The 197,493-nt window shown below is 71.3% G+C and carries 183 protein-coding genes, 5 tRNA genes, 5 pseudogenes and 1 riboswitch (1 of these 194 running past the window's edge); of the genes and pseudogenes, 96 read left to right on the top strand and 97 right to left on the bottom strand.

What is annotated here, in order from left to right:
* Positions 1 to 343: 343 nt before the first annotated feature.
* From ACIQ1J_RS25080 to rbsD, 5 genes are all read left to right on the top strand, one after another.
* Positions 344 to 1,390: a LacI family DNA-binding transcriptional regulator gene (locus ACIQ1J_RS25080; protein ID WP_403560197.1), complete on the top strand. Its 1,047-nt coding sequence runs from the start codon at positions 344 to 346 to the stop codon at positions 1,388 to 1,390.
* Complete coding sequence (locus ACIQ1J_RS25075) at positions 1,387 to 2,922, top strand: sugar ABC transporter ATP-binding protein (RefSeq protein WP_403560195.1); 1,536 nt, start codon at positions 1,387 to 1,389, stop codon at positions 2,920 to 2,922. The genes ACIQ1J_RS25080 and ACIQ1J_RS25075 overlap by 4 nt, the downstream gene beginning before the upstream one ends.
* The gene (locus ACIQ1J_RS25070; RefSeq protein WP_403560193.1) at positions 2,912 to 4,864 is read left to right on the top strand and encodes a substrate-binding domain-containing protein; all 1,953 of its coding nucleotides are present in this window, start codon (positions 2,912 to 2,914) and stop codon (positions 4,862 to 4,864) included. The genes ACIQ1J_RS25075 and ACIQ1J_RS25070 overlap by 11 nt, the downstream gene beginning before the upstream one ends.
* A gap of 109 nt (positions 4,865 to 4,973) precedes the next feature.
* Complete coding sequence (locus tag ACIQ1J_RS25065; RefSeq protein WP_403560191.1) at positions 4,974 to 5,876, top strand: ribokinase; 903 nt, start codon at positions 4,974 to 4,976, stop codon at positions 5,874 to 5,876.
* Entirely contained in the window at positions 5,873 to 6,262 is a 390-nt protein-coding gene (gene rbsD, locus ACIQ1J_RS25060) for a D-ribose pyranase (protein WP_403560189.1), read from the top strand. The genes ACIQ1J_RS25065 and rbsD overlap by 4 nt, the downstream gene beginning before the upstream one ends.
* 158 nt (positions 6,263 to 6,420) lie before the next feature.
* On the opposite strand, the gene ACIQ1J_RS25055 is transcribed toward rbsD, so the two are convergent.
* From ACIQ1J_RS25055 to ACIQ1J_RS25045, 3 genes are read right to left on the bottom strand one after another with little or no spacing between them, the layout of a single operon-like run.
* A complete protein-coding gene (locus ACIQ1J_RS25055; RefSeq protein ID WP_403560238.1) occupies positions 6,421 to 7,227 on the bottom strand; it encodes a sugar phosphate isomerase/epimerase family protein in 807 nt (268 codons plus the stop codon).
* Positions 7,228 to 7,274: 47 nt separating this feature from the next.
* Positions 7,275 to 8,426, bottom strand: a complete 1,152-nt coding sequence (locus tag ACIQ1J_RS25050; protein ID WP_403560187.1) for a dihydrodipicolinate synthase family protein — start codon at positions 8,424 to 8,426, stop codon at positions 7,275 to 7,277.
* Positions 8,423 to 9,574: a Gfo/Idh/MocA family protein gene (locus tag ACIQ1J_RS25045; RefSeq protein ID WP_403560185.1), complete on the bottom strand. Its 1,152-nt coding sequence runs from the start codon at positions 9,572 to 9,574 to the stop codon at positions 8,423 to 8,425. The genes ACIQ1J_RS25050 and ACIQ1J_RS25045 overlap by 4 nt, the downstream gene beginning before the upstream one ends.
* A 223-nt stretch (positions 9,575 to 9,797) precedes the next feature.
* Between ACIQ1J_RS25045 and ACIQ1J_RS25040 the strand changes: the two genes are divergently transcribed.
* From ACIQ1J_RS25040 to ACIQ1J_RS25030, 3 genes are read left to right on the top strand one after another with little or no spacing between them, the layout of a single operon-like run.
* Complete coding sequence (locus ACIQ1J_RS25040) at positions 9,798 to 10,844, top strand: LacI family DNA-binding transcriptional regulator (protein WP_403560183.1); 1,047 nt, start codon at positions 9,798 to 9,800, stop codon at positions 10,842 to 10,844.
* Positions 10,841 to 11,008: a hypothetical protein gene (locus ACIQ1J_RS25035; RefSeq protein WP_403560181.1), complete on the top strand. Its 168-nt coding sequence runs from the start codon at positions 10,841 to 10,843 to the stop codon at positions 11,006 to 11,008. The genes ACIQ1J_RS25040 and ACIQ1J_RS25035 overlap by 4 nt, the downstream gene beginning before the upstream one ends.
* 43 nt (positions 11,009 to 11,051) lie before the next feature.
* The gene (locus ACIQ1J_RS25030; RefSeq protein ID WP_403560179.1) at positions 11,052 to 11,852 is read left to right on the top strand and encodes a sugar phosphate isomerase/epimerase family protein; all 801 of its coding nucleotides are present in this window, start codon (positions 11,052 to 11,054) and stop codon (positions 11,850 to 11,852) included.
* Here the strand turns inward: ACIQ1J_RS25030 and ACIQ1J_RS25025 are convergent.
* Together ACIQ1J_RS25025 and ACIQ1J_RS25020 are read right to left on the bottom strand one after the other, a co-directional pair.
* A pseudogene (locus ACIQ1J_RS25025) lies at positions 11,836 to 12,476 on the bottom strand (GNAT family N-acetyltransferase). The gene ACIQ1J_RS25030 and the pseudogene ACIQ1J_RS25025 sit on opposite strands and share 17 nt — an antisense overlap.
* Positions 12,473 to 13,417, bottom strand: coding sequence for an EamA family transporter (locus ACIQ1J_RS25020; RefSeq protein ID WP_403560177.1), 945 nt, complete (start codon positions 13,415 to 13,417; stop codon positions 12,473 to 12,475). The pseudogene ACIQ1J_RS25025 and the gene ACIQ1J_RS25020 overlap by 4 nt, the downstream one beginning before the upstream one ends.
* Before the next feature lie 119 nt (positions 13,418 to 13,536).
* On the opposite strand from ACIQ1J_RS25020, the gene ACIQ1J_RS25015 reads away from it, so the two are divergent.
* The 3 genes from ACIQ1J_RS25015 to ACIQ1J_RS25005 all read left to right on the top strand — a co-directional run bounded on the left by ACIQ1J_RS25015 (position 13,537) and on the right by ACIQ1J_RS25005 (position 17,661).
* Positions 13,537 to 14,469, top strand: a complete 933-nt coding sequence (locus ACIQ1J_RS25015; RefSeq protein ID WP_403560175.1) for a LysR family transcriptional regulator — start codon at positions 13,537 to 13,539, stop codon at positions 14,467 to 14,469.
* Positions 14,470 to 15,012: 543 nt separating this feature from the next.
* The gene (locus tag ACIQ1J_RS25010; protein ID WP_403560173.1) at positions 15,013 to 16,866 is read left to right on the top strand and encodes a glycoside hydrolase family 3 protein; all 1,854 of its coding nucleotides are present in this window, start codon (positions 15,013 to 15,015) and stop codon (positions 16,864 to 16,866) included.
* A gap of 120 nt (positions 16,867 to 16,986) precedes the next feature.
* Complete coding sequence (locus ACIQ1J_RS25005) at positions 16,987 to 17,661, top strand: hypothetical protein (RefSeq protein ID WP_403560171.1); 675 nt, start codon at positions 16,987 to 16,989, stop codon at positions 17,659 to 17,661.
* 49 nt (positions 17,662 to 17,710) lie between these two features.
* Here ACIQ1J_RS25005 and ACIQ1J_RS25000 read toward each other — a convergent pair whose 3' ends face one another.
* From ACIQ1J_RS25000 to ACIQ1J_RS24985, 4 genes are all read right to left on the bottom strand, one after another.
* Positions 17,711 to 19,135 (bottom strand): aminopeptidase, encoded by a 1,425-nt coding sequence (locus tag ACIQ1J_RS25000; RefSeq protein WP_403560169.1) that lies wholly within the window; start codon positions 19,133 to 19,135, stop codon positions 17,711 to 17,713.
* A gap of 94 nt (positions 19,136 to 19,229) precedes the next feature.
* Positions 19,230 to 19,622, bottom strand: a complete 393-nt coding sequence (locus tag ACIQ1J_RS24995) for a hypothetical protein (protein ID WP_403560167.1) — start codon at positions 19,620 to 19,622, stop codon at positions 19,230 to 19,232.
* A gap of 107 nt (positions 19,623 to 19,729) precedes the next feature.
* Positions 19,730 to 23,461, bottom strand: a complete 3,732-nt coding sequence (locus tag ACIQ1J_RS24990) for an ABC transporter ATP-binding protein (RefSeq protein WP_403560165.1) — start codon at positions 23,459 to 23,461, stop codon at positions 19,730 to 19,732.
* Positions 23,462 to 23,550: 89 nt separating this feature from the next.
* Positions 23,551 to 24,546: an esterase-like activity of phytase family protein gene (locus tag ACIQ1J_RS24985; protein ID WP_403560163.1), complete on the bottom strand. Its 996-nt coding sequence runs from the start codon at positions 24,544 to 24,546 to the stop codon at positions 23,551 to 23,553.
* Positions 24,547 to 24,636: 90 nt separating this feature from the next.
* Here ACIQ1J_RS24985 and ACIQ1J_RS24980 point away from each other — a divergent pair, with 90 nt between their 5' ends.
* Positions 24,637 to 25,008, top strand: a complete 372-nt coding sequence (locus tag ACIQ1J_RS24980) for a hypothetical protein (protein ID WP_403560161.1) — start codon at positions 24,637 to 24,639, stop codon at positions 25,006 to 25,008.
* 17 nt (positions 25,009 to 25,025) lie between these two features.
* Here ACIQ1J_RS24980 and ACIQ1J_RS24975 read toward each other — a convergent pair whose 3' ends face one another.
* Positions 25,026 to 25,307, bottom strand: coding sequence for a hypothetical protein (locus ACIQ1J_RS24975; RefSeq protein ID WP_403560159.1), 282 nt, complete (start codon positions 25,305 to 25,307; stop codon positions 25,026 to 25,028).
* Positions 25,304 to 25,627: a hypothetical protein gene (locus tag ACIQ1J_RS24970; RefSeq protein ID WP_403560157.1), complete on the bottom strand. Its 324-nt coding sequence runs from the start codon at positions 25,625 to 25,627 to the stop codon at positions 25,304 to 25,306. Before ACIQ1J_RS24970 ends, ACIQ1J_RS24975 begins: the two co-directional genes overlap by 4 nt.
* A 162-nt stretch (positions 25,628 to 25,789) precedes the next feature.
* Between ACIQ1J_RS24970 and ACIQ1J_RS24965 the strand changes: the two genes are divergently transcribed.
* From ACIQ1J_RS24965 to ACIQ1J_RS24945, 5 genes are all read left to right on the top strand, one after another.
* Positions 25,790 to 26,584: a Scr1 family TA system antitoxin-like transcriptional regulator gene (locus ACIQ1J_RS24965; RefSeq protein WP_403560155.1), complete on the top strand. Its 795-nt coding sequence runs from the start codon at positions 25,790 to 25,792 to the stop codon at positions 26,582 to 26,584.
* Positions 26,577 to 26,804 (top strand): DUF397 domain-containing protein, encoded by a 228-nt coding sequence (locus ACIQ1J_RS24960; RefSeq protein WP_403560153.1) that lies wholly within the window; start codon positions 26,577 to 26,579, stop codon positions 26,802 to 26,804. Before ACIQ1J_RS24965 ends, ACIQ1J_RS24960 begins: the two co-directional genes overlap by 8 nt.
* Positions 26,805 to 26,898: 94 nt before the next feature.
* Complete coding sequence (locus ACIQ1J_RS24955; RefSeq protein ID WP_403560151.1) at positions 26,899 to 27,507, top strand: TetR/AcrR family transcriptional regulator; 609 nt, start codon at positions 26,899 to 26,901, stop codon at positions 27,505 to 27,507.
* Positions 27,508 to 27,582: 75 nt separating this feature from the next.
* The gene (locus ACIQ1J_RS24950; RefSeq protein WP_403560149.1) at positions 27,583 to 29,994 is read left to right on the top strand and encodes an ArnT family glycosyltransferase; all 2,412 of its coding nucleotides are present in this window, start codon (positions 27,583 to 27,585) and stop codon (positions 29,992 to 29,994) included.
* A gap of 148 nt (positions 29,995 to 30,142) precedes the next feature.
* The gene (locus tag ACIQ1J_RS24945) at positions 30,143 to 30,967 is read left to right on the top strand and encodes an endonuclease I family protein (RefSeq protein ID WP_403560147.1); all 825 of its coding nucleotides are present in this window, start codon (positions 30,143 to 30,145) and stop codon (positions 30,965 to 30,967) included.
* A 12-nt stretch (positions 30,968 to 30,979) separates the two neighbouring features.
* Here ACIQ1J_RS24945 and ACIQ1J_RS24940 read toward each other — a convergent pair whose 3' ends face one another.
* Genes ACIQ1J_RS24940 through ACIQ1J_RS24930 form a run of 3 tightly spaced genes read right to left on the bottom strand, consistent with a single transcriptional unit; the run spans position 30,980 to position 35,179 of the window.
* Positions 30,980 to 32,665: a thiamine pyrophosphate-binding protein gene (locus ACIQ1J_RS24940; protein WP_403560145.1), complete on the bottom strand. Its 1,686-nt coding sequence runs from the start codon at positions 32,663 to 32,665 to the stop codon at positions 30,980 to 30,982.
* Entirely contained in the window at positions 32,662 to 33,651 is a 990-nt protein-coding gene (gene speB / locus ACIQ1J_RS24935; RefSeq protein WP_403560143.1) for an agmatinase, read from the bottom strand. Before speB ends, ACIQ1J_RS24940 begins: the two co-directional genes overlap by 4 nt.
* Positions 33,652 to 33,703: 52 nt before the next feature.
* Positions 33,704 to 35,179, bottom strand: coding sequence for a sodium:solute symporter (locus ACIQ1J_RS24930; RefSeq protein WP_210963459.1), 1,476 nt, complete (start codon positions 35,177 to 35,179; stop codon positions 33,704 to 33,706).
* Positions 35,180 to 35,362: 183 nt separating this feature from the next.
* Between ACIQ1J_RS24930 and ACIQ1J_RS24925 the strand changes: the two genes are divergently transcribed.
* The gene (locus ACIQ1J_RS24925; RefSeq protein ID WP_403560140.1) at positions 35,363 to 36,970 is read left to right on the top strand and encodes a helix-turn-helix domain-containing protein; all 1,608 of its coding nucleotides are present in this window, start codon (positions 35,363 to 35,365) and stop codon (positions 36,968 to 36,970) included.
* A 61-nt stretch (positions 36,971 to 37,031) separates the two neighbouring features.
* Complete coding sequence (locus ACIQ1J_RS24920; protein ID WP_403560138.1) at positions 37,032 to 37,820, top strand: phosphatase; 789 nt, start codon at positions 37,032 to 37,034, stop codon at positions 37,818 to 37,820.
* A gap of 302 nt (positions 37,821 to 38,122) precedes the next feature.
* Here the strand turns inward: ACIQ1J_RS24920 and ACIQ1J_RS24915 are convergent, their stop codons facing one another.
* The 3 genes from ACIQ1J_RS24915 to ACIQ1J_RS24905 form a co-directional block, all read right to left on the bottom strand.
* Positions 38,123 to 38,995 carry an acyl-CoA thioesterase gene (locus ACIQ1J_RS24915; RefSeq protein ID WP_403560136.1) on the bottom strand — a complete coding sequence of 291 codons (873 nt, stop codon included), beginning with the start codon at positions 38,993 to 38,995 and terminating at the stop codon, positions 38,123 to 38,125.
* A gap of 10 nt (positions 38,996 to 39,005) precedes the next feature.
* The gene (locus ACIQ1J_RS24910; RefSeq protein WP_403560134.1) at positions 39,006 to 40,163 is read right to left on the bottom strand and encodes an acyl-CoA dehydrogenase family protein; all 1,158 of its coding nucleotides are present in this window, start codon (positions 40,161 to 40,163) and stop codon (positions 39,006 to 39,008) included.
* A gap of 197 nt (positions 40,164 to 40,360) precedes the next feature.
* Positions 40,361 to 40,972, bottom strand: coding sequence for a TetR/AcrR family transcriptional regulator (locus tag ACIQ1J_RS24905; RefSeq protein ID WP_403560132.1), 612 nt, complete (start codon positions 40,970 to 40,972; stop codon positions 40,361 to 40,363).
* 96 nt (positions 40,973 to 41,068) lie between these two features.
* Between ACIQ1J_RS24905 and ACIQ1J_RS24900 the strand changes: the two genes are divergently transcribed.
* The 10 genes from ACIQ1J_RS24900 (at position 41,069) to ACIQ1J_RS24855 (ending at position 54,076) form a co-directional block, all read left to right on the top strand.
* Positions 41,069 to 42,685: a carboxyl transferase domain-containing protein gene (locus tag ACIQ1J_RS24900; RefSeq protein ID WP_403560130.1), complete on the top strand. Its 1,617-nt coding sequence runs from the start codon at positions 41,069 to 41,071 to the stop codon at positions 42,683 to 42,685.
* 36 nt (positions 42,686 to 42,721) lie between these two features.
* Entirely contained in the window at positions 42,722 to 44,659 is a 1,938-nt protein-coding gene (locus tag ACIQ1J_RS24895; protein ID WP_403560236.1) for an acetyl/propionyl/methylcrotonyl-CoA carboxylase subunit alpha, read from the top strand.
* Positions 44,656 to 45,624 (top strand): hydroxymethylglutaryl-CoA lyase, encoded by a 969-nt coding sequence (locus ACIQ1J_RS24890; RefSeq protein ID WP_403560128.1) that lies wholly within the window; start codon positions 44,656 to 44,658, stop codon positions 45,622 to 45,624. Before ACIQ1J_RS24895 ends, ACIQ1J_RS24890 begins: the two co-directional genes overlap by 4 nt.
* 5 nt (positions 45,625 to 45,629) lie before the next feature.
* On the top strand, positions 45,630 to 46,790 hold the full coding sequence (locus ACIQ1J_RS24885; RefSeq protein ID WP_210963450.1) for an acyl-CoA dehydrogenase family protein: 1,161 nt from the start codon (positions 45,630 to 45,632) through the stop codon (positions 46,788 to 46,790).
* Positions 46,791 to 46,922: 132 nt separating this feature from the next.
* Positions 46,923 to 47,969 carry an ABC transporter substrate-binding protein gene (locus tag ACIQ1J_RS24880; RefSeq protein ID WP_403560125.1) on the top strand — a complete coding sequence of 349 codons (1,047 nt, stop codon included), beginning with the start codon at positions 46,923 to 46,925 and terminating at the stop codon, positions 47,967 to 47,969.
* 35 nt (positions 47,970 to 48,004) lie between these two features.
* Entirely contained in the window at positions 48,005 to 48,865 is an 861-nt protein-coding gene (locus tag ACIQ1J_RS24875; protein ID WP_403560123.1) for a siderophore-interacting protein, read from the top strand.
* 181 nt (positions 48,866 to 49,046) lie between these two features.
* A complete protein-coding gene (desA, locus tag ACIQ1J_RS24870; protein WP_403560121.1) occupies positions 49,047 to 50,489 on the top strand; it encodes a lysine decarboxylase DesA in 1,443 nt (480 codons plus the stop codon).
* Positions 50,473 to 51,753, top strand: a complete 1,281-nt coding sequence (locus ACIQ1J_RS24865) for a lysine N(6)-hydroxylase/L-ornithine N(5)-oxygenase family protein (protein WP_403560119.1) — start codon at positions 50,473 to 50,475, stop codon at positions 51,751 to 51,753. Before desA ends, ACIQ1J_RS24865 begins: the two co-directional genes overlap by 17 nt.
* Positions 51,750 to 52,307, top strand: a complete 558-nt coding sequence (locus ACIQ1J_RS24860; RefSeq protein WP_403560117.1) for a GNAT family N-acetyltransferase — start codon at positions 51,750 to 51,752, stop codon at positions 52,305 to 52,307. The genes ACIQ1J_RS24865 and ACIQ1J_RS24860 overlap by 4 nt, the downstream gene beginning before the upstream one ends.
* Positions 52,304 to 54,076: an IucA/IucC family protein gene (locus tag ACIQ1J_RS24855; RefSeq protein WP_403560115.1), complete on the top strand. Its 1,773-nt coding sequence runs from the start codon at positions 52,304 to 52,306 to the stop codon at positions 54,074 to 54,076. The genes ACIQ1J_RS24860 and ACIQ1J_RS24855 overlap by 4 nt, the downstream gene beginning before the upstream one ends.
* Positions 54,077 to 54,146: 70 nt before the next feature.
* Here the strand turns inward: ACIQ1J_RS24855 and ACIQ1J_RS24850 are convergent, their stop codons facing one another.
* Positions 54,147 to 55,760 carry a beta-N-acetylhexosaminidase gene (locus tag ACIQ1J_RS24850; RefSeq protein WP_403560113.1) on the bottom strand — a complete coding sequence of 538 codons (1,614 nt, stop codon included), beginning with the start codon at positions 55,758 to 55,760 and terminating at the stop codon, positions 54,147 to 54,149.
* Positions 55,761 to 55,850: 90 nt separating this feature from the next.
* Here ACIQ1J_RS24850 and ACIQ1J_RS24845 point away from each other — a divergent pair, with 90 nt between their 5' ends.
* From ACIQ1J_RS24845 to glmS, 3 genes are all read left to right on the top strand, one after another.
* Entirely contained in the window at positions 55,851 to 56,753 is a 903-nt protein-coding gene (locus ACIQ1J_RS24845) for a DUF4429 domain-containing protein (protein ID WP_403560111.1), read from the top strand.
* A gap of 78 nt (positions 56,754 to 56,831) precedes the next feature.
* A complete protein-coding gene (locus ACIQ1J_RS24840; RefSeq protein ID WP_210963441.1) occupies positions 56,832 to 57,089 on the top strand; it encodes a hypothetical protein in 258 nt (85 codons plus the stop codon).
* A 33-nt stretch (positions 57,090 to 57,122) separates the two neighbouring features.
* Positions 57,123 to 58,940, top strand: coding sequence for a glutamine--fructose-6-phosphate transaminase (isomerizing) (gene glmS, locus ACIQ1J_RS24835; RefSeq protein ID WP_403560108.1), 1,818 nt, complete (start codon positions 57,123 to 57,125; stop codon positions 58,938 to 58,940).
* 149 nt (positions 58,941 to 59,089) lie between these two features.
* Here glmS and ACIQ1J_RS24830 read toward each other — a convergent pair whose 3' ends face one another.
* Both ACIQ1J_RS24830 and ACIQ1J_RS24825 read right to left on the bottom strand, forming a co-directional pair.
* Positions 59,090 to 59,647 (bottom strand): GPR1/FUN34/YaaH family transporter, encoded by a 558-nt coding sequence (locus ACIQ1J_RS24830; protein ID WP_403560106.1) that lies wholly within the window; start codon positions 59,645 to 59,647, stop codon positions 59,090 to 59,092.
* Positions 59,648 to 59,788: 141 nt separating this feature from the next.
* Positions 59,789 to 60,316 carry a universal stress protein gene (locus ACIQ1J_RS24825; protein ID WP_210963438.1) on the bottom strand — a complete coding sequence of 176 codons (528 nt, stop codon included), beginning with the start codon at positions 60,314 to 60,316 and terminating at the stop codon, positions 59,789 to 59,791.
* Positions 60,317 to 60,610: 294 nt separating this feature from the next.
* Between ACIQ1J_RS24825 and ACIQ1J_RS24820 the strand changes: the two genes are divergently transcribed.
* The 4 genes from ACIQ1J_RS24820 to ACIQ1J_RS24805 all read left to right on the top strand — a co-directional run bounded on the left by ACIQ1J_RS24820 (position 60,611) and on the right by ACIQ1J_RS24805 (position 63,545).
* Positions 60,611 to 60,982 carry a hypothetical protein gene (locus tag ACIQ1J_RS24820; RefSeq protein ID WP_403560104.1) on the top strand — a complete coding sequence of 124 codons (372 nt, stop codon included), beginning with the start codon at positions 60,611 to 60,613 and terminating at the stop codon, positions 60,980 to 60,982.
* Between the two features lie 387 nt (positions 60,983 to 61,369).
* The gene (locus ACIQ1J_RS24815) at positions 61,370 to 62,560 is read left to right on the top strand and encodes a helix-turn-helix domain-containing protein (RefSeq protein WP_403560102.1); all 1,191 of its coding nucleotides are present in this window, start codon (positions 61,370 to 61,372) and stop codon (positions 62,558 to 62,560) included.
* A 198-nt stretch (positions 62,561 to 62,758) separates the two neighbouring features.
* Entirely contained in the window at positions 62,759 to 63,361 is a 603-nt protein-coding gene (gene orn, locus ACIQ1J_RS24810) for an oligoribonuclease (protein ID WP_121747124.1), read from the top strand.
* A 111-nt stretch (positions 63,362 to 63,472) separates the two neighbouring features.
* Positions 63,473 to 63,545: transfer RNA gene (locus tag ACIQ1J_RS24805), tRNA-His, on the top strand.
* Between the two features lie 440 nt (positions 63,546 to 63,985).
* On the opposite strand, the gene ACIQ1J_RS24800 is transcribed toward ACIQ1J_RS24805, so the two are convergent.
* Entirely contained in the window at positions 63,986 to 65,041 is a 1,056-nt protein-coding gene (locus tag ACIQ1J_RS24800) for a LacI family DNA-binding transcriptional regulator (RefSeq protein ID WP_337303240.1), read from the bottom strand.
* 363 nt (positions 65,042 to 65,404) lie between these two features.
* Between ACIQ1J_RS24800 and ACIQ1J_RS24795 the strand changes: the two genes are divergently transcribed.
* From ACIQ1J_RS24795 to ACIQ1J_RS24780, 4 genes are all read left to right on the top strand, one after another.
* On the top strand, positions 65,405 to 66,730 hold the full coding sequence (locus ACIQ1J_RS24795; protein ID WP_403560099.1) for an extracellular solute-binding protein: 1,326 nt from the start codon (positions 65,405 to 65,407) through the stop codon (positions 66,728 to 66,730).
* Between the two features lie 5 nt (positions 66,731 to 66,735).
* Positions 66,736 to 67,746, top strand: coding sequence for a carbohydrate ABC transporter permease (locus tag ACIQ1J_RS24790; protein ID WP_403560097.1), 1,011 nt, complete (start codon positions 66,736 to 66,738; stop codon positions 67,744 to 67,746).
* A gap of 12 nt (positions 67,747 to 67,758) precedes the next feature.
* The gene (locus tag ACIQ1J_RS24785; protein ID WP_403560095.1) at positions 67,759 to 68,667 is read left to right on the top strand and encodes a carbohydrate ABC transporter permease; all 909 of its coding nucleotides are present in this window, start codon (positions 67,759 to 67,761) and stop codon (positions 68,665 to 68,667) included.
* 109 nt (positions 68,668 to 68,776) lie between these two features.
* Positions 68,777 to 70,216, top strand: a complete 1,440-nt coding sequence (locus tag ACIQ1J_RS24780) for a GH1 family beta-glucosidase (RefSeq protein ID WP_403560093.1) — start codon at positions 68,777 to 68,779, stop codon at positions 70,214 to 70,216.
* A gap of 47 nt (positions 70,217 to 70,263) precedes the next feature.
* On the opposite strand, the pseudogene ACIQ1J_RS24775 reads toward ACIQ1J_RS24780, so the two are convergent.
* From ACIQ1J_RS24775 to ACIQ1J_RS24765, 3 genes and pseudogenes are all read right to left on the bottom strand, one after another.
* Positions 70,264 to 71,010 (bottom strand): annotated as a pseudogene (locus tag ACIQ1J_RS24775) (RNA-guided endonuclease InsQ/TnpB family protein); the annotation flags it as partial.
* 34 nt (positions 71,011 to 71,044) lie between these two features.
* Positions 71,045 to 72,463 carry a sensor histidine kinase gene (locus ACIQ1J_RS24770; protein WP_403560091.1) on the bottom strand — a complete coding sequence of 473 codons (1,419 nt, stop codon included), beginning with the start codon at positions 72,461 to 72,463 and terminating at the stop codon, positions 71,045 to 71,047.
* Complete coding sequence (locus tag ACIQ1J_RS24765; protein ID WP_403560089.1) at positions 72,460 to 73,212, bottom strand: response regulator transcription factor; 753 nt, start codon at positions 73,210 to 73,212, stop codon at positions 72,460 to 72,462. The genes ACIQ1J_RS24770 and ACIQ1J_RS24765 overlap by 4 nt, the downstream gene beginning before the upstream one ends.
* Before the next feature lie 200 nt (positions 73,213 to 73,412).
* Between ACIQ1J_RS24765 and ACIQ1J_RS24760 the strand changes: the two genes are divergently transcribed.
* Positions 73,413 to 73,985: a hypothetical protein gene (locus ACIQ1J_RS24760; protein WP_403560087.1), complete on the top strand. Its 573-nt coding sequence runs from the start codon at positions 73,413 to 73,415 to the stop codon at positions 73,983 to 73,985.
* A 1-nt stretch (position 73,986) separates the two neighbouring features.
* On the opposite strand, the gene ACIQ1J_RS24755 is transcribed toward ACIQ1J_RS24760, so the two are convergent.
* Both ACIQ1J_RS24755 and ACIQ1J_RS24750 read right to left on the bottom strand, forming a co-directional pair.
* The gene (locus ACIQ1J_RS24755; RefSeq protein ID WP_403560085.1) at positions 73,987 to 74,856 is read right to left on the bottom strand and encodes a spermidine synthase; all 870 of its coding nucleotides are present in this window, start codon (positions 74,854 to 74,856) and stop codon (positions 73,987 to 73,989) included.
* A gap of 130 nt (positions 74,857 to 74,986) precedes the next feature.
* Positions 74,987 to 75,370, bottom strand: coding sequence for a hypothetical protein (locus tag ACIQ1J_RS24750; protein WP_403560083.1), 384 nt, complete (start codon positions 75,368 to 75,370; stop codon positions 74,987 to 74,989).
* A 297-nt stretch (positions 75,371 to 75,667) separates the two neighbouring features.
* Between ACIQ1J_RS24750 and ACIQ1J_RS24745 the strand changes: the two genes are divergently transcribed.
* Positions 75,668 to 77,143 carry a hypothetical protein gene (locus tag ACIQ1J_RS24745; RefSeq protein ID WP_403560081.1) on the top strand — a complete coding sequence of 492 codons (1,476 nt, stop codon included), beginning with the start codon at positions 75,668 to 75,670 and terminating at the stop codon, positions 77,141 to 77,143.
* 99 nt (positions 77,144 to 77,242) lie between these two features.
* Here the strand turns inward: ACIQ1J_RS24745 and ACIQ1J_RS24740 are convergent, their stop codons facing one another.
* Positions 77,243 to 77,839, bottom strand: a complete 597-nt coding sequence (locus tag ACIQ1J_RS24740; RefSeq protein ID WP_403560079.1) for a histidine phosphatase family protein — start codon at positions 77,837 to 77,839, stop codon at positions 77,243 to 77,245.
* A 196-nt stretch (positions 77,840 to 78,035) separates the two neighbouring features.
* Between ACIQ1J_RS24740 and ACIQ1J_RS24735 the strand changes: the two genes are divergently transcribed.
* From ACIQ1J_RS24735 to ACIQ1J_RS24715, 5 genes are all read left to right on the top strand, one after another.
* Complete coding sequence (locus ACIQ1J_RS24735; RefSeq protein WP_403560077.1) at positions 78,036 to 78,989, top strand: phosphatase PAP2 family protein; 954 nt, start codon at positions 78,036 to 78,038, stop codon at positions 78,987 to 78,989.
* Complete coding sequence (locus tag ACIQ1J_RS24730) at positions 78,886 to 80,127, top strand: hypothetical protein (RefSeq protein WP_403560075.1); 1,242 nt, start codon at positions 78,886 to 78,888, stop codon at positions 80,125 to 80,127. The genes ACIQ1J_RS24735 and ACIQ1J_RS24730 overlap by 104 nt, the downstream gene beginning before the upstream one ends.
* Positions 80,118 to 81,755 carry a hypothetical protein gene (locus tag ACIQ1J_RS24725; protein ID WP_403560073.1) on the top strand — a complete coding sequence of 546 codons (1,638 nt, stop codon included), beginning with the start codon at positions 80,118 to 80,120 and terminating at the stop codon, positions 81,753 to 81,755. Before ACIQ1J_RS24730 ends, ACIQ1J_RS24725 begins: the two co-directional genes overlap by 10 nt.
* Entirely contained in the window at positions 81,752 to 83,134 is a 1,383-nt protein-coding gene (locus ACIQ1J_RS24720) for an AAA domain-containing protein (protein WP_403560071.1), read from the top strand. Before ACIQ1J_RS24725 ends, ACIQ1J_RS24720 begins: the two co-directional genes overlap by 4 nt.
* A 120-nt stretch (positions 83,135 to 83,254) precedes the next feature.
* A complete protein-coding gene (locus ACIQ1J_RS24715) occupies positions 83,255 to 83,803 on the top strand; it encodes a MarR family winged helix-turn-helix transcriptional regulator (RefSeq protein WP_210960617.1) in 549 nt (182 codons plus the stop codon).
* Here ACIQ1J_RS24715 and ACIQ1J_RS24710 read toward each other — a convergent pair.
* The 11 genes from ACIQ1J_RS24710 to ACIQ1J_RS24660 are packed head-to-tail and all read right to left on the bottom strand — an operon-like array spanning position 83,782 to position 93,861.
* Complete coding sequence (locus ACIQ1J_RS24710; RefSeq protein WP_210960618.1) at positions 83,782 to 84,810, bottom strand: aromatic ring-hydroxylating dioxygenase subunit alpha; 1,029 nt, start codon at positions 84,808 to 84,810, stop codon at positions 83,782 to 83,784. The genes ACIQ1J_RS24715 and ACIQ1J_RS24710 overlap by 22 nt on opposite strands.
* A gap of 1 nt (position 84,811) precedes the next feature.
* On the bottom strand, positions 84,812 to 85,039 hold the full coding sequence (locus tag ACIQ1J_RS24705) for a recombinase-like helix-turn-helix domain-containing protein (protein WP_210960619.1): 228 nt from the start codon (positions 85,037 to 85,039) through the stop codon (positions 84,812 to 84,814).
* A gap of 19 nt (positions 85,040 to 85,058) precedes the next feature.
* Positions 85,059 to 86,006 carry a PDR/VanB family oxidoreductase gene (locus ACIQ1J_RS24700; RefSeq protein WP_403560068.1) on the bottom strand — a complete coding sequence of 316 codons (948 nt, stop codon included), beginning with the start codon at positions 86,004 to 86,006 and terminating at the stop codon, positions 85,059 to 85,061.
* A 14-nt stretch (positions 86,007 to 86,020) separates the two neighbouring features.
* Entirely contained in the window at positions 86,021 to 87,652 is a 1,632-nt protein-coding gene (locus ACIQ1J_RS24695) for a thiamine pyrophosphate-binding protein (protein ID WP_403560066.1), read from the bottom strand.
* Positions 87,653 to 87,661: 9 nt separating this feature from the next.
* Positions 87,662 to 88,453 (bottom strand): SDR family oxidoreductase, encoded by a 792-nt coding sequence (locus ACIQ1J_RS24690; RefSeq protein WP_403560064.1) that lies wholly within the window; start codon positions 88,451 to 88,453, stop codon positions 87,662 to 87,664.
* 40 nt (positions 88,454 to 88,493) lie between these two features.
* Positions 88,494 to 89,246, bottom strand: coding sequence for an SDR family oxidoreductase (locus ACIQ1J_RS24685; protein WP_403560062.1), 753 nt, complete (start codon positions 89,244 to 89,246; stop codon positions 88,494 to 88,496).
* The gene (locus ACIQ1J_RS24680) at positions 89,239 to 89,760 is read right to left on the bottom strand and encodes a cupin domain-containing protein (RefSeq protein ID WP_403560060.1); all 522 of its coding nucleotides are present in this window, start codon (positions 89,758 to 89,760) and stop codon (positions 89,239 to 89,241) included. Before ACIQ1J_RS24680 ends, ACIQ1J_RS24685 begins: the two co-directional genes overlap by 8 nt.
* Before the next feature lie 5 nt (positions 89,761 to 89,765).
* Positions 89,766 to 90,569: an alpha/beta fold hydrolase gene (locus ACIQ1J_RS24675; protein ID WP_403560058.1), complete on the bottom strand. Its 804-nt coding sequence runs from the start codon at positions 90,567 to 90,569 to the stop codon at positions 89,766 to 89,768.
* Positions 90,566 to 91,366 (bottom strand): aspartate dehydrogenase domain-containing protein, encoded by an 801-nt coding sequence (locus tag ACIQ1J_RS24670; RefSeq protein ID WP_403560056.1) that lies wholly within the window; start codon positions 91,364 to 91,366, stop codon positions 90,566 to 90,568. Before ACIQ1J_RS24670 ends, ACIQ1J_RS24675 begins: the two co-directional genes overlap by 4 nt.
* Positions 91,363 to 92,349, bottom strand: a complete 987-nt coding sequence (locus ACIQ1J_RS24665) for a VOC family protein (RefSeq protein ID WP_403560054.1) — start codon at positions 92,347 to 92,349, stop codon at positions 91,363 to 91,365. Before ACIQ1J_RS24665 ends, ACIQ1J_RS24670 begins: the two co-directional genes overlap by 4 nt.
* Positions 92,350 to 92,373: 24 nt before the next feature.
* On the bottom strand, positions 92,374 to 93,861 hold the full coding sequence (locus tag ACIQ1J_RS24660; protein WP_403560052.1) for an aldehyde dehydrogenase family protein: 1,488 nt from the start codon (positions 93,859 to 93,861) through the stop codon (positions 92,374 to 92,376).
* Positions 93,862 to 94,242: 381 nt separating this feature from the next.
* Here ACIQ1J_RS24660 and ACIQ1J_RS24655 point away from each other — a divergent pair, with 381 nt between their 5' ends.
* Both ACIQ1J_RS24655 and ACIQ1J_RS24650 read left to right on the top strand, forming a co-directional pair.
* Positions 94,243 to 95,643 carry an MFS transporter gene (locus ACIQ1J_RS24655; protein ID WP_403560050.1) on the top strand — a complete coding sequence of 467 codons (1,401 nt, stop codon included), beginning with the start codon at positions 94,243 to 94,245 and terminating at the stop codon, positions 95,641 to 95,643.
* A 329-nt stretch (positions 95,644 to 95,972) separates the two neighbouring features.
* Positions 95,973 to 97,073 carry an LLM class flavin-dependent oxidoreductase gene (locus ACIQ1J_RS24650; RefSeq protein WP_337303216.1) on the top strand — a complete coding sequence of 367 codons (1,101 nt, stop codon included), beginning with the start codon at positions 95,973 to 95,975 and terminating at the stop codon, positions 97,071 to 97,073.
* Here ACIQ1J_RS24650 and ACIQ1J_RS24645 read toward each other — a convergent pair.
* Positions 97,049 to 98,944 (bottom strand): putative bifunctional diguanylate cyclase/phosphodiesterase, encoded by a 1,896-nt coding sequence (locus tag ACIQ1J_RS24645; RefSeq protein ID WP_403560047.1) that lies wholly within the window; start codon positions 98,942 to 98,944, stop codon positions 97,049 to 97,051. The two genes, ACIQ1J_RS24650 and ACIQ1J_RS24645, sit on opposite strands and share 25 nt — an antisense overlap.
* 284 nt (positions 98,945 to 99,228) lie before the next feature.
* Here ACIQ1J_RS24645 and ACIQ1J_RS24640 point away from each other — a divergent pair, with 284 nt between their 5' ends.
* Complete coding sequence (locus ACIQ1J_RS24640) at positions 99,229 to 100,605, top strand: M6 family metalloprotease domain-containing protein (protein ID WP_403560045.1); 1,377 nt, start codon at positions 99,229 to 99,231, stop codon at positions 100,603 to 100,605.
* 133 nt (positions 100,606 to 100,738) lie between these two features.
* Here the strand turns inward: ACIQ1J_RS24640 and ACIQ1J_RS24635 are convergent.
* The 7 genes from ACIQ1J_RS24635 to ACIQ1J_RS24605 form a co-directional block, all read right to left on the bottom strand.
* Positions 100,739 to 100,812 (bottom strand) — tRNA-Lys (locus ACIQ1J_RS24635).
* On the bottom strand, positions 100,803 to 101,411 hold the full coding sequence (locus ACIQ1J_RS24630; protein WP_403560043.1) for a bifunctional DNA primase/polymerase: 609 nt from the start codon (positions 101,409 to 101,411) through the stop codon (positions 100,803 to 100,805). The genes ACIQ1J_RS24635 and ACIQ1J_RS24630 overlap by 10 nt, the downstream gene beginning before the upstream one ends.
* Before the next feature lie 202 nt (positions 101,412 to 101,613).
* On the bottom strand, positions 101,614 to 101,973 hold the full coding sequence (locus tag ACIQ1J_RS24625; RefSeq protein WP_403560041.1) for a hypothetical protein: 360 nt from the start codon (positions 101,971 to 101,973) through the stop codon (positions 101,614 to 101,616).
* Positions 101,974 to 102,137: 164 nt separating this feature from the next.
* Positions 102,138 to 103,706: a polysaccharide lyase family 1 protein gene (locus ACIQ1J_RS24620; protein WP_403560039.1), complete on the bottom strand. Its 1,569-nt coding sequence runs from the start codon at positions 103,704 to 103,706 to the stop codon at positions 102,138 to 102,140.
* 410 nt (positions 103,707 to 104,116) lie between these two features.
* Positions 104,117 to 104,926 carry a hypothetical protein gene (locus ACIQ1J_RS24615; RefSeq protein ID WP_403560037.1) on the bottom strand — a complete coding sequence of 270 codons (810 nt, stop codon included), beginning with the start codon at positions 104,924 to 104,926 and terminating at the stop codon, positions 104,117 to 104,119.
* A gap of 231 nt (positions 104,927 to 105,157) precedes the next feature.
* Positions 105,158 to 105,889: a decarboxylase gene (locus ACIQ1J_RS24610; RefSeq protein WP_403560035.1), complete on the bottom strand. Its 732-nt coding sequence runs from the start codon at positions 105,887 to 105,889 to the stop codon at positions 105,158 to 105,160.
* Positions 105,886 to 106,755 carry a decarboxylase gene (locus ACIQ1J_RS24605; RefSeq protein WP_403560033.1) on the bottom strand — a complete coding sequence of 290 codons (870 nt, stop codon included), beginning with the start codon at positions 106,753 to 106,755 and terminating at the stop codon, positions 105,886 to 105,888. The genes ACIQ1J_RS24610 and ACIQ1J_RS24605 overlap by 4 nt, the downstream gene beginning before the upstream one ends.
* A gap of 188 nt (positions 106,756 to 106,943) precedes the next feature.
* Between ACIQ1J_RS24605 and ACIQ1J_RS24600 the strand changes: the two genes are divergently transcribed.
* Entirely contained in the window at positions 106,944 to 107,915 is a 972-nt protein-coding gene (locus ACIQ1J_RS24600; RefSeq protein ID WP_403560031.1) for a D-2-hydroxyacid dehydrogenase, read from the top strand.
* A 27-nt stretch (positions 107,916 to 107,942) separates the two neighbouring features.
* The gene (locus ACIQ1J_RS24595) at positions 107,943 to 109,349 is read left to right on the top strand and encodes an amidase (protein ID WP_403560029.1); all 1,407 of its coding nucleotides are present in this window, start codon (positions 107,943 to 107,945) and stop codon (positions 109,347 to 109,349) included.
* Between the two features lie 108 nt (positions 109,350 to 109,457).
* Here the strand turns inward: ACIQ1J_RS24595 and ACIQ1J_RS24590 are convergent, their stop codons facing one another.
* A complete protein-coding gene (locus ACIQ1J_RS24590) occupies positions 109,458 to 109,952 on the bottom strand; it encodes a DUF3830 family protein (protein WP_210960640.1) in 495 nt (164 codons plus the stop codon).
* A 107-nt stretch (positions 109,953 to 110,059) separates the two neighbouring features.
* Here ACIQ1J_RS24590 and ehuB point away from each other — a divergent pair, with 107 nt between their 5' ends.
* The 6 genes from ehuB (at position 110,060) to ACIQ1J_RS24560 (ending at position 114,314) form a co-directional block, all read left to right on the top strand.
* Positions 110,060 to 110,989, top strand: a complete 930-nt coding sequence (gene ehuB, locus ACIQ1J_RS24585; protein WP_403560027.1) for an ectoine/hydroxyectoine ABC transporter substrate-binding protein EhuB — start codon at positions 110,060 to 110,062, stop codon at positions 110,987 to 110,989.
* Positions 110,986 to 111,699 (top strand): ectoine/hydroxyectoine ABC transporter permease subunit EhuC, encoded by a 714-nt coding sequence (ehuC, locus tag ACIQ1J_RS24580; protein ID WP_403560025.1) that lies wholly within the window; start codon positions 110,986 to 110,988, stop codon positions 111,697 to 111,699. The genes ehuB and ehuC overlap by 4 nt, the downstream gene beginning before the upstream one ends.
* On the top strand, positions 111,699 to 112,349 hold the full coding sequence (gene ehuD, locus ACIQ1J_RS24575) for an ectoine/hydroxyectoine ABC transporter permease subunit EhuD (protein WP_210960643.1): 651 nt from the start codon (positions 111,699 to 111,701) through the stop codon (positions 112,347 to 112,349). Before ehuC ends, ehuD begins: the two co-directional genes overlap by 1 nt.
* Positions 112,339 to 113,124 carry an ectoine/hydroxyectoine ABC transporter ATP-binding protein EhuA gene (ehuA, locus tag ACIQ1J_RS24570; RefSeq protein ID WP_210960644.1) on the top strand — a complete coding sequence of 262 codons (786 nt, stop codon included), beginning with the start codon at positions 112,339 to 112,341 and terminating at the stop codon, positions 113,122 to 113,124. Before ehuD ends, ehuA begins: the two co-directional genes overlap by 11 nt.
* 222 nt (positions 113,125 to 113,346) lie before the next feature.
* On the top strand, positions 113,347 to 114,105 hold the full coding sequence (locus ACIQ1J_RS24565; protein ID WP_403560022.1) for an IclR family transcriptional regulator: 759 nt from the start codon (positions 113,347 to 113,349) through the stop codon (positions 114,103 to 114,105).
* A gap of 135 nt (positions 114,106 to 114,240) precedes the next feature.
* Positions 114,241 to 114,314: transfer RNA gene (locus ACIQ1J_RS24560), tRNA-Lys, on the top strand.
* 45 nt (positions 114,315 to 114,359) lie between these two features.
* On the opposite strand, the gene ACIQ1J_RS24555 is transcribed toward ACIQ1J_RS24560, so the two are convergent.
* The 3 genes from ACIQ1J_RS24555 to ACIQ1J_RS24545 all read right to left on the bottom strand — a co-directional run bounded on the left by ACIQ1J_RS24555 (position 114,360) and on the right by ACIQ1J_RS24545 (position 117,604).
* Positions 114,360 to 114,965, bottom strand: a complete 606-nt coding sequence (locus tag ACIQ1J_RS24555) for a lytic polysaccharide monooxygenase (RefSeq protein ID WP_403560020.1) — start codon at positions 114,963 to 114,965, stop codon at positions 114,360 to 114,362.
* 125 nt (positions 114,966 to 115,090) lie between these two features.
* The gene (locus ACIQ1J_RS24550; protein ID WP_403560018.1) at positions 115,091 to 116,245 is read right to left on the bottom strand and encodes an SPFH domain-containing protein; all 1,155 of its coding nucleotides are present in this window, start codon (positions 116,243 to 116,245) and stop codon (positions 115,091 to 115,093) included.
* 60 nt (positions 116,246 to 116,305) lie between these two features.
* Entirely contained in the window at positions 116,306 to 117,604 is a 1,299-nt protein-coding gene (locus ACIQ1J_RS24545) for a peptidoglycan-binding protein (protein ID WP_403560016.1), read from the bottom strand.
* Between the two features lie 208 nt (positions 117,605 to 117,812).
* Between ACIQ1J_RS24545 and ACIQ1J_RS24540 the strand changes: the two genes are divergently transcribed.
* From ACIQ1J_RS24540 to ACIQ1J_RS24530, 3 genes are all read left to right on the top strand, one after another.
* A tRNA-Lys gene (locus tag ACIQ1J_RS24540) sits at positions 117,813 to 117,886 on the top strand.
* A 295-nt stretch (positions 117,887 to 118,181) separates the two neighbouring features.
* Positions 118,182 to 120,203, top strand: coding sequence for a glycosyltransferase family 2 protein (locus ACIQ1J_RS24535; RefSeq protein ID WP_403560014.1), 2,022 nt, complete (start codon positions 118,182 to 118,184; stop codon positions 120,201 to 120,203).
* Positions 120,200 to 122,137: a galactose oxidase-like domain-containing protein gene (locus ACIQ1J_RS24530; RefSeq protein WP_403560012.1), complete on the top strand. Its 1,938-nt coding sequence runs from the start codon at positions 120,200 to 120,202 to the stop codon at positions 122,135 to 122,137. The genes ACIQ1J_RS24535 and ACIQ1J_RS24530 overlap by 4 nt, the downstream gene beginning before the upstream one ends.
* 73 nt (positions 122,138 to 122,210) lie before the next feature.
* Here the strand turns inward: ACIQ1J_RS24530 and ACIQ1J_RS24525 are convergent, their stop codons facing one another.
* From ACIQ1J_RS24525 to ACIQ1J_RS24505, 5 genes are all read right to left on the bottom strand, one after another.
* Positions 122,211 to 123,236: a glycoside hydrolase family 6 protein gene (locus ACIQ1J_RS24525; protein WP_403560010.1), complete on the bottom strand. Its 1,026-nt coding sequence runs from the start codon at positions 123,234 to 123,236 to the stop codon at positions 122,211 to 122,213.
* An 89-nt stretch (positions 123,237 to 123,325) separates the two neighbouring features.
* Complete coding sequence (locus ACIQ1J_RS24520) at positions 123,326 to 123,997, bottom strand: class F sortase (protein ID WP_403560008.1); 672 nt, start codon at positions 123,995 to 123,997, stop codon at positions 123,326 to 123,328.
* Positions 123,998 to 123,999: 2 nt separating this feature from the next.
* A complete protein-coding gene (locus ACIQ1J_RS24515; RefSeq protein WP_403560006.1) occupies positions 124,000 to 124,560 on the bottom strand; it encodes a hypothetical protein in 561 nt (186 codons plus the stop codon).
* 122 nt (positions 124,561 to 124,682) lie between these two features.
* Entirely contained in the window at positions 124,683 to 125,462 is a 780-nt protein-coding gene (locus tag ACIQ1J_RS24510; RefSeq protein ID WP_210960654.1) for an HAD-IIA family hydrolase, read from the bottom strand.
* Positions 125,463 to 125,859: 397 nt separating this feature from the next.
* Positions 125,860 to 126,696: a hypothetical protein gene (locus ACIQ1J_RS24505; RefSeq protein ID WP_403560003.1), complete on the bottom strand. Its 837-nt coding sequence runs from the start codon at positions 126,694 to 126,696 to the stop codon at positions 125,860 to 125,862.
* A 401-nt stretch (positions 126,697 to 127,097) separates the two neighbouring features.
* Between ACIQ1J_RS24505 and ACIQ1J_RS24500 the strand changes: the two genes are divergently transcribed.
* Entirely contained in the window at positions 127,098 to 128,651 is a 1,554-nt protein-coding gene (locus ACIQ1J_RS24500; RefSeq protein ID WP_403560001.1) for a PQQ-dependent sugar dehydrogenase, read from the top strand.
* 164 nt (positions 128,652 to 128,815) lie between these two features.
* Here the strand turns inward: ACIQ1J_RS24500 and ACIQ1J_RS24495 are convergent, their stop codons facing one another.
* Positions 128,816 to 130,207 carry an ROK family protein gene (locus tag ACIQ1J_RS24495; protein ID WP_403560234.1) on the bottom strand — a complete coding sequence of 464 codons (1,392 nt, stop codon included), beginning with the start codon at positions 130,205 to 130,207 and terminating at the stop codon, positions 128,816 to 128,818.
* Positions 130,208 to 130,407: 200 nt separating this feature from the next.
* Between ACIQ1J_RS24495 and ACIQ1J_RS24490 the strand changes: the two genes are divergently transcribed.
* The 3 genes from ACIQ1J_RS24490 (at position 130,408) to ACIQ1J_RS24480 (ending at position 132,948) form a co-directional block, all read left to right on the top strand.
* Positions 130,408 to 131,487, top strand: a complete 1,080-nt coding sequence (locus ACIQ1J_RS24490; protein ID WP_403559999.1) for a Gfo/Idh/MocA family oxidoreductase — start codon at positions 130,408 to 130,410, stop codon at positions 131,485 to 131,487.
* The gene (locus ACIQ1J_RS24485) at positions 131,484 to 131,966 is read left to right on the top strand and encodes a heme-degrading domain-containing protein (protein WP_403559997.1); all 483 of its coding nucleotides are present in this window, start codon (positions 131,484 to 131,486) and stop codon (positions 131,964 to 131,966) included. The genes ACIQ1J_RS24490 and ACIQ1J_RS24485 overlap by 4 nt, the downstream gene beginning before the upstream one ends.
* A 106-nt stretch (positions 131,967 to 132,072) precedes the next feature.
* Positions 132,073 to 132,948, top strand: a complete 876-nt coding sequence (locus tag ACIQ1J_RS24480; RefSeq protein ID WP_403559995.1) for an LLM class F420-dependent oxidoreductase — start codon at positions 132,073 to 132,075, stop codon at positions 132,946 to 132,948.
* 121 nt (positions 132,949 to 133,069) lie between these two features.
* Here ACIQ1J_RS24480 and ACIQ1J_RS24475 read toward each other — a convergent pair whose 3' ends face one another.
* The 3 genes from ACIQ1J_RS24475 to ACIQ1J_RS24465 form a co-directional block, all read right to left on the bottom strand.
* Positions 133,070 to 133,927, bottom strand: a complete 858-nt coding sequence (locus tag ACIQ1J_RS24475; RefSeq protein WP_403559993.1) for a fumarylacetoacetate hydrolase family protein — start codon at positions 133,925 to 133,927, stop codon at positions 133,070 to 133,072.
* Positions 133,928 to 134,125: 198 nt separating this feature from the next.
* On the bottom strand, positions 134,126 to 134,887 hold the full coding sequence (locus ACIQ1J_RS24470; protein WP_403559991.1) for a YidC/Oxa1 family membrane protein insertase: 762 nt from the start codon (positions 134,885 to 134,887) through the stop codon (positions 134,126 to 134,128).
* Positions 134,888 to 134,994: 107 nt separating this feature from the next.
* Positions 134,995 to 135,306, bottom strand: coding sequence for a DUF6412 domain-containing protein (locus ACIQ1J_RS24465; protein WP_403560232.1), 312 nt, complete (start codon positions 135,304 to 135,306; stop codon positions 134,995 to 134,997).
* Between the two features lie 221 nt (positions 135,307 to 135,527).
* On the opposite strand from ACIQ1J_RS24465, the gene ACIQ1J_RS24460 reads away from it, so the two are divergent.
* The 3 genes from ACIQ1J_RS24460 (at position 135,528) to ACIQ1J_RS24450 (ending at position 138,776) form a co-directional block, all read left to right on the top strand.
* Positions 135,528 to 136,598, top strand: a complete 1,071-nt coding sequence (locus tag ACIQ1J_RS24460; protein WP_403559989.1) for an SEC-C domain-containing protein — start codon at positions 135,528 to 135,530, stop codon at positions 136,596 to 136,598.
* Between the two features lie 121 nt (positions 136,599 to 136,719).
* Positions 136,720 to 137,178: an SRPBCC domain-containing protein gene (locus ACIQ1J_RS24455; protein ID WP_403559987.1), complete on the top strand. Its 459-nt coding sequence runs from the start codon at positions 136,720 to 136,722 to the stop codon at positions 137,176 to 137,178.
* Between the two features lie 248 nt (positions 137,179 to 137,426).
* Positions 137,427 to 138,776: a DNA cytosine methyltransferase gene (locus ACIQ1J_RS24450; protein ID WP_403559985.1), complete on the top strand. Its 1,350-nt coding sequence runs from the start codon at positions 137,427 to 137,429 to the stop codon at positions 138,774 to 138,776.
* On the opposite strand, the gene ACIQ1J_RS24445 is transcribed toward ACIQ1J_RS24450, so the two are convergent.
* From ACIQ1J_RS24445 to ACIQ1J_RS24430, 4 genes are read right to left on the bottom strand one after another with little or no spacing between them, the layout of a single operon-like run.
* Positions 138,702 to 139,169, bottom strand: a complete 468-nt coding sequence (locus ACIQ1J_RS24445) for a very short patch repair endonuclease (protein WP_403559983.1) — start codon at positions 139,167 to 139,169, stop codon at positions 138,702 to 138,704. The genes ACIQ1J_RS24450 and ACIQ1J_RS24445 overlap by 75 nt on opposite strands.
* Before the next feature lie 44 nt (positions 139,170 to 139,213).
* Positions 139,214 to 141,031, bottom strand: a complete 1,818-nt coding sequence (locus ACIQ1J_RS24440) for a DEAD/DEAH box helicase (protein WP_403559981.1) — start codon at positions 141,029 to 141,031, stop codon at positions 139,214 to 139,216.
* Positions 141,028 to 142,455 (bottom strand): hypothetical protein, encoded by a 1,428-nt coding sequence (locus tag ACIQ1J_RS24435; protein WP_403559979.1) that lies wholly within the window; start codon positions 142,453 to 142,455, stop codon positions 141,028 to 141,030. Before ACIQ1J_RS24435 ends, ACIQ1J_RS24440 begins: the two co-directional genes overlap by 4 nt.
* An 11-nt stretch (positions 142,456 to 142,466) precedes the next feature.
* On the bottom strand, positions 142,467 to 143,171 hold the full coding sequence (locus tag ACIQ1J_RS24430) for a hypothetical protein (protein ID WP_403559977.1): 705 nt from the start codon (positions 143,169 to 143,171) through the stop codon (positions 142,467 to 142,469).
* Positions 143,172 to 143,470: 299 nt separating this feature from the next.
* Between ACIQ1J_RS24430 and ACIQ1J_RS24425 the strand changes: the two genes are divergently transcribed.
* Entirely contained in the window at positions 143,471 to 144,457 is a 987-nt protein-coding gene (locus ACIQ1J_RS24425; RefSeq protein ID WP_403559975.1) for a hypothetical protein, read from the top strand.
* A gap of 55 nt (positions 144,458 to 144,512) precedes the next feature.
* On the opposite strand, the gene ACIQ1J_RS24420 is transcribed toward ACIQ1J_RS24425, so the two are convergent.
* Positions 144,513 to 145,145 (bottom strand): ATP-binding protein, encoded by a 633-nt coding sequence (locus ACIQ1J_RS24420; RefSeq protein ID WP_403559973.1) that lies wholly within the window; start codon positions 145,143 to 145,145, stop codon positions 144,513 to 144,515.
* Positions 145,146 to 145,362: 217 nt separating this feature from the next.
* Between ACIQ1J_RS24420 and ACIQ1J_RS24415 the strand changes: the two genes are divergently transcribed.
* From ACIQ1J_RS24415 to ACIQ1J_RS24365, 11 genes are all read left to right on the top strand, one after another.
* A complete protein-coding gene (locus ACIQ1J_RS24415) occupies positions 145,363 to 146,208 on the top strand; it encodes a helix-turn-helix domain-containing protein (RefSeq protein ID WP_403559971.1) in 846 nt (281 codons plus the stop codon).
* Entirely contained in the window at positions 146,209 to 146,412 is a 204-nt protein-coding gene (locus tag ACIQ1J_RS24410) for a DUF397 domain-containing protein (protein ID WP_403559969.1), read from the top strand. It abuts the gene before it with no gap.
* Positions 146,413 to 146,530: 118 nt separating this feature from the next.
* Complete coding sequence (locus tag ACIQ1J_RS24405; RefSeq protein WP_403559967.1) at positions 146,531 to 146,758, top strand: hypothetical protein; 228 nt, start codon at positions 146,531 to 146,533, stop codon at positions 146,756 to 146,758.
* Between the two features lie 41 nt (positions 146,759 to 146,799).
* Positions 146,800 to 147,243 (top strand): DUF6879 family protein, encoded by a 444-nt coding sequence (locus ACIQ1J_RS24400; RefSeq protein WP_403559965.1) that lies wholly within the window; start codon positions 146,800 to 146,802, stop codon positions 147,241 to 147,243.
* Positions 147,244 to 147,265: 22 nt separating this feature from the next.
* Entirely contained in the window at positions 147,266 to 147,598 is a 333-nt protein-coding gene (locus ACIQ1J_RS24395; RefSeq protein WP_403559963.1) for a helix-turn-helix domain-containing protein, read from the top strand.
* A 467-nt stretch (positions 147,599 to 148,065) separates the two neighbouring features.
* Positions 148,066 to 149,727 carry an ATP-binding protein gene (locus ACIQ1J_RS24390; RefSeq protein WP_403559961.1) on the top strand — a complete coding sequence of 554 codons (1,662 nt, stop codon included), beginning with the start codon at positions 148,066 to 148,068 and terminating at the stop codon, positions 149,725 to 149,727.
* 2 nt (positions 149,728 to 149,729) lie between these two features.
* Positions 149,730 to 150,152 carry a roadblock/LC7 domain-containing protein gene (locus ACIQ1J_RS24385; RefSeq protein ID WP_210960685.1) on the top strand — a complete coding sequence of 141 codons (423 nt, stop codon included), beginning with the start codon at positions 149,730 to 149,732 and terminating at the stop codon, positions 150,150 to 150,152.
* Positions 150,149 to 150,502, top strand: coding sequence for a DUF742 domain-containing protein (locus ACIQ1J_RS24380; protein ID WP_403559958.1), 354 nt, complete (start codon positions 150,149 to 150,151; stop codon positions 150,500 to 150,502). The genes ACIQ1J_RS24385 and ACIQ1J_RS24380 overlap by 4 nt, the downstream gene beginning before the upstream one ends.
* Entirely contained in the window at positions 150,480 to 151,109 is a 630-nt protein-coding gene (locus ACIQ1J_RS24375; protein WP_374196399.1) for an ATP/GTP-binding protein, read from the top strand. Before ACIQ1J_RS24380 ends, ACIQ1J_RS24375 begins: the two co-directional genes overlap by 23 nt.
* Positions 151,106 to 152,362: a cytochrome P450 gene (locus ACIQ1J_RS24370; RefSeq protein ID WP_403559955.1), complete on the top strand. Its 1,257-nt coding sequence runs from the start codon at positions 151,106 to 151,108 to the stop codon at positions 152,360 to 152,362. Before ACIQ1J_RS24375 ends, ACIQ1J_RS24370 begins: the two co-directional genes overlap by 4 nt.
* An 11-nt stretch (positions 152,363 to 152,373) precedes the next feature.
* Entirely contained in the window at positions 152,374 to 153,600 is a 1,227-nt protein-coding gene (locus tag ACIQ1J_RS24365) for a cytochrome P450 (RefSeq protein WP_403559953.1), read from the top strand.
* A gap of 155 nt (positions 153,601 to 153,755) precedes the next feature.
* Here ACIQ1J_RS24365 and ACIQ1J_RS24360 read toward each other — a convergent pair whose 3' ends face one another.
* From ACIQ1J_RS24360 to ACIQ1J_RS24350, 3 genes are all read right to left on the bottom strand, one after another.
* Entirely contained in the window at positions 153,756 to 154,577 is an 822-nt protein-coding gene (locus tag ACIQ1J_RS24360; RefSeq protein WP_403559951.1) for an SAM-dependent methyltransferase, read from the bottom strand.
* 195 nt (positions 154,578 to 154,772) lie between these two features.
* Positions 154,773 to 155,243, bottom strand: a complete 471-nt coding sequence (locus tag ACIQ1J_RS24355) for a carboxymuconolactone decarboxylase family protein (RefSeq protein ID WP_403559949.1) — start codon at positions 155,241 to 155,243, stop codon at positions 154,773 to 154,775.
* A 202-nt stretch (positions 155,244 to 155,445) separates the two neighbouring features.
* Positions 155,446 to 156,360 (bottom strand): alpha/beta fold hydrolase, encoded by a 915-nt coding sequence (locus ACIQ1J_RS24350; protein WP_403559947.1) that lies wholly within the window; start codon positions 156,358 to 156,360, stop codon positions 155,446 to 155,448.
* A 230-nt stretch (positions 156,361 to 156,590) separates the two neighbouring features.
* Here ACIQ1J_RS24350 and ACIQ1J_RS24345 point away from each other — a divergent pair, with 230 nt between their 5' ends.
* Positions 156,591 to 156,893 (top strand): hypothetical protein, encoded by a 303-nt coding sequence (locus tag ACIQ1J_RS24345; protein ID WP_403559945.1) that lies wholly within the window; start codon positions 156,591 to 156,593, stop codon positions 156,891 to 156,893.
* A gap of 9 nt (positions 156,894 to 156,902) precedes the next feature.
* On the opposite strand, the gene ACIQ1J_RS24340 is transcribed toward ACIQ1J_RS24345, so the two are convergent.
* From ACIQ1J_RS24340 to ACIQ1J_RS24330, 3 genes are all read right to left on the bottom strand, one after another.
* Positions 156,903 to 157,262 (bottom strand): VOC family protein, encoded by a 360-nt coding sequence (locus ACIQ1J_RS24340; RefSeq protein ID WP_403559943.1) that lies wholly within the window; start codon positions 157,260 to 157,262, stop codon positions 156,903 to 156,905.
* 65 nt (positions 157,263 to 157,327) lie between these two features.
* On the bottom strand, positions 157,328 to 158,818 hold the full coding sequence (locus ACIQ1J_RS24335) for an MFS transporter (RefSeq protein WP_403559941.1): 1,491 nt from the start codon (positions 158,816 to 158,818) through the stop codon (positions 157,328 to 157,330).
* A 118-nt stretch (positions 158,819 to 158,936) separates the two neighbouring features.
* Entirely contained in the window at positions 158,937 to 160,325 is a 1,389-nt protein-coding gene (locus tag ACIQ1J_RS24330) for a DUF445 domain-containing protein (protein WP_403559939.1), read from the bottom strand.
* A gap of 196 nt (positions 160,326 to 160,521) precedes the next feature.
* Here ACIQ1J_RS24330 and ACIQ1J_RS24325 point away from each other — a divergent pair, with 196 nt between their 5' ends.
* Positions 160,522 to 161,880, top strand: a complete 1,359-nt coding sequence (locus ACIQ1J_RS24325) for an SGNH/GDSL hydrolase family protein (protein WP_403559937.1) — start codon at positions 160,522 to 160,524, stop codon at positions 161,878 to 161,880.
* A 319-nt stretch (positions 161,881 to 162,199) separates the two neighbouring features.
* Here the strand turns inward: ACIQ1J_RS24325 and ACIQ1J_RS24320 are convergent, their stop codons facing one another.
* The 6 genes and pseudogenes from ACIQ1J_RS24320 to ACIQ1J_RS24295 all read right to left on the bottom strand — a co-directional run bounded on the left by ACIQ1J_RS24320 (position 162,200) and on the right by ACIQ1J_RS24295 (position 167,876).
* Complete coding sequence (locus ACIQ1J_RS24320; protein ID WP_403559935.1) at positions 162,200 to 162,952, bottom strand: DUF1707 domain-containing protein; 753 nt, start codon at positions 162,950 to 162,952, stop codon at positions 162,200 to 162,202.
* A 33-nt stretch (positions 162,953 to 162,985) separates the two neighbouring features.
* Positions 162,986 to 163,093: pseudogene (locus ACIQ1J_RS24315) on the bottom strand (methionine ABC transporter ATP-binding protein); the annotation flags it as partial.
* Between the two features lie 883 nt (positions 163,094 to 163,976).
* Positions 163,977 to 164,144: pseudogene (locus tag ACIQ1J_RS24310) on the bottom strand (IS5/IS1182 family transposase); the annotation flags it as partial.
* 76 nt (positions 164,145 to 164,220) lie between these two features.
* On the bottom strand, positions 164,221 to 165,546 hold the full coding sequence (locus tag ACIQ1J_RS24305) for an NtaA/DmoA family FMN-dependent monooxygenase (RefSeq protein ID WP_403559933.1): 1,326 nt from the start codon (positions 165,544 to 165,546) through the stop codon (positions 164,221 to 164,223).
* Positions 165,547 to 165,886: 340 nt separating this feature from the next.
* Positions 165,887 to 166,372 carry a flavin reductase family protein gene (locus ACIQ1J_RS24300; RefSeq protein WP_403559931.1) on the bottom strand — a complete coding sequence of 162 codons (486 nt, stop codon included), beginning with the start codon at positions 166,370 to 166,372 and terminating at the stop codon, positions 165,887 to 165,889.
* Between the two features lie 40 nt (positions 166,373 to 166,412).
* A complete protein-coding gene (locus ACIQ1J_RS24295) occupies positions 166,413 to 167,876 on the bottom strand; it encodes a DHA2 family efflux MFS transporter permease subunit (protein ID WP_403559929.1) in 1,464 nt (487 codons plus the stop codon).
* A 104-nt stretch (positions 167,877 to 167,980) separates the two neighbouring features.
* On the opposite strand from ACIQ1J_RS24295, the gene ACIQ1J_RS24290 reads away from it, so the two are divergent.
* Positions 167,981 to 168,580 carry a TetR/AcrR family transcriptional regulator gene (locus ACIQ1J_RS24290; RefSeq protein WP_403559927.1) on the top strand — a complete coding sequence of 200 codons (600 nt, stop codon included), beginning with the start codon at positions 167,981 to 167,983 and terminating at the stop codon, positions 168,578 to 168,580.
* Positions 168,581 to 169,214: 634 nt separating this feature from the next.
* On the opposite strand, the gene ACIQ1J_RS24285 is transcribed toward ACIQ1J_RS24290, so the two are convergent.
* Complete coding sequence (locus tag ACIQ1J_RS24285) at positions 169,215 to 169,403, bottom strand: hypothetical protein (protein WP_403559925.1); 189 nt, start codon at positions 169,401 to 169,403, stop codon at positions 169,215 to 169,217.
* A gap of 247 nt (positions 169,404 to 169,650) precedes the next feature.
* Here ACIQ1J_RS24285 and ACIQ1J_RS24280 point away from each other — a divergent pair, with 247 nt between their 5' ends.
* Positions 169,651 to 170,244, top strand: coding sequence for a TetR/AcrR family transcriptional regulator (locus ACIQ1J_RS24280; RefSeq protein WP_403559923.1), 594 nt, complete (start codon positions 169,651 to 169,653; stop codon positions 170,242 to 170,244).
* Between the two features lie 189 nt (positions 170,245 to 170,433).
* Positions 170,434 to 171,132: a nitroreductase gene (locus ACIQ1J_RS24275; protein WP_403559921.1), complete on the top strand. Its 699-nt coding sequence runs from the start codon at positions 170,434 to 170,436 to the stop codon at positions 171,130 to 171,132.
* 426 nt (positions 171,133 to 171,558) lie between these two features.
* Here ACIQ1J_RS24275 and ACIQ1J_RS24270 read toward each other — a convergent pair.
* A pseudogene (locus tag ACIQ1J_RS24270) lies at positions 171,559 to 171,834 on the bottom strand (ABC transporter permease); the annotation flags it as partial.
* Between the two features lie 224 nt (positions 171,835 to 172,058).
* Here ACIQ1J_RS24270 and ACIQ1J_RS24265 point away from each other — a divergent pair.
* Positions 172,059 to 174,482, top strand: a complete 2,424-nt coding sequence (locus ACIQ1J_RS24265) for a transglycosylase domain-containing protein (protein ID WP_403559919.1) — start codon at positions 172,059 to 172,061, stop codon at positions 174,480 to 174,482.
* A 21-nt stretch (positions 174,483 to 174,503) separates the two neighbouring features.
* Here the strand turns inward: ACIQ1J_RS24265 and ACIQ1J_RS24260 are convergent, their stop codons facing one another.
* From ACIQ1J_RS24260 to ACIQ1J_RS24250, 3 genes are all read right to left on the bottom strand, one after another.
* Positions 174,504 to 174,824 carry a multidrug efflux SMR transporter gene (locus ACIQ1J_RS24260; RefSeq protein WP_055417143.1) on the bottom strand — a complete coding sequence of 107 codons (321 nt, stop codon included), beginning with the start codon at positions 174,822 to 174,824 and terminating at the stop codon, positions 174,504 to 174,506.
* 31 nt (positions 174,825 to 174,855) lie between these two features.
* Positions 174,856 to 174,922, bottom strand: a riboswitch (guanidine-III (ykkC-III) riboswitch).
* 85 nt (positions 174,923 to 175,007) lie between these two features.
* Positions 175,008 to 175,364 (bottom strand): co-chaperone GroES, encoded by a 357-nt coding sequence (locus tag ACIQ1J_RS24255; RefSeq protein ID WP_121747202.1) that lies wholly within the window; start codon positions 175,362 to 175,364, stop codon positions 175,008 to 175,010.
* 23 nt (positions 175,365 to 175,387) lie between these two features.
* Positions 175,388 to 175,720 carry a DUF3618 domain-containing protein gene (locus tag ACIQ1J_RS24250; protein ID WP_210960701.1) on the bottom strand — a complete coding sequence of 111 codons (333 nt, stop codon included), beginning with the start codon at positions 175,718 to 175,720 and terminating at the stop codon, positions 175,388 to 175,390.
* 93 nt (positions 175,721 to 175,813) lie between these two features.
* Between ACIQ1J_RS24250 and bcp the strand changes: the two genes are divergently transcribed.
* The 4 genes from bcp to ACIQ1J_RS24230 all read left to right on the top strand — a co-directional run bounded on the left by bcp (position 175,814) and on the right by ACIQ1J_RS24230 (position 177,980).
* Positions 175,814 to 176,281, top strand: coding sequence for a thioredoxin-dependent thiol peroxidase (gene bcp, locus ACIQ1J_RS24245; protein WP_210960702.1), 468 nt, complete (start codon positions 175,814 to 175,816; stop codon positions 176,279 to 176,281).
* 129 nt (positions 176,282 to 176,410) lie between these two features.
* Complete coding sequence (locus ACIQ1J_RS24240) at positions 176,411 to 177,031, top strand: HNH endonuclease (RefSeq protein ID WP_403559916.1); 621 nt, start codon at positions 176,411 to 176,413, stop codon at positions 177,029 to 177,031.
* Complete coding sequence (locus ACIQ1J_RS24235; protein ID WP_403559914.1) at positions 177,028 to 177,894, top strand: HNH endonuclease signature motif containing protein; 867 nt, start codon at positions 177,028 to 177,030, stop codon at positions 177,892 to 177,894. Before ACIQ1J_RS24240 ends, ACIQ1J_RS24235 begins: the two co-directional genes overlap by 4 nt.
* 9 nt (positions 177,895 to 177,903) lie before the next feature.
* Positions 177,904 to 177,980: transfer RNA gene (locus ACIQ1J_RS24230), tRNA-Leu, on the top strand.
* Positions 177,981 to 178,040: 60 nt separating this feature from the next.
* Here the strand turns inward: ACIQ1J_RS24230 and rdgB are convergent.
* The 4 genes from rdgB to ACIQ1J_RS24210 all read right to left on the bottom strand — a co-directional run bounded on the left by rdgB (position 178,041) and on the right by ACIQ1J_RS24210 (position 180,325).
* Positions 178,041 to 178,643: an RdgB/HAM1 family non-canonical purine NTP pyrophosphatase gene (rdgB, locus tag ACIQ1J_RS24225; RefSeq protein WP_403559912.1), complete on the bottom strand. Its 603-nt coding sequence runs from the start codon at positions 178,641 to 178,643 to the stop codon at positions 178,041 to 178,043.
* Between the two features lie 46 nt (positions 178,644 to 178,689).
* A complete protein-coding gene (locus ACIQ1J_RS24220) occupies positions 178,690 to 179,097 on the bottom strand; it encodes a hypothetical protein (protein ID WP_403559910.1) in 408 nt (135 codons plus the stop codon).
* A 178-nt stretch (positions 179,098 to 179,275) separates the two neighbouring features.
* A complete protein-coding gene (gene rph / locus ACIQ1J_RS24215) occupies positions 179,276 to 180,016 on the bottom strand; it encodes a ribonuclease PH (protein WP_403559908.1) in 741 nt (246 codons plus the stop codon).
* 75 nt (positions 180,017 to 180,091) lie between these two features.
* Positions 180,092 to 180,325 carry a glucose PTS transporter subunit EIIB gene (locus ACIQ1J_RS24210; protein ID WP_003975905.1) on the bottom strand — a complete coding sequence of 78 codons (234 nt, stop codon included), beginning with the start codon at positions 180,323 to 180,325 and terminating at the stop codon, positions 180,092 to 180,094.
* A gap of 158 nt (positions 180,326 to 180,483) precedes the next feature.
* On the opposite strand from ACIQ1J_RS24210, the gene ACIQ1J_RS24205 reads away from it, so the two are divergent.
* Together ACIQ1J_RS24205 and ACIQ1J_RS24200 are read left to right on the top strand one after the other, a co-directional pair.
* Entirely contained in the window at positions 180,484 to 181,779 is a 1,296-nt protein-coding gene (locus ACIQ1J_RS24205; RefSeq protein ID WP_403559905.1) for a PTS transporter subunit EIIC, read from the top strand.
* Positions 181,780 to 182,004: 225 nt separating this feature from the next.
* Positions 182,005 to 183,309 carry a PTS transporter subunit EIIC gene (locus ACIQ1J_RS24200; protein ID WP_210960707.1) on the top strand — a complete coding sequence of 435 codons (1,305 nt, stop codon included), beginning with the start codon at positions 182,005 to 182,007 and terminating at the stop codon, positions 183,307 to 183,309.
* Positions 183,310 to 183,386: 77 nt separating this feature from the next.
* Here the strand turns inward: ACIQ1J_RS24200 and ACIQ1J_RS24195 are convergent, their stop codons facing one another.
* Complete coding sequence (locus ACIQ1J_RS24195) at positions 183,387 to 184,139, bottom strand: MBL fold metallo-hydrolase (protein WP_376673640.1); 753 nt, start codon at positions 184,137 to 184,139, stop codon at positions 183,387 to 183,389.
* 204 nt (positions 184,140 to 184,343) lie between these two features.
* Here ACIQ1J_RS24195 and ACIQ1J_RS24190 point away from each other — a divergent pair, with 204 nt between their 5' ends.
* A complete protein-coding gene (locus ACIQ1J_RS24190; protein WP_403559902.1) occupies positions 184,344 to 184,808 on the top strand; it encodes a type II toxin-antitoxin system PemK/MazF family toxin in 465 nt (154 codons plus the stop codon).
* A gap of 4 nt (positions 184,809 to 184,812) precedes the next feature.
* Here ACIQ1J_RS24190 and ACIQ1J_RS24185 read toward each other — a convergent pair whose 3' ends face one another.
* The 7 genes from ACIQ1J_RS24185 to clpS all read right to left on the bottom strand — a co-directional run bounded on the left by ACIQ1J_RS24185 (position 184,813) and on the right by clpS (position 189,669).
* Positions 184,813 to 185,763 carry a PLP-dependent cysteine synthase family protein gene (locus tag ACIQ1J_RS24185; protein WP_403559900.1) on the bottom strand — a complete coding sequence of 317 codons (951 nt, stop codon included), beginning with the start codon at positions 185,761 to 185,763 and terminating at the stop codon, positions 184,813 to 184,815.
* Between the two features lie 6 nt (positions 185,764 to 185,769).
* Positions 185,770 to 186,057, bottom strand: coding sequence for a MoaD/ThiS family protein (locus tag ACIQ1J_RS24180; protein ID WP_210960711.1), 288 nt, complete (start codon positions 186,055 to 186,057; stop codon positions 185,770 to 185,772).
* Between the two features lie 100 nt (positions 186,058 to 186,157).
* Positions 186,158 to 186,253, bottom strand: coding sequence for a putative leader peptide (locus ACIQ1J_RS24175; protein WP_310873142.1), 96 nt, complete (start codon positions 186,251 to 186,253; stop codon positions 186,158 to 186,160).
* A 79-nt stretch (positions 186,254 to 186,332) separates the two neighbouring features.
* On the bottom strand, positions 186,333 to 186,755 hold the full coding sequence (locus tag ACIQ1J_RS24170; RefSeq protein WP_403559897.1) for a Mov34/MPN/PAD-1 family protein: 423 nt from the start codon (positions 186,753 to 186,755) through the stop codon (positions 186,333 to 186,335).
* A 177-nt stretch (positions 186,756 to 186,932) separates the two neighbouring features.
* Entirely contained in the window at positions 186,933 to 188,360 is a 1,428-nt protein-coding gene (locus ACIQ1J_RS24165; protein WP_403559895.1) for an amino acid permease, read from the bottom strand.
* Between the two features lie 341 nt (positions 188,361 to 188,701).
* The gene (locus ACIQ1J_RS24160) at positions 188,702 to 189,310 is read right to left on the bottom strand and encodes a DUF2017 domain-containing protein (RefSeq protein ID WP_210960713.1); all 609 of its coding nucleotides are present in this window, start codon (positions 189,308 to 189,310) and stop codon (positions 188,702 to 188,704) included.
* Positions 189,311 to 189,351: 41 nt separating this feature from the next.
* The gene (clpS, locus tag ACIQ1J_RS24155; protein WP_403559893.1) at positions 189,352 to 189,669 is read right to left on the bottom strand and encodes an ATP-dependent Clp protease adapter ClpS; all 318 of its coding nucleotides are present in this window, start codon (positions 189,667 to 189,669) and stop codon (positions 189,352 to 189,354) included.
* 98 nt (positions 189,670 to 189,767) lie between these two features.
* Between clpS and ACIQ1J_RS24150 the strand changes: the two genes are divergently transcribed.
* Positions 189,768 to 191,114 (top strand): nicotinate phosphoribosyltransferase, encoded by a 1,347-nt coding sequence (locus ACIQ1J_RS24150; protein WP_403559891.1) that lies wholly within the window; start codon positions 189,768 to 189,770, stop codon positions 191,112 to 191,114.
* A 49-nt stretch (positions 191,115 to 191,163) separates the two neighbouring features.
* Positions 191,164 to 191,751 (top strand): nicotinamidase, encoded by a 588-nt coding sequence (locus ACIQ1J_RS24145; RefSeq protein WP_403559889.1) that lies wholly within the window; start codon positions 191,164 to 191,166, stop codon positions 191,749 to 191,751.
* Between the two features lie 13 nt (positions 191,752 to 191,764).
* On the opposite strand, the gene ACIQ1J_RS24140 is transcribed toward ACIQ1J_RS24145, so the two are convergent.
* Both ACIQ1J_RS24140 and ACIQ1J_RS24135 read right to left on the bottom strand, forming a co-directional pair.
* Positions 191,765 to 192,106 carry a hypothetical protein gene (locus ACIQ1J_RS24140; RefSeq protein ID WP_403559887.1) on the bottom strand — a complete coding sequence of 114 codons (342 nt, stop codon included), beginning with the start codon at positions 192,104 to 192,106 and terminating at the stop codon, positions 191,765 to 191,767.
* 146 nt (positions 192,107 to 192,252) lie between these two features.
* A complete protein-coding gene (locus tag ACIQ1J_RS24135; RefSeq protein ID WP_403559885.1) occupies positions 192,253 to 194,604 on the bottom strand; it encodes an immune inhibitor A domain-containing protein in 2,352 nt (783 codons plus the stop codon).
* 437 nt (positions 194,605 to 195,041) lie between these two features.
* Between ACIQ1J_RS24135 and ACIQ1J_RS24130 the strand changes: the two genes are divergently transcribed.
* Positions 195,042 to 195,326 (top strand): hypothetical protein, encoded by a 285-nt coding sequence (locus tag ACIQ1J_RS24130; RefSeq protein ID WP_210960719.1) that lies wholly within the window; start codon positions 195,042 to 195,044, stop codon positions 195,324 to 195,326.
* Positions 195,327 to 195,353: 27 nt separating this feature from the next.
* Here ACIQ1J_RS24130 and ACIQ1J_RS24125 read toward each other — a convergent pair whose 3' ends face one another.
* Both ACIQ1J_RS24125 and ACIQ1J_RS24120 read right to left on the bottom strand, forming a co-directional pair.
* Positions 195,354 to 196,175, bottom strand: a complete 822-nt coding sequence (locus tag ACIQ1J_RS24125; RefSeq protein ID WP_403559883.1) for an RDD family protein — start codon at positions 196,173 to 196,175, stop codon at positions 195,354 to 195,356.
* Between the two features lie 251 nt (positions 196,176 to 196,426).
* Positions 196,427 to 197,493: the 3' portion of an RDD family protein gene (locus ACIQ1J_RS24120; protein WP_403559881.1), read on the bottom strand. Its footprint extends 787 nt past the window's final position; only the last 1,067 of its 1,854 coding nucleotides appear in the window; its start codon lies off the right edge, out of view — the gene reads right to left on this strand; it ends in the stop codon at positions 196,427 to 196,429.

Raw genomic sequence — 197,493 nt, 5'->3', positions numbered from 1 at the left:
CGCCACGCGCCCGACCCAGGACAAGCCGCCACGCGCCCGACCCAGGACAAGCCGCCACGCGCCCGACCCAGGACAAGCCGCCACGCGCCCGACCCAGGACAAGCCGCCACGCGCCCGACCCAGGGCGGGCCGCCGCGAGCCTGACCCGGGGCGGGCCGCCGCGCGCCCGACCCAGGGCGGGCCGCCGCGCGCCCGACCCGCGGCAAGCCGCCGCGTGCCCGACCCGGGGCGGGAGCTCTCGGGTCACGATTGGGTTGCGGCCCTCGCCCACCCTCTTGCCATCCGTTCGCGTAATCGATTCCAATCCTCCGTGTAATCGATTCCACGAGGAGGTGGAACGGCGATGGCGAGTATCGGCATCAAGGACGTCGCCGCCGAGGCGGGCGTCTCCGTCGCGACGGTCTCCCGCGCGCTCAACGGCCACCCGTCGGTCAGCCCCGCCGCACGCGAACGTGTGCTGGCCGCCGTCGAGACGCTGGGCTACCGCCCGAACGCCGTCGCCCGGTCGCTGCGCACCGACCAGACCCGCACCCTCGGCCTGGTCATCAGCGACGTCATGAACCCGTACTTCACCGAACTGGCCCGGTCCGTCGAGGAGGAGGCCCGCGCGCTCGGCTACAGCGTCATCATCGGCAACGCCGACGAGCGGCCCGATCTCCAGGACCACCACGTCACGACGCTGCTGGACCGGCGTATCGACGGGCTGCTCGTCTCCCCCACCGACGGCGGCTCCCCGCGGATGCTGGACGCCGCGCGGGCCGGCACGCCGATGGTCTTCGTCGACCGGTGGATCCCGGGCGTGGACGTGCCCGTCGTCCGGTCGGACGGGCGGGACGCCGTACGGGACCTCGTGGCGCATCTGTACGGCCTCGGGCACCGGCGGCTCGCCATCATCGCCGGGCCCGCCGCGACCACGACCGGACGCGAGCGCGTCGACGCCTTCCGCGAGGCGCTCGGCGCGTACGGGCTCCCCCTGCCCGACGCCTACATCGGCCAGGGTGACTTCCAGGCCGACAGCGGGCGCCGGGTCACCGAGGGGTTCCTCGACCTGCCCGAGCCGCCCGAGGTCGTCTTCGCCGCCGACAACCTGATGGCGCTCGGCGCGCTGGACGCCGTACGCGCGCGCGGGCTGCGGGTCCCCGAGGACATCGCCCTCGCCGCGTTCGACGACATCCGCTGGTTCGTGCACACCGATCCGCCCGTCACCGCGATCGCCCAGCCCACGGGCGACCTCGGGCGGGCCGCCGTGCGCGCGCTGGTCGACCGCATCGGGGGCCGGCCCGGCGAGTCCGTCACCCTCCCGGCGCGGCTGGTCGTCCGCCGCTCCTGCGGTGAGGCGGCCCCCCGGGAAACCCCGTCCCCGTCCCCCGTACGAAGGAGTACGCCGTGAGCAGCCGCAGTCCGGACGAGTTGCTGCGCATCGAGGGCATCCGCAAGACCTTCCCCGGCGTGGTCGCGCTCGACAGCGTCGACTTCGACCTGCGCCCGGGCGAGGTGCACGTGCTCCTCGGTGAGAACGGCGCGGGCAAGAGCACGCTCATCAAGATGCTCTCCGGCGCCTACACGCCCGACGCCGGGCGGATCCTGGCCGGTGGCGAGGAGGTGCGCATCCACGGTGCGCAGGACTCCGAGCGCCTCGGGATCGCCACCATCTACCAGGAGTTCAACCTCGTCCCCGATCTGACGGTCGCCGAGAACATCTTCCTGGGGCGCCAGCCGCGCCGCCTGGGGATGATCGACCGGAAGAAGATGGACGCGGACGCCGAAGTGCTGCTGAAGCGGGTCGGCGTGAACGTGTCGCCGCGGGCCCGGGTGCGGGAACTCGGCATCGCCCGCCTCCAGATGGTCGAGATCGCCAAGGCGCTCAGCCTGGACGCGCGCGTGCTCATCATGGACGAGCCGACCGCCGTGCTGACCTCCGAGGAGGTCGACAAGCTGTTCGCCATCGTGCGGCGGCTGCGCGAGGACGGCGTCGGGATCGTCTTCATCACCCACCACCTGGAGGAGATCGCCGCCCTCGGCGACCGGGTCACCGTCATCCGGGACGGACGCAGTGTCGGGCAGGTGCCCGCCGCCACGCCCGAGGACGAGCTGGTACGCCTCATGGTCGGGCGGTCGATCGAGCAGCAGTACCCCCGCGAACGCGCCGCCGCCGGTGAGGCGTTGCTCAAGGTGGAGGGACTGACACGGGACGGCGTCTTCCACGACGTCGGCTTCGAGGTGCGCGCCGGCGAGGTCGTCGGCATCGCGGGTCTCGTCGGTGCCGGGCGGACCGAGGTCGTCCGGGCCGTCTTCGGCGCCGATCCGTACGACGCGGGGACCGTGCACGTCGCGGGTGCGCCCCTGCGGCGGCACGACGTCAACGCCGCCATGGCCGCCGGGATCGGGCTCGTGCCCGAGGACCGCAAGGGGCAGGGGCTCGTGCTCGACGCCTCCGTCGAGGAGAACCTCGGGCTGGTGACGCTGAAGTCGTCCGCACGCGCGGGGCTCGTCGACCTCAAGGCGCAGCACGCGGCGGCCGAGCGGATCGCCGGACAGCTCGGTGTGCGGATGGCCGGACTCGGGCAGCACGTGCGGACCCTGTCCGGCGGCAACCAGCAGAAGGTCGTCATCGGCAAGTGGCTGCTGGCCCACACCAAGGTGCTCATCCTCGACGAGCCGACGCGCGGCATCGACGTCGGCGCCAAGGTCGAGATCTACCAGCTGATCAACGAACTCACCGCCGGCGGCGCCGCCGTGCTGATGATCTCCAGCGACCTGCCCGAGGTGCTCGGCATGAGCGACCGGGTGGTCGTCATGGCCCAGGGGCGGGTCGCCGGTGAACTCCCCACCGAGCAGGCCACCCAGGACGCCGTGATGGCGCTCGCCGTCAGCACCCCCCACACCGACGGAACCGGAACGGAGGCCTCCCGTGGCCGCTGACACGCTCAAGAGCAAGCCGGGCGCGCAGGGCGCCACGGGCGGTCTGCGCCGCCTGCTGCTCGACAACGGCGCGCTGACCGCGCTGATCGTCCTCGTCGTCGCCATGTCGGCGCTGTCCGGGGACTTCCTGACCGCCGACAACCTGCTGAACGTCGGCGTCCAGGCCGCCGTCACCGCGATCCTCGCCTTCGGCGTCACCTTCGTCATCGTCTCCGCGGGCATCGACCTGTCGGTCGGCTCGGTCGCCGCGCTGTCGGCCACCGTGCTGGCGTGGAGCGCGACCGAGGCCGGGATGCCGGTCGTACTCGCGGTGCTGCTGTCCGTCGCGACGGGCATCGCGTGCGGCCTGGTGAACGGCTTCCTCATCTCGTACGGGAAGCTGCCGCCGTTCATCGCGACGCTCGCCATGCTGTCGGTGGGGCGCGGTCTGTCGCTCGTCATCTCGCAGGGCTCGCCGATCGCCTTCCCGGACTCCGTCTCCCACCTCGGTGACACGCTCGGCGGGTGGCTGCCGGTGCCGGTGCTCGTGATGGTCGTGATGGGGCTGATCACGGCGTTCGTCCTCGGGCGTACCTACATCGGCCGCTCCATGTACGCCATCGGCGGCAACGAGGAGGCCGCGCGGCTGTCCGGCCTGCGGGTGAAGCGGCAGAAGCTCGCCATCTACGCCTTCTCCGGGCTGTTCGCCGCCGCCGCGGGCATCGTGCTCGCCTCCCGGCTCTCCTCCGCGCAGCCGCAGGCCGCGCAGGGCTACGAACTGGACGCCATCGCCGCCGTCGTCATCGGCGGTGCCTCGCTCGCGGGCGGCACCGGCAAGGCGTCGGGCACGCTGATCGGCGCGCTGATCCTCGCGGTGCTGCGCAACGGCCTCAACCTGCTGTCCGTCTCCGCGTTCTGGCAGCAGGTCGTCATCGGTGTCGTCATCGCGCTGGCGGTGCTGCTGGACACCCTGCGGCGCAAGGCCGGGGCGACCACGCCCGCGGCCGGGGCCGGCGGGGGCGGCAGGGGCAAGCAGGCACTGACGTACGTGATCGCGGCGGTCGTGGCCGTGGCCGTCGTCGGTGCGACCTCGCTGCTGCACAACGACTCCTCGGCCGGCCGGACGCAGAAGGTCGGTCTGTCGCTGTCCACGCTCAACAACCCGTTCTTCGTGCAGATCAGGGACGGAGCGGAGGAACAGGCGAAGAAGCTGGGCGTGGACCTCACGGTCACCGACGCGCAGAACGACGCCTCCCAGCAGGCCAACCAGCTGCAGAACTTCACCAGCGAGGGCCTGTCCTCCATCATCGTCAACCCGGTGGACTCCGACGCCGCGAGCCCCTCGGTACGCTCGGCGAACAAGGACGGCATCCCCGTCATCGCCGTGGACCGCGGCGTCAACGACGCGAAGACCGCCGCGCTGGTCGCCTCCGACAACGTCGAGGGCGGTGAGCTGGGCGCCAAGGCGCTCGCCGAGAAGCTCGGCGGCGAGGGCACGATCGTCGTCCTCCAGGGCCAGGCCGGCACCTCCGCCAGCCGGGAGCGCGGGGCGGGCTTCGCGGCCGGTCTGAAGGAGTACCCGGGTATCGAGGTCGTCGCCAAGCAGCCCGCGGACTTCGACCGCACCAAGGGCCTGGACGTGATGACCAACCTGCTCCAGGCGCACCCCGGCATCGACGGCGTCTTCGCGGAGAACGACGAGATGGCGCTCGGCGCGATCAAGGCGCTGGGTTCCAAGGCCGGGAAGTCCGTGCAGGTGGTCGGGTTCGACGGCACCCCGGACGGGCTGAAGGCGGTGCGGGAGGGCACGTTGTTCGCCTCCGTCGCGCAGCAGCCGAGGGAACTGGGCAGGATCGCGGTCGAGAACGCGCTGCGCGCCGCCGACGGCAAGAAGGTGGAGAAGATGGTGAAGGTGCCGGTGAAGGTGGTCACCAAGGAAAACGTGGCCGGCTTCGAGGGCTGACAGGGCGCGCGGCGGTGCACGGGCGGGCGGTCACGACGACCTCCCGCCCGCCGGCCGCACGCGGATTCACACGGATTCACACGGATTCATTCGGCTCGGGGAGCGATTCATGTACGACTACGACCTCCTGGTCGTGGGGTCGGCCAACGCCGACCTCGTGATCGGCGTCGAGCGGCGGCCGGGTGCCGGCGAGACGGTGCTCGGCACCGACCTGGCCGTCCACCCGGGCGGCAAGGGCGCGAACCAGGCGGTCGCCGCCGCCCGGCTCGGCGCCCGTACGGCGCTGCTGGCCCGGGTCGGCGACGACGACTACGGCAGGCTGCTGCTGGACTCGCAGCGGGCGGCCGGCGTCGACACGGTCGGCGTGCTGGTGGGCGGGGCGCCGACCGGCGTAGCGCTGATCACCGTCGACCCGTCCGGGGACAACAGCATCGTGGTGTCGCCGGGCGCGAACGGCCGTCTGGCACCGGGGGACGTCCGGGCCGCCGCGAGCCTCTTCCACGCGTCCCGGGTCGTCTCCACGCAGTTGGAGATCCCTCTGGAGACGGTCGTCGAGGTGGTCCGGTGTCTGGCGCCGGACAGCCGCTTCGTGCTGAACCCGTCACCGCCGCGCCCGCTGCCCCGGGAGGTGCTGGCGGCCTGCGACCCGCTGATCGTCAACGAGCACGAGGCGAAGGTGATCCTCGGCGACGCCTGCGTGAGCGAGCGCCCGGAGGACTGGGCCCGCATCCTGCTGGCCAAGGGGCCGCGTTCGGTGGTCGTGACCCTGGGCGCCGAGGGCGCGCTGGTGGCGTCGGGCACGGGCGTCTCCCGGGTTCCGTCGGTGAGGGTGGACGCCGTGGACACGACGGGCGCGGGCGACGCGTTCACCGCGGCGCTGGCCTGGCGGCTCGGCACGGGTGAGTCGCTCGCCGAGGCGGCGGCGTACGCGGCCCGGGTCGGCGCGGCGGCCGTCACGAGGGCGGGCGCGCAGGCGTCGTACCCGACGGCGGCGGAGGCGGAGGCCCTGTGAAGCGGGCCGGCATACTCAATCGCCACCTCGCCGGCGCCCTCGCCGAACTCGGCCACGGCGACGGCGTCCTGGTGTGCGACGCCGGCCTGCCGGTCCCGGCCGGTCAACGCGTCGTCGACCTGGCCTTCCGCGCCGGAGTGCCGTCCTTCGCGGAGGTGGTGGACGGACTGCTCGACGAGCTGGTGGTCGAGGGCGCCACGGCGGCGACGGAGGTCCGGGAGGCCAATGCGGAGGCCGCCGCGCTTCTCGACGGGCACTTCCCCGCCCTCGCCCTCGTCCCGCACGAGCGGTTGAAGGAACTCTCGGCGGGGGCACGGCTGGTGGTGCGCACCGGGGAGGCCCGCCCCTACGCGAACGTGCTGCTGCGGTGCGGGGTCTTCTTCTGACGACCGGGACAGCTTCGAGGGGGCCCGGTCGACGACCGTGCCCCCTCGGGTTTCCCTCCCCTTCAGAACCCCGTGGTCCCCCCCGGGTCCCCCCAATGGGGTTCTGATGCCAAGTACGACCCGCGGACCCCCGAAACGGTTGCACGGGCCGCCGGGTTTTATTTTCCGGCCCCCGCGTGCGCGGCGAACCGTGCCGCCGTCTCGGCGAGCACCTCCCGCCCGTCCCGCGCCCACAGCTCCTCGTTGAACAGCTCGACCTCGATGGCACCGGTGTACCCGGCCGCCTCCACGTACCCCTTCCACTCCCGCATGTCGATCGCGCCGTCCCCGATCTGGCCGCGGCCGTTGAGGACGCCCTCGGGCAGCGGAGTGGTCCAGTCGGCGAGCTGGAAGGTGTGGATGCGTCCGCCCGCCCCGGCCCGGGCGATCTGCTCGGGCGCCCGGTCGTCCCACCAGATGTGGTACGTGTCGACGGTGACGCCGACCTGGTGCGCCGGGAAGCGTTCGGCGAGGTCCAGGGCCTGGGTGAGGGTGGAGACCACGCAGCGGTCGGAGGCGTACATGGGGTGCAGGGGCTCGATGGCGAGCCGTACGCCGTGCCGCTCGGCGTAGGGGGCCAGCTCGGACAGGGCGTCGGCGATGCGTTCCCGGGCGGCGCGCAGGTCCTTGTCGCCGGCCGGGAGCCCGCCCGAGACCAGGACGAGGGTGTCGGTGCCGAGGGTGGCGGCCTCGTCGACGGCACGGCGGTTGTCGGCCAGGGCCTTCGCGCGTTCGTCCGCGCCGGTCGCCGTGAGGAAGCCGCCGCGGCACAGGGTGGTGACGGTCAGGCCCGCGTCGCGGACCAGCTTGGCCGCCGCCTCGACGCCGTACGCCTGGACGGGTTCGCGCCACAGGCCGACGTTGCCGACGCCGAGTTCACGGCAGGCGGCGGTCAGTTCGGGCAGCGGCAGCTGCTTGACCGTCATCTGGTTGATGCTGAAACGCGTCAGGTCGTGATCGGGGCCGAGGTCGCTCACTGGTCCACTCCGTACAGGTTCAGCAGGGTGCGCATGCGTTCCTCCGCGCGCTTCGGGTCCGGGAACAGGCCGAGGCCGTCCGCGAGTTCGTAGGCGCGGGCGAGGTGCGGCAGGGAGCGGGCCGACTGGAGGCCGCCGACCATCGTGAAGTGGCTCTGGTGACCGGCCAGCCAGGCCAGGAGCACCACGCCCGTCTTGTAGTAGCGGGTGGGGGTCTGGAAGAGGTGCCGGGAGAGTTCCACGGTGGGGTCGAGGAGGGCGCGGAAGCCTTCCGTGTTCCCCGTGTCCAGGACGCGGACCGCCTCGGCCGCCAGCGGGCCCAGCGGGTCGAAGATGCCGAGCAGCGCGTGGCTGAAGCCCTGCTCGTCGCCGGCGATCAGCTCGGGGTAGTTGAAGTCGTCGCCGGTGTAGCAGCGCACGCCCTGCGGGAGGCGGCGGCGCAGGTCGACCTCGCGCTGGGCGTCCAGCAGGGAGACCTTGATGCCGTCGACCTTGTCGGGGTGGGCGGCGATGACGTCCAGGAAGGTGCCGGTGGCCGTGTCGAGGTCGGACGAACCCCAGTAGCCCTCCAGGGCCGGGTCGAACATCGGGCCGAGCCAGTGCAGGATCACCGGTTCGGCGGCCTGGCGGAGCAGGTGGCCGTAGACCTCCAGGTAGTCCTCGGGGCTCCGCGCCGACGCGGCCAGGGCGCGGGAGGCCATCAGGATGGCCTGGGCGCCCGACTCCTCGACGACGGCGAGCTGTTCCTCGTAGGCCGCCCGGACCTCGGCGAGGGTGCCGCCCGTGATCTGGTCGGTGCCGACGCCGCAGGCGATGCGGCCGCCGGTCGCCTTCGCCTCGGCGGCGGACCTGCGGATGAGTTCGGCCGCGCCGGCCCAGTCCAGGCCCATGCCGCGCTGGGCGGTGTCCATGGCCTCGGCGACGCCGAGTCCGTGGGACCACAGGTGGCGGCGGAAGGCGAGGGTGGCGTCCCAGTCGACGGCGGCGGGCCCGTCGGGTGTGGTGTCCGCGTACGGGTCGGCGACGACGTGCGCGGCGGAGAAGACCGTACGCGAGGTGAAAGCGCTTCCCCCCGAGACGGCGAGGGGCTCGGTGCGGGGCTCGTAGGCGCGCAGGGTGCCGCCCGCGTCCGGCAGGTGGAGGGTCACAGCGCGATCTCCGGTACGTCCAGGCGGCGGCCCTCGGCCGAGGACTTCAGGCCCAGTTCGGCGAGCTGCACGCCGCGGGCGCCGGCCAGCAGGTCCCAGTGGTAGGGGGCGTCGGCGTAGACGTGGCGCAGGAACAGTTCCCACTGGGCCTTGAAGCCGTTGTCGAAGTCGCCGTTGTCCGGGACCTCCTGCCACTGGCCGCGGAAGGCCTCGGTGGCGGGGATGTCCGGGTTCCAGACCGGCTTGGGGGTGGCGGAGCGGTGCTGGACGCGGCAGTCGCGCAGGCCCGCGACGGCGGAGCCCTCGGTGCCGTCGACCTGGAACTCGACGAGTTCGTCGCGGTTGACGCGCACGGTCCAGGAGGAGTTGATCTGGGCGATCGTGCCGCCGTCGAGCTCGAAGACGCCGTACGCGGCGTCGTCGGCGGTGGCGTCGTAGGGCTTGCCGTTCTCGTCCCAGCGCTGCGGGATGTGGGTGGCGGTGAGGGCCTGGACGGACCTCACGCGGCCGAACAGCTCGTGCAGGACGTACTCCCAGTGCGGGAACATGTCGACGACGATGCCGCCGCCGTCCTCGGCGCGGTAGTTCCAGGAGGGACGCTGGGCGTCCTGCCAGTCGCCCTCGAAGACCCAGTAGCCGAACTCGCCGCGCACGGACAGGATGCGGCCGAAGAAGCCGCCGTCGATGAGGCGCTTGAGCTTGAGCAGGCCGGGGAGGAAGAGCTTGTCCTGGACGACGCCGTGCTTGATGCCGGCGGCGTTGGCCAGGCGGGCGAGTTCCAGGGCGCCGTCCAGGCCGGTGGCGGTGGGCTTCTCGGTGTAGACGTGCTTGCCCGCGGCGATCGCCTTCCTGATCGCGTCCTCGCGGGCCGAGGTCACCTGGGCGTCGAAGTAGATGTCCACGGTGGGGTCGGCGAGGACCGCGTCCACGTCCGTGGAGACGTGCTCCAGGCCGTGCCGTTCGGCCAGCGTCCGCAGGGCGTGCTCGCGGCGGCCGACCAGAATCGGTTCCGGCCACAGCACGGTGCCGTCGCCGAGGTCGAGGCCGCCCTGTTCGCGGAGGGCCAGGATGGAGCGGACGAGGTGCTGGCGGTAGCCCATGCGCCCGGTCACACCGTTCATGGCGATTCGCACCGTCTTGCGTGTCACGTCGTTCCCTTCGTACGGGCGGTGAGGTGGAGGTAGTGCGGTACAGCAAGCGCTTTCTATACGGTACGAAGCTAGCCTGTGGACGGTGGTCTGGACAAGACCGGGATCCGGGCGAGTTGTTCGAGGGGACGAACAGCGGCGGGCCGCGGCCCGTAAGGTCGCCTGAGACGGTGGCGACGGCTGAGTCGGAGTACGGCACAGGCGCGATGCGGAGGACGAGGACATGACGGTGACACTGGCGGACGTGGCGGCCCGCGCCCAGGTCTCCCCCGCGACGGTGTCGCGCGTGCTGAACGGGAACTATCCCGTGGCCGCCTCCACCCGGGAACGGGTGCTGAAGGCGGTCGACGACCTGGACTACGTGCTCAACGGTCCCGCGAGCGCGCTGGCGGCGGCCACGTCCGACCTGGTGGGCATCCTGGTCAACGACATCGCCGACCCCTTCTTCGGCATCGTGGCCGGTGCGATCCAGTCCGAGATCGGCGGACCGGGCGGCAGAGCGGGCGGCGAGAGACTCGCCGTGGTCTGCAACACCGGCGGCTCCCCGGAGCGCGAGCTGACCTACCTCACCCTGCTGCAACGGCAGCGGGCGGCGGCCGTCGTGCTGACCGGCGGGGCGATGGAGGACGCGGCGCACCAGGCGGCCGTGGCGGCGAAGCTGCGCAAGCTGGCGGAGGCGGGCACGCGGGTGGTGCTGTGCGGGCGGCCGCCGGCGCCGGACACCGGGGCGATCGCGCTGACCTTCGACAACCGCGGGGGCGGCCGGGAGCTGACCGACCACCTGATCGGGCTCGGGCACCGGCGGCTCGGCTACATCGCGGGCCCCGAGGAGCGCACCACGACCCGGCACCGGCTGGAGGGCCACCGCGCCGCGCTCGCCGCGCACGGCATCGAGGAGGACCCCCGCTGGGCGGTCCACGGCCGCTACGACCGGCAGTCCGGCTACGAGGCCACGCTCGAACTCCTGCGCAGGGACCCCTCGCTGACGGCCGTCGTCGCCGCGAACGACTCCGTCGCGCTGGGTGCGTGCGCGGCACTGCGCGACTCGGGTCTGCGCATCCCGGACGACGTGTCCGTGGCCGGCTTCGACGACCTGCCCTTCAGCATCGACGCGGTACCCGCCCTGACGACGGTCCGGCTGCCGCTCGCGGAAGCGGGGGCACGGGCGGGGCGCATCGCGATGGGGCGGGAGGAGGCGCCGCCCGGGGGGATCGCCACGGTGCGGGGGGAGTTGATGGTGCGGGGGTCCTGCGGAGGGCCGCGAAAGTGAGCGTGCCGTCGGTTCCTCCGCGCCCCGCGTCGGTGTGGGCCCGGCGGGGGCTGCCGCCCCCACACCCCCGCTTCGGCCTGGACGGCCTCGTCCTCGAGCGCCGGACCGGCCGGGTCGGCCCGCCGGGCGTCGGAGTGCGCGGCCGGGCGGCGACACCCGACTGACGGGCAGGAGTGCGGAAGGCGGGTACGGGTACGCTCCGTGGTCATGAAGCTGGCGTTCTCCACCCTCGGTGTCCCCGGCCTGCCCCTGACCGACGTGCTGGGGCTCGCGACCACGCACGGCTACCACGGTGTCGAGTTGCGTGCCCACCCGGAGGAACCGGTGCACCCCGGCCTGGCCCCCGGCGAACGGGCCGCGGTGGCGGCCGGGTTCAAGGAGGCGGGCGTGGAACTGCTGGGCCTCGCGGGGTACCCGCGGGTCGCCGCGCCGGGCGACGACGGCGCCGTGATCGCCGAGATCCGCTCCCTGCTCGACCTGGCCCGCGACCTGGGCGCCCCGTACGTCCGGGTCTTCCCCGGCGGCGGCGCCGGCCAGAGCCCCGAGGAGGCCGACGCGACGGCGGCCCGCCGGCTGGGCACGGCCGCCGAGTACGCCACCGAAGTGGACGTGCGAATCCTCCTGGAGACCCACGACTCGCACCGCACCGGCGCCGACGCGATGCGCGTCCTCGGCCTGGTCGGGCACCGCCAGGTCGGCGCCCTGTGGGACGTGATGCACACCTGGCTGGGCGGCGAGCAGCCCTCGGAGAGCTACCTCGCCCTCGCCCCGCACCTCGGCTACGTCCAGGTCAAGGACATCGCCTCCGCCGAGGACACCACCCCGCTGCCGCTCGGCGCCGGCGTGCTGCCGCTCACCGAGGTGGTGGACGTCCTGTCCCGCCACGGCTGGGACGGCTGGCTGTGCTGGGAGTACGAGAAGCGGTGGTACGAGTCGGCCGCGCCGTTGCCGGAGCTGCTGGTCGCGGGGCGCGAGCACCTCGCCCGGCTGCTCAGCGACGCGGCGTGAACGCGGGCTGCGCGGGCCGCACCCGGCGCTCCAGCCGCTCGCGGCACTCCGGCCACTGAGCCGCCGTGACCGAGTAGATCGCGGAGTCGCGCAGCCGGCCCTCCTCACCAGGGGCCCAGGAGCGGGACCAGTTGCGCAGCACGCCCTCGAAGCGGGCGCCGGCCGCCTCGATCGCGGCGCGGGACCGAGCGTTGCGGGCGTCGGTCTTCAGGTCGACCCGGGGCACCTGCCAGACCCCGAAGGCGTGGCGGAACAGCAGCAGCTCGGCCTCGGCGTTGACGCCCGTTCCCTGTGCCGACCGGGCCAGCCAGGTGAAACCGACCTCGATCACGTCGAGGGCGTCGTCCGTCAGCCAGGATCGGAGCTCCCAGTAGGAAGTGGCGCCGACCGCCCGGCCGGTGGCGAGGGAGACCTGCGCGTAGGGCGCCAGCCGCCCGTGGCCGCCCTGCCCAACTGGGCGTCGATGCAGGCGCCGACCTCGTCGGCTCCGGGCACCCACGTGAACGCGTAGGTGCCGCGGTCCTCCTCGGCGGCCACGGCCAGGTCCGCCGCGTGGTGCGGGCCCGGCGGTTCCAGGCGTACCAGCGTGCCTTCGAGGGCCGGGCCCTTCAGGGTGGATGTCACCGGACGGATTCTTCCGTCCTCGCGGGCGGCCGTCCAACGGGTTCCGGGCGGGCCGCGACAGCGTCCGGCAGCCTGTCCCGGCCGCGCCGGGTGGGCGCGAGCGTCGTCAGCGCCACCCCGCCCACCAGCAGCGCCGCCGCGCACCACCGCAGCGGGGTCACCGACTCCCCGAGGAAGAGCGCCGCCGACGACATGCCGAAGACGGGCACCAGGAGGGAGAACGGCGCGACCGTGGAGGCGGGGTGACGGTGCAGGAGCCAGCCCCAGGCACCGAAGCCGAAGACGGTCGAGACCCAGGCGACGAAGAGGATCGCGCCGGCGCCCTGCCAGTCGAGCCCGCGCAGGGCCGCGAGGTCCCGGGACGGGCCCTCCGTCGCGAGGGAGAGGGCCAGCAGGGGGAGCACCGGGACGGTGGACACCCACACCATGAAGTTCAGCGCGTCGGGCGGGGAGGCCTTGCGGGTCAGGACGTTGGACAGGCCCCAGGCGGCCGCCGCCCCGACGACCAGGGCAAAAGCGCCCAGCGGTCCGGAGGCGCCCTCGTCGAGGGCCGCCACGCCTATGCCGGCCAGCGCCACCACCATGCCCAGCACCTTCACTCCGGTGGGGCGTTCGCCCAGTACCGCCGCCGCGATCACCGCCGTGAACACCGCCTGGATCTGCAGGACCAGGGAGGACAGGCCGGCCGGCATGCCCGTGTCCATGCCCACGAAGACCAGTCCGAACTTCGCGACCCCCAGCACCAGTCCCACGGCCACGATCCACTTCCAGGCCACCTTCGGCCGGCCCACGAGGAAGACGGCGGGCAGTGCCGCCGCGAGGAAGCGCAGGGCGGAGAAGAGCAGCGGCGGGAAGTGGTCGAGGCCGATCTCGACGACCGTGAAGTTCACGCCCCAGACGGCGGCGACGAGCACGGCGAGAAGCAGGTGGGAAGGTCGCATGCGTCGAGAATCACGCCCATCCACCGTGAAGCACCAGCGATGATTTCTGCATGGTTGGATGAAGCACTGCTAACTGTTCGTATCAGGGACATCAACGATTCGCATCAGGGGGCCGCCTCGTGCTCGATCTTCAGCGTCTGCGTGCCCTGCACGCCGTGTCCGTGCACGGCACCGTCGGCGCGGCCGCCGCCGCGCTCGGCTTCACACCGTCCGCCGTGTCCCAGCAGATCGCCAAGCTGGAGCGGGAGACCAGGACGGTGCTCCTGGAGCGGGAGGGGCGCGGGGTGCGGCTCACCGACGAGGCCTGGCAACTGGCGGCCACCGCAGTCGAGTTGCTGGCCGTCGTGGAGCGGGCGGAGACCCGGCTGGAGGAACGGCGCGGGGTGCCGGCGGGGCGGCTGACGGTAGCCGCGTTCGCGTCGGCGGCGCGTGGTCTGATGCCGGCCGTGCTCGCCGACCTGGCGGCGCGGCATCCCGCGCTCGACGCCCGGCTCACCGAGGTGGACCCGCACCTGTCCGTCGACCTGGTGGCGAAGGGCGCCGTCGACCTGGTCGTGGCGCACGACTGGGACATCGCGCCGCTGCCCGCCCCGGCCGGGGTGGAGCAGGCGTCCGTCGGGGAGGACCTGTGCGATCTGCTCGTGCCCGAGGGTCACCGGTTCGCGGGGCGGGCGGGCGTGCGGCGGGAGGAGCTGGGCGGGGAGCGGTGGATCTGCCAGCCGCCCGGTCGGGTCTGCCACGACTGGCTGCTGCGGACCCTGCGGGGCGCGGGGCACGAGCCGGACATCGTCCACCAGGCCGACGAGAACCCGACCCTCGTCGCGCTGGTCGCGGCCGGGCTGGGCATCGCCCTGATCCCCCGGCTGGGGCGCGGCCCGCTGCCCGCCGGGGTGGTGGAGGTGCCGCTCGTCCCGACGCCCGTACGGCGGCTGTACGCACTGTGGCGCACGGGCGCGGCTCGCCGCCCGGCCATCGCGGAGACGGTACGCACGCTACGCACCCACTGGCCGGAAGCCTCCGCCCGCACCGCCTCGCCCGCACGAGCCGACTGACCGGCGCCGGCCCCCTCGCCCACCCGGACCGGTGAGACCGCCGGACGGCGCGGACGCGGGCGACCCCCTCGCCCACCCGGACCGGTGAGACCGCCGGACGGCGCGGGCGCGGGCGGCCACTCGCCCACCCGTGTCTCCGCGCTCCGGCCCGGCTCGTCCCGCCCGTTGCCGGGCGGCCCCTCGCCCCACCGGCCCCGTGAGTACCGACTTGGGAAAAGCGGCCCGGCCGGGAACCCCTCCCCGGCCCGGGCCGTCCAATCCGCACGCTGCCGGACGAGTCCGCGCGGTGCGGTGTCGGCCTCGCTGCTGGCTGCGATCGCTGACCACCCTTTCCGCCGTACCGCGACACGGCAGCGCGCCGCCGTCGGCGCGCCCCTCCCCGGCGCCGACGGCGGCCCCCTCCGGCTCGCCCTCCGCGGCTTCGGGTGACTCCTGTGCGCTCCCTTGACTGGCAGAAACTTCCCGGATATTGGTGACTCCTTGGCAGTTTCCTTCAGCACCTCTCCAGCGATTCCCCAGCGGATCACTCCGGAAGGAGCGCACGTGCACCACAGCAGCACGGCCGGCACGGGAAGCACCGCACACCCCTCCAGACGTACCGTCCTCACCGCGACCGCGGTCGTCACCGCGACCCTGGCGGCCGGCGGCGGCACCGCGTACGCCGATGCGGGCCGGCCCGACGACGACAGGCTCCGGGCGCTCATCTCCCGCATGACGCTGGAGGAGAAGGTCGGCCAGCTCTTCGTCATGCGGGTGTACGGCCACTCCGCCACCCACCCCGACCAGGCCGACATCGACGCCAACCTCAAGGAGATCGGCGTCCGCACCGCGGCCGAACTGGTCGCCAAGTACCGGGTCGGCGGCGTCATCTACTTCGCCTGGGCGCACAACACCCGCGACCCGCACCAGATCGCCGACCTGTCCAACGGCATCCAGAAGGCGTCCCTGGAGCTGCCGCGCGGCCTCCCGGTGCTCGTCTCCACCGACCAGGAGCACGGAATAGTGGCCCGCGTGGGCGAGCCGGCGACCCTCTTCCCGGGCGCGATGGCCATCGGCGCCGGCGGATCGCGCTCCGACGCCCGTACCCTCGGCCGGGTCGCGGGCGCCGAACTGCACGCGATGGGCATCCGCCAGGACTACTCCCCCGTCGCCGACGTGAACGTCAACCCCGCCAACCCCGTGATCGGCGTACGGTCCTTCGGCGCCGATCCACAGGCGGTGGCGGAACTGGTGGCCGCCGAGGTGACGGGGTACCAGCGTTCCGGCGTCGCCGCCTGCGCCAAGCACTTCCCCGGGCACGGCGACACCGCCACCGACAGCCACACCGGCCTCCCGGTGATCACGCACAGCCGCGAGCAGTGGGCGGAGCTGGACGCCCCGCCCTTCCGCGCGGCGATCGAGGCCGGCATCGACGCGATCATGACCGCCCACCTCGTGGTGCCGGCGCTCGACGACTCCGGCGACCCGGCCACCCTCTCCCGCCCCATCCTCACCGGCATCCTGCGCGAGGAGCTGGGCTACGACGGGGTCGTGGTCACCGACTCCCTCGGCATGGAGGGCGTACGGACCAAGTACGGCGACGAACGGGTGCCGGTGCTGGCGCTGAAGGCCGGCGTCGACCAGCTGCTCAATCCGCCGCACCTGGACCTCGCCTGGAACGCGGTACTGACGGCCGTACGCGACGGTGAACTCACCGAGGCACGGCTCGACGAATCGATCCTGCGGGTGCTGCGGCTGAAGGCGAAGCTGGGACTGTTCCGGGACGCCTACACCAGTCGGCGGGACGTCGACCGCACCGTCGGCACCCGGGGGCACCTGGCCGCGGCCGACCGGATCGCCGAGCGGACCACCACACTGCTCGTCAACGAGGGGCGGCTGCTGCCCCTGTCGCGCAGGGAGCACCCGAGGGTGCTCGTCGTGGGCGCCGACCCCGCCTCCCCCTCGGGCACCACCGGGCCGCCCACCGGTGTTCTCGCGGGTGAGCTGACGGAGCTGGGCTTCGCGGCCACCGCCCTGTCCACGGGCACCGCGCCCTCCGCCGCCGTCATCGACCGCGCGGCCGCGGCGGCCGGGGACGCCGACGCGGTCGTGGTCGCCACGTACAACGTCACCGCGGCCAGTAGCCAGCGCACGCTGGTCGCACGGCTGCTGGAGACGGGCAGGCCGGTAGTCGCGGTCGCCATCCGCAACCCGTACGACGTGGCCCGCCTCCCGGACGTCCGCGCCTGCCTCGCCGCGTACTCCTGGACCGACGTCGAGGTACGGGCGGCGGCCCGGGTGATCGCGGGGCGGGTACGGCCGCGCGGCAGGCTGCCGGTGCCGGTGGTGCGGGCGGACGATCCGGCCAAGGTGCTGTACCCCCTGGGGCACGGGCTGTCCTACCGGTCGCAGGCGTAGCGCGGCCTACGCCACGCGCCGGGGGGCGCCCCCCGGCCGCCCCGCGCAAAGCACCCCGCGCGTCTGGCGTGCGCCCGCTGCGGCGGGTCACGCTGGACCGGGGATTCCGGGGGGTTGGCGATGCGTGAGAGATGGGCTGCGGGGGCGCTATGCGCCCTGTCGGCGCTGGGCGCCGTGCTGCTGACGGGCTGCCAGAGCCCGTCGGGCCTGACGGGCGCGGAGAGCGGCGGCAAGGACGCGGGCGGGGACGGGCGGCCCGGCGGGGGGACCGTTCCGGGCTCGGCACCGGCCGTCGTACGACCCTCCGGGTACGGGGCGGTGTTCCTCGCGATCGACGAGTGCAGCTCGTTCGGGACGGTCTCGTTCACCGAGGTGCCGTGCGACAGCGAGCGGGCGGCGGCGCGGGTCGTGGCCCGGGAGGACGGCCGTGCGGGCGGCGGGCCCTTGTGCCCCGCCACCACCGACTTCGTCCTGCACATCAGCGAGCGGCGCCCCTCGGCCGACGAGGACGGCGACGGGGCCGTGTCGCGGGGCTACGCCTGTATGCGAGGGCTCCAGCCGCCGCACCCCGGCGATCCGGGCGGTGGGGGCGGCCCGCGCACCATCGTCGGCGACTGCGTCTACGACGCCGGGGACGGCAAGGTCCGCGAGACCGCGTGCGACGGAAAGGGCAAGAGGAAACCGCAGTTCGAGGTGGTCGAGGCGGTCGCCGTCCGGACGGACTGCCCGGCCTCGACCGGCCTCTACGTCCGCCTCGGCGGCGAACGGCCGGTGGGCTGCGCCCGGCCGCTGTGAGCGTCCGTACAGCGGAGCGTCTCAGCGGCGGCCGGGCGCGGTCACCGTCCTAGGGGCGCAGCGCCGGTTCGCGCTGCACGTCCCGCTTGTCCAGCTTGGCGTCGAACGTCGCCAGCGGCTCGGCCGCCGACGGGTTCTCCCGGACGTCGGCGGAGGCGACGCCCGCCCAGTCGAGGATGCGGGCCGTGGCGAGGGCCTTCTCCTCGGGCACCAGGCCGGCGACGTTGGCGCCGTGGTTCATGCCGGGCGCGGTGAGGACGTAGGAGTCGTGCGCGCCGCGCCCGAGACGGAAGGGCTCGGCGCCCCACGGGTCGTTCTCGCCGTACACGAACAGCATCTGGTCGGCGTTGTGCCGCACCCAGCGGTCGACGTCCCGCATCACCCACGGCTCGGACCTCATCGGAATCGACCGGGGCACGAAGTTGCGCGGCGGCTGGTAGCCGTAGCGGATGTACTTCTTCTCGATGTGCGGGAAGTGGATCGTCGGCGCGCCCAGCTGCGTGCCCGCCTGGTAGTAGTACGGCGTGTACGGGGCGAGGCCCTGGTCCGTGTAGAAGGAGAAGCCGGAGATCGTGTCGACGGAGTTCCAGATCTCGTCGTCCGTCGCGTTCTTCGCGTCGGCCGGGATGTCGGCGCAGTCCTTCAGGGTGCTGTACTGCCAGAAGCCCCACACGTAGTCGAGGACGACTGCCTCGTACGCGCGGTCCAGGCTGCCGATGGTGTCGAAGGTGTAGCCGTTCTCGGCGGCGTACGCCTCGTACTTCTCCTTGAGCGGTGCCCGGCGCACCAGCGCCTCGCGCTGCACGCCGTTCAGCCGGTCGCGGCACTCCTCGGTGCCGACGCGGGCGAAGAAGCGGTCGTAGGCCTTGTCCTCGCGGTTCACCACGTCGTTGGGGGCGACGTAGGCGACGACGCCGTCCATGTCGCGCGGGTAGAAGCGCTCGTAGTAGGTGGCGGTCATGCCGCCCTTGGAGCCGCCGGTGGAGAGCCAGTTCTCGGGGTAGAGCGGCTTGAGCGCCTTGAAGATGCGGTGCTGGTCGCCGGCCGCCTGCCAGATGTCCAGCTTGTCCCAGTCGGCCGGCTCGGGCCGGGACGGGGTGAAGTAGCGGTACTCCATGGAGACCTGGTTGCCGTCGACGATCTGGGTCGGCTCGCGGCGGCTCGGGTTCGTGGAGACGCTGTAGCCACCGGTGTAGAAGACCGTCGGGCGGGCCGTGTCCTTGTGCAGCACGGTGATCCGCTGCTGGAACGTGCCCTTGGACGGGCGCCGGTGGTCTACCGGCTGGGTGTAGTTGAGGACGAAGAAGCGGTAGCCGGTGTACGGCTTCTCCTCGATCAGGCTCATGCCCGGTATGGACAGCAGCCGGTCCTTGATGTCGACGGCCTTCGGCTCGGCGGCGGTGGCCGCGCCCGCCGTGCTGACGGTGCCTATGAGCACCACGAACGCCAGCAGCCATCTGAGCGCCTTGCGCATGCACCCTCCCTGTGAAACATATGTGCGCCGGAAGCTATCGGAGCAAGTCACCCGCGCACCAGGGGAGATCGAGGATTGGCTGCCGGGAGCCGGCTCAGCAGAGGATCCAGCCGGAGCTGACCGAGCCCCGGGACACCTTGCCCTTCACCCACACGCAGCGCTTCCCGGCGTGCACGGTCACCGGCCCCGCCCGGTAGGCGTACCGCCCGGAGTCCACGACCGGCCGGCCGCCGCGCGCCTGCACGCTGACCGACATCTGCCGCTTGGTGCCGGGCTTCTCGGGGACGGTGACGGCACAGACGTAGCCGCCGCGTTTGTAGACCAGGACGGACCCGGTGGAGAACGGCAGCGTACGGACCTTGCGGCCCGGGCACGCCGCGGCGGCCTGCGCGTCCTGCGGCACCGCGACGGCGAGCAGCCCGGCCGCCGTCAGCACGGCCGTGCCGAGCGCCAGCCGCCGGCGTGTTCCAGCACCACCCTTGCCCACAGCGGTCCCCTCCCTCTCCGCCTCCGCCGTACGGCGGCACCGGCGTACGGCTGTACGGACGTACGGCTGTACGGACGCACCACGTGTGTCGAATGGTTGCGCGAGTGTCACCGCAGCGCGCCGACCGGCTCCTCCGGTTCGGCGGCCCCGACGAAGCTCCGCCACAGTCGCGCGTACCGTCCGTCGAGCGCCAGCAGCTCGTCGTGCGTACCGTCCTCGGCGACCCGCCCGTCGTCCATGACGACGACGCGGTCCGCGCGGGCGGCCGTGGTCAGCCGGTGCGCGACGACCAGCGTCGTACGCCGGCCCGCGACGCGGTCGGTGGCCTGGTTGACCTGTGCCTCGGTGGCCAGGTCCAGGGCCGCCGTCGCCTCGTCGAGGAGCAGTACGTCGGGGTCGACCAGCTCGGCGCGGGCCAGCGCGATCAGCTGCCGCTGACCGGCGGAGAGGTTGCGGCCCCGCTCGGCGACCTCGTGGAGGTAACCGCCCTCCAGCGTGGCGATCATCTCGTGGGCGCCGACCGCCCGCGCCGCCGCCTCCACCTGGGCGTCGGAGGCGTCCGGGCGGCCGTAGGCGATGGCGTCCCGGACGGTTCCCGGGAAGAGGTACGCCTCCTGCGGGACCACGCCCAGCCGGTGCCGGTAGGCGGTGAGGTCGAGGGCGCGCAGGTCCTGCCCGTCGACGGTCACCCGCCCGCCCGTCGGGTCGTAGAACCGGGCCACCAGCTTGACCAGCGTCGACTTGCCCGCGCCGGTCTCACCGACGAAGGCGACGGTCTGCCCGGCGGGGATGCGCAGGTCGATGCCGGTGAGGGCCTCTTCGTCGTCCCCGTACTTGAAGTGCACGTCCTCGAAGGCGATCTCCCCGCGCAGGGACGCCACGTCGAGCGGCTTCTCGGGGGCCTTGGTCGAGGTCGGCTCCCGCAGCAGCTCCTGGATGCGGCCGAGGGAGACGGACGCCTGCTGGTAGCCGTCGAAGACCTGGGAGAGCTGCTGGACGGGCGCGAAGAACAGGTCGATGTAGAGCAGGTACGCCACCAGCGCGCCGGTCGTCAGCGTCGCCTCGTCGATCCGCCCGCCACCGACGATCAGCACGGCCGCGGCCGCGCCGGAGGCCAGCAGCTGCACGAACGGGAAGTAGATCGAGATGAGCCACTGCCCCCGGATGCGGGCCTGCCGGTAGCTGTCGCTGCGCTCGGCGAACCGCCGCCCGCCGTCGTGCTCACGCCGGAAGGCCTGCACGATCCGCAGCCCGGCCACCGACTCCTGGAGGTCGGCGTTGACCGAGGAGACCCGCTCCCGGGCCAGCTCGTACGCCTTCACGCTGGCCCTGCGGAAGAAGTAGGTGGCGATGATCAGCGGCGGCAGCGTCGCGAAGACGACCAGCGCGAGCTGCACGTCGATCACCAGCAGGGCGACCAGGATGCCGAAGAAGGTGACGACCGAGACGAAGGCGGTGACGAGCCCCGTCTGCAGGAACGTCGACAGCGCGTCCACGTCCGTCGTCATCCGCGTCATGATCCGGCCGGTCAGCTCGCGCTCGTAGTAGTCGAGGCCGAGGCGCTGGAGCTGCGCGAAGATCTTCAGCCGGAGCGAGTACAGGATCCGCTCCCCCGTCCGGCCGGTCATGCGGATCTCACCGGTCTGCGCCGTCCACTGGGCGAGCACCGCCAGCAGGCCCAGCAGGGCGGCCGCCCAGACCGCGCCGAGGGCGGCCTGCGTGACGCCGTCGTCGATGCCGTGCCGGATCAGCACCGGCAGCAGCAGGCCCATGCCGGCGTCCGCGGCGACCAGGGCGAGGCTGATCAGCAGCGGCGCGCGGAAGCCCCGCAGCAGGCGGCGCAGGCCGTACGACTCCTCCGGCTCCACGGCCCGCGCCTCGTCCACGTCCGGGGTCCCGTCGGCCGGGGGCAGCGCGTCGACCTGGGCGAGCAGCTCCGGGGTGGCCGGGGTGCCGGCGAGGGCGGCGTCCTTCGGCGCGCGGTCGCCGGTCCACAGCCGTGGCGTGACCCCGCGCTCGGCATCGAACTCGGCGTCCAGCTCGTCCCGTACGGAGGTGTCCTCGGCGGGTGCGGCGGGACGGGCGTGTCCCGGTGACACCCCGCCCAGCTCGTCGGGGTCGGTCAGCAGGCGCCGGTAGAGGGCCGAACGCTCCTGGAGCTCCTCGTGGGTGCCGAGGTCGGCGAGGCGGCCGCGGTCCAGGACGGCGATGCGGTCGGCGAGGCCGAGGGTGGAACGGCGGTGCGCGATGAGGAGCGTGGTGCGGCCCCGCATGACCTCCTTCAGCGCCTCGTGGATCTCGTGCTCGACGCGGGCGTCCACGGCGGACGTGGCGTCGTCGAGGACCAGCAGCCGGGGGTCGGTGAGGATCGCGCGGGCGAGGGCCACCCGCTGGCGCTGGCCGCCGGAGAGAGTCAGACCGTGCTCGCCGACTGTGGTGTCGTAGCCGTCGGGCAGCTCCGAGATGAACCCGTGCGCCTGCGCGGCCCGCGCGGCGGTCTCGATCTCCTCGCCGGTGGCGTCCGGGCGGCCGTACGCGATGTTGGCGCGCACGGTGTCCGAGAAGAGGAAGGAGTCCTCGGGTACGAGCCCGATGGCGGCCCGCAGCGAGTCGAGGGTCAGCTCGCGCACGTCGTGGCCGCCGATGAGGACGGCGCCGCGCGTCACGTCGTAGAAGCGCGGCAGGAGCAGGGAGACCGTGGACTTCCCGGAGCCGGAGGAACCGACCACGGCGAGGGTCTCGCCCGCGCGGATCTCGAAGGAGAGACCGTCGAGGACGGGCCTGCTCTTCCCGGACTCCGAGGCGTAGCCGAAGGCGACGTCGTCGAACTCGACGGTCGCGGGCGCGTCCGCGGGCAGCTCCCTCGTGCCGTCCTTGATCGCGGGTTCGGTGTCGATCAGCTCAAGCACGCGCTCGGTGCCGGCGCGGGCCTGCTGGCCGACGGTGAGGACCATCGCGAGCATCCGGACCGGGCCGACGAGCTGGGCGAGGTAGGTGGAGAAGGCGACGAAGGTGCCGAGGGTGATGTTGCCGCGTACGGCGAGCCAGCCGCCGAGGGCGAGCATGGCGACCTGGCCGAGGGCGGGGACGGCCTGGAGGGCGGGGGTGTAGGTGGCGTTCAGCCGGACCGTCCGCAGCCGCCCGGCGAAGAGCCTGCGCCCGACCTCCCTGAGCTTCCCGGTCTCCTGGTCCTCCTGGCCGAAGCCCTTCACCACGCGTACACCGCTCACCGACCCGTCGACCACGCCGGCGACGGCGGCGGCCTGGGCCTGGGCGTACCAGGTGGCGGGGTGCAGACGGGTGCGGCTGCGGCGGGCGATGAACCACAGCGCGGGGGCGACGGCGAGTGCGACCAGCGTGAGCGGCGGGGAGAGCCACGCCATGATCACCAGGGAGATCAGGAAGAGCAGGACGTTCCCGATGGTCATCGGGAGCATGAACAGCAGGCTCTGGATCAGCTGGAGGTCACTGGTCGCCCGCCCTACGACCTGCCCCGTGGACAGCTCGTCCTGCCGGCGCCCGTCGAGCCGGGTGATCGTCCCGTACATGTCGGTGCGCAGGTCGTGCTGGACGTCGAGGGCGAGCCGGCCGCCGTAGTAGCGGCGGATGTAGGTGAGGACGTAGACGACGGCGGCGGCGCCGATCAGCAGACCTGCCCAGACGGCCATGTCTTTGGTCTTGTCGCCGATCACGTCGTCGATGATCACCTTGGTGATCAGCGGGACCAGGGCCATGACGGCCATGCCGCCCAGCGAGGCGCCGAGGGCGAGGACGACGTCCTTGGGATAGCGCCAGGCGTAGCCCGCCAGTCGTCGTGCCCATCCCCGTTGCGCGTCCACGCCGTGCCCTCCGGTCGGTCGTCCTGCTCACCTGATCTACCGGAAGGCACCAACACGGGCGAGCGGGGATTTCATCCCGCCGCAACGATTCAGGCCCGGACCCGGAGCCGGAGGAAGCGGGTCGTCTGCACGGCGTTCTGGTTGTCGTCACTGACGAGGAGGACGTCCAGGCGGCCCTTGCTCCGGCCGGTGACGGTCAGCCCCTCGAAGTTGTCGAGGAGCGGATTGGGCTGCGGCTGCTTGGCGGTGGCGCCGAGGGAGGGGCAGTCGGCCAGGTCGGCGAGGAGGGTCTTGCCGAGCGCGGTGCCGCCGCGGGGCCGGTCGGTCAGGTACAGGCGGACCGTGTTGCCGACGCCGGAGGTGAAGCCGCGTTCCAGGACGAGCAGGCGGCCGGAGGGGGCCCCGGTGACCTCGGAGACTCCGAGGCCACCGTCCGTCCGGTACGTGAACTGGGTGCCGAGCCCGAAGCCGCCGTGCCCGGTCCGCCGCCAGCTCTGGAAGCGCACGAGGTCGGCGGGGTCGCCGGCGAGCGGGTACTCCATGGACGCGATCAGGGTCCGGCCGCCGGGCAGGAGGGTCAGCCCCTCGAAGCTGCCGTTGGCCCGGGCGCGGCCCTCCGGGGCGGTGCGCAGGGCGTCCGGCACGGGCAGACGGCCGAGGATCTCGCCGGTACGGGAGTAGCGGCGGACGGACGGCTCGGTCTCGGAGGAGACGAGGTAGGTGCCGTCCCGGTCGGCGACCAGTCCCTCGGCGTCGAGGGCGGCGCCGTTCTCGTCGGCGAGCGGGATCACGTCCCGTGGCTGGAGGGAGCGGGCGTCCAGCCGGAAGAGGGCGGACCGGTCGGAGAGGGCGGCGACCGTGCCCCGACCGTCGCGGGCGAGTGCGGAGAGGTTGCCGACGTAGGCGCCGTCGTGGGTGGTCTTGTCGAGGGCGTCGGAGTAGCCGGTGAGGGAGACGGCGGGCGAGCAGGCGTTCCGCTGCGGACGTTCCTGTGCGACGGCCGGTCCGGCGGCGATGAGACAGCCGGCGGCCGCGAGGCTCGCGGTGAGGGTGGCGAGGGAGGTGCGGAGCATTCTCGGGCGCATGGCCGAAACCCTAGGCCGGAGGAATGGCCAAGAGTTGACCGCTTTCCGAAGGACAGGGTTCGGCGCGGTACCGGTGGCAAGTAATGAGCCATGCCAGACCAGAACGAGAGCGGCCACAAACTGGCCGGTCGGCTGTACGCGACGATGCGGGTACTGAAGTTCCTCACCAAGCCCTCCGGGGCCAAGCCGGTCGCCGATGAGGAACTCAAAGGCCAGGACAGTCCGAGCGAACGCGTCCGGGCCCTGGAGCTGGACCTCTTCAAGGACCTGGTGGCCGCCGTCCAGAAGGGCCGGCACGCGAGGGCGGCGGGCGCAGTGTTCCGCGCGATACCCGCCCTGGTGCCCAGGCAGAGCGCCGCCTTCGAGAAGAACCTCGGCGTGCACGGACTGGCCGAATTCAACGCCGGCTATCGCGCTCAGCTCGCCGACTTCAAGGAGGCCTTTCCCGAACTGGTCGAGTGACGGCTCGCGGCTCGCCTTCAGCGCAACCGCATGCCCCGGCTCTCCGCGACGCGGTGCACCTCGGTGAGCGCCTCGCGCATGCGGTGCAGCATGAAGCGGAGCTGTTCGGGCGTCGCCCGAGCGTCCGCGAGCAGGGCGGCGGCGTGTTCCATCAGGTCCTCCGCCATGTCGAGGTGGGTGGTCTCGACGATGTCGGCGATCCGGGACAGCGGGCCGTCGCCGTCGGTCAGCAGGTAGCAGGGTTTGCCCTCGGAGCCGGTCCAGGGCAGCAGCCGGGCCGGGCGCGCGCCGGGCCTCACCGTGCCACCTCCACGTCGTGCAGCACCCGGAGCCCGAGGTCGATGCCGTGCACCGCGAACCGGAGCGCGCGGCGCCGGGCCTGGCGGCGTCGGGCCTCCTCCCGCCGTTCGTGGGCGAGCAGGTAGGGGCGTACGAGCACGTTGTCCTCTCCGCGCAGGGCCGGCATGCCGGTGCGGCGGACGGTCATGTCCGGGGCGTAGGGGGATTCGGTGGGTTCCGTCGCGGGAGGACGTCGGCGGCGGCGCCCTGAGCCGGGTAGCAGGAGGGCGAGCAGCGATAGCAGGGGCAGCCCGGCGAGGCGGGCGATACGGTGACGCATGTCGTCGGCTCCGTGGAGATCGGTGACCACGCCCCCGGACCGGTGCGACGGTCGCGGGGGTCTCGCTTTCCGTAGCGATGCGCGTACAGAGTGAAACAGGCGGAGCTAGGCTCGCCAGGGGTGCGGATGTGACGGCGCCTTTGTCACACGGGAGTCGAACGGATGAGCAACATCTACGGCGACTGGCTCAAGCAGCAGCGCGAAGCGGCCGACCTGACGCAGCAGCGGCTGGCCGACATGGCCATCATGACGCGGTCGCACATCGCGCACATCGAGGCGGGGCGCCGGGTGCCGTCGAAGGAGGACGCGCGACGGTTGGATCGCGCCCTGAACACGGGGAATGTGCTGAGCAGCTTCCTTCCGGAGGAGGACGCGGCGGTCGCGGACTACTTCGAGGCGGCGCGGCAGCTGGAGTCGCAGGCGGTGATGATTCGTGAGTTCGCGCTGTCCTTCGTGCCGGGCATTCTTCAGACGGAGGGGTACGCACGTGCGGTTCTGAGTACGACGTTCCCTCGCATCAGTGAGGAGGAATGTGACAGGCGCCTTGTCACACGCCTGGAGCGCGCGAAGGTTCTGGACGATCCCGTCACGCCCGTAGTGTGGGTGCTGCTCGACGAAGCAGTGCTCCATCGCCGGATCGGCGGGCGGCGCGTCATGGCAGGGCAGCTGAGGCATCTCGCGAGCCTCGCCCAAGGCGGCCGGATCCAAGTGCACGTGCTGCCGTTCGCGCTGGGAACCCACCCTCTTCTGAGCAACATGCTCACCCTGATGTGGTTCGAGGACCAGCCGCCCGTGGCGTACGCCGAGGGGCTGCACATGGGCATGCTCCACGACACCCCGTCCGTGGTCCAGGAACTGCAGCATCGCTACGATTTCGCCCTGGGCAACGCCCTGCCACTCGAGGAGACGCTGGCTCTGCTCGAAGCGACAGCAAGGGGCTGTGAAGGCGATGACTGACCGGACCATACGCAACGCCGCGACTCTGAGGGGCTGGCGCAAGTCCTCGCACAGCAATGACCAGGGGGGGAGTTGTTTGGAGGTGGTGGACGGTCATCCTGGTGGGATACCGGTGCGGGATTCGAAGGTCCCCACCGGGCCGGTGCTGCTCCTCTCACCTTCCGGCTGGACGTCGTTCATCACGTCCCTCAAGGAAGACCCCCCTCCCTCCAAAGCGTGAACACTCCGCCCCCGACTGTCCTCCGGTCGCTCATCCGAGTGCCTGGATGACATTCACCCCCCAAGTGCTCACACTTTTTCCCGACCATGGGGCCATGAGCCCCGCCTCCTGGCACCACCGCAACCCCCTCGGCACCGGAAACGTGATCAGCACGGTGCGCACCCTCATGCGCGCCGACGGCCTCAACGTGTCGATGACCGCCATCGCCCGCGCCTCCGGAACGTCGCGCAACTACCTCTACGCAAACTGGAAGACCGCCTCCAGACTCCACTTGCGCGCGCTGCAGACGGAACTCGGCCGTGCCTTCGACGAGGTCGACCGTACCCATCCGAGCGACGGCACCGCCGAGGGAGTCGTGCGGCACCTGACCCAGGTCGTACGCATCGTCCGGCGGCATCCGACGACGGCGGCCATCGCCCGAACCTCGCACACGGCGCTCCCCCGGGCGCACGCCGCGACCGACGGCCCCTTGGTGCAACTGGTCACCGGACGCGTCAGCGACCTGCTGCACCCCCTCGCCCCGCACGGCGGCGTGTGGAGCGATGCCGCCCTCTTCTCCAGGCCCTGGAAGGTCCTGTGGATCGCCCGTCCCGCCGCTCTCTGTCCCGAGGCCGTCGGTGACCAGGAGCGGGAGGACACCTTGGACGGGGCCTTCGCCGAGTTGCTGCGCGATCTGCTCGCCCCTTGGACCCCGGCGGACTGAGCACCGCCCGGGATTCACAGCTCGCCCCAAGTCGGAGCACAGCCCCCGCCCAACGCCGACAGACACGGTGGCGTGGTGACATCTGCCACCGCTCCCCTGCAAGCGGCCCCCGAGCCGCCGCCCGCGCCGGCCCCCGCACCCGGCACCCCACGCTGGTCTCTGCCTGCGCTGCTCGCGATCCTCGCCCTGGCGGCGGGGCTGTACTCCTGGAACCTGTCCGGGACCGGCCTCAACAGCTTCTACAGCGCCGCCGTGCTCAGCGGCACCGAGAGCTGGAAGGCGTGGTTCTTCGGCTCGCTCGACGCGGGGAACTTCCTGACCGTCGACAAGCCGCCCTTCGCCCTGATGGTCATGGGGCTGTCCTGCCGCCTCCTCGGCTACGGCACCTGGCAGATGATGCTGCCGCTGATCCTGGCCGCGCTGGCGACGATCTGGATCCTGCACTCGTCCGTCAAGCGGGTGTGGGGCCACGGCGCGGCGGCGGTCGCCGCCCTGGTGCTGGCGCTCACGCCGATCACGGTCGCCATCAACCGGGACAACAACCCGGACACGCTCCTGGTGTTCCTGATGGTGGGCGGGGCGGCCCTCGGCCTGCGCGCGGTCCGCGACGGGCGGCTGCCGCCCTTGATCGGCTCGGCGGTCTGCTTCGGGCTGGCGTTCAACACGAAGATGCTGCAGGGCTACATCGCCTTGCCGGCGGTCTTCGTCGTGTACGCGTACGCGACGAATTCGGGTTGGGCGAAGCGGATCGGGAACCTGCTGCTCGCCGCCGTCGCCCTGGTGGTCTCCAGCTTCTGGTGGGCGGCCGCGGTGTCCTTGGTCCCCGCGTCCGAGCGGCCGTACATCGGCGGTTCGACGGACGGCACGGCCTGGGACCTGATCATGGGCTACAACGGGCTCGGCCGGATCTTCGGTGGCGACGGCAACATGGGCGGCGGAGGTGGTAGTGGCGGCGGCGGCGGGGGAGGCTTCTCCGGCGCCGCGGGCATCGGGCGGATGTTCAACGACGTTCTCGGCGGCCAGATCTCCTGGCTGCTCCCCTTCGCGGGCGTCGTGCTGGTCGGCGGCCTGGTGCTGTGCGGCCGGGCACCCCGCACCGACCTCACGCGTGCCGCGCTGGTGCTGTGGGGCGGCTGGACGGTACTGCACTGTCTGACGTTCTCGATGGCCGAGGGCACGATGCACCCGTACTACACGACCGCGCTGGCCCCGGGCATCGCGGCGCTGTGCGGAGGCGGTGGGGTCATGCTGCTGCACGCCTTCCGGGCCGACCGGCGCTGGGTGTGGGTGCTGCCGTTCGCCCTCGGTGTCACCGGCGTCTGGGCGATCGTGCTGCTGCGTCGAGCCCCGGGCTGGAACACCTGGCTGTGGCCGACCATCGCGGTGGTCATGGCGCTGGCGATCACGGGCTTGCTCGTCTTCCGTTCGGGGCGCCGGGTGAGGCTGCTGGCGGTGTCCGTGGCGGCGGCCGTCGTCGCCGGGGTCGCGGGTCCGGCGGCGTACGCCTGGTCGGTGCCGTCCGGTTCGGGCGGCGGCATGGGCGGGACCAACCCGACCGCCGGGCCGTCGACGGGCGGCGGCATGGGCAGGCCTGGCGGCGCAGACGGCCGGGGCGGGTTCCCGGACGGCGGGGAGAGCGGGCCCGGTACCGCAGGGCCCGGCGGCGAACAGCCCACTGGGGAGGAGACCGGCGGGCAGCAGCAGGCCGGCCCCGGCGGAGGCTCCCTCCCGGGCGAAGGGGAGGAGAACCAGACTCCGGGCGGTGCGACCGGCGGGCCCGGTACCGCAAGGCCCGGCGGTGAACAGCCCACTGGGGAGGAGACCGGCGGGCAGCAGCAAGCCGGCCCCGGCGGGGGCTCGTTCCCGGACGACGGGGAGGAGAACCAGACTCCGGGCGGTGCGACCGGCTCGGCACAGAACGGCACACCGCCGGGGAACGACACCGCAGCGAACGGTGACACGGGAGCGACCGACGGCACGGGCACGGCACCGGACGATGACACCGGAACCGAGACGGGCGACGGCACGGGCCGGGACGCGGGAGTGTCCGGAGGCATCGGCGCGGAGGGGCAGCCGGGCAGCGCGGACCGCTTCGGCGGAGGCGGCGGCATGGGCGGCGCGAGCGCCGAGCTGGTCGCCTACCTGAAGAAGCACCAGGACGGCGCCAAGTGGCTGCTGGCGGTCTCCGGTTCGCAGAGCGCCGCACAGCTCATCCTCAGCAGTGGCGAACCGGTCATCTCCATGTGGGGCTGGTCGGGCAGCGACAACGCGATGACCCTCGCCCGGCTCAAGGAGCTGGTGACGAAGGGCGAGTTGCACTACGTCCAGGTCGGAGGGGGCATGGGCGGCGGTTCCGGGACCAGTTCCGAGGTGACCCGGTGGGTGCGGGAGCACGGCACGGCCGTGGAGGCGAGCGAGTACGGCGCCTCCTCCACCTCGGAGTCCTCCACGGGCCTCTACCGGCTGGACCCCTCGGACGTCACCTGACACGCCCCCAGTGACACGACGGCCCCCGACCACCCCGGTCGGGGGCCGTCGTCACGCGATCGCCACCCTCCGTACACCCCACCTCCTACATGTCCATGTCACGCTCGAACCACCGTTCCACTCCACACGCGTAGATCGGACACCCCACATGCTCGCGATACGCACCCGGCGCCGGAAAGCGGTGGCCCTCGCCACGGCCGCCGTCCTCGCCGCCCTCGCCGCCCCCTCGCTGTCCGCGACCCCGGCCACGGCGACGACCACGGCGGCACCGGCCACGGCATCGGACTACGACTCGACGTACTACAAGGACGCGGTCGGGAAGACGGGCGACAGCCTCAAGTCCTCCCTGCACACCATCATCAGCGACCAGACCAAGCTCTCCTACTCGGCGGTCTGGGACGCCCTGAAGGTCACCGACCAGGACCCGGCCGACAGCGGCAACGTCATCCTGCTCTACTCGGGCATCTCCCGCAGCAAGTCGCTGAACGGCGGGGACACCGGCGACTGGAACCGCGAGCACGTGTGGGCCAAGTCCCACGGCGGCTTCGGCACCTCGACCGGGCCCGGCACGGACATCCACCACCTGCGTCCCGAGGACGTGCGGGTCAACAGCGTCCGGGGCAACAAGGACTTCGACAACGGCGGCAGCGGCTTCACCGACAACGGCGGCAGCCTCACCGACTCCGACTCCTTCGAGCCCCGCGACGCCGTCAAGGGCGACGTGGCCCGCATGATCTTCTACATGGCGGTCCGCTACGAGGGCGGCGACGGCTGGGCCGACCTCGAGGTCAACGGCAGCGTCGACAACGGCAGCAGCCCGTACATCGGCAAGCTCGACGTACTGAAGCAGTGGAACGACGAGGACCCGCCGGACGCCTTCGAGGAGCGGCGCAACCAGGTCATTTACGACTCCTACCAGCACAACCGCAACCCGTTCGTCGACCACCCGGAGTGGGCCGAGTCGATCTGGTAGGTCCTGCCGCCCTCAGTCCAGGTGCGTCGGCGCGAACATGCGCAGTACGGCGGGGAGGACGACCACCGAGGGCCCCGGCGCGGCCAGGGCCTTCGCGAGGTCGGCCTCCAGCGCCTCCGGCGACGTACGCACGCCCGGGACGCCGAACGACTCGGCGAGGGCCACGTAGTCGGGGCGGGTCAGTTCCGTCGCGGTCGGCTGCCCGAAGGCGTCGGTCATGTACTCGCGCAGGATGCCGTAGCCGCCGTCGTCGACGATCAGCCAGGTGACGTTCAGGTCGTACTGGCGGGCGGTGGCGAGTTCGGCGATGGAGTACAGGGCGCCGCCGTCGCCGGAGACCGCCAGCACCGGGTGGGTGGGGTCGGCCGCCGCTGCTCCGAGGGCCGCCGGGAAGCCGTAGCCGAGGCCGCCCGCGCCCTGGGCGGAGTGCATGGTGTTGGGGGCCTTGGCGTCGAAGGCCGACCACGCCCAGTAGGCGAGGATGGTCATGTCCCAGAAGGACGGGGCGCCGGCCGGGAGGGCCCTGCGGACGGCCGCCAGTACGTCCTGCTCCAGGGTGAGTTCCTGGGACGCGATGCGCTCGTGGACCTTGGCCAGCACGGCCCGTACGCGTTCCGGGGCGGCGGGGTCGGTGCGTTCGTCCACCGTCTCCAGCAGGGCCTGGACGGCGAGGCGGGCGTCGGCGTGGATGCCGAGCGCCGGGTGGTTGGATTCGAGTTTGCCGAGGTCGGCCTCGATCTGGACGACTCGGCCGCGCGGCTTGAACGTGTGGTAGTTCGAGGAGAGTTCGCCGAGGCCGGAGCCGACGACCAGGAGTACGTCGGCGTCCTCCAGGAAGTCCGTCGTGTGCCGGTCCTCCAGCCAGGACTGGAGGGACAGGGGGTGCGTCCACGGGAACGCGCCCTTGCCGCCGAAGGTCGTGACGACCGGGGCCTGGAGCCGCTCCGCCAGTTGCCGCAGCTTCTTCGACGCGTCCGCCCGCACGACGCCCCCGCCCGCGATGACGGCGGGGCGCTCGGCACGGGAGAGCAGATCGGCCGCGAGCGCCGTCAGTTCGGGGCGCGGGGGCAGTTCCTCGGGGAAGGCGTCACCGCCCGTCACCACCGGGATCGGCGTCTCGGACAGGAGGACGTCCTGGGGGATCTCCACCCAGACCGGTCCGTGCGGGGCGGTCAGCGCCGACGTCCACGCCTCCGCGATCGCGGACGGGATCTGGGACTGGGTGCGGACCGTGTGGACGGACTTCACCACGCCCCGGAACGACGCCGCCTGGTCGGGGAGTTCGTGCAGGTAGCCGTGGCGTCCGCCGCCAAGGCCCGCCGTCGGGACCTGGCTGCTGATCGCCAGCACGGGGGCGGAGGCCGCCCGTGCCTCCTGGAGCGCGGCGAGGGAGGTGAGGGCTCCCGGGCCGGTGGACAGGAGCAGCGGGGCCGCCTCGCCCGTGATCCGGCCGTACGCGTCCGCCGCGAAACCGGCGTTGTTCTCCACCCGCAGGCCGATGTAGCGCAGGTCCGAGCGGCGCAGCGCGTCGAACATGCCGAGGGCGTGCTGGCCGGGCAGGCCGAAGACGGTCATCGCGCCGAGCCCGGCCAGGGTCTCCACGACCAGGTCTCCGCCGTTGCGGCCGGGGGGAGGGTTGAGTGCGGCCTCCGTCTGGGCGGCGGTCGGACGGAGTACCAGGTCGTGGTCGTGGGTCACTTGGTCTCGGTCTCCCGGTCCGTCGCGCGCGCCTGGGCGATCTGGCGGCTCATGATGGTGGTCAGTTCGTACGCGGTGTGGGACGCCGCGACCGAGGTGATCTCCGCGTGGTCGTACGCGGGGGCCACCTCGACGACGTCGGCCGACACCAGGTTGCAGGATGCCAGGCCGCGCAGGATCTCCAGCAGTTCGCGGGAGGTCATGCCGCCGGCCTCGGGGGTGCCGGTGCCGGGGGCGTGGGCGGGGTCCAGGCAGTCGATGTCGATGGAGATGTAGAGGGGGCGGTCGCCGATGCGCTGGCGGAGCTGGTCGGCGACCTCGTCGGCGCCACGTCGGTAGACGTCGGCGGAGGTGACGATGCCGAAGCCCATCTTCTCGTCGTCGGTGAGGTCCTGCTTGCCGTAGAGGGGGCCGCGGGTGCCGACGTGGGAGAGGGCGGAGGTGTCGAGGATTCCCTCCTCGACCGCGCGGCGGAACGGGGTGCCGTGCGTGTACTCGGCGCCGAAGTAGGTGTCCCAGGTGTCGAGGTGGGCGTCGAAGTGGAGCAGGGCGACCGGGCCGTGCTTCCTGGCGACCGAGCGGAGCAGCGGGAGGGCGATGGTGTGGTCGCCGCCCAGGGTCATCAGCCGGGCGCCGGTGCCGAGGAGGTCGTCGGCGGCGGCCTCGACGGTCTCGACGGCCTCGTTGATGTTGAAGGGGTTGACCGCTATGTCACCGCCGTCGGCGACCTGGGCGAGGGCGAAGGGGGAGGCGTCCTGGGCCGGGTTGTAGGGGCGCAGCAGGCGGGAGGCCTCGCGGATGGCGTTGCCGCCGAAGCGGGCTCCCGGCCGGTAGGAGACGCCCGAGTCGAACGGCACGCCGACCACGGCGACGTCGGCGGTCCCGACCTCGTCGAGGCGGGGCAGCCGGGCGAAGGTCGCGGGACCCGCGTACCGCGGGACGCGGGAGGAGTCGACGGGGCCGCGGGGCGTCTCGTTGCTGCTCATGTACTGCCTTCCTTCTTACGCTTCGTCGCGTATGTACTACCGCGATCCGACTCTACTGGTGAGTCGGGACCGCCGGTTCGGACTGGGGTTCGGGAGCCCGTCCGGCGAGGCGTTCGCGCCAGGCGGTGAGGATCGCCTCGTCGGTGGGGCGGGTCACCAGGGAGACGGCGACGTAGACGGCGAGGGAGGCCGGCAGGCCGTAGTAGACGGGCTCGTTGGCGAGGATGCCGTAGGCGGCCATCAGGCCGACGACCGCGAGGCCGCCGACCGCTACGGCGGCGAGGGCGCCCTGTGCGGTGCCGCGCTTCCACAGCAGCCCGCCGAGGATGGGGACGAGGAGGCCGCCGACGAGGAGGTTGTAGGCGACGGTGAGGGCCTCGACGACGTCGTTGAGGGCGATGGCGATGAGGATCACCGCGACGCCCATGGCGAGGATGAAGGCGCGGTTGCCCTTCACCTCGTCGTGCTCGCCCTCGCCTTCGCCCGCCGGCTTGCGGATCACGCCGCGCAGCCGGGACCAGATGTCGTTGTTGGCGACGGTGGCGCAGGCGATGAGGGCGCCGGAGGACGTGGACATCACGGCGGCCAGGGCGGCGGCCAGCACGAGTCCGCGTACACCCATCGGCAGTTCGTCCTTGACGATGGTGGCGAAGGCGTCGTCGGGGCTGCCGAGCTTGGGGTAGAGCACCTTGGCGGCGGTGCCGATGACGGCACCGGCGACGGCGTAGACGAGGCAGTAGGTACCGGCGATGGTGCCGCCCCACTTGGCGGTGCGGTCGCTGCCCGCGGTGAAGACGCGCTGCCAGATGTCCTGACCGATGAGCATGCCGAAGGTGTAGATCAGCACGTACGTGAAGATGGTCTCGCCGCCGACGCCCAGCGGGTCGAAGTACGAGGTCGGCAGCTGCGCCTTCATCTCGCTGAAGCCGCCGGCCTTGACGACCGCGATGGGCAGCAGCAGGAGCAGTACGCCGATGGTCTTCACCACGAACTGCACCATGTCGGTGAGCGTGATGGACCACATGCCGCCGAGCGTGGAGTACGCGACGACGATCGAGCCGCCGAGGATGATCGCCAGGGTGCGGTTCACGTCGAAGAGGACGTCGAAGATCGTGGCGTAGGCGATGGTGGAGGTGACGGCCAGCATCAGGGTGTACGCCCACATGACGACGCCGGAGATGACGCCGGCCCTGCCGCCGTAGCGGAGGTCGAGCATCTCGGAGACGGTGTAGACCTTCAGGCGGGCGATGCGCGCGGAGAAGAAGACGGACAGCGCGAGCAGGCCGAGGCCGATGGTGACGACCATCCAGGCGCCGGACAGTCCGTACTGGTAGCCGAGGCCGACGCCGCCGATGGTGGACGCGCCGCCGAGCACGATCGCCGCCATGGTGCCGGAGTACATCGCGGGGCCGAGACGGCGTCCGGCGACGAGGAACTCGCTCTTGGACTTGGCGCGGCGCATGCCCCACCAGCCCATGGCCAGCATCCCGGCGAGATAGACGACGATCACTACGTAGTCGACGGCCATGGGGGCCTCCTTCGCCTGTGTCGGTGGCGTGTCGTGCGGTGGGGAGTTGTCCGGTGGCTGGTCGCGGGGACATCCGCCCGTACCCGCGGCCGCCGGTCGAGGTTGACACTAGGTGGCTGAAAAGCGGCTGCGAAGTGTACGTTTCATCCAGTCGGCAGCACTTGGATGGAGGAAACGTCCATCATGCAGGAATCGGCCGTTCCGCCCACGCCTCCCACTCCCCCGGTGTCCCTCGCGGCCCTGCTGTCCCGCGATGACCTGGCGCTGCGGCAGCTCGCGGGGCCCCCGGCGGCGGAGGTGACGGTCCACTGGGCGCACACCTCGGAGATGTCCGACCCCTTCCCGTACCTGCTGGGCGGCGAGCTGCTGCTGACGGCGGGCGTGCACATTCCGGAGGGGGCGGAGTCGGGGACGTACTTCGACGACTACGTCTCGCGGATCGTGGCGGCCGGCGGTGCCGCGCTCGGCTTCGGGGTGGCGCCGGTGCACGACACCGTGCCGGGGGCGCTGGTCGCGGCCTGCGAGGCGTACGGGCTGCCGTTGGTGGAGGTGCCGCCGAGGACGACGTTCTCGGGTGTGGCCCGCGCGGTGTGGCAGCTGATGGCGCGGGCCCGGCTCGCCGAGCTGCGCCGGGTCTCCGAGGCCCAGCAGGGTCTGGCAGCCGCGGCCTCCCGTCCGGATCCGGTGCCGTCGGTACTGCGCCGGCTGGCGACCCGGCTGGACGGGCGGGCGGTGCTGTACGGGCCGGAGGGTGCGGAGATCGCGGCGGCGGGGCGGGAGCCCGGGGGCGAGGTGGGTCGGGCGCTGGCGGAGCTGGCCCGGTACGTCACCGGCCACGCCTCCAGCACCGCCACGGACACGGTCGCCGGCACCCGTCTCGCCGCGTACGCCCTCGGCACCGGGCAGGGCTTCGTCCTCGGGGTGGCGGGCCCGCACCGGGAGTCCGGGGACCACACCATCGCGTCGGTCGCCGCCGTCCTGCTCTCCCTCCTCACCGGCGAGCACCAGAGCGGCACGGGCGCGGCCCGCTCCTCGGCACTCGTACGGCTGCTGCTGGGCGCCCGCCCCGAGGAGGTCGCGCCGCTGCTGGGCGGAGGGGGCGGCGAGGGCGTCACCCACTGGCACGTCGTGCACGCCCGCCCCGCCACCGGGGCCGCCGACCCGGTCTCCGCCTCCGCGCTGGGCACGGCCCTCGGCTCCCCACTGGTCGACACGGACGGGGACGTCGTACGGGTGCTCGTACCGGCCGCCCGGCACGCCGGCGCGGAAGGCGGACCCGGGACCGGCACGGGCCCCACACCCGCGACCGGCCCGGGAACCAGAACCGGCGCAGGCCCCACACCCGCGACCGGCTCCGGGGCCGGGGGCCCGGCGACCGTTGCCGGTCCGGCCGCTCAGCCCGGCTGGACCCTCGGCGTCAGCGCCCCCGTCGCCCCCGCCGAGTGGCCGGCCGCCGATGCCCAGGCGGCCCGCGCGCTGGCCCGGGCCGGGGCCACCCGGGTGCCGCTGGTCCGGCACGGCGCGCGGCCGGCGCTGGCCGACCTCGTGCCGGACGGCGAGGCCGAGGCGCACGCGCGTGCGCTGCTCGCGCCGGTCGCGGCGGTTCCGGCGCTCACCGAGACGCTGCGCGCCTGGCTCTCCCTGCACGGCAGTTGGGACCGCACCGCCGTCGCCCTGTCCGTGCACCGCAACACCGTCCGGCAGCGCATCGCGCGCTGCGCGGCCCTGCTGGACGCCGACCTCGACGACCCGGACGTACGGATGGAGTTGTGGTTCGCGCTGCGGAGGTGACCCACGTCCCAGCGTGCGATATGCCCGAGACGCCGACTGTCGGCTGCCTCACAATGGAGCCATGCCGATACCCGGGACACCCAGCCGCGCCGAACTCGCCGAACACCTCGTCAGAACCCGTATCGCGGGCGACGTCGCCACGCCCCGCGAGAACAACCTCTCCCACTACCGGAAGCTGGCGAACGGCGACCGCAACTTCTGGCTCGGCCTGGAGCTGGGCGACCGCTGGAGTGACGAGCAGGACGTGCTTGCGGTGATGGCGGAGCGGGTCGGCGTCAACGACGACCCGGAATACCGGTACGGCCAGGACACCATCGACCCCGAGCTGACCGTGGCCGCGCTGGAGCGCATGGCCGGCCGGCTGCGCAAGGCGGCCGACGGCGGGCAGCGCGTGCTGTTCGCGACCGGCCACCCGGGCGGCCTGCTCGACGTGCACCGCGCCACGGCCGACGCGCTGCGCACCGCCGGATGCGAGATCGTCGTGGTCCCGGAGGGGCTGACGACGGAGGAGGGGTACGTCCAGCAGTTCGCGGACGTGGCCGTGCTGGAGCACGGTGCCTCGCTGTGGCACACCCATTCCGGTGAACCGATGAAGGCCATCCTGACCGGTCTGGAGCGCGCGGGCCGTCCACTGCCCGACCTGGTCGTCGCCGACCACGGCTGGGCCGGTTACGCCGCTCAGCACGGCGTCGACTCCCTCGGTTACGCCGACTGCAACGACCCGGCGCTCTTCCTCGCCGAGTCCGAGGGCACCCTCCAGGTCGCGGTGCCGCTGGACGACCACGTGGTCAGCCCGCGCTACTACGACCCGATGACGGCGTACCTGCTGACGGAGGCGGGACTCAAGTAGCCCCGCAGCCCGAGCATGCCCCGCCGGCCCCTCATGGCCAGGGGTTGAGCCCCTCCGAGCGGCGCTGCGCGAACCCGGGCGCCGGGGTCCGGGGTCCGGGTAGGCGGTAGGCGGTAGGCGGTAGGCGGTAGGCCGTAGACCGTAGACCCGGGCGGATGACCGCCAAATCCTCGCGACCGCGCCGCCGACGAAGGTGGCGACGGCGATGCCCGGATCGGCGAGGGCGGCGACGACCACCGTGAAGGTGCTGTCGCCGCCGCCGTTCGTCGCATGCCGCTCGCGCGCGGGTTCGGCCATGCCCCTCAGTGTTCCCGAGGGACGCGCACCACGCCTTCCTGGATGACCGAGATGGCGAGCCGCCCGTCCTCGGTGTAGATCCGGGCCTGGCCGAGGCCGCGGCCGCCGGACGCGGACGGCGACTGCTGGTCGTACAGCAGCCACTCGTCGGCGCGGAAGGGCCGGTGGAACCACATCGCGTGGTCCAGCGAGGCCCCCACGACGTCACCGACGGCCCAGCCGCCGCGGCCGTGCGCGAGCAGGACCGAGTCGAGGAGGGTCATGTCGGAGACGTAGGTGGCGAGGACGACGTGCAGGAGGGGGTCGTCCGAGAGCTTGCCGTTGGTGCGGAACCACACCTGGGAGTGCGGCTCGCGGGGCGTGCCGAAGTCGCCGAAGGGCGGGTCGTCGACGTAGCGGAGGTCGACCGCGGCGCGGGCCTCCACGAAGCGTTCGACGGTGTCGGCGGGCAGGTGCGGATAGCTCCGCAGCCGCTCCTCGCCGGTGGGGAGGGTCGCCGGGTCCGGTGCGGGCGGCATCGGGGCCTGGTGGTCGAGGCCCTCCTCGTACGTCTGGAAGGACGCCGACAGACCGAAGATCGGCTTGCCGTGCTGGACGGCGACCACGCGGCGGGTGGTGAAGGAGCGGCCGTCGCGCAGGCGGTCGACGCTGTAGACGATGGGGGCGCCCGGGTCGCCGGGGCGCAGGAAGTACGCGTGCAGGGAGTGCGCGTGCCGGTCCTCGGGGACCGTGCGGCCGGCGGCGACCAGCGCCTGGGCGGCCACCTGCCCGCCGAAGACCCGGGGGATGACGGCGGAGCGCGAGTGGCCGCGGTAGATGTCCTCCTCGATCCGCTCGAGGTCGAGCAGGTCGAGGAGGGACTGGAGTGCTTCGCTCATGCTCCGTGGGTCACAGGCCCATGTTCTTCGCGATGATCATCTTCATGACCTCGCTGGTGCCGCCGTAGATGCGGTTGACGCGGTTGTCCGCGTACAGGCGGGCGATCGGGTACTCGTTCATGTAGCCGTAGCCGCCGTGCAGCTGGAGGCAGCGGTCGATGACGCGGTGGGCGACCTCGGTGGTGAACAGCTTGGCGCTGGCGGCCTCGGCGGGGGTCAGCTCGTCGGCGTCCAGCGCCTCGGTGGCGCGGTCGGCGACGGCCTGGGCGGCGTCGACCTCGGCCTGGCAGGCGGCCAGCTCGAACTTGGTGTTCTGGAAGTGGGCGACCGGCTTGCCGAAGACGGTGCGCTCCTGCACGTACTGCTTGGCGAACCGGACGGCGGCGGCGGCCTGGGCGTAGGCGCCGAAGGCGATGCCCCAGCGCTCGGAGGCCAGGTTGCGGCCGAGGTAGGAGAAGCCCTTGTTCTCCTCGCCGAGCAGGTCCTCGACGGGCACCTTGACGTCGACGAAGGCCAGCTCGGCGGTGTCGGAGGTCTTCAGGCCCAGCTTGTCCAGCTTGCGGCCGACCGAGTAGCCCTCGGACTTGGTGTCCACGGCGAACAGGGAGATGCCGTGGCGGCGGTCCTCGGCCGTGGGGGCGGCGGTGCGGGCGCAGACGATCACCTTGTCGGCGTGCACGCCGCCGGTGATGAAGGTCTTGGCGCCGTTGAGCACGTAGTGGGTGCCGTCCTCGCTGAGCTTGGCGGTGGACTTCATGCCCGCGAGGTCGGAACCGGTGCCCGGCTCCGTCATCGCGATGGCCCACATCTCCTCGCCGCTGACGAACTTCGGCAGGAAGCGCTTCTTCTGCTCGTCGGTGGCGAGCATCTTGATGTACGGCAGGGCGAGCAGCACGTGCACGCCGGAGCCGCCGAAGGTGACGCCCGCGCGGGCGGTCTCCTCGTAGTGGACGGCCTCGAACTTGTGGCTGTCCATGCCCGCGCCGCCGTACTCCTCCGGCACGTTGATGCCGAAGATGCCCAGCTCGCCGAGCTTGTAGTAGAACTCGCGCGGCGCCTGGCCCGCGGCGAACCACTCGTCGTAGACGGGGACGACCTCGGCCTCGATGAAGGCGCGCAGGGTCTCCCGGAACGCCTCGTGGTCCTCGTTGAACACCGTACGGCGCACCGCGCCACCTCCAGGGTACGTATCTAAGCGCTTGCTCAGACTTCACCGTACCGGCGGGTAGGGGAGGGCGTCCAGGGTGGGACGCGGGTAACCCTCGTCACTCCCCGGCACCCCTCCTCCCCCGGCACCCCCTCCTCCCCCGCACCCCCTCCGCCCTCACCCCTCTCCTCCCTCGCGACCCTCCTCCCTCGCGACCCTCAGTCGGCGGCCACCGCCGCGAACGCCCCCCGCGCCATCCGGTGCAGGAGCGTCGCCGTCGCGGCGCGGCCCGGCAGGGATCCGGGGCGGCCCAGGTGCGGGGTGGAGTTCAGCAGGCCGAAGACCGAGTGCACGGCCGAGCGGGCGCTCGGTTCCGGCACCGCCGGGTAGACCTGGCGCACCACCCCGACCCACAGCTCGACGTACTGCCGCTGGAGCTGCCGCACCATCTTGCGGTCGGCGTCCCGGAGGCGGTCCAGCTCGCGGTCGTGCAGGGTGATGAGCGGGCGGTCGTCGAGTGCGAAGTCGATGTGCCCCTCGATGAACGAGTCGAGGACAGCCTCGGGACCCGCCTCTGGACCGGTCACCCCGTCCGCCTCCGCCAGCCGCCGCTTCGCGCCGGTCAGCAGCGAGTCGCTGATCCCGACGAGCAGCTCGGCGAGCATGGCGTCCTTGCCGGCGAAGTGCCGGTAGAGGCCGGGGCCGCTGATCCCGACGGCGGCGCCTATCTCGTCGACGCCGACACCGTGGAAGCCGCGCTCGGCGAAGAGCCGGGCGGCCTCCTTGAGGATCTGCTCGCGGCGGGTGGGGGCGTCGGTTCTCGTGGCCATGAAGTCAATTCTAGACAGGAAGGTTAGCGGTCGTTAACCTGGAGGAAATGCGTTAACGCTCATTAACTGATCGACCATCGGTGAGGGGACCGCAGGATGCACGAGGCACCGGAGCTGACGACGGCGGCAGATCCCGCCTCCGAGGCCTTTCGGGCCAACGAGGAGGCGCACCGCGTCCTCGTTCAGGAGCTGCGCGCCAAGCTCGCGGCGGCCCGGCTCGGCGGCGGCGAGCGGGCGCGGGCCCGGCACACCGCGCGCGGCAAGCTGCTGCCGCGCGACCGCGTGGACACGCTGCTCGATCCGGGCTCGCCGTTCCTGGAGCTGGCGCCGCTCGCGGCCGACGGGCTCTACGACGGACAGGCCCCGGCCGCCGGCGTCATCGCCGGTATCGGGCGGGTGAGCGGCCGGGAGTGCGTGATCGTCGCCAACGACGCCACCGTCAAGGGCGGCACGTACTACCCGATGACCGTGAAGAAGCACCTGCGGGCCCAGGAGGTGGCGCTGGAGAACCGGCTGCCGTGCCTGTACCTCGTCGACTCGGGCGGCGCCTTCCTGCCGATGCAGGACGAGGTCTTCCCGGACCGCGAGCACTTCGGGCGGATCTTCTACAACCAGGCCCGGATGTCCGGCGCGGGCATCCCGCAGATCGCGGCCGTCCTCGGCTCCTGCACGGCGGGCGGCGCGTACGTCCCCGCGATGAGCGACGAGGCGGTGATCGTCCGCAATCAGGGGACGATCTTCCTGGGCGGCCCGCCCCTGGTGAAGGCGGCCACCGGTGAGGTGGTCACGGCGGAGGAGCTGGGCGGCGGCGAGGTCCACTCGCGCGTGTCCGGCGTGACCGACCACCTGGCCGAGGACGACGCGCACGCGCTGCGGATCGTGCGGCAGATCGTCTCCACGCTGCCCGGGCGCGGCAGACTCCCGTGGGGCGTGGAGCCCGCCGTCGAGCCCAAGGTCGACCCGCACGGGATGTCCGGCGCGGTCCCGGTCGACTCCCGCACCCCCTACGACGTACGAGAGATCATCGCGCGGGTGGTGGACGGCTCCAGGTTCGCGGAGTTCAAGTCCGAGTACGGGCAGACCCTCGTCACCGGCTTCGCCCGCGTCCACGGCCACCCGGTGGGGATCGTCGCCAACAACGGCATCCTCTTCTCCGAGTCGGCCCAGAAGGGCGCCCACTTCATCGAGCTGTGCGACCAGCGCGGCATCCCGCTGGTGTTCCTGCAGAACATCTCCGGGTTCATGGTCGGCAGGGACTACGAGGCCGGCGGCATCGCCAAGCACGGCGCCAAGATGGTGACGGCGGTGGCGTGCACGCGCGTGCCGAAGCTGACGGTCGTGGTCGGCGGGTCGTACGGCGCGGGGAACTACTCGATGTGCGGGCGGGCGTACTCGCCGCGCTTCCTGTGGATGTGGCCGGGCGCCAAGATCTCCGTCATGGGCGGCGAGCAGGCCGCGTCCGTACTGGCCACGGTCAAGCGGGACCAGCTGGAGGCGCGCGGGGAGGGCTGGCCGGCCGAGGAGGAGGAGACCTTCAAGGCGCCGATCCGTGCGCAGTACGAGCATCAGGGGAACGCCTACTACGCGACCGCCCGCCTGTGGGACGACGGGGTGATCGAGCCCGCCGACACCCGGCAGGTGCTGGGCCTGGCCCTGACCGCCTGTGCCAACGCGCCACTGGGCGACCCCCAGTTCGGCGTCTTCCGGATGTGAGGAGGGGACTCGATGGGAAGCGCGATGGGGAGCTCGATGTTCGACACGGTACTGGTGGCCAACCGCGGTGAGATCGCGGTGCGTGTCATCCGGACCCTGCGCTCGATGGGCGTGCGCTCGGTGGCGGTCTTCTCCGACGCCGACGCGGACGCGCGGCACGTGCGGGAGGCCGACGAGGCGGTACGGATCGGCCCGGCGCCGGCGGCGGAGAGCTACCTCTCCGTCGAGCGGCTGCTTCGGGCGGCGGCCCGGACGGGGGCGCAGGCCGTCCACCCCGGGTACGGCTTCCTCGCCGAGAACGCCGGTTTCGCGCGGGCCTGCGAGGAGGCGGGGCTGGTCTTCATCGGACCGCCCGCCGACGCCATCGCCCTGATGGGCGACAAGATCCGCGCCAAGGAGACGGTGCGGGCGGCCGGGGTCCCGGTGGTGCCCGGCTCCAGTGGTAGCGGGCTGACGGACACGCAACTGGCCGACGCCGCCCGCCAGATCGGCACGCCGGTGCTGCTGAAGCCGTCGGCCGGTGGTGGCGGCAAGGGCATGCGGCTGGTGCGGGACGCCGCCGTGCTCGCCGACGAGATCGCCGCCGCCCGCCGCGAGGCCCGCGCCTCCTTCGGCGACGACACGCTGCTCGTGGAGCGGTGGATCGACCGGCCCCGGCACATCGAGATCCAGGTCCTGGCCGACGGCCACGGGAACGTCGTGCACCTGGGCGAGCGCGAGTGCTCGCTGCAACGCCGGCACCAGAAGATCATCGAGGAGGCGCCGAGTGTGCTCCTCGACGAGGCGACCCGTGCCGCGATGGGCGAGGCGGCCGTGCAGGCGGCGCGCTCCTGCGGTTACCGGGGCGCGGGCACGGTGGAGTTCATCGTGCCGGGCAGCGACCCCTCGCAGTACTACTTCATGGAGATGAACACCCGCCTCCAGGTCGAGCACCCGGTGACCGAGCTGGTCACGGGAGTGGACCTGGTGGAGTGGCAGCTGCGGGTGGCGGCGGGTGAGGAGCTGGGCTTCGCCCAGGCGGACGTCCGGCTGACCGGACACGCGGTCGAGGCCCGGCTGTGCGCCGAGGACCCCTCGCGCGGCTTCCTCCCGTCCGGCGGCACGGTGCTGCGCCTGCACGAGCCCGAGGGCGACGGCGTCCGCACCGACTCGGGGCTCAGCGAGGGCACCGAGGTCGGCAGCCTCTACGACCCGATGCTGTCCAAGGTGATCGCGTACGGCCCCGACCGCGCCACCGCCCTGCGCAAGCTCCGGGCGGCCCTGGCCCGGACGGTGACGCTGGGCGTGCAGACCAACGCCGGGTTCCTGCGCCGGCTCCTCGCGCACCCGGCGGTGGTGGCGGGCGAGCTGGACACCGGGCTGGTGGAGCGCGAGGTCGACGCTCTCGTCACCACCGACGTGCCCGAGGAGGTGTACGAGGCGGCGGCGGCCGTACGGCTGGACGCGCTGCGTCCGCGCGGGGACGGCTGGACGGACCCGTTCTCGGTGCCGAGCGGCTGGCGGATGGGCGGCGAGCCGAAGCCGGTCGCCTTCCACCTGCGGATCACCGACCCGGTGGAGCACACCCCGCGCGGCTCCCACACCGTCACCGGCGACCACGTCGCCGTCACCCTGGACGGCGTCCGGCACACCTTCCACCGCGCCGCCGACTGGCTCGGCCGCGACGGCGACGCCTGGCACGTGCGCGACCACGACCCGGTCGCCGCCTCCCTCACCGGCGCCGCCCACGCGGGCGCCGACTCGCTGACCGCGCCCATGCCGGGCACGGTGACGGTGGTGAAGGTCGCCGTCGGCGACGAGGTGGCCGCCGGGCAGAGTCTGCTGGTCGTGGAGGCGATGAAGATGGAGCACGTCATCTCCGCCCCGCACGCGGGCACGGTCGCCGAGCTGGACGTGGCGCCGGGCACGACGGTCGCCATGGACCAGGTACTGGCGGTCATCACGCCGGCGGAGGACACGGAGGAGACGGCATGAACGCCCCCGAACCGGGCCTGCCCATGGTCGTACCGGCGGGCGGCCTGCCCGCCCGCGTCCGCATCCACGAGGTCGGCGCCCGCGACGGCCTGCAGAACGAGAAGGCGACCGTCCCGGCGGAGGTGAAGGCGGAGTTCATCCGCCGCCTGGCCGCCACGGGGCTGACCACCATCGAGGCGACGAGCTTCGTGCACCCCAAGTGGGTGCCCCAACTGGCGGACGCGGAGCAGCTCTTCCCGGCGGTCGCGGACCTGCCGGTCGACCTGCCCGTCCTGGTGCCGAACGAACGCGGCCTCGACCGCGCGCTCGCGCTCGGCGCCCGCCGCGTCGCGGTCTTCGCCAGCGCCACGGAGTCCTTCGCCAAGGCCAACCTGAACCGGACGGTGGACGAGGCGCTGGCCATGTTCGAGCCGGTGGTGGCGCGGGCGAAGGACGCGGACGGCGTTCACGTACGGGGCTACCTGTCGATGTGCTTCGGCGACCCCTGGGAGGGCGCCGTGCCCGTCGAGCAGGTGGTGAAGGTGTGCCGGGCCCTGCTGGAGATGGGCTGCGACGAACTGAGCCTGGGCGACACGATCGGGGTGGCGACCCCGGGGCACGTGAGCGCGCTGCTCACCGCGCTCGCGGAGGCCGGTGTGCCGGTGAGCGCCCTGGGCGTCCACTTCCACGACACCTACGGCCAGGCCCTGTCGAACACCTACGCCGCCCTGCGGCACGGCGTGACCACCGTCGACGCCTCCGCCGGCGGACTGGGCGGCTGCCCCTACGCGAAGTCCGCCACCGGCAACCTCGCCACCGAAGACCTCGTGTGGATGCTGCGCGGCCTCGGCATCGACAGCGGGGTCGACCTCGGCTCTCTCGTCGCCACCAGCGTCTGGATGGCCGCCCACCTGGGCCGACCCAGCCCGTCCCGCACCGTACGAGCCCTCGCGGGCTCGGGCGCCGACTCCCACCAGGAGCAGTGACAGCCATGGACCACAAGCTCTCCCCCGAACTCGAGGACCTCCGCCGCACGGTGGAGGCGTTCGCCCACGACGTCGTGGCGCCCAAGATCGGTGATTTCTACGAGCGGCACGAGTTCCCGTACGAGATCGTCCGGGAGATGGGCCGCATGGGCCTGTTCGGCCTGCCGTTCCCGGAGGAGTACGGCGGCATGGGCGGCGACTACCTCGCCCTCGGCATCGCCCTGGAGGAACTGGCCCGGGTCGACTCGTCGGTGGCCATCACGCTGGAGGCGGGCGTCTCGCTGGGCGCGATGCCGGTCCACCTGTTCGGCACCGAGGAGCAGAAGCGCGCGTGGCTGCCCCGGCTGTGCTCGGGTGAGATCCTCGGCGCCTTCGGCCTGACCGAGCCGGACGGCGGCTCGGACGCGGGCGCGACGCGGACGACGGCCCGCCTGGACGCGGAGACGAACGAGTGGGTCATCAACGGCACCAAGTGCTTCATCACCAACTCCGGCACCGACATCACGGGCCTGGTGACGGTCACGGCGGTCACCGGCCGCAAGCCGGACGGCCGTCCGCTCATCTCGGCGATCATCGTGCCGTCCGGCACCCCGGGCTTCACGGTGGCCGCCCCCTACTCGAAGGTCGGCTGGAACGCGTCGGACACCCGTGAGCTGTCCTTCTCCGACGTCCGGGTCCCGGCGGCGAACCTGCTGGGCGAGGAGGGCCGCGGGTACGCCCAGTTCCTGCGCATCCTCGACGAGGGGCGCGTCGCCATCGCGGCGCTGGGCACGGGGCTCGCGCAGGGCTGTGTGGACGAGTCGGTCAAGTACGCGAAGGCACGTCACGCCTTCGGCAAGCCCATCGGTGCCAACCAGGCGATCCAGTTCAAGATCGCCGACATGGAGATGAAGGCCCACACGGCCCGCCTCGCGTGGCGCGACGCGGCCTCCCGGCTGGTGACCGGCGACCCCTTCAAGAAGGAGGCGGCACTGGCGAAGCTCTACTCGTCGACGGTGGCCGTGGACAACGCCCGCGAGGCCACCCAGATCCACGGCGGCTACGGCTTCATGAACGAGTACCCGGTGGCCCGCATGTGGCGGGACGCGAAGATCCTGGAGATCGGCGAGGGCACCAGCGAGGTTCAGCGGATGCTGATCGCGAGGGAGTTGGGCCTGGTGAGCTGAGGTACGGGCCGTCCGGGCGGGGCTGGTCGGGGGCTGGTCACAGCCCCGCCCTATGGACAAGATCTGAGGTTAGGCTAACCTACCTTGAACTTGTCCTGCGGACGCTCCGCACCGTTCGAAAGCAGCCACGCCATGTTCAACGCCAGAGCTACCCACCTGACCCGTCGCGGAATCCTCGCCGCGGGCGGCGCACTCGGCCTCGGTGCCGTGCTCACGGCCTGCGGTGACGAGGACGCGAAAAACGGTGGCTCGGACGACGGGACGGCCGCCGCCAAGTCCGGCCCCTGGTCGTTCAAGGACGACCGCGGCACGACCGTGAAGCTGGACGAGGTCCCGGCGAACATCGTCGCCTTCACCGGTGTCGCCGCCGCCCTCCACGACTACGGCGTCCAGGTCAAGGGCGTGTTCGGGCCGACCACGACCAAGGACGGCAAGCCCGACGTCCAGGCCGGCGACCTCGACGTCGGCAAGGTCACCGTCCTCGGCAACGAGTGGGGCAGGCTCAACGTCGAGAAGTACGCCACCCTCGCCCCCGAGGTGCTCATCACCACGACGTTCGACACCGCGGGCACCTTGTGGTCCGTCCCGGAGGACTCCAAGGACAAGATCGCCAAGCTCGCCCCGAGCGTCGCGATCTCCGTCTTCGACCGCCAGCTCACCCAGCCGCTCCAGCGCATGTGGGAGCTGGCCGAGTCGCTCGGCGCGGACATGAAGGCCAGGAAGGTCACCGACGCCAAGGCCGCCTTCGAGAAGGCCGCGGCCCGGCTGCGCGCCGCCGCCAGGGCCAAGCCCGAGATCAGGGTGCTGGCCGGCTCCGCGAGCGCCGAGCTCTTCTACGTCTCCGGCACCAACCTCTCCGTCGACCTGGAGTACTTCAAGGCCCTCGGCGTCAACTTCGTCGAGCCCTCCGAGGCGGCCAAGAAGGCGACCGGCGGCTGGTTCGAGAGCCTGAGCTGGGAGAACGTCGACAAGTACCCGGCCGACGTCATCGTCATGGACGACCGCGCCTCGACCATCCAGCCCGCCGACATCACCGAGGGCACCTGGAAGCAGCTGCCCGCGGTCAAGGCCGGCCAGGTCATCGCCCGCTCCCCCGAGCCGATCCTGTCCTACGACAAGTGCACGCCGCTCCTCGACAACCTGGCCGAGGCGATCGAGAACGCCAAGAAGGTCGGCTGACCTCTCGCCCTCTCCCCCTCCTCCCGGAGCCTTTCATGACGACGGCCGTAGCCGCCCCGTTCCGTTTCTTCTCCCTCCAGGTCGTACGGACGAGGCGGCTCGGCCCGTCTCTGACCCGGGTCACCTTCGCCGGCCCCGACCTGCGCGCCTTCCACTCCGGCGGACAGGACCAGTCCCTGTCGCTGTTCCTGCCGCATCCGGGCCAACCGGAGCCGGCGATACCGATCGAGCTCGGTGACGGCTGGTGGCAGGGGTGGCGCGAACTGCCGGAGGACGTGCGGGCGGTGATGCGCTCCTACACGCTGCGGGGCCTGCGCCGGGACGCCCACGGGGACACCGCCGAGATCGACATCGACTTCGTGCTGCACGGCGTGGCCCCCGGGGCCGCCTTCCAGGCCGGCCCCGCCTCCCGCTGGGCAGCCGACGCCGCCCCGGGCGACCGGGTCGTGCTGCTCGGCCCGGCGATCGCCGACAACCGGGCGATCCGCTTCCGGCCGCCCGAGGACGCCGACCTGGTGGTCATCTGGGGCGACGAGACCGCCGTACCGGCCGTCTGCGCCATCGTCGAGTCACTGCCGCCCGGCACCCGCGCCCGGGTCTGGCTGGAGGTGCCGCACGCCGAGGACGTGCAGGACCTGACGACGGCGGCCGACGCCGAGGTCAGCTGGCTGGTCAGGGACGCCACCAGCGGCCCCGAGGCCACTCTCACCACCCTGCGCGCGGCCCAACTGCCGCCCGCCGGGCGCCCGTACGTCTGGATCGCCGGCGAGTCCGGCCGCGTCAAGCAACTGCGCCGGCACTTCGTGGGCGAACGCGGCATCGACCGCCGCAGCGTCACCTTCGTCGGCTACTGGCGCCAGGGCCTGACGGAGGAACAACTCCGCGATCAGGGCTGACGCCCGGCATCGCCAAGCCTCAACTCACCGTCTGCAACGCCCAGATGATGCGCAAGTGATGACAGTCACGCAGAGGTTCGCGTTTGATCGAAGTTACTTAGGTTAGGCTAACCTAAGTCGAAGCAAGGGCTTCGCCCTCCCCGTCCCCCTCTCGGCCCGTCCCCAACCGGAGGACCCCCGCATGCGCTCGCACCTGCTCAACGACACCACCGCGGAGCAGTACCGCCGCTCCGTGACCGAAGGAGTCGAGCGGGTGGCCGCCAAAATCGCCACCACCGACCGCCCGTTCACCGGCGTCACGGTCGACGCCCTCTCCCCCCGCATCGACGAGATCGACCTCGACAAGCCGCTGCACGACACGACGGCGGTCCTCGACGAGCTGGAGGACGTCTACCTCCGCGACGCCGTCTACTTCCACCACCCCCGCTACCTCGCCCACCTCAACTGCCCGGTGGTCATCCCGGCCGTGCTCGGCGAGGCGGTCCTGTCCGCCGTCAACTCCTCGCTGGACACCTGGGACCAGTCGGCCGGCGGCACGCTGATCGAGCGGAAGCTGATCGACTGGACCACCGCCCGCATCGGTCTCGGCCCGGCGGCCGACGGCGTGTTCACCTCCGGCGGCACCCAGTCCAACCTCCAGGCGCTGCTGCTGGCCCGCGAGGAGGCGAAGACGGAAGACTTCGCCGACCTGCGCGTCTTCGCCTCGGAGGTCAGCCACTTCAGCGTCAGGAAGTCGGCGAAACTCCTCGGCCTCGGCCCCGACGCCGTCGTGTCGATCCCCGTCGACCACGACAAGCGCATGCAGACCGTCGCCCTCGCCCGCGAACTGGAGCGCTGCGCCGCGGACGGCCTCGTCCCGATGGCCGTCGTCGCCACCGGCGGCACCACCGACTTCGGCTCCATCGACCCGCTGCCCGAGATCGCCGAACTGTGCGAGCAGTACGGCGTGTGGATGCACGTGGACGCGGCCTACGGCTGCGGGCTGCTCGCCTCCCTGAAGTACCGGGACCGCATCGAGGGCATCGAGCGCGCCGACTCGGTCACCGTGGACTACCACAAGTCCTTCTTCCAGCCGGTGAGTTCGTCGGCCGTGCTGGTCCGGGACGCGGCCACTCTGCGTCACGCCACCTACCACGCGGAGTACCTCAACCCGCGCCGCATGGTGCAGGAACGTATCCCCAACCAGGTGGACAAGTCCCTCCAGACCACCCGCCGCTTCGACGCGCTCAAGCTGTGGATGACCCTGCGCGTGATGGGCGCCGACGGCATCGGCGAGCTGTTCGACGAGGTATGCGACCTGGCCGCCGAGGGCTGGAAACTGCTCGCCGCCGACCCGCGCTTCGACGTCGTGGTCCAGCCGTCGCTCTCCACCCTGGTCTTCCGCTGCATACCGGCGGCCGTCACCGACCCCGCCGAGATCGACCGCGCCAACCTGTACGCCCGCAAGGCCCTGTTCGCCTCCGGCGACGCCGTGGTCGCGGGCACCAAGGTGGCCGGACGCCACTACCTGAAGTTCACCCTGCTCAACCCCGAGACGACCACGGCCGACATCGCCGCCGTCCTCGACCTGATCGCCGGCCACGCCGAGCAGTACCTGGGAGAGTCCCTTGACCGCGCTTCCTGAAGCCAGTGCCCCGTACGACTTCGTGGGGATCGGCCTCGGCCCCTTCAACCTCGGCCTGGCCTGCCTCACCGAGCCCATCGGCGAGCTGAACGGCGTCTTCCTCGAGTCCAAGCCGGACTTCGAGTGGCACGCCGGCATGTTCCTGGACGGCGCCCACCTCCAGACCCCGTTCATGTCGGACCTGGTCACCCTCGCCGACCCGACGTCCCCGTACTCCTTCCTCAACTACCTGAAGGAGAAGGGCCGGCTGTACTCGTTCTACATCCGGGAGAACTTCTACCCGCTGCGCGTCGAGTACGACGACTACTGCCGCTGGGCCGCGAACAGACTGAGCTGCGTCCGCTTCGGCACGACGGTCACCGAGGTGACGTACGACGAGCGGGACGAGCTGTACGTCGTCGCGACCACGGGCGGCGACACGTACCGCGCCCGCCGCCTGGTCCTCGGCACCGGCACCCCGCCGCACATCCCGGACGCCTGCCGGGGCCTGGCCGGCGACTTCATCCACAACTCCCGCTACGTGCAGCACCGGGCGGAGCTGGTGAAGAAGAAGTCGATCACGCTGGTCGGCAGCGGCCAGTCCGCCGCCGAGATCTACCACGACCTGCTCGGCGAGATCGACGTCCACGGCTACCAGCTCAACTGGGTCACCCGCTCCCCGCGCTTCTTCCCCCTCGAATACACCAAGCTCACCCTGGAGATGACCTCGCCGGAGTACGTGGACTACTACCACGCGCTCCCGGAGCCGACCCGCTACCGCCTCACCGGCGAGCAGAAGGGCCTGTTCAAGGGCATCGACGGCGACCTGATCAACGAGATCTTCGACCTGCTCTACCAGAAGAGGCTCGGCGGTCCCGTCCCCACCCGCCTGCTCACCAACTCGGCGCTGACCGACGCCCGGTACGCGGACGGCACGTACACGCTCGGCTTCCGCCAGGAGGAGCAGGGCAAGGACTTCGAGATCGACACCGAGGGGCTGATCCTGGCCACCGGCTACCGGTACGCCGAGCCGGAGTTCCTCAAGCCCGTCCGGGACCGGCTGCGCTACGACTCCCAGGGCAACTTCGACGTCGCCCGCAACTACGCCGTCGACGTCACGGGCGGCGGCGTGTTCCTGCAGAACGCGGGTGTCCACACGCACAGCATCACCAGCCCCGATCTGGGCATGGGTGCCTATCGCAACAGCTACATCGTCCGAGAGCTGCTCGGCACCGAGTACTACCCGGTCGAGAAGTCGATCGCGTTCCAGGAGTTCAGCGCATGAGCACCACCACCCCCACGGCCGCCGGCATCGGCGCGCTCACCCTCCGCCCCCTCGACCCGCTGAAGGACGCCGAGCTGCTGCACGGCTGGGTCACGCACCCCAAGTCCGCGTTCTGGATGATGCAGGAAGCGAGGCTGGTCGACGTCGAGCGCGCCTACATGGAGATAGCCGCCGACGAGCACCACCACGCCCACATCGGCCTGCACGACGGCGTCCCCGCCTTCCTGATGGAGAGGTACGACCCGGCCCACCGCGAGCTGGTCGGCCTGTACGAGCCCGAGCCGGGCGACGTCGGCATGCACTTCCTGGTCGCCCCCACCGACCGGCCCGTGCACGGCTTCACCCGCGCCGTCATCACCGCCGTCATGGCCGAACTGTTCGCCGACCCGGCGACCGCCCGCGTCGTCGTCGAACCGGACCTCGGCAACAAGGCCGTCCACGCCCTGAACGCAGCCGTCGGATTCGTGCCCGAGCGCGAGATCCAGAAGCCGGAGAAGAAGGCGTTGCTGAGCTTCTGCACCCGCGAGCAGTTCGAGAAGGCGGTGTCCGCATGAGCCTCGCCGACGCCGTCGCCCACCTCTCCCCCGAGCGCTGGGACCAGGCCAACCGCCTCCTGATCCGCAAGGCCCTCGCCGAGTTCACGCACGAGCGGCTGATCACGCCGGAGCAGTCCGCGGGTGACGCGTACGCCGTCCGCTCCGACGACGGCAAGACCGAGTACCGCTTCACCGCCACCGTCCGCGCCCTGGACCACTGGCAGGTGGACGCGGACTCGATCACCCGCCACCGCGACGGCACCGATCTCCCGCTCGCCGCACTGGACTTCTTCGTCGAGCTGAAGGAGTCCCTGGGCCTGAGCGACGCGATCCTGCCCGTGTACCTGGAGGAGATCTCCTCCACCCTCTCCGGCACCTGCTACAAGCTCACCAAGCCGAAGCTCACCTCAGCCGAGCTGGCGGACAGCGGCTTCCAGGCCGTCGAGACCGGCATGACCGAGGGCCACCCCTGCTTCGTCGCCAACAACGGGCGGCTCGGCTTCGGCATCCACGAGTACCTGTCGTACGCCCCGGAGACCGCGAGCCCCATCCGGCTGGTGTGGCTGGCCGCGCACCGCTCGCGGGCGGCGTTCACGGCCGGTGCCGGGATCGAGTACGAGTCCTTCGTACGGGACGAGCTGGGCGAGGCGACCGTCGACCGCTTCCACGGCGTGCTGCGCGAGCGGGGCCTGGACCCGTCCGACTACCTGTTCATCCCGGTCCACCCCTGGCAGTGGTGGAACAAGCTCACCGTCACCTTCGCCGCCGAGGTCGCCCGCGGGCACCTGGTCTGCCTCGGCGAGGGCGACGACGAGTACCTGGCACAGCAGTCCATCCGCACCTTCTTCAACACCTCGCACCCCGAGAAGCACTACGTGAAGACGGCCCTGTCCGTCATCAACATGGGCTTCATGCGCGGCCTGTCGGCGGCGTACATGGAAGCGACACCGGCCATCAACGACTGGCTGGCCCAGCTCATCGAGGGCGACCCGGTGCTGAAGTCGACGGGCCTGTCGATCATCCGGGAGCGGGCGGCCGTCGGCTACCGGCACCTGGAGTACGAGCAGGCCACCGACCGCTACTCGCCGTACCGCAAGATGCTGGCGGCGCTGTGGCGTCAGAGCCCGGTGCCGTCCCTCCGGGACGGCGAGACCCTCGCCACCATGGCCTCCCTGGTCCACGTCGACCACGAGGGCGCCTCCTTCGCGGGCGCGCTGATCGAGCGGTCGGGTCTCGCGCCCGCCGAGTGGCTGCGGCACTACCTGCGGGCCTACTTCGTCCCGCTGCTGCACAGCTTCTACGCCTACGACCTGGTGTACATGCCGCACGGCGAGAACGTCATCCTGGTCCTGAAGGACGGGGTGGTGCAGCGCGCGGTCTACAAGGACATCGCCGAGGAGATCGCGGTGATGGACCCGGACGCGGTGCTGCCGCCGGAGGTCTCCCGGATCGCGGTCGAGGTCCCGGAGGACAAGAAGCTCCTGTCGATCTTCACGGACGTCTTCGACTGCTTCTTCCGCTTCCTCGCCGCGAACCTCGCCGGCGAGGGGATCGTGGAGGAGGACGTCTTCTGGCGGACGGTCGCGGAGGTCACCCGCGAGTACCAGGAGTCGGTGCCGGAACTGGCCGAGAAGTTCGACCGGTACGACATGTTCGCGCCCGAGTTCGCGCTGTCCTGCCTCAACCGGCTCCAGCTGCGCAACAACGAGCAGATGGTGGACCTCGCGGATCCGTCCGGCGCGCTCCAGCTCATCGGGAATCTGAAGAACCCCATCGCGGGCCGCTAGCCGACGGCCCCTGGCAGACGGGCGGGCACCCCGGAGACGGTCCTCCGGGGTGCCCGTCGAGTATTGCGGGTCAGTCAGCGGCCGTCCAGGGCACCTGCGGCGACCGGTAGTAGTCGATCCCCAGCGCCTCCCAGCGCGGTGCCTGCTCGGCGAGCCGGACCTTGTAGGTGTCCCAGTCGTGCGTCTTGGCCGGGGACCAGCCCAGCTCGGCGACGCCCGGCAGCCTCGGGAAGGCCATGAAGTCGAGCTGGTCCGGGGTCTCCAGGGTCTCCGTCCACATCGGCGCCTCGACGCCGCGGACCGCGGAGGCCGGGGCGCCCGGCAGATAGGCGGCCGGGTCCCAGTCGTAGGACCGCCGCGCCTCCACGTAGCCCGCCCAGGACAGGCCCAGCGGAGTGTCCTTGGTGTACTTCATGTCCAGGTACGTCCGGTCGGCCGGGGAGAGGATCAGCCCGGTCCCGTTCTGGGCGGCCTTCGCGACCTGCGCCTTCTCCGCGTCGCTGGTGCGGTCCAGGCCCCAGTACTGGACCAGCGCGCCCTCGGCGGGGGTGGCGCCGGCCAGCTGGTGCCAGCCGATGACCGTCTTGCCGTACTTCGCGACGACCGGCTGCACCCGGTCCATGAACTCCACGAAGTCCTCGTGCGGGGTGGAGTGCGCCTCGTCGCCGCCGATGTGGAGGTAGCGGCCCGGGGTGAGCGCGGCGATCTCGCGCACGACGTCGTCCACGAAGTCGTAGGTGACCTCCTTGTCCACGCACAGCGAGCTGAAGCCGACCTTGGTGCCGGTGTACAGCGGGGGTGCCACGCCGTCGCAGTTCAGCTCGGCGTAGGAGGCGAGGGCCGCGTTGGTGTGGCCCGGCATGTCGATCTCGGGGATCACCTCCAGGTGGCGGGAGGCGGCGTAGCGCAGGATCTCCCGGTAGTCGGCCTTGGTGTAGTAGCCGCCGGGGCCGCCGCCGACCTCCGTGGAGCCGCCGTACGTCGCCAGGCGCGGCCAGGAGTCGATGGCGATGCGCCAGCCCTGGTCGTCGCTGAGGTGCAGGTGGAGCTTGTTGTACTTGTAGAGGGCGAGCCGGTCGATGTAGCGCTTGACCTCGTCGACGGTGAAGAAGTGCCGGGAGACGTCCAGCATGGCGCCGCGCCAGCCGTAGCGCGGGGTGTCCTCGATGGTGCCGCCCGCGACCAGCCATGGTCCGGGCTGCGCGGAGTCCTTCTCGACGGCGGCGGGCAGGAGCTGACGGAGGGTCTGGACGCCGTGGAAGAGCCCGGCGGCCTCGCGGGCGGTGATGGTGACGCCGCCGCGACCGCTGTCCAGGCGGTAGCCCTCGTCGCCGTACGGGCCCTCGGCCAGGCGGAGCTGTATGCCGCCGTGACCGTGGGAGGTGACGGGGAGCCGGTAACCGGTGGAGGGCCGCAGGAGGTCCGCGAGGTAGTCGCCGACGCGGCGGGCCTCGCGCGAGCCGTCGACGCGGATGTGGGTGCCGCGGGTGATGCGGTACGGGGAGCCGCCCGGGTCGACCGACGCGGGAGCCGGAATCACCCGGTCCAGGGGGGTGGTCGCCGGCGTCCTCCGGTCCGGCGCCGCGCCGGTGGTCATGGCGCCGACCGCGGCGACCAGCAGCAGCGAGCCCAGGATCCGGGACAGCCGGGGAGTCGTTCTGTGGTGCCGTCGAAGAGGTCTCACGTGCGCTCCCTTCACGATGGTGCACAGATGGGGGTGTGGACCACTCTCCCTCACAACCGCCGTACGCAGAAGCGGTGAAACAATCCGCGCATGGCGGAAATCATCCAGAAGGACGGAACGTGGGTCTTCGACGGCGACACCCTGCGGCTGACTCCCGGGCGGGACAAGAACGTCGGTCTGCTCCGCAGGGAACTGGGTGAACTACTCGTCCCGCTGGCGGCGTTGGCGGGCATATCGTTCGAGCAGGGCAAGAGGACGGGGCGGTTGCGGCTGCGCCTGCGGGACGGCGCCGACCCGTTGCTGCACGCGACCGGCGGCCGGCTGGCCGAGCCGCACGACCCGTACCAGCTGATCGTGGAGTCCGACCGGTACGGCGTCGCAGAGTACTTCGTGGACGAGGTGCGCAACGCCCTGCTCCTCGACCAGGTTCCGTCCGGCCCGGTGGACGCCTACCTGCTGCCCGGCCCGTCCGTACCGCTGTCGGTGTCCGCCGGGGACGGCATCGCGAGCTTCGACGGCGAACGCGTGCGTCTGGAGTGGAAGTGGCAGGCGGAGGACGCCAAGTCGGCCGCCGGAGCGCGCACCCTGCCCCTCACGGACATCACCGCGGTGGAGTGGCAGCCGACGGTCGGCCTGGAGAACGGCCACCTCCGCTTCACCGTGCGGGCGGCGCCGACCAAGGCGCCGCCCAAGTACGACCCCAACGCGGTGGAGTTGTGGGGCTTCAAGAGGGACCCGCTGATGGCGCTGGTGGCCGCGGCCGTGCAGGCCCGCCTCCCGCACCCGGCCACACCGGCGGCCCGGGCCGCCCTGGAGGACGCCCGGCCGGCCGAGGACGCGCCCGCCCCAGCCCCAGCCCCAGCCCCCGCCGCCGAGGACGACCACGACGCGCTGCTGCGCCGGCTGCGGGAACTGGGCGAGCTGCACCGCTCCGGGGTGCTGACGGACGAGGAGTTCACCCTGGCGAAGCAGGCGGTACTGAAGCGGATGTAGTCACACACATGCGGCAGGCTTGCCCGATATCGGGCAGGATTCTTGCGAAACCCTCACTCGTACCCCAGGATCTACCGGGTGCACGACGAACTCGTTGATCATCTGACGCGGTCCACCCCCCTGAGCCGGGGCGAGGCGCTGCGCGTGATCCAGGACGTGCTCGCCTACTTCGACGAGACGACCGAGGAGTACGTCCGTCGCCGCCACCGCGAGCTCCAGGCCCAGGGCCTGGTGAACGCGACGATCTTCGAACGGATCGCGGCGGACCTGAAATACCGGGCGGTCGCACCGCCGGAGCTGTCGCTCCGCCAGCTGCGCCGCATCGTCTACGGCTGAGAAGCCGAAGAGGGACACGAGGTTTACGTATACATGTGCGGAATCGTCGGATACATCGGCAAGCGTGACGTCGCCCCCCTGCTGCTGGAGGGCCTCCAGCGCCTGGAGTACCGCGGCTACGACTCGGCGGGCATCGTCGTCACCTCGCCGAAGGCGGCCGGCCTGAAGATGGTCAAGGCCAAGGGCCGGGTCCGCGACCTGGAGGCCAAGGTCCCGGCGCGCTTCAAGGGCACCACCGGCATCGCCCACACCCGCTGGGCCACCCACGGCGCCCCGTCCGACCTGAACGCCCACCCGCACATGTCGGCCGACAACAAGGTCGCCGTCGTGCACAACGGCATCATCGACAACGCCGCCGACCTGCGCCGCAAACTGGAGGCGGACGGTGTCGAGTTCCTCTCCGAGACCGACACCGAGGTCCTCGTCCACCTCATCGCCCGCTCCGAGGCCCAGAAGCTGGAGGACAAGGTCCGTGAGACCCTCCGGCTGATCGAGGGCACCTACGGCATCGCCGTGATGCACGCCGACTTCCCCGAGCGCATCGTCGTCGCCCGCAACGGCTCGCCGGTCGTCCTCGGCATCGGCGAGAAGGAGATGTTCGTCGCCTCGGACATCGCCGCGCTGGTCGCCCACACCCGCCAGATAGTCACCCTCGACGACGGCGAGATGGCCACCCTCAAGGCCGACGACTTCCGCACCTACACCACCGAGGGCACCCGCACCACCGCCGAGCCCACCACCGTGGAGTGGGAGGCCGCCTCCTACGACATGGGCGGCCACGACACCTACATGCACAAGGAGATCCACGAGCAGGCCGAGGCCGTGGACCGCGTGCTGCGCGGCCGGATCGACGACCGCTTCTCCACCGTGCACCTCGGCGGCCTCAACCTGGACGCCCGCGACGCGCGCGCCGTGCGCCGCGTGAAGATCCTCGGCTGCGGCACCTCGTACCACGCCGGCCAGATCGGCGCCCAGATGATCGAGGAGCTGGCCCGCATCCCCGCGGACGCCGAGCCCGCCTCCGAGTTCCGCTACCGCAACGCGGTCGTCGACCCCGACACCCTGTACATCGCCGTCTCCCAGTCCGGTGAGACGTACGACGTGCTGGCCGCCGTGCAGGAGCTGAAGCGCAAGGGCGCCCGCGTCCTCGGCATCGTCAACGTGGTCGGCTCGGCGATCGCCCGCGAGGCCGACGGCGGCATGTACGTGCACGCCGGCCCCGAGGTCTGCGTCGTCTCCACCAAGTGCTTCACCAACACCTGCGTCGCCTTCGCGCTGCTCGCCCTGCACCTGGGCCGCACCCGCGACCTGTCCGTGCGCGACGGCAAGCGGATCATCGAGGGCCTGCGCAAGCTGCCGCAGCAGATCTCCGAGATGCTGGAGCGGGAGGAGGACATCAAGAAGCTGGCCGCGCAGTACGCCGACGCCCGCTCGATGCTCTTCATCGGCCGCGTCCGTGGCTACCCGGTCGCCCGCGAGGCCTCCCTGAAGCTCAAGGAGGTCTCCTACATCCACGCCGAGGCCTACCCGGCCTCCGAGCTGAAGCACGGTCCGCTCGCGCTGATCGAGCCGGCCCTGCCGACGGTCGCGATCGTGCCGGACGACGACCTGCTGGAGAAGAACCGCGCGGCCATGGAGGAGATCAAGGCCCGCAGCGGCCAGATCCTCGCCGTCGCCCACCAGGAGCAGGAGAAGGCCGACCACACCATCGTCGTCCCGAAGAACGAGGACGAACTGGACCCCATCCTGATGGGCATCCCGCTCCAACTCCTCGCCTACCACACGGCCCTGTCCCTGGGCAGGGACATCGACAAGCCGCGCAACCTCGCCAAGTCGGTGACGGTGGAGTAGAGGCCCTTTTCGGGGGCGCGGGGAACTGCGCGAGCATCCTTCCACCCGCCCGCACGGGCAACGCAACCGAACGGCCCCCCAGGTGTGCCACCAACACGTGGGGGGCCGTCCCGTCGCCGGGGAGCCGCCCGACCCCCGGCCTGCGGCGGCTAAACCGTCACACCCCGGCCCGCGGCGCGTCGCGAGACACCCGTGGGCCAGTGCGCCGGCACCGCCGTCGCCGCGTACCAGGCGACCACGCCCGCGGCGACGGCGAACCACCCGCCCGCCTTCCCCAGCGCCCCGGTGTCCGCGAAGGCGGCGATCGAGAGCAGCAGCAGGGACACGCAGAGCAGCCCGTACGTCCCCTGCCCGAGCGGATCGCCGCCGGCGAACGTCAGGGAGAGGGCGACGAGGGCGAACAGGAGCAGGAAGAGTCCCGCCGCGTTGGCGGAGACCTGGCCGCCGACCGAGACGGCCCAGGTGAACCACAGCGCGCCGAGCACGGTGAAGGCCGTACCGGAGGCGGTGTCCCGGTCGCGCAGGGCGAGCAGACCGGCGACGAAGAGGGCGACGCCGCCGACGTACTGGGCGACGGTCACGGCGTCGGCGGCCGTCACGCCGTCGACCACGCCGGTGTGGCCGACGCCGAAGGCCAGCAGGGTGACACCGAGAGCGAGTCGGCCGGCGATCGTGGTGGTGCTTCCCGCAGAGACGTCGTTGTCCACGGCGGGCTCCCTTCATGCATGTGCGGTGTACGGTGACCCGTATATGCCCTTCACAAGGGCACAAACACCTCTACGCGTCGGTAGCTTCACGCTGCATGACCGGAGGGGGTCCCGAGGCGGCCACAACCGCCGCCCGGACTGTTACGGAATGACCACCACGGGCCGCTTCGCCCGCTTGGCGAGCCGGCCGGCGACGGAGCCGAAGAGCCGGCCCACCAGGCCGTGGCTGGAGCCGACGACGATGGCGTCCGCCTCGTACTCCCGGCCGACCTCCTCGAGTTCGTGGCAGATGTCGCCGCCGCGCTCGACCAGGATCCAGGGCACCTCGGCGAGATAGTCCGCGCACGCCAGCTCCAGACCCAGCACCTCGGTGCGGTGGTCCGGTACGTCGACGAAGACGGGGGGCTCGCAGCCGGCCCACACGGTGGTGGGCAGCCGGTTGGCCACGTGCACGATGACCAGGCCCGAGCCGAGGCGGCGTGCCATGCCGATGGCGTACGCGAGGGCACGCTCACTGGACGTGGAGCCGTCGAAGCCGACGACGACGCCGTGCTTGAAGGCTGGGTCGCACGACTGGCGTGGCTCTTCGGCCGCCAGGGGCTCCGCCGCCGTAGGTTCGGCGACGGGCCGCTTGCGGTCCGCGGGTTCGAAGAATGAGTGACCGGCCATGGCTGTCTCGGCGTTTTTATCCTCTATGGGGGACAACAGTGTGCGGCGGAGCTGTGTGTCCGGGAATGGTCTTCCCAACCCCATACCCCCAAGGGTACGGCGCCACGCCTCCTTCGCCAGATCCCGCGTACGGTCCGCCACGGGTTCCCCGGAGCATGCCCGAGGGGGCGCCCGTAACGCAATGGTTGCTGCGCTGTACAGGCGGTTTGCACAGGATTCAACTGTCGGTGCTCGGTCGTGACCGGCGCTTCGCACAAACGTTGATCTCCATGCCGCCAGCCCCAGGGAGCACACATGTCCGGACCGCACCAGCCCTCCGAGCCGCCGTCCGGTGCACCCGCCGTCCACGATCCGGCCGCACCGTCCCGGGACGGCGTCACCGATCTCGTCCGCTGGGCGGCCTTCAGCTGCTTCCTCGTCCCGGTCGTACTCCTCTGGTACGGCACCTCGTTCGCCGGCGCCGCCGGCACGGCCCTCGGCCTGGCCGCCGTCACCGGCGCCTGCCGCCTGCTGCTGCGCCGGTCCGAGCGCGTCGCGGCGCGGCCGGCCGGCGAGGATGGCGCGGTGCGGGCCGGACGCCGGCACCGGGCCGGGCGCCGGCACCGGGCCGGGCCGCCGGCCCGCAGGGGCGGACGGCACGCAGGGGAAAACACACCGGTCGACTGACCGGTTTCCGCGCACGCGTCCGCTTCTTTTCAGCCAACTTCTGAGGGTGGCTCATCACTGCCCCCCACCACCCCCCAACACCCGTTCCACCTGCACGGAAAGGGTCTCCGGGACCCTGCGCACCCTACGGGGATTGGCCACTGCGACAAGGCGCACTTCCCTGGGGCGCCCCGGAGTGCCACGCTTCGTGATCGACTGCTTCACGCCAAGTTGCCATGTCGACAATGTCCCAAGTGCCGAACCGGCCACCTTGGCGCGATGGGACACAGTAGATTCGATCTTGACTGTCTACGGCGGGGGACTCGTGCAGGACCGAGGGGAAACGTGTTGGAGCGACAGACCCGAAAGGATCAGGGCGCCGCGACCACCGAGGGGGGCTTAGCAATTATGAGCCACGACTCCACTGCCGCGCCGGAAACCGCGGCCCGGAAGCTCTCCGGGCGACGCCGCAAGGAGATCGTCGCGGTGCTGCTGTTCAGCGGCGGCCCCATTTTCGAGAGTTCCATACCGCTGTCGGTGTTCGGGATCGACCGCCAGGACGCGGGCGTACCGCGCTACCGGCTGCTGGTGTGCGCCGGCGAGGAGGGCCCGCTGCGGACCACGGGGGGCCTGGAACTCACCGCGCCCCAGGGCCTGGAGGCGATCTCCCGGGCCGGCACCGTCGTGGTGCCCGCCTGGCGGTCGATCACCTCTCCGCCACCGGAGGACGCGCTCGACGCCCTGCGCCGCGCGCACGAGGAGGGTGCCCGCATAGTCGGGCTGTGCACCGGCGCCTTCGTACTCGCGGCGGCGGGCCTGCTCGACGGCCGCCCCGCGACCACCCACTGGATGTACGCGCCGACGCTGGCCAAGCGCTATCCGTCGGTGCACGTCGATCCGCGCGAGCTGTTCGTGGACGACGGCGACGTGCTGACGTCGGCGGGCACCGCGGCCGGCATCGACCTGTGCCTGCACATAGTGCGCACGGACCACGGCAACGAGGCGGCCGGCGCGCTGGCCCGCCGCCTGGTGGTCCCGCCGCGCCGCTCGGGGGGCCAGGAGCGCTACCTCGACAGGTCTTTACCGGAGGAGATCGGCGCCGACCCGCTCGCCGAGGTCGTCGCCTGGGCGCTGGAGCACCTCCACGAGCAGTTCGACGTGGAGACGCTGGCGGCCCGCGCGTACATGAGCCGCCGCACCTTCGACCGCCGCTTCCGCTCGCTCACCGGCAGCGCCCCGCTGCAGTGGCTGATCACCCAGCGGGTGCTCCAGGCGCAGCGCCTGCTGGAGACGTCCGACTACTCGGTGGACGAGGTCGCGGGCCGCTGCGGCTTCCGCTCCCCGGTGGCACTGCGCGGCCACTTCCGCCGCCAGCTCGGTTCCTCCCCGGCCGCCTACCGCGCCGCCTACCGGGCCCGCCGCCCGCAGGGTGAGCGGCCGGTGGCCCCGGAGGCCGGCCCCGAGGGAGCCTCCCGGGTCCCCGTCCCACCCGAGGCCGCCGCCCTGCCACCGGAGAGCGCGGTCCCGTACCAGAGCCGCCGCAGCGCGCCACCGATACCGGCGGCGGCGAGCCTGCCGGGGCAGCGCAGCGCGCCGTGAACCTGTGAACGCCGGACGGGCGGTTCCGTCCGTCCGGCCGCCCCCTCCGACGCCCCTCGGGCCGACCCACTCGGCCCGTCCGGCGTTCGAGGACGAGGCCGTCCAGGCCGACGCGGGGGCCCGTGGGCGGCAGCCCCCGGCGAGGCCCACACCGATGCCGGGGGCCCGTCCGACGGAGGTCAGCCGTAGGGTGTCCGCATGAACGATCGCATGGTGTGGATCGACTGCGAGATGACCGGCCTCTCGCTGTCCGACGACGCTCTCATCGAGGTGGCCGCCCTCGTCACCGACTCCGAGCTGAACATCCTCGGCGAAGGTGTCGACATCGTCATCCGTCCGCCGGAGCGGGCGCTGGAGACGATGCCGGAGGTGGTGCGTCAGATGCACACCGCGTCCGGCCTGCTCGCCGAGCTCGACGGCGGCACGACGCTGGCGGACGCCGAGGCGCAGGTCCTGGCCTACGTCCGGGAGCACGTGAAGGAGCCCGGCAAGGCCCCGCTGTGCGGCAACTCGGTCGGCACCGACCGCGGCTTCCTGCTGAGGGACATGGCGACGCTGGAGGACTACCTCCACTACCGGATCGTCGACGTCTCCTCGATCAAGGAGCTGGCCCGCCGCTGGTACCCGAGGGCGTACTTCAACAGCCCCGAGAAGAACGGCAACCACCGCGCGCTCGCCGACATCCGCGAATCCATCGCCGAACTGCGCTACTACCGGGAAGCCGTCTTCGTCCCGCAGCCCGGCCCCGACTCCGAAACCGCCAAGGCGATCGCCGCGAAGCACGTCGTGCGGGCCCGGTAACAGCACACCGTGCGGGCCCGGTAAAGGGGTGCGCGAGCACCCCTTCGGACCCTGTACACTTTTTCTCAGCCGGTCGGGGAAGCCCACCACGGGTTCCGAAGACCGGCCATGGTGGGTGTAGCTCAGTTGGTAGAGCACCTGGTTGTGGTCCAGGTGGCCGCGGGTTCAAGTCCCGTCACTCACCCTGATCCGTCAGCCGGTGACCTTCGCGAGAAGGTCACCGGCTGACGGCGTTCCCGGGGTGCCCCTTTCGGCAGGAGGCCGGACCGTCCCGCCCCGGAGCCCGCGCCGACTCTCCCGGGCCGGCAGATGCGCGCCGCCGGTGACCGAGCCGGTCAGCTCCTGCGCGGAGCCGTACCGGCGCCTGAGCGGTCGACTGGACGCCGGGCCCCGCCGACACCCCCGTCGCGTCGAAGGCCCTCGCGCCCCCCGGGCCGACGACGAGGCCCGGCCGACAGGCACGTGGGCGGCGCGTCGCCGGGGCATTCGCCCCGGTCAGCGCCGACCGACGTCGGTCGGCACCGGTCGATGCCGGTCGATGCAGGTCGGTGCCGGTCGATGCAGGTCGATGCAGGTCGGTGCCGGTCGATGCAGGTCGATGCCGACGAGCCCCGGCCCGGGCCGTCACGACGACGCCCGCTCCACCAGTTCCGTCGCCAGCACCACTTGGTGCCGCTCCAGCCCCCGCGAGGCCGCCGGGCGGCGGTCCGCGATCTCGGTGAGCAGCAGGTCTATCATCGCGCGGCCCATCTCCTCGATGGGCTGCCGCACACTGGTCAGCGGCGGCTCCATGTGGCGGGCGATGGCCGAGTCGTCGTAGCCGACCAGCGCCACGTCGTCCGGGATGCGCCGGCCCGCCTCGCGCAGGGCCTGGCGGGCGCCGGCCGCGGTGACGTCCGAGCCGGCGAAGACGGCGTCCAGGTCGGGGCGGCGGCGCAGCAGTTCCACCATGGCGCTGCGTCCGCCCTCCTCCGTGAAGTCCCCCGCCTCGATCAGCCGCTCGTCCGCGTCGTGGCCCGCGTCGCGCAGCGCCTCGCGGTAGCCGTCGACGCGCCGCTGGGCACCGTAGACGTCGAGGCGGCCGGTGATGTGCGCGATGTGGCGGCGGCCTCGGGACAGCAGGTGTTCGACGGCCGAGCGGGCGCCGCCGTAGTTGTCCGAGTCCACCGACGCCAGCGATTCCCGGGCCGAGCGCGGGCCGCTGATCACCGCGGGGATCTCCAGCTGGGACAGCAGGTCGGGCAGCGGGTCGTCGGCGTGCACCGAGACCAGCAGGACGCCGTCCACGCGATGCGCGGCCAGGTACTGGGCGAGCCGCTGCCGCTCCCGGTCGCTGCCCGCGAAGATCAGCAGCAGTTGCATCTCGGTGTCGGACAGTTCGGAGCCAACACCCTTCAGCATGTCCGAGAAGTACGGTTCCGCGAAGAAACGGGTCTCCGGCTCGGGCACCACCAGCGCGATCGCGTCTGTGCGGTTGGCGGCCAGGGCGCGGGCCGCCGTGTTCGGAACGTAGCCGAGTTCCGCGACCGCCGCCTCCACCGCCGCCCGGGTCGCGTCGCTGACCCGGGGCGAGCCGTTGATCACCCGGGAGACCGTTCCTCTGCCGACGCCCGCCCGTGCCGCCACCTCTTCGAGGGTGGGCCGGCCACCGCTCCGCCCACGCGCTCCGTGGCTTGCCATCGGCTCCGCCTCCCGTCGACACCCCGCACTCTGCGGCTGGCCTGGAATTTAACAGGCCGGTCGGGTGTAATGACCGGCTCCGGGCCGCCGACCGCCGCGGGGAGGTGTCCCGACGCCGCTCGCAACGTCCAGTTAACAGGCCGATAACTGAACGCACTTCGTCGCGTCCGCGCCCTTGACACCCCCGCCCGGACCGACGACTCTTCAACACATCACCTGTGGGAGCGCTCCCACACTACCTGGCACATACACATCCCGCACGTTCCCCGCCCGAGCCGCAGCGTCGAACGAACCACATGAAGCAGCGGGCCCAACCATGTAGTTGGCCGGGGGGTCGGCACGTCAGGGCAACAGGAGGACGCAATGCGAGCAGCACGTAATCGATCCGCCCGCAAGGCGGTGGTCGTCGCGGCCATCGCGTCGCTGGGCGCCGGGCTGCTGGCCGGCTGCGCCGACGACGGCAACGACGAGGACGGCTCGTCGTCGGGCGACAGCAGCGGCAAGACCACCATCACCCTCGGCCTGTTCGGCACCATGGGCTTCAAGGAGGCCGGCCTCTACGAGGAGTACGAGAAGCTCAACCCCGGCATAAACGTCGAGGAGACGGTCACCGAGCGGAACGAGAACTACTACCCCGCTCTGGTCAACCACCTCACCACCGAGAGCGGCCTGCAGGACGTCCAGGCCATCGAGGTCGGCAACATCGCCGAGGTCGTCGAGACCCAGGCGGACAAGTTCGTGGACATGGCCAAGGTGGAGGGCGTCCAGCCGAGCAGCTGGCTGGACTGGAAGTGGAAGCAGGGCGTCACCAAGGACGGCCAGGCGGTCGGCCTCGGCACCGACGTCGGACCGATGGCGATCTGCTACCGCAAGGACCTCTTCGAGAAGGCGGGCCTGCCGACCGACCGCGACGAGGTCAGCGCGCTGTGGGCCGGGGACTGGAAGAAGTTCGTCGAGGCCGGCGAGAAGTACAAGAAGGGTGCCGGCAAGGACACCTACTTCATGGACTCGCCCGGCGGTCTGATCAACGCCATCCTCAGCAGTGAGGAGGAGAAGTTCTACGACTCCTCCGGCGAGGTCATCTACAAGTCCAACCCCGCCGTCAAAAACGCCTTCGACCTGACCGCGGAGGCCGCGGAGAAGGGCCTGGTCCAGGCGCAGACCCAGTTCCAGCCGACCTGGGAACAGACCATCTCCAACAACCTGTTCGCCACCGTCGCCTGCCCGCCGTGGATGATCGGCACCATCAAGGGCAAGTCCCAGCCCGACGCGGCCGGCAAGTGGGACGTGGCCGCGGCGCCGAAGTCCGGCAACTGGGGCGGGTCCTTCCTGGGCGTGCCCAAGAGCGGCAAGAACGTGAAGGAGGCGCAGAAGCTGGTGGCCTGGCTGACCGCGCCCGAGCAGCAGGCCAAGCTGTTCGCCGTGCAGGGCAGCTTCCCGAGCGCCCCGGCCGCGTACGAGATGCCGCAGGTGACGGGCGCGAAGAACGAGATGACCGGTGACTCGCCGATCGGCGCGATCTTCGCCAAGGCCGCCGAGGCCATCCCGGCCCAGGTGATCGGCTCGAAGGACCAGATCATCCAGCAGGGTCTGACCGACAACGGCGTCATCCTCGTCACCCAGGGCAAGTCGCCCAAGGAGGCCTGGGACAACGCCACCAAGACCATCGACAACAACCTGGAGAAGTGACCGGAATGACCACCCGGCACGACACCGCCGCGCCCCCCGAGAAGGGGGGCGCGGCCCCGGGCCGACCGCCCGGTGACGCGGTCCCCGACGAGGTGGCCAGGAAACGGGCCCGGCTCTCCCGCCGCTGGCAGCGGGACATGCGCTGGAGCCCGTACGCGTTCGTCGCCCCGTTCTTCGTGTTCTTCGCCGCGTTCGGCCTGTTCCCGCTGATCTACACCGGCTGGGCCTCGCTGCACACGGTGGAGCTGACGGCGCCCACCGACATGGCGTGGACGGGCCTGGACAACTACACCAGGATCTTCGACGACGACTTCTTCTGGAACGCCGCGAAGAACACGCTGACCATCGGCATCATCTCCACGGTGCCGCAGCTGATGATGGCGATGGGCCTGGCGCACATCCTCAACTACAAGCTGCGCGGCTCCACCTTCTACCGCGTCATCATGCTCGCGCCGTACGCCACGTCGATCGCCGCCGCCGCGCTGGTCTTCGTGCTGCTCTTCGGCCGCGACTACGGCATGATCAACTGGGTTCTCGACTCGGTGGGCCTGGGCAAGGTCGACTGGCAGAACGACAAGTGGGCGTCCCAGTTCGCCGTCTCGTCGATCGTCATCTGGCGCTGGACCGGCTACAACGCGCTGATCTACCTGGCGGCGATGCAGGCGATCCCGCAGGACCTGTACGAGTCGGCGGCGCTGGACGGTGCCAGCCGGTGGCGGCAGTTCCTCCACGTCACGCTGCCCGCGCTGCGTCCGACGATCCTGTTCACGGTCGTCGTGTCGACCATCGGCGCCTCGCAGCTGTTCGGTGAGCCGCTGCTGTTCGACGCCAACAAGGGCGCCTCGGGCGGCGGCCAGCACCAGTTCCAGACGCTCGGCCTGTACATGTACGAGCAGGGCTGGGTCAACCAGCACCTGGGCCGCGCCTCCGCGATCGCCTGGACGATGTTCCTGATCCTCATCGTGATCGGGCTCGTCAACTACGTCATCTCGCGCCGGCTGCGCGCCAGTAGTTAAGGAGAACCGGCCGTGACGACGACCCTGACGAAACCCCCGGCCGAGCCGGTGTCCGAGCCTCCGCGGCGGCGCCGCCGGTCCAAGGCGTCCCGGGCCGGCGGGCAGCTGCACGCCGGGCCGATCGCGTACATCATCCTCGCCCTGTTCACGCTCGGCTCGCTGTTCCCGCTGGTGTGGACGGCGATCGCCGCCTCCCGCGACAACCAGCGCCTGGCCCAGACGCCGCCGCCGCTCTGGTTCGGCTCCAACCTCTTCGACAAGCTGGAGATCGCCTGGACCGACGCCAACATGGGCGAGGCCATCCTCAACACCACGATCGTCGCGGGGATCTCCTCGGCCACCGTCGTCTTCATGGCGACGATCGCCGGCTTCGCCTTCGCCAAGCTGAAGTTCCGGGGGCGCAACGCGCTGATGCTGGTCGTGGTCGGCACGATGATGGTGCCGCCGCAGCTCAGCGTCATCCCGCTGTACATGATGGTCGCCGAGCTGGACTGGTCCGACCAGCTCCAGGCAGTGATCTTCCCGTCCCTGGTCAGCGCGTTCGGCGTGTTCTTCATGCGGCAGTACCTGCTCCAGGCGCTGCCGGACGAGATCATCGAGGCCGCCCGGGTGGACGGTGCCGGCAGCTGGCGGGTGATCTGGCACGTGGTGTTCCCGACGGCGCGGCCCGCGATGGCCGTGCTGGGCATGCTGACGTTCGTGCAGGTGTGGAACGACTTCCTGTGGCCGTTCCTGGTGCTGACGCAGAACGGCAACCCGACCGTGCAGGTCGCGGTGGCGGGTCTCGGCCGCGGCTTCACCCCCGACCAGGCCCTGATCATGGCCGGCGCGCTGCTCGGCACGCTGCCCCTGCTGCTGGTCTTCGCGATCTTCGGCAAGCAGATCGTGGGCGGCATCATGCAGGGCGCCGTCAAGGGCTGACGCCCCACCCCGGGGGCCGGGTCACCGCCGCCCCGGCCCCGACCTCCCCCCTCGCCCACTACACGTCGGTCTCTCACGACCCGTCACGACCTGCTATGGGAGCGCTTCCATGCTTGAGTCCGCAACGCCGGTGACCCCGGTGACCTTCCCCCCTGCCTTCCTGTGGGGCGCCGCGACCTCGGCGTACCAGATCGAGGGCGCGGTGCGGGAGGACGGCCGTACCCCCTCGATCTGGGACACCTTCAGCCATACGCCGGGGAAGACGGCCGGTGGCGAGACCGGTGACATCGCTGTCGACCACTACCACCGCTACCGCGACGACGTGGCGCTGATGTCCGAGCTGGGTCTGGGCGCCTACCGCTTCTCCGTCTCCTGGCCCCGGGTGCAGCCGACCGGTCGCGGCCCCGCCGTCCAGCGCGGCCTGGACTTCTACCGACGTCTGGTGGACGAGCTGCTGGCCGCCGGGATCAAGCCGGCCGTCACCCTCTACCACTGGGACCTTCCGCAGGAGCTGGAGGACGCGGGCGGCTGGCCCGAGCGGGACACGGCGTACCGGTTCGCCGAGTACGCGCAGATCGTCGGCGAGGCGCTCGGCGACCGGGTCGAGCAGTGGATCACGCTCAACGAGCCGTGGTGCGCCGCCTTCCTGGGCTACGCCTCCGGCGTGCACGCCCCCGGCCGTACCGACCCGGCCGCCTCGCTGCGCGCCGCGCACCACCTGAACCTGGCGCACGGCCTGGGCACGGTGGCCCTGCGTTCGGTGATGCCGGCCCGCAACTCGGTGGCGATCAGCCTCAACACCTCCGTGGTCCGGCCGCTGTCGCAGCGGCCCGCGGACCTGGCGGCGGCGCGGAAGATCGACGACCTGTCCGGGGGGATCTTCCACGGCCCGATCCTGCACGGCGCCTATCCGGCCACCCTGCTGGAGGCGACGGCGTCGGTGACCGACTGGTCGCACGTCGAGGACGGCGACCTGGGCCTGATCCGCCAGCCGCTGGACGCGATCTGCCTCAACTACTACACGCCCACCGTGGTGTCGGCGGCGGACGCGGACTCGCGCGCGCCGCGCGCCGACGGTCACGGCGCGAGCGACCACTCGCCGTGGCCGGCCGCGGACGACGTGGCGTTCCACCAGCCGCCGGGCGAGCGTACGGAGATGGGCTGGAGCGTCGACCCGACCGGCCTGCACGAGCTGATCATGCGCTACGACCGTGAGGCTCCCGGCCTGCCGCTGTACATCAGCGAGAACGGCGCCGCCTACGACGACAAGCCCGGCGCGGACGGCACGGTGCACGACCCCGAGCGGGTCGCCTACCTGGACGGCCACCTCCGGGCGGTGCGCCGGGCCATCGCCGACGGCGCCGACGTCCGCGGCTACTACCTGTGGTCCCTGCTGGACAACTTCGAGTGGGCCTACGGCTACGAGAAGCGGTTCGGCGCGGTCTACGTCGACTACGTCTCCCAGCAGCGCACCCCGAAGTCGAGCGCCCTCTGGTACGGGCGCGCGGCCCGCACGGCGACGCTGCCGCCGGTGGAGTCGGCCGAGTAGGCCCTGTCTGAGGGAACCCCGGTGCCGGTGGGTACCGGGGTGTGGCGGTCGCGGTCGGCGTCGGCCGGCCGCGTGCGGGCCAGTCCCTTGACCGACAGGTCTTCCACGGCGATCCCTTGGTTGTCGGGGATCAGTCTCGTGGAGAGCTGGTGGTGGAACTCGCGGCGCGCGTCGGTGACCTCGGCGTGGGAGCGGGCGACCTTCAGACGGGCCTTGTCCCGGTTCTTCGATCCCTTCCGCTTGCGGGACAGCTCCCGCTGGGCCTTCCTCAGCTTCTTCTCCGCGCGCCGCAGAGAGCGCGGGGAGTCGATCCTCGTGCCGTCCGAGAGGACCGCGAAGTGCGTGAGGCCGGGATCGATGCCGACGGTGCGGCCGGTCCCGGGCATCCGTACCCGGTCGGCGGCGGGGTCGGTGTCGATGACGAAGGAGGCGAAATACCTGCCGGCCGCGTCCTTGGCGACAGTGCCGGACGAGGGCGTGGAGGGAAGGGTGCGGGACCACTTCACCTTCACCGCACCGGGCTTCGGCAGGTTCAGGCGGCCGGCGTCGGTGATGCTCCAGCGGGCGTTGGCGGTGAACCGGACCGACTGCCGGGTGTCCTTGCGGGACTTGAACCGAGGAGCACCCGCCCGTGCTCCCTTGCGGGTGCCCTCGAGGGAGGCGAGGAAGTTGCGGTACGCCGCCTCGGCGTCCCGCAGGGACTGCTGGAGCACCACCGCGGACACCTCACCCAGCCAGGACCGCCCGGCCGTCCGCTTCGCCTCGGTGATCAGCTTCCGGCCGGGGTTGGCGATCTCACGGTGGGCTCAAGGAAGGGATCGGGGCCGGCTAATGGTCGCGGCCGGCCCGGACCGCCGGTGTTGGCGTCGGCGCACGGCCCTGCCTGCGTCGCCGTACCGCCCCCCGGTGTCCGCGCTGCCGGGCCGGCGCCGCCCGCCCGTCCAGCTGGATCCAGATCCGCACCTCGGTGCCGCCCAGCACGGACGAGCCGATCCGAACGTCCCCGCCCGTCGACTCCGCCAGCCGGCGCACGATGTCCAGGCCGAGCCCGGTCGACCCGTCGGTGCCCGAGCCCCGGCCCCGGGCCATCGCCGCGGCGGGGTCGGGTATGCCCGGACCCGCGTCCGAGACCAGCACGATCACCGCGTCCTCGCCGTTGTGCAGGTCGACGGCGAAGGCCGTGCCCTCAGCGGTGTGCCGGAAGACGTTGCCGAGCAGGGCGTCGAGGGAGGCGGCCAGGTCCGCGCGGGCCACGGGTATGCGCACCGGCCGGTCGGCGCCGGCCACCCGCCACTTGCGGCCCTCGTCCTCGGCGAGCGCGGACCAGAAACCCATCCGCTCCCGCACCACCTCGGCCGCGTCACACCCGGCACCGGGGCCGGCCGCGGCCGTCTGCGGTTTGGCGTCCCGGGCGGTGCGGATGATCGTGTCGACCTCGCGCTCCAACTGCTCGACGGCGGCCCGGGTCTGGTCGGCGGCGGGCCCGTCGCCGAGCGAGGCCGCGTTGAGCCGCAGCACGGTCAGCGGGGTACGCAGCCGGTGGGACAGGTCGGCGGCCAGCTCCCGTTCGTTGGCCAGCAGCTGGACGACCTGGTCGGCCATGGAGTTGAACGCGACCGCCGCGAGGCGCAGTTCGTTCGGCCCTTCCTCCGGCACCCGCGCGCCCAGCTTCCCCTCCCCCAGCTCGTGCGCGCCCTCGACCAGGCGTTGTGCGGGCTGCACCATCCGTATGCCCAGCCGGTCGGCGACCGCGACCGAGCCGACGATCAGGGCGGCGCCGACCGCGGCGAGCACCGCCCAGGCCGTGCCGACGCCGTTGGTGACCTCGGACTCGGGGACGTAAACCTCGACGACGGCGATCTCGCCGGAGCTGAGCGCGACCGGCTGGAGCAGCGTGGAGCCGCCGGTCACCTCCGTGGTGGAGGCGCGGCCCATCTCCCGCACGGCGGCGATGTCCTCGTCGGTGGCGCGCTGCCGGCCGATGTCGGTGCCGCCGTCCTCCTGGCCGGACGCCGGTATGTGCACGGCCATGCCGGCGTCCGAGCCCGCGGAGGCGACGACGCGCTCCAGCTGCTCGCGTTCAGTGGTGATGGACAGTGCCGGGGCGACGGCGGCGGCCTCCCGCTCCGCGTTGGAGAAGGCGCGGTCCCGGGCCATCTCCCGGATGACCAGACCGAGCGGGACCGCGAAGGCGACCACCACCATCGCGGTGACCGCCAGCGACACCTTGACCAGGGCCCATCTCATCGCGGCGGCTCCACTCCGCGATGCTCCGTGGGCGGCCCGGCGGGCGGCTCAGCGGGCGGCTCAGCGGGCGGCTCCAGCTTCACGCCGACACCGCGCAGGGTGTGCAGGTAGCGCGGCCGGGCCGCGGTCTCGCCGAGCTTGCGCCGCAGCCAGGACAGATGGACGTCGATGGTCTGGTCGTCGCCGTAGGACTGCTGCCAGACCTCGGCGAGCAGTTCCTTGCGGGGGACGACGACTCCGGGCCGGCCGGCCAGGAAGGCGAGCAGGTCGAACTCGCGGCGGGTCAGGTCGAGCCGGGCGCCGTCCAGCTCGGCCTGGCGGCGCAGCGGGTCGACGGTGAGGCCGCCGACCCGGATGACGGACGACGGGGCCGCCTCCGCGGGGCCGGTCCGGGCGCGGCGCAGTACGGCCGCCATCCGGGCCGACAGGTGCTCGACGGAGAACGGCTTGGTGAGGTAGTCGTCCGCGCCCGCGTTCAACAGCCGTACGACCTCCGCCTCGTCGTCCCGGGCGGTGGCGACGATCACCGGTACGTCGGTGATGCCGCGCAGCATCTTCAGCGCCTCGGAGCCGTCCAGGTCGGGCAGGCCGAGGTCGAGGATCACCACGTCGAAACGGAAATGGGCGACCTCGCGCAGCGCCTCCAGTGCCGTACCGACGCTGCGCACGGTGTGCGAGGCGTCGGTCAGATGCCGGATGAGCGCCGAGCGTACGAACTGGTCGTCCTCGACCACGAGCACACTTGCCATGGGCGGCACCGTACGCCATGCGGACCAACCCGGCGCGAGCCTGTGGACAACTCCCGCCCGCCCCGGTCTCCGCCGTCGTTCCGCCCCGGTCTCCGCCGTCGTTCCGCCCCAGTCTCCGCCGTCCTCCCGCCCCGGTCTCCGCCGTCCTTCCGTCTCCGTTCGGGCGACACGTGTGTGACCCGTGAGGCAGTATGGCCGCGATGCGCAGAGGACTCGTACACGTACTCGCCTGGCTGCTCGCCACCGGCGCGGCGGTCACGCTGTCCTGGTGGGGCGTCCACACGGTGATGGCGGGCACGGCCTACGACCGCCCCCGCGCCCTGCCCATCACGGCGGCCGACGCCTCCGTGCGGGAGGCGCGGGAGCCGGAGGACGCCGGAGGTTCGGGGACGTCGGCCTCGTCCACCAGGCGACCGTCGCCGTCGGGCAGTCCCTCGCCGGAGCCGAGCGGGACCCCGGACGAGCCGTCCCCCACCCCGTCGCGGAACGCGCCGTCCGCCTCCGCCTCCGCCTCCGCCGAGCCTCCGGCGAGTCCCTCGCCCACCACGTCCGGCCGGGTCAGGAGTTACGACACCGACGGCGGCCGCGCGGTCTTCGACCTCGGTACGTCGTCCGCGTCCCTGGTGTCGGCGACACCGGGCGCGGGCTGGTCGATGCAGGTGTGGAAGACGGAGTCGTGGATCCGGGTGGAGTTCACCTCGGGCGCGGACCGGGTGTCGGTGTTCTGCACCTGGCACGACGGGCCGCCGCGGGTGGAGATCGGCAGCTACTGAGTCACTTGAAGACGGACGGGGGCGGCACCGGGGAGGCCACCGCCGCCGCGTCCGTCACGGGCACCGCGCCGCCGGTGAAGTCGGTCAGCGCGCGGCCGTGTTCCACGCGCGCGGGGTGCGGGTCGGAGGCGGCGCGGCGGGTGAGTTCGGCGACCGGCAGCGGGTGGTCGGAGGCGACGAGGACCGCGTTGCCGAAGCGTTTGCCGCGCAGCACGGCCGGGTCGGCGACGAGGGCGAGCTCCGGGAAGCGGTCGGCGGCGGTGGCGATCTGGCCGCGCAGATGGGCGAGCGGCGGACCGTCGGCGAGGTTGGCGGCGTAGACCCCGCCGGGCGCGAGTGCGCGCCTTACCTCGTCCAGGAACTCGGTGGACGTCAGATGGGCCGGGGTGCGGGCCCCGCTGAAGACGTCCGCGACGATCAGCTGTGCCCAGCCGTCGGGCACCTTGGCCAGCCCGGCGCGGGCATCCGCGGAGCGCACCCGGATCCGCGCGCCGGGGTCCAGGGGAAGCTCCCGGCGGACCAGCTGGACGAGGCCGGCGTCCTTCTCGACGACCTGCTGGGTGGAGCGGGGGCGGGTGGCGGCGACGTAGCGGGCGAGGGTGAAGGCGCCGCCGCCGAGGTGCACGGCCTGCACCGGCTTGCCCGGCGGGACGGCCAGGTCGATGACGTGCCCGAGGCGGCGCTGGTACTCGAAGGACAGGTACGCGGGGTCGTCGAGGTCGACGTGCGACTGCGGGGCACCGTCGATCAGCAGCGTCCAGGCCCGGCTCCGCTCCCGGTCCGGGATCAGCTCGGCGAGCCCGCCGTCGACGTTCTCGGCGACGGCTGCGGCGGCAGCGCGCCCGCGGCGGGCGTTCCTGGACTTTCCCATCGGCCCATTATCGGCGCACCGGGACAACGCCGTACGGCTGGACCGGGGCGTCCAGGGGGTGTCGTTCGGATCAGGTCGGCTCCGGGCAACGGTGTCTTGCGGCCGACCCCGGCAAGATCCGAACGCCCCCCTAGCTGCAGCTGTCCGCGGCCTCGATCAGCCGGGCGGCCTCGCCCAGCGCGGCCCGCAGCACCGCGGGGTCGGTCGCCAGGTCCGCCTCGCCGGGCGGCAGCAGCCAGTCGGAGCCCTCCACGGGCGGCTCGGGGGCCAGGTCGAGGCTGAGTCCGCGGCCGTCCGTCCCCGTGCAGGTGCTTCCGGGCACGTCCCAGGCGGCGGCCGTGCCCGGGGGTACCAGGAACCCCAGGGTGTCGCAGCCGTCGTCGTGGATCACGGGGCCGACCCCGTCACCGGCGCCCCTTCTGAGGATGTCGACCGCCTCCAGACCCTGCCGGGTCGGCACGGTGACGACGTCGCAGGCGTCGCAGGGGGGATCGCTGATCCGTCTGGTATCCATCCCGGCCTCCACCACGGAACTCCTCCTTGGACGAGCGGGTCGGGAGTCGGGGGCCTCCCGGTCCACAGGGTTCAACGCGTCGGGCCGTCAACGGCTACGGCACAAGTCAGCCGCAAAGGATGGCACTTCATGGCGGATCGTGGATGAGATATCCGGTTTGTAGCCAAACACCGCGTGGTCACTCAGTCACAGCGGGTACGTTCATGCTCGCCGGAAACAGGGCTGGCAAACGGAGAAATCCCGACAACTCAGCCCTGTCCCGGCATGGTTCGACGGTTCGCACGAGAGGACCCGACCATGGCGTCGTCAACGGTGACCTCTGCCCAGCCCGATCGGCCACCGCGGCCGAACCTCGCCTTCCGGCGGTTGCGCGGAAGGCGCTCGCCGGCCGAGTTCGCGGCGGCGGTGCGCCGGGCCGCGCGTGAGATCGGCGAGCGGGTCAGCTGTGACGCGCGCTACATCGGCCGGGTCGAGGCGGGCGAGATCCGCTGCCCCAACTACGCGTACGAGCGGGTGTTCCTGCACATGTTTCCCGGACGCACGCTCACCGACCTGGGGTTCGCGCCCCGCTCGTCGGTACGCGGGCGCCGGGCGCGCACCGCGGAGGAGGCGCCCCCGGCGTACACCGAAAGGTCTCCGCGCGCCCCGAATGAGAACCGGGGCGCGGGCGAGCCGTATGAGACGCAGAACACGCATGACCCGCACAACACGCAGAACAAGCAGTACCTGTACGACACGCACGACAACAACGAGGAGAGCGACGTGCTGCGTCGCGCATTCATGACGAGCGGTGCCACGGTGGCCGCCGCCTCGCTGGGGCCCCTGGGGCCCGCTCTCGACGCCGCGGCGGCTCAGCGCCCCGTGCGGCGGGCAGGGGCGGGCGACGCGGGCGCCCTCGAAGAAGCCGTCCGCCGGATCCGGCTGCTCGACGACCGGCACGGCGCGGACGGTCTCTACCGGCGCGCGGCGGCCCCGCTGCGTACCGCCTACGCGCTGCTGGACGCCGGCGCGACCCGGCAGGCGACGGCGGACCGGCTCTACTCGGGCGCCGGGGAACTGGCGATCTCCGTGGGCTGGCTGGCGCACGACTCCGGGCGCTTCGACGACGCGCGCTCCCACTACGCCGAGGCACTCGCCACTTCCCGGATGACCGGCGACGCGGGTCTGGAGGCGCACGCCTTCTGCAACATGGCGTTCCTGGCCCGCGACGCCGGGCGCCCGCGCGAGGCGGTACGGGCGGCCCAGGCCGCGCAGCGCGCCGCCCGCCCGCTGGGCTCGGCCCGGCTGATGTCCCTGCTCGCGCTGCGCGAGGCGGGCGGGTGGGCGGGGCTGGCCGACCGCGTCGGCTGCGAGCAGGCGCTGGCCCGCGCACAGGCCTTCTTCGGGCGGGGCCCCTCGGACGCCGACCCCGAGTGGATGAGTTTCTACGGCGCGGCCGAGCTGGAAGGGCTGGAGGCCCAGTGCTGGTCCACTCTGGGCGACTGGCTCCGGGCCGCCCGGCACGCGCGCAGGGCGGCCGAACTGCAGGACCCGCACTTCACCCGGAACCTCGCGCTGTACTCGGCGGAACTGGCGGACGACCTGGCGCGCGGCGGCCGGCCCGACGAGGCGGCGGGGGCGGGCATGCGGGTTCTGGACCTGCTGGGCGAGGTCCAGTCGTCACGCGTCCACACGATGCTGTCCGCGACGGCACGGGTGCTTCTCCCGCACCGGCGGGCATCGGAGGTCTCGGCTTTCCTGGACCGCCACGCCGCGCTGCCGCGAACGGCGTGAACCCGGTCACCACTCCGCCTCCGGCTGCGGGCGGTCGTGCCTCCCCCAGAGCCTGAACGGCCTGGGAGGTGCCCCCAGGGGCGGCAACCCGCACCCACGTCAGCCCGCCAGATGCCCCAGGTCGTTCCAGCTCTCCAGCGCCGGCTCCCCGTACGCCCACCCCAGCACCGACAGCGACGTCGGATTCAGCCGTATCCGTGCCGCGAAGTCCAGCGGCAGCCCCAGCCACCGCGCCCCGATCGACCGGAGAATGTGCCCGTGGGCGAAGACGAGCACGTCGCGGTCCGCCTCACGCGCCCACGCGACGACCTCGTCCGCGCGCGCGGTGACGTCCGCCGGGCTCTCCCCCTCGGGCACGCCGTCCCGCCAGATCAGCCAGCCGGGCCGGACGGCCTGGATCTCGTCCGGCGTCATGCCCTCGTACGCCCCGTAGTCCCACTCCATCAGCGTGTCCCAGGCCCGGGCCCGCTCACCGAAGCCGGCCAGCTCGCAGGTCTCGCGCGCGCGGGACAGCGGGCTGGTGCGCACCTCGACGCCGGGCAGCCCCTCCAGCGGCGCCCGGTGCAGCCGCTCGCCGAGCAGCTCGGCACCGCGCCTGCCCTCCTCCAGGAGCGGCACGTCGGTCCTGCCGGTGTGTCTGCCGGACAGCGACCACGCCGTCTGTCCGTGCCGGGCCAGCAGGATGCGCGGTGCCATGAAGGGGCCTTTCCGGGAGAAATGTCTGAGGGGACCACCCCATCATCGCGCACGCCTCGCGCGGGCAACCCGGCGGGCGATCCCGGCGTCTATCAGGGCCGAGGGCGCCCAGTGAAGCGGGGCGCACCAAGGCCGTAGAGTGTCACGTCCGTGTCGGTCCAGGCGCGCGCGAGGACGAAGGGGGAGGGCGATCGGATTGCCGCACACCGAGACACCGGGCACCGAGGCGGCCCCGAAAACTCGACTGCGCTGGTGGACCGAACTGCCGCTCATCCTCCTCGTCTACGCCTTCTACTCCGCGGGCCGGCTCATGGTCCGGGGTGATGTCACCGACGCGGTCGACCACGGCCTGGCCATCCTGCGCATGGAGAAGGTGCTGTTCCTCAACGCGGAGCACCCGCTCAACCGCCTCTTCACCCGCGAGCCGTGGATCGGCATACCGGCCGACTTCTGGTACGCGTCGCTGCACTACCTCGTCACCCCCGCGCTCCTGATCTGGATCTTCCGCTCGCGCGCCGTGCGCTACCGGGCCGCCCGTACCTGGCTGATGACGTCCACGTTCATCGGTCTCATCGGCTTCACCCTGCTGCCGACCTGCCCGCCCCGGCTGCTGGACGCGAGCCACGGCTTCGTCGACACGATGGCCCAGTACAGCTCGTACGGCTGGTGGGGCGGCGAGGCGAGCGCGCCGCGCGGGCTGGGCGGGATGACCAACCAGTACGCGGCCATGCCGAGCCTGCACGTCGGCTGGGCGCTGTGGTGCGGGGTGATGCTGTGGCGCTACGGCGGCACGCGCACGACGAAGGTGGCCGGCGTCGTCTACCCGCTGGTGACGACGATCGTGGTGATGGGCACCGCCAACCACTACTTCCTCGACGCCGTCGCGGGCGCCGCGGTGATGGGTGCGGGACTGCTGCTGACGCCGTACGTGCTGCGGACGGCGGACCGGGTGCGGACCCGGATCGCGGCCCGTTTCACACCGGCCGCGCGGGCCCCGGCAGACGCGGGTTCCACGATTGTCAGAGGTGGATGCCAGACTTCCGCGGGTGAGCGATTCCCACGGCAGCGCGAGCAGCGGTTCGGACCAGGAGCCGAGCCGGACCCCTCCCCCGCGGACGCGGGGGACGAGACTCCGGCACCGGCTCGCTGAGCTGCGCGGTCCCGAGGTACCGGCCAAGGCGCTGGACGCGCGGGCCCTGGCCGCCCTCGCCGCCAACCCCGGGTGTCGCCGGCGCGCGGTCCTCGACGGTGCCGGAGTGGACAAGGCCTCGCTCGCCGGCGCGCTGGGCTCGCCGCCGGTCTTCGGGCAGTCGCAGTTCGCGTTCATGCGGGGCAACGCCTTCGAGGCGCGGGTCAAGGCGGACGGTGGCGCCGAGTTGCTGCGGCTCGTGCACGAGAAGCTGGACCGGGGCGCCGAACCGCCCGCCGGCGCGCATGTGCCCGACCTGTCCGCGACCGGCCCCGAGGGCCGCGCGGCGCGGACGTCGCTGGCCCTGCGGGAGGCCACCGGCCCGCCCGGGACCTGGACGCTGCTCGACCACCCGATGCTCGCCCTCGACGTCGCCGGTTCCCCCGCCTTCCTGGAGCCGGACGCCGTGGTGGTGCACCCGGACGGCAGCTGGACGGTCGTCGAGATCAAGTCCTTCCCCATGCTGGACGGCTCCGCCGACCCGGCGAAGGTCGGCGCCGCCGCGCGGCAGGCCGCCGTGTACGTGCTGGCCCTGGAGCGGGCCGCCGCCCGCCTGGACCCCGCCCCGCGCGTGCGCCACCGGGTGCTCCTGGTCTGCCCCAAGGACTTCTCCAACCTGCCGACCGCCTCGGCCGTCGACGTGCGCAAGCAGCGCGCGGTCACCGACCGCCAGCTGGCCCGGCTGACCCGCATCGAGGACATCACCGACGCGCTCCCCGACGGCGTCTGCTTCTCCCCCGAGCTGCCGGCCGAGGAGCTGACGGCCGCGGTCGAGGCGGTCCCGGCGACGTACGCGCCCGAGTGCCTGTCCGCCTGCGAGCTGGCCTTCCACTGCCGCGCCCGGTCCCGTGAGGCCGGCGCGGTGACCTCGCTGGGCCGCCCGGTCCGGGCCGAGCTCGGCGGCCTGTCGACGGTGGAGGAGGTGCTGGCCGCGGCCCGCGGGGAGACCGGCGATCCCGACGACCCGGCGGTGGCCGCCCTGCGCAGGGCGGCGCGGCTGCGCGCGGAGGCACTCGCGACGGCCGGCATCGGGGCCGGCGGGAGCGGGCTTCATGGGACCGGCGGGGTCGGCGGGAGCGGGGTGGCCGGGTGTCACTGATCACGACGCTCGCCCGCCTGGAGGCCGTGCGCACCGGACACGCCCAGCCCGCCGCCACCGTCCGCCACCGGCACCTGTCCGACCGTCCGCTGGTCTTCGTACCGCTGATCACCGCGGGTGAGGCCGGTGCCCCGCTGGGCGCCCTCGTCGGCACCGACCGGGACGCGCCGCGCCTGCTGGTCGTGCCGCAGCCGCGCGACCGCGACCTGCGCTTCGCTTTCCTGGCCGAGCTGGCCGGCATCGTGCTGCCGCACGTCGAGGCGTACGCCGACAGCGTCGAGGCCGCCGAGCGCACCGAGACCGACCCGGAGACGGGCAAGCGGGTCAAGGTCGAGGTCGACCTGTGCGCGGACGCGGCGCAGCTGATCGTGCCGAGCCGGGCCGGTATCGACTTCGTACGGCTGCTTGGCCGGTCGATGCGTTTCCGGCGTACGGCGGAGGAGGACCCCAAGACGCCGCACCCCGCGCCGCCGAGGGTGCCGCTGCTCGGCCGGTGGCTGACCCACTACGGCGAGCGGGCCCGGGTCCCCGGCTCCTCCCTCCTCCTCGCCATGACCGACCTGCTGGGCCGGCACTGGGCGACGGGTCAGTCCACGCTGGAGGACCAGCACCTGGGGGCGCTGCTGGCCTGGATCGCCCCGGGGGCCGACGGCGAGGGGCCGACCGGCGCGCAGGCCGCCCGGCGGGCCGAACTGGCTCGCGACGCCGGCGGCCAGCTGCTGTGCCCGCCCGCGGGCCCGGCGACCGACCCGGCCTTCGACAACAAGCTGCTCGCGCCCGCCATCGAGCGCTACGACCGTGCCCGCACCGCGCTCGCCGCCGCCGAGGACGGTCTGCAGGCCGACGAACGGCTCGGCGCGCTCACCGCCGCCGAGCTGGAGATCCGCACCCTGGTCGAGAGCCGTACGCGGCCCACCTGGGACACAGTGTGGCGGGGCCTGGACCTGCTGCGGGAGTTGCCCGCCGGGGCGCATGTCGAGGACCGCTGGACCCGCGACCGCTGGTCGTTCACGTCCCACCGCGACCGCGTCCTGGCCGGCGAGCCCCCGCAGCCGCGCCGGGACGACGCGGTGACCGCGGCGAACAAGCTCGCCACGCGCGAGCGTGAACAGGCCCGGCTGGAGGCCCAGGAGGCGCTGGACGATCCGCTGGTGATGGCCGGGCGGCGACTGTCCGGCGAGGCGTTCGCCGGGGAGGTCACCGACGTGGTCATGGCGTACAGCGAGAGCAAGCGGCCCAGTCCGCGCCCGCTGGTCACCATCCGCACGGACGACCGCCCGCACCTGGGAGAGCGCGTGAAGGTCTACCGGTCGCTGGGCGGCAAGCCGCAGGCGGCGGAGTACGTCGGACCGGCCGGTGCGGACGGGGACGGGGACGGTGCCGAAGGCGGGGGCGGCGGACTCGTCCTGCGGATCGTCGACAAGATGGGCCGGGGCAAGGAGCCCGAGACCGGGTCGGTGCCCGAGAAGGGCGACCTGGTCTGCTTCACCCTCTTCGAACACGAGCAGCGGGGCGGGGCGAAGCTGCCCGACCCGGACCGGACCCCGTGGACGCACGGGGGACCGCCCTGCGAGACGGCCGCCGTACCGGAGGCCGCCGACGCCCGGACGGAGGAGGACTTCCTGTGACCGCCGAGGCCACCACCGCTGCCGCCGAGGCCACCGCCGCCCCCGTCGCGGCCGGTTTCGACCCGGGCGCCGAAGCCGCCCGCGCCACCGCCGCGATCCTCCACGACACCCTGCACGGCACCGAGCGCGGTGTCGTCGTCGACTCCCCGCCCGGCGCCGGCAAGTCCACGCTGGTCGTACGGGCGGCGCTGGACTTGGCCGAGGCGGGCCGGACCCTGATGGTCGTGGCGCAGACCAACGCCCAGGTCGACGACCTGGTCCTGCGCCTCGCCGAGAAGAACCCCGACCTGCCGGTGGGCCGCCTGCACAGCAGTGACGCCGACCCGTACGACAAGGCGCTCGACGACCTGGCGAACGTACGCAAGTCGGCGAAGGCCGCCGATCTCGCCGGGCAGGCCGTCGTCCTGTCGACCGCCGCGAAGTGGGCGCACGTCAAGGTGGACGAGCCGTGGCGGCACGCGATCGTCGACGAGGCGTACCAGATGCGCTCGGATGCGCTGCTGGCGGTCGCCGGGCTGTTCGAGCGGGCGCTGTTCGTGGGCGACCCGGGTCAGCTGGACCCGTTCGCGACCGTGGGCAGCGATCAGTGGGCGGGGCTGTCGTACGACCCGTCGGCCTCCGCGGTGACCACGCTCCTCGCCCACAATCCCGCCCTTCCCCAGCACCGGCTGCCGGTGTCGTGGCGGCTCCCGGCGTCGGCGGCACGGCTCGTCTCCGACGCGTTCTACCCGTACACGCCGTTCCGCAGCGGCACGGACCACGGCGACCGGGGTCTGTCCTTCGCGGTGGCGTCGGACGGCTCGGGCCCCGACCAGGTGATCGACGAGGCGGCCCGCTCGGGCTGGGGTCTGCTGGAGCTGCCCGCCGGTCACACGCCGCGCACCGATCCGGAGGCCGTACGGGCGGTGGCGGCGGTGGTCCGGCGGCTCCTCGACCGGGAGGGCGCGGCGACGTCCGAGCGCTCGCCCGACCCCGCTCCCCTGACGTCCGCCCGCATCGCCGTCGGCACCGCGCACCGGGACCAGGCGGCGGCGGTCCGGGCCGCGCTGGCCGACCTCGGGGTGACCGAGGTGACCGTGGACACGGCGAACCGGCTCCAGGGCCGCGAGTACGACGTCACCGTCGTCCTCCACCCGCTCTCCGGCCGCCCCGACGCCACCGCCTTCCACCTGGAGACGGGCCGCCTGTGCGTCCTGGCCTCCCGGCACCGGCACGCGTGCATCGTGGTCTGCCGGGAGGGCGTGAGCGAGCTGCTGGACGACTATCCGTCCACGGAGCCGGTCCAGCTGGGAACGCTGGTCAAGTTCCCGGACGGCTGGGAGGCGAACCACGCGGTACTGGCACACCTGGCGGAGCACCGGGTGCCGTGGCGACCCTGAGCGCCCTTCCGGCACCCTCGGACGGACGACCGGCCCGGTCGGTTGGGAGGCCGGCCACCGGTCCGGCGTTTCCTTTAGCGCTAAGGTTTCTGTACCGAACACGTGCCGCGAGGGGAAGACATGGCTCAGGGCAGGGCGGCGAAGCGGCCGGACGCTGTGGCGGGGATCGTCGAGGACTGGGCGCGGGAGCGGCCCGAGCTGGACACGTCGCCGTTGGAGGTGCTGGCCCGGCTGCACCGGTCGTATCTGCAGTACCAGTCGCGGATGACCTCGCGGCTCGACGAGCACGGAGTGTCCGTCGCCGGGTTCGACGTGCTCACCGCGCTGCGCCGGTCCGGGGCCCCGTACCGGCTGACCGCCGGGCAGCTCGCGGACTCCGGGCTGATCTCCTCCGCAGGGGTGACGCTGCGGCTGGACCGGCTGGAGAAGGACGGTCTGCTGGTGCGCGAACGCGACGCCGGTGACCGGCGCGTGGTGTACTCGCGGCTCACCGAGGCCGGGCTGGCGAAGGTGGACGAGGTGTTCGCCGAGCACCTGGAGAACGAACGCCGGATGCTCGGCGGGATCTCGCCCGCCGAGCGTCGTCAGCTGAGCCGTCTGCTGTCGAAGCTGGAGCGGTCCATCGTGGATTCCGACGACATCCCGACTCAGCGCGCCGAGACCGGCTGAGCCTTCGACTGCCGCGCGGCCTGCGCCTGGTAGAGGCGGCGCAGGCGGACCACGCCCAGGTCGTGCTGGTAGAGGTTCTCCCGCTGGTCGGCGTCCGCGGGCATGGCTTCGAGGATGATCCGGTCCTGCTCCAGAACCTCCCAGTGGCGGGCCTCGATGAGGGTCTTGTAGAGGAACCGCCAGGTGTCGCGCTGCCAGTCGCTCACCTTGCGGTAGCGCCAGAAGAAGACGCCGGTGCGTCCGGCGTCCACCGGACAGGCCATGCCGACGATGCCGAACGGTCCGCCGGGGCCCGCCGACGGCGGGTAGGGGATGGACAGGTCCACCCAGTCGACGCCGGTGTGACACAGCTCGACCCAGTCGAAGTTGACGCCGCGCTGGTCGGTCTTCTCGAAGAAGTAGCCGCGCTCGGTCTCCCGGATGCGGAACTTGGCGGACGTGTCACCGGCGAACATGGTGTGCGACTCGGAGTGCAGGAACGCGCCGTGCATCGGGTCGAGCAGGTTCTCCATGGCGAACCGCCAGGGGACGTCCCACTCGGCGTAGCAGAGGAAGGCGGAGATCTCGTCGTCGTCCAGCGGGCCGGGGAGGGCGAGTTCCACCGGGTCGGGGTGCTCCTCGTCGCCGAAGTAGGCGAGGATCGCGCCGCCGGCCTCGCGGACGGGCAGCGAGGTGACGAGGGTCTTGCCCTCCAGGTTGCAGCCGGGCAGGCCGGGCACCGAGGTGACCGTGCCGGTCCCGTCGACCTCTACGCCGTGGTACCAGCAGGCGACCCGGTCGCCCAGGTGCTTGCCGAGGGAGAGGGGCGCCCCGCGGTGGGGGCAGCGGTCGGCGAGCATGGAGAGCGCGCCGTCGGACTTGCGGAAGAGCAGCCAGTTCTCACCGAGGGCGGTCACCCTGCGCATGCCGCCGGGCTCGACGAACCGGGACGGCACGACGGGGTGCCACTGGTTGCGCAGGCCGTGGGCGTAGATGTGGTCGGCGGTGTCGTGGATCGAGAGGGTCATGTCAGGCTCCCAGGCGGTGCATCTCGGCGCGGAAGGACGTCTCGGTCCAGGGCTCTCCCGTGGGTGTGCGCAGCTGGCGGGAGTTGAGGCCGTCGATCACGTCGGACAGTTCGTGACCGTCCTTGGTGAAGATGTCCTCGAGGGTGCGCGCGAGTTTCGTCTCGTACGGGGTGGGCTCGTGGTCGCGGGTCTGGTGGGGGCGCAGGCAGGGCCAGGTGGTCTCGGGCACGGCGGTTCTCCGTAGGTGGTCAGAGGTTCAGGACCAGGCGGTCCGAGGCGCAGCGCGAGACGCAGATCATCATCGTCTCGCCGGTGGCGCGTTCGGTGTCGCTGAGCAGGAAGTCGCGGTGGTCGGGGGTGCCGGCCAGGACGCGGGTCTCGCAGGAGCCGCAGATGCCGTCGCGGCAGGAGGAGGCGACGCTCAGCCCGGCGTTCTCGGCGGCCTCCAGGATGGAGCTTTCGGGGCCGACGTTCAGGGTCACTCCCGAGGTCCGGCACTCGACCTCGAAGGCGCTGTCGTCGCCGCCGTCGCGTGCCACGGCCGGCGCGGCGAAGCGCTCGGTGCGCAGCCGCCCTTCGGGCGCCGCGTCCTCGACGGCCTTCAGCAGCGGCTCGGGGCCGCAGCAGTACACCAGCGCGTCGGCCGGCAGGTCCGCGAGCGTGCCCGCCACGTCGATGTGCCCCTGCTCGTCCTGCGGTACGAGGGTCACCTCGCCGCCGAGTGCGGCGAGTTCACCGCCGAACGCCATGGAGGCGCGCGTACGGCCGCCGTGCACCAGTCGGTACGGAAGGCCGTCCCGGTCGGCGCGGCGGGCCATCGCCAGGATCGGCGTGATACCGATGCCGCCGGCGATGAAGACGTAGGAGGCGGCCGGTTCGAGGGCGAAGTGGTTGCGCGGCCCGGCCACCCGCACAGTCTGGCCGGGCCGCACCTTGGTGTGCACGTGGCGCGAACCGCCGCGTGACGCCGGCTCGTCGAGGATGCCGAGCCGGTACACGCCCGTCTCCTCCGGGTCGCCGCACAGGCTGTACTGGCGGACGTGGCCGCCCACGTGCAGGTCCAGGTGGGCGCCCGGCGTCCAGGCGGGCAGCGGCTTGCCGTCGGGGTGGACCAGCTCGACGGAGAGGACTCCGTCCGCTTCCCAGGTGGTGCGGTGGACGAGGAGGTCCAGTTCCCGCTCTTCGGTGGCGTTCATGTCTGCGGGCCTCCCTACCGGGTGGGGATCTTGACGGGCGGGGTGAAGGGGTTCTTCATCGGGCCGAGCGCGGCCAGGTCGACCTCGACGAGGGTCGGGCCGTCGGAGGCCACGGCGGCTTCGATCACCTTCGCGGCCTCGCTCGCGTCGCCGATCCGTGCGTACGGGAGGGAGCAGGCGGCGGCGAGCCCGGCGAAGTCGGGGGTGAACAGGTCCACGCCCGAGCGCCGTTCGGTGTAGGTGGCCTGCATGTTGCGCAGCACTCCGTACCCGCCGTCGTTGAAGACGACCAGCGTCAGCCGGGGCCGCTCCTGGGCGAGGGTGAGCAGTTCGCCGAGGTGGACGGCGAGGCCGCCGTCCCCTGCGATGACCGCGGTCGGTTCGTGGGGGCGGGCGAGGGCGGCGCCGATGCCCATGGCGAGGCCCTGTCCGATGCCGCCGCCGCGTGGGAAGACGTTGGCCCGCGGGTCGTGGATGGGCAGGAGGCGGTTGCCCCAGGAGGACGAGGGGATGGTCACGTCCCGGGCGACGACGGCGCCGCGCGGCAGGGTGGCGGCGAGGGCGTCGCAGATCGCGGCCTGCGGGCCGATGCCGTCGTGCAGGGTGGCCCGTACCTGCTCGCGTACCTGCCCGACCCGGTCCGTCCAGTCCGCGTCGGCCCGTACGGCCGCCTCGGTGAGCCTCGGCAGCACCGTTCCCGCGTCACCGTGGAGGGCGTGCGACGCCGGGTACACCCGGCCCAGAGCGGCGGCGTCGACGTCTATCTGGATGTGCGCCCGGGGGAGCCGGAGTCCGTAGTCGGCGGTCTCGTTGGAGCGGAAGTGGGTGCCGACGGTGACGAGGACGTCCGTGTCCGCGAGGAGGGCGCGGGCGGCGGGGGTGGTCGCGAAGTTGCCGACGACCTGGTGGTGGTCCTCGGGTACGCAGCCCCGGCCGGAGTTGGAGGTGAGCAGTCCGGCACCGGTCGTCTCCAGCAGGGTGAGGAGCTGGTCGCGGGCGGTGTTCGCGCCGCCGCCGGCCCAGATCAGCGGGCGGCGCGCGGACGCCAGCAGGTCACGAGCCGCGTCCAGCCGGGACGGGTCCGGCACCGGTGCCTCGGCGGCGGGGGCACTCCTGCCGTCGTCGTCCTGGGCCGCGTACTGGAGGTCGATCGGCCACTCCACGCTCGACGGTCCGCCCGGCGCGGTGAGTGCGGCGGCGGACGCCTCGCGCAGGATGCGGCCCGCGTCCCGCGCGGAGGTGACCGTGGCGGCGTACTTGGACACCGCGGCGAGCATGCCGGGCTGGTCCTTGGTCTCGTGGATGAAGCCGCGCCCGCTGCCGAGGTAGGCCGACTCGACCTGCCCGGTGACGTGCAGCACCGCCGTCCCCGCCGACAGCGCCTCGATCAGGGACCCGGCGGCGTTGCCGGCGCCGGTGCCGGTGGAGGTGAGCGCGCAGCCGATGGACCCGCGGGCGCGGCCGTACGCGTCGGCGGCGTTGACGGCGCTCGCCTCGTGCCGCACCGGCACGAACCGCAGCTCCGGGTCGGCCTCGACGGCCTCCACCAGCGGCAGGTTGTGCACGGACACGATGCCGAACACCGTGTCGACGCCGAGGGACTTGAGATGGGCGGCCAGGAGTCCGCCACCGTGGTCGTAACGCATGCGAACTCCTCAGAGGATGCCGCGGCCGACTCCGCCGCAGACGTCGATGCTGGTTCCGGTGATGTAGGAGGCGCGCGGCGAGAGCAGCGAGACGATCGCGTAGGCGACCTCCTCGGCGCGGCCGAGCCGCCCCAGCGCGATGCCCCGGTCGGCGGCGATCTCCGCCTGCCACTCCTCGTAGCTGAGCCCGCTGTCCGCGGCCGCGTGGCGGCGCGTCCACTGGCCGGTGTCGACCAGGCCGAGGCAGACGGAGTTGACGCGGATGCCCTCGGGGGCGAGTTCGCGGGCCAGGGAGGCGGAGAGGTTGAGGATGCCGGCGCGGGCGGCGCTCGTCGTGATCAGCCGGGTCTCGGGTTGCTTGGCGAGGACGGCGTTGACGTTGACGATCGCGGCCGCGTCGGAGGCGCGGAGGTGGTCGCGGGCGGCGGCCAGGGGATGGAGGACGCCCGAGAACTTCAGTTCCAGCTCGTCGCGCCAGTCGTCTCCGGTCGTCTCGTCGAAGGTCTTCATGCGGGACTGTCCGGCGTTGTTGACCAGGCCGTCGAGGCGTCCGCCGAGGTGGGCGGCGGCGCGCTCGGTGAAGACGCGTACGGCGTCGGCGTCCCGGACGTCGCAGGCGCCGGTGTACAGCCGGTCCGGGCCGGCGCCGAGGCCGGCGGCGGCCTTGGCGAGCCGGTCGGCGTCCCGCCCGCAGGTCGCGACGCGGGCGCCTTCCGCGAGCAGGGCGCGGACCGTGGCCAGGCCGACGCCGGAGCTGCCGCCGGTGACCAGCACGGTGCGATCGGCGAGGCCGAGATCCATGGGTACTCCTTGCAGACGATCGTGCCGGGGGGCTGAGGGTTCAGTGCATGGTGAAGCCGCCGTTGACGGCGACCACCTGTCCGGTCAGGTAGCGGGACTCCTCGCCCAGCAGGTACGAGACGAGTCCCACCAGGTCGTCGGGCCGCTGCGGGCGCGAGATCGCGCGGTTCGCCGCGTACAGGGCGTGCCGCTCGGCCGGGACGGTCTCGGTCGCCTCGATCTCCGTCAGGCCCGGCGCCACCGCGTTGACGGTGATGTCCCGCTCGCCCAGCTCGCGGGCCATCGCCCGGGTCAGGGCGACGACCGCGCCCTTGGAGGCGATGTAGTGGGCGAGGCGCGGGGAGCCGTAGAGGGCCGCGTCGGAGGCGATGTTGACGATCCGTCCCGGGGCGGACATCAGCGGCAGGAGGTGCTTGGCCACGAGCCAGGGGCCGCGCGCGTTGACGGTCATCAGCCGGTCCCAGGCCGCGATGTCGATGTCCTGGAACTCCCTGCCGCCCACCCCGTTGGCGAGCGCCGCGTTGTTGACCAGCCCGTACACGGGGCCGGCGGGGGCGACACGGGCGGCCAGTGCCTCGGCCGAGGCGGGGTCGGCGACGTCCAGCGGCACGTATTCCGCCGCGCCGCCCGCCTCACGGATGGCCGCCGCTGTACGGCAGCCCCACTCCTCGTTCAGCTCGGCGACGACGACCCGGTACCCGTCGGCCGCCGCCCGGCGGGCCATGGCCTCCCCCAGGCCACGGCCCGCGCCGGTCACGACGACCGTACGACGCCCGGCCGCCGGGTCAGTCACGGGTGACGCCGTACAGCGGGGAGTACTCGGGGTACGTCGGCACCTGCGGCTTCCGGGTGCCGATGATCACGCAGAACAGCGCGTCCGTGTCGCCCTCGTTCTTCAGCGAGCGGGTCACGCCGGCCGGCACCACGATCATGTCGCGGTAGCCGAGGGTGCGGTACTCGGTCTCGTCGGGGCCCCGGTGGATGCCGACGCGGACCTCACCCTCCAGGACGAAGAAGGCCTCCTCCACGTCGTGGTGGGTGTGGGCGGGGCCCTCGGCGCCGGGCGGCAGCAGCATGTTGGAGAAGGTGAAGCCTCCGGAGGACAGGATGCGGCCGTCGTCCTCGTGGTTGCCGGTCGCGCCGGAACCGACGTAGCGGATCTGCGCCCGCTTGTACTGCGGGCCCGCCTTCTCCTGGAAGGACAGGGTGCCCCAGTCCGGCTCGCGGGACGCCCTGGAGGCGATCAGGGAGTCGGTGTACTTGGCGAGGTCCCCGCCGTTGTCGTACTCGGTGGTGGTCAGCGGCATGGTGATCAGCCCTTCGTGGTGCGGGTGTCGGTGACGATGTGCAGGTGGGAGAGCAGCCAGGCGTTGAAGTGCTCGGGCTGTTCCTGGTTGGCCAGGTGACCGGCGTCCTTGACGATCACGTAGGCGGTCCGGTGCAGACCGCCGGCCAGGACCTGTGAGGCGTCGGGGCCGGTGATCCGGTCCTTCTCCCCGCACAGGACGAGGGTGGGCGCGGTGACGTGGGCGAGTTCGCCGCGCAGGTCGGTGCGGGCCATGGATTCGGCCGCCTGCCGGTAGCCGGACGGCCGGACCGAGTCGGCCATGGTGTCGACGACGCGTCGCACCAGCTGGGGCGGCGCCTTCTCGGACAGGAGACGGGGGCCGCGCCGCTCGGCGAAGGCGCGGGGGCCGAGGCTCTCCAGCTCCGGGACCCGGGCGCGCATCGCGGCGGCCTTGTCGGGGCTGGTGCCGGAGCCGGGGGTGGAGTCGGCGACGGTCAGGGAGGCGACGAGGTCCGGGTGCCGGGTGGCGAGCCGCAGGGCGATCACGCCGCCCCAGGAGACGCCGACGACGTGGGCCTCGGTCCCGCGCGCCCGGATGACCTCGGCGGCGGTGTCGGCGTAGTCGTCGAGGGTGAGGTCGCGTTCCGGGTCGGCGGATTTCGCGTATCCGGGGGCGTCCCAGGCGACCACCCGGTGGTCGGCGGCGAGGGCGTCGGTCTGCGGGACGAAGGCGGCGGACGAGGAGCCGATGCCGTGCAGGCACAGCACCAGCGGCCCTCCCTGGCCGGCTTCCTCCAGGTGCAGCCCGGCGAGGTCGTACGCGGTCACAGGATCTGCCCCCGGCGTCCGGCCAGAGCGCCGAGCGAGCGCAGCACGGCGTAGGGGACGACCCTGCTGGTGGCCGGGTTGGCGGCGTCGGGGACGTGGCGCACCTCGAAGCGGTACGAGCCCTGCGGTCCGCTCGCCTCGATCACGTGGGAGGTGTGCGAGGCCGCCGGGTCGGCCACCACCCGTACCTGTACGGCGTCGAGGTCGCCGACCGCGAGGGCCACGGAGGCGGCGACGTTGGTGGACTTGGGGAACTTGACCGGTACGTCGCGCGCCGTGCCGCGCATGACCTCGACGGGGCCGGTCGCGGATCGCAGCCGGGCGAGCGTCTCCTCGTCCATCCAGGGCTGTTCGAGGGTGGCCGGCAGCTTGGTGGTGGTCAGGGTGACGTCGCCGAGCGGTCCCATGGCGCGTACGGCCTGGAGCAGGTCGAGTCCGCCGACCGCGCCGCCGGTGAAGTACACCCGGCCGGGTCCGGCCGCCAGGAGCCGCTTCGACAGGTCCTCGTCGGTCAGCGCTCCGGTGGACGCCACGAGCAGGTCGGTGCCGGACGCGAGGACCGTCTCGCCCCATTCGCGTACGACGCCCTGTCCCGCGGCCTCGACGATCAGGTCGCAGGAGGCGAGGGCCTGCTCCACGGTGAGCTGCGGGGCGGGGACGGCGTCGCCGAGCGGGCGGTTGTCGACGATGCCCGTCAGCTCCGCCCCCGGCACCTCGCCCGCGGCGAGCGCGCCGCCGACGGTCCGGCCGATGGCGCCCCAGCCGATGAGGCCGACCTTGCGCGTGTGGCCGCTCATGCCGCGGCTCCTTCGGTGTCGGCGGAGGCGTCCGCGGGGGCACCGGCAGGGGGGTCCACGGGCGCGTCCACGGGCGCGGCGACCGGGCTGCCGTCGGGCGTGCCCGTCATGTGGGCGCGGATCCGCCGCGATGGCGGGCCCGCGGTCCCCCACAGGTCGGACAGCTCGGGGGTGCGCCGCCACACCTTGCAGATCCAGGTGTCCTCGACGATCTGGGCGACCTCGGTGGTGTACTCGCACACCAGGCCGGTGGGGTCGGTGAAGTAGGAGAAGGTGTTGTTGCCGGGGCCGTGCCGGCCGGGGCCCCACTCGGGGGTGATCCCGTGGTGCCGGAGCCGGCCGAGGCCGCGCATGAAGTGGTCGATCGAGGTCATCTCGTAGGCCACGTGGTTGAGGGAGACCCACGGTGCCTGGTTGAAGGCGACGCAGTGGTGGTCGCGGCCGCAGCGCAGGAACGCCATCTGGTGCTCGGACCAGTCCGAGACGCGCATGCCGAGCACGTCGCGGTAGAAGGCGACGGAGGCGTCGATGTCGGGGGTGTTGAGGACGGCGTGGGTGACGCCCACCGGCAGGGACGCGTCCCGGCTGCGTTCGGTGACCGCCCAGGTGTCGGCGGACAGTTCGATCAGCCGCCCGTCGAGGTCGTGGAAGCGCAGCCCGTAGCCGCCGCCGACCTGGTCGAGGGGGCCGGGCTCGGTGACGAGGGTGATGCCGCGCGCGTGGAGGCGGCGTGCGGCCTCGTCGACCTCGGCGGGCGTGCCGAGTGCGAAGACGAGACGGCCCAGGCCGATCGTCTCGGAACGGGTCAGGTGCAGGGCGTGGTGCTCCTCGCCGGTGCCGCGCAGCCAGCTCGCGCTGTGCTCGGCCTCGACGACCTGGAGGCCCCACACCTCCTCGTAGAAGTCGACGGCGTCGGCGAAGTCCGGGGTGAGCAGTTCGACCGAGCGCAGAGCGCGAAGCCGGCCGATCGGGGGGTGGGTCATAGCGGAATCTCCCGAGGGGGTGGGTCAGTTGGCCCAGGGCAGGGGCGTGGAGTCGGTGCCCCAGTACAGGGACTTCTGCCGCTGGTAGGCGCGGATCAGGTCACGGCCCTTCTCGATGCCGAGCCCGGAGTCCTTCATCCCGCCGAAGGGAGTGGAGATGGAGAACTGCTTGTAGGTGTTGATCCAGACGGTGCCCGCCTCGATCCGCCGGCCGAGCCGCCAGGCGGCCCGCGCGTCGCGGGTCCAGATGCCGCAGGCGAGTCCGTAGACGGAGTTGTTGGCCTGGGCGACGAGTTCGTCCTCGTCGTCGTAGGGAAGCGCGACGAGCACCGGGCCGAAGATCTCCTCCTGGCAGACGCGGGCCGAGTTCGGCAGGGAGTCGATGACGGTCGGCAGGTAGTAGGCGCCCTTCGCGTACCGCTCGCCCTCGGGTGCGGCGCCGCCGCACAGCACCCGGCCGCCCTCCTGCCGGGCGAGGTCGACGGCCGCGGCGACGGCGTCGCGGTGGGCGTGGTGCACGAGCGGCGCGACCTGTGTGTCGGGGGACGTGCCCGGCCCGACGCGCAGCTCGCGTACCCGTTCGACGAGCTCGCCGACGAAGGAGTCGTAGCGCGAGGCGTGGACGAACAGCCGCGACCCGGCGATGCACGACTGGCCGCTGGAGGAGAAGATCCCGTACATCACGCCCGCGAGGGCCTGCTCCGCGTCGGCGTCCTCGCGCACGATCGTCGGCGACTTGCCGCCCAGTTCGAGCGAGGCGGGGACGAGTCGGTCGGCGGCGGCGCCGGCGATGGCACGCCCGGTGGTGGTGCCGCCGGTGAAGCCGATCCGGCCGACGAGCGGATGTCTGACGATCGCGTCGCCCACGATGCGGCCCTTGCCCGGCAGGACGGCGAGCAGCGCGGCCGGCAGCCGTTCCTCGGTGAGGACCTGGTGGACCAGGCGACCGAAGGCGAGCGAGACCAGCGGGGTCCACTCGGCGGGCTTGAGCAGGACCGCGTTGCCGCCGCCCAGCGCGGGGGCGACCTTCTGCGCGTCGGAGGCGATCGGCGAGTTCCACGGGTTGATCGCCCCGACGACGCCGATCGGTTCGTACGTGCTCATGGTGACGTACGGGCCGCGCGAGGGGGTGAGCGCGTCCTCGGCCGTCTCCAGTGCCGCGGCCGTGTACCGGAAGGTGCCGGCGGCGCTCAGCGCGAGGGCGCGGGTCTCGCCGAGGGTCTTGCCCGTGTCGGCGGTCTGGAGGGCGGACAGCTGGTCGGCGTGGTTCTCGAGCAGGTCGCCGATCCGGTGAAGGACACGGGCCCGCCGGTGGGGCGGGAGGTCCCGCCACTCGGGTGCGGCGGCGGCCGCGGCGGCGGCGTGCGCGGCCTCGTCCACGTCGTCCGGCGAGGCGGCGTGGACGGTGGTGATGACGCTGCCGTCGGCGGGGTCCACGGTCTGGATCGGCAGCCCGCCGCCGCGTCGCCAGTGCCCCGCGATGAGGATCTCGTCGGCTGGGATGCGCGGCATGGGGGCCTCCGGGAAGGGACGGTGCGGGAACTCGCGGACACGGCGGGGGCGTTGCCCGAGCCGCTGTACCTAAGCACTAGAAATCTAAGGGCTTAATTAATTGGGCCGCAAGGGACCGCGGTCGATGAATTTTTTACGACGTCAGAAGTAAGGCTTGCCTAACCTCGGCGGACTACCGGTAGAACTTAAGCCCTGAGACATTCAGCGCCTACATAAGCGGGCTTGCGGCACCGGCCGCACGGCCCGCACGTCTCGTCCTCGCCGTTCCTCTCCAGCCCTCATCGCCGCCCGGCACGCGGTCGCTCCGCCGTGCCGTACGGCCCGAACCCTCCCGTGCGGGCTCGCGCGCTTCTCGCCGTACGGGAACCGGAGACCACACTCATGACGATCGACGCAGCACGCGCTGCCACCGGCGGAAGAGGCGACCCCGCCGAGCTCGTGGCCGCCATCGGCGCCCGCTTCGAACGCCTGCCGCTCTGCCGCTGGCAGGTGATGGTCCGGCTCGTCGTCGGCGCCGTCACCTTCTTCGAGGCGTTCGACCAGCTCCTGATCGCTTACGCGCTCCCGGACCTGCGCGACGAGTGGAGCCTCGGCACCACGCAGGTCACCGCTCTGATGACCGTCGGCTCGATCGGCATGCTGATCGGCGCGCTGGCCTCGGGCCGGCTCGCGGACCGGATCGGCCGGGTGAAGGTCATCGCCGGCTGCATCGCGCTGTCCGGCCTCTGCAACCTGGCCCTGACGCTCTGCACTTCCCCCGAGCCGTTCATGGCGATCCGTTTCGTACAGGGCATGGCCATCGGCGGCGAGGTGCCGATCGCGGCCACCTTCATCGCGGAGATCACCCGGGCCCACCAGCGCGGGCGCTTCGTCCTCCTGTACGAACTGGTCTTTCCGGCCGGTCTGACCGCGGGCGCCCTCCTCGCCGCGTGGCTGGTGCCGGTGCTCGGCTGGCGCTGGGTGTTCGGCCTGGCGGCCGTCCCCGGCCTGCTCTGCTTCGCCCTCGCCCGCTGGGTACCGGAGTCGCCGCGCTGGCTCGCCGACCACGGCCGGCACGACGAGGCATTGGCGACGATGGCGTCCATCGAGGAGAAGGTCGAGCGGATCACCGGCGCCCCGCTGCCCGACCCCGCCCCGGTGCGACCCGTCCCGCCCGCACCGGACAAGAGCGGCCTGCGCGAACTGCTGAGTGGCCGGTACGGCAAACGCACCCTGGTCATCGGCATCCTCTGGTTCACGGGCTACTTCGCGAACTACGGCATCACGTCGTGGCTGCCGACCATCTACGAGGACCACTTCGACCTCGACCTGTCCACGGCGCTCCTCTACTCCACCGTGACGAGCTGCGCGGGTCTGGCCGGCTGTCTGATCGTCGCCCTCACCGTCGACCGGGTCGGCCGCCGCAACACGGTGATCCGGTGCATGGCGGCGGCGGCGCTCTGCCTGCTGCTCCTGGGCCTGACGGGCGGCGACTCGGCGACGGGCGTCCTGGCCTGGACGTCCCTGGCCTCGGTCTTCCTCTTCGGTTCCAACATCTGCCTCTACCTGTACACGCCGGAGCTCTTCCCCACCCGGATCAGGGCGCTGGGCTCCAGCATCGGCGGCGCGATGAACCGCCTGGGCGTCATCCTCGGCCCGATCGTCGTGGGCGCGATCTACGCGGGAGGCGCCATCGGCACGGTGTTCGTGACCCTGGCGGCCGTCGCCCTCGCCGGCTCGCTGTCGGCGGCGGCCGGGGCGGAGGAGACGAGCGGCCGGACGCTGGAGGACGTCGCGCCGTAGGGTGCCGTCACCGACGGCCCGGGGGGAGTGGGTGGGCTCCCGCCATGACGTGAACAGGTGCGGTGATTCTGTCCTCCGGCTGCTCATGTGAGAGGTGGGTGAACAGTTCCGGCGGAAGTGTTCACGGTTGCGCGACGGTGGGTGTGAACGGTGCGGGCCGCGGGCCGGCGGATCAGCCGACGGGCCGGTTCCGGATCGACGACCTCGATGTGGTCACTGAACCGGAGCAGTTGCCGCACTCCGTCCCCACTGGGGAATAACCGGAGACACCCTCCTGTTACGCCGCGCAGCGACCCGCGCGATTGTCACGACACAGGAGGCACCCCACCATGGCCGCAGACGCCGCAGAGGAGATCCGGGGCACGGCCCACGGCACCGCACCCGTCCCCCTCTCCGTACTGGACCTGGTGACCGTCGGCGCCGGCCGGACGGCCACCGACGCTCTGCGGACCAGCGTGGACATCGCGCGCCTCGCGGAGAACCGCGGCTTCCACCGGTACTGGGTCGCCGAGCACCACTCGATGCCCGGCGTGGCCTCCTCCTCCCCCGCGGTGATCCTCGCCCACCTGGCCGCCCACACCGACCGCGTCCGGCTCGGCTCGGGCGGCGTCATGCTCCCGAACCACGCGCCCCTCGTCATCGCGGAGCAGTTCGGCACCCTCGAAGCCATGGCCCCCGGCCGCGTCGACCTCGGCCTCGGCCGCGCCCCCGGCACCGACGGGGCCACCGCCGCCGCCCTGCGCCGCACCGACCGGCTGAACGAGGGCGCCGACGACTTCCCGCAGCAGCTCGCGGAGCTGATCCGGTTCCTGGACGACGACTTCCCCGACGGGCATCCGTACCGCAGGATCCACGCCGTGCCGGGCCCCGTGCAGGCGACCTCGCCCGGCGGCGTCCAGTCCCCGCACCGGCCGCCGGTCTGGCTGCTCGGCTCCTCCGGTTTCAGCGCCCGGCTGGCCGGCACCCTCGGGCTGCCCTTCGCCTTCGCGCACCACTTCTCGGCGCAGAACACCGTCCCGGCGCTGGACCTGTACCGGGAGTCCTTCCGGCCGTCCGCCGTCCTCGACGCCCCGTACGCCCTCATCGGCGTCTCCGCGCTGGCGACCGACGACGAGAAGGAGGCCCGCCGGCAGGTGCTGGCCGCCGCGCTGAACATGGTCCGGCTGCGCACCGGGCGGCCCGGACTCGTGCCGACACCCGAGGAAGCCGAGGCGTACGACTTCAGCCCGATGGAGGAGGAGTTCGTGGCGTCCTGGAACTCCAACGTCGTCCACGGCACCGCCGACGAGGTCCGGTCCGGCCTCGACGATCTTCAGAAGCGCACCGGCGCCGACGAGCTGATGCTCACCGCCAACGCCCACGGCGGCGACGTCCGGCTGCGCTCCTACGAGCTGATCGCCGACGCCTACGGGTTGCCGACGCCTGCCTGAACGCCTGCCGCTCCGGGCCCGGCGGGGCCCAGCAGCGCGGAGATACGGTCCGGCGCCACCGGTCGGGAGTACAGCCAGCCCTGACCGGTGTCGCAGCCGATGCGGCGCAGGCGGGTCGCCTGGTCGGACGTTTCCACGCACTCGGCGGTGACGGTCAGGCCGAGCCGGTGGGCGAGCTGGACCATCGCCTCGACGATGACCTCGTCGGCCGGGTTCGCGGTGGAGGCGTCCCCGGACGCGTCCACCCCGGCGCCCGCGTCGACCTTGTCGTACTGGAAGCCCCGTACGAAGGCGCCGTCCAGCTTCAGGACGGAGACCGGCAGCCGGCTGAGGTAGGCCAGGTTCGAGTAGCCGGTGCCGAAGTCGTCGATGGCGATGTGGACGCCCATGTCGCTGAGCGCCTTGAGGGCCTGGAGGGGGCGGCCCGCCGAGCCCATCACCGCCGACTCGGTCAGTTCCAGCTGGAGCAGGTGCGGGGCCAGGCCGGTCTCCTCCAGGGTGGCCGCGACGTCCGCGACCAGGTCGGAGTCCCAGACCTGCCGGACCGCCACGTTGACGCTGACGAAGATCGGCGGTTCGTCGGGGTGGGCCAGCTGCCAGCGGCGGGCCTGGTGACAGGCCGTGCGCAGGATCCAGCGGCCGAGGGGAACGATCGAGCCGTCCTCCTCCGCCAGTGCGATGAACCGATTCGGCGCCAGTACGCCGAACTGAGGATGATTCCAGCGGATGAGCGCCTCGACGCCCCGCACCCGGCCGTCCTCCATGCCGACCAGCGGCTGGTACTCCAGGGCGAACTCGCCGCGCTCGATGGCGGGGCGGAGCGTGGCGGCGAGGGCCTGGCGGGTCATGCGATTGGCGTTGCGCTCGGGGTCGAAGAGTGTCCAGCGGGCCCGGCCGTCGGCCTTGGCCCAGTAGAGGGTGGTGTCGGCGGCCTGCATCAGGGCGGTGGGGGTGGTGCCGGCGGTGTGTCGTTCGACGACGCCGACCGACGCGGTGACCGAGAGGCGGCGGTCGCAGAGCTCGAAGGGCGCCTGGAGCGCCGTGAGGACCGATTCGGCCAGGTCGGCGAGCTGGTCGGTGCCTGTTGAGTCCTCCACGAGCAGGGCGAACTCGTCGCCGCCGAGCCGGGCCACCAGCGGGGCACCGGACCGTGCGTGGGCGGCTTCCTCCGCGCAGCGCGTGAGGCGTTCGGCGACGGCGGCCAGCAGCCGGTCCCCGACGCGGTGGCCGAGGGTGTCGTTGACGGCCTTGAAGCCGTCCAGGTCCAGGTAGCACACGCCGATCCGGCCGGTGCCACCGTGCTCGTACGACTCCGCCTCCAGCGCGGCCGTCAGACGCTCGAAGAACAGCGCGCGGTTGGGCAGCCGGGTCACCGGGTCGTGCATCTGGAGGTGGCGCAGCCGGGCCTGGAGTTCGCGCCGGGCGCTGATGTCGGCGACCGACAGCAGCAGGCCGCCCGGCACCTCCCCCGGCTCCGCCAGGGGCGCGACCGTCACCTGCACCCACAGGGAGTGCCCGTCGGCTCCCTTGAGCCGCCGGGTGCAGCGCAGCCGGGGCTGCCGGCCCCGCAGCACCTCGCGGTACGCGTGCCAGGTCCCGGCGTCGGAGACGAGGTCGACGAGGTCGGCCGCCGCGCAGCCGGCCAGCGCGGCCGGGTCGGTGCCGAGCAGGGTGCCCAGCGTGTCGTTGGCGCTGACGACCAGGCCCTCGGCGTCGACGACGGCCATGGCGAGGGGGGCGGCCGCGAACGCCGAGTGGTAGGTCGGGGGCCCCGTACACGGCGTACGAGGAGCCAGTTTGTTGTCACTCTCTGTGACGGCTGACCGGTCGAGGTCTGCCGCGGGCGCCGGCCCTTCGGAGGTTCCGTTCACCGCTCGCTCCCGCAGTGCCTCGATCTCTGTTCGTGCTCTGTTCGTGCAGGAAAGTGTGCCGATCATAGAGGCTGCCACCGAGCCCTTCCAGCCGCAGTTCCGCGGTTCGGGCCGAGTGGCCCCCTTGACAGATCGTTTCTGCCCGCACCTGGACGGGTCCTACATGCCCCCGACCAGTTGTGACGTTCCGTGAGTGCCCTCGGGGTGTCGGCCAGGGGACCTGCCGCGACATCACCGGCGACTCACCCATCCGGTGCAGGCAAACAGGGCGTAGTACGACAATCATGCACAAGCTGGGTGCGGTTTCCCGTCAACCGCACCCGGAGGTCCATGTGCCGCGCCAGCTCCCTCTGAGGCGACTTCCCCGGGAGACCCTCAAGGGGATCGGCTCGGTCCGCCGGGCGGCGGGGGCGCCCCGGTCCAGACTGCGCAGTACGGCGGCGGTGTGCACCACGATGTCAGCACTCGCCGCGACCTCCCTGATCACCGCCCCCTCGGTCGCCGAACCCTTCTCCCCCGAGCCCTGTGCGCTCCAGCGCACCGACGTGCACCACTCCGAGGGCCTGGACACCTGGAACGCCGCCTACCCGCGGCCCACCCGCGCCCTGGACGCGGTGATGGTGTTCCTGTCCTTCCCCGACTCCCAGCCGCTGACCGCGCCCGCCGAACTCGCCGCCGACCACTTCCCGGCCACCACGCGCTTCTTCGAGCGCGCCTCCTACGGCACGTTCACGCTCCGCCCGCACCCGCTGCCGAGCTGGATCCCCATGCCACGGCCGTCGACGGCGTACGACATACAGCGTGACTGGAACTCCGAGCACCGGGCCGCCTACCTGCGCGACGCGATGGACGCCGCCGACCGGCACGTCGACTTCTCCCGCTACGACGTCGTCTACTTCGTCGCGGACCCGGACGCGCCCGGCGTGGACTCCGACGCGACGAAGGTCGTCAACCTGGACACCCCGATGCGGGCCGACGGCACCGCTATCCGGCGGGTCGTCACGGTCTTCGAGAACCATCCGCCGGACCGGCTGGTCCTGGCCCATGAGACCGGGCACGTCTTCGACCTGCCCGACCTGTACCACCGGCCCGTCGACGGCAAGGGCGACTGGGACACGCACGTCGGCGACTGGGACCTGATGGGCAGCCAGTTCGGACTGGCTCCGGATCTCTTCGGCTGGCACAAGTGGAAGCTGGGCTGGCTGGAGCCCCGGCAGGTGGCGTGCGTACGGGGCAGCGGGCCCACCCGGCTGACGCTGGAGCCGCTGGGGGCCGGGCCGGGAGTGGTGGTGGCCGGCACCACCGGGACGCCGGCCTTCGGCCTCGGGCGCGGTACGAAGCTGGCCGTGGTGCGCACGGGCGCGGACAGCGTGCTCGCCTTCGAGGCGCGGGGGCCGGTCGGCAACGACGTCGCCGCGTGCCGGGCGGGGGTGCTGGTGTACCGGGTGCGGAGCGGCGCGAAGTCCGGGGGCGGGCCGATCGAGGTGATCGACGCCCATCCGGACACCGAGGCATGCTGGGAGGACTCGGTCTACCCCCCGCTCGCCGACGCTCCGGTGAGCCTCGGCGAGAGTTTCACGGTGCCGGAGGAGGGCGTACGGGTGGAGGTGGAGGGGCGGACGGTATCGGGGGCGTGGACGGTACAGGTCACGCCGGGGTGAGCGGTCTGCCCGGGGCACGGTGACCGAGGGGGTGCGGGTGGCGAAGCCGCCGCCACGCGCGGCGAAGCCACGCAGGAACAACGATGGCGAGGCCGGTTCGCGCTTCCGCGAACACGCCTCGCCATCGACAACGTGCGCCGCCAGGGACTCGAACCCCGGACCCGCTGATTAAGAGTCAGCTGCTCTAACCAACTGAGCTAGCGGCGCCTGCTGACGTCGTAGACCTTAGCACCCTGGTCGGCGGGAGGAAAAATCGAAATCCGCACCGCCGCGCGGGCCGCGCGTACGGCCGCCCAGAGCAGGATCTCGGGGCCCGGCAGCCACGGCAGGCGCGTGTCCGGCGCCACCAGCCAGCGGGAACCGGAACGCGCGGGCCCGCCCACGGGGGCCGGCACCGCCACCGCGTCCCCGGCCCCGTGGCACAGCAGCGGGGGCACCTCGCCCGTGCGGCCGCCCGCCCGGCCACGCGCACCCCACTCCTCCCACTCCAGCAGCGACGGCAGCCGCTGGGCCGTGCCCGGCGCGGCGAACAGCAGCATCCGGCCCCGGAACTCGGCCACCGGGCCGGAGCCCGGCCCCTCGTCCCACATCCGGTCCAGCATCCGGCGCCCGAAGATCGCCGGGGCGCTCACCACGTCGAAGACGGCACCGCAGGGCAGGACGACCGGGGCCTGGGGCCGCTCCTCCCAGAAGGCGAGCGTGCTGCGCGGGTACGGGCCCGCCGAGGCCAGCCAGGCGGCACCGTCGGAGGTGACGTCCGAGACGTGGGACGTGGCGTCGAGGATGACATCGCGTGTGCTGCTCATGACGCATACATCTACCCCGCGTGAGGGTACGACTCCACTGGGTTGCGGGAAACCGGGACAGGAGGACGGGGAGGGGAGTATCTTGCCCACTCTCCTGGCATATGCGAACGAGGCGGTCGGACTGGCCGGGCCGGTCGGGCCAGTCGGGCCAGTCGGACTGGTCGGGCCAGTCGGGCTAGTCGGGCCGGTCGGGCCGGTCGGACTAGTCGGGGTGCACGCCGCCCTCGCCGCCGCGCATCAGGTCACGCCCGAACTCCACCATCTTCTTGGCATAGTCCTCGGTCCACTCGGCCCGCTCGGCGATGTCCGCCGGCGTCAGCCGGTCGAAGTGGCGCGGATCGGCGAGCTGCGCCGCCGCCATCGCCTGGAACTCCATCGCCCGGTCCGCCGCCGCGCGGAAGGCCTGCGTCAGCTCGGTCGCCCGGTCCAGCAGCGCCCGGGGGTCATCGATCGACTCGAGGTCGAAGAAGTGCTCGGGGTCGGCGGACGCCTCCGCCGGCTCGAAGAGCAGGGGCGCGGGGCGTAGCCGCGGTTCGTTCCGACGCGGCGTGGGCTCCGCCATGTCTTCTCCTCCTCGTACGTACGGCGGCCCTCCCCCGCGGGCGGGGGCACTCCCGGTGGAGTGGGCCACCGTCCATTGTCCCGCGCCCACGCAAGAGGGCGAGGCCGTGCCGGTACGCGCATACCGGACACTCCCCGCCCACTCCCGCGCGGCCGGGCCGCCCGCTACCCGGCGTAGGTCTCGAACTCGGCGACCTTCGGCGTGCCGCTGGAGCCGGTGATCTCGAAGGTGACCTTCTTCAGCGAGGTCGCGGCGAAGCCGATCGTGCCCGCTCCGCTGCCGGAGGCCAGGACGGAGCCCGTGTCGTGGTTGACCACCCGCCAGGACCTGATGGCACCCTCGGAGCCCGACGCCTCCCGGATGACGACCTTGGAGACCGTGGTGGCGGAGCCCCACTTCACGGAGACGGAGCCGGTCGAGCCGGACGGGGACCAGTAGGTGCCCATGTCGCCGTCCCGGACGTTGCCGTAGCTCGTTCCGCCGGCCTTGGAGGAGCCGTCGGAGCCCGCCCCGATGCTGAGGTTGGTGCCGGTGGGCGGGTCAGTGGGGCCGGGGTCGGTCGGGTCCGGGTCCGGGTCGGTGGGGCCGGGGTCGGTCGGACCCGGGTCGGTCGGGTCCGGGTTCTGCGGCGTACAGCTGCCGTCCGAGACCTTCAGCCCCTTGCCGGCGCCCGCCGTCTGGCTCACGACGCCCGGCACGCAGTCGGCCGCGTCGAGGCTGTAGGAGTACGGGATGCTGACGCTGGTGTTGGACTGCGGGTTCGGCCCGGCGGGGTTGTTGTCGCCCTCGCGCTCGGACCAGGTGACGTTGTCGAAGATGTTGCCGCTGACCTGCCAGGAGCCGGCCTGGTCGGTGTAGAAGGTGCCGAGGACGTCCTTGGAGTCCTCGAAGTAGTTGTTGTCCACCTTGGCCTTGGCGCCGGCCCGGGAGTTGATGCCGGACTCGTTGAGGCTCACGTAGTGGTTGTTGTAGATGTGGGCCGTGCCGCCGCGCAGCAGGGGCGCGCGGGAGTCGATGTTCTCGTACTTGTTGTGGTGGAAGGTGACGTAGCCGTTGGAGCGGTCGCTCTCGCTGGAGCCGATCAGGCCGCCGCGGCCGGAGTTGCGCAGGACGCTGTAGGACAGGGTCACGTACTGGGTGTTGGCCTTCATGTCGAAGAGGCCGTCGTAGCCCTCCGACTCCCCGCCCGACGCCTCCAGGGTCGTGTGGTCGACCCAGACGTTGCGGACGTCGCTCTCCATCCCGATGGCGTCGCCGCCGTTGGAGGTGGGCGAGCCCGACTTCTTGACGTTCCGGACCGTCACGTTCTGGATGATGATGTTGCTGGACTCCCGGATGTGGATGCCCAGTTGGTCGAAGACGGCGCCGCCGCCGACCCCGACGATCGTGACGTTGCTGATCTGCTTCAGCTCGATCTTGTCCGCGGCGGTGCTGCAGCTGTCACCCGACACCTTGGTGGTGTTGCCGTGGTTGATGGTGCCCTCGACCTGGATGGTGATCGGGGTGCTGCTGCTGGCGCGGCCGCACAGGGCCTGGTGGATAGCGGTGCCGGTGGTGGCCCGGACCGTCTGTCCGCCCGCACCGCCGGTGGTGCCGCCGTTCTGGGTTGCGTAGCCGGTGGCGCCACTGGCCGCTGCCGCCGCCTCGGGCATCGACAGCACCACACCGGTGGCTGCGGCAACGGCCAAGGTGGCCAGCGCCGCGTTGAGTCGCAGCGCGACTGGTCGTCTCATCCTCGGTTCCCCATTCGTCTTCACATGACGGAACGAACAGCCTGTCGTGATCACGTCAATACGACTGGCCGGAAAGCGCTTTCTCGCCGTGAGAATAGGGCGCCCTCCGGGGGCTGGCAATGGTTTTGACGTGTTCAGAAGATGGACCAGCGTCCAGATGAGTGAACGGGCTCAGTGAACGGGCTCCTACTGCACCATGAAGTCGATGTGCACCCCGGGCAGAGCTGCGGTACGATCATCCTGCCAGCTCGCGGGGATCAACCCCCAACGGTCGGCAGTGCGTTGGTGGTCCAAGGAAAGACGCCCCACTTCCCGTGGGGAAATGCAGGTGCAAGGCCTGCCCAGCGCTCCGGTCGAAGAGCCCGGCCCGCCTCAGCGGACCGGGCTCTTCCGTGTCGGTTCGGGCCGGATCAGCCGAGCTTGGCGGCCTGCGCGTCGATGACGGCGGTCGGCTGCTCGAACGCCTCACCCCGGCTGATCGCCGCGATGTTGAAGGACGAGAACCCGGCGAGCGTGGTGCCCTGCCGGAGGACGACCACCTTCGTCTCCACGGGCTCGCCGTCCGTCTTCGTCCCCACCGTCCAGGCGACGGCGTCCTCACCGACGGCGAGCTTCTCCTCGGTGACCTTGGTGACCTGCTGCTTCTCCCCGTCGATGGTCATGGCGAAGCCCCCGGCGCACTTCTCGCCGACCTCCCGCAGCGTGCCGAGAGCCCGCTCCGCGCCATCGGCGTCGTAGGACCACAGGGAGGTCATCGTCTTGGTGATGTCGAGGGAGTCGATGGTCGCCTCCTTCGCCTCCTCCTCCGTCATGTCCGCGAGTTCCTCCACCGAGGGCATGCCCTTCTTGGCCGCCGCGGACTCCTGGACGACGAGCCGCTGGGCGCTCGCCGCCGGATCGCCCGCCGGCAGGGCCGACAGCACCCGGGCGACGGGCTCGCACTCGGCCCGCTCGACGGAGAGGGCCTCGGCCTCGAAGACGTCGTCCTTCCCGGGCTTCTGGACCTGGTGGTCCTTCAGGTCGCCCGTGGTGACGACCAGCCTCTCCAGCTCACCGGCGGTCAGCGCCTTCGCCGCCGGCTTGTCGGACCCGCCGCCGCCCTTCGCCCCGGCGTCGCCTGCGTCTCCACCGCCCTGGTCACCGCTGCCGCAGGCGGTGACCACCAGGGCGAGGGTGACCGCGGAGGCGGTCAGGACGGTGCGGCGGACGGTGGTGCGCATGGTGCTCTCCCGGGATCAGGCGCCCCGCGCGCAGGTACAGCGCGGGGCCGACAAGATCAAGACCAACGTGACCGGTCCCGGGTTGTACCCCCCACCAAGCTTTCTCCCGCCGGTACTCCGCCCGGTCCCGAGGCCGCCCGTACTCCCCCCGGTCCCGAGGCCACCCGTACTCCCCCCGGTCCCGAGGCCGCCGGAGCGCCGGCCTCGGTGGCCCCGATCGGCCCGCCCGGGTCAGGCCTGCACCAGCGGCTCCCGGGTGAACAGCGCTCCCAGTTCGGGTGCGTTGACCCGGCGGTCCGCCAGGCGCAGGCCCTCCCAGATGGTGACCTGGTTGGCGGTGAGGACCGGCTTGCCCAGTTCCTTCTCCAGGGCCGGGATGTGGGCCGCCGTGTGCAGGGCGGTGTCCGGGAGGAGGACCGCCTCCGCGTCCGGGTGGTCGGCGGCGCGGGCCAGGGCCAGCACCTCCGACTCGGTCCAGGTGCCGACCTCCGCGGCCGTGATGATGCCGGAGCTGACGACGCCGACCGCCTCGATGCCGGCGGCGCGCAGGAACTCCGCGAAGAGCCGCGCCACGTCGTCCGGGTAGGTCGCCCCGATCGCGACCCGGCGCGCCCCGATCTCCTTCGCCGCGTGCACGAAGGCGAAGGAGGTGGAGGAGGACGGGAGGCCCGCCGCCTGGGCCAGGGCGCGCACCTGTTCCTGGGCGCCCTCCCAGCCGTGCACGAAGCTTCCGCTGGTGCAGGCCCACACCACGGCGTCGGCGCCGGCGAGCCGCAGCTCCTCCACACCCGCCGCGAGCCGCTGCGCCGAGCCCATCTCCAGCAGCGCGTCGACCCGGTGCGCGTCCTCGCCGATGTCCGTGTGCACCAGGTCCACCCGGATGTCGCTGCCCAGGAGCTGCTCGATGCGTGGATAGTCGTCCTCGCCGGAGTGGCCCGGGTACAGGAATCCCAGTGCTGTCATGTCCACCCTTCCTGCTGCTGTTCCGTGTCCGGAGCGTCACCGACGCCCGGCATGTCCGCGACCGCGGGGCCGACCGGCCCCGCCACCGCGGGACCCACCGGCCCCGGCACCGTGGGGCCGAGGCGCGCGGACGGATCGGTCAGCGCCTGATACGGCCCCACCGCAGGGGTACCCAATCGGCGCAGTGCCGCCCACATCGTCACTTGGTTGGCCGAGATCACCGGGATCCGCAGCTCGGCCTCCAACTGCGGGATGACGTCGTAGGTGGGGAGGTTGGTGCAGGAGATGAACAGCGCGTCCGCCGCCCCCGGGCTCGGTACCGCCTGGCGTGCCATGTCGGCCACGTCGCGGTACGGAACCTTCCAGATGTGCCGGGTCAGGCCCATGAAGGCGCAGCCGGTGACGGTCACGCCGGCCTCGGCGACGTACGCCTCCAGCGCTCGGGTCACGGAGACGGTGTACGGGGTCACCAGTGCGACCCGGCGTACGCCCAGCTCGGCCAGCGCGTCCAGCAGCGCGCCGGAGGTGGTCACGGACGGGACGGCGCCCGCCCAGGTCATCGCCTCGCACATCGCGCGTTCCCCGGCGATGCCGCCGACGAAGCTGCCCGAGGTGCAGGCGTAGGCGATGACCTCGGGCGCGATGGCGTTGAGAGTGCGCACGGCCTCACCGAGCGTCTCGTGTTCGCTGACCATCCGGGCGAGGTCCAGACTGACCTCGACCGGCACAAAAGGGGTTCGCGTCATGTGCAGCGATACGTCGTCGGGTACCCAACGCCACAGCTCGCGATCGAGCGCGAAGTCGAACGGGGCGACTACGCCGACCCCGCGTTGCGGAGCTGGTCCGCCGAGAAAGGAGATGTCCATGGCACGCACCGGCCTCACACTGAGAAAGGGGAGGACAACGCACCGTTACGCACGGCCGTGTTGACGAAGGTAGGTTCCGGTGCGAGCGTGGTCAATCCGCCCGCGTCACTCCCAGGTCAACAGCCGGTTAACTTCCCCGTCAACTCCTGAATCGCACCCGCTTCCGCCGACCGGAGACAGACCTGCCGATGACCACGCCCACGCCCACGCCCACGTCCCCGCCCACGCTCCTCGTCCTGGACGCCGAGCCGCTCCCCCGCCTGGGCCGGCTGACCGGCCGGGCCCGGATCGAGCACGCCGACGGGAAGAGTCTCGCCGAGCGGCTGCCGCACGCGGACGTCCTGCTCGTGTGGGACTTCGCCTCGCACGCCGTACGGAAGGCGTGGCCGGGCGACGGTCCCCGGCCGCGCTGGGTGCACACGGCGAGCGCCGGCGTGGACCATCTGATGTGCCCGGAGCTGGCCGCGTCGGACACGGTGGTGACCAACGCGCGCGGTGTCTTCGACCAGCCGATCGCCGAGTACGTCACCGCGCTCGTCCTGGCGATGGCGAAGGACCTGCCCACGACACTGCGGTTGCAGGGCGAGCGGGCCTGGCGGCACCGCGAGTCGATGCGGGTGGCCGGAACCCGCGCCTGCGTGGTCGGCTCCGGGCCGATCGGCCGGGCGATCGCGCAGACCCTCAAGGCGCTGGGGATCACGACCGCGCTGGTCGGCCGGACCGCCCGCACCGGTGTCCACGGGCCCGGCGAGCTGGACCGCCTGCTGGCCCGCGCCGACTGGGTGGTGGCGGCGGCGCCGCTCACCGACGACACGCGCGGCATGTTCGACGCCCGGCGGTTCGGGGTGATGCAGCCCTCCGCGCGGTTCGTGAACGTGGGGCGGGGTCAGCTGGTCGTCGAGGACGATCTCGCCACGGCGCTGACCAGGCGCTGGATCGCGGGCGCCGCCCTGGACGTGCTGAGCCACGAGCCCCTCGCGCCCGACAGCCCGCTGTGGCGGGTCCCGGATCTGATCATCTCGCCGCACATGAGCGGGGACACCGTCGGCTGGCGGGACGAACTGGGAGCGCAGTTCGTGGAGTTGTACGAGAGCTGGGCGGCCGGCGAGCCGCTGGCGAACGTGGTCGACAAGAAGCGCGGATACGTGCCCGGACACTGACGTCCCACATACGCGGGAGGGTGCTGCATGACCGACCTCACCGAGCTGACCGCTGTACAGCTCGTCGACGGTTACCGCAAGGGCGACTTCGGCCCCGTGGAGGTGACCCGGGCCGCCCTGGAGCGGGCCGAGCGGATCCAGCCGGAGCTGAACGCGTTCGTCCGGCTGACCGGCGAGGAGGCGCTCGACCAGGCACGGCGGTCCGAGGAGCGGTGGCGGCGCGGGGAGCCGGGCGGCCGGCTGGACGGGGTGCCGGTCACGGTGAAGGACATCCTCCTGACGCGCGGTCACCCGACCCTGCGCGGCTCCCGCGCCGTCTCGCCGGACGGGCCCTGGGACGAGGACGCGCCGTCCGTGGCGCGGCTGCGCGAGCACGGCGCCGTGTTCCTCGGGAAGACGACGACGCCCGAGTACGGCTGGAAGGGCGTAACGGACTCGCCGCTGTCCGGCGTCACCCGCAACCCGCACGATCCGACCCGCACCGCGGGCGGCTCCAGCGGGGGCGCGGCGGCGGCCGTCGCGCGCGGGGCGGGGCCGCTGGCGCTGGGCACGGACGGCGGCGGCAGCGTGCGCATCCCGGCGTCCTTCTGCGGCATCTTCGGCCTGAAACCGACGTACGGCAGGGTGCCGCTCTACCCGGCGAGCGCGTTCGGCACCCTCGCGCACGTCGGCCCGATGACCCGGGACGCGGCGGACGCGGCGCTGATGCTGGACGTCATCGGCACCCCGGACGCCCGGGACTGGTCGGCGCTGGGCCCGGCGCCCGGGTCGTACACGGAGGCGCTGTCCGGCGGGGTGCGGGGGCTGCGGGTGGCGTACTCGCCCTCGCTGGGCGGGCAGGTGGCGGTGCGCCCGGCGGTGGCGACGGCGGTCCGGCGGGCGGTGGAGCGGCTGGCGGAGCTGGGCGCGTACGTGACGGAGGCCGACCCGGACTTCGCGGACCCGGTGGACGCCTTCCACGCGCTGTGGTTCAGCGGGGCGGCGCGCGTGGTGCAGCACCTCGGGGCGGGACAGCGGGAGCTGCTCGACCCCGGGCTGCGGGAGATCGTCGGCGCGGGGGCGCGGTACTCGGCGCTGGAGTACCTGGCCGCGGTGGACGTGCGGATGGAACTGGGCCGGCGGATGGGCCGCTTCCACGACGCGTACGACCTGCTCGTCACGCCGACGCTGCCGATCACGGCGTTCGAGGCGGGCGCCGAGGTGCCGAAGGGGTCGGGGCTCCGGCGGTGGACGGGGTGGACGCCCTTCACCTACCCGTTCAACCTGACCCAGCAGCCGGCGGCGACGGTGCCGGTCGGGGCGGACGGGGACGGGCTGCCCGTCGGTCTCCAGCTGGTCGCGGCCCGGCATCGGGACGATCTGGTGCTGCGGGCGGCGCATGCGCTGTACGGGGCGGGGGCGGCGTGGGCGGGGACGGGTACGCCGGCCGAGTAGTGGCCGACGTGCGGTTACGCGCAGCCGGGCCGACACACGGTTGCGCCCAGCCGGGGCGGTAGGCGGTGCCCGCAGCGGCGGTGCTGCGGGCAGTCGCGGCGCGCCGTTCTACGCTCGGCGGAAACTGAGTGTCTCCCCCTCCGCTCCCGTCCGCCACAGGTCGTTGCAGGCCTCGGCCATCTCTGCCAGGCCGTCGACGATCTGCCCCCAGACGGTGCCGGGGACCCAGCCGACGTCGCCGTTGAGCAGCAGGTTGTTGCGCTCGTAGAAGAGGGCCAGGTCGACGAGGGTGGTGCCCGCGCGGACCTCGCGGTCGTACCCGTACGCCTTGGTGCCCAACTCGGCACCCGCGAAGGCGAAATAGCACAGATCGCCCGGAATGGGCGTCACGGTCGGGTTCTCCAGTGGCGGTTCGGATGCCGCGAAGGGCGGGAAAAGGGCGTAGATCTCGTTGCGCGCGTATTTGGCGTGATACACGTCGCCGCCGAGGGGGAGCGCGTCCCAGACCGCCGCGCAGGTGATCGGGGCCCGGTCGTCCAGCAGTTGGGCCGTGCAGGTGATTCCGCGCTTGACCAGCGAGACTTCGATGAAGCGATCAGCCATACCCTCCATGGCAGTGCCCGGCGGCCCCGCGGTCAAGGGTGCGGGGCCGAGGTATCGGACTGAAAAAGATCGGCATAACCTGCCCGGCTTCGGGTAGCTGCGCGCCCATGGCTCCACCACACAGAACCCCTCCATGGGGTATATCCGACCAAAGGCCCAGGACAGCCGGGCCCACTCGCCGGTCGCTGCTCGCGGGGGTCGCGGCGCTCGGCGCGCTGGGGGCCGCCGGCTGCTCGCGGGTGGCCACCGCGTCAGACGTGGAAGGCGGCGATCTCCTCGACCGGCTCAAGGCGCAGGGCGTGGCCCGACTCGGCATCGCGGGCGAGATCCCCTTCGGGTACATCGACAAGAACGGTGAGCTGACCGGCGAGGCGCCGGAGCTGGCGAAGGCCATCTTCAAGCGGCTCGGAGTGGACCGGGTGCAGCCGGTGCCGACGGAGTTCGGCTCCCTCATCCCGGGGCTGGCGTCGCAGCAGTTCGACGTCGTGGCGGCCGGTATGTACATCAACCCCGACCGCTGCCAGCAGGTCATCTTCTCCGACCCCGACTACCAGATGCTCGACGCGTACATCGTGCGCAAGGGCAATCCGCTCGGGCTGCACAACTACAAGGACGTCTTCAAGAAGAAGGCCAGGTTCGCGACCGGCACCGGCTACGCCGAGATCGCCTACGCGGTGGAGCACGGCATCAAGGAGGACGACATCCTGATCGTCCCCGACCAGGTGGCCGGACTCAACGCCGTCGAGTCCGGGCGCGTGGACGTCTTCGCGGGTACGGCGCTGACCGTCCGCGAAGTGGTGAAGAAGTCCAGCAAGGCCGAGGCGACCGAGCCCTTCTCGCCGATCATCGACGGCAGGCCGAAGGTCGACGGCGGCGGTTTCGCCTTCCGGCCCAACGAGACGAACCTGCGGGACGCCTTCAACGTCGAGCTGCAGAAGCTCAAGAAGAGCGGCGAGCTGCTGCGCATCCTCAAGCCCTTCGGTTTCACCGAGAACGAGATGACCGATCTGACCGCGAAGGAGCTCTGCGGCGGATGACCTCGGGACTGTGGGAACTCGTACTCCAGGGTGTCTGGGTCACCATCCAGCTGCTCTTCTTCAGCTCGCTGCTGGCGGCGGCCGTCTCCTTCGTGGCCGGTGTCGCGCGCACCCACCGGCTGTGGGTCGTCCGCTTCCTCGCGGGCCTCTACACCGAGGTGTTCCGCGGGACCTCGGCGCTGGTGATGATCTTCTGGGTGTTCTTCGTGCTGCCGCCGGCCTTCGGCTGGCAGCTGGTGCCGATGTGGGCGGGCACGCTGGCGCTGGGCCTGACCTACGGGGCGTACGGCTCCGAGATCGTGCGCGGCGCCCTCGGCGCGGTCGACCCGGCGCAGAAGGAGGGCGGCATCGCGCTCAGCTTCACGCCCTGGCAGCGGATGAAGCTGATCCTGCTGCCGCAGGCGGTGCCGGAGATGATCCCGCCGTTCTCCAACCTGCTGATCGAGCTGCTCAAGGGCACCGCACTGGTGTCGATCATGGGCATGGGCGATCTGGCGTTCAGCGGCAACCTGGTGCGCCTGGCGCTGCAGGAGAGCGCGGAGATCTACACGTACATCCTGCTGATCTACTTCGTGATCGCGTTCCTGCTCACCCGGGTGATGCGCGGTCTGGAGAAGAAGCTGAAGGCGGGCGTCGGGAAGACGCCCAAGCGCGATCCCGACGCGGAATTGAAGCGTCCTGAGACGACCAACGTTGGGGGTGCCGCCTGATGAACTGGGACTGGAGCGCGGTCTCCGACTTCATGCCGCACTTCTGGGACGGACTGCTGGTCACCCTGCAGATCCTGGTCCTCGGGTCGCTGGTCTCGTTCGTTCTTGGACTGGTGTGGGCGATGCTGATGCGGGTGCCGTCCCGCTGGGTGACCTGGCCCGTCGGCGTGGTCACCGAATTCGTCCGGAACACCCCGCTGCTGGTGCAGCTGTTCTTCCTCTTCTACGTGCTGCCCGAGTGGGGAGTGACCGCCTCGGCGCTCACCACCGGTGTGATCGCCATCGGTCTGCACTACTCGACGTACACGATGCAGGTCTACCGGGCCGGTATCGAGGCGGTGCCGGTCGGCCAGTGGGAGGCCGCGACGGCGCTGAACCTGCCGATGGGACGGACCTGGTCGGCCGTGATCCTGCCGCAGGCGATCCGCCGGGTGGTGCCCGCCCTCGGCAACTACGTGATCTCCATGCTGAAGGACACGCCGCTGCTGATGGCGATCACGGTGCTGGAGATGCTCGGCGAGGCACGGCTGTTCTCACAGCAGAACTTCCAGTTCACCGAGCCCCTGACGGTGATCGGCGTGGCCTTCATCGTCATCTCCTACCTGGCCTCCCTTGCCCTGCGAGCCCTGGAGCGACGCCTTGCCCACTGACACTCTCCCCAATCCCGAGAAGAGCCCCGAGCGCAGCTCCGGCGAGCTGATACGCCTGGAGCAGGTCACCAAGCGGTTCGGTGAGAACACCGTCCTCGACCACCTCGACTTCTCCGTCGACGCCGGCAAGCACGTCACCCTGATCGGCCCGTCCGGGTCGGGCAAGACGACGATCCTGCGGCTGCTGATGACGCTCCTCAAGCCCGACGAGGGCACGATCACCGTGGACGGGCAGAAGCTCTTCCCGGCGACCGAGAAGGAGCGGCGCGAGGTCCGCAAGCAGATCGGGATGGTGTTCCAGCAGTTCAACCTGTTCCCGAACATGAGCGTCCTGCGCAACATCACCGAGGCGCCGGTCACGGTCCTCGGCATGTCCAAGGACGAGGCGGTGGAGCGCGCCAAGGGCCTGCTCGACATGGTGGGCCTGGCCGACAAGTGCGACGCCCGCCCCGCCCAGCTCTCCGGCGGCCAGCAGCAGCGCGTGGCGATCGCCCGGGCGCTGGCGATGCGGCCGAAGGTGCTCCTCCTCGACGAGGTGACCTCGGCGCTCGACCCGGAGCTGGTCGCGGGCGTCCTCGACCTGCTGCGGGACATCGCCCGCACCACGGACATCACCATGCTCTGCGTGACCCACGAGATGAACTTCGCCCGGGACATCTCGGACCAGGTCCTGATGTTCGACTCGGGCCGGGTCATCGAGACCGGTCCGCCGGAGAAGATCTTCAGCGAGCCGGAGCACGACCGGACCCGGGAATTTCTCAGCGCAGTGCTGTAAATACGCGGCGTCGCCGCCCCAGCGCCCGAGGTCGAGGCGTTGGGGCACGCCGCTGGCATATGCCGGAGGACCGGCGTCGCAGCCGGGAGCCCTGAAATCTCGCCAACACCCCCTCGCTCCGGGCCGCTTGGCGGCTATCGTGAAGGGGATCCGCTGTCCGGATCGGGGGCACAGGCAGGGACAGGGGCAGGGGCCTACCAGCGAGCGCAGGGGGAGACCACCGTGGCGCTGCAGCACAAGCCGACCGCGCCGCGTCACCGTCTCCAGGACGCCCTGCGCGTCCTGGAGACGGTGACGCGGCACAGCACCGGAGTCACGGACACCGAACTCGCCCGGCGGACCGGCCTCGACCGGGAGCGGCTGACCACGCTCCTGCGCATGCTGCGCCGCGAGGGCTACGTCGAGCAGACCACCGACGGCACGTACGTCACCGGCGAGGCCCTGGCCCGCCTGGGCTCGGCCCACGGCCGCGAGGAGGCCGTGCGCGACAAGCTCCAGCGCACCCTGGACCGGCTGCGCGACTCGGTGGGCGCCGCCGTCTACATCAGCCGGTACCTCGACGGCGAGGTCAGCGTCACCCAGTACGCCGACAGCCCGGCCGCGCCCAAGGTGAACGAGTGGGTGGACTTCCGCGTCTCGGCACACGCCACCGCGGTCGGCAAGAGTCTGCTCACCCAGCTGGACCACGCGGGCCGCCGCGACCACCTCGCCCGGCACAAGATGGCCCGCCTGACCTCGCGCACCATCACCAGCGACAAGCTGCTGCTGTCCCGGCTGGAGTCCCAGCCGCCCACCGTCCCGGTCCTCGACCTCCAGGAGTACGCGGTGGGCACGGTCTGCGCGGCCGTCCCGATCACGGCCGGTTCCGCCGTGGGCTGCCTCGCCCTGTCCCTCCCGGTCGAGCACGCCCACCGGCTCCGCCGGGCCGCCGACGAGCTGAACCGGAACGCCGCCGGAGTGCTGCTCTCACTGGCGATCTAGCCGCGGAGCCGGCCGGCTGCATGACCGACCGGCCGGCCGCCTGCGTATCCGGCGGACGAATGGTCGGAAGCACCCCTGGAGACCAGGTATTATTTTCGTCGTCGCCGACCGCGGAAAGCGGACGGCGGGAGTCATGCGCCGCTAGCTCAGTTGGTTAGAGCAGCTGACTCTTAATCAGCGGGTCCGGGGTTCGAGTCCCTGGCGGCGCACAGCAAGAGGGCCCCCTCGCCCAGGCGAGGGGGCCCTCCGCTCGTTCAGAAGGTCACGTCCGAGCACGCGTAGAACGCGTTGGCCGTGTCGGCGACCGTCCACACCGCGACGATCACGTGGCGCCCGCTCAGCCCGGACGGCAGCGTGCCGCTGTGGGAGAGCGTGGCCGGCGGCTGCTTGCCGCCGTAGGGCACCGTGAAGAACGGCGTCAGGTTGAGGTCGGACCGGGCCAGGTTGTGGTTCTGGTTCCAGCCCTGCTTGGTGACGTAGTACCGGAAGTCGGCCGTGGAGTGCCGGGCGGTGAACTGCCAGCGGAAGTTGTAGCTCTGCCCGCCGTTCACCTTGGTGGTCGGCCACGCCTGGCCGCCCGGAGCCTTCGGGCTGTCGAGCGGGGCGAACGGGGTGTTGTTCGCGGAACATATCCGCCCGTCGGCCGGTCCGCCCGCCGGGAAGCCCTTGGGGCCCTCGACGCTCTGCGGCTCCCACTGGATGGCGCCGCAGCCGCTGACGGTGCCGTTCTGGCACACCTTCTGCCGGCTGACCGGCAGGTCGGTGTAGCCGTGGCCACTGGCGCCGCCGGACGAGAGCACGAGGGCTCCGGTGGTCGCCATACCCACCGCGGCGGCAGACAACTTGGTCCTTGTACGCATACTGCTGCTCCTGTGACGTGGGGGAGGTTCAGTGAGCCGTGCAGGTCTAGACCAAGTCTCAGGTTATTGCCGTTAGTTGAACATGTCCATACCAATCGAGAAACCCGGGGAGCCCAGGGAACGGGTCACGGGCCCGTATCCCCCCGCCCCGCGCAGAACGCCACCGTCAGGTCCTTCACCAGCACCTTGCGCTCGTAGTCGTCGAGTTCGACCAGCCCGCGCATGGTCAGCCGGGTCACCGTGTCCTCCACCGAGTCGACCACCGCGGTGAGCACGCTGGCCCGCTGCGCCGCGTCCAGCGCGGCGATCCGGCGCCGGTGCATCGCGGCGGCGACCTCCGGGGCGTACTCCACCTGGACCGGTCGCACCGAGAACACCTCCAGGCCGACCGGCGCCGCATCCGCCGTCACCAGCCGGGTGAGCGTCTCGCCGGCCACGTCCGCGGAGCTGCGGACCGTGCCGAGGGGCTCCACGGGGACCCGGGCCAGCGCCGCCTCCACGCATTCGCGCAGGTACGTCTCGTGGTCCTCGACGCCCAGCGTGGCCCGCGCCGTGTCCCGCACCCGCCACACCACCAGCGTCACCGCCCTGAGCGCGACCCCGTTGCCGTCGGCCGCGAGCATCGGCTCGCTGCGCCAGTGCCGCAGCCGGACGTCGACCCGGCGGCGCAGCAGCAGCGGGTTGACCCACATCAGGCCGGTGCGCCGCACGGTCCCCCGGTAGCGGCCGAACAGGCCGAGCACCCAGGCCCGCCCGGTCCGGCCCCGGGCCAGCCCGCCGAACCCGAACAGCCCCAGCGCCCCCGCGGCCGCGTACGCCGCCCACTGCGCGGGCCCGAGCCCGGCCCCCGCGTACGCCGGCAGCCCGAACGCCTCGGCCGTGAGCGGCGGTACGAGCCCGGCCCACCAGGAGGTGACCGCGCAGCCCGCCGCACCGCAGGCACCGGCGGCCACGCCCGCGGCGCCGGGCAGCACCCGGGCCGGACGCTCCGTCAGCTCCGGGTCGACGCTCGGCGCGGGGCGCGGGCGCGCGGCGACGGGGCGCCGCGTCCTGGGCTGCTCCCCCGTGCCCTGCCGACGGCCGACGACCGCCGACCGCAGCGCCATCGGCGCCGGATGCGGGTCGTCGCGGAACAGCAGGTGGACGGGGATCTCGGTGGTGGCCTCGTTGTGGATGAGCCGGGCGGGCCGGTGGCCCGCCTCCGCCGCGCCTTCGGGCGCTCCGGGCCCGGGCGGGGCCGGCGGCTTGGTGTCCGGGTTCGTGGAAGAGGTCGTACTCATGCGTGCTCCAGCCTCCGCGCCAGATGCGTCATGGACGGGTGGTCACCGCTGGGCGGACGGTCAGGAGAAGAGCCGCCGCCAGGTCTCCGGGCCCGGGTAGCCGTCCGCCGCGCCACCGCGCCAGCCCTGGGCGCGCTGGAAGGCCTCGACGCCCCGCCGGTCCGCCTCGCCCCAGCGCGGGCCCGGCCCGGTCGTGTAGTGCTTGCCGAATCCCTTCCTCACCAGCTGCCCGCCGAGCCTGGTGACGTACGGGTTGTCCGCGCCCGGCCCGAACATCGCCCGTCCGGGGTAGCCGGCCACCCCGTGCGACGCCGGGCCGGCCGCCGGGGCCGCGATGTCCTTTCCCCCGCCGGTCTTCAGCAGCCGCCAGGTGCCCGGGCCGGGCAGCCCGTCGGCCTCCTCGCCCCGCCGGCCCTGGGCCGGCTGGAACGCCTCGGTGGCCCTGCGGTCCGCGTCCGACCAGCGGGGGCCGGACCCCGCGGAGTAGAAGCGTCCGGCGCCGCGGGCGACGAGCATCCGGCCCAGCTCGGTGACGTTCTCGTTGTCTGCGCCGGGGCCGAAGGAGGACGCCCCCGGGTAGGCCGTGGCCGCGGGTGCCCCACCGGCCGTGGTCGTGGTGGCTCCCTTGTAGCGGTAGGGCAGGTACTGGGCGGAGTTGCTCCAGTAGGCGTACGGCGTGGCGAGCCTGCGGGTGTGCGGCGGGGTCTGTTCGTAGGCCGTGTAGGCGGTGCGGGTGTGGTCCGTCCAGCCGCCGAAGATCACCACATGGGAGCCCTTCTGGGGGTCGGCCGCATTGTGGAACAGCAGGATGTCGCCGGGCTGGAGCTCCTCCTTGGTGATGCGGTCGGCGAACGTGCCGAGGCTGCCCGTCCATTCGTTCGTGGGGAGCTTCCAGGCCATCGACACATAACCCGAGCAGTCCTGCCGGTAACCGTCCGACCAGTAGGCGGTCATGCTGTAGGGCACCTTGGCGGTGACCCAGGTCTTGGCCCGGTTGATGATCTCCGTACGGGTGATCGTGGCCGGTTCCGCACCGGTGGGGGGCGCCGCCGGCGTCCCGGTCGGGCCGTGCAGCGGGGCCCTGGGGCCCTGCGGGGTGTCGGGCTCGTCGGCTGCGGGATCGCCCGGCCGGTGGAACGCGTGAACGGCCGTCGGCGCCGCTGCCGCCTGCCCCGCGCCCAGGGCGCCGGTGGCGGTGGCGGTGGCGGTCGCGGCGGCCACGATCAGCGCGCGGCGGGCCGCCGGATGGGCGGGAGCGCGGCCGGCCGGGGAATGCGGCAGGACACGGCGCCAGTGACGGCAACCGGGGCAGTCGCAGTCGCTCGCGGGGTCGATCTCCTCGAATACGGGAGCCTTCATGCGATTCCCCTCACACTCCCGGTGAAAATGTCCGCAGCGGTGCACTTCGGTACATGTCGGTCAGTTTCTCAACTGTCATCTTCGCGCGCATGCTGACGGTCCGAATGATGTACACGGCGGCGGGCGCGATCCCTCCGGGGCGCCCCGCGGCCCCCGGGCGCGGTCCGGAGCAGCGCCCGGCATCCGGTAGAGTTGTGCAGGTCAGCAGGCGCCGCTAGCTCAGTTGGTTAGAGCAGCTGACTCTTAATCAGCGGGTCCGGGGTTCGAGTCCCTGGCGGCGCACCGACGACCGAAGGCCCCTCGTAGCACACGAGGGGCCTTCGGTGTGCCCGGCCTCCGGACATCTTGCGATCATGGCGAACGCCGTAGAACCCTGGTCCGGTTGGGGGGGGCCGGATGCCGAGGGGATGCCGAGGGGGGCATCATGCAACCGGGGGTCGCCATTCCATGTCTATATAAGGTGTGGATGCCGTGGTGACAGCTACCCACCACTGTTACGTGCGTGAAGGTCGAGGGGGACCGGAGCGGACGATGGAAGCGACCAAACACGCGTGACCCGCGTGTGGGGGGATGACTCATGACGTCGACGCCGACGGGCGCCGGGCAGGACCACGACCCGTCCCAGACCACCCAGCTCAGGGTGCCCGCGCATCGGACCTGGAACACCGGCTCGTTCCGCCGGATACAGAAGACCCTGCCGAGGTACGACTACGAGCACTACAGCCGGCTCGCGGGCCCCCTCACCCAGCCCGACCCGCACAAGCCGTACAAGGTCCAGTACCGCTCGCTGATATCGCAGGAGCCGCACCGCATCCGGGTCTCCCTGATGCTGGCCGCCGCCCCGCTGCTGTCGGTGGTGCTGCTGGTCTGGCTGCTCCAGCCCACGCACTGGACCGAGCGCGACTACGCGGCCTTCGACTGGCTGCCCGCGCTCGACATCGTGATGCTCGTCTCGATCGGCCTGATCGAGCTGTTCCGCTGCCTGAACGTGCTGTCGAACGCGCACGCCACCCTGGTCGCCCGCGACCCGATCCCGGTGGTGCCCGAGACCGGCACCCGGGTCGCCTTCCTCACCTCCTTCGTGCCCGGCAAGGAGCCGCTGGAGATGGTGACGAAGACCCTGGAGGCGGCCGTGAAGATCCGCCACCGCGGTCTGATGCACGTCTGGCTCCTCGACGAGGGCGACGACCCCGAGGTCAAGGCGGTCTGCGAGCGCCTCGGCGTGCACCACTTCTCCCGCAAGGGCGTCGCGAAGTGGAACATGCCCAAGGGCCCGCACCGCGCCAAGACCAAGCACGGCAACTACAACGCCTGGCTGGACGCGCACGGCGGCGACTACGACTTCTTCGCCTCGGTCGACACCGACCACGTGCCGCTGCCCAACTACCTGGAGCGGATGCTCGGCTTCTTCCGCGACCCGGACGTCGGCTTCGTCATCGGCCCGCAGGTCTACGGCAACTACGACAACCCGATCACCAAGGCCGCCGAGTCGCAGCAGTTCCTCTTCCACGCGCTGATCCAGCGCGCGGGCAACCGGTACGGCTCGCCGATGTTCGTGGGCACCTCCAACGCGGTGCGCATCAGCGCCCTGAAGCAGATCGGCGGCCTGTACGACTCGATCACCGAGGACATGGCGACCGGCTTCGAGATCCACCGACACAAGAACCCGGCCACCGGCCGCAAGTGGCGCTCGGTCTACACCCCGGACGTGCTCGCGGTCGGCGAGGGCCCGAACGCCTGGACGGACTTCTTCACCCAGCAGATGCGCTGGTCGCGAGGGACGTACGAGACGATCCTCAAGCAGTACTGGAAGGGCTGGTACTCGCTCCCGCCGAGCAAGCTCTTCAACTACACGATGATGATCATCTTCTACCCGATGTCGGCCCTGAACTGGATCCTGGCGGCGCTGAGCTGCTGCCTGTTCCTGGGCCTGGGCGCCTCGGGTGTCAACATCGACCCGGCGGTCTGGCTGATGCTCTACGGCAACGCCTCCGCCCTCCAGATCGGCCTGTACGTCTGGAACCGCCGCCACAACGTCTCGCCGCACGAGCCGGAGGGCTCCGGCGGTGTGGCGGGCATGGTCATGTCCGCGCTGTCGGCGCCGCTCTACGCGAAGGCGCTCATCGACTCCGTACTGCGCCGCAAGAGCAAGTTCGTGGTCACGCCCAAGGGCGACTCGGCCAGCCCGGACACCCTCTTCGGGACCTTCCGGTACCACTGGTACTTCATCCTGATCTTCGGCGGCTCGATCGCCGCCGGCTTCGTCTACGGTCACGCGCACCCCGCGATGATCATCTGGGCGACGTTCGCGCTGCTGATCACCGCGTCGCCGATGTTCTCCTGGCGCCACGAACTGCGGAAGGCGAAGAAGCAACCGCCCGCCGTGGCGGCGGAACCCGACACGCGGGTCCCGTCGCAGCAGCCGGCGCCCGCGGACGCGGCACCCGCGCCGGCCTACGCGCCGCACGCACCGCACGCGCCGCACGCGCAGTACGCGCCGCACGCGCCGCAGCAGAAGCCCAGCTGGGCGGCCTCCGACGGAGGCAACGACCAGACCATGCAGATCGCCCTTGGTGGACTTGGGGGACGTAAGGAATGAAGGACCGTGCCGGCCGCCGCCGCGCCCGTCGCTTCGCGATAGGTACGGCGGTGGTAGTCGCGCTGGCCGGGATGAACGGGCCGTGGCTCTACCGCTTCGGAACCGAGAAATACCACCAGTACAAGATCAACGAGCCGGAGTACAAGGCCGCCAACGGCAAATGGGAGATCATCGAGTTTCCCGAGAAGTACCGGCAGAACACCATCCACGCGGCGCTGCTGCGCACCGGTAAGGTGCTGCTCGTCGCGGGGTCGGGCAACAACCAGGACAACTTCGACGCGAAGCGGTTCGACACCCGTATCTGGGACCCGGTCAAGGGGACCATCAAGAAGGTGCCGACGCCCACCGACCTGTTCTGCACCGGCCACACCCAGCTCGCCAACGGCAACCTGCTGATCGCCGGCGGCACCAAGCGGTACGAGAAGCTCAAGGGCGACGTCACCAAGGCCGGCGGCCTGATGATCGTCCACAACGAGAACCCGGACAAGCCGCTCACCCTGCCGGCGGGCACCAGGTTCACCGGCAAGGAGAACAAGAAGACCTTCGTCTCCAAGGACCCGGTGCTGGTGCCCCGCGCCGAGAAGGTCTTCGACAAGGCGACCGGCGAGTTCCTGCGCAACGACCCGGGCATCGGCCGGATCTACGTCGAGGCGCAGAAGAGCGGCCGGCAGTACGAGACGGGCACCCAGGACAACTACCGCGTCCATGGCCTGTCGGGCGCGGACGCGCAGAACACGTACGGCATCGCGCAGAAGCTCGCCCTCGACAAGAAGGACTTCCAGGGCATCCGGGACGCCTTCGAGTTCGACCCGGTCGCCGAGAAGTACATCAAGGTCGACCCGATGCACGAGGCCCGCTGGTATCCGACGCTCACCACCCTGAGCGACGGCAAGATCCTCAGCGTCTCCGGCCTCGACGACATCGGCCAGCTGGTCCCGGGCAAGAACGAGATCTACGACCCGGAGACCAAGGAGTGGACCTACACCGAGCAGGTCCGCCAGTTCCCGACGTACCCGGCGCTGTTCCTGATGCAGAACGGCAAGGTCTTCTACTCGGGCGCGAACGCCGGCTACGGCCCCGACGACGTGGGCCGCGATCCGGGCATCTGGGACGTGGAGACCAACAAGTTCACCAAGGTCCCCGGCCTGAGCGACGCCGACATGCTGGAGACCGCCAACTCGGTGCTGCTGCCGCCCGCGCAGGACGAGAAGTACATGGTGATCGGCGGCGGCGGCGTCGGCGAGTCCAAGCTGTCCAGCGAGAAGACCCGGATCGTCGACCTTGAGGCGGACGGCCCGAAGTTCACGGACGGGCCGTCACTGGACAAGGGCACGCGCTATCCGCAGGCCTCGATCCTGCCGGACGACAGCGTGCTGGTCTCCGGCGGTTCGCAGGACTACCGGGGCCGCAGCGACTCCAACATCCTCCAGGCACGGCTGTACCACCCGGACACCAACGAGTTCGAGCGGGTCGCCGATCCGCTGGTCGGCAGGAACTACCACTCCGGTTCGATCCTGCTGCCCGACGGCCGCATGATGTTCTTCGGGTCGGACTCGCTCTACGCCGACAAGGCCAACACCAAGCCGGGCAAGTTCGAGCAGCGCATCGAGATCTACACGCCGCCGTACCTGTACCGGGATTCCCGGCCGGACCTCTCCGGGGGCCCGCAGACCATCGAGCGTGGTGAGTCGGGGGCGTTCACGTCCCGGGCGGCGGAGTCGGTCAAGAAGGTGCGGCTGATCCGGCCGAGCGCGTCGACGCATGTCACGGATGTCGACCAGCGGTCGATCGCGCTGGACTTCAAGGCCGACGGGGACCAGTTGACGGTGACGGTTCCCGAGAACAAGAACCTGGTTCAGTCGGGGTGGTACATGATGTTCGTGACTGACGGGGAGGGCACGCCTTCCAAGGCGGAGTGGGTGCACGTGCCGTAGCGCTCCCGCAGGTGGTGACCAGGGGCGCGGGAGCGCTGCGGCTTGTCGCGCAGCCCCCGCGCCCCTAAGTTTCCTATCCTTGCGCCAGCTTCAGGGCGTACTCCGGCCACCACTCGCCGGCCTTCGGGCCGCCCTTGCACTCGCCGTCCGACTCCCCCGGGCGCTTGACCCACAGGTAGGCGTCGACCAGGGGGTCGGCGGTCTTCGTGGTCGGGGTCTCGCCGAGGGCCCGGCCCGGCGGGTTGCACCAGCGTTCGCCCGGGTCGCCCCCGGTGTAGGGGCCGTTGCCGTTGCGGCTGGTGTCGATGACGAAGTGCTTGCCGCCGACCTTGGCCGAGAGCTGCTTGCCGTAGGCGATGGAGTCCTCGGTGGTGTAGAAGTTCGAGACGTTGACCGAGAAGCCGTCGGCCTGGTCGATGCCCGCCCACTTCAGCGGCTCGAAGATCTGGTCGGGGTGGCCCCAGCCGGCGTTGCCCGCGTCCAGGTAGACCTTGGTGTTCTCCAGCGCGGTGAGCTTGGCGATGGCGCCCTTGAGGAGGTCGTAGCGCTCCTCGTGGAACTGCTCCGGGGTGCAGCCGTCCACCAGGTGGAGCACCGCGTCCGGCTCCAGGACGACCGTGGCGGAGCGGTCGCCGATGCCCTTGGCGACGCCGTCGATGAAGTCGCGGTAGGCGTCGCCGTCGGCGGCGCCGCCGCCCGAGTACTGGCCGCAGTCGCGGTGCGGGATGTTGTAGAGGACGAGGAGCGCGGTGCGGCCGGCCTCGCCGGCGGCCTCGGTGAAGCCCCGGGCCTGCTCCTCGGGGTTCTCCGGGCTGATCCACTCGCCGGTCGGCTGCTGGGCGATCTTGCGGATCTGCTCGGCCTGGTCCTTCTTGTCGGACTTCTGCAAGGCCGTCAGCTGCTGGGCCGCGTTGCCGTCCGGATTGACCCAGAACGGGTCGGCCTCCTTGGGCTGCTGGGTTATCCCGGCGCCCGCGTTCTTGTCCTTGCCCTCGCCGTCACCGGACGAGGAGCAGCCCGCGAGCAGCAGCGCCGCCCCCAGCACCACTGCGGACGCTCGCCTCGTGGACAAGTTTCCGGCCCCCCTGCTGCCGTACATCCAACCCCCCTGGGTGCACTGTTCCAAGGCTCAATCCTGACATACGCCTGTGGCACCCACGAGGTTCCCGGATACTGGCCCGGAGGTCCCTAGGAGCCGGTACCCGTGAGGTACGCCGATACGACCACGTTGGCCGTGTAGCTGCTGGTGGCGCGGTCGAAGGTGCCGCCGCAGGTGATCAGGCGGAGTTCGGCGCGGCCCGTGCTGTGCGGCCCGTAGGCCTGCTGGGCGTCGAAGCCGTCGCGGGTGAGGACCTGGACGTCGTCGACGGTGAACTCGGCCACCCCGGCGTCCTCGCGGACCACACGGATCGTCTCTCCGGGTTCCAGGGTGCTGACCTCGTAGAAGACGGCGGGCCGGGTCTCGGTGTCGACGTGGCCGACCATGAGCGCGGTCCCGGCCGCTCCCGGCGTCACGCCGTCCGCGTACCAGCCGACGGAGCCGGGGCGGTCGAAGGGCGGTGGTTCGATGGCGCCCTTGGTGTCGAGGCCGCTGGTGAGGACCGGGGCCCGGATGTCGAGTTCGGGGATGTCCAGGCGCTGCGGCAGGGCGTCGCCGAGGGGCTCGTGGGCGGGCGGCAGCGGTACGTCAGGCGGTCGGCCGGCCGCCGCCATGTCGCCGGTGGCCGGCACGGATATGCCCTCGCGGACGCCGGTGGCCTCGCGGCCCCACAGCCACAGCCCGAGCAGCAGCACCGTCCAGGCGATGCCGGTCACCAAGCGGCCGGAGCCGACGGTGCGTCGCTGGTCCTGTTCGGACATGGTCATTCCGTCCCGCGGCTCCGGCTGCGGACACCGCGCAGCGCGACGGCGACGGCGGCGATGCCCGCGAGCACCAGGCCGGTCACGGTGTGCGCCGTGCCGGGAGGCTCGGGGCGGGCCTCCCGGGCGTCGGCGGCGGCCAGCGGCGCGGTGCCGCCGCCGCCCGCGTCGACGGGTGCGACGGGAGAGGCGGGGGCGGCCGGGCGGCGCCGGTCGGCGACGGTGACAGTGCCCTTGCGGGCGTCGTCGCCGCACTTGACCTGTACGGCGTACGCGCCGGCCTCCACGGTGGAGCGGACCGTGCCGGCCCCGACGAGGACGCCGTCCTTCGCGGCCAGGGTGAGCCGTACGTCAGAGGCGAAGGCCGCCGACACGGCGAGGGCCGTTTTCTCGGTGCAGTCCGCCACGCGGAGCTCGACGTCGCCGCCGGGCGCGGGTGTGGACGGTGACACCGAGACGCCTGCGCCGTCCACCGCGTACGCGGCCGGTGCGAGCGCCGCGATCGGTGCGAGGGCCGCGGCCACCGCGGCTCCGGCACAGAGAGTGACTTTCAGTGAGCCCATCGTGCACCTCCAGTTACCTGGAGACTCCCCCGCTGGACGGGCCCCCGCATCCTGCGCGGGGGCCCGGCTGCTCCGAACGGGTTACAGCGGCGGCGGGCGGGTTTACCGCCGCTCCACGGGCCTCAGACCCGTTCGACCAGGTCGGCGATCGAGTCGACCACCTTGGACGGGCGGTAGGGAAAGTTCTCGACCTGCTCGGGCCGGGTCAGGCCGGTGAGGACGAGGAAGGTCTGCATCCCGGCCTCCATGCCGGCCAGCACGTCGGTGTCCATGCGGTCGCCGATCATCGCGCTGCTCTCGGAGTGGGCGCCGATCGCGTTGAGCCCGGTGCGCATCATCAGCGGGTTGGGCTTGCCGGCGAAGTACGGCTGCTTGCCGGTCGCCTTGGTGATCAGCGCGGCCACCGCCCCGGTCGCCGGGAGCGGGCCCTCGGTGGAGGGGCCGGTCTCGTCGGGGTTGGTGCAGATGAACCGGGCGCCGGCGTTGATCAGCCGTACCGCCTTCGTCATGGCCTCGAAGGAGTACGTGCGGGTCTCGCCGAGGACGACGTAGTCGGGGTCGTGGTCGGTGAGGATGTAGCCGATGTCGTGCAGGGCGGTGGTCAGGCCGGCCTCGCCGATGACGTACGCCGAGCCGCCGGGCCGCTGGTCCTGGAGGAACTGGGCGGTGGCCAGCGCCGAGGTCCAGATGGACTCGATCGGCACCTCCAGGCCCATGCGGCGCAGCCGGGCGTGCAGATCGCGCGGGGTGTAGATCGAGTTGTTGGTGAGGACCAGGAAGGGCTTGCCGGACTCGCGGAGCCTCTTGATGAAGGCGTCGGCGCCGGGGATCGGCACGCCCTCGTGGATGAGAACGCCGTCCATGTCGGTGAGCCACGACTCGATGGGCTTGCGGTCTGCCATGTGCAACGAACTCCTGGCGTGCGGTGGGGCGAGGGCGGGGGCGCCGGAACCACGGCGTACCGGCGCCCCACAGCCTAATCAGGACTGCGCCGGACGGACCCCGTCGATCACCCGGTACCAGTTCTCGCCCGCGGTGCAGCGGCGGCGGACACGGGCCGTGCGGGGCGGCTCGGTCGCCGGTGGCCGACTTCCAGGCGTCGATGCAGGAGGTGAGCTCCTTCTCCTCGACCGCGTAGTACTTCGGCACGCGGCTCGTTCGGGTAGTCCGCGGAGGGATGGCCGCTGATGGGGGTGGCGGGGAGCGCGGGGGTGGTGGGAGCGGCGTTGGACGGCAGGGGCACCGGGACCCCGGGGAGGGGCGCCCGGTACCCGCGCCGGCGTCCCGGCCCGGTGCGTCTCAGCGGCGCCTGCGGGCCAGCAGTACGGCCGCGGCGCCGGCGGCGACGAGCAGGGCGGTGGCGCCCAGTGCCGCGTCCACCCGGCCCAGTCCGGTGCCGGCGAGTTCGTCGGCGAACGGGATGCCGGTGCCCTGGTCGTCCGGGGTGGCGGCGACGGAGGGGGCGGCGGGGTCGGCGGAGCCGGACGGGGCCGCGGGGTCGGTGCCCTGCGCGGCGGCCTGCTCACCGGCGCCGACACGGAAGCGGTAGTCGTTCGACTGGCCGATCCACTCGCCGTCCCCGCCGCGGCGCTGGACGACGGCCGCATTGGCGGTGACCTCACCCGGGGCGGTGTCCGAGGTGAACGCGAGCCGCACCTTGACGGTGAGGGTCTTGCCGGGGCCGACGGTGAAACCGGGAAATCCGGAATCCTCGTCGGCGGCGTCCTCGCCGAACGCGCCGATCAGCTCGTCCCGGTCGGTCGCCTCGAAGGCGACGGGACGCGGCCGGGAGCCGTCGTAGAACTCCAGGCGGGGCTGCGACGGCTCCAGAGCCCGATCCTCGTCGACGAGGACGACGACAGGGTGGATGCCCTCGCAGCCGCGGGAGGTGGTGTTGGTGAGGTCCAGGTACCAGGTGCCGTAGCCGCCGCCGGCCTCGTAGCCGGCGGGGCCGCCGTGGATGCGGGTGGTGAGGGGGAAGGTGTGGTCGTCCGGGGCCGTACAGGCGGGCAGCGGGGCCCGGGGGTCCGCGTGCGCGGGGGTGGCGGGGGCGAGGACGGCGGACGCGGAGGCGGAGGCGGCGAGGAGGGCGGCTGCCGCCACCAGGCAGGGGGACGCGGGCGTGAACAGTCGCATAAACACATGAGCGTGCCGATGGATCGCGGATGCGGGCACCGCCATTCGGGCCATGCCGCCCGGACGGAGGACGGGGACCACTCGATCGGCGGCCGGCCGCCGCCGGCACCGCACTGTTCGCGCCACACGGCGTGAAAGTGGCGCAATCACGCGTTGCCGCTCCGCTTCGGGGGCCGCAGCCTGGGTTCGGGAGCGCCACGGGAGCGCTCCCACGCCACCGACGTCCGACGCCCGACGTCCGACGTTCGACGTCCGACGTCCGACGTCCGACGTCCGACGTCCGACGTTCGACGTTCGACGTTCGACGTTCGACGTTCGACGCCCGACGTCCGACGCCTACGGAAGAGGGACGAGAAGGTCCTATGGATTGTCATATACATGCCCATCGCGTGCGGCGTCGCTTGACGCTCGTCCTGAGCACCCTCGCCACGGCGCTGCTGCCGGCCGTCCTGCTGACCACGCTGACCCCCGCGCCCGCCGTGGCCACGACCACGGCCACAGCCACAGCCACACCGGCACCGGCAGAGGCACCGGCAGAGGCGCCCCCCGTCCCCCTCCCCTCGCTCAGCGCCACCGCCACTCAGGTCGCCTCCGGTCTGAGACGGCCCACCGCCCTCGCCGCCCCCGACGACGGCACGGACCGCCTGTTCGTCACCGAGAAGCGCGGCACCGTCCGCGTCTACCACCCGGACACCGGCCTGGCCGGGCCCCCGCTGCTCGACATCACCCCGGCCGTGGACGAGTCGGGCAACGAGCGCGGCCTGCTCGGCATCGCCCTCCCGCCCGACTTCGCCGACAGCCGGGACCTGTACCTGGCGTACACGGCACTCCCCGACGGCGCGGTCACCCTGGCCCGCTACCGGCTCGACGAGTCCCGCCTGGAGCCCCTGCTCTCCCAGGAGCACGCCGAGTACAGCAACCACAACGGCGGCCAGCTCGCGTTCGGCCCCGACGGCAACCTGTACTGGAGCATCGGCGACGGCGGCGGCTCCGGTGACCCCTTCGACGCCGGGCAGCGGCTGGACACCCTGCTGGGCAAGATCATGCGCGTCGACGTGAGCCGCGCCTGCGCCCCGCTCGCCTACTGCGTCCCCGCCGACAACCCCTTCGTCGGCACCGAGGGCGCCCGCGCGGAGATCTGGCAGTACGGGCTGCGCAACCCCTGGCGGTTCTCCTTCGACCGCGCCGACGGCTCGCTGTGGATCGGCGACGTCGGCCAGGGCCGCTGGGAGGAGATCGACCACCTCGCCGCCGGACAGGGCGGACTCAACCTGGGCTGGTCCTGCTACGAAGGGCTGGAGAAGTTCACCGGCGGAGACTGCGCGCCGGGCGAGGAGTACACCGAGCCGGTCTTCACCTACTCCCCCTACACCGGCGGCTGCTCGGTGATCGGCGGCCACGTCTACCGGGGCGAGCGGTACGCCGACCTGGTCGGCGGCACCTACATCGCCACCGACTACTGCTCGTCCACCGTGTGGGCGCTGCGCCCCGACGGCCGGGGCGGCTACGAGCAGGCCGAGATCGGGGAGATGCCGACCCAGGTGACGTCGATCGGCACGACGGTCGACGGGGAGTTCTACGTCGTGAACGACCTGCCCGGCGGCCTGCACCGCGTGTCGTTCACGCGCGAGGAACCCACCTGCCGGGTGGACCGTACGGTCACGGCCTGGGGCACCGGTACGACGGTCGACCTCACCGTCACCAACACCGGCGACGCCCCGGTGAACGGCTGGACGCTCGAGTTCCCGCTGGCCCTCGGGCAGACGGTCGTATCCGACTGGAACACGGAACTGACGCAGGGCAGCAACACGATCTCGGCGGGCAGCGCCTCGCACAACGCCGCCATCGCGCCGGGCGCGAGCGTGACGCTCGGCTATCTCGCCGACCACACCGGTGACGCGTCACCACCACCGCGGTTCATGCTCAACGGGGACGCGTGCGCGGTGGGCCGCTGAGCGGCGGCGCAGGCCCGCACGGGGCCCGCCCGGCACGGAGCCCGCCCGGCACGGGGGGCTCGCCCGGCACGGGGGGCTCGCCCGGCACCGGGGGCTCGCCCGGCACGGGGGCTCGCCCGGCACGGGGGGGACTCGCCCGGCACCGGGATGTCGGCCGGGCCCCGTCAGGCGTCGCCGCGCCCGAACAGCGGCGCGAGCAGCAGCTGGGCCGCGCCCTCCGCGACTCCGCGCGTCCCGCCGGGCGCGATCCGCACCGGTACGGCGCCGTCGCGTCCGCCCTCTCGCCGGGCGCGGGCGTCGAGGACGGCGCCGACCCCGTGGACGAAGGCCTCGGGCGCGGCGGCGACGGTACGGCCACCCAGCAGGACCAGGTCGATGTCGAGCAGCCCGACGAGGTTCGCGGCGCCCGCGCCCAGCACCCTGGCCGCCTCCGCGAGGTCGCCGCGGGCCACGGCACCGAGGCACAGGGCCTCTATGCAGCCGCGAGCGCCGCAGGTGCAGGGCGGCCCGTCCAACTGGATGACCTGGTGCCCGAACTCCCCGGCGCCGGTCCGGGCGCCCCGGTGCACGCCGCCACCGAAGACGAGGCCGGCGCCGAGTCCCGTACCGAGGTGCAGGTAGGCGAAGGAGCCGCCCGCGCCGACGCCCGCGCCGCCACCCGCGCCACCGCTCTCCTCGCCACCCTCTTCGCCGCCCACACCGCCACCCTCGCGACCGCCGCCGCCACCCTCACGACCACCCACACCGTCGCCTCCGCGACCGCCCAAGCCGCCACCCTCACCGTCACCCTTACGACCGCCCTCACCGTCGCGACCGCCTTCACCGCCACCGTCGCGGCCACCCGCACCGCCCCACTCACCGCCACCCTCCCCCTCACCGCCGGCCGCAAGACCGACCGAGAGGCCCAGCGCCGCCGCGTTGGTGTCCTTGTCGACGACGACCGGCACGCCGAGCCGCCGCGCCAGCGCGTCCCGCAACGGGAACCCGTCCCACTCCGGAAACCCCGTGACCCGGTGCAGCACGCCCCGGATGTGGTCGAGCGGGCCCGGGAGGGCGACGCCCAGGCCGAGGAGGGTGGGCGCGGCGGCGAGGGCCCCTGCCGGCGGGTTCAGCGTGTCGGCGACCAGCTCCCGGGCCACCCCCGCCACCGCCTCCACCACGGCCTCCGCGCCCGCCCCCAGATCCAGCGGGGAGCGCCGCTCCCCCACCACGGCACCGTCGAGGTCGACCAGCACCGCCCGCAGCTCGTCCCGGTCCAGGTGCACGCCGAGCGCATGGCCCGCCTCCGGCACCAGGCGCAGTACCGTGCGCGGCTTGCCGCCCGTGGACGCCCGGCGTCCGGCCTCGGCGGCGAGGCCGTCCTCCCGGAGCCGGGCGGTGATCTTGCTGACCGCCTGCGGGGTGAGCCCGGTCCGCTCGGCGAGCTCCAGCCGGCTGATGCCCTCGGCACCGGCGGTGCGCAGCAGGTCGAGCACCAGAGCGGTGTTGTGGCTGCGCAGGGCGAGCAGGTTGGCGCCGCCCACCGCGAGGTTGGCGCCACCCACCGCGAGGCCCACGCCCGTACCCGTGCCCGACCCGGCCCCCCCACCCGACCCGGCACCCGCACCCGACCCGGCACCCGCACCCGCACCCGCACCCGCACTGCCGCCGTACGCGCCGTAGCCGCCGTTCCCGCCGACCCCATCGTTCGCCCTGTTCACGCCTCCATTGTCCCCGGCGCTTGCACTTTGGCAACAGCGTTGCGAAAGTGGGAGGCATGACTGGTACTCCTCCCGGCAGCCCCCTGCGCGTCGGCCTCGTCGGCTACGGCCTCGCGGGCTCCGTGTTCCACGCCCCGCTGATCGCAGCCACCGAGGGCCTGGCCCTGGACACGGTGGTCACCTCGAACCCCGACCGGCAGCGGCAGGCCCGCGCCGAGTTCCCGGACGTGCGGACCGTCGCCGCTCCGGACGAGTTGTTCGAGCGGGCCGCCGAGCTGGACCTGGTCGTCATCGCCTCCCCGAACAAGACGCACGTACCGCTCGCGACGACGGCCCTGAAGGCGGGTCTGCCGGTCGTGGTGGACAAGCCGGTCGCGGGCACGGCGGCCGAGGCGCGCGAGCTGGCGACGCTGGCGGAGGAGCGCGGCCTGCTGCTCTCCGTCTTCCAGAACCGCCGCTGGGACAACGACTTCCTCACCCTCCGCAAGCTGCTGGCCGAGGACGCGCTGGGCGACGTATGGCGGTTCGAGTCGCGCTTCGAGCGCTGGCGGCCGAAGCCGAAGGGCGGCTGGCGCGAGTCCGGCGACCCGGCAGAGATCGGAGGTCTCCTGTACGACCTCGGCAGCCACGTCGTGGACCAGGCGCTCGTCCTCTTCGGCCCGGCCACGCAGGTGTACGCCGAGTCGGTCGTCCGGCGCGCGGGCGCGGAGGCGGACGACGACACGTTCATCGCGATCACGCACGCGAGCGGCGTCCGCTCCCACCTCTACGCCTCCTCCACCGCCGCCCAGCTCGGCCCCCGTTTCCGCGTCCTGGGCTCGAAGGCCGGCTACGTCAAGCACGGCCTCGACCCGCAGGAGGCGGCGCTGCGCGAGGGCAAGCGGCCGGGCCCCGGCTGGGGCGAGGAGGACGAGTCGCTGTGGGGCCGCGTGGGCGCCGGGGAGTCCCCGCTCACCGGCGGCGGACACGTGGAGGCGACCGTGGCGGGCGACTACCCCGCCTACTACGCGGCGGTGGCGAAGGCCCTGCTGGACGGCGGCCCGAACCCGGTCGGCGCCCGGGAGGCGGCCGCCGCCCTGGAGGTACTGGAGGCGGCCCGCCGGTCCGCCCGCGACGGAATGGTGGTCTCGCTGTGAGCCCGTCCCCCGACACAGCCGTCCCGACCGTGGAGGAACTGGAGGCCCAGGAACGCCGCCTGGTCTTCCGCCGGTTCACGAACGACGACGCGTGGGCGCTCGGCTCCCTCCTGGTCGAGCTGGCCCGGGAGCGCCGGGCACCGGTGGCCGTCGACATCCACCGCGCCGGCCAGCAGCTCTTCCACGCGGCCCTGCCCGGTTCGACCCCCGACAACGACGCCTGGATCGCCCGCAAGCGCCGGGTGGTGGAGCGGTACGGCTCCGCGTCGTACCTGGTCGGCTCCCGCTTCCGGGCCAAGGGCACGACGTTCGAGGAGTCCTCGCGGCTCGACGCCGACACGTACGCGGCGCACGGCGGCTCGTTCCCGATCACCGTGGCCGACATCGGTGTGATCGGCTCGGTGACCGTGTCCGGGCTGCCGCAGGTCGAGGACCACCGGCTCGTGGTGGAGGCGCTGGAGCGGTTCCTGGGCGAGTAGCCCGAACGGCCCCGGACGGCGCGCTCGGGGAATCACCGGTGGGTACCCGTGGTTGGCAGGCAGGTACGCAGGATGATCACGGTGCCCACCGGAGGGATCGCAACCGATGAACGACGCGACGGCTTCTCTGAAGGAATCGGTCGGACGGTACGGCGTCTGGAGCGTGCAACTGCGCTCCGGGGAGGACCCGTCGGGCGACGCGGAACGCGCCCAGGCCGCCGCCGAGTTGGAGCAGCTCGGCTACGGTGCCCTGTGGCTGGGCGGCAACACCGCGGCCCGGGACGCCGCCCCGCTGATCGAGGCGACCTCGCGGATCGTCGTCGGCACCAGCATCCAGAGCATCTGGGAGCACGAGGCGTCCTCGGCGGCGGCGGGCTTCGCCGAGCTGGAGGTGTCCCACCCCGGCCGCTTCGTGCTCGGCCTCGGCGTGAGCCACGGCCCGCGGGTCGAGGGGTACAGCCGCCCGTACTCGACGATGGTCGGCTATCTCGACGACCTGGACAAGGCGGGCATGCGGGCCGGCCACCGGCTGCTGGCGGCGCTCGGCCCCAGGATGCTGGAGCTGTCCCGGGACCGGGCGGCCGGTGCGATCCCCTACCTGGTCACCCCCGAGCACACGGCGCAGGCCCGCGAGCGCCTCGGCGAGGGCCCGCTGCTGGCCCCGGAGTTCAAGGTCGTACTCGACTCCGACCCGGCCCGCGCCCGCGCGACGGCCCGCGCCTACCTCGCCATGTACCTGCAGCTGCCGAACTACACCAAGAACTTCCTCAACCTCGGCTTCACCGAAGCCGACGTCACCGGCGGCGGCAGCGACCGCCTCATCGACGCCGTCTTCGCCTGGGGCGACGAGTCCACGATCCGCGCCCGCGTCGACGCCTTCCACGCCGCGGGCGCCGACCACGTGGCCCTCCAACTGGTCGAGGACGACATGACCCGCCTCCCGAGGGAGGGCTGGCGCAGGCTCGCTTCACTACTGACGTGAGGTGAAGCGCCCCGTAGGGGCGCGGGGCTGTGACATGTGCGGCTCCGCCGCGCGGGCGCGACAAGCCGCACACAGCCCGCGGCCAACGACGCACCCCAGTCCCGGCGCCCCCGGCGGAGCGCTACCCGTTCTTCAGTTCCTGCCGCTGCCGACCGAGCCCCTCGACCTCCAGCTCGACCACGTCCCCGGCCCGCAGGTACGGCTTCGGTTCGGGGTGCCCCATCGCCACCCCCGCCGGCGTCCCGGTGTTGATGACGTCACCGGGACGCAGCACCATGAACTGGCTGACGTACCGCACGACCTCCCCCACGGGGAAGATCTGGTCCGCCGTCGTCCCGTCCTGCTTCAGCTCCCCGTTGACCCACAGCCGCAGCGGCAGCCGCTGCGGGTCGGGCACCTCGTCGGCGGTCACCAGCCACGGGCCCAGCGGGTTGAACGTCTCGCAGTTCTTGCCCTTGTCCCAGGTCCCGCCCCGCTCGATCTGGAACTCCCGCTCGGACACGTCGTGCGAGACGGTGTACCCGGCGACGCAGGCGAGCCCTTCCTCCGCCGACTCCAGGTAGCGGGCCGTACGCCCGATCACGACCGCCAGCTCCACCTCCCAGTCGGTCTTGACGGAGCCGCGCGGTACGAGCACGGTGTCGTCCGGCCCGACCACCGTGTCCGGCGCCTTGAAGAAGACGACGGGCTCGGCGGGCGGCTCGGCCCCGGTCTCGCGGGCGTGGTCGTGGTAGTTCAGCCCGATGCACACGATTTTGCCGATGTGCCCCACGGGCGGTCCGACGCGCAGCCCCGTGCCGTCCAGGGCGGGCAGCTCACCGGCCTCGGCGGCGGTCCGTATCCGGCCGAGCGCGGCGTCGTCGCCGAGCAGCGCTCCGTCGATGTCCGACACCACGCCCGACAGGTCTCGCAGGGTCCCGTCGGCGCCGAGCAGCGCGGGTCGCTCCGACCCCGCCGTACCGACTCGCAACAGCTTCATGATCCCCAACTCCTCGGTCTCGGGCAGCCCGCCCGATGAGGTGCGACCTGGGTGCGGCAGTAACGCGACAACCATCGGAGGACTGGTCGATCCTCCAAGGTCGGGGTCCGCTCCGCAATACCCCGTTCACGTACTGGACCGTAGCCACGCCGTAGCCATGCCGTACGGCGCGTCCCGCGCCGCCCGCCCGCGGCGGCGTCAGCGGTACAGAACGGCCCGCTCCACGGCACTCCACGTCGTACTGGTGACGACGTACAGCGCGGCGGCCAGCGGCACCACCGCGACCGTGACGAGCGTGAAGAAGGACATGAACGGCATGACCTTGGTGATCGCGCCGAGCCCCGGCACCTGCTCCCCGTCACCACCGCCACCACCGCGGCCGACACCGGCACCGCCCCCGCGGCCGACACCGGCCGGCAGCATCGGCTGCTCGGCCATCGTCCGCTTGGTGAGCCGGTAGCTGAAGACGGCGACCCCGGTGACGAACGCGAACAGCGCGACGTACACGAGCCCCGCGCCCCCGACCGGCCCGCCGTCACCGAGCGCGTCCGCCCACCGCCTGCCGAGCGGGGCGGCGAGGAGCTGGTGCGAGAGCAGTTCGTTGGCCCGCCCGCCGATCGTGGAGCTTGAGAACAGGTGGTAGAGGAGGAAGAACGCCGGGATCTGGCACAGGCTGGGCAGGCACCCCGACAGCGGCGACACCTTCTCCTCGGCGTGCAGTTCGAGCACGGCCCGCTGGAGTTTCTCGGGGTTGTTGGCGTGCTTGCGGCGCAGTTCGGCGATCCTCGGCTGCAACCGGGTACGCGCCTTCTGCCCGCGGGCGGCGGCCCGGGACAGCGGGTGGACGAGGAGCCGTACGAGGGCGGTGAACAGGACGATGGCGGCGGCCGCGGCGGACGCGCCGAACAGCGGCTGGAGCAGGTCGGCGAGGTGCTCGACCAGGCTGGCGAAAACGGACATGGATGGGTGAGCCCTCCGGGGGTCTCGTCGTGCGTGCCGGGTGAAGGTGATGGCGGCATGACGACATGACCGGCGCGGGGCCAGGTACGGAAGTAGTGGTACGTGCCCTACGCGGTGGTCGCCGGGAGGGCGTACCCGGGTGCTCGGGGCCGGCGGCGGCCGCGGGCGTCGGGATCGCGTTGGGGCAGGAACGCCGTACGCAGGTCCCGGTCCCTGATGGCCGTTCGCACCCGGGTGGGCGGCACGGCGGGCGCGCAGCGGGCGGCGATGACGGCGCAGACGGCGAGCGCGGAGCCGACCGCGGCGGTCGCGGCGAGCGCGACGGTGGCGGAGAGGCTGCCGACGTCGACGAGCGCGACGGGGAGGAGTACGAGAAGCAGTACGAGCACGGACCGCAGGGTGCGCACGAAGCGCGGCATGCGCGGGGGAATGTCCAGGGGACGTGGGGCGGTGGCCCGGTCGCGGGTCATCGGCCACTCCCCTCTCGTACGCGCGTTTGCCCCAGTTATACAGGAGCCGCCCGCTGCCCGGTACGGCACACGACCGGGTGCGAGGACCACGCAGTGCCCGCTCAGCGGCCCGGAACCTCCGCCCGGCGGGGAGCTCACCTTCGTCACCTCTCGGCAGTACGGTGTCCACCATGCGCCCCGACACGCCCGCCGAAAACGTCGACCACACCGCCGAAGCGGCACGCCTGGAGCGGACCGCCGGCCTCTACCCCGAGGACGCCGAGGCCCTGCTCCTGCGCGCCGCGGCCCACCTGGAACTGTCCGGCGACCGCCCCGCCGCGACCAAGCTCTACGACCGCCTGCTGACGCCCTCCGACACCGGCCCCTCCGGTCTGGAGAACCCGTCCCTGGTCCGTGCTCTCAAGGCTTCGAACCTGTGGGAGTACGACCACGAGGCGGAGGCCAGGGCGATCATCGACGGCGTCCGCGCGGCGTCACCGCGCGACCCGGCCCCCTGGGTGATCGTCGCCGAGGCCCTGGAGGCGCACGACGAGCTGGAGGCGGCGCACGAGACGTTCACGGAGGGCGCCCGCCTGCTCCTGACGGACGTGGCGGAACCCCCGTACTCGACCCATCCCCTCCTCTATGGCCGCCACCGGGTCCGCAGGATGCTGGGCCTGCCCCACGACGACTGGGACGCCCTGGCCGACACCCTGCACTCCATGCCGGTCTCCCTGGACGAGCTGCACGACCCGAAGCGCGTCTGGTCCCTCGGCTCGGACGACCCGGCGGACCTGGAGGCGGAGATCTCCCGCCTCCGCGCCGAACTGGGCGCCTACCGCGAGGCCCTGTCCCGCCCCTTCCCGGTGGCCATGCTCCACTGGCCGGCCGGCGAACTGACGGAACTGCTCGACGCGTACCCGCCGCTGGCCTCCGAGTACCCCTCCTACGACGACCACCTGGCGACCATAGAGTCCGCACTGCGCGAGCTGGCGTCGTCCGGCACCCCGAACCTGGGCGTGGTCCGGGGCACGGTCCCGTCGTACGAGGCCTTCGCGGCCTCGGAGGGCGTCTCCCCGGCCGACCCGGCCCTTCTCCCCCAGTACGCGACGACGCTGGCGGCCCGGGGCCGCGCGGTGGCGTGGCCTCCGCAGCGCGGAGCGGCGTGCTGGTGCGGCTCGGAACAGCCGTACGCGCAGTGCCACGGCCTCGGAGGTCCCGCCGCACACGGCCTCGGAGGTCCCGCCGCAACGGACCGATGAGTTTTCGCCCCGCCGCACGTCTACAGGTGCGTCGAATGCCTTGCGACCGCATCACAACCGCAAGGCGTCGATCCCCGTCACCCCTCACCCCTCCGCCCTCGATCGAAGGAGACAGGACGACATGAGCACCGAGCAGACGAACGCGGCGGCGAACGGCTTCTCCTACGCCCTGACCCGCACCCTGGACGCCCCCGCGGCGCGGGTCTGGCAGGCCTGGACCACCCCCGACCAGTACGCCCAGTGGGCCCACGCCGCCCCCGGCTCCGTCGAACTGGACGTCCGCCCGGGCGGCGCCTGGAAGGCCACGATGGTCACCCCCGACGGCGCCGAGTTCCCCCTGACCGGCACCTACGTGGAGGTGGACGAGCCCACCCACCTGGTCGTCGGCATGGACGTCCCGGGCCGCTCCACTCCCGAGACGATGACCGTCGAACTCACCGAGCAGGAGGGCCCGCGCAACACCGTGATCACCCTCCGCCAGACCTGCGACACGGCAGAGGCCCGCGACATGGCGGAACAGGGCAGCGGCATGCTCCTGGACGGCCTGGAGAGCTTCCTGACGAACGGGGCGAAGGACTGATCGGGGGCGGCCACCGTCCGCGCCTTCGCCCCTCCGCCGGGTACCGGCTGCGAAAAGTGGCACAGAACCTGACGGCAGCATTGGTCCGCGAACGCCGATGATCACCGGGAACTGCAGGTCCCGTGCTCTCACGCCTCACCTCACGCGTGATGCCTCAGTGGCCCACCAAAAGTGCGAGACTCTTGATGTCGAGAGGCTCGCACGTGACCATCGCCTCTCCCCGAACGACCACCTTCAGGAGGAGCGGCATGCCCCGCAGCGGCCAGACGCGACCGCGGTTCGCCTCGCCATTGACCTCGATCGAGATCTGCGCGGGCGCCGGGGGGCAAGCCGTCGGATTGCACAACGCCGGTTTCGATCACCGTGCTCTCGTCGAGTGGGACTCGCACGCCGCAGCCACGTTGCGGACGAACGTGGGCGGCTGGCCCGGCTGGGATCAGCGCAAGGCTGAGGAAATCCGCCCTATGGATGTCAAGGATTTCCTGGATTCCGAGGTCAGAAAAAATCTCGGCCTTGAGCCAGGTGAACTCGACTTGCTCGCCGGTGGTGTGCCGTGTCCGCCATTCTCCTTGGCCGGACACCGCCTTGGCCCGGACGATGAGCGCGACCTCTTCCCAGCCGCGTTGGACATCATCGAGGTTCTCCGGCCAAAAGCGGTGATGATCGAGAATGTCCGAGGAATCCTCGAACCTCCGGAAGTATTCATTGAGTACAGAAATTCAATCCTTGACACCCTGCGTGACCTCGGGTACCTAGTTCCTGACATTGATCAGAGCCAGTCAGCGAGCGCTCAGGACGTAGTTATGCGAAAAGTCTGGCGACGACTTGACGCAAAGCACTTCGGAGTACCACAGCTCCGCCCGCGGGCAATCCTGGTGGCAATTCATCGCTCTGCAGTAAGGCCGGGAAACGCAGGATTTCAGTGGCCGACTGGAATCAAAGGTGGCGAAGTCACCGTTTTCGAGAAGCTTGAGAAGAGCATGCTCGCACGCTGCAAAGCCTTCTGGGACAAGAACGCGGATGGCGAACCTGCCCGCCCTGGCGAGCGGTCCGGAAGGACCGTGTTCGAGGACTGGAAGCGGCGGGTCACCCAGGCCTCAGCGGCAGGCAAGACCGTTGCCCCGACACTCGTAGGTGGCTCTAGAAAACATGGCGGCGCTGACCTTGGGCCTACTCGCGCCAAGCGCGCATGGGCGGAACTCGGGGTCGATGGAATGGGCATCGCCAACGACCCGAAAAACTGCGATCCGGAACGCGACCTGTTCCGCCCCGCCGGTCCTATGCTCACTGTCACTCAGGCGGCGGTCATCCAGGGTTTCCCTGAAGAGTGGAAGTTCCAAGGACGGAAGACCGCCCAATACCGTCAGGTCGGGAACGCCTTCCCGCCGCCGGTAGCCGAGGCAGTAGGACGCGCTATCGCCGCAGTCCTGCTCCCTGAATATGGGGACGTTCTCACCAGGGAGTATGAGATGGAGCCAGCAGGCGCGAGTCCCGTCGAGAACATTCCGCAGCAACTGGAAATCTCAGTCACCGCAAGCCGCTCCGCCCGTACGCCGAGTCAAGACCGTCACGGCGATTTTGTCGGCACAGGCGTCTGACGGCTCATGCTCCCAGAAGCGGAGCACCAGCCAACCGGCTTCCCGCAACCTTTCGTCAGTGTCCCGGTCTCGCTTCACATTGCGGACGACTTTTTCTGACCAGTAACCAGAATTAGTTTTTGGCGGGACATAATGTTCAGGGCAGCCGTGCCAATAGCAGCCATCAACGAATACCGCGACTTTCGCCGAACGGAAGACCATGTCGGCCGTCCGGCGAAGGTCCGGTTCAGGGCGGGCAGCCACCCTGTACCGCAGCCCTGTGGCATGCACGAGCCGCCGGATCAGGATCTCCGGCTTCGTGTCACGGCTGCGGATCGCCTGCATGTTGCGGCGGCGAGCTGCGGAGGAAGCCCAGGAACCTTCCGGGGCCTCCCATTCGGCTTCGGGGGACACACCGCAGAGGGTAGTCCCGTCGGCCTCACAGCACACAGCCAGTCCTAGAGACCTCCCATGTGACTCAGCAGCGCCTCAATGTCACTCGATGCGAGACCAGCCGCCACCGAAGGCTCCTCCTCCAGATCGGCGAGCTGCTGCACGGTGGGGTCGTCCAGGATGCGCCCCATGAACTCCAGCTTTCGTTCCAGGCTCGCGGCCACAACCTCGTCGACTGAATTCCGCACCGCCAAGACTGTCACCCGGGTCTCCGTGTCAGGGGCGAGCCCGAGACGGTGGATGCGGTCCAGGCTCTGGAGGAACCGACCCGCCATGAAGTCACGGTCCACATAGACCGCGTCATGGCAAACGTGGTGCAGGCTGATTCCCTCGCCCAGAGTGGCCGGGTTCGAGATGAGCACCATGCACGCCGGGTCTTCCCGGAACCGCCGAATCTGCTCCTCGCGGTCAGGCGTACCGCCGTAGACGACAGCCGGGCTGTACTTCTCCAGCATGTGCTCCAGCGTGGTAAGGCTCCTGACGAACGTCGTCCACACCAGCGTCTTCCGGCCCCGCGCAGCATTCTCCGCGATGATCGCCACGGCTTCCTTGTACTTGGGCGAAAGCTCGTAGTCGGGAAGATTCTGCATGAGTGAGTACAGCGAACCTCCCTCGGGAATCTCCAGCGGCGGCAGCTGATACGCGAGTGGCTCGTAGCGGCTGCCTCCTTCCATGAGAAGGGCGGGGCTCGTGGCAGCCATGAGGAGGCGGAGTGCCGTCCTTCCGAGGGAACTCAAGTCCTCGCGCGCGGCGCCGCTCTTCTCGCCGCCCACGATTGCCGTGTAGATCTCGTCATGCAGCGGCGGCATGTCAACGAAGCGCAGTCCCAGCTGCACGGGAGGCAGGCCGAGTTCGTGTTTCGTCGTGCGTGTGAACAGCGGCCGGAGGACAGCACTGGCGTGCGCGAGATCTCCTCCAGCAACTGCCTGGACCACTGTGCGCTGGCCGTGGCCGGGCCAGACGAAACCCAGGAGATTCTCCAGGTCCCGTGAACCGTTCGGAGCCGGCGTACCGGTCAGGATCAGTCGGCGTGCGGCCAGAGGCCCCAGCGCCATGCAGGCCGCCCCGTAGGTTCCCCGGGCACCCAGTTTCATCCGGTGCGCCTCGTCAAGGATGATCATGGAGGGAGCCGACTTGAGCCATCCAGCCAGCATGGGCAGTGACCGGTCGAGACGCTCGTAGTTCACCACAAGCACCTCAGCCCACTGATCCAGCGACCCGTCCAGGACGTTGACGCGCAGCGGATGGATCAGACACTCTGCGGTCTCGAAGCGCCACGACTCGTAGGCCGACTTAGGGCACACGACCAGCAGTCGGCTCACCCGGCCGGCCGCCTTCTGGGCCGCGTACACAGCGAGCGCGACCCGGGTCTTGCCGGCGCCGGGAACGCTGAAGTTGGCGCCGTGCTGAAGCGACAGGAGCTTCGCGATGTCTCGGCGCTGGAACTCGCTGAGTTCGCCCTTCCAGCTATCACCGAGAAGCGCGGGCACGTCATCGGACGCGACCTCGCCGGCCGTCTGCCGCCCAGCGAGCCGCTGCTGCACGGTGTGGGCATCCTGGACCACTCCGGATACCAGGTCCCGAAGGTCGTCCGCCCACTCCACACCGGCGGGGTCTGACCAGGTACCGAGCAGGCCGAGGTCCGCAAGCAGCTCGTCCAGGGAGACCGAAGCACTCAGCGGGCCAAGCTGGCCGCCGGTACGAAAGCGGGCGGCCAGCTGTACGAGTTCCTGCTGGAACGATTCCGTGGTTCGCAGTACCACCCGAGTACGGGTCTCATCGAACCCGAGGCGCAGCGACTTATCGCTAGCGGAATTGGTCACCGGGGGCCCTCCGCCGCAACCGCGTCCAGTAGCCAGGAAACGCCGTCTCCCGGCTGCGGCAGCCCGCGGCCAGCCTGCTGCGCGAGCTTAAGCAAGCTGCCCCGCAACTTGACCACAGCGTCATCGAACGCCTCCTCGTCCAGGCTGCGGGAGGTACGTGCCTGCACCAGGTCGTTCACGCACTGGTCGATACTCGCGCAGGCCTCCGCCAGCCGGGCCGGGGCAAGCTGCTTGCGCTTGCGGAGCCGGGCGCTGCGGCCCGCCGCCTCGATCGCCTCGTCGAACGCCTTCTTGGTGCTGTCCCAGGTGTCCTGCGCGGCGGCCTTCCGCTCGTCACCGAGGTCCGAAGCTTCGTTCCTCACTACGGCGGCGGTGCGGAGAATCTCGTCGTTCATCGCCCGGGCTTCCGCGACAGCGGAGGAGGCGGCGGGCACCTCCAGGCCCAGACCGGGGATGGACACCGACTGCGGCTGCGCGGCCGTCGTACCCCCCATGGGCAACTGCTGCTCAAGCCCCGCCTTTAGGAAGTCCTCATTGATGTGACGGACATCGGTCTTGGAGAAGTCGAGCAGGATCGCAGCCAGGCGCAGCTCCTTCAGAACCTCGGCCTGGTCACGGTCCACTGTTTCCAGCTTCACGTACAGCCGGTGGAGCTCCTTGAGCCGCTCCTGCGCGCCCTCCCAGTCCACCAAGCGCAGTCCGTTGCCGCCGCCGGTGCGACTGCGCTCGTTCAGCTCGCGGATCGTGCTGAGGATCCACCGCTCCTGGTGGTAGGTGCGCACCTGAATCCGGAAGTCCTTGGCGATCTGCTCAGGCGTCCGGCCCAGCGCCGCCTGCTCTTCCATGGCGATGAGGCGGTTGATATAGGAGTAGTCACGCCGGTGGTCCTTGCGCAACTGCAGGGACAGCTCGACGGCGTTGATGTCGGCCCACGTGAACGACGCCGGCAGCACGCCCACGCGCATCGACTGCGCGCCGAGTTCGCGAAGCGCGGCGGCCCGGGTGTTGCCGTTGACGAGCACCCCGTGCCGGGTCACCAGCCCAGGGTCGTTCTGCCCGAACTGGTCCAGGCTGTCCTTCAGGACATCGAAGTCCTTGTCCCGCACATTCGTGTTCTCGGGGTCCGCCTTGAGCAGGAACCCGAGGTAGTCCTGGCTCTCCGCGCTCCAGGGGTCCTTGTCCAACGCCGCGTCCCGCTCGGCGTCGTGGCTGCGCTGAGCCCGGATGCGGTGGGTACTGGGGTTGAAGAAGAGGCTGCTGAGCGGCAGGTCGACCACTTCGACATGGGCCTGCTGCCCGTTCCAGTCGACGGTCACGGTCTCCCGGGTACCGCCAGACGTCTTGACCTCCTCTACCTTCTTGCTGATCAGCTCGCTGAACTCGGCCGCCCGCGGCGGGGCCGGAAACTCGCGCATCATCGTCATCCCGTCCTGTCTCAGTCGTCCGTACCGTCAAGAGCGTCGGCCACAGCCTTACGGGAGTTTTCCGGCAGGGTCCGGTACATGCCCCACAGCACCTCCAGCGAGCTGTAAGTGCGCTGATCGTTCCTCACCCATCCGCTCAGCACGCTCCGCTCAAGGGGAGCCAGTGACTCGATACGGGAGAGCACGGCCGGCAGATCCACGGAACGGTCGACACTCCCTCGCCCGCACCGCTTGCACTCCGTGATCAACTGGTGCGTGAGACTGCCGTCAGGAAGCGTGACCTGCCGCCGGGCGATGTTGAGCGCCGACTGTTCGACACCGTCCTCGTAGGACTCGGCAACGCCGATGCCACACGTGCGACACAGGTGACCGTCGGCCTGCATCACCCTCGCCCGCTGAGCGCTGGTGATGCTGGCCTTGTGGCTGGGTGCCTTCGCCTGACCGGGAATCCAGACATCCTTGCCGCGTGACACGAACCGGCGCTCCTGCTGCAGCAGCTCAGGGTCCTCTCGGCTAGTCAAGATCTCCCAGCCGTGGTCCCTGAGATCACGCATACGCCGGTCAATCTGCGCGACCTCCGGGAAAGCCTCGCGCAGCTTGGCCACAGTGAAGATGTTCCCCTCCCCGACCTCCTGAATCAGCCACAGCGCCGCACGCGCCTTGCTGCCCAACTTGTGGTTTCCGACACTGGTCTCCTGCCAAGACGGCAACGTCATGATGGGTCCCCTCCCACGCAATGAGGCGCTCTGTCGCAAATTAGACGAAATGGCATATAAGTGACGCCATCTGCGAATGTGAGACTCGCACCACCCCCAGCACCACTGGCGGCTGGCTCTTAAATCGTGGCACATCGAAAGTGCTTTGAACCCTCTCGATGGAACTTGCGCACCAACTGGCAAGAGAGAAAGCAAAAACCGCCAGGTGGCGGCCCGTTCCCCTCCGGCACAATGACGAGCAACGTCGATGGCTGGCGACATGAATGCCAGTTCTGCCGGATATGCGGAGGTTTGTCACCATGTCAGCGCGCAGCAGCAGTCGCCGCCCGTTCGCGTGGACGGAGAAGGAACTCGACGAGGATGTCCTGCCGGACAGGCGGCAGCTCGTCACAGCCCTGCAAGAGATCTGCCGCCAGCTGGTCATCACGACCGCTGACGGGGGGACGCAGACTCATCCGACGCAGGCCCAGGCCGCTGAGTACCTGAACATCAGCGAGACCGCGCTGACCCGATACCTACGAGGGCAACGCATCCCGCCAGACGGTGTGGCTGCCTTCATCTTCGACACCGCTTGCCGGGATGCCGGAGGCGGCCAAACCCTCGGCCTCACAAGGGAAGAACTGCTGGAATTACGCACGCGAGCCGAGCAGGAACGATGCGGCAACTGCCAGCGGAACAGAGAGGCGGCACGTGCCGCTGCCCAGAGACTCCGGGCTTTGCAGGGAACCCACGAACAACTCAAACGGTCAACGGCAGAACGAGCCCGCGAACTCAGGGAACTCCGCCAGCGCGCCGCCGCACTGAAGCAGGAGACGCAGCGAATGAGGGCCGCTCATCTGAGACCGGCGAGGGAAGCCGGCCCGCAAAAGGTCGAGGAAGCGGCACGCGCCTCGGCTCTGTTGCCGGTCCCCCGCCGACAAGGGGACCGGCAACAGAGCAAGAACGCAGCCTTGACATCTCGCCACGTCGGCCACCGCGCTGAAGAGCTGCTCCGCAGCGGCCGGCCGGACAGCACCCTCGCACTCCTCCGGCATACCGCAGAGGCCTACTCACCCATGGAAGTGGCCTTGCTAGTGGCTCTGTTGCGGACACAGGGGCAGGACGGCCTGGCCGACAACCTCGTGCACATCTACGCGCGCGACCGCAACGACCAGGACGTGATGCGGGCTGCATTGATACTGCACGAACAACAAGCCGTCGCGGACGCGGAGACGCTTCTGCGCACGGCCGCCGCCCATCCTGGGTCGGCTCTCTCCCGGGCAGAAGGGCCCAGGCCACCGAGATAACTGCGGGCCAGCCTCGCCGGTGCCGCTCCGAAGCAGACCGCGAGCGGGTTTGAACTCAGGCGGCAACGCCCGGCTCGGCTTCGAAGTGCAACTGGGCCTGGTCCAGGACGTCGTCTGGATCGAAGCCGCAGGAAGCCGTCCAGTGAAGCAAGTCAGCGATCAGCTCAACCGCGGACTCCTTGAGGGCGGTGTCTCGCAGTCGCCCTTCAAGAGCAGTGCCGCTCCCAGGGCGGTAGCTCTGCAGAGCCGCGGCAGCCCGTTCGAGCCGCTGGCAAACCTGCTCGGGCCCGAGTGCGATCTCGCACCACACCGACTTTCCGGCGGCCGTCAAAACCGTCCCCCAGTCCGCCGTCACGGCGGCGAGCAGGTGCAGGCCACGCCCGCATTCATCGTCGCAGCCGACTGCTGAGAGGGAGGGAGTGGAGTAGCTCTTGTCGTGCACTTCTACACGCAGCCGCTCGCCGCCCCACTCCAAGACCAGTGTGGCGGACGTGCCTTCACCCACGTGTTTGATGACATTCGTGGCGAGCTCCGTGACCACCAGCTCCGTTTTCTCCATGGCATGAGGCACGCCCCACTGCCCCAACTGAGCCGTAGTCGCCTGTCGCAGTAGCCGCACCTCGGCCGGCGCCGCAGTGAAGGGCAGAACTGTTCGGTGTTGGTGTTCCCTGACCTCGTAGATGGGCATGCGAACTCCTCCCTCCCAAGCCACGCGTATGCTGCGCCCGCCGTGTCCGTCCGGCTGCATTGCGTAGCGGTTCCCGAAGGACAATGACACAGAGAAGTCTCACTGTGTAACTTCTCAGAGAATCCATCGAGTGAATCTGATGGTGGGAGGCCTCCTCGCTGCCTAGCCTGATCAGGCCCGGAGCGACCGCCCGGTGCACGCGCAGGAGGAAGTCCGCATGACCGTGAGGGCCACCACTCGCCGCCGCCAACTCGGCTCGACGCTGCGGAAGTTGCGGGCCGGCAAAGGCCTGACCTTGGAAGAGGCAGGCCGGCTTGTCGGGGTCTCCAAGGCCACGGTGAGCCGCTACGAGACGCAGGCGGGACCGGTGAAGTGGATCGTGATCGATGCACTATGCCGCGCTTACGGAGCTGCCGACGCCGAGCGCGAAGCTGTCGTTCGACTGGCCAAGGACGCCAAACAGCAGGGTTGGTGGAGTTCGTTCGCCGACTCCATCCCAGAGAGCATGAACCTTCTGCTGACGCTGGAGGATGAGGCCGTACGGGAGGATCACTTCTCCTGTGTCTACGTTCCTGGCCTCCTGCAGACGCGCGCCTACAGCACCGCTCTGCAGAAGGCGAACGAGGTTCCCCTGGAGTCGGCTGAGATCGAACGGCTGGTGGACATCCGCATGAAGCGGCAAGAGATCCTCAGCCGGCCGAAGCCGCCGCGTCTGTGGGCCATCCTCGACGAGTCCGTGATCCGCCGGGTCGTCGGGTCCCCGGAGACCATGAAGGAACAACTCGGCCGACTGCTCGAAGCGAACGAGTCTCCGCACATCACACTTCAGGTACTGCCCTTCTCCAAGGGAGCCCACTCCGCGGCCCTCGGCAGCTTCGTGATCATCGGTGGCACCGAGGCAGCACTCGATGTCGTGTACGTCGACTTCCACACCGGCTCGCTCTTCCTGGAGAGGGACGAGGAACTTGAGCGTTACAGACTTGCGTTCGAGTACCTCCGCGCACAAGCGTTGGATATGGAGGCTTCCTCCGCCCTGATCCACCTCGTCCGCAAGGAGCTGTGAATGTCACTCGGTCCCAGATCTGACTCCGCCGCCGTCTGGTTCAAGTCGTCGTACAGCGGTGGCAACACCACCGAGTGCGTCGAATGCGCCTACGCCCCGCACCGAACACTGATACGTGACTCGAAACGCAGCGGCGGCTCCGTCCTCTCCGTGGGTACCGAGGCCTGGCGGCGGTTCGTCGACGCGTTGCAGCAAGGCGCCTGAGCCGGGAAGCCACGGGCGGACCGGGCCCCGTAGAAGTTCGTGCAAGTAGCTGGCACCCAGGACTACGCCTGCGCAAACCTGGCCAAGCCGCCCGTCATCACCGGCACTGGAGGACACCATGGCTCTGCACCGCCTGGGCAAGGATCCGGAGAGTCCCAACAACGGCTCTCCGACCGTGTACCTGGACGACGAGACCGGGAACTACATCCTGCAAGGCTGGCGGGTCACAGACGCCGAGCGCCTGGCTCAGCTGGACATCCCCGGCCACGAGACGGTGATCGAGTTTCCCAAGCGGATGATGCAGTTCTTCCCGGAGGTGAGCGGAGATGCCGCAGCCGACGTTTGAGGAACTCTTCCGCTCCGCCCAGCACAGTGCGTACCACCTAGATGCGCGACGCCTACGGCCTCGATGAGGACTACCGCGCGTGGTCCGCAGGCCACCGGTTCGACCCGGCGGAGCGCTGGCCCTGGTGGATCGAGCTGGTCTCCTCCGCCGTGTCCCAGGGAGTCGCGGTGCACCGCGCTCGCATCGTCTCCGAACCCCTGTCCCCCTACGCTCGCTACGAGTACGAGCTGACCGGCGGGCACAACGTCAAGGCCGGTGAAGACGTGCGCTGGCTGCCCCGCAGGCGGGCCTCGGGCCTCGCGCTGCCGGGGAACGACTTCTGGCTCTTCGACGGCACCTCCGCCCTGTTCAACCACTTCGCCGGGGACGGGACGATGACGGGTGAGGAGCTAGTGACGGAACAGACCGTCGTCAGTCTGTGCTCCTCAGCGTTCGCTGCCGTCTGGGAGCGGGGCGTCCCCCATGAGGAGTACCAGCCGACCTGACACGGCCCACCTGCCACGCTTCATGTCTTCCTCATCCAGCATCCAGCAGGCCCGAGCGGCCCTGGGCAAGCGACTGCGCGAGATCCGGAGGGACTCGGGTCTGACCGCGCGCGAGCTTGCCGCCAGGGCGGGCTGGCATGAAAGCAAGTGCAGCCGCATCGAAAACGGCCGCACACCACCTTCCGATCACGACCTGCGCGTGTACACGCTCCGGCTGCGGCAACTGGACGACCGGATGGCCGGGCTCGCCCAGTCCCGCGATGTTCTCGCCGGGTACATCGCCGCGGCCGAGCGCATGAGCAGCCGGACGTATCCGCCCTTCGACGGTATCGATCCCGAGCCGGTACCCGCCTGAGCCGGTCCGACGAGACCGCGCCGACCGACCTACCAGCACGCCACTCACAGGGTGAACGCCCTTTTCAGCCAAAGACGTTCGACTGCCATCGGGGCATTTTTCGCGTCAAACCTCCGGCGGTTCCGGCTCGTAGTCACGGTGCTGACACAAGGTGTGAGCGCAAACGGTATGGTCCCTTCCCGTACGTCGAACGCCGGTCGCGGGTTCAGCAGTTCGAGGTGGTACGGGTGCGCGGTCCTGTCTTCCGTTCCGGGTCCGCGTCGTCGTCGCCCCCCTGCTCGTACCGGCCCTTGCATGTTCCTTGGAGGTCCATGTCGTGCGCCTCGCCGCCGCCGGGCCGTTCCGGCCTGCCGCGGTCCGCACGCGTCGCCGCCCACACCACCGTCCGCGGCCCCACCGCCTCCCCGGCCCCTCTGCGCCCTCGGCCCACTTCCCCACACCGACGGCTTCCGATCCGTGAGGACCTGATGACTGAACTGATAGTGACCGCCACCGCCGTGCTGGCGGTGGCCGGAGTCGGGGCCGCGTGGTACTTCCGGCGCAAAGGCGCCCAGGCCCGGCACCGGGCCGAGCTGCTGCGCGAGCACGCCGACCGGCTGACCCTGCAACTCGTCGCGGCCGAGCAGTGCGTGGGGCACCTCGCGGCCACCGTGATTCCCGCGGCGGCGAAGGACGGGCACGGCGGTGCGGGTCCCGAGAGCGGGCTGCTCGTACCGGCACCGCTCGACGGGACACCGCTCGCCGAGCGGCTGCGTGCCCTACCGGGCGCGGTGGCCTCGGTGGTGGGGGACGTACGGACGTGGGAGCGGGCGGCCGCCGAACGGGCCGCGGCCCACGCCGCCGACCAGGTGCGGCAGGACGCCGAGCGGCAGATCGCACAGGTGCGGCGCGATTCCGTCGGCGTGGCGCGGGCCGCCGTGCGCGGCTTCGCCAACAACATCGTGGCCCGGTCGGCGAGGCTGGGCAGGGCCGTCAGCCAGGGCGTACGGCGGCACATCTCGGACGAGGCGTACGCGACGCTGGTGGAGATCGACCACCTCGCGCAGCAGATGCTGCTCACGGCGTCGGGGTACTCCGTGCTCGCCGGGGACAAGCTGTCCCGGCGCTGGCCCGCCACCCCGCTGACCGACATCGTGCGCGCGGCCATGGGCCGGATCGAGGGGTACGAGCGGATCAAGCACCCCGAGATGGGGTCCGTGGCGGTCGAGGGCCGCGCCGTGGAGGCGGTCGTGCACGCGCTCGCCGTACTGCTGGACAACGCGCTGCGTTACTCGCCGCCCGCCGCCAGTGTCCACGTCTCGCTGGAACAGGGGCACCACGCCTGCTTCCTGATCGTGGACGACGCCGGACTGCGCATGGACGACGAGCGGCTGCTGTGGGCCAGCGACGTGATGTCCGGCGAACAGCGCGACGACATCACGCGCCTGGGCGCCCACCCCCAGACCGGGCTGCGCGTGGCGTCCCTGCTGGCGGAGAACTACGGCTTCCGTGTCGAGCTGACCGCGCCGAACATCTACCAGGGAACCCGGGCCATGGTCGTCCTGCCGAAGAACCTGCTCGTCGACCCGGCGGCGGTCCAGCCGGCGCCCCGGCCGGCCACCACGCCCGCCACCACGCCCGCCGCCGCGCCCCTCGCTCCCCCGGTGGCCGCTCCCTCCGCCGCGCCCCTCGCTCCCCCGGTGGCCGCGCCCGACCTCGCGGCCGGCGCCGCCCACGCGCCGACGGCCCCGGTCGCCGACCGCGTGTCGCCGACCCCGGCGACCGCTCCGGCGACCGCCCCCGCGGCGGCTCTCGCCGCGGAGCCTCCCGTACCCGAGTCCGGTCCGGCCGAGCCTCCCTCGGCCGCCGCGGCCACCGGCGCGCCCACAGCCGCCGCGGCCACCCCCTCCACCACCGCCAGCGGTCTGACCGTCCGCCGACGCACCACCGCGCCCGCCGCCGCGCGACGCCCTGCCGCCCCCGACGCCACCGGGCCCGGCCGCCCCGCCGTCGCCGCGGCCTGGGCGGCCGGCACCCGCCGCGGCCGGGAGGAAGAGCCCGCACCTGCCTCCACCGGCCCCGGCCCGGGACGGACGACCGGGCCCACCGCCGACGCCACCCACGACGCCGCCGACGACGAAGGACACTGATCGTGCAAGACACACACACCAACAGCCTGGGCTGGCTGCTGGACCAGGAACTCGGCAGCGTCGAGGGCGTCCGGTACGCCGTGCTGATGAGCAGTGACGGGCTGCTGAAGGCCCGTACGGCGACGATCGGCCAGGACGACGGGGAGAAGTTCGCCGCGCTGACGGCCGCACTGCGCGCGGCGGGCAAGGCCTGGGACGAGTTCACCGGCGGTGCGGGGATGCGCCAGCTGCTGATCGAGTCGGTCGGCTGCATCGGCCTGACGACCACCGCCGCGAAGAACACCATGCTGTCGGTGTGCACGACCGGTCCTGACGCGGACGTCGGGCTGATCTCCCACCACATGGTGCGGCTCGCCACCCGGGTGGGCCACGAACTGGTCACCGAGGAGCGCTTGCCGGTCGCGGAAGGCGGCTCGCCGGCATGACGGGGCCGCGGCGTGACCCCGACTTGGTCAGGCCCTATGTCCGCACCGGAGGCCAGGTCCACGCGCGCGAGGACGTGCGCCTGGAGAGCGTGGTCATCGCCGCGACCGGCCCCACGGACACCCTCCCCCCGGACGCCCGCCGGGTGATGCGGCTGTTCGCCGGTTCCCAGGGCGGCCTGGCCGTCGCCGACATCGCCGCCGCGCTGGAGCTGCCGCCCTCCACGGTGCGCATCCTCGTCTCCTCGCTGATGGACTCCGGCCACCTGTCCAGCCCGGTCGCCGCCGCCGACGACCAGCCCGACTTCGACCTGCTGCAGGAGGTGCTCCGTGGACTTCGCTCCATGGTCTGACCGGTCCGACCCGTCCGTCACCTACGTCCCGGCCACGGTGACGCGGTCGGCCAAGATCGTGGTCGCGGGGGGCTTCGGCGTCGGGAAGACGACGTACATCGGCAGCGTCTCGGAAGTACGGCCGCTGCGGATGGAGGAGCCGATCACGCAGGCCAGCGACGGTGTGGACGACCTGCGCGGCACCCCGCACAAGACGACGACCACCGTGGCGATGGACTTCGGCCGCATCCACATGGCCGACGGCCGGATCGCGCTGTATCTGTTCGGGCTGCCGGGGCAGTCCCGTTTCCAGCCGCTGTGGGAGGACCTGGCCCTGGGCGCCCTCGGCTGTCTCGTCCTGGCCGACACCCGCGACCTCGACGCCTCCCACGACGCCCTCGGTCTGCTGGACGGCGCGGGCATTCCGTACGCCGTCGCCATCAACACCTTTCCCGGCGCCCCCGTCTACCCCGAGGCCGAGCTGCGCGAGGCGCTGGCCCTCGAACCCGCCACACCTCTGACGTACTGCGACGCCCGCGACCGCACGTCCTCCCTGCACGCCCTGATCACGCTCACGGAGTACCTCTCCGAGCACCGTTCAGCCGCCCTCCTGGAGTCCCGCCGATGACGTTGCCTTCCGCCGAGCCCGAGCCGGCCGGCCCGCCGGGCCGTGTCGCCCTGTACGCACCGGAGTTCGCCGCCGACCCGCACGCCGCCTACCGGCGCATGCGGCGCGTCCACGGTCCGCTCGTCCCGGTCGAGCTGGCGCCCGGCGTCCCCGCGACCCTGGTGATCGGCTACTACCAGGCCCGCCGCATCCTCAACGACCCGCTGCACTTCCCGGCCGACCCCCGTGCGTGGGAGAAGCTGATCCCGGCGACCTGCCCGGTGCGGCCGATGATGGAGTGGCGGCCCAACGCGCTGCGCTCGGGCGGTGCCGAGCACGCCCGCTACCGTTCCGCGAACACCCAGGCCATCGACCGGGTCGACCAGCACGGACTGCGGGCCCTGGTGGAGAAGGTCGCCTCCGGCGCCATCGACGAGTTCCGCACCGCGGGCTCGGCGGACCTGCTCACCCAGTACTCGTTCCCCATCGCCTTCCGCGTGCTGAGCGCGCTGCTCGGCTGCCCCGACGAGATCGGGCAGCGCATCGCCGACGGTATGGCGAAGATCTTCGACACCACCAACGCCGAGCAGGGCAACCGGATCCTCGCCCAGGCCGTGTCCGACCTCGTGACCCTGCGCCGCCTCCACCCCGGTGACGACATCACCTCCCGCCTGGCCCTCCATCCCGCCGAACTGAGCGACGAGGAGATGGGCCACCAGCTCGTCACGCTCTACGGCGCCGGGATCGAGCCGCTGACCAACCTGATCAGCAACACGATCCTGAAGATCCTCACCGACGAGGAGTTCTCCGCTGACCTGCACGCCGGGCTGTCCACGGTGCGCGACGCGCTCGACGCCGTCCTCTACACCGACCCGCCGATGGCGAACTACTGCATCTCGTATCCCCCTTACCCCATCGACGTGGAAGGGGTGCTGCTCCCGGCCGACCAGCCGGTCGTGATCTCGATGGCGGCGGCGAACAACGACCCGGCCCTCACCGACGGTGTGCCCGAGGGCCGCCACACCGGCAACCGCGCCCACCTGGCCTGGAGCATCGGCCCGCATGCCTGCCCCGCCCGCTCGCACGCCTACCTCATCGCCGAGACCGCGGTCACCCACCTCCTGGACGCGCTGCCGGAGACCGACCTCGCCCGCCCCCTCGCCGAGCTGACGTGGCGTCCCGGCCCGTTCCACCGCGCCCTGGAATCCCTGCCCGTCACCTTCCCCGCCGCGCAGCAAGCCGCTCACCAAGCCGCACACCACGCCGCACCCTAAGGAGCCAGGCCATGGCGACCCAGCAGCCCGCCCTCGTCCTCGACCCCACCGGCGCCGACCACCACGCCGAGCACCGCGCCCTACAGGAGGGCGGCCCCGCCACCCGGGTGGACGTCCTCGGCGTCCAGGCCTGGTCGGTCAGCGACCCGGCCCTCCTCAAACAGCTGCTCACCAGCCCCGACGTCTCCAAGGACGCCCGGGCGCACTGGCCGGCCTTCGGCGAGGTGGTCGGCACCTGGCCGCTCGCCCTGTGGGTGGCGGTGGAGAACATGTTCACCGCGTACGGGCCCGACCACCGCAAGCTGCGCCGGCTGGTGGCGCCCGCCTTCAGCGCCCGGCGCATCGCCGAGATGCGGCCGGCCGTCGAGGAGATGGTGACCCGGCTCGTCGACCGGCTCGCGGACCTTCCCGCCGGCGAACCGGTCGATCTGCGGCAGGAGCTGGCCTACCCGCTGCCCATCGCGGTGATCGGTCACCTCATGGGGGTGCCGGAGGACCGGCGGGAAAGCTTCCGGGCCCTCGTGGACGGCGTCTTCGACACCACCCTGGACCAGGCCGAGGCACAGGCCAACACCGTGCGCCTGTACGAGGTCCTGGACCAGCTCATCGCCACCAAACGCGCCACCCCGGGCGACGACATGACGTCCCTGCTCATCGCCGCGCGGGACGACGAGGGGGACGGCGCCCGCCTCTCCCCGGAGGAACTGCGCGACACCCTGCTGCTGATGATCAGCGCCGGGTACGAGACCACCGTCAACGTCATCGACCAGGCCACGCACACCCTGCTGACCCGTCCCGACCAGCTGGCGCTGGTCCGCAAGGGCGAGGTCGGCTGGGGGGACGTCGTCGAGGAGACGCTGCGCCACGAACCGGCGGTCAAGCATCTGCCGCTGCGGTTCGCGGTCACGGACATCCCCCTGCCGGACGGACGGACCATCGCCCGGGGAGAGGCCATCCTCGCCTCGTACGCCGCCGCCAACCGCCACCCGGACTGGCACCCGGACGCCGACACCTTCGACGCGACACGCACGGTCAAGGAGCACCTCGCCTTCGGCCACGGCGTCCACTTCTGCCTGGGCGCGCCGCTGGCCCGCATGGAGGTGACCCTCGCGCTGGAGAGCCTGTTCGGCCGCTTCCCCGACATCCGCCTCGCCGACCCGGCGGAGGAACTGCCGCCCGTGCCCTCCCTGATCAGCAACGGTCACCAGCGGCTCCCGGTCCTGCTGCACGCCGGCTGAACGGCGGGCCGGCTCGCCCGCCGACCGGGCGAGCCGGCAGGGCGGCGTGGGGGCAGGGCGGCGTGGGGGCAGGACCCGGAGAGCACGGGCACCGGCCGGACATCCCGGAGGCGGCCGTACGCCGGGAGACTCACCGGACGGAGCCGCGCCGCGGGTCACGGCTTGCGTCCCACCCCGCAGTAGGCGTCGACGGAGGCGGCGGACGGGCCGGTCGGGGTGTCCGGGCGCCAGGACGGGACCTGGGTGATGCCGGGGGCGACCAGTTCCAGCCCTTCGAAGAACCCGGCGATCTCCTCGACGCTGCGCACGTAGTACGGCGTCGCACCACTGGCGTTGTACGCGTCGGAGGCGGCGATCATGCCCTCGCTCGTGGCGGTGCTGTCGCTGATCACCAGGAAGCTGCCCGCCGGGAGCCCTGCCATCAGGCGGCGCACCAGGTCGCGCGCCTGGTCGTGGTCGGCGACGTGGCCGAGGGTGTTGAGGATGATCAGGGCGATCGGCCGGGAGAAGTCGAGAGTGCCGGCGGCGGCTTCCAGGACCGTGTCGGGGTCGTACAGGTCGGCGTCCAGGTAGGCGGTGCTGCCCTCGGGGGTGCTGGTGAGCAGCGCGTTGGCGTGCGTCAGCACGATCGGGTCGTTGTCGACGTACACGATGCGCGCGTCGGGAGCCACGCGCTGGGCCACTTCGTGGGTGTTGTCGGCGGTGGGGAGGCCGGTGCCGATGTCCAGGAACTGCCGGATCCCCTCCTCCCGGATCAGGTGGCGGACGGCGCGGCCCAGGAAGAGCCGGCTGGTGAGGGCCACGTCGACGAGGCCGGGGAAGATCTCCTTGATCTGGTCCCCGATCTCCCGGTCGACCTCGTAGTTGTCCTTGCCGCCGACGAAGTAGTTCCAGAAGCGGGCCGAGTGCGGTGCGGCGGTGTCGATCCGGGCCCGTATCTCCGCGCTGGCGGCGAGCTGGGAGTTGGTGTCCGACACGGCGAGGTCTCCTAGGGGTTGGCGTGGGTGATCAGGAGACCAACCTAGCGCCGACTCCGCCGGTGGGGCGTGAAAAGGGCTTCGCGAGTGCGGAGTTGAGGGGCTGCGATTCGGGTACGGGTGGGCGGCTCTCCCTCCTCCCCGGCTCGGGAGTGATGCGGGGGCGAGCCGCCCACGTACTCCGTGCGGGCGGGGTCAGCCGAACATGCCCGGCACGTAGTCGCCCGCCGGCTGGCGGGTGATGACGTTCATGCGGTTGTACATGTTGATCACGGCGATCAGGCCGACCAGCGCGGTGAGCTGGTCCTCGTCGTAGTGCTGCGCCGCGTTCGCCCAGGCCTCGTCACAGACGCCGCCGCCGTCGGCGATGCGGGTGCCCTGCTCGGTCAGTTCCAGGGCGGCGCGCTCGGCGTCGGTGAAGACGTTGGCCTCCCGCCAGGCCGCGACCAGGTTCAGGCGCAGCGCGGTCTCGCCCGCCTTCTCGGCGTCCTTGGTGTGCATGTCGAGGCAGAAGCCGCAGCCGTTGATCTGGCTGGCGCGGATCTTCACCAGCTCCTGGGTCGCGTGCGGCAGCCCCGCGTCCGCCAGGAGCTTGCCCGCCGAGTTGATGTGCCGCAGGAACTTACCGGCGAGCGGGCTGCCGAACATGTCGAGTCGGGCTTCCATGATGAGCTCCTCCATCGTCGTTCATCGAGCTGGGTCGTCAGTCGTGCGCCTTTGGGCGTACACGGCTACGACGGAGCGCGGCGGCCGGATGTGACAGCTCCAAGGAGGTGGTGGGTGTGTCCTGCGTCTCAGCCGACAGGGAACCTCCGGGCAGACCTGGAGTGCCGGGAAGCGCCGGAAGGCGCCCCCGGGTGACGCGCGGCTACGCCGTGGCGCCCGGGGCGGGGCGTGCCAGCAGTCGGCTCAGGGCCGCCGTCACCTCGGCCGGGCTCTCGTCCATCACCCAGTGGCCGGTGCCGTCCAGCATCGTCAGTTCGGCGCCGGGGACGGCCCCGGCCAGCTCGGTCGCGATCGACGGGCTCAGGTACGGGTCCGTGCGGCCCCAGATGACCGCCGTGGGGCAGGCGATGTCGCAGAGGTGCCGGCGCAGTTCGGGGCGGGGCGGGGTGCGGTAGTCGCCGAAGTAGTGGAGGATCCAGCGGCGGCCCTCCGGCGTGTCCATCCAGCCGACGTAGTCGTCCAGTGCGCCGGTGTCCAGGTGGCCCGCGCGGACCAGCGGTGCGAGGGACCGGCGGTGGATGGCGGCGTAGGGCAGGCGCGTCGCCGCCGGCCGGAGGGCGGAGCTGCGGCCGGCGAGGCTGATCAGGCTGAAGACGGCGTACCAGGGGCGGGTGAAGGAGGCGTGGGCGCGGCTGTTGAGGACGGCCAGCCGGCGGACGCGGCCGGGGTGGGTCTCGGTGAGGCCGAGGGCGAGGAAGCCGCCGTAGTCGTGGCCGGCCAGGTTCACCGAGTCCAGGTCCAGCGCGTCGAGCAGCCGGGCGAGGCGGGTGACCTCGGTGTCGTAGTCGAAGGACAGGTGCAGGGGGCGGTCGGACTCGCCCCAGCCGAGGAGGTCCGGGGTGATGACCCGGTACCGGTCCGCCAGGGGCGGGATCTGGTGGCGCCAGCAGTGGTGGTTGGCGGGGTAGCCGTGCAGGAGGAGGACCGGTTCGGCGTCGGGGGGTCCCGACTCCCAGCACGCCACGCGGGCGCCGCCGTCCACCACGACCGACCGGGCGCGGGGCCGGTCACCCCCTGAGCCTGTGCCGGCGCCCGTGTTCCTGCTCTGCGTACTCATCGGATTCCTGCTCCTCGTCTCGCCGTTCTCCGGCCCCCGCTCCCCTCGCTCCAACTCGGCGGGTACCCGGAAGTGTCGCGGGCCGTGCCCGCTGTTCGGCCGATGGAGTGGCACACCGCCCTTCGCGGGGAGCGGAGCGGAGCGGCGCTCACCCCGGCGCGTGCGCCGTGCAGGCCGCGGATTGGCCTCGGCTGCGGTAGTCGGCACGGCAGGAGACAGAGGAGACGGACATGGCGAAGGTTCCCAGCGCGTTGGTCGCCGCGGGTGGTCTCGTCGGCGGGTACGGCGCGGCCCGCTGGACGAAGAAGCGGCAGCTCGGCGGGGCCGTGCTCGCCGTCGCCGGGGCCGCCGCCGCGCAGCAGTGGCGGGAGCGGGCCGGCGGGAGGGCGGCGGGGGCGCTGACGGCCGCGTACGTCGCGGGCTTCGCCGGGTCCCACCCGCCGGCCAGGAAGGTGGGCGCCTGGCCCGCCGTCCTCGGTGTCGCCGGCGCCGTGGCGCCGGCCTCGTGGGCGGTCGCCGACCGGCGGGGGTGAGCCGTCGGCCTACGTCAGGTGGGTCAGTACGTTCACCACCCGCCCGTTCGGGTCCCGTACGAAGAAGCGCCGTACGCCCCACTCCTCGTTCCGCAACTCCCGTACGATCTCCGCGCCCGACGCGGACAGCTCTGCGTACACCGCGTCCACGTCCTCGACCTCCACGCTCAGGTCGGGGACGAGGGGCGCGGTGCGTTCCTCGGTGAAGAGGCTGATCTGGGCGGTGGGGTTGGACGGGGAGGCCAGGGTCGTCACCCAGCCCATGTCCATGACCTCCTCGAAGCCCAGCAGGCCGTAGAAGTCACGGCTCGTGCGCATCCGCTCCTCGCGCTCGACCTGGATGTTGGGGACGATCCGGCGGATGGTCATCGGGCGGCTCCTCGCGGTCGGCCGGTCGGGCGGCGAGCGGGACGGGACGGGAGTACGGGACCACGCTAGCTGCCCGCCGAATCCGCCCGCACCGTCGACAGCGGCTCCGCGATGTCCTCCAGCGAGCGGCGCTCCGCCTTCACCGCCAGGAACGCCGCCACCAGGCCGGCCGCGCACATCAGCCCGGCGCCGATCTGGAAGGCCAGGACCGTGTCGCCGACCACGCCGGACTCGGTGAGGCTGGCGAAGAGCAGCGGGCCGCTGATACCGCCGGCGGCGGTGCCGAGGGCGTAGAAGAAGGCGATGGCCATGGCGCGGGTCTCCATCGGGAAGACCTCGGAGACGGTCAGGTACGCGCTGGAGGCGCCCGCCGACGCGAAGAACAGCACCACGCACCAGCACGCCGTCATCGTCGTGGCCGTGAGCGATCCCTGGTCGAAGAGGTACGCCGTGCCGAAGAGCAGGATGCCGGAGAGCAGGTACGTGCTGGAGATCATGATGCGGCGGCCGACCGTGTCGAAGAGCGTGCCGAGGAGCAGCGGGCCCATGAAGTTGCCGGCGGCGATGACGGCGAAGTAGTAGCCGGTGCTGCCGGTCGGCACGTCGAAGAAGGTGATGAGGATGGTGCCGAAGCCGAAGGTGATGGCGTTGTAGAGGAACGCCTGGCCGATGAAGAGGGACAGGCCGAGGACCGCGCGGCGCGGGTAGCGGCTGAAGACGGTCTTGGCGATCAGGCCGAAGCCGATGCTCTTGCGCTGGTGGATGGTGATCTCACGGGCCGGCGGCGGCAGCTTCTCACCCTTCTCCTCCTCGATCTCACGTTCGACGGACGTCACGAGGGTCTCGGCCTCCCCGCCGTGGCCGTGGATGAACTGCCAGCGCGGGCTCTCCGGGACGTGCCGGCGTACGAGGAGGATGACCAGGCCGAGGATCACGCCGAGGGCGAAGCTGAGCCGCCAGCCGAGGTCCTTGGGGAAGATGTCGGTGTCCAGCATCACGATGGACAGCAGGGCGCCGCCGATCGCGCCGAGCCAGTAGCTGCCGTTGATGATGAGGTCGACCCGCCCCCGGTAGCGGGACGGGATCAGCTCGTCGATCGCGGAGTTGATGGCCGCGTACTCGCCGCCGATACCGAAGCCGGTGAGGAAGCGGAAGAGGAAGAACCACCAGGACTCGAAGGAGAGCGCGGTCAGCGCGGTCGCCGCCAGATACACGACCAGTGTCGTGATGAACAGCTTCTTGCGGCCGTAACGGTCGGTCAGCCAGCCGAAGAACAGCGCCCCGGAGCAGGCGCCCGCGACGTACAGGGCGGCGGCGAGGCCGGTGATCTGGGCGGCGCTGATGTCCAGGCCGCTGCCGTCCTCGGCGATGCGGCCGGCCACGTTGCCGACGATCGTGACTTCCAGGCCGTCCAGGATCCAGACGGTGCCCAGGCCGATCACGATCATCCAGTGCCATCGCGACCAGGGCAGCCGGTCCAGGCGGGCGGGGACGGCCGTGGTGACGGCGCCGGTGGCGGCGGGCGTCGGGCCCCGCGACGACGATTCTGCTGTCATGGCTCCCTCTCCGTCGAGCGAACGCCTCCCGTGTGCCCGGAGCCGGGAGGGACACGCCCGGCGCCACGGGAGGGGACACGCCCGCCGAGCCCGCCGAGCCGGGAGGGCAGGGTCTGCCCTACGCCCCCAGCATGCGGGAGACCGTGTAGATCAGCAGCCCGGCCAGCGAGCCGACCACCGTGCCGTTGATGCGGATGAACTGCAGGTCGCGGCCGATGTTCGCCTCGATCTTCTTCGTGGTGTGCTCGGCGTCCCAGCTCGCCACCGTGTCGGTGATCAGGGAGGTGATCTCCTTGCGGTAGGTGGTGACGACGTACACCGCGGCGCCCTCGACCCACCCGTCGGCCTTGCCCTGCACCTTGGGGTCCGAGGCCATCCGCGCTCCCAGCGACAGCAGCGAGGCCCGTACCCGCATGCGCAGTTCGCTGCGCTCGTCCTCCGCCGCCGAGACGATCATGGATCGTACGGCCGTCCAGGCGGACGCGATGAGGTCCTGGACCTCGCCGCGGCCCAGCACCTCGGTCTTCAGCCGCTCCACGCGCGCGCGGGTGTCCGTGTCGGACTGGAGGTCGGAGGCGAAGTCGGTGAGGAAGCGGTCCAGGGCGCCTCGTGCGGGGTGGGCCGGCATGTCGCGCATCTCGGTGACGAAGCGCAGCAGCTCCTTGTAGACGCGCTCGCCGACCCGCTTGTCCACGAACCGGGGCGTCCATCCGGGTGCCCCGCCCTGTACGGCGTCCATGACGGAGTCGCCGTGCAGGATCAGCCAGTCGTGGGCACGGGAGACGATCAGGTCGACGGCCCGCTTGTGGCCGCCGTCGGCGACGATCCGGTCCAGCAGTTTGCCGATGCCGGGGGCGATCTCCTGCGCGTCGGCGCGGCGTGTGATCGCCTCCCCCACGACCGCCTGCACGTCGGAGTCCCGCAGCACGGTGAGGGCACCCCGCAGGGCGGCGGACAGCTCCGCCGTCACCCGGTCGGCGTGTTCGGGCACGGCGAGCCAGGCGCCGAGCCGGCTGCCGATGCCGACGGCGCGCAGCCGCTGCCGTACGACGTCCTCGGAGAGGAAGTTCTCCCCGACGAACTCGCCCAGCGAGACACCCAGCTGGTCCTTCTTCTTGGGAATGATCGCGGTGTGCGGGATGGGGATGCCCAGCGGGTGGCGGAAGAGGGCGGTGACCGCGAACCAGTCGGCGAGCGCGCCGACCATGCCGGCCTCGGCGGCGGCGGCGACGTAGCCCGCCCAGGCGCCCGCGCCCCGGTGGGAGGCCCATTCGGCCAGGACGTAGACCACGGCGACGAACAGCAGCAGGCCCGTGGCGGTGAGTTTCATGCGGCGCACGCCGCGGCGCTTCTCCTCGTCGGCCGGGCTGAAGGACGTCATCGCACGGTCGCGGGCGGTCTGCCCGGCCCCCGCGGCGGGCCGCCCTCCGCCCGCCGCCTCACCCGCCCCGGCGCCCTCCCCGGCATCTCCCGGACCATCAGGAAAAACCGACTTCGTGCGTTCCATCCACTCCACCGTTCGCTGATCCGTCCCGCACACATTGTCCCTTCCTGACCGACTCCTGGAACGGAACACAAGTTCCCGTCGTCTGTCCTGGAGGGGGAACGCCCGGGGGTCGTACGGCCTTTCCTCCGCCCATGACGCATCATGGGTTCATCCCACCGGAGCCTCGGGCTCCCTCGCCCGAGGAGAACAGCACAGCATGACCCGGGGTCGTGACGGGGGTGCGGGGGCGCCCCCCACCAAGCACCGTGCCCTGCTCGCGGCGATCGTCACCCTGATAGTGGCGATTTCCGCGGCCATATACGCCGGAGTGTCCGCCGACGGCGGCACGAAGGACCGCACACCGCTCGCCGGCGGGCGCTTCCCACGGGGAGACGCCGCTCCCGCCTCGGCCGGCACGTGGGTCGGCGCCTGGTCCACTTCACCGGCCGCCGCCGAACCGGGCACCGAGACGACCGGCATGGCGGGCCGTTCGGTACGCAACGTCGTGCACACGAGCATCGGCGGCACCAGCGCGCGGATCACCCTGTCCAACCTCTACGGGCAGTCCCCGCTGACCATCACGCACGCCTCCGTCGCCCTGGCCGCCGGTCCCGACACCGCCGCCGCGCTCGCCGACACCATGCGCCGGCTCACCTTCCGGGGCAGCCCCCGGGTCGTGATCCCGGCGGGCGGACAGGTCATGAGCGACATCGCGCGCATCGCCGTCCCGTACGGCGCGGACGTCCTGGTCACCACGTACTCCCCCGTGCCGTCGGGTCCGGTCACCTACCACCCGCGCGCGCAGCAGATCAGTTACCTCGCCGACGGCGACCGCGCCGCGGACGTCACCGGCGTCGCGTACACCACGCAGACGCGGTACTGGCGCTACCTGACCGCGCTGGACGTGCTGAGCCACGAGGCCGACGGCACCGTCGTCGCCATCGGCGACTCGATCACCGACGGCTTCGGCTCCGAGACGGGCGCCAACAACCGCTGGACCGACGTCCTCGCCGAGCGGCTGCACGAGGCGGCCGGGCGGGACGCGCCCCGCTACAGCGTCGTCAACCAGGGCATCAGCGGCAACCGGATCCTGACCGGCCGGGCGGGCCGGCCCGCCGACAACCCCAGCGCGCTGAGCCGGTTCGAGCGGGACGTACTGGGCCGCACCAACGTCAAGGTCGTCGTCATCGTCCTCGGCGTCAACGACATCCTGCACAGCCCGGAACTCGCCGACCGGGACGCCATCCTCATGGGCCTGCGCACGCTGACCGACCAGGCGCACGCCCGGGGGCTGAAGGTCGTCGGCGCGACGATCACGCCGTTCGGCGGCTACGGCGGGTACACGCAGGCCCGCGAGACGATGCGGCAGCAGATCAACGGGGAGATCCGCTCGGGCCGGGTGTTCGACGAGGTCGTCGACTTCGACAAGGCCCTGCGCGACCCCTACGACCCGCGCCGGATGCGCTCCGACTACGACAGCGGCGACCACCTGCACCCCGGCGACAAGGGGTACGCCCGCATGGGCGGCATCCTCGACCTGGACGACCTGAAGGGCGCGGCACCGATCCAGCTCTGAGAGCCGGACACCGCCCGGAACGGGACACCGCTGTGCGCGGCATCGCTGTGCGCGGCATCGCTGTGCGCGGCATCGCTGTGCGCGGCATCGCTGTGCGCGGCATCGCTGTGCGCGGCATCGCTGTGCGGTGCATCGCTGTGCGGTGCACCACCGGCCGATATCACCCCTGGGCGACGCATCACCGGACGACGCACCACCGGCCGGCATCACCCCTGGGCGACGCACCGCGCCGGGCCGGACACCACCGGACGGCGCACCGCGGCCGGGCCGGACACCACCGGACGGCGCACCGCGGCCGGGCCGGACACCGCCCGGCCGGTCAGCTGTCCCGGCGGCGGTCCCACTCCTCCTCGCGGTGCAGGTCGTGCAGACCGTGGCGCGAGCCGTCCAGTTCCTTGCGGCCCTTGCGCTCCAGCTTCTCCTGCCGGCGCTCTTCCTTGATCCGCAGCTTCTCCGCCCGCGTCAGCTTGCGCTCGACGCCGACCCCGCCCCAGAAGGCGAAGCCCGTCACGACGACGCGCGGGGCACCCACGTCACCGGGGACGCCCTCCTCACGGTGGTCGAAGCCGCCCATGATCCCGATGCCGCGCACGACGACCTCGACGCCGGGCGGCACGACCACGTTCATCCCGCCCATGATCGCGACGCAGTTGATCACGACCTCGTCGTGCGCGAAGTCCGCCTCGCGCAGGTCGATGTCCCCGCCACCCCAGAACGCGAAGGAGTTGAACCGCCTCGGCACCGTCCAGCGCCCCTTGCGCTGGAACCCGGACATCACGGCGACCGCCCACGTGGACGACGGCTCGCCCCCGGTGATCCGGCCCGCCCAGCCCCCGGAACGCTCGGGCTCCTTGGTCATCGACACCCGGGGCGGCCCGTCCACGGGGCCGACCGGCAGGTCCCGGGTGATCGGCGTCAGGTCCCCGTACGTCCGCGCGCTGTACGTGGCGTCCAGCCGCTCCTCGAACTCGGTCATGTCCAGCCGCCCCTCCGCGAGGGCGTCCCGCAGGACCTCGGCGACTCGTTCACGGTCGGCGTCGGATGCGCGGAGTTCCGGGGCGTCGTCGGTCATGTACAGCAGCCTACGAGGTCGCCGCGCCGGACACTACGCGCCCGCGCGTTCCGCGTACATCTTGGCGATCACCGACTCGATGTCCGGCTCCCGCACCGACAGGTCCACCAGCGGATACTCCGCCGCGATCCGCGCCACCGCCACCAGGAACGCGCCCCACACGGACACCTCCCGCGGCAGCGCCACCGGGAAGGACAGCGACCCGAACGCGAACGGCACCACCTCCGGTCTGGACGAGCGGTTCCTGTCAGGTCGACTGCGCCTTGTTCGCGGGCGGGATGTAGGCCACTTCGATGAAATTGATGAACCTGTTCGCGTTCCGGGCGCCGAGCATGTTCCCGATGCGGCGGAACCTGTGGCGGGCGGCTCTCAATTTCATCACTGATGACCCGAAGCTCCACTCGCTCAGAGCATCCGTAGTCGCCCGGAATTCGTCTGGGAAGACGACCAGAGTCTCTCGGGACTCGCTCTGGTTGAGTCCTGGAGGTCTTGGGCTGCTGCGCGGCAGTCCAAGAGTTCTCCGTCGTCCTCGCTGAGCATGACCGCGGCGGGCCCGGCCCGGGAGTTCGCGCCCTGCTCACGGGCGAGAGCGGGATGCCGGCTGGGGCCGCCAAGGGAGCAGGTGACGTTGCCGACCAGTGTGTAGGATCTCGCGGCTCGTGTCCTAGGCCGAGCCTGTGACCTGCGGCTTCTCCTGGAGTCTCACGCCGTGTCCGGCTGCTCAGTCTCACGATCGTGTTCAAATTCTCGGAACGGCCGCGAGGCGCGAGCCGCTGACCTGCGAGGTCTCACGCGCGGACATCCGTAGGACATCGGCCGTGAGATCAGGACACGGTTCGTGAGACCCCACACAGTGGACGGGCGGTCAACCGGCCGTGTTGTGCTCGGTCTCCGGCACCGGGGGCAGCCCGTGCGCGGCGTTGTCGCGGAAGGACGCCTGGATCGGCACGAGGTCTGGGCCGCTGGTGTCGTCGAGGGCAGTGACGTGGATGCCGATTTCCGGGATGTCGCTGTCGATCGCCGCGATGCGCCTGCCGTCGGGCGGCAGCGACGACGGCTGGCCCTTGCGGACCGGGTCGGCTCCCTCACGGCGCAGCGCGGTGATCAGCTTGCCGAACTGCCGCGGGCTCAGTCCGGTGAACGGGCCTGTCCACGAAGGATCCGACGCCGTAATCACACCAGACCACGACAAGATCAGCTCATCCCTGCCAGCAGTTACGGGACAACCTCTATCGAGCACCCCCAGGCCACGCCGCACCGGACAGAACTCAAGTGAGACGCGGGTCCAGACCGAGTTGTTCCGGGAGGCCGAGGTGGTCGCGCAGCGTCGCGCCCTGGTAGTCGTCGGGGCGTAGGCCGCGCTGACGCAGGACAGGTACGACCTGGTCTACGAAGGCGTCCATCCCGTCGTGCAGGTCATCGATGACGACGGAGAAGCCGTCGGCGGCACCTGCCTCCACCCATTCCTGCAGCGTGTCGGCGATCTGTTCGGCGGTTCCGACCAGGGACGGAGATTGGTCGAGCACCCCGTGACCGAGGATTTCGTGCGGTGTCCGCCCTTGGCGGGCGAGCTCGAGGGCGTGGACTGCTTGAGGAGCTCCAGGATGGGGGCGCAGGGCCGCGATCTGGGCGCTGGTGAGTGGCTTGTCACGATCGGCTGGGTCCAGGCGATCTCCGAGGATGGCCGACAGGTGAGCCAGGCGCTTCTCGATCCCAGCGGCTTCCTCGAGCACCATGCGCCGCTCGACAACCTCCTGCAGGGTGGGGCCGACGGTGAGGGCGAAGAAGGAGAGGAACTTTACTTCGTCCGCTTCCCGGCCGGCTTCCACCGTCATCGATCGCATCATGGCGCGCTGAGCCTTGGCCTCCTCCATGGAGGAGGGGTGGGCGATGATGCCGTTGGCGTACATGCTGGCGGCCTGCACACCGAGACCGCTGGCGAAGGGCATGAAGATCACCGGTTGTCCCTGCTCGGACGGCGGGATCTGCAGTGGCCCACGTGATCGGACGTGACGGCCCTGCATATTGATGGGGCGGATGTGTGAGGTGTCAGCGAACCGTCCGGTGGCCTTGTCGGGGGTGCCCGCGGCTCTGTCCCAGCTTCCCCACAGCGCCTGAGTGATCTGGATGGCCTCGTTGAAGCGTTCGTACTTCTCTGTACGCGACGGAACGGGGCGTCCGTAGTTGGCGAATGCCTCCGGTTCGTAGCTGGGGATGGCCTGCCAGCCGGCGCGACCATGACTCATCACGTCCAGCGCCCTGAGCTGTCGGGCGAGTGTGTACGGCTCGACGAACGAGGTCGACAACGTGGTGACCAGGCCGATTCGTCGTGTGGCGGGGGCAATCGCAGCCAGTGTCAGGGTCGGCTCCATCGTCACGATGGGGGGTCGCGACTCGAGGTCTCCCCAGACGAAGACCCGGTCGGGGAAGAAGAGGTAGTCCAGTCCGCCGCGTTCGGCGGTCTGAGCGGCGCGCACGAAGGCCGTCACGTCGGTGTAGGCATTCGGATCAGCCGCCGGCATCCGCCACGCTCCTGGGTGGTTGCCGTGCATCTCTCCCAGTACCGCTCCGAGCAGGAACGAGCTCTTACTCATGACTGATATGTCCTTACGTTGTAGGTGATCGAACCGGGCGGGTCGCGATGGTGAACGTGCGGGCGGCGAGTTCGCCGCCTTGCGGATGGTGCGCCCGCTTGGCCGCAGCGGCGAAAAGGACGCGGGTGCTGCCGCCGGCGACGCCGCACAAGGATCCCGGGCAGTCCGCCTGAGGACCGGCGAGAGCTCACTGCCCTATCGGTGCCGCCGCTGCGGCGGCGTGCAGGTAGTAGACCGCGTCGATGTAGTGGTGCTCGCGAAGCATCTTCGCGACGTACACCCCGTCCTCCAGGGCCAAGGTGGTGCCGCTGGCTGCGCTTTCTCCGTCTTCTGCGGAGGGTCAATTGGCCAGGCGACGACGCTGGCTGGCGTAGAAGACGAGCGGGTCCTCGTCAGCAGAGACGTGTGTCTCAGTCACGCGAAGAAGAGTGAGCATATGGTCGCCCCCGTCGAGCTCCGCGTGCAGGCGGACGTCGAGTGTGGCCACGGCTCGATCGAGGAGGACTGCCCCCTTGTCGTCGGCGGTCCAGTCGAGTCCGTTGAATCGCTCGGAGCTGGGGCGGGAGAGTCGATCCATGTCTTCGCTGTGGTGCTGCCCGAGCACACTGATTCCCCATTGTGGCGCGAGGCGCAGCTGTGGCCATGTTGTCGAGGTTCGGGCGAAACTGAGCGCGACCAGGGGTGGATCGAGGGAGACAGAGCTGAAGGAGTTGGTGAGCATGCCGACTGGTCGGCCGTTCACGTGCGCCGCCACGAGGGCGATTCCTGTGGCGAAGCGCCCGTAGACGCCTCTGAGTTGGCTCGCGTCGAGCTGTGATGTACTCACTGGGAGTTTACCTTTTCGATCTTGATCGTCTCTGCTGCGGTCAGTGCCCCATGGGCACGTCGGCCGACGTCGCTCCTGCGTGTCGAGGCAGGAAGATCGCGCCGGCGGCGGAGATCAGGGTGAGGAGCAGCGCGGCGATGAACGTCGCTCGCATCCCGTCGAGTGACATGCCGGAGCCTGAAGCGTGCGAGCCGGAGAACAGGGTCAGCACGGTGACGAGGACCGCGATGCCGGCAGCCCCGCCGAGCTGCTGCAGGGTGTTCAGGGCAGCGCTGCCGTGCGGGTACAGACGGGGCGGGAGGGAGCCCATGGCGAGCGTGAAGAGCGGGGTCCACATGAACGCGAGCCCGATGCTGATGAGCAGGTGCAGTCCCAGGAGCAGCCCGATGGGTGTGTCGCGGGTGACGGTGCACAACAGAGCCCAGCCCGCGGCGGCGATGACGGCGCCGGATACCACCAGCAACCGTGGCCCTACGCGTTCGTACACGCGGCCCACGGACGCCGCCGTGATGGCGATCGCGGCGCCTCCTGGTATGAGGAGCAGTCCCGTCTGGAGCGCTCCCAGTCCCAGGACGTTCTGCAGGACGAGAGGGAAGACGATGTTCAGCCCGAACGAGGTCATGACCATGGCGAGGAAGATCCCGACGGAGAGGCTGAAGTCGCGGTGCGCGAAGACGCGCATGTCGAGCATGGCGTGAGAGTGCCGCTGCAGGCGCCGCTGTCGGGCGACGAAGGCAGCGATGCCGAGGACGCCGACGACGAGGGCGATCCCCGCGGTCAGGAGTGAGGCGCCGCCATGGGACTCACCGATCGCCGACAGACCGTAGAGCGAGGCTCCGAACCCGATGGCTGCGAGGACGAGCGAGACGGTGTCGATCCTCACAGCTCTGACCGCGTCGAGGTTTCGCATCTTCCACCCCCCCAGGACCAGGGCAATGACGGCCAGCGGAAGCACCACGATGAAGATCCAGCGCCAGCTCAGCTGCGCCACGACGATGCCCGAAATGGCAGGGCTGATGGCACCGGCGAACGCGGGAACAGCGGTCGTGACCGCCATGAGCCGTCCCCGTCGCCCCTCGGGCGCCAGCCGGATCGCGGTCGTCGTCAGCAGCGGCAGGAGGACAGCTGTTCCCAGCGCCTGCACGATGCGGCCGACCAGCAGCAGTTCGAAGCCCGGCGCGGCCGCTGCGATCGCCGTTCCGAGCGTGAACAGCCCCATGGTCGCGAAGAACAAGGTGCGCAACGTAAAGCGCTGCGTCATGAAGCCTGAGGCGGGGATCACCACGGCCATGGTCAGCGCGTAGCCCGTGGTCAGCCACTGGCCGGCGACTGCCGTCACGCCCAGGTCGTCCATGACCTGCGGCAGCGCCACGCCCATCGCAAGTTCACTGAGGATCATCACGAATGCACTCAGCGCCAGCACGGTGATGACAAGGACTTCATCCAGTGCCAAACGGTCACGAGACGGCGCTGGCACTGGCGCCGTGTCCAGGGTCCGGGTCATGTGGCCACGAGTCCTCTCCCGAAAAAACGGAGCCTGTCTCCGCACCTCGGGGAGGCTACGGTCTAGCGGCTTCTCGCGTCAAGGAGATAGTCTCCGTTTTGTCGATGAAGGAGCTGACGATGGCTGCAGGAACGAGCGCCCCACGGACCCGTAGGGACAAGGAGCGCAACCGGTCGCACATCCTCGAGATTGCCCAGGAGTTCTTCTCCGAAGAAGGCGTCTCGGGGTCGCTGGACACGATCGCGAAGCGGGCAGGCGTGGGGCCGGGAACCCTGTACCGGCACTTCCCGACTCGCGAAGCGCTGATCGCGGCGCTTCTCCAGGCGCGGTATGACGAGCTCTTCGACCGACGCGACGCGATCGAACGCGATGAGCGGGACACAGCTCGCGCCCTGGAGCAGTGGCTCGAAGCGCTCTACGACTACGCGACCGCGTTCGACGGACTCCCCGACCCGCTCCGCGACGCGCTGCTCGAGGAGTCCTCTCCCCTGGCGACGACGTGCGAGAACTTCATCACGGCGACAGACGCGTTTCTCGTCGCGGCTCAACAAGACCACCGCGCGCAGCCGTGGGTCAGGGGCCGCGACCTGTTTCTGGACGTGCTCGCGACGGCATGGGTCCGCGGTGCCGCCCTTGCGGACGATTCCTCGGCAACGGTCCTGCGGGCCGTTCACAAGTCCGGCTGGATGATTCCCACCCCCTAGCGAAGGCGCAGGCGAAGGCCGCGGGTATCGAGCCCGGCTGCCGGCAGCCGACGGTGCCCGCGCTTTCGTCAAGGAGGCGCTTCGATCACCAGCCTGCCATCGCTCGGTGGGTTCGCACCCACGCTCCGACCACGCAATGGGCCGGGGCCGGCATCGCGCTCAACGCGGTCGTCCCTGGCGTCATCGCGACACCGATGACCGCTCCGGTACTGGCCACGGCCGAAGGTCGTGCGGTTCTCGACGCAGGCGCACCGTCACCCCCCAACGGACCTGCCGCACCACCCAGAGGCTCCGGCCACACTGCCGGCCTGGCTGGCCGGCGCGGAGAACACGCACGTGACCGGGCAGGTCATCTTCATCGACGGCGGCGCCGAAAGCGTTCACCGCTCCGATTCCATCCGAGCGAGCGCGTTGCGCGCCTGACCACCGTCCGCCCAGCCCGGCTCATGACCGCGGCGGCGGCCTGACCAGTCACCCGATGAGCCCCTCTCGTAAAGCGGAGATTATCTCCGCATTCTCGTACCGGGCGACCTTCCCCTTCGGGTCGGATCTCGCCACGAGAGAAGGACGGCCACTGTTCCTGGGTGTGCTCGCCATGAGCTGGGTACGCAGCGCCGTCATGGCCGACGAGTTCTCACCGGCAGCTCTGCACCACTTGCTGCGCACCGGCTGCGAATTGCCTGCCGGCGCCGACGACGATCGGTGAGCGGCGAACCGGGCTACGGACCTGGAACCCGGCCAGCCGCAGCGGCCGGTAGCCCTCGGTGTCGAGCTGAGCGAGTTCGCCGTCGATGTCGACCGGGTGGGTGCCGTAGAAATGCACGTTCTTCGTGGTGGCTGGGCCAGATGCGCGGCAGGACCTCGTCGTCGACGATCGCCGCCCGCACCGCTGACAGCAGGCCCGGCCGCCCGTACGCGCGCGTATCCGGCGTCGCCGGGTACGGCCCGGTGTCGGGTCTTCAGGTGATGGCGCCCGGTTGACCGGAGGCCGCTTCCGTTTTATGGTCGAGTCATGCGGAGACAGGCTCCGTATTTCTGCGACAGAGGCACGGCAGTGGCCAGGGAGAGATATGAGCATCCAGGGCCGGGGTCGCAAGCCCCGCGCGGATGTCCAGCGCAACCGGGCAGCCCTCCTCGAAGCTGCGCAGCGCCATTTCCTGAGAGACGGCGTCGGTACATCCCTGGACGCGGTGGCCAAAGAGGCCGGCGTCGGCCCCGCCACGCTCTACCGGCACTTCCCCACTCGGGAGGCGCTGCTGGCGGCCGTGCTGCAGACCCGCTCCGAGGAGCTGGTCGCCCGCCAGGCAGAGATTGCGCAGCTCAGTGATGCCGCCGAGGCGCTGCGGCAGTGGCTGCGTGCGGTCGAGGAGTACTTCAGCGCATTCAACGGGCTGCCGGAACCTCTCATGTCCGCGGCCAAGGCGCAGGAGCCGGACAATCCGCTGACTCTTCCATGCGGCAACCTGATCGCCACCACCGAGGAGTATGTGCGCGCCGCGCAGCAGGCGGGGCGACTGCGCCCGTCGGTGACGGGGTTCGACCTCTTCCTCGCCGCCAGCTCGGTTGCCTGGATGATGGGCACCGGCGCCACCGACGAGGAATCACTGGGCCGGTTGCGTGAACTGATCGCAAGCGGCTATCAGCAGCCCGACAGCAACGCGTAGACCGCCGGCCGCTCGGGTAACCGACCGCTCCCACGGCGCCCTGTGGAACGCCTGGCCGCCCTTCACCCACGCACCCACGCACCCACGCCGGCAGAGACCGTCGAACTCAACCGGTCCCTGCACCGCTGTCCCGGTCGACGCAGTCAGCCGTCCCGCCTTCACGAAAACGAACTCCTGAAAGGAACAGTCTTGTCCACCACCGCTTCGTTCTTCAGCGACCTCACGCGAGCCAGGTACTCCCCGCGGCAGTTCCTGCCCACCCCGCTGTCCCCCTCGGACATCCGCAGCGTGCTGGAAGACGCACACAGGGCCCCCTCGAACAGCAACACCCAGCCGTGGACGGTGCACGTCGTCTCTGGTGCGGCGCGGGACGACTTGAGCGCGGAGCTCCTCAAGGCATACGAGGAGGAGCGGCCCTCCCTCGATTTCACCGGCGACTACGGCCAGGGAATCTACCTCGAACGCTCCTTCCAGCACGGTGCGAAGCTCTACGGAACCCTCGGCATAGCGCGCGAGGACCGTGAGGGCAGAAAGGAAGTGATGCGCGACAACCTGCGCTTCTACGGCGCCCCCCACGCCGCCTTCCTGTTCATGCCGATGCTCGGCGACGGAGTCCGGACGGCCGGTGACATCGGCATGTACGCCCAGAACTTCCTGCTCTCCTTGACCGCCCGGGGATTCCGCGGCATCCCCCAGACCGCTCTTGGCATGTACGCCGACACCGTCCGCCAGTTCCTGGGCGTACCCGAGGACCTCAAGCTGCTGTTCGGCATCGCCTTCGGCACCGACGACCGGACTTCCCCGATGCACAACATCAACATCGGCCGTATCCCGCTCCAGGAGAGCGTGGTCCTGCACGACACTCCCGGCGTCCTCGACGAGCAGTAGCCCCGCCCCGCGCACTTGGAGCAACGGGCGGCCCCCCGCACCCGGCAATTCCCTGTACGCGCGCAAGTCGCTCTCGGTCGCCTGCCGCCACGGGATCCCGCGTCGCCACAACCAAGTCAGCAACAGCCGGATATCCAGCGCGTAATTCCGCCGAGTTTCCCGCTCCAGAGGATGGAATTCCGAGGAGAGTACGAATTCCAGCAGCTCAGGATCGACCACGAAATCAGGCCGTACAAAAACCGGATGGCCCGGCTGAACCCCACTGCGGCCACCGCTGCCGGCAAGTCACGGACCCCAGCACCCCCTCCTCCGGCAGCGGATCCCACCGCTCCGGATCCGGCACGCACACCAGCCACCACTCGTCCATCTGCCACCCCTGATGATTGAGTGAGTCCCTTGAACTCACTCAATCATCAGGGAAGCAGGTATGCGCTCCATCAGCTCGTCCTCGAACCCGCCGCCCCCGATCGCCAGCGCCGCCAGCAACGCCTGCCCCAGCCACACGAAAGTGACGGCCTGCGCCTGGTCGTAGCCCCCGAGCTGCGGCTTCTCGTCCCACAGGGCCAGATAGGTGTATACCCGGATCAATCCGAAGACCGTGTTGGTGAACACCCCTGCGGCGGTGGCCGCCCGATAGGTCGCGTACCGTCGGAATCCCCCCGCCGCGACGGCCGCGTACAACCGCCCCGAGCCCACTCCCACGCACCCCGCCCGCCGACCGGCACCGAAGCGCAGGAGCCTAGTGCGGCCGCGACCGCACATGCCACGGAATTTCACGGGTGTGCCGCCGAGTGGGAACGGAACGCCCGGTGCGAGAGTCTTCTTCAGAGGGCGCCGGAAGGCATGAGAGGCGCCGGAGGACGCAGAGGCGTACAAGGCCGTACGAGACCAGACCGTACGACGCGAAACAGGAGTCCGTGCACGAGATGAGCGACGAGCCGCAGCCGCAGCAGCCGAACCAGGGCTGGGCGCCGAGAGAGCCCCAGGCGGCCGGCGAGGGGGCGGCCGGCGACGGGAAGGCCAAGAAGCCCAAGCGGCCGGCGCGCACCGGATGGCGCCGGTTCGTCCCGACCTGGCGCATCGTACTGAGCACCTGCCTCATCGGCGTCCTGCTGCTGATCGGCGGCTTCTTCATCGGCTACCACCTGGTGCAGATCCCGGCCGCCAACGCGCTCGCCACCAAGCAGTCCAACGTCTACCTCTACGCCGACGGCAGCGTCCTCGCCCGCGACGGCGAGGTCAACCGGGAGAGCGTCGGCCTCGCCCGCATCTCCAAGGCCGCCCAGCACGCCGTCCTGGCCGCCGAGGACCGCGACTTCTACACCGAGTCCGCCATCGACCCGGGGGCCATGGTCCGCGCCGGCTGGAACACCGCCACCGGCAAGGGCAAGCAGTCCGGCTCCACGATCACCCAGCAGTACGTGAAGAACTACTACCTGGCCCAGGAACAGACCGTCACCCGCAAGGTGAAGGAGTTCTTCATCTCGATCAAGCTCGACCGCGAGAAGAGCAAGAGCGAGATCCTCGAGGGCTACCTCAACACCAGCTTCTTCGGCCGCGGCGCCTACGGCATCCAGGCCGCCGCCCAGGCCTACTACGGCATCGACGCCAAGGACCTCACCGCGGCCCAGGGCGCCTACCTCGCCTCGCTGCTCAACGCGCCCAGCCAGTACGACGTCGTCGCCCACCCCGAGAACAAGCCCGCCGCCGAGGCCCGCTGGAAGTACGTACTGGACGGCATGGCCGAGCAGGGCTGGCTCAGCCCGTCCGAACGCGCGAGCCAGAAGTTCCCCGCGCCCAAGGAGAGCACCATCTCCACCAACATGTCCGGGCAGCGCGGCTACGTCGTCAACATCGTCAGGGACTACCTGATCCAGAACGAGATCGTCGCCGAGGAGGAGCTCGACCGCGGCGGCTACCGCATCACCACGACCCTGCAGAAGGACAAGCAGAACGCCTTCGTCAAGGCCGTCGACGACAAGCTCATGTCCAAACTGGACAAGAAGGAACGCAAGGTCGACACCTACGTCCGCGCGGGCGGCGCCTCCGTCGACCCGGAAACCGGCAAGGTCGTCGCGATGTACAACGGCGTCGACTACGTCAAGCAGTACACACCCAACGCCACCCGCCGCGACTTCCAGGTCGGCTCCACCTTCAAGCCCTTCGTGCTCACGTCCGCCGTCGAAAACCACTCCGAGACGCAGGACGGCCGCACGATCAACCCGAACACGACCTACGACGGCACCAGCGAACGCCCCGTCCAGGGCTGGAGCGGCGGCCGCTACGCCCCGGAGAACGAGGACCACCACGACTACGGCGACGTCACCGTCCGCGAGGCCACCGACAAGTCCGTCAACGCCGTGTACGCCCAGATGGCCGTGGACGTCGGCTCCGACAAGGTCCAGCAGACCGCGATCGACCTCGGCCTCTCCAAGAACACCCCCGAGCTGACCCCCTCCCCCTCCATCGCCCTCGGCGTGGCCACCGCCAGCCCCCTCGACATGGCCGAGGCGTACGCCACCCTCGCCAACCACGGCAGGCACGGCACGTACACGCTGGTCGAGAAGGTCATGAAGGACGGCAAGCAGGAGGTCGAGCTGCCCGAGCGGCGCGAGCGCCAGGCCGTCAGCCGCGAGGCCGCCGACACCACCACCTCCGTCCTGCGCAGCGTCGTCCAGAACGGCACCGCCACCGCCGCCCAGGCCGCCGGCCGCCCCGCCGCCGGCAAGACCGGCACCGCCGAGGAGGACACCGCCGCCTGGTTCGCCGGCTACACCCCCGAGCTGGCCACCGTCATCGCCGTGATGGGCCAGGACCCGGAGACCGCCGCCCACAAGTCGCTCTACGGCGCGATGGGCCTGCCCCGCATCAACGGCGGCGGCGCGCCCGCCGAGATCTGGGGCCAGTACACCCGCAACGCCCTCAAGGGCGAACCGGTCACCGACTTCGACCTCCAGCTCCAGGCCGGCGCCGACGTCACCGCGTCCCCGTCCGACGGCTCCTCGGACGAACCGGGCTCCGGCGACGAGAGCGGCAGCGGCGACCCCGACGACGAGTCGACCGGCGACGAGGACGGGTCCGGCACCGAGACCACCCCGGGCCGGACCGGCGGCGGCAGCACCCCGCCGGGCGGCGAAACCGGCACCGGCGACCCGACGACCGGCGGCCCCACCACCGGCGGCGCCACCACCGAACCGGGCCCCACGGGCGGCGGTGACGGAGGCGGCGACGACTCGGCGAGCGGCGGCGGCACCACAGAGGGAGGCGGCGGCGACACGACCGGCGCGGGCGGCGGCGACTCGGACACCGGAACGGTCGCCGGCATCCCCGTCACACCCCGCCGCCAGTGACGGCGAACCGGGCCTGCCGGGTCAGTGCCCGGAGGTCGCCTTCAGACCCACCACGGCGACCAGCAGCAGACAGATGAAGAAGATCCGGGCGGCGGTCACCGGCTCACCCAGCACCACCATGCCGAGCACCGCCGCACCGGCCGCGCCGATCCCCACCCACACGCCGTAGGCGGTACCGATGGGCAGCGTCCGGGCCGCGTACGACAGCAGCACCATGCTGGCGACGATCCCCGCGCCGGTGAACAGACTCGGGACGAGACGGGTGAACCCGTCCGTGTACTTCATCCCGATCGACCAGCCGACCTCGAGCAGACCGGCGACGAGCAACAGAACCCAGGCCATGACGGGCACCTCCGTGAACGAACTGAACGGTGGTGCGTCGTCTTTTCCTTGGCCCGGTACGGCGCGTCTCGTCGGGGTGCTTCCCAAGGTAGCAAAGAGAGCCGAAAGGGGCCGGTGACCTCGATCACCAGCCCCTGAAAGCCCCTGCCGACCCCGGTTTCAGAGGCACGAGGCCCCAGAGTCTCAGAGATACAGCCCGGTCGAATCCTCCGACCCCTCGAACCGGTCCGCGGCCACCGCGTGCAGATCACGCTCGCGCATGAGCACGTACGCCGTGCCCCGCACCTCGACCTCCGCGCGGTCCTCCGGGTCGTACAGCACCCGGTCGCCCGGCTCCACGGTCCGTACGTTCTGTCCCACCGCGACGACCTCGGCCCAGGCCAGCCGCCGCCCGACCGCCGCCGTGGCGGGGATCAGGATCCCGCCCCCGGACCGCCGCTCGCCCTCACCGGTGTCCTGCCGCACGAGTACGCGGTCGTGCAGCATCCGGATGGGCAGCTTGTCGTCCGGGGAACTGTGCTCGTTTCTCTTGGCGCTCACGCCCTGAACCTACCTGCCCCGGCTCAGCGCCGGCGCCGCCGGGTGCCGCCCAGGGCGAGCAGCCCGACGACCCCTACGACGACGAGCGCGACGGGCACGACGCGCTCCATCCGGGGCGAGCCCTCCTCGTCCACGAACTGCGACTTCACATCGCTGACCACACGATTGACCTCGACGTACGCACGTCCGAGGGTGTGATCGACGCTGGAAGCGACCTTGGCCTTCGCATCGCCCACGATCGTCTTCGGGTGCACCCGCATCCCGATCTCGTCGAGCGTCTCGGCCAGCACCTCGCGGCGGCGCTTGATGTCCGCCTCGATCTGCGCCGGGGTTCTGATGTCCGACGTGTCCGCCACCGTACGGCCTCCGAAGTCTGCTGACGCTGTTCCGGACAGTCTGTCAGCTACTCGCCCCGCTGCACTGTCAGGACCCCCGGTTACGCTGGTTCGATGAGCGAGCGACTCCAGCCCGGGGACGTGGCCCCCGCCTTCACCCTCCCGGACGCCGACGGCAACGAGGTGTCCCTGTCCGACCACAAGGGCCGCAAGGTCATCGTGTACTTCTACCCTGCTGCCCTTACCCCCGGCTGCACGAAGCAGGCGTGCGACTTCACGGACAACCTGGAGCTGCTGGCCGGCGCGGGCTACGACGTGATCGGCATCTCCCCGGACAAGCCGGAGAAGCTGGCCAGGTTCCGCGACGCGGAGTCCCTGAAGGTCACCCTCCTCGCCGACCCGGACAAGAAGGTCCTGGACGCGTACGCGGCCTTCGGCGAGAAGAAGAACTACGGCAAGACCTACCTGGGCGTCATCCGCTCCACGATCGTCGTCGACGAGGACGGCAAGGTGGAACACGCCCTGTACAACGTCCGCGCGACGGGCCACGTGGCCAAGATCATCAAGGATCTGGGGATCTGACCCTTACCTTGCAGGGGCCGTACCGCACGACCGGTACGGCCCCTTCCGTTTATCGCGCGTGACTGTCCGATAACCGGTTCGTTACTCCGTACGAGGCTGCGAACGCGCGGCCGGTGACGGAGGGGAAGCATGGGGGTCAGGTACACCCGTCAACTGCTCGAAGAAGCAGCTCGGGCGACCACGAACTGGGACGACGCCGTGCGCTGGTGCGGCGGGACGCCAACGCCTGGCAGCAGGCGCTACCTGCGTCAAAAAATGGCCGAGGCAGGCGTGGACGCGGCACACTTTCCAACACAGTGGACGCGCCACACAGAGGTGGCTCTCCGGGAGGCCGTCGCCGCGTCGGCCAGCGTCAAGGAGGTTCTTCGCCGCCTGGGCATCAACCCGGTAGGCGGCAACCACACACACATCAGCCGCCGTATCGCGACATTGGGCATCGACACATCCCACTTCGCTGGGCGATCGCGAAAGCCCAGAGGTTCGCACGGCGATCCCCTGGTCCTTCGCACGCCGCAAGCGGGCAGGATCCCGGGAAGTCGGCTGCGACGACACTTACTCCGGTCCGGAGTTCCGGAGAGCTGCGCAATGTGCGGCACTGGACCCGAGTGGAACGGCAAACCCCTCCGGCTGGAGGTCGACCACGTCGACGGCGCCTGGTGGGACAACCGTCCGGAGAACCTTCGGCTGCTCTGCCCCAACTGCCATGCCTCAACGGACACATATCGAGGCCGTAGGCGCAGGGCCGCATGAGCAAGCCAAAGTACACACGCGACCTGCTGACACGAACTGCAGCCGGGGCTACCAGCATGGTCGACCTGATGCGCAAGCTCGGAACACCGATGGGAAGCGGCCCTCGCTGCTATCTCAGCAAGCGGCTACAGCACTACCGCATCGACACCTCGCACTTCCGCGAGGATCCGCTGCCGGAACGCGAACGGCGCAGCTATCCGGAAGAACTCCTCAGAGAGGCCGCCGCTCATTCGAACAGCATCAGGGAGATACTGGAGTACATGGGGCTTCCCCCGCAGGACGGCCCGTACGGCCACATCAGGAAGAGGCTGGACAAGTTCGGGATCGACACCTCGCACTTCACCAGCGGACGCGCATACGGTCCCGGCCTCCTCCCCCGCGCCGAACTGGCCGCAGCAGTCGAGACCGCCACGAGCGTGGCTGGAGTCCTCGCGGCCCTTGGCCGAAGCAGCAACGGTGCAACTCGGGCACTCGTGAAGCGCAGCATCGAAGCATTCGGCCTGTCGACTGCCCACTTCACAGGGCAGGGCCACTATCGCGGCACCCGGTCCCCACGCCGCAAGCCGGCGGCCGACATTCTGCTGCGGCGCGCTCCCGGATCTGCCCGTACCAGGACGGTTCTGCTCCGGCGAGCCCTTGATGACCTTGGCGTACCGCATGTCTGCGGTGAGTGCGGCATCGGAGACATCTGGCAGGGCAGGCGACTCGTACTGGAGATTGATCACATCAATGGCGATCGACTGGACGACCGTCAGGAGAACCTGCGTTACCTCTGCCCGTCCTGCCACAGTCAGACCAGTACGTTCGCCGTCCGATCGCGCGAACGCTCTGTCCCGCCGCAACGGCTCGCCAAGAGCCAGTAAGCTGTACGTGGGGCCGTAGCCCAATTTCGGCAGGAGGCACCACTTTTAGGTAGTGGACAGTGCGAGTTCGAGTCTCGTCGGCCCCACCTTCAGGGCGCGGCTCCCAACGGGGAGTCGCGCCCTTCCAGTTTCTTGCAGGCCCGCCCTTAGCCGAGCAGCTCCCGCACCACCGGCACCAGTGCCCGGAAGGCCTTCCCCCGGTGGCTGATCGCGTTCTTCTCGTCCGCCGTCAGTTCCGCGCAGGTGCGGGTCTCGCCCTCCGGCTGGAGGATCGGGTCGTAGCCGAAGCCGCCCGTGCCGGCGGGCTCGTGGCGCAGGGTGCCCCTGAGTTGGCCTTCGACGACCCGCTCCGTGCCGTCGGGCAGGGCCAGGGCCGCCGCGCAGGCGAAGTGCGCGCCCCGGTGCTCGTCGGCGATGTCGCCGATCTGGGCGAGGAGGAGGTCGAGGTTGGCCTTGTCGTCGCCGTGGGTGCCGGACCAGCGGGCGGAGAAGATGCCGGGCGCGCCGTTCAGGACGTCGACGCAGAGGCCGGAGTCGTCGGCGACGGCGGGGAGGCCGGTGGCCCGGGCGAGGGCGTGGGCCTTGAGGAGGGCGTTCTCGGCGAAGGTGATGCCGGTTTCGCGGACGTCGGGGATCTCCGGGTAGGCGTCCGCGCCGACGAGGTCGTGGGGCAGGCCTGCGTCGGCGAGGATGGCCCTCAGTTCGGTGATCTTTCCGGCGTTGCGGGTGGCGAGGATCAGGCGGGTCATGGGGTTCAGTATCCCGGACCCCTGAGTCCGTCCCGCCGGCCCGCCCTTACGGCGTGCAGACCTTCGTCAGTTCGCCGGCCGCGTCGGTGACGGGGCTCAGGTCCGGGGTGTTGTCGCCGTTCTCGACGGAGGTGCGGACGTTTTCGACGGCCTTGCCGAGGTCGTCGACCGCCGTGTTGACGTCGGCGTTGTCGGTCTTGTCGCCGATCTTGTCGAGGTTCTTGTCTATGGAGTTGAGGGATTCCTCGAGCTGCGCCGGGTCGTTGGACGCGTTCTCCACGGCCTGCTGGAGTGCGGTGACGCTGTCGGCGATGGCGTCGGCGGCCTGGACGCAGTCGAGGGCCTTGTCGACGGCGTCGCATCCGGTGGCGAGTCCGGCCGTCAGGGCGACGGCCGCCACGGTGGCGGCGGTGACGGTGGTGCGGCGAAGGCGGCGGTGGCGGCTCGCGGCCATGGGTCTCGGTCCTCCCCTTGGGACAGGGCCGGGCGGCCCGTGTGCGGTGCGGCGTCGGGCGTACGGCGAGTGCGTCGGCCGTACGCCCGTAGAACTGCTGCACTGCTATGGACGCGGCGGTGGGCGGTGGAGTTGCGTGTCCGGCCCGCCTTTTCTTGATGCGCCCTTGGTGTCCTCTTTACCTTTCGAGGGTCGCGTCCAGGGCCTTGCGCTGGAGGTCGGCCAGTTCGGCGCAGCCGCCGGCGGCGAGGTCGAGGAGGGCGTTGAGTTCGTCGCGGTCGAAGGGCTCGGCCTCGGCGGTGCCCTGGACCTCGACGAAGCGGCCGTCGCCGGTGCAGACGACGTTCATGTCGGTGTCGGCGCGGACGTCTTCCTCGTAGCGGAGGTCGAGGAGGGGGGTGCCGTCGACGATGCCGACGGAGACGGCGGAGACGGTGCCGGTGAGGGGCTTGCGGCTGGGCCTGATGAGCTTCTTGGTGGTCTGGGCCCAGGTGACGGCGTCGGCGAGGGCGACGTAGGCGCCGGTGACGGCGGCGGTGCGGGTGCCTCCGTCGGCCTGGAGCACGTCGCAGTCGAGGACGATGGTGTTCTCGCCGAGTGCCTTGTAGTCGATGACCGCGCGCAGGGAGCGGCCGATGAGGCGGCTGATCTCGTGGGTGCGGCCGCCGATGCGGCCCTTGACGGACTCGCGGTCGCCGCGGGTGTTGGTGGCGCGGGGCAGCATGGCGTACTCGGCGGTCACCCAGCCTTCGCCGCTGCCCTTGCGCCAGCGGGGGACGCCTTCGGTGACGGAGGCGTTGCAGAGGACTTTGGTGTCGCCGAAGGAGACGAGGACGGAGCCTTCGGCGTGCTTGCTCCAGCCGCGTTCGATGGTGACGGGGCGGAGCTGCTGGGGGGTGCGGCCGTCGATTCGTGACATGCGGGTGAGCCTAGCGGGCGCACGGGTAGGGGCCCGTCCCGTGGTGGGAGGGGCCCCTGGGTGCGCTCGGCGTCTTTACATCATGTCTTCGATCTCGGCGGCGATCGGGTCGGCGTCGGTGCCGATGACGACCTGGATGGCGGTGCCCATCTTGACGACGCCGTGGGCGCCGGCGGCCTTGAGGGCGGCTTCGTTGACCAGCGCGGGGTCGTTGACCTCGGTGCGGAGGCGGGTGATGCAGCCTTCGATCTCGTCGATGTTGTCGATGCCGCCGAGGCCGGCGACGATCTTCTCAGCCTTGCTGGCCATGTTCTTTCTCCCTGATCCGAGCCGCTTTGTGGCAGTAACCCACAGTTGGCCCATCTTCGCGAGCCATCGTGGGGCCTGTATCGAATGATGGCGTCACGGCGGCGGAGCCGTCTGTCAACTGGTCTACACCAGTGTACCGGCGACCGGATGGAGACCGGATGAGTGCCGACAGCGGGGTCAGCCCTGCACGTGCCCGCTGGAACAGGGCGTTCCAGGGGTTGCAGAAGATGGGTCGCAGTCTTCAGCTGCCCATCGCGGTCCTGCCCGCCGCGGGCATTCTCAACCGGCTGGGGCAGCCGGATGTCTTCGGGGACGACGGTCTTGGCTGGTCGAACGTCTCGAAGGTGATGACCGGCGCGGGCGGTGCGCTGCTGGACGGTTCGCTGGGACTGCCGCTGCTGTTCTGTGTGGGCGTGGCCATCGGGATGGCGAAGAAGGCGGACGGTTCGACGGCGCTGGCGGCGGTGGCGGGGTTCCTCGTCTACTTCAACGTGCTGCGGCAGTTTCCGGAGGACTGTCCGGAGGGTTCGGAGGCGATCCCGCAGATCGGGTGCCGGCTGACCGACGGGTCGGAGACGGTGACGGCCTTCACCTTCCAGAATCCGGGGGTCTTCGGCGGCATCGTGATGGGGTTGCTGACGGCCTATTTCTGGCAGCGTTTCCATCGGACGAAGCTGGTCGACTGGCTCGGGTTCTTCAACGGGCGCCGGCTGGTGCCGATCATCATGGCGTTCGTGGCGATCGCCTTCGCGGCGCTGTGCCTGTGGGTGTGGCCGCCGATCGGTGACGCGCTGGAGAGCTTCAGCGACTGGCTGACGGGGCTGGGCGCCTGGGGCGCGGGTGTGTTCGGGCTGGCGAACCGGGCGTTGCTGGTGATCGGTCTGCATCAGTTCCTGAACGTGCCGATGTGGTTCCAGTTCGGCTCGTACACGAAGCCGGACGGCACGGTGGTGCACGGCGACATCAACATGTTCCTGGCGGGTGACCCGAACGCGGGTCAGTTCACCTCGGGCTTCTTCCCGATCATGATGTTCGCGCTGCCCGCGGCGGCGCTGGCGATCACCCACTGCGCGAAGCCGCACCGGCGCAAGGAGGTCGGCGGTCTGATGCTGTCGGTGGCGCTGACGTCGTTCGTGACGGGGATCACGGAGCCGCTGGAGTACTCGTTCCTGTTCATCGCTCCGGTGCTGTACGCGGTGCACGCGGTGCTGACGGGTGTGTCGATGGCCGTGACGTGGGCGCTGGGTGTGAAGGACGGGTTCAGTTTCTCGGCGGGGCTGATCGACTACGTCATCAACTGGAACCTGGCGACCAGGCCGTGGCTGATCATTCCGATCGGCCTGGTATTCGCAGTGGTGTATTACGTGGTCTTCCGGTTCGCGATCACGAAGTTCGACCTGAAGACGCCGGGGCGGGAGCCGGAGGACGAGGTGGAGGACGTCACGAAGGTGTAGACCTCACGCACCCTCACGTACTCTTTGACCGTGGTCTCGCGAAGGCCCTCGGACCGGCCGTCCGGGGGCCTTCGGCACGCCCTCGGGGGCTCTGGCCTGGAGGCTTGACCGGGCACTGCGCGTAGTCCATCCGTCGCGGAATCACGGGTTCCTTACGCGGCCTTCATCGTGCTACAACAGGTCTACACCACTGAGTGGTGTAGACCACCACCCGATGGAGGAAGTATGAGCACCGCCACTGACAAGGCGGCCCCCGCAAAGAAGCGGGGATCTGGTCTTTTCCAGGGTTTGCAGAAGGTCGGCCGCAGCCTGCAGCTCCCGATCGCCGTGCTCCCGGCGGCCGGCATCCTGCTTCGCCTGGGACAGCCGGACGTCTTCGGGGCCGACGGCCTGGGCTGGGACAAGGTCGCCAAGGTGTTCGCGGGCGCCGGTGGCGCGCTGCTGGACGCCTCGCTGGGTCTGCCGCTGCTGTTCTGCATAGGCGTCGCTATCGGCTTCGCCAAGAAGGCCGACGGTTCCACCGCGCTGGCCGCCGTGGTCGGGTTCCTCACCTACTACTCGGTGATCCACCAGTTCCCCATCGAGGACGGTGTTCCCGAGGGAGCGCAGTTCGTCGGGACCGGACTCGGCGGCGTGTGGCAGAACGGTGCGGAGGTCACGGCGGCGTCGTACCAGAACCCGGGTGTGCTCGGCGGCATCATCCTGGGTCTGCTCTCTGCGGTGATCTGGCAGCGGTTCCACCGCACCAAGCTCGTCGACTGGCTGGGCTTCTTCAACGGCCGCCGCCTGGTCCCGATCATCATGGCGTTCGTGGGCACCGCCCTCGGCGTACTGGTCGTGGTCGGCTGGCAGCCCATCGGCGACCTCATCACCGACCTCGGTGAGTGGATCACAGGCCTCGGGGCCCTCGGTGCCGGTCTGTTCGGTCTGATCAACCGCGCGTTGATCCCGATCGGCATGCACCAGTTCGTGAACACCGTCTCGTGGTTCCAGATCGGTGACTTCACGAACGCTGCGGGCGAGGTCGTGCACGGTGACCTGAACCGGTTCTTCGCCGGTGACCCGGACGCGGGCCAGTTCATGTCCGGCTTCTTCCCGATCATGATGTTCGGTCTTCCGGCCGCCGCCATCGCCATCGCGCACGCCGCCCGTCCCGAGCGGCGCAAGGCCGTGACGGGCATGATGGTCTCGCTGGCACTGACCTCGTTCGTCACCGGTGTGACCGAGCCCATCGAGTTCGCGTTCATGTTTATCGCTCCGGTGCTGTATGTGATCCACGCGATCCTGACGGCCCTGTCCATGGCGATCACCTGGGCGCTCGGCGTGCACGCGGGCTTCACCTTCTCGGCGGGCTTCATTGACTACGCCCTGAACTGGAACCTGGCCACCAAGCCATGGTTGATCATCCCGATCGGCCTGGTATTCGCGGTGATCTACTACGTGCTCTTCCGATTCGCGATCACGAAGTTCAACCTCACCACCCCGGGCCGCGAGCCCGAGGAGGAGGTCGAGGACCTCACGAAGGCGTGAGTCCCCGCCGCGGACAAGCATGACGAGGGCCCCGGAACCGGCAAGGTTCCGGGGCCCTCGTCATGCCTGCGCGGGGGTTAGACCTCGTACACCGCGCCCGCCGCGGCGACCTCCACCGGTCCGTCGTAGACCTCGCGCGCGTCGGCGAGGTTGACCCGGGGGTCGGTCCACGGGGGGATGTGGGTGAGGACCAGGCGGCGGGCGCCGGCGCGGGTGGCGCTCTCGCCCGCCTCGCGGCCGTTGAGGTGGAGGTCGGGGATGTTCTCCTTGCCGTGCGTGAAGGCGGCCTCGCACAGGAACAGGTCGGTGTCGCGGGCGAGTTCGTCCAGCGTGGCGGTGACGCCCGTGTCGCCGGAGTAGGTCAGCGACCTGCCGCCGTGCTCGACGCGGATGGCGTAGGCCTCCACGGGGTGGGCGACGCGTTCGGTGTGCACGGTGAGGGGGCCGACCTCGAAGGTGGACGGCTTGACCGTGTGGAAGTCGAAGACCTCACTCATGGACGAGGCGGAGGGGGTGTCGGCGTAGGCGGTGGTGAGCCGGTGCTCGGTGCCCTCGGGTCCGTAGACCGGGAGGGGGTCGCAGCGGCCGCCCTCGTGCCGGTAGTAGCGCGCCACGAAGTAGGCGCACATGTCGATGCAGTGGTCGGCGTGCAGGTGGCTGAGGAAGATCGCGTCGAGGTCGTAGAGACCGCAGTGGCGCTGCAACTCGCCGAGGGCGCCGTTGCCCATGTCGAGGAGCAGCCGGAAGCCGTCGGCCTCGACGAGGTAGCTCGAGCAGGCCGATTCCGCGGACGGGAACGACCCCGAGCAGCCGACGACGGTGAGCTTCATGAAGCAGAAACCTCCGCTGGCGCGTGTGGAGAGACGGGGGTCGTGCGGTTTGTCGAGCGTAAGGCGCAAAACCTCGGGTCGCTCCTCCGCCAGGGGCCGTTGTGGGCGAACTCACCTGCGGTGTCACCGGTTCGGCTGGAAGTTGGGCGCGCGGGGCCATGGAGGGGGCGCGCGGGGGCAGTGCGCGCCGGTACGGTCGTCGGCATGAACACGTCCTGGTGGCTCGCCCTCGCGGCGGTGGTACTGCTCGCGCTCGTCGCCACGGTCGTCGACGGCTGGGGCCGGGGGCGGCGGCCTCCGCGGCCGGGCGGCAGCCGGCGCCCGCCGGGTCGGCCCACGGGGCCGGGAGGGCGGACGGACCGGCCGCGGCCCGCGGAGATCTGGTGGGCGAACGTGCCGTACGAGGACTCCGGCGGTGCGAAGGACCGGCCGTGTCTGGTGGTCCGGGTGCGCGGGCGGCGGGCGCTGGTGGCGAAGATCACCAGCCGGCACCGGGCCGGGCGGGCAGGAGTGATCACGTTGCCGCCGGGCTCGGTCGGGGACGCGCGGGGGCGGACGAGCTTCCTGGAGATGGACGAGTTGCGGGAGGTGCCCGTGCGGGACTTCCGGCGGCGGGTGGGTGTGGTGGACCCGGTCCTGTGGGACCAGGTCCGTCACCTCGCCGAGTGAGCGGTCAGGCCCAGAGCTGGCCCTGGAGGGTGTCGATGGCCTCCTCGGTGGTGGCCGCCGTGTAGACGCCGGTGGAGAGGTACTTCCAGCCGCCGTCGGCGACGACGAACACGATGTCCGCGCTCTCGCCGGCCTTCACCGCCTTGTTCCCGACGCCGATCGCGGCGTGCAGGGCGGCACCGGTGGAGACGCCCGCGAAGATGCCCTCCTGCTGGAGGAGCTCACGGGTGCGGGTGACCGCGTCGGCCGAGCCCACCGAGAAGCGGGTGGTGAGCACGGAGGCGTCGTACAGCTCGGGTACGAAGCCCTCGTCCAGGTTGCGCAGGCCGTACACCAGGTCGTCGTAGCGCGGTTCGGCGGCGACGATCTTCACGTCGGGCTTGTTCTCGCGCAGGAAGCGGCCGACGCCCATCAGGGTGCCCGTGGTGCCGAGGCCGGCCACGAAGTGGGTGATGGACGGCAGGTCGGCGAGGATCTCCGGGCCGGTGCCCGCGTAATGGGCGCCGGCGTTGTCCGGGTTGCCGTACTGGTAGAGCATCACCCAGTCCGGGTGCTCGGCGGAGAGCTCCTTGGCGACCCGTACGGCGGTGTTGGAGCCGCCCGCGGCCGGGGAGGAGATGATCTCCGCTCCCCACATGGCGAGCAGGTCCCGGCGCTCCTGGGAGGTGTTCTCGGGCATCACGCAGACGATGCGGTAGCCCTTGAGCCTGGCGGCCATGGCCAGCGAGATGCCGGTGTTGCCGCTGGTCGGCTCCAGGATCGTGCAGCCCGGGGTGAGGCGGCCGTCCTTCTCCGCCTGCTCGATCATGTGGAGCGCGGGGCGGTCCTTGATCGAGCCGGTCGGGTTGCGGTCCTCCAGCTTGGCCCAGATGCGGACGTCGTCGGACGGCGAGAGCCGCGGCAGGCCCACCAGAGGGGTGTTGCCCACCGCGGCCAGCGGGGAGTCGTAGCGCATCGCCGATCAGGCCATACCGCCGGCGACGGCCGGCAGGATCGTGATGCTGTCGCCGTCGGCGAGCTTGGTGGTGATGCCGTCCAGGAAGCGGACGTCCTCGTCGTTCAGGTAGACGTTGACGAAGCGGCGCAGCTGGTCGCCGTTCGCCTCGTCGACGAGTCGGGCCCGGATGCCCGCGTGCCTGGTCTCGAGGTCGGTGAAGAGCTCGGCGAGGGTGTCCCCGGTGCCCTCCACCGCCTTCTGGCCGTCGGTGTACTGGCGGAGGATGGTCGGGATGCGGACCTCGATGGCCATGGCTGAGGGCTCCTGTCGGAAGGTGTCGTGGGTTCGGTGAGGCGCGCGGCGGCACGCGGCAGCCCGCCGCGGCGCACGGCCGTACGGCGGCAGCGGAAGATCAACAGATGGCGCTGTTCAGCCTGCACAGGTCGACGTGCAGCCGCGCCACGAGCAGCGTGCCCGGCGCCTTTTCGCTCACGTCGAGAAGAACCATGGGCTCATCGTATCGATTCCCGGTCCGGCATTCGGAGTGTGATCTCATCTGCTGGACGCTTCCCGTCCGTCCTGTGATATCAGTACGCCTCCACGACCTTGACCTCCTCCTCGGCCACCTCGCCCTCGAGGATGCGGAACGACCGGAACTGGAAGTCGCCGGCGCCGTCGGTGTCCGCCGTGGAGACCAGGACGTAGTGGGCGCCGGGCTCGTTGGCGTAGGTGATGTCGGTGCGGGAGGGGTAGGCCTCGGTGGCCGTGTGGGAGTGGTAGATGACCACCGGCTCCTCGTCCCGGTCGTCCATCTCCCGGTAGAGCCTGAGCAGGTCCTGCGAGTCGAACTCGTAGAAGGTCGGCGAGCGGGCGGCGTTCAGCATCGGGACGAACCGCTCGGGGCGGCCCTCGCCCACGGGGCCGGCCACCACGCCGCACGCCTCGTCGGGGTGGTCCTCGCGCGCGTGGGCGACGATCTGGTCGTACAGGGCCTGGGTGATGGTCAGCATGCGGCCAGGATAAGCAGAAGGGCCGATCGGTACCGGTGGGTGGTACGGATCGGCCCATATGCCGGACATCCTGAGCGGTGGCCGTGCCGGGTGCCACGAGCACCCCGTGCGGCCGGACGTCCGCGATGCGCGCGAACGCGCTGGTCAGCGCCGGTCGCCGGGGCGGCCGGGGCGGCGTCAGCCGATCTTCTCGAACTCCGGCTCGCCGGGCCGCTCGGCAATCTGCGGGTTGCGGCTCTTGAGCACGGCCCAGCCGATGCCGAGGGCGGCGGCCCAGCCGGCCATCACGTACAGGCAGACGCGGGCGTCGGCGTCGTAGGCGATCAGGCAGGTGACGAAGAGCAGGAAGACGATGGCGATGTAGGAGCACACCGAGCCGCCCGGCGCCGGGAAGGAGGAGGCGGGCAGGCGGCCCGCGACGACCTTGCGGCGGTAGCGGACGTGACTGATCAGGATCATCAGCCAGGTCCAGATGCCGGCGGCGGTGGCGATGGAGGTGACGTAGCCGAAGGCCTTCTCCGGGACGACGTAGTTCAGGACCACGCCGATGCCCATGAAGATCACCGAGATGCCGATGCCGATGGCCGGGGTCTTGGTCGACGACAACCGGCTGAAGACCCCGGGGGCCTCGCCGTTGTCCGCGAGGGTGCGCAGCATGCGGCCCGTGGAGTACATGCCGGAGTTGCAGGACGACAGGGCGGCGGTGAGCACGACGAAGTTGACGATGCCGGCGCCGGCCGGGATGCCGATGACGGTGAAGGCCTCCACGAAGGGGCTGACGCCCTCGGCGAACTCCGTCCACTTCACCACTGCCAGGATGACGGTGAGGGCGCCGACGTAGAAGAGGGCGATGCGCCAGGGCAGGGTGTTGATCGCCTTGGGGAGGGTCTTCTCGGGGTTCTCCGACTCGCCGGCGGTGACGCCGACGAGTTCGACGGCGAGGTAGGCGAACATGACGCCCTGGAGGGTCATCAGGGACGAGCCGATGCCCTTGGGGAAGAAGCCGTCGAAGGCCCAGAGGTTGGAGACGGCGGCGGTGTCGCCGGCCTGGCTGAAGCCGAGGGTGAGCACGCCGACGCCGATCACGATCATGCCGATGATGGCGGTGACCTTGACCATCGAGAACCAGAACTCGATCTCGCCGAACAGCTTCACCGAGATCAGGTTGGCCACGAACAGCAGGACCAGGAAGACCAGGGCCGACACCCACTGCGGGATGTCCGGGAACCAGTAGTGGATGTAGATGGCGGCGGCGGTGAGCTCCGCCATGCCGGTGACCACCCACATCAGCCAGTACGTCCAGCCGGTGAAGTAGCCGAAGAAGGGGCCGAGGAACTCGCGCGAGTACTCGGCGAAGGAGCCGGAGACCGGTCGGTAGAGCAGGAGTTCGCCGAGCGCCCGCATGATGAAGAAGATGATCACGCCCGCGAGGGCGTACATGAGGATGATGCTGGGGCCGGCCTTGGCGATGTTGGCCCCGGCGCCCAGGAAGAGACCGACGCCGATGGCGCCGCCGATCGCGATCATCTGGACCTGGCGGCTGTTGAGCCCGCGCTCGTAGCCCTCTTCGGGGGCCTTGTCCGTGTCGACCTGCGCAGAGGTCATGTGTGGTGCGCCTTTCTCCATGCCGATCCGGGCCTCGACTCGGCCTCGGATCGGGTCTCGATCCCCCCGGATGATGGAGTTGAGCGGGCCTCACGTCCCGCTCGGTGCCTGGCCGGCGATCCGCCGGCTCGGTGGCGCACCCGGCCGAACATTCGGGTGGTGTTCGCCGGGCGGTCGTGAAGATTTACCACGACCGGGAGGTCGATCACGGGAGAACTATGTGACGCACAGCACAGACAAATAAGGACAGAAGGCGCCCGAAATGGGCGAAGAGGGGTAATTCCTTGACGAGATCATTACCCGGATTTGAGGTACCGCTGAGCGGACACTCTGCCCGGCAATCAGGGCATAAGGGTCGCGACGAGCGACTCCTGGAGTCCGCCGAGCCACAGGTACGCCATCACCATCGGCTTGCGCGGGTCCTCGTCCGGGAGCCGGTAGAGCAGGTCGGTGTCGTCCTCGTCGGCGATCTCCAGCCGGGAACCGATCGCGAGGCGCAGGTCGTTCAGGGCGCGCAGCCACTCCTGGGACTCCTGGGGCGACAGCTTCAGCACCGCCCCCTCCTCACCCGCGGACGCCGAGGCGAGGGTGTCCAGGGTGCGGATGACCGCGAGCGCGCTGTCGCGCTTGCCGGCCCGCAGGTCGTTCTCGGTATAGCGGCGGAACTCGGCGGAGTACGCCCGCTGCTCCTCGGCCTCCTTGGCCTGCGGGGCGCCCCCGGGGTCGCCGTAGGCGTCCGGGAAGAGGCGCCGCAGCACCGGGTCGGAGGGCGGCTCGCTCGGGCCGTCGGCGAAGAGCTCGGCCAGCGGGTCGTCGGAGGCGTCCTCGGCGGGTCCGGGGCCGATCAGCTCCAGGAGCTGCACGGCCAGGGACCGGATGATGGAGATCTCGACGTCGTCGAGGGCGACGGCCGCGCCGCCGCCGGGAAGCGGTTCGAACTGTCCTGGCATGGAGGCGATTCAGCTACTTCCGTCCTGCGGGCGGGCGTGGGTCATTTCCGGTCCTGCTGGAGGGTGGCCCACAGACCGTAGCCGTGCATGGCCTGGACGTCCCGTTCCATCTCCTCGCGCGAGCCGGTGGAGACGACCGCGCGGCCCTTGTGATGGACGTCCGTCATGAGCTTGGTGGCCTTCTCCTTGGAGTAGCCGAAGTACGACTGGAAGACGTACGTCACGTAGCTCATGAGGTTGACGGGATCGTTGTGGACGATCGTCAGCCAGGGCACGTCGGGCTCGGGTACGGCGAAGACCTCCTCCGCCGATTCGGTCTTCTCGATCTCCATGGGTGCGGCTGCCGTCACATGGCCCATGCTGCCACCACAGGGGGGCACTCGCACAAACGGGCCTGTGGCCGGCGCCACGCCACCACAAATCGTCAGACTGACGAAATGGGGGTAGCATCCTCGTCATGAACACAGCGGACCTTGGGCTGCCGGTGGACGTTCCCTCGACGGCGCTCTTCACGGACCAGTACGAGCTGACCATGCTCCGAGCCGCCCTGAAGGCGGGCACGGCCGGGCGGCGGAGCGTGTTCGAGGTCTTCACGCGGCGACTGCCGGACGGGCGCCGCTACGGCGTCGTCGCGGGCACCGGACGGGTGCTGGACGCGGTGGAGAACTTCCGCTTCGACGCGGACGTCCTGCGCTTCCTGCGCGAGAAGGGCATCGTCGACGAGGAGACCCTCGACTGGCTCGCCCAGTACCGCTTCGGCGGCGACATCTGGGGCTACCCCGAGGGGGAGGTGTACTTCCCGGGCTCGCCGATCATGCGGATCGAGGGGACCTTCGGCGAGTGCGTGCTGCTGGAGACGGTGATCCTCTCCATCCTCAACCACGACTCGGCGATCGCCGCCGCCGCCTCCCGGATGGCCTCCGCCGCCGGGGAGCGTCCGCTGATCGAGATGGGCGCCCGCCGCACCCACGAGCTGGCCGCCGTCGCCGCCGCCCGCTCCGCCTACGTCGGCGGCTTCGCGACCACCTCCGACCTGGCCGCCGGCTTCCGCTACAACATCCCCACCGTGGGCACCTCCGCCCACGCCTTCACCCTGCTGCACGACAATGAGCGGGACGCCTTCCGCGCCCAGGTGGAAGCGCTCGGCCGGGACACCACGCTCCTCGTGGACACCTACGACGTCGCCGAGGCCGTCCGTACGGCCGTGGAGATCGCCGGGCCGGAGCTGGGCGCCGTGCGCATCGACTCCGGCGACCTGCTGCTGGTCGCCCACCGGGTGCGGCAGCAGCTGGACGAGCTGGGCGCGACGGAGACGAAGATCGTCGTGACCTCGGACCTGGACGAGTACGCCATCGCCTCGCTGGCGGCGGCGCCCGTGGACGCGTACGGCGTCGGCACCCAGCTGGTGACCGGGTCCGGGCACCCGACGGCCTCGATGGTCTACAAGCTGGTCGCCCGCGCGGAGTCCGGTGAGGACGGGGCGCCGCTGGTGCCGGTGGCGAAGAAGTCCAGCGGCGGCAAGACCTCGATCGGCGGCCGCAAGTGGGCGGCCCGGCGGCTGGACAGCCACGGCTACGCCGAGGCCGAGGTGGTCGGCACCGGGCCGGTGCCCGAGGACCTCGCCGGCCGGCAGCTCCTGGTCGAGCTGGTCAAGGGCGGCACGGTCGTCGCCCGCGAGCCGCTGGACGCCGCCCGGGACCGGCACGCGGCCGCCCGCGCCAACCTCCCGCTGTCCGCCACCCAGCTCTCCCGAGGGGAACCCGTCATTCCGACGGAGTACGCGCACGGGGGCTCGGGTAGCTAAAGCTGGTGCCCCTCAACCTCACATCCGATCCAGCCGAAGGACACCGACCATGCGCCGCGCCCTGATCGTCGTAGACGTGCAGAACGACTTCTGCGAGGGGGGCAGCCTCGCGGTGTCCGGCGGTGCGGACGTGGCCGCCGCCATCACCGAGCTGATCGGGCAGGCGCCCGCCGGCTACCGCCATGTCGTGGCCACCCGCGACCACCATGTCGCACCGGGCGGCCACTTCGCCGACCACCCCGACTACGTCCACTCCTGGCCCGCGCACTGCGTCGCCGGCACGGAGGGCGTCGGCTTCCACCCGAACTTCGCCCCCGCCGTCGCGTCCGGCGCGATAGACGCCGTCTTCGACAAGGGTGCCTACGCGGCGGCCTACAGCGGCTTCGAGGGCGCCGACGAGAACGGCACGTCGCTCGCCGACTGGCTGCGGGCCCGGGAGATCGACGAGGTCGACGTCGTGGGCATCGCCACCGACCACTGCGTACGGGCCACCGCCCTGGACGCCGCGCGCGAGGGCTTCCGTACGCAGGTGCTGCTCGACCTGACCGCCGGGGTGGCCGCGGAGACCACCGAGCGGGCGCTGGAGGAGCTGCGGGAGGCGGGCGTGGAGCTGTCCGGGAAGCCGGTCGTCCAGTAGCCCCGGCAACCGGTCACGTCTGTGCCGTCGGGCGTCTGAGCAGCGCCCGGATCGGATGCCACAGCTCCTGGACGAGGTCCGGGCCGCCCACGGCTCCGGCCACCGGAGCCGTGCGCCATATGAGGCCGTCCGGGTGGTGCAGGACCGCCGTGATCTCGTCCGGCGTCGGCGGGGCGGCGTTGCCCCGCAGGTAGACCGCGCGCAGTCCCAGGTTGCGCAGCCTGGTCAGGGCGCGCGCCCGGTTCTGGGCGTGGACGAGAAAGCGCACGCTGCCCTCCGGAGCGGTGGGGCTGGGCAGGTTCAGTGCCACCACCACCGTGCCGTTCGGCAGCTTGCTGAAGCCTCCTGCGGCCATGCGGTCATACCCCCGAGTCAGCCTGTGTCGGTCCGGGCCTCGGACCCGGTGTCAATAAGAGAACCACAGGACGCACCTAAACACGGATCGGCGGCGACCCGCCAGGGGGTCACCGCCGATCACGCTCTGACCTGGGCAGATGCTAGTTACCTGCCCGCAGGGCCGACCTCGAGCTCGATCGTCGAGCCGTTCTTGGCCTCCTTGAGAATCCTGATCTTCGTGTTGGTGTCAGTGATCTTGACGCCGCCGGTCGGGTTCGACGCGTCGTAGTAGTCGCTCTTGCGGTCGTTGAAGACCGAGACCCCCTTCGAGCCCGGGAAGTACTTCGCCACGTCCGCCTTGTGCAGCGTGACGGCGTCCGTGCGGTAGAGGCTGAACGGCGAGTCGTACGACTGGATGCGGTTGCGCAGCAGCGTGCCGTCCTTCCACTTCATCGCGGTCGGGTGCGAGTCGACCGGCAGGAGGAGGCCGGTGCCCGGGTGCTGGCTGGTGTTGTTGTCCGCCTGGGAGGTGTCCCACTTCCAGATCAGCAGGCCGTTCTGGTACGCGTAGTGCTCCACCCAGTCCGGGCGCTCCGTGAAGCCGAAGTTGTACGGGCCGGTCTTCAGCGTCTTGTCGTACGACACGTACTGCCGGTTCTCGGCGATGTAGTACTGCGCGTAGTCCCTGGTGAAGGACGCGCCGACGCGGGAGAAACCGGTGGCCGTCCAGGCGTCGTCCGCGGTCTCGGCGTTGTCGGTGAAGAGCGTCTCACCGTCGGCCCACACCGCGATCCCGTCGGCGGTGAAGCCCTTCTGGGCCACGCCCCCGTCGGTCTGGTAGCGGAAGCGCAGGTCGATCTTCTTGCCCGCGTAGGCGTCGAGGGAGTACGCGAACTTCGTGTAGTCGTCGATCGTGCCGTGCAGGGCGGGCTTGTCGGCGGCGTCGCGCGGGATCGGGTACCCGTCCACCACGCCGTCGACCGCGGTCCAGTTGGCGCCGCCGTCGGTCGAGACCTCGGTGTAGAGGTAGTCGTAGTTGGCCTCGATGTCGTACCAGCCGTCGAAGGTCAGCTCCGCGGTGGTCCTCCCGGTGAGGTCGACCGAACGGGTCAGCGTGTTCTTGAGGTTGTCACCGCTGCCGCTCCACCACTGGGTCTCGCCCTCGGCAGGGGTGACGATCTCGGTGGTGACCGCCTTCTTCGGCAGCTCGACGACCAGACCCTGCTTGTGCTTGGTGTTGTACTCCGCCACGCCCAGCTTGTGCCAGGAGTTGACCCCGGCCTTGGCGGTGTCGTAGTTCAGCCAGCCGAGCTGGAGCTTGTCCCAGGCGGTCATGTCGCCGGGCAGGTCGCCGATCTCGCTGCGACCGGTGCCGAGCCAGGAGCCGGACGACATCAGCGTCCAGAAGCCGGTGGAGTTGTCGCCGCCGGCGGTGTCGTAGTGGTCCGGCAGACCGAGGTCGTGGCCGTACTCGTGGGCGTAGACGCCGAGGCCGCCGTTCTCCGGCTGGATGGTGTAGTCGCCGACCCAGACACCGGTGGAGCCGATCTGCGAGCCGCCGAGCCTGTTCTGCTCGGGGCCGGTGGCGCCGGCGTCGGTGCCGAAGGCGTACCAGCGGTGGGCCCAGATCGCGTCGGTGCCCTGGGCGCCGCCGCCCGCGGACTCGTCCTCGCCGGCGTGCACGATCTGGAAGTGGTCGATGTAGCCGTCGGGCTCGTTGAAGTCGCCGTCGCCGTCGAAGTCGTAGCGGTCCCACTCGTCGAAGCGGGCGGCGTCGGCCTTGATCTGGGCGTCGGTGCGGCCGGCCGCCTTCTGCTGCTCGACCCAGGCGTTCAGGCCGTCGCTGACGACGTTCCACACGCTCGGGCAGTTGGTGGCGCCGCAGTCGTTGTTGCCGTAGCGGGCCTCGTTGTAGGGGACCTTGACCCAGTCGGAGACCTCTCCCTCGACCGAGTAGCGGCCGGAGGACTGCTTCTCGTAGTACGTCTTGACCGAGTTGACGCCCTTGCCGGAACCGAAGTACAGGTCCTGGAAGTGCTGCTGGTCGTAGTCGGCCTTCCAGGCCGTGGAGTTGTCCGTCCTGCGGTCGGGCTTGGCTATCCGGTTGTGCAGCGGGCCGGGGTCGCCGCCGTAGCGGCTGTCCACCTCGTCCCCGAACTCGACCAGGATGGTGAAGATCTTGTCGGTCTTCTCCCGGCCCAGCTCGACGTACTTGGCGTCGCCCTTCTTGCTCTTGAGCTGGACGACGTTGGAGCCGTCCTTCTTCTTCACCGAGGCCTTGCCGGATATGACCTGCTTCAGGGCTTCCTCGCGCTGGGCCTCCTGAGTTTCGCTCATCGGGCCCTTGAGGTCATGGGAGTCCATGCCCTTCGCGGGGTGCGGGTCGTGACGGTCCACGGCTTCCGGCCGGGCCGGCGAGTCCGCCTGTGCCACGCCGGCCGCGGAGAGCGTGGCGGTGGCTGCGGCGAGTGCGACTGTGGTCGCCGCCGTTCTGAACTTCCAGGATCTGCTGGTCACTTGAGTTCCTCCCCCGCGTCCACGCGCGCGGATGGGGGGACAAGGACATGGCAGAGTCCGCGCACACGTGTTCAACGCGTGTAGTCAAGTGACGACATTTGACTAGAGGTTCACCGGAAAAGACAGACCTTGACTTGAGCAGAACAAGTGCACTATGCGGAGCCTGGGTTCGCTTTGCGGACACCGAATCGTGACCGTTGGGGCCGCCGGGGCCGCCGCGGCGCCCCCCGACGGGCGCGCGGGACCGTCCACTTCCCGGACGTCATGAATCCGTGCGCCCCCCGTGCTTCGGCCCTGTCGGTTAGGTCATGCTTACTGCTGGTTCCACTCGGGCACACAGCGGGTTAGAGTCGCTTGGCGGAACGCCCGGAAGCCGGCGGAAAGCCAGGCCGACAGCACGTCTCACCCCAGATTGTCTTCACGAGGACACGATGGCCATGCCCCGTCCGACTGCCGCACAGTTCGCCTACGGTTCGTGCACCGTGATCTTCTCGACGCTCGCCATGCTGCTGCTGTCGCAGACGAGTTCGGGCCCCGGAATCACCGTCATCGTCGTCGCGGCGCTCGCTCTCGGGCTGCTGGTCGCCATGACGGTCCCCCTGCCCAGGACGCGCACGGTGACCGCCGTGCCGGCCCGCAGGCCGGCCGCGGCCAAGGAGCCGGTGCCGGCGGCCCGGGTCTCCGCGGGAGCGCGCGAACCGGCCCGCGGCCGCGCCGCCTGACACTCGCCTTCCAGGTCTCAGCGGTCTTCAGCGGGCGCTGACCACCACCGTCTTGGCCGGCTTGTCGTGCAGGCCCTGCTTGTAGGGCCGGTCGAAGAAGCTCCAGCCGCCCGCGATGATCGTCCAGACACAGGCGCAGCAGAAGGCGAACGGGATCCACAGCACCAGGGCGCGGATCAGCGACGTCTGCACGGAGGGCGTGGCGCCGTTGTCCAGGTTGGCCACGCGCAGTCCGAGCCACTTCTTGCCCAGGGTCTGACCCGTCCTGCTGGTCATGTAGGTGTCGTAGGCGATGTAGAGCACGGCGGCGATCAGCGACTGCCCGAACGACTTGCCGATCTCTACCTCGTCGCCGTCCACTTGGTACTCCTGGACGTTGAAGGCCCAGCTGAGCAGCCAGACCACGATGCCCACGAGGATCATGTCGATGATCCGCGCGAGCGTGCGCCGTCCGCTGTCGGCGAGCGGCGGCATGCCGGCGAGCGGATCGGATCCGCCGCCGTACGGGTCACCGCCGTAGGGCCCCCCACCACCTGGGGGCGGAGCGCCGTAGGGCCCGCCACCACCGGGAGGCGGAGCGCCGTAGGGCCCGCCACCACCGGGAGGCGGAGCACCGTAGGGCCCGCCACCACCGGGAGGCGGAGCACCGTAGGGCCCGCCACCACCAGGGGGCGGAGCACCGTGGGAGCCTCCGCCGCTGGGAGGCGGGGGCGGGTTGTTGTACGGCGAGCCCGTGTCGCCCTCGCCGGGGCCGGGTTCCGGACCCGGCCCGGGGGACGAGGGACGCTTCCTGAACGGGTCGTCTTCCGGCGGCTGCCCGCCGGAGCCGGGGGGCGGTTCACTGCTCATGGCCCGAGTCGACCGCGAACCCCCCGAGGGCGCATCCGGCGAGCCGCCGTCCGGAGTACGGGTGCCTCCGGCGGCGGGGTCGATGGCTCATCGCGGTCGGCTGCGGGTGGGTGGGAGCCGGTCGCGCAGTTCCCCGCGCCCCTTGTGGGGCACGTCCGCCGCACGTGCCTCAAGGGGCGCGGGGAACTGCGCGAGCAACCACGACCCACCCGCAGCCCACCGCGGGACAGACGCCCCCGCCTCCCGCCCAGCTAGCCCGCGACGAACGTGCGGGATGCCTTGTCGTGCCAGCACTGGTGCCACGGGCGGTCGAACAGGCACCACGCGACGCCGACCACGCCGACGACCAACAGGCCGGGGACGCTGTACACCAACCAGCGGCGCAGGGCCGCGCCGAAGGACGGGGGCTCGTGGGCCTCGATGTCCCGCACCTCCAGGCCGAGCAGCTTCTTGCCCAGGGTGCGGCCCCACTTGGCGGTGGGCAGCGCTTCGTAGACGACGCCGAAGAGCAGCAGGACGGCCAGGACGATGCCCAGGTACATGGAGGTCGTGCCGTCGAGCAGCCACACCGTGACCGTCTCGCCGGAGAGCTTGGCCTCGTCGATCTTGCCGTTGACGTGGTCGACCGCCTTCATGCCGAGGGGCACGGCGGCCACGCCCGTGACGCCCGCGAGGACCACGGTGTCGATCAGCCGGGCGGCCAGCCGCTTGCCGAGCCCGGCGGGGCGGGCCTCCGCCTGGCGCCGGGCGGCGGCCTGGAACACGTCCTCGACCGGCGGCTTCCAGGGCGCGACGGGCTGCCCGTCCCCGCCGGCGCCGGCGAGCCGGTGCACCTGCTGTGCCCACGAGGACTGACCGCCGCCGGGGCCGGCCGCGAGCGGGGCCGAGGCGGCGGGCTGCTGCGGCGAGGTGCCGGGCTGCGGGGCTGCAGGCTGCGACGGGGCGGGCTGTGAGGCGGCAGGCTGCGGGGCGGCGGCCCGGTGGGGGACGGACGGGCCGGTGGGGCCGCCTGTCTGCTGAGGGCCGGAAGGGGCTGCGGGCGCGGGGGCCTGCGCTGCCGCCGCTCGGGCGGCAGCGGCCTTCCCGGCGTTGAAGCCGGGGCCGCCCGAGGCCCCGCGCGGGGAGATCGCTCGGAAGGTCATGGTGCCCTCGTCGGTGGCGGCGCCGCCGTCCGGGGCGCCCTGGGACTGGGCGCCCTGAGGCCCGGCCGCCGGCCGCCGGAAGACGAAGGTGCTGCCCGACCCGGCCTCCGCCTCGCCGGAGGACGCGGTCCCCGCCGAGGCGTCCGACCTCCTGGAACGGGCGTCGTCGCCCTGCG

It is taken from the genome of Streptomyces sp. NPDC097107, assembly GCF_044762405.1.
In the GTDB taxonomy this organism is placed as follows: Bacteria; Actinomycetota; Actinomycetes; order Streptomycetales; family Streptomycetaceae; genus Streptomyces; species Streptomyces thinghirensis.
This window is presented reverse-complemented; position numbering and strand designations above follow the sequence as displayed.

Bases quoted from the DNA above. Each gene is read 5' to 3' on its own strand.
- ACIQ1J_RS25080 (WP_403560197.1), top strand. From the start codon at position 344: ATGGCGAGTATCGGCATCAAGGACGTCGCCGCCGAGGCGGGCGTCTCC.
- ACIQ1J_RS25065 (WP_403560191.1), top strand. From the start codon at position 4,974: ATGTACGACTACGACCTCCTGGTCGTGGGGTCGGCCAACGCCGACCTC.
- ACIQ1J_RS25055 (WP_403560238.1), bottom strand. From the start codon at position 7,227: ATGACGGTCAAGCAGCTGCCGCTGCCCGAACTGACCGCCGCCTGCCGT.
- ACIQ1J_RS25040 (WP_403560183.1), top strand. From the start codon at position 9,798: ATGACGGTGACACTGGCGGACGTGGCGGCCCGCGCCCAGGTCTCCCCC.
- ACIQ1J_RS25030 (WP_403560179.1), top strand. From the start codon at position 11,052: ATGAAGCTGGCGTTCTCCACCCTCGGTGTCCCCGGCCTGCCCCTGACC.
- ACIQ1J_RS25020 (WP_403560177.1), bottom strand. From the start codon at position 13,417: ATGCGACCTTCCCACCTGCTTCTCGCCGTGCTCGTCGCCGCCGTCTGG.
- ACIQ1J_RS25005 (WP_403560171.1), top strand. From the start codon at position 16,987: ATGCGTGAGAGATGGGCTGCGGGGGCGCTATGCGCCCTGTCGGCGCTG.
- ACIQ1J_RS25000 (WP_403560169.1), bottom strand. From the start codon at position 19,135: ATGCGCAAGGCGCTCAGATGGCTGCTGGCGTTCGTGGTGCTCATAGGC.
- ACIQ1J_RS24985 (WP_403560163.1), bottom strand. From the start codon at position 24,546: ATGCGCCCGAGAATGCTCCGCACCTCCCTCGCCACCCTCACCGCGAGC.
- ACIQ1J_RS24980 (WP_403560161.1), top strand. From the start codon at position 24,637: ATGCCAGACCAGAACGAGAGCGGCCACAAACTGGCCGGTCGGCTGTAC.
- ACIQ1J_RS24970 (WP_403560157.1), bottom strand. From the start codon at position 25,627: ATGCGTCACCGTATCGCCCGCCTCGCCGGGCTGCCCCTGCTATCGCTG.
- ACIQ1J_RS24965 (WP_403560155.1), top strand. From the start codon at position 25,790: ATGAGCAACATCTACGGCGACTGGCTCAAGCAGCAGCGCGAAGCGGCC.
- ACIQ1J_RS24960 (WP_403560153.1), top strand. From the start codon at position 26,577: ATGACTGACCGGACCATACGCAACGCCGCGACTCTGAGGGGCTGGCGC.
- ACIQ1J_RS24955 (WP_403560151.1), top strand. From the start codon at position 26,899: ATGAGCCCCGCCTCCTGGCACCACCGCAACCCCCTCGGCACCGGAAAC.
- ACIQ1J_RS24945 (WP_403560147.1), top strand. From the start codon at position 30,143: ATGCTCGCGATACGCACCCGGCGCCGGAAAGCGGTGGCCCTCGCCACG.
- speB (WP_403560143.1), bottom strand. From the start codon at position 33,651: ATGAGCAGCAACGAGACGCCCCGCGGCCCCGTCGACTCCTCCCGCGTC.
- ACIQ1J_RS24930 (WP_210963459.1), bottom strand. From the start codon at position 35,179: ATGGCCGTCGACTACGTAGTGATCGTCGTCTATCTCGCCGGGATGCTG.
- ACIQ1J_RS24925 (WP_403560140.1), top strand. From the start codon at position 35,363: ATGCAGGAATCGGCCGTTCCGCCCACGCCTCCCACTCCCCCGGTGTCC.
- ACIQ1J_RS24920 (WP_403560138.1), top strand. From the start codon at position 37,032: ATGCCGATACCCGGGACACCCAGCCGCGCCGAACTCGCCGAACACCTC.
- ACIQ1J_RS24915 (WP_403560136.1), bottom strand. From the start codon at position 38,995: ATGAGCGAAGCACTCCAGTCCCTCCTCGACCTGCTCGACCTCGAGCGG.
- ACIQ1J_RS24905 (WP_403560132.1), bottom strand. From the start codon at position 40,972: ATGGCCACGAGAACCGACGCCCCCACCCGCCGCGAGCAGATCCTCAAG.
- ACIQ1J_RS24900 (WP_403560130.1), top strand. From the start codon at position 41,069: ATGCACGAGGCACCGGAGCTGACGACGGCGGCAGATCCCGCCTCCGAG.
- ACIQ1J_RS24895 (WP_403560236.1), top strand. From the start codon at position 42,722: ATGTTCGACACGGTACTGGTGGCCAACCGCGGTGAGATCGCGGTGCGT.
- ACIQ1J_RS24890 (WP_403560128.1), top strand. From the start codon at position 44,656: ATGAACGCCCCCGAACCGGGCCTGCCCATGGTCGTACCGGCGGGCGGC.
- ACIQ1J_RS24885 (WP_210963450.1), top strand. From the start codon at position 45,630: ATGGACCACAAGCTCTCCCCCGAACTCGAGGACCTCCGCCGCACGGTG.
- ACIQ1J_RS24880 (WP_403560125.1), top strand. From the start codon at position 46,923: ATGTTCAACGCCAGAGCTACCCACCTGACCCGTCGCGGAATCCTCGCC.
- ACIQ1J_RS24875 (WP_403560123.1), top strand. From the start codon at position 48,005: ATGACGACGGCCGTAGCCGCCCCGTTCCGTTTCTTCTCCCTCCAGGTC.
- desA (WP_403560121.1), top strand. From the start codon at position 49,047: ATGCGCTCGCACCTGCTCAACGACACCACCGCGGAGCAGTACCGCCGC.
- ACIQ1J_RS24860 (WP_403560117.1), top strand. From the start codon at position 51,750: ATGAGCACCACCACCCCCACGGCCGCCGGCATCGGCGCGCTCACCCTC.
- ACIQ1J_RS24855 (WP_403560115.1), top strand. From the start codon at position 52,304: ATGAGCCTCGCCGACGCCGTCGCCCACCTCTCCCCCGAGCGCTGGGAC.
- ACIQ1J_RS24845 (WP_403560111.1), top strand. From the start codon at position 55,851: ATGGCGGAAATCATCCAGAAGGACGGAACGTGGGTCTTCGACGGCGAC.
- glmS (WP_403560108.1), top strand. From the start codon at position 57,123: ATGTGCGGAATCGTCGGATACATCGGCAAGCGTGACGTCGCCCCCCTG.
- ACIQ1J_RS24825 (WP_210963438.1), bottom strand. From the start codon at position 60,316: ATGGCCGGTCACTCATTCTTCGAACCCGCGGACCGCAAGCGGCCCGTC.
- ACIQ1J_RS24820 (WP_403560104.1), top strand. From the start codon at position 60,611: ATGTCCGGACCGCACCAGCCCTCCGAGCCGCCGTCCGGTGCACCCGCC.
- ACIQ1J_RS24815 (WP_403560102.1), top strand. From the start codon at position 61,370: ATGAGCCACGACTCCACTGCCGCGCCGGAAACCGCGGCCCGGAAGCTC.
- orn (WP_121747124.1), top strand. From the start codon at position 62,759: ATGAACGATCGCATGGTGTGGATCGACTGCGAGATGACCGGCCTCTCG.
- ACIQ1J_RS24800 (WP_337303240.1), bottom strand. From the start codon at position 65,041: ATGGCAAGCCACGGAGCGCGTGGGCGGAGCGGTGGCCGGCCCACCCTC.
- ACIQ1J_RS24795 (WP_403560099.1), top strand. From the start codon at position 65,405: ATGCGAGCAGCACGTAATCGATCCGCCCGCAAGGCGGTGGTCGTCGCG.
- ACIQ1J_RS24790 (WP_403560097.1), top strand. From the start codon at position 66,736: ATGACCACCCGGCACGACACCGCCGCGCCCCCCGAGAAGGGGGGCGCG.
- ACIQ1J_RS24780 (WP_403560093.1), top strand. From the start codon at position 68,777: ATGCTTGAGTCCGCAACGCCGGTGACCCCGGTGACCTTCCCCCCTGCC.
- ACIQ1J_RS24770 (WP_403560091.1), bottom strand. From the start codon at position 72,463: ATGAGATGGGCCCTGGTCAAGGTGTCGCTGGCGGTCACCGCGATGGTG.
- ACIQ1J_RS24765 (WP_403560089.1), bottom strand. From the start codon at position 73,212: ATGGCAAGTGTGCTCGTGGTCGAGGACGACCAGTTCGTACGCTCGGCG.
- ACIQ1J_RS24760 (WP_403560087.1), top strand. From the start codon at position 73,413: ATGCGCAGAGGACTCGTACACGTACTCGCCTGGCTGCTCGCCACCGGC.
- ACIQ1J_RS24755 (WP_403560085.1), bottom strand. From the start codon at position 74,856: ATGGGAAAGTCCAGGAACGCCCGCCGCGGGCGCGCTGCCGCCGCAGCC.
- ACIQ1J_RS24750 (WP_403560083.1), bottom strand. From the start codon at position 75,370: ATGGATACCAGACGGATCAGCGATCCCCCCTGCGACGCCTGCGACGTC.
- ACIQ1J_RS24745 (WP_403560081.1), top strand. From the start codon at position 75,668: ATGGCGTCGTCAACGGTGACCTCTGCCCAGCCCGATCGGCCACCGCGG.
- ACIQ1J_RS24740 (WP_403560079.1), bottom strand. From the start codon at position 77,839: ATGGCACCGCGCATCCTGCTGGCCCGGCACGGACAGACGGCGTGGTCG.
- ACIQ1J_RS24715 (WP_210960617.1), top strand. From the start codon at position 83,255: ATGGCTCAGGGCAGGGCGGCGAAGCGGCCGGACGCTGTGGCGGGGATC.
- ACIQ1J_RS24710 (WP_210960618.1), bottom strand. From the start codon at position 84,810: ATGACCCTCTCGATCCACGACACCGCCGACCACATCTACGCCCACGGC.
- ACIQ1J_RS24700 (WP_403560068.1), bottom strand. From the start codon at position 86,006: ATGAACGCCACCGAAGAGCGGGAACTGGACCTCCTCGTCCACCGCACC.
- ACIQ1J_RS24695 (WP_403560066.1), bottom strand. From the start codon at position 87,652: ATGCGTTACGACCACGGTGGCGGACTCCTGGCCGCCCATCTCAAGTCC.
- ACIQ1J_RS24690 (WP_403560064.1), bottom strand. From the start codon at position 88,453: ATGGATCTCGGCCTCGCCGATCGCACCGTGCTGGTCACCGGCGGCAGC.
- ACIQ1J_RS24680 (WP_403560060.1), bottom strand. From the start codon at position 89,760: ATGCCGCTGACCACCACCGAGTACGACAACGGCGGGGACCTCGCCAAG.
- ACIQ1J_RS24670 (WP_403560056.1), bottom strand. From the start codon at position 91,366: ATGAGCGGCCACACGCGCAAGGTCGGCCTCATCGGCTGGGGCGCCATC.
- ACIQ1J_RS24665 (WP_403560054.1), bottom strand. From the start codon at position 92,349: ATGACCCACCCCCCGATCGGCCGGCTTCGCGCTCTGCGCTCGGTCGAA.
- ACIQ1J_RS24660 (WP_403560052.1), bottom strand. From the start codon at position 93,861: ATGCCGCGCATCCCAGCCGACGAGATCCTCATCGCGGGGCACTGGCGA.
- ACIQ1J_RS24655 (WP_403560050.1), top strand. From the start codon at position 94,243: ATGACGATCGACGCAGCACGCGCTGCCACCGGCGGAAGAGGCGACCCC.
- ACIQ1J_RS24650 (WP_337303216.1), top strand. From the start codon at position 95,973: ATGGCCGCAGACGCCGCAGAGGAGATCCGGGGCACGGCCCACGGCACC.
- ACIQ1J_RS24640 (WP_403560045.1), top strand. From the start codon at position 99,229: ATGCACAAGCTGGGTGCGGTTTCCCGTCAACCGCACCCGGAGGTCCAT.
- ACIQ1J_RS24630 (WP_403560043.1), bottom strand. From the start codon at position 101,411: ATGAGCAGCACACGCGATGTCATCCTCGACGCCACGTCCCACGTCTCG.
- ACIQ1J_RS24625 (WP_403560041.1), bottom strand. From the start codon at position 101,973: ATGGCGGAGCCCACGCCGCGTCGGAACGAACCGCGGCTACGCCCCGCG.
- ACIQ1J_RS24620 (WP_403560039.1), bottom strand. From the start codon at position 103,706: ATGAGACGACCAGTCGCGCTGCGACTCAACGCGGCGCTGGCCACCTTG.
- ACIQ1J_RS24615 (WP_403560037.1), bottom strand. From the start codon at position 104,926: ATGCGCACCACCGTCCGCCGCACCGTCCTGACCGCCTCCGCGGTCACC.
- ACIQ1J_RS24610 (WP_403560035.1), bottom strand. From the start codon at position 105,889: ATGACAGCACTGGGATTCCTGTACCCGGGCCACTCCGGCGAGGACGAC.
- ACIQ1J_RS24605 (WP_403560033.1), bottom strand. From the start codon at position 106,755: ATGGACATCTCCTTTCTCGGCGGACCAGCTCCGCAACGCGGGGTCGGC.
- ACIQ1J_RS24600 (WP_403560031.1), top strand. From the start codon at position 106,944: ATGACCACGCCCACGCCCACGCCCACGTCCCCGCCCACGCTCCTCGTC.
- ACIQ1J_RS24595 (WP_403560029.1), top strand. From the start codon at position 107,943: ATGACCGACCTCACCGAGCTGACCGCTGTACAGCTCGTCGACGGTTAC.
- ACIQ1J_RS24590 (WP_210960640.1), bottom strand. From the start codon at position 109,952: ATGGCTGATCGCTTCATCGAAGTCTCGCTGGTCAAGCGCGGAATCACC.
- ehuB (WP_403560027.1), top strand. From the start codon at position 110,060: ATGGCTCCACCACACAGAACCCCTCCATGGGGTATATCCGACCAAAGG.
- ehuC (WP_403560025.1), top strand. From the start codon at position 110,986: ATGACCTCGGGACTGTGGGAACTCGTACTCCAGGGTGTCTGGGTCACC.
- ehuD (WP_210960643.1), top strand. From the start codon at position 111,699: ATGAACTGGGACTGGAGCGCGGTCTCCGACTTCATGCCGCACTTCTGG.
- ACIQ1J_RS24555 (WP_403560020.1), bottom strand. From the start codon at position 114,965: ATGCGTACAAGGACCAAGTTGTCTGCCGCCGCGGTGGGTATGGCGACC.
- ACIQ1J_RS24550 (WP_403560018.1), bottom strand. From the start codon at position 116,245: ATGAGTACGACCTCTTCCACGAACCCGGACACCAAGCCGCCGGCCCCG.
- ACIQ1J_RS24545 (WP_403560016.1), bottom strand. From the start codon at position 117,604: ATGAAGGCTCCCGTATTCGAGGAGATCGACCCCGCGAGCGACTGCGAC.
- ACIQ1J_RS24535 (WP_403560014.1), top strand. From the start codon at position 118,182: ATGACGTCGACGCCGACGGGCGCCGGGCAGGACCACGACCCGTCCCAG.
- ACIQ1J_RS24530 (WP_403560012.1), top strand. From the start codon at position 120,200: ATGAAGGACCGTGCCGGCCGCCGCCGCGCCCGTCGCTTCGCGATAGGT.
- ACIQ1J_RS24525 (WP_403560010.1), bottom strand. From the start codon at position 123,236: ATGTACGGCAGCAGGGGGGCCGGAAACTTGTCCACGAGGCGAGCGTCC.
- ACIQ1J_RS24520 (WP_403560008.1), bottom strand. From the start codon at position 123,997: ATGTCCGAACAGGACCAGCGACGCACCGTCGGCTCCGGCCGCTTGGTG.
- ACIQ1J_RS24515 (WP_403560006.1), bottom strand. From the start codon at position 124,560: ATGGGCTCACTGAAAGTCACTCTCTGTGCCGGAGCCGCGGTGGCCGCG.
- ACIQ1J_RS24510 (WP_210960654.1), bottom strand. From the start codon at position 125,462: ATGGCAGACCGCAAGCCCATCGAGTCGTGGCTCACCGACATGGACGGC.
- ACIQ1J_RS24505 (WP_403560003.1), bottom strand. From the start codon at position 126,696: ATGCGACTGTTCACGCCCGCGTCCCCCTGCCTGGTGGCGGCAGCCGCC.
- ACIQ1J_RS24490 (WP_403559999.1), top strand. From the start codon at position 130,408: ATGACTGGTACTCCTCCCGGCAGCCCCCTGCGCGTCGGCCTCGTCGGC.
- ACIQ1J_RS24480 (WP_403559995.1), top strand. From the start codon at position 132,073: ATGAACGACGCGACGGCTTCTCTGAAGGAATCGGTCGGACGGTACGGC.
- ACIQ1J_RS24475 (WP_403559993.1), bottom strand. From the start codon at position 133,927: ATGAAGCTGTTGCGAGTCGGTACGGCGGGGTCGGAGCGACCCGCGCTG.
- ACIQ1J_RS24470 (WP_403559991.1), bottom strand. From the start codon at position 134,887: ATGTCCGTTTTCGCCAGCCTGGTCGAGCACCTCGCCGACCTGCTCCAG.
- ACIQ1J_RS24465 (WP_403560232.1), bottom strand. From the start codon at position 135,306: ATGCCGCGCTTCGTGCGCACCCTGCGGTCCGTGCTCGTACTGCTTCTC.
- ACIQ1J_RS24460 (WP_403559989.1), top strand. From the start codon at position 135,528: ATGCGCCCCGACACGCCCGCCGAAAACGTCGACCACACCGCCGAAGCG.
- ACIQ1J_RS24455 (WP_403559987.1), top strand. From the start codon at position 136,720: ATGAGCACCGAGCAGACGAACGCGGCGGCGAACGGCTTCTCCTACGCC.
- ACIQ1J_RS24450 (WP_403559985.1), top strand. From the start codon at position 137,427: ATGCCCCGCAGCGGCCAGACGCGACCGCGGTTCGCCTCGCCATTGACC.
- ACIQ1J_RS24435 (WP_403559979.1), bottom strand. From the start codon at position 142,455: ATGACGATGATGCGCGAGTTTCCGGCCCCGCCGCGGGCGGCCGAGTTC.
- ACIQ1J_RS24430 (WP_403559977.1), bottom strand. From the start codon at position 143,171: ATGACGTTGCCGTCTTGGCAGGAGACCAGTGTCGGAAACCACAAGTTG.
- ACIQ1J_RS24425 (WP_403559975.1), top strand. From the start codon at position 143,471: ATGTCAGCGCGCAGCAGCAGTCGCCGCCCGTTCGCGTGGACGGAGAAG.
- ACIQ1J_RS24420 (WP_403559973.1), bottom strand. From the start codon at position 145,145: ATGCCCATCTACGAGGTCAGGGAACACCAACACCGAACAGTTCTGCCC.
- ACIQ1J_RS24415 (WP_403559971.1), top strand. From the start codon at position 145,363: ATGACCGTGAGGGCCACCACTCGCCGCCGCCAACTCGGCTCGACGCTG.
- ACIQ1J_RS24410 (WP_403559969.1), top strand. From the start codon at position 146,209: ATGTCACTCGGTCCCAGATCTGACTCCGCCGCCGTCTGGTTCAAGTCG.
- ACIQ1J_RS24405 (WP_403559967.1), top strand. From the start codon at position 146,531: ATGGCTCTGCACCGCCTGGGCAAGGATCCGGAGAGTCCCAACAACGGC.
- ACIQ1J_RS24400 (WP_403559965.1), top strand. From the start codon at position 146,800: ATGCGCGACGCCTACGGCCTCGATGAGGACTACCGCGCGTGGTCCGCA.
- ACIQ1J_RS24395 (WP_403559963.1), top strand. From the start codon at position 147,266: ATGTCTTCCTCATCCAGCATCCAGCAGGCCCGAGCGGCCCTGGGCAAG.
- ACIQ1J_RS24390 (WP_403559961.1), top strand. From the start codon at position 148,066: ATGACTGAACTGATAGTGACCGCCACCGCCGTGCTGGCGGTGGCCGGA.
- ACIQ1J_RS24380 (WP_403559958.1), top strand. From the start codon at position 150,149: ATGACGGGGCCGCGGCGTGACCCCGACTTGGTCAGGCCCTATGTCCGC.
- ACIQ1J_RS24370 (WP_403559955.1), top strand. From the start codon at position 151,106: ATGACGTTGCCTTCCGCCGAGCCCGAGCCGGCCGGCCCGCCGGGCCGT.
- ACIQ1J_RS24365 (WP_403559953.1), top strand. From the start codon at position 152,374: ATGGCGACCCAGCAGCCCGCCCTCGTCCTCGACCCCACCGGCGCCGAC.
- ACIQ1J_RS24355 (WP_403559949.1), bottom strand. From the start codon at position 155,243: ATGGAAGCCCGACTCGACATGTTCGGCAGCCCGCTCGCCGGTAAGTTC.
- ACIQ1J_RS24350 (WP_403559947.1), bottom strand. From the start codon at position 156,360: ATGAGTACGCAGAGCAGGAACACGGGCGCCGGCACAGGCTCAGGGGGT.
- ACIQ1J_RS24345 (WP_403559945.1), top strand. From the start codon at position 156,591: ATGGCGAAGGTTCCCAGCGCGTTGGTCGCCGCGGGTGGTCTCGTCGGC.
- ACIQ1J_RS24340 (WP_403559943.1), bottom strand. From the start codon at position 157,262: ATGACCATCCGCCGGATCGTCCCCAACATCCAGGTCGAGCGCGAGGAG.
- ACIQ1J_RS24335 (WP_403559941.1), bottom strand. From the start codon at position 158,818: ATGACAGCAGAATCGTCGTCGCGGGGCCCGACGCCCGCCGCCACCGGC.
- ACIQ1J_RS24330 (WP_403559939.1), bottom strand. From the start codon at position 160,325: ATGGAACGCACGAAGTCGGTTTTTCCTGATGGTCCGGGAGATGCCGGG.
- ACIQ1J_RS24325 (WP_403559937.1), top strand. From the start codon at position 160,522: ATGACCCGGGGTCGTGACGGGGGTGCGGGGGCGCCCCCCACCAAGCAC.
- ACIQ1J_RS24320 (WP_403559935.1), bottom strand. From the start codon at position 162,952: ATGACCGACGACGCCCCGGAACTCCGCGCATCCGACGCCGACCGTGAA.
- ACIQ1J_RS24305 (WP_403559933.1), bottom strand. From the start codon at position 165,546: ATGAGTAAGAGCTCGTTCCTGCTCGGAGCGGTACTGGGAGAGATGCAC.
- ACIQ1J_RS24295 (WP_403559929.1), bottom strand. From the start codon at position 167,876: ATGACCCGGACCCTGGACACGGCGCCAGTGCCAGCGCCGTCTCGTGAC.
- ACIQ1J_RS24290 (WP_403559927.1), top strand. From the start codon at position 167,981: ATGAAGGAGCTGACGATGGCTGCAGGAACGAGCGCCCCACGGACCCGT.
- ACIQ1J_RS24280 (WP_403559923.1), top strand. From the start codon at position 169,651: ATGAGCATCCAGGGCCGGGGTCGCAAGCCCCGCGCGGATGTCCAGCGC.
- ACIQ1J_RS24265 (WP_403559919.1), top strand. From the start codon at position 172,059: ATGAGCGACGAGCCGCAGCCGCAGCAGCCGAACCAGGGCTGGGCGCCG.
- ACIQ1J_RS24260 (WP_055417143.1), bottom strand. From the start codon at position 174,824: ATGGCCTGGGTTCTGTTGCTCGTCGCCGGTCTGCTCGAGGTCGGCTGG.
- bcp (WP_210960702.1), top strand. From the start codon at position 175,814: ATGAGCGAGCGACTCCAGCCCGGGGACGTGGCCCCCGCCTTCACCCTC.
- ACIQ1J_RS24240 (WP_403559916.1), top strand. From the start codon at position 176,411: ATGGGGGTCAGGTACACCCGTCAACTGCTCGAAGAAGCAGCTCGGGCG.
- ACIQ1J_RS24235 (WP_403559914.1), top strand. From the start codon at position 177,028: ATGAGCAAGCCAAAGTACACACGCGACCTGCTGACACGAACTGCAGCC.
- rdgB (WP_403559912.1), bottom strand. From the start codon at position 178,643: ATGACCCGCCTGATCCTCGCCACCCGCAACGCCGGAAAGATCACCGAA.
- ACIQ1J_RS24220 (WP_403559910.1), bottom strand. From the start codon at position 179,097: ATGGCCGCGAGCCGCCACCGCCGCCTTCGCCGCACCACCGTCACCGCC.
- rph (WP_403559908.1), bottom strand. From the start codon at position 180,016: ATGTCACGAATCGACGGCCGCACCCCCCAGCAGCTCCGCCCCGTCACC.
- ACIQ1J_RS24210 (WP_003975905.1), bottom strand. From the start codon at position 180,325: ATGGCCAGCAAGGCTGAGAAGATCGTCGCCGGCCTCGGCGGCATCGAC.
- ACIQ1J_RS24205 (WP_403559905.1), top strand. From the start codon at position 180,484: ATGAGTGCCGACAGCGGGGTCAGCCCTGCACGTGCCCGCTGGAACAGG.
- ACIQ1J_RS24200 (WP_210960707.1), top strand. From the start codon at position 182,005: ATGAGCACCGCCACTGACAAGGCGGCCCCCGCAAAGAAGCGGGGATCT.
- ACIQ1J_RS24195 (WP_376673640.1), bottom strand. From the start codon at position 184,139: ATGAAGCTCACCGTCGTCGGCTGCTCGGGGTCGTTCCCGTCCGCGGAA.
- ACIQ1J_RS24190 (WP_403559902.1), top strand. From the start codon at position 184,344: ATGAACACGTCCTGGTGGCTCGCCCTCGCGGCGGTGGTACTGCTCGCG.
- ACIQ1J_RS24185 (WP_403559900.1), bottom strand. From the start codon at position 185,763: ATGCGCTACGACTCCCCGCTGGCCGCGGTGGGCAACACCCCTCTGGTG.
- ACIQ1J_RS24180 (WP_210960711.1), bottom strand. From the start codon at position 186,057: ATGGCCATCGAGGTCCGCATCCCGACCATCCTCCGCCAGTACACCGAC.
- ACIQ1J_RS24175 (WP_310873142.1), bottom strand. From the start codon at position 186,253: ATGGTTCTTCTCGACGTGAGCGAAAAGGCGCCGGGCACGCTGCTCGTG.
- ACIQ1J_RS24170 (WP_403559897.1), bottom strand. From the start codon at position 186,755: ATGCTGACCATCACCCAGGCCCTGTACGACCAGATCGTCGCCCACGCG.
- ACIQ1J_RS24165 (WP_403559895.1), bottom strand. From the start codon at position 188,360: ATGACCTCTGCGCAGGTCGACACGGACAAGGCCCCCGAAGAGGGCTAC.
- ACIQ1J_RS24160 (WP_210960713.1), bottom strand. From the start codon at position 189,310: ATGCCAGGACAGTTCGAACCGCTTCCCGGCGGCGGCGCGGCCGTCGCC.
- clpS (WP_403559893.1), bottom strand. From the start codon at position 189,669: ATGGGCCATGTGACGGCAGCCGCACCCATGGAGATCGAGAAGACCGAA.
- ACIQ1J_RS24150 (WP_403559891.1), top strand. From the start codon at position 189,768: ATGAACACAGCGGACCTTGGGCTGCCGGTGGACGTTCCCTCGACGGCG.
- ACIQ1J_RS24145 (WP_403559889.1), top strand. From the start codon at position 191,164: ATGCGCCGCGCCCTGATCGTCGTAGACGTGCAGAACGACTTCTGCGAG.
- ACIQ1J_RS24140 (WP_403559887.1), bottom strand. From the start codon at position 192,106: ATGGCCGCAGGAGGCTTCAGCAAGCTGCCGAACGGCACGGTGGTGGTG.
- ACIQ1J_RS24130 (WP_210960719.1), top strand. From the start codon at position 195,042: ATGCCCCGTCCGACTGCCGCACAGTTCGCCTACGGTTCGTGCACCGTG.
- ACIQ1J_RS24125 (WP_403559883.1), bottom strand. From the start codon at position 196,175: ATGAGCAGTGAACCGCCCCCCGGCTCCGGCGGGCAGCCGCCGGAAGAC.